General features: G+C 71.4%; 237 protein-coding genes, 4 tRNA genes, 1 other RNA gene and 9 pseudogenes (1 of these 251 cut by a window edge). 93 read left to right on the top strand and 158 right to left on the bottom strand.

Annotated elements, in window-relative coordinates; all coding sequences use genetic code 11:
* Positions 1–186: 186 nt before the first annotated feature.
* Positions 187–891: a DUF4142 domain-containing protein gene (locus tag Prum_RS25580; protein ID WP_246278084.1), complete on the top strand. Its 705-nt coding sequence runs from the start codon at positions 187–189 to the stop codon at positions 889–891.
* 668 nt (positions 892–1559) lie between these two features.
* Entirely contained in the window at positions 1560–2504 is a 945-nt protein-coding gene (locus tag Prum_RS25575; protein WP_173078805.1) for a MarR family winged helix-turn-helix transcriptional regulator, read from the top strand.
* Here Prum_RS25575 and Prum_RS25570 read toward each other — a convergent pair.
* Positions 2437–2850: an MmcQ/YjbR family DNA-binding protein gene (locus Prum_RS25570; RefSeq protein WP_173078804.1), complete on the bottom strand. Its 414-nt coding sequence runs from the start codon at positions 2848–2850 to the stop codon at positions 2437–2439. The two genes, Prum_RS25575 and Prum_RS25570, sit on opposite strands and share 68 nt — an antisense overlap.
* Positions 2851–2923: 73 nt before the next feature.
* Between Prum_RS25570 and Prum_RS25565 the strand changes: the two genes are divergently transcribed.
* Positions 2924–5689: an alpha-amylase family glycosyl hydrolase gene (locus Prum_RS25565; protein WP_173078803.1), complete on the top strand. Its 2766-nt coding sequence runs from the start codon at positions 2924–2926 to the stop codon at positions 5687–5689.
* Here the strand turns inward: Prum_RS25565 and Prum_RS25560 are convergent.
* Positions 5665–6711 (bottom strand): App1 family protein phosphatidate phosphatase, encoded by a 1047-nt coding sequence (locus Prum_RS25560; RefSeq protein WP_246278616.1) that lies wholly within the window; start codon positions 6709–6711, stop codon positions 5665–5667. The two genes, Prum_RS25565 and Prum_RS25560, sit on opposite strands and share 25 nt — an antisense overlap.
* A gap of 190 nt (positions 6712–6901) precedes the next feature.
* Here Prum_RS25560 and Prum_RS25555 point away from each other — a divergent pair, with 190 nt between their 5' ends.
* From Prum_RS25555 to Prum_RS25515, 9 genes and pseudogenes are all read left to right on the top strand, one after another.
* Entirely contained in the window at positions 6902–8224 is a 1323-nt protein-coding gene (locus Prum_RS25555) for an ABC transporter substrate-binding protein (protein WP_173078801.1), read from the top strand.
* Positions 8221–9105, top strand: a complete 885-nt coding sequence (locus Prum_RS25550) for a carbohydrate ABC transporter permease (protein WP_246278083.1) — start codon at positions 8221–8223, stop codon at positions 9103–9105. The genes Prum_RS25555 and Prum_RS25550 overlap by 4 nt, the downstream gene beginning before the upstream one ends.
* Positions 9095–9922 (top strand): carbohydrate ABC transporter permease, encoded by an 828-nt coding sequence (locus tag Prum_RS25545; RefSeq protein WP_173078800.1) that lies wholly within the window; start codon positions 9095–9097, stop codon positions 9920–9922. Before Prum_RS25550 ends, Prum_RS25545 begins: the two co-directional genes overlap by 11 nt.
* 17 nt (positions 9923–9939) lie before the next feature.
* The gene (locus Prum_RS25540) at positions 9940–11301 is read left to right on the top strand and encodes a Gfo/Idh/MocA family protein (protein ID WP_218577337.1); all 1362 of its coding nucleotides are present in this window, start codon (positions 9940–9942) and stop codon (positions 11299–11301) included.
* Positions 11298–12755, top strand: coding sequence for a glycoside hydrolase family 43 protein (locus tag Prum_RS25535; protein ID WP_173078798.1), 1458 nt, complete (start codon positions 11298–11300; stop codon positions 12753–12755). The genes Prum_RS25540 and Prum_RS25535 overlap by 4 nt, the downstream gene beginning before the upstream one ends.
* On the top strand, positions 12752–13597 hold the full coding sequence (locus tag Prum_RS25530; protein ID WP_173078797.1) for a DUF6807 domain-containing protein: 846 nt from the start codon (positions 12752–12754) through the stop codon (positions 13595–13597). Before Prum_RS25535 ends, Prum_RS25530 begins: the two co-directional genes overlap by 4 nt.
* 17 nt (positions 13598–13614) lie before the next feature.
* Positions 13615–14493: a DUF6807 domain-containing protein gene (locus Prum_RS25525; RefSeq protein ID WP_173084137.1), complete on the top strand. Its 879-nt coding sequence runs from the start codon at positions 13615–13617 to the stop codon at positions 14491–14493.
* Positions 14490–15736: pseudogene (locus Prum_RS55170) on the top strand (ROK family transcriptional regulator). The gene Prum_RS25525 and the pseudogene Prum_RS55170 overlap by 4 nt, the downstream one beginning before the upstream one ends.
* A gap of 9 nt (positions 15737–15745) precedes the next feature.
* Positions 15746–16834 carry a winged helix DNA-binding domain-containing protein gene (locus Prum_RS25515; RefSeq protein WP_173078796.1) on the top strand — a complete coding sequence of 363 codons (1089 nt, stop codon included), beginning with the start codon at positions 15746–15748 and terminating at the stop codon, positions 16832–16834.
* Between the two features lie 59 nt (positions 16835–16893).
* On the opposite strand, the gene Prum_RS25510 is transcribed toward Prum_RS25515, so the two are convergent.
* Positions 16894–18351 (bottom strand): MFS transporter, encoded by a 1458-nt coding sequence (locus tag Prum_RS25510; RefSeq protein WP_173078795.1) that lies wholly within the window; start codon positions 18349–18351, stop codon positions 16894–16896.
* Between the two features lie 352 nt (positions 18352–18703).
* Between Prum_RS25510 and Prum_RS51865 the strand changes: the two genes are divergently transcribed.
* The 3 genes from Prum_RS51865 to Prum_RS25500 all read left to right on the top strand — a co-directional run bounded on the left by Prum_RS51865 (position 18704) and on the right by Prum_RS25500 (position 23259).
* Positions 18704–19876 (top strand): hypothetical protein, encoded by a 1173-nt coding sequence (locus tag Prum_RS51865; RefSeq protein WP_246278082.1) that lies wholly within the window; start codon positions 18704–18706, stop codon positions 19874–19876.
* Entirely contained in the window at positions 19840–21597 is a 1758-nt protein-coding gene (locus Prum_RS51860; protein WP_246278081.1) for a hypothetical protein, read from the top strand. Before Prum_RS51865 ends, Prum_RS51860 begins: the two co-directional genes overlap by 37 nt.
* 174 nt (positions 21598–21771) lie before the next feature.
* Positions 21772–23259: a multicopper oxidase family protein gene (locus Prum_RS25500; protein ID WP_218577335.1), complete on the top strand. Its 1488-nt coding sequence runs from the start codon at positions 21772–21774 to the stop codon at positions 23257–23259.
* A 67-nt stretch (positions 23260–23326) separates the two neighbouring features.
* Here the strand turns inward: Prum_RS25500 and Prum_RS25495 are convergent, their stop codons facing one another.
* The gene (locus tag Prum_RS25495) at positions 23327–23716 is read right to left on the bottom strand and encodes a RidA family protein (RefSeq protein ID WP_173078794.1); all 390 of its coding nucleotides are present in this window, start codon (positions 23714–23716) and stop codon (positions 23327–23329) included.
* Between the two features lie 69 nt (positions 23717–23785).
* On the opposite strand from Prum_RS25495, the gene Prum_RS25490 reads away from it, so the two are divergent.
* On the top strand, positions 23786–24409 hold the full coding sequence (locus Prum_RS25490; protein WP_173078793.1) for a CGNR zinc finger domain-containing protein: 624 nt from the start codon (positions 23786–23788) through the stop codon (positions 24407–24409).
* Complete coding sequence (locus Prum_RS25485) at positions 24406–25518, top strand: winged helix DNA-binding domain-containing protein (RefSeq protein WP_173078792.1); 1113 nt, start codon at positions 24406–24408, stop codon at positions 25516–25518. The genes Prum_RS25490 and Prum_RS25485 overlap by 4 nt, the downstream gene beginning before the upstream one ends.
* A gap of 93 nt (positions 25519–25611) precedes the next feature.
* On the opposite strand, the gene Prum_RS25480 is transcribed toward Prum_RS25485, so the two are convergent.
* A tRNA-Lys gene (locus Prum_RS25480) sits at positions 25612–25684 on the bottom strand.
* Between the two features lie 185 nt (positions 25685–25869).
* Here Prum_RS25480 and Prum_RS25475 point away from each other — a divergent pair.
* The 3 genes from Prum_RS25475 to Prum_RS25465 all read left to right on the top strand — a co-directional run bounded on the left by Prum_RS25475 (position 25870) and on the right by Prum_RS25465 (position 29226).
* Positions 25870–27096 carry a L,D-transpeptidase gene (locus Prum_RS25475; protein ID WP_173078791.1) on the top strand — a complete coding sequence of 409 codons (1227 nt, stop codon included), beginning with the start codon at positions 25870–25872 and terminating at the stop codon, positions 27094–27096.
* Between the two features lie 106 nt (positions 27097–27202).
* Positions 27203–28423: a L,D-transpeptidase gene (locus Prum_RS25470; protein WP_173078790.1), complete on the top strand. Its 1221-nt coding sequence runs from the start codon at positions 27203–27205 to the stop codon at positions 28421–28423.
* Positions 28424–28512: 89 nt separating this feature from the next.
* Complete coding sequence (locus tag Prum_RS25465) at positions 28513–29226, top strand: hypothetical protein (protein ID WP_173078789.1); 714 nt, start codon at positions 28513–28515, stop codon at positions 29224–29226.
* Between the two features lie 69 nt (positions 29227–29295).
* On the opposite strand, the gene Prum_RS25460 is transcribed toward Prum_RS25465, so the two are convergent.
* Together Prum_RS25460 and orn are read right to left on the bottom strand one after the other, a co-directional pair.
* Positions 29296–29371 (bottom strand) — tRNA-His (locus Prum_RS25460).
* A gap of 83 nt (positions 29372–29454) precedes the next feature.
* Entirely contained in the window at positions 29455–30051 is a 597-nt protein-coding gene (orn, locus tag Prum_RS25455; RefSeq protein WP_173078788.1) for an oligoribonuclease, read from the bottom strand.
* Between the two features lie 38 nt (positions 30052–30089).
* Between orn and Prum_RS25450 the strand changes: the two genes are divergently transcribed.
* On the top strand, positions 30090–31325 hold the full coding sequence (locus tag Prum_RS25450) for a glycosyltransferase family 87 protein (protein WP_371871260.1): 1236 nt from the start codon (positions 30090–30092) through the stop codon (positions 31323–31325).
* A 212-nt stretch (positions 31326–31537) separates the two neighbouring features.
* Positions 31538–32398 carry a type IV toxin-antitoxin system AbiEi family antitoxin domain-containing protein gene (locus Prum_RS25445; RefSeq protein WP_173078787.1) on the top strand — a complete coding sequence of 287 codons (861 nt, stop codon included), beginning with the start codon at positions 31538–31540 and terminating at the stop codon, positions 32396–32398.
* 44 nt (positions 32399–32442) lie between these two features.
* Here Prum_RS25445 and Prum_RS25440 read toward each other — a convergent pair whose 3' ends face one another.
* The 3 genes from Prum_RS25440 to Prum_RS25430 are packed head-to-tail and all read right to left on the bottom strand — an operon-like array spanning position 32443 to position 35710.
* Entirely contained in the window at positions 32443–33339 is an 897-nt protein-coding gene (locus tag Prum_RS25440; RefSeq protein WP_173078786.1) for a hypothetical protein, read from the bottom strand.
* A 47-nt stretch (positions 33340–33386) separates the two neighbouring features.
* Entirely contained in the window at positions 33387–34070 is a 684-nt protein-coding gene (locus Prum_RS25435; protein ID WP_173078785.1) for a YcnI family protein, read from the bottom strand.
* Between the two features lie 11 nt (positions 34071–34081).
* Positions 34082–35710 carry a copper resistance CopC/CopD family protein gene (locus Prum_RS25430; protein WP_173078784.1) on the bottom strand — a complete coding sequence of 543 codons (1629 nt, stop codon included), beginning with the start codon at positions 35708–35710 and terminating at the stop codon, positions 34082–34084.
* 135 nt (positions 35711–35845) lie between these two features.
* On the opposite strand from Prum_RS25430, the gene Prum_RS25425 reads away from it, so the two are divergent.
* The 6 genes from Prum_RS25425 to Prum_RS25400 all read left to right on the top strand — a co-directional run bounded on the left by Prum_RS25425 (position 35846) and on the right by Prum_RS25400 (position 39333).
* A complete protein-coding gene (locus tag Prum_RS25425; protein ID WP_246278080.1) occupies positions 35846–36394 on the top strand; it encodes a sigma-70 family RNA polymerase sigma factor in 549 nt (182 codons plus the stop codon).
* A gap of 28 nt (positions 36395–36422) precedes the next feature.
* Positions 36423–36929: a MauE/DoxX family redox-associated membrane protein gene (locus Prum_RS25420; protein ID WP_173078783.1), complete on the top strand. Its 507-nt coding sequence runs from the start codon at positions 36423–36425 to the stop codon at positions 36927–36929.
* Positions 36926–37624 (top strand): DsbA family protein, encoded by a 699-nt coding sequence (locus Prum_RS25415; protein ID WP_173078782.1) that lies wholly within the window; start codon positions 36926–36928, stop codon positions 37622–37624. The genes Prum_RS25420 and Prum_RS25415 overlap by 4 nt, the downstream gene beginning before the upstream one ends.
* A 101-nt stretch (positions 37625–37725) precedes the next feature.
* Positions 37726–38664, top strand: a complete 939-nt coding sequence (locus tag Prum_RS25410) for a hypothetical protein (RefSeq protein ID WP_246278079.1) — start codon at positions 37726–37728, stop codon at positions 38662–38664.
* Positions 38665–38750: 86 nt separating this feature from the next.
* Positions 38751–39227: a thioredoxin-dependent thiol peroxidase gene (gene bcp / locus Prum_RS25405; protein WP_173078781.1), complete on the top strand. Its 477-nt coding sequence runs from the start codon at positions 38751–38753 to the stop codon at positions 39225–39227.
* A gap of 22 nt (positions 39228–39249) precedes the next feature.
* Positions 39250–39333: transfer RNA gene (locus tag Prum_RS25400), tRNA-Leu, on the top strand.
* A 4-nt stretch (positions 39334–39337) separates the two neighbouring features.
* Here Prum_RS25400 and Prum_RS25395 read toward each other — a convergent pair.
* Entirely contained in the window at positions 39338–40012 is a 675-nt protein-coding gene (locus tag Prum_RS25395) for an AMIN-like domain-containing (lipo)protein (RefSeq protein WP_173078780.1), read from the bottom strand.
* A gap of 46 nt (positions 40013–40058) precedes the next feature.
* Here Prum_RS25395 and Prum_RS25390 point away from each other — a divergent pair, with 46 nt between their 5' ends.
* A complete protein-coding gene (locus Prum_RS25390; protein WP_173078779.1) occupies positions 40059–40577 on the top strand; it encodes a GNAT family N-acetyltransferase in 519 nt (172 codons plus the stop codon).
* A 172-nt stretch (positions 40578–40749) separates the two neighbouring features.
* On the opposite strand, the gene Prum_RS25385 is transcribed toward Prum_RS25390, so the two are convergent.
* Positions 40750–41640 carry an expansin EXLX1 family cellulose-binding protein gene (locus Prum_RS25385; RefSeq protein ID WP_246278078.1) on the bottom strand — a complete coding sequence of 297 codons (891 nt, stop codon included), beginning with the start codon at positions 41638–41640 and terminating at the stop codon, positions 40750–40752.
* A 52-nt stretch (positions 41641–41692) separates the two neighbouring features.
* Complete coding sequence (locus tag Prum_RS25380; protein ID WP_173078777.1) at positions 41693–42529, bottom strand: class I SAM-dependent methyltransferase; 837 nt, start codon at positions 42527–42529, stop codon at positions 41693–41695.
* Positions 42530–42585: 56 nt separating this feature from the next.
* Between Prum_RS25380 and Prum_RS25375 the strand changes: the two genes are divergently transcribed.
* The 6 genes and pseudogenes from Prum_RS25375 (at position 42586) to hutH (ending at position 50208) form a co-directional block, all read left to right on the top strand.
* Complete coding sequence (locus Prum_RS25375; RefSeq protein WP_173078776.1) at positions 42586–43410, top strand: MurR/RpiR family transcriptional regulator; 825 nt, start codon at positions 42586–42588, stop codon at positions 43408–43410.
* A gap of 8 nt (positions 43411–43418) precedes the next feature.
* Positions 43419–45065, top strand: a complete 1647-nt coding sequence (gene hutU, locus Prum_RS25370) for a urocanate hydratase (RefSeq protein WP_173078775.1) — start codon at positions 43419–43421, stop codon at positions 45063–45065.
* On the top strand, positions 45062–46222 hold the full coding sequence (locus Prum_RS25365) for an allantoate amidohydrolase (protein ID WP_173078774.1): 1161 nt from the start codon (positions 45062–45064) through the stop codon (positions 46220–46222). Before hutU ends, Prum_RS25365 begins: the two co-directional genes overlap by 4 nt.
* Positions 46219–47514: a formimidoylglutamate deiminase gene (locus Prum_RS25360; RefSeq protein WP_173078773.1), complete on the top strand. Its 1296-nt coding sequence runs from the start codon at positions 46219–46221 to the stop codon at positions 47512–47514. The genes Prum_RS25365 and Prum_RS25360 overlap by 4 nt, the downstream gene beginning before the upstream one ends.
* The gene (gene hutI / locus Prum_RS25355; protein ID WP_173078772.1) at positions 47511–48677 is read left to right on the top strand and encodes an imidazolonepropionase; all 1167 of its coding nucleotides are present in this window, start codon (positions 47511–47513) and stop codon (positions 48675–48677) included. The genes Prum_RS25360 and hutI overlap by 4 nt, the downstream gene beginning before the upstream one ends.
* A pseudogene (gene hutH / locus Prum_RS25350) lies at positions 48674–50208 on the top strand (histidine ammonia-lyase). Before hutI ends, hutH begins: the two are co-directional and overlap by 4 nt.
* A 7-nt stretch (positions 50209–50215) precedes the next feature.
* Here hutH and rdgB read toward each other — a convergent pair.
* Entirely contained in the window at positions 50216–50827 is a 612-nt protein-coding gene (gene rdgB, locus Prum_RS25345) for an RdgB/HAM1 family non-canonical purine NTP pyrophosphatase (protein ID WP_173078771.1), read from the bottom strand.
* Positions 50824–51549: a ribonuclease PH gene (gene rph / locus Prum_RS25340; protein WP_173078769.1), complete on the bottom strand. Its 726-nt coding sequence runs from the start codon at positions 51547–51549 to the stop codon at positions 50824–50826. The genes rdgB and rph overlap by 4 nt, the downstream gene beginning before the upstream one ends.
* A gap of 76 nt (positions 51550–51625) precedes the next feature.
* Here rph and Prum_RS25335 point away from each other — a divergent pair, with 76 nt between their 5' ends.
* Together Prum_RS25335 and Prum_RS25330 are read left to right on the top strand one after the other, a co-directional pair.
* Positions 51626–51898, top strand: a complete 273-nt coding sequence (locus tag Prum_RS25335; RefSeq protein ID WP_173078767.1) for a type II toxin-antitoxin system Phd/YefM family antitoxin — start codon at positions 51626–51628, stop codon at positions 51896–51898.
* Entirely contained in the window at positions 51895–52296 is a 402-nt protein-coding gene (locus Prum_RS25330) for a type II toxin-antitoxin system VapC family toxin (protein ID WP_173078766.1), read from the top strand. Before Prum_RS25335 ends, Prum_RS25330 begins: the two co-directional genes overlap by 4 nt.
* Here Prum_RS25330 and Prum_RS25325 read toward each other — a convergent pair.
* The 4 genes and pseudogenes from Prum_RS25325 to Prum_RS25310 all read right to left on the bottom strand — a co-directional run bounded on the left by Prum_RS25325 (position 52263) and on the right by Prum_RS25310 (position 56206).
* Positions 52263–53126 carry an SGNH/GDSL hydrolase family protein gene (locus Prum_RS25325; RefSeq protein WP_173078764.1) on the bottom strand — a complete coding sequence of 288 codons (864 nt, stop codon included), beginning with the start codon at positions 53124–53126 and terminating at the stop codon, positions 52263–52265. The two genes, Prum_RS25330 and Prum_RS25325, sit on opposite strands and share 34 nt — an antisense overlap.
* Positions 53120–54247 (bottom strand): glycosyltransferase, encoded by a 1128-nt coding sequence (locus Prum_RS25320; protein ID WP_218577334.1) that lies wholly within the window; start codon positions 54245–54247, stop codon positions 53120–53122. Before Prum_RS25320 ends, Prum_RS25325 begins: the two co-directional genes overlap by 7 nt.
* Positions 54244–55385, bottom strand: a pseudogene (locus Prum_RS25315) (glycosyltransferase family 4 protein). The gene Prum_RS25320 and the pseudogene Prum_RS25315 overlap by 4 nt, the downstream one beginning before the upstream one ends.
* A gap of 74 nt (positions 55386–55459) precedes the next feature.
* Positions 55460–56206: an MBL fold metallo-hydrolase gene (locus Prum_RS25310; protein ID WP_173078762.1), complete on the bottom strand. Its 747-nt coding sequence runs from the start codon at positions 56204–56206 to the stop codon at positions 55460–55462.
* Positions 56207–56468: 262 nt separating this feature from the next.
* Here Prum_RS25310 and Prum_RS25305 point away from each other — a divergent pair, with 262 nt between their 5' ends.
* Positions 56469–56891 carry a hypothetical protein gene (locus tag Prum_RS25305; RefSeq protein ID WP_173078760.1) on the top strand — a complete coding sequence of 141 codons (423 nt, stop codon included), beginning with the start codon at positions 56469–56471 and terminating at the stop codon, positions 56889–56891.
* 8 nt (positions 56892–56899) lie between these two features.
* Here Prum_RS25305 and Prum_RS25300 read toward each other — a convergent pair whose 3' ends face one another.
* Genes Prum_RS25300 through Prum_RS25285 form a run of 4 tightly spaced genes read right to left on the bottom strand, consistent with a single transcriptional unit; the run spans position 56900 to position 59651 of the window.
* Entirely contained in the window at positions 56900–57865 is a 966-nt protein-coding gene (locus Prum_RS25300; RefSeq protein WP_173078758.1) for a PLP-dependent cysteine synthase family protein, read from the bottom strand.
* An 11-nt stretch (positions 57866–57876) separates the two neighbouring features.
* Positions 57877–58197 carry a MoaD/ThiS family protein gene (locus Prum_RS25295; RefSeq protein WP_173078756.1) on the bottom strand — a complete coding sequence of 107 codons (321 nt, stop codon included), beginning with the start codon at positions 58195–58197 and terminating at the stop codon, positions 57877–57879.
* A gap of 48 nt (positions 58198–58245) precedes the next feature.
* Positions 58246–58740 carry a M67 family metallopeptidase gene (locus Prum_RS25290; protein ID WP_173078754.1) on the bottom strand — a complete coding sequence of 165 codons (495 nt, stop codon included), beginning with the start codon at positions 58738–58740 and terminating at the stop codon, positions 58246–58248.
* Positions 58741–58769: 29 nt separating this feature from the next.
* Positions 58770–59651, bottom strand: coding sequence for a LysR family transcriptional regulator (locus Prum_RS25285; protein ID WP_178132663.1), 882 nt, complete (start codon positions 59649–59651; stop codon positions 58770–58772).
* A 78-nt stretch (positions 59652–59729) separates the two neighbouring features.
* Between Prum_RS25285 and Prum_RS25280 the strand changes: the two genes are divergently transcribed.
* Positions 59730–60584: an aldo/keto reductase gene (locus Prum_RS25280; RefSeq protein WP_173078752.1), complete on the top strand. Its 855-nt coding sequence runs from the start codon at positions 59730–59732 to the stop codon at positions 60582–60584.
* Between the two features lie 6 nt (positions 60585–60590).
* On the opposite strand, the gene Prum_RS25275 is transcribed toward Prum_RS25280, so the two are convergent.
* From Prum_RS25275 to Prum_RS25265, 3 genes are all read right to left on the bottom strand, one after another.
* Positions 60591–61085, bottom strand: coding sequence for a DUF2017 domain-containing protein (locus Prum_RS25275; RefSeq protein WP_173084123.1), 495 nt, complete (start codon positions 61083–61085; stop codon positions 60591–60593).
* Positions 61086–61106: 21 nt separating this feature from the next.
* Positions 61107–61397 (bottom strand): ATP-dependent Clp protease adapter ClpS, encoded by a 291-nt coding sequence (gene clpS, locus Prum_RS25270; protein ID WP_173078750.1) that lies wholly within the window; start codon positions 61395–61397, stop codon positions 61107–61109.
* Between the two features lie 70 nt (positions 61398–61467).
* Positions 61468–62751, bottom strand: a complete 1284-nt coding sequence (locus tag Prum_RS25265; RefSeq protein ID WP_173078748.1) for a hypothetical protein — start codon at positions 62749–62751, stop codon at positions 61468–61470.
* Between the two features lie 253 nt (positions 62752–63004).
* Between Prum_RS25265 and Prum_RS25260 the strand changes: the two genes are divergently transcribed.
* The 3 genes from Prum_RS25260 (at position 63005) to Prum_RS25250 (ending at position 67669) form a co-directional block, all read left to right on the top strand.
* A complete protein-coding gene (locus Prum_RS25260) occupies positions 63005–65662 on the top strand; it encodes a LuxR C-terminal-related transcriptional regulator (RefSeq protein WP_173078746.1) in 2658 nt (885 codons plus the stop codon).
* A 10-nt stretch (positions 65663–65672) separates the two neighbouring features.
* Positions 65673–66947: a nicotinate phosphoribosyltransferase gene (locus Prum_RS25255; protein ID WP_281368968.1), complete on the top strand. Its 1275-nt coding sequence runs from the start codon at positions 65673–65675 to the stop codon at positions 66945–66947.
* Positions 66948–67117: 170 nt separating this feature from the next.
* Complete coding sequence (locus tag Prum_RS25250) at positions 67118–67669, top strand: isochorismatase family protein (RefSeq protein ID WP_173078743.1); 552 nt, start codon at positions 67118–67120, stop codon at positions 67667–67669.
* 80 nt (positions 67670–67749) lie between these two features.
* Here Prum_RS25250 and ctaD read toward each other — a convergent pair.
* From ctaD to eda, 4 genes and pseudogenes are all read right to left on the bottom strand, one after another.
* Positions 67750–69500 (bottom strand): annotated as a pseudogene (gene ctaD / locus Prum_RS25245) (aa3-type cytochrome oxidase subunit I).
* Between the two features lie 84 nt (positions 69501–69584).
* The gene (locus Prum_RS25240; RefSeq protein WP_173078742.1) at positions 69585–70691 is read right to left on the bottom strand and encodes an FAD-dependent monooxygenase; all 1107 of its coding nucleotides are present in this window, start codon (positions 70689–70691) and stop codon (positions 69585–69587) included.
* Between the two features lie 162 nt (positions 70692–70853).
* Positions 70854–71948, bottom strand: coding sequence for a sugar kinase (locus Prum_RS25235; protein WP_173078741.1), 1095 nt, complete (start codon positions 71946–71948; stop codon positions 70854–70856).
* A 1-nt stretch (position 71949) separates the two neighbouring features.
* A complete protein-coding gene (eda, locus tag Prum_RS25230) occupies positions 71950–72588 on the bottom strand; it encodes a bifunctional 4-hydroxy-2-oxoglutarate aldolase/2-dehydro-3-deoxy-phosphogluconate aldolase (protein ID WP_246278077.1) in 639 nt (212 codons plus the stop codon).
* Between the two features lie 22 nt (positions 72589–72610).
* Here eda and Prum_RS25225 point away from each other — a divergent pair, with 22 nt between their 5' ends.
* A complete protein-coding gene (locus Prum_RS25225) occupies positions 72611–73366 on the top strand; it encodes an IclR family transcriptional regulator (protein WP_246278076.1) in 756 nt (251 codons plus the stop codon).
* Between the two features lie 63 nt (positions 73367–73429).
* The gene (locus Prum_RS25220; protein WP_173078738.1) at positions 73430–74578 is read left to right on the top strand and encodes a glycoside hydrolase family 12 protein; all 1149 of its coding nucleotides are present in this window, start codon (positions 73430–73432) and stop codon (positions 74576–74578) included.
* Between the two features lie 76 nt (positions 74579–74654).
* Here Prum_RS25220 and Prum_RS25215 read toward each other — a convergent pair whose 3' ends face one another.
* Positions 74655–74975 carry an STAS domain-containing protein gene (locus Prum_RS25215; protein ID WP_173078737.1) on the bottom strand — a complete coding sequence of 107 codons (321 nt, stop codon included), beginning with the start codon at positions 74973–74975 and terminating at the stop codon, positions 74655–74657.
* Between the two features lie 91 nt (positions 74976–75066).
* Between Prum_RS25215 and Prum_RS25210 the strand changes: the two are divergent.
* Positions 75067–75315: pseudogene (locus Prum_RS25210) on the top strand (DNA polymerase ligase N-terminal domain-containing protein); the annotation flags it as partial.
* Positions 75316–75334: 19 nt separating this feature from the next.
* Positions 75335–76744 (top strand): recombinase family protein, encoded by a 1410-nt coding sequence (locus Prum_RS25205; RefSeq protein ID WP_173078736.1) that lies wholly within the window; start codon positions 75335–75337, stop codon positions 76742–76744.
* 44 nt (positions 76745–76788) lie between these two features.
* Here the strand turns inward: Prum_RS25205 and Prum_RS25200 are convergent, their stop codons facing one another.
* Complete coding sequence (locus Prum_RS25200) at positions 76789–77328, bottom strand: hypothetical protein (protein WP_173078735.1); 540 nt, start codon at positions 77326–77328, stop codon at positions 76789–76791.
* A gap of 158 nt (positions 77329–77486) precedes the next feature.
* Between Prum_RS25200 and Prum_RS25195 the strand changes: the two genes are divergently transcribed.
* The 9 genes from Prum_RS25195 to Prum_RS25155 all read left to right on the top strand — a co-directional run bounded on the left by Prum_RS25195 (position 77487) and on the right by Prum_RS25155 (position 81755).
* Positions 77487–77717 (top strand): helix-turn-helix domain-containing protein, encoded by a 231-nt coding sequence (locus Prum_RS25195; RefSeq protein ID WP_173078734.1) that lies wholly within the window; start codon positions 77487–77489, stop codon positions 77715–77717.
* On the top strand, positions 77714–77863 hold the full coding sequence (locus tag Prum_RS25190; protein WP_173078733.1) for a hypothetical protein: 150 nt from the start codon (positions 77714–77716) through the stop codon (positions 77861–77863). The genes Prum_RS25195 and Prum_RS25190 overlap by 4 nt, the downstream gene beginning before the upstream one ends.
* Positions 77864–77961: 98 nt before the next feature.
* Positions 77962–78729 (top strand): bifunctional DNA primase/polymerase, encoded by a 768-nt coding sequence (locus Prum_RS25185; RefSeq protein ID WP_173078732.1) that lies wholly within the window; start codon positions 77962–77964, stop codon positions 78727–78729.
* Positions 78726–79430 carry an ATP-binding protein gene (locus Prum_RS25180; RefSeq protein WP_173078731.1) on the top strand — a complete coding sequence of 235 codons (705 nt, stop codon included), beginning with the start codon at positions 78726–78728 and terminating at the stop codon, positions 79428–79430. Before Prum_RS25185 ends, Prum_RS25180 begins: the two co-directional genes overlap by 4 nt.
* Positions 79427–79792, top strand: coding sequence for a hypothetical protein (locus Prum_RS25175; RefSeq protein WP_173078730.1), 366 nt, complete (start codon positions 79427–79429; stop codon positions 79790–79792). The genes Prum_RS25180 and Prum_RS25175 overlap by 4 nt, the downstream gene beginning before the upstream one ends.
* Positions 79793–80000: 208 nt before the next feature.
* Positions 80001–80354, top strand: a complete 354-nt coding sequence (locus Prum_RS25170; protein WP_173078729.1) for a hypothetical protein — start codon at positions 80001–80003, stop codon at positions 80352–80354.
* Positions 80355–81116, top strand: coding sequence for a hypothetical protein (locus tag Prum_RS25165; RefSeq protein ID WP_173078728.1), 762 nt, complete (start codon positions 80355–80357; stop codon positions 81114–81116).
* A gap of 103 nt (positions 81117–81219) precedes the next feature.
* Positions 81220–81516 (top strand): hypothetical protein, encoded by a 297-nt coding sequence (locus Prum_RS25160; protein ID WP_173078727.1) that lies wholly within the window; start codon positions 81220–81222, stop codon positions 81514–81516.
* Positions 81513–81755, top strand: a complete 243-nt coding sequence (locus tag Prum_RS25155; protein ID WP_173078726.1) for a hypothetical protein — start codon at positions 81513–81515, stop codon at positions 81753–81755. Before Prum_RS25160 ends, Prum_RS25155 begins: the two co-directional genes overlap by 4 nt.
* Positions 81756–81989: 234 nt before the next feature.
* On the opposite strand, the gene Prum_RS25150 is transcribed toward Prum_RS25155, so the two are convergent.
* The 12 genes from Prum_RS25150 to Prum_RS25095 form a co-directional block, all read right to left on the bottom strand.
* Entirely contained in the window at positions 81990–82205 is a 216-nt protein-coding gene (locus tag Prum_RS25150; protein ID WP_173078725.1) for a LuxR C-terminal-related transcriptional regulator, read from the bottom strand.
* Positions 82206–82286: 81 nt separating this feature from the next.
* Complete coding sequence (locus Prum_RS25145; protein WP_173078724.1) at positions 82287–82550, bottom strand: hypothetical protein; 264 nt, start codon at positions 82548–82550, stop codon at positions 82287–82289.
* Entirely contained in the window at positions 82526–82690 is a 165-nt protein-coding gene (locus Prum_RS25140) for a hypothetical protein (RefSeq protein WP_173078723.1), read from the bottom strand. Before Prum_RS25140 ends, Prum_RS25145 begins: the two co-directional genes overlap by 25 nt.
* Before the next feature lie 81 nt (positions 82691–82771).
* Entirely contained in the window at positions 82772–82990 is a 219-nt protein-coding gene (locus Prum_RS25135; protein ID WP_173078722.1) for a hypothetical protein, read from the bottom strand.
* Between the two features lie 210 nt (positions 82991–83200).
* The gene (locus Prum_RS25130; RefSeq protein WP_173078721.1) at positions 83201–83467 is read right to left on the bottom strand and encodes a hypothetical protein; all 267 of its coding nucleotides are present in this window, start codon (positions 83465–83467) and stop codon (positions 83201–83203) included.
* A gap of 141 nt (positions 83468–83608) precedes the next feature.
* Positions 83609–84280, bottom strand: coding sequence for a dTMP kinase (tmk, locus tag Prum_RS25125; RefSeq protein ID WP_218577332.1), 672 nt, complete (start codon positions 84278–84280; stop codon positions 83609–83611).
* Positions 84281–84293: 13 nt separating this feature from the next.
* Entirely contained in the window at positions 84294–84872 is a 579-nt protein-coding gene (locus Prum_RS25120; protein ID WP_173078719.1) for a 3'-5' exonuclease, read from the bottom strand.
* Positions 84865–85953, bottom strand: coding sequence for a radical SAM family protein (locus Prum_RS25115; RefSeq protein ID WP_218577331.1), 1089 nt, complete (start codon positions 85951–85953; stop codon positions 84865–84867). The genes Prum_RS25120 and Prum_RS25115 overlap by 8 nt, the downstream gene beginning before the upstream one ends.
* A gap of 206 nt (positions 85954–86159) precedes the next feature.
* Positions 86160–87113, bottom strand: a complete 954-nt coding sequence (locus Prum_RS25110; protein ID WP_173078717.1) for a helix-turn-helix domain-containing protein — start codon at positions 87111–87113, stop codon at positions 86160–86162.
* On the bottom strand, positions 87010–87522 hold the full coding sequence (locus tag Prum_RS25105; protein ID WP_345535869.1) for a DUF6879 family protein: 513 nt from the start codon (positions 87520–87522) through the stop codon (positions 87010–87012). The genes Prum_RS25110 and Prum_RS25105 overlap by 104 nt, the downstream gene beginning before the upstream one ends.
* Before the next feature lie 26 nt (positions 87523–87548).
* Complete coding sequence (locus Prum_RS25100; RefSeq protein ID WP_218577328.1) at positions 87549–87827, bottom strand: hypothetical protein; 279 nt, start codon at positions 87825–87827, stop codon at positions 87549–87551.
* A 175-nt stretch (positions 87828–88002) separates the two neighbouring features.
* Positions 88003–88188, bottom strand: coding sequence for an Rmf/CrpP fold protein (locus Prum_RS25095; RefSeq protein WP_173078716.1), 186 nt, complete (start codon positions 88186–88188; stop codon positions 88003–88005).
* A 171-nt stretch (positions 88189–88359) separates the two neighbouring features.
* Between Prum_RS25095 and Prum_RS53895 the strand changes: the two genes are divergently transcribed.
* Entirely contained in the window at positions 88360–88482 is a 123-nt protein-coding gene (locus Prum_RS53895; protein WP_281368967.1) for a hypothetical protein, read from the top strand.
* 106 nt (positions 88483–88588) lie between these two features.
* Here Prum_RS53895 and Prum_RS25090 read toward each other — a convergent pair whose 3' ends face one another.
* Positions 88589–89317 carry a DUF2637 domain-containing protein gene (locus tag Prum_RS25090; protein WP_173078715.1) on the bottom strand — a complete coding sequence of 243 codons (729 nt, stop codon included), beginning with the start codon at positions 89315–89317 and terminating at the stop codon, positions 88589–88591.
* The gene (locus tag Prum_RS25085) at positions 89314–89976 is read right to left on the bottom strand and encodes a hypothetical protein (RefSeq protein ID WP_173078714.1); all 663 of its coding nucleotides are present in this window, start codon (positions 89974–89976) and stop codon (positions 89314–89316) included. The genes Prum_RS25090 and Prum_RS25085 overlap by 4 nt, the downstream gene beginning before the upstream one ends.
* A gap of 53 nt (positions 89977–90029) precedes the next feature.
* On the opposite strand from Prum_RS25085, the pseudogene Prum_RS25080 reads away from it, so the two are divergent.
* Positions 90030–90893: pseudogene (locus Prum_RS25080) on the top strand (ATP-dependent DNA ligase); the annotation flags it as partial.
* Here the strand turns inward: Prum_RS25080 and Prum_RS25075 are convergent.
* From Prum_RS25075 to Prum_RS25040, 9 genes are all read right to left on the bottom strand, one after another.
* Entirely contained in the window at positions 90894–91748 is an 855-nt protein-coding gene (locus tag Prum_RS25075; RefSeq protein ID WP_173078712.1) for an NAD(P)-dependent oxidoreductase, read from the bottom strand.
* 1 nt (position 91749) lies between these two features.
* Positions 91750–92421, bottom strand: coding sequence for an SDR family NAD(P)-dependent oxidoreductase (locus tag Prum_RS25070; RefSeq protein WP_173078711.1), 672 nt, complete (start codon positions 92419–92421; stop codon positions 91750–91752).
* Complete coding sequence (locus tag Prum_RS25065; protein WP_173078710.1) at positions 92418–93302, bottom strand: cupin domain-containing protein; 885 nt, start codon at positions 93300–93302, stop codon at positions 92418–92420. Before Prum_RS25065 ends, Prum_RS25070 begins: the two co-directional genes overlap by 4 nt.
* A complete protein-coding gene (locus Prum_RS25060; RefSeq protein ID WP_173078709.1) occupies positions 93299–94654 on the bottom strand; it encodes an amidohydrolase family protein in 1356 nt (451 codons plus the stop codon). Before Prum_RS25060 ends, Prum_RS25065 begins: the two co-directional genes overlap by 4 nt.
* A 12-nt stretch (positions 94655–94666) precedes the next feature.
* Positions 94667–95248: an alpha-ketoacid dehydrogenase subunit beta gene (locus Prum_RS49700; protein ID WP_218577327.1), complete on the bottom strand. Its 582-nt coding sequence runs from the start codon at positions 95246–95248 to the stop codon at positions 94667–94669.
* Entirely contained in the window at positions 95215–95652 is a 438-nt protein-coding gene (locus Prum_RS49695; RefSeq protein ID WP_218577326.1) for a hypothetical protein, read from the bottom strand. The genes Prum_RS49700 and Prum_RS49695 overlap by 34 nt, the downstream gene beginning before the upstream one ends.
* Positions 95640–96617 (bottom strand): thiamine pyrophosphate-dependent dehydrogenase E1 component subunit alpha, encoded by a 978-nt coding sequence (locus Prum_RS25050; protein ID WP_173078708.1) that lies wholly within the window; start codon positions 96615–96617, stop codon positions 95640–95642. The genes Prum_RS49695 and Prum_RS25050 overlap by 13 nt, the downstream gene beginning before the upstream one ends.
* A complete protein-coding gene (locus Prum_RS25045) occupies positions 96614–97927 on the bottom strand; it encodes a M24 family metallopeptidase (protein ID WP_173078707.1) in 1314 nt (437 codons plus the stop codon). Before Prum_RS25045 ends, Prum_RS25050 begins: the two co-directional genes overlap by 4 nt.
* 61 nt (positions 97928–97988) lie before the next feature.
* Complete coding sequence (locus Prum_RS25040) at positions 97989–98633, bottom strand: helix-turn-helix domain-containing protein (RefSeq protein WP_173078706.1); 645 nt, start codon at positions 98631–98633, stop codon at positions 97989–97991.
* 125 nt (positions 98634–98758) lie between these two features.
* On the opposite strand from Prum_RS25040, the gene Prum_RS25035 reads away from it, so the two are divergent.
* From Prum_RS25035 to Prum_RS25020, 4 genes are read left to right on the top strand one after another with little or no spacing between them, the layout of a single operon-like run.
* On the top strand, positions 98759–100492 hold the full coding sequence (locus Prum_RS25035; protein ID WP_173078705.1) for a RyR domain-containing protein: 1734 nt from the start codon (positions 98759–98761) through the stop codon (positions 100490–100492).
* 9 nt (positions 100493–100501) lie between these two features.
* Positions 100502–100984 (top strand): hypothetical protein, encoded by a 483-nt coding sequence (locus Prum_RS25030; RefSeq protein WP_173078704.1) that lies wholly within the window; start codon positions 100502–100504, stop codon positions 100982–100984.
* A gap of 29 nt (positions 100985–101013) precedes the next feature.
* Entirely contained in the window at positions 101014–102195 is a 1182-nt protein-coding gene (locus Prum_RS25025) for a threonine synthase (protein WP_173078703.1), read from the top strand.
* On the top strand, positions 102180–102953 hold the full coding sequence (locus tag Prum_RS25020) for an SDR family NAD(P)-dependent oxidoreductase (RefSeq protein ID WP_173078702.1): 774 nt from the start codon (positions 102180–102182) through the stop codon (positions 102951–102953). Before Prum_RS25025 ends, Prum_RS25020 begins: the two co-directional genes overlap by 16 nt.
* On the opposite strand, the gene Prum_RS25015 is transcribed toward Prum_RS25020, so the two are convergent.
* The gene (locus tag Prum_RS25015) at positions 102943–103335 is read right to left on the bottom strand and encodes a cupin domain-containing protein (RefSeq protein WP_173078701.1); all 393 of its coding nucleotides are present in this window, start codon (positions 103333–103335) and stop codon (positions 102943–102945) included. The genes Prum_RS25020 and Prum_RS25015 overlap by 11 nt on opposite strands.
* Before the next feature lie 55 nt (positions 103336–103390).
* On the opposite strand from Prum_RS25015, the gene Prum_RS25010 reads away from it, so the two are divergent.
* Positions 103391–104407: a potassium channel family protein gene (locus Prum_RS25010; protein WP_173078700.1), complete on the top strand. Its 1017-nt coding sequence runs from the start codon at positions 103391–103393 to the stop codon at positions 104405–104407.
* Between the two features lie 62 nt (positions 104408–104469).
* On the opposite strand, the gene Prum_RS25005 is transcribed toward Prum_RS25010, so the two are convergent.
* Positions 104470–106407 (bottom strand): vWA domain-containing protein, encoded by a 1938-nt coding sequence (locus Prum_RS25005; RefSeq protein ID WP_173078699.1) that lies wholly within the window; start codon positions 106405–106407, stop codon positions 104470–104472.
* Positions 106404–107807, bottom strand: a complete 1404-nt coding sequence (locus tag Prum_RS25000; protein WP_173078698.1) for a sigma 54-interacting transcriptional regulator — start codon at positions 107805–107807, stop codon at positions 106404–106406. The genes Prum_RS25005 and Prum_RS25000 overlap by 4 nt, the downstream gene beginning before the upstream one ends.
* A 457-nt stretch (positions 107808–108264) precedes the next feature.
* Here Prum_RS25000 and Prum_RS24995 point away from each other — a divergent pair, with 457 nt between their 5' ends.
* The 8 genes from Prum_RS24995 to Prum_RS24960 are packed head-to-tail and all read left to right on the top strand — an operon-like array spanning position 108265 to position 115376.
* A complete protein-coding gene (locus Prum_RS24995) occupies positions 108265–109314 on the top strand; it encodes a hypothetical protein (RefSeq protein WP_173078697.1) in 1050 nt (349 codons plus the stop codon).
* Positions 109301–112018: a sensor histidine kinase gene (locus Prum_RS24990; protein WP_173078696.1), complete on the top strand. Its 2718-nt coding sequence runs from the start codon at positions 109301–109303 to the stop codon at positions 112016–112018. Before Prum_RS24995 ends, Prum_RS24990 begins: the two co-directional genes overlap by 14 nt.
* Positions 112015–112446: a roadblock/LC7 domain-containing protein gene (locus Prum_RS24985; RefSeq protein ID WP_173078695.1), complete on the top strand. Its 432-nt coding sequence runs from the start codon at positions 112015–112017 to the stop codon at positions 112444–112446. Before Prum_RS24990 ends, Prum_RS24985 begins: the two co-directional genes overlap by 4 nt.
* Complete coding sequence (locus Prum_RS24980; RefSeq protein WP_173078694.1) at positions 112443–112865, top strand: DUF742 domain-containing protein; 423 nt, start codon at positions 112443–112445, stop codon at positions 112863–112865. The genes Prum_RS24985 and Prum_RS24980 overlap by 4 nt, the downstream gene beginning before the upstream one ends.
* Positions 112843–113430, top strand: a complete 588-nt coding sequence (locus Prum_RS24975; protein ID WP_173078693.1) for a GTP-binding protein — start codon at positions 112843–112845, stop codon at positions 113428–113430. The genes Prum_RS24980 and Prum_RS24975 overlap by 23 nt, the downstream gene beginning before the upstream one ends.
* A 3-nt stretch (positions 113431–113433) precedes the next feature.
* Positions 113434–113928 carry a hypothetical protein gene (locus Prum_RS24970; RefSeq protein WP_173078692.1) on the top strand — a complete coding sequence of 165 codons (495 nt, stop codon included), beginning with the start codon at positions 113434–113436 and terminating at the stop codon, positions 113926–113928.
* Between the two features lie 21 nt (positions 113929–113949).
* Entirely contained in the window at positions 113950–115155 is a 1206-nt protein-coding gene (locus tag Prum_RS24965) for a cytochrome P450 (RefSeq protein WP_173078691.1), read from the top strand.
* Positions 115152–115376 carry a ferredoxin gene (locus Prum_RS24960; RefSeq protein ID WP_246278075.1) on the top strand — a complete coding sequence of 75 codons (225 nt, stop codon included), beginning with the start codon at positions 115152–115154 and terminating at the stop codon, positions 115374–115376. Before Prum_RS24965 ends, Prum_RS24960 begins: the two co-directional genes overlap by 4 nt.
* Before the next feature lie 79 nt (positions 115377–115455).
* On the opposite strand, the gene Prum_RS24955 is transcribed toward Prum_RS24960, so the two are convergent.
* On the bottom strand, positions 115456–115938 hold the full coding sequence (locus tag Prum_RS24955; protein ID WP_308785372.1) for an SCO2207 family protein: 483 nt from the start codon (positions 115936–115938) through the stop codon (positions 115456–115458).
* A 202-nt stretch (positions 115939–116140) separates the two neighbouring features.
* Here Prum_RS24955 and Prum_RS24950 point away from each other — a divergent pair, with 202 nt between their 5' ends.
* Entirely contained in the window at positions 116141–116836 is a 696-nt protein-coding gene (locus Prum_RS24950; protein ID WP_173078689.1) for a cellulose binding domain-containing protein, read from the top strand.
* Positions 116837–116997: 161 nt separating this feature from the next.
* On the opposite strand, the gene Prum_RS24945 is transcribed toward Prum_RS24950, so the two are convergent.
* Positions 116998–117741 (bottom strand): copper homeostasis protein CutC, encoded by a 744-nt coding sequence (locus Prum_RS24945; protein ID WP_173078688.1) that lies wholly within the window; start codon positions 117739–117741, stop codon positions 116998–117000.
* 14 nt (positions 117742–117755) lie between these two features.
* Between Prum_RS24945 and Prum_RS24940 the strand changes: the two genes are divergently transcribed.
* Positions 117756–119198, top strand: coding sequence for a M81 family metallopeptidase (locus Prum_RS24940; protein ID WP_173078687.1), 1443 nt, complete (start codon positions 117756–117758; stop codon positions 119196–119198).
* A 62-nt stretch (positions 119199–119260) separates the two neighbouring features.
* Here the strand turns inward: Prum_RS24940 and Prum_RS24935 are convergent, their stop codons facing one another.
* Positions 119261–120385, bottom strand: coding sequence for an ROK family protein (locus tag Prum_RS24935; RefSeq protein ID WP_173078686.1), 1125 nt, complete (start codon positions 120383–120385; stop codon positions 119261–119263).
* Positions 120386–120467: 82 nt separating this feature from the next.
* Between Prum_RS24935 and Prum_RS24930 the strand changes: the two genes are divergently transcribed.
* The 8 genes from Prum_RS24930 (at position 120468) to Prum_RS24895 (ending at position 129214) form a co-directional block, all read left to right on the top strand.
* Entirely contained in the window at positions 120468–121730 is a 1263-nt protein-coding gene (locus tag Prum_RS24930; RefSeq protein WP_246278074.1) for a Gfo/Idh/MocA family protein, read from the top strand.
* 22 nt (positions 121731–121752) lie between these two features.
* Complete coding sequence (locus Prum_RS24925) at positions 121753–123405, top strand: beta-N-acetylhexosaminidase (protein WP_173078685.1); 1653 nt, start codon at positions 121753–121755, stop codon at positions 123403–123405.
* 33 nt (positions 123406–123438) lie between these two features.
* Complete coding sequence (locus Prum_RS24920) at positions 123439–125247, top strand: ABC transporter substrate-binding protein (RefSeq protein WP_173078684.1); 1809 nt, start codon at positions 123439–123441, stop codon at positions 125245–125247.
* An 8-nt stretch (positions 125248–125255) separates the two neighbouring features.
* Positions 125256–126335: an ABC transporter permease gene (locus tag Prum_RS24915; RefSeq protein ID WP_173078683.1), complete on the top strand. Its 1080-nt coding sequence runs from the start codon at positions 125256–125258 to the stop codon at positions 126333–126335.
* A 4-nt stretch (positions 126336–126339) separates the two neighbouring features.
* Entirely contained in the window at positions 126340–127179 is an 840-nt protein-coding gene (locus tag Prum_RS24910) for an ABC transporter permease (RefSeq protein ID WP_173078682.1), read from the top strand.
* 8 nt (positions 127180–127187) lie between these two features.
* Entirely contained in the window at positions 127188–128204 is a 1017-nt protein-coding gene (locus tag Prum_RS24905) for an ABC transporter ATP-binding protein (RefSeq protein WP_173078681.1), read from the top strand.
* A gap of 99 nt (positions 128205–128303) precedes the next feature.
* Positions 128304–129026 (top strand): ABC transporter ATP-binding protein, encoded by a 723-nt coding sequence (locus Prum_RS24900; RefSeq protein ID WP_218577325.1) that lies wholly within the window; start codon positions 128304–128306, stop codon positions 129024–129026.
* Positions 129026–129214 carry a hypothetical protein gene (locus tag Prum_RS24895; RefSeq protein WP_173078680.1) on the top strand — a complete coding sequence of 63 codons (189 nt, stop codon included), beginning with the start codon at positions 129026–129028 and terminating at the stop codon, positions 129212–129214. Before Prum_RS24900 ends, Prum_RS24895 begins: the two co-directional genes overlap by 1 nt.
* Before the next feature lie 4 nt (positions 129215–129218).
* On the opposite strand, the gene Prum_RS24890 is transcribed toward Prum_RS24895, so the two are convergent.
* The 7 genes and pseudogenes from Prum_RS24890 to Prum_RS24860 form a co-directional block, all read right to left on the bottom strand.
* Positions 129219–130544 (bottom strand): cation:proton antiporter, encoded by a 1326-nt coding sequence (locus Prum_RS24890; RefSeq protein ID WP_173078679.1) that lies wholly within the window; start codon positions 130542–130544, stop codon positions 129219–129221.
* Positions 130541–131848: an aminotransferase-like domain-containing protein gene (locus tag Prum_RS24885; RefSeq protein ID WP_173078678.1), complete on the bottom strand. Its 1308-nt coding sequence runs from the start codon at positions 131846–131848 to the stop codon at positions 130541–130543. The genes Prum_RS24890 and Prum_RS24885 overlap by 4 nt, the downstream gene beginning before the upstream one ends.
* A 22-nt stretch (positions 131849–131870) precedes the next feature.
* Positions 131871–132973, bottom strand: a pseudogene (locus Prum_RS24880) (alpha-hydroxy acid oxidase); the annotation flags it as partial.
* Positions 132974–132981: 8 nt separating this feature from the next.
* Positions 132982–134073 carry a 4-hydroxyphenylpyruvate dioxygenase gene (gene hppD / locus Prum_RS24875; RefSeq protein ID WP_218577324.1) on the bottom strand — a complete coding sequence of 364 codons (1092 nt, stop codon included), beginning with the start codon at positions 134071–134073 and terminating at the stop codon, positions 132982–132984.
* 29 nt (positions 134074–134102) lie between these two features.
* Complete coding sequence (locus tag Prum_RS24870; protein ID WP_173078677.1) at positions 134103–135446, bottom strand: NAD(P)/FAD-dependent oxidoreductase; 1344 nt, start codon at positions 135444–135446, stop codon at positions 134103–134105.
* A gap of 31 nt (positions 135447–135477) precedes the next feature.
* Positions 135478–135729 carry an acyl carrier protein gene (locus tag Prum_RS24865; protein WP_173078676.1) on the bottom strand — a complete coding sequence of 84 codons (252 nt, stop codon included), beginning with the start codon at positions 135727–135729 and terminating at the stop codon, positions 135478–135480.
* Between the two features lie 162 nt (positions 135730–135891).
* On the bottom strand, positions 135892–136503 hold the full coding sequence (locus Prum_RS24860; RefSeq protein ID WP_173078675.1) for a TetR/AcrR family transcriptional regulator: 612 nt from the start codon (positions 136501–136503) through the stop codon (positions 135892–135894).
* A gap of 73 nt (positions 136504–136576) precedes the next feature.
* Between Prum_RS24860 and Prum_RS24855 the strand changes: the two genes are divergently transcribed.
* On the top strand, positions 136577–137089 hold the full coding sequence (locus Prum_RS24855; protein ID WP_173078674.1) for a methyltransferase family protein: 513 nt from the start codon (positions 136577–136579) through the stop codon (positions 137087–137089).
* A gap of 40 nt (positions 137090–137129) precedes the next feature.
* A pseudogene (lipP1, locus tag Prum_RS24850) lies at positions 137130–138070 on the top strand (LipP1 family hormone-sensitive lipase).
* Here lipP1 and Prum_RS24845 read toward each other — a convergent pair.
* Positions 138039–138251 (bottom strand): hypothetical protein, encoded by a 213-nt coding sequence (locus Prum_RS24845; protein ID WP_173078673.1) that lies wholly within the window; start codon positions 138249–138251, stop codon positions 138039–138041. The pseudogene lipP1 and the gene Prum_RS24845 sit on opposite strands and share 32 nt — an antisense overlap.
* Positions 138252–138412: 161 nt before the next feature.
* On the opposite strand from Prum_RS24845, the gene Prum_RS24840 reads away from it, so the two are divergent.
* Complete coding sequence (locus tag Prum_RS24840; protein ID WP_173078672.1) at positions 138413–138577, top strand: hypothetical protein; 165 nt, start codon at positions 138413–138415, stop codon at positions 138575–138577.
* 154 nt (positions 138578–138731) lie between these two features.
* Here the strand turns inward: Prum_RS24840 and Prum_RS24835 are convergent, their stop codons facing one another.
* The 4 genes from Prum_RS24835 to Prum_RS24820 are packed head-to-tail and all read right to left on the bottom strand — an operon-like array spanning position 138732 to position 143215.
* A complete protein-coding gene (locus Prum_RS24835; RefSeq protein ID WP_173078671.1) occupies positions 138732–140162 on the bottom strand; it encodes a DHA2 family efflux MFS transporter permease subunit in 1431 nt (476 codons plus the stop codon).
* Between the two features lie 5 nt (positions 140163–140167).
* Entirely contained in the window at positions 140168–140710 is a 543-nt protein-coding gene (locus Prum_RS24830; protein ID WP_218577323.1) for a flavin reductase family protein, read from the bottom strand.
* Positions 140707–142167, bottom strand: a complete 1461-nt coding sequence (locus Prum_RS24825; RefSeq protein WP_173078670.1) for an amino acid adenylation domain-containing protein — start codon at positions 142165–142167, stop codon at positions 140707–140709. The genes Prum_RS24830 and Prum_RS24825 overlap by 4 nt, the downstream gene beginning before the upstream one ends.
* A 28-nt stretch (positions 142168–142195) precedes the next feature.
* The gene (locus tag Prum_RS24820; RefSeq protein ID WP_371871385.1) at positions 142196–143215 is read right to left on the bottom strand and encodes an acyl-CoA dehydrogenase family protein; all 1020 of its coding nucleotides are present in this window, start codon (positions 143213–143215) and stop codon (positions 142196–142198) included.
* A gap of 401 nt (positions 143216–143616) precedes the next feature.
* On the opposite strand from Prum_RS24820, the gene Prum_RS24815 reads away from it, so the two are divergent.
* Positions 143617–143913, top strand: a complete 297-nt coding sequence (locus Prum_RS24815; RefSeq protein ID WP_173078669.1) for a TetR/AcrR family transcriptional regulator — start codon at positions 143617–143619, stop codon at positions 143911–143913.
* Positions 143877–144170, top strand: coding sequence for a TetR/AcrR family transcriptional regulator (locus Prum_RS24810; RefSeq protein ID WP_246278073.1), 294 nt, complete (start codon positions 143877–143879; stop codon positions 144168–144170). Before Prum_RS24815 ends, Prum_RS24810 begins: the two co-directional genes overlap by 37 nt.
* On the opposite strand, the gene Prum_RS24805 is transcribed toward Prum_RS24810, so the two are convergent.
* From Prum_RS24805 to Prum_RS51850, 7 genes and pseudogenes are all read right to left on the bottom strand, one after another.
* Positions 144134–145657, bottom strand: a complete 1524-nt coding sequence (locus tag Prum_RS24805; protein WP_173078668.1) for an FAD-dependent monooxygenase — start codon at positions 145655–145657, stop codon at positions 144134–144136. The two genes, Prum_RS24810 and Prum_RS24805, sit on opposite strands and share 37 nt — an antisense overlap.
* Positions 145657–146862 (bottom strand): hypothetical protein, encoded by a 1206-nt coding sequence (locus Prum_RS24800; protein ID WP_178132662.1) that lies wholly within the window; start codon positions 146860–146862, stop codon positions 145657–145659. The genes Prum_RS24805 and Prum_RS24800 overlap by 1 nt, the downstream gene beginning before the upstream one ends.
* Positions 146863–147383: 521 nt before the next feature.
* Positions 147384–149051 (bottom strand): NAD(P)/FAD-dependent oxidoreductase, encoded by a 1668-nt coding sequence (locus tag Prum_RS24795; protein ID WP_173078667.1) that lies wholly within the window; start codon positions 149049–149051, stop codon positions 147384–147386.
* 28 nt (positions 149052–149079) lie between these two features.
* Complete coding sequence (locus Prum_RS24790) at positions 149080–150849, bottom strand: NAD(P)/FAD-dependent oxidoreductase (protein WP_173078666.1); 1770 nt, start codon at positions 150847–150849, stop codon at positions 149080–149082.
* A gap of 11 nt (positions 150850–150860) precedes the next feature.
* Complete coding sequence (locus Prum_RS24785) at positions 150861–157103, bottom strand: type I polyketide synthase (RefSeq protein ID WP_173078665.1); 6243 nt, start codon at positions 157101–157103, stop codon at positions 150861–150863.
* A 1-nt stretch (position 157104) separates the two neighbouring features.
* Positions 157105–161547, bottom strand: coding sequence for a type I polyketide synthase (locus Prum_RS51855; protein WP_173078664.1), 4443 nt, complete (start codon positions 161545–161547; stop codon positions 157105–157107).
* 218 nt (positions 161548–161765) lie between these two features.
* Positions 161766–162920 (bottom strand): annotated as a pseudogene (locus Prum_RS51850) (beta-ketoacyl [acyl carrier protein] synthase domain-containing protein); the annotation flags it as partial.
* Positions 162921–163025: 105 nt separating this feature from the next.
* Here Prum_RS51850 and Prum_RS24770 point away from each other — a divergent pair.
* Positions 163026–163814 carry a thioesterase II family protein gene (locus Prum_RS24770; protein WP_173078663.1) on the top strand — a complete coding sequence of 263 codons (789 nt, stop codon included), beginning with the start codon at positions 163026–163028 and terminating at the stop codon, positions 163812–163814.
* Here Prum_RS24770 and Prum_RS24765 read toward each other — a convergent pair.
* From Prum_RS24765 to Prum_RS24670, 21 genes are all read right to left on the bottom strand, one after another.
* Positions 163772–164671, bottom strand: coding sequence for a phytanoyl-CoA dioxygenase family protein (locus tag Prum_RS24765; RefSeq protein WP_173078662.1), 900 nt, complete (start codon positions 164669–164671; stop codon positions 163772–163774). The two genes, Prum_RS24770 and Prum_RS24765, sit on opposite strands and share 43 nt — an antisense overlap.
* Positions 164672–164693: 22 nt before the next feature.
* A complete protein-coding gene (locus Prum_RS24760) occupies positions 164694–165962 on the bottom strand; it encodes a beta-ketoacyl-[acyl-carrier-protein] synthase family protein (protein ID WP_173078661.1) in 1269 nt (422 codons plus the stop codon).
* Positions 165959–166492: a beta-ketoacyl synthase chain length factor gene (locus Prum_RS24755; protein ID WP_173084109.1), complete on the bottom strand. Its 534-nt coding sequence runs from the start codon at positions 166490–166492 to the stop codon at positions 165959–165961. Before Prum_RS24755 ends, Prum_RS24760 begins: the two co-directional genes overlap by 4 nt.
* A gap of 5 nt (positions 166493–166497) precedes the next feature.
* Positions 166498–167625, bottom strand: a complete 1128-nt coding sequence (locus tag Prum_RS24750; RefSeq protein ID WP_173078660.1) for a beta-ketoacyl-[acyl-carrier-protein] synthase family protein — start codon at positions 167623–167625, stop codon at positions 166498–166500.
* Positions 167618–167872: a hypothetical protein gene (locus tag Prum_RS24745; protein ID WP_173078659.1), complete on the bottom strand. Its 255-nt coding sequence runs from the start codon at positions 167870–167872 to the stop codon at positions 167618–167620. The genes Prum_RS24750 and Prum_RS24745 overlap by 8 nt, the downstream gene beginning before the upstream one ends.
* 30 nt (positions 167873–167902) lie before the next feature.
* A complete protein-coding gene (locus Prum_RS24740) occupies positions 167903–169279 on the bottom strand; it encodes a class I adenylate-forming enzyme family protein (protein ID WP_173078658.1) in 1377 nt (458 codons plus the stop codon).
* 99 nt (positions 169280–169378) lie between these two features.
* The gene (locus tag Prum_RS24735; protein WP_173078657.1) at positions 169379–170269 is read right to left on the bottom strand and encodes a methyltransferase domain-containing protein; all 891 of its coding nucleotides are present in this window, start codon (positions 170267–170269) and stop codon (positions 169379–169381) included.
* Positions 170270–170297: 28 nt separating this feature from the next.
* Complete coding sequence (locus Prum_RS24730; RefSeq protein WP_173078656.1) at positions 170298–171620, bottom strand: NAD(P)/FAD-dependent oxidoreductase; 1323 nt, start codon at positions 171618–171620, stop codon at positions 170298–170300.
* Between the two features lie 41 nt (positions 171621–171661).
* Positions 171662–171880, bottom strand: a complete 219-nt coding sequence (locus Prum_RS49670; RefSeq protein WP_218577320.1) for a hypothetical protein — start codon at positions 171878–171880, stop codon at positions 171662–171664.
* A complete protein-coding gene (locus Prum_RS24725) occupies positions 171835–172677 on the bottom strand; it encodes a DUF2156 domain-containing protein (protein ID WP_218577319.1) in 843 nt (280 codons plus the stop codon). Before Prum_RS24725 ends, Prum_RS49670 begins: the two co-directional genes overlap by 46 nt.
* Positions 172674–173189 (bottom strand): hypothetical protein, encoded by a 516-nt coding sequence (locus Prum_RS24720; RefSeq protein WP_173078655.1) that lies wholly within the window; start codon positions 173187–173189, stop codon positions 172674–172676. Before Prum_RS24720 ends, Prum_RS24725 begins: the two co-directional genes overlap by 4 nt.
* Positions 173190–173199: 10 nt before the next feature.
* Complete coding sequence (locus Prum_RS24715; RefSeq protein WP_173078654.1) at positions 173200–174570, bottom strand: NAD(P)/FAD-dependent oxidoreductase; 1371 nt, start codon at positions 174568–174570, stop codon at positions 173200–173202.
* Positions 174567–176816 (bottom strand): MMPL family transporter, encoded by a 2250-nt coding sequence (locus Prum_RS24710; RefSeq protein ID WP_173078653.1) that lies wholly within the window; start codon positions 176814–176816, stop codon positions 174567–174569. Before Prum_RS24710 ends, Prum_RS24715 begins: the two co-directional genes overlap by 4 nt.
* Before the next feature lie 5 nt (positions 176817–176821).
* A complete protein-coding gene (locus tag Prum_RS24705; protein WP_173078652.1) occupies positions 176822–177304 on the bottom strand; it encodes a type II toxin-antitoxin system RatA family toxin in 483 nt (160 codons plus the stop codon).
* 1 nt (position 177305) lies between these two features.
* Positions 177306–178571, bottom strand: coding sequence for an aspartate aminotransferase family protein (locus tag Prum_RS24700; RefSeq protein ID WP_173078651.1), 1266 nt, complete (start codon positions 178569–178571; stop codon positions 177306–177308).
* Positions 178572–178584: 13 nt separating this feature from the next.
* Entirely contained in the window at positions 178585–179715 is a 1131-nt protein-coding gene (locus tag Prum_RS24695) for an acyl-CoA dehydrogenase family protein (RefSeq protein ID WP_173078650.1), read from the bottom strand.
* Positions 179712–181319 carry an aldehyde dehydrogenase family protein gene (locus tag Prum_RS24690; RefSeq protein WP_246278072.1) on the bottom strand — a complete coding sequence of 536 codons (1608 nt, stop codon included), beginning with the start codon at positions 181317–181319 and terminating at the stop codon, positions 179712–179714. The genes Prum_RS24695 and Prum_RS24690 overlap by 4 nt, the downstream gene beginning before the upstream one ends.
* Before the next feature lie 115 nt (positions 181320–181434).
* On the bottom strand, positions 181435–182301 hold the full coding sequence (locus tag Prum_RS24685) for an alpha/beta fold hydrolase (RefSeq protein WP_173078649.1): 867 nt from the start codon (positions 182299–182301) through the stop codon (positions 181435–181437).
* Positions 182298–182819: a hypothetical protein gene (locus tag Prum_RS24680; protein ID WP_173078648.1), complete on the bottom strand. Its 522-nt coding sequence runs from the start codon at positions 182817–182819 to the stop codon at positions 182298–182300. The genes Prum_RS24685 and Prum_RS24680 overlap by 4 nt, the downstream gene beginning before the upstream one ends.
* Before the next feature lie 20 nt (positions 182820–182839).
* Positions 182840–183502 (bottom strand): maleylpyruvate isomerase family mycothiol-dependent enzyme, encoded by a 663-nt coding sequence (locus tag Prum_RS24675; RefSeq protein WP_173078647.1) that lies wholly within the window; start codon positions 183500–183502, stop codon positions 182840–182842.
* A 1-nt stretch (position 183503) separates the two neighbouring features.
* The gene (locus Prum_RS24670; protein WP_173078646.1) at positions 183504–183779 is read right to left on the bottom strand and encodes an acyl carrier protein; all 276 of its coding nucleotides are present in this window, start codon (positions 183777–183779) and stop codon (positions 183504–183506) included.
* A 143-nt stretch (positions 183780–183922) separates the two neighbouring features.
* On the opposite strand from Prum_RS24670, the gene Prum_RS24665 reads away from it, so the two are divergent.
* Positions 183923–184453, top strand: a complete 531-nt coding sequence (locus Prum_RS24665) for a TetR/AcrR family transcriptional regulator (protein ID WP_218577317.1) — start codon at positions 183923–183925, stop codon at positions 184451–184453.
* Positions 184454–184836: 383 nt separating this feature from the next.
* On the opposite strand, the gene Prum_RS24660 is transcribed toward Prum_RS24665, so the two are convergent.
* The 3 genes from Prum_RS24660 to Prum_RS24650 form a co-directional block, all read right to left on the bottom strand.
* A tRNA-Ala gene (locus Prum_RS24660) sits at positions 184837–184909 on the bottom strand.
* Between the two features lie 89 nt (positions 184910–184998).
* Positions 184999–185553 (bottom strand): YqgE/AlgH family protein, encoded by a 555-nt coding sequence (locus Prum_RS24655; RefSeq protein WP_173078645.1) that lies wholly within the window; start codon positions 185551–185553, stop codon positions 184999–185001.
* 47 nt (positions 185554–185600) lie between these two features.
* Positions 185601–185900: a VOC family protein gene (locus Prum_RS24650; protein ID WP_173078644.1), complete on the bottom strand. Its 300-nt coding sequence runs from the start codon at positions 185898–185900 to the stop codon at positions 185601–185603.
* Positions 185901–186100: 200 nt separating this feature from the next.
* Here Prum_RS24650 and Prum_RS24645 point away from each other — a divergent pair, with 200 nt between their 5' ends.
* The gene (locus Prum_RS24645; protein ID WP_173078643.1) at positions 186101–186922 is read left to right on the top strand and encodes a tyrosine-type recombinase/integrase; all 822 of its coding nucleotides are present in this window, start codon (positions 186101–186103) and stop codon (positions 186920–186922) included.
* A gap of 71 nt (positions 186923–186993) precedes the next feature.
* Here Prum_RS24645 and Prum_RS24640 read toward each other — a convergent pair whose 3' ends face one another.
* Together Prum_RS24640 and Prum_RS24635 are read right to left on the bottom strand one after the other, a co-directional pair.
* Entirely contained in the window at positions 186994–187350 is a 357-nt protein-coding gene (locus tag Prum_RS24640) for a hypothetical protein (protein WP_173078642.1), read from the bottom strand.
* A gap of 214 nt (positions 187351–187564) precedes the next feature.
* A complete protein-coding gene (locus tag Prum_RS24635) occupies positions 187565–187813 on the bottom strand; it encodes a helix-turn-helix domain-containing protein (RefSeq protein WP_173078641.1) in 249 nt (82 codons plus the stop codon).
* Positions 187814–187990: 177 nt separating this feature from the next.
* Between Prum_RS24635 and Prum_RS24630 the strand changes: the two genes are divergently transcribed.
* Both Prum_RS24630 and Prum_RS24625 read left to right on the top strand, forming a co-directional pair.
* The gene (locus Prum_RS24630) at positions 187991–188314 is read left to right on the top strand and encodes a hypothetical protein (RefSeq protein WP_173078640.1); all 324 of its coding nucleotides are present in this window, start codon (positions 187991–187993) and stop codon (positions 188312–188314) included.
* Positions 188311–188619: a hypothetical protein gene (locus Prum_RS24625; RefSeq protein WP_173078639.1), complete on the top strand. Its 309-nt coding sequence runs from the start codon at positions 188311–188313 to the stop codon at positions 188617–188619. Before Prum_RS24630 ends, Prum_RS24625 begins: the two co-directional genes overlap by 4 nt.
* Positions 188620–188632: 13 nt before the next feature.
* Here the strand turns inward: Prum_RS24625 and Prum_RS24620 are convergent, their stop codons facing one another.
* The 38 genes from Prum_RS24620 to Prum_RS24435 all read right to left on the bottom strand — a co-directional run bounded on the left by Prum_RS24620 (position 188633) and on the right by Prum_RS24435 (position 212584).
* A complete protein-coding gene (locus Prum_RS24620; protein ID WP_173078638.1) occupies positions 188633–188797 on the bottom strand; it encodes a hypothetical protein in 165 nt (54 codons plus the stop codon).
* Entirely contained in the window at positions 188794–189573 is a 780-nt protein-coding gene (locus Prum_RS24615; RefSeq protein ID WP_173078637.1) for a hypothetical protein, read from the bottom strand. The genes Prum_RS24620 and Prum_RS24615 overlap by 4 nt, the downstream gene beginning before the upstream one ends.
* Before the next feature lie 8 nt (positions 189574–189581).
* A complete protein-coding gene (locus tag Prum_RS24610; RefSeq protein WP_173078636.1) occupies positions 189582–190277 on the bottom strand; it encodes a glycine-rich domain-containing protein in 696 nt (231 codons plus the stop codon).
* A 12-nt stretch (positions 190278–190289) separates the two neighbouring features.
* A complete protein-coding gene (locus Prum_RS24605; protein WP_173078635.1) occupies positions 190290–193061 on the bottom strand; it encodes a hypothetical protein in 2772 nt (923 codons plus the stop codon).
* Position 193062: 1 nt separating this feature from the next.
* Positions 193063–194145: a hypothetical protein gene (locus Prum_RS24600; RefSeq protein WP_173078634.1), complete on the bottom strand. Its 1083-nt coding sequence runs from the start codon at positions 194143–194145 to the stop codon at positions 193063–193065.
* Between the two features lies 1 nt (position 194146).
* Entirely contained in the window at positions 194147–194557 is a 411-nt protein-coding gene (locus Prum_RS24595) for an HK97 gp10 family phage protein (protein ID WP_173078633.1), read from the bottom strand.
* 95 nt (positions 194558–194652) lie between these two features.
* Positions 194653–195066, bottom strand: coding sequence for a hypothetical protein (locus tag Prum_RS24590; protein ID WP_173078632.1), 414 nt, complete (start codon positions 195064–195066; stop codon positions 194653–194655).
* An 11-nt stretch (positions 195067–195077) separates the two neighbouring features.
* Positions 195078–195416 carry a hypothetical protein gene (locus tag Prum_RS24585; RefSeq protein WP_173078631.1) on the bottom strand — a complete coding sequence of 113 codons (339 nt, stop codon included), beginning with the start codon at positions 195414–195416 and terminating at the stop codon, positions 195078–195080.
* A gap of 16 nt (positions 195417–195432) precedes the next feature.
* Entirely contained in the window at positions 195433–195834 is a 402-nt protein-coding gene (locus Prum_RS24580; RefSeq protein WP_173078630.1) for a hypothetical protein, read from the bottom strand.
* The gene (locus Prum_RS24575; protein WP_173078629.1) at positions 195834–196262 is read right to left on the bottom strand and encodes a hypothetical protein; all 429 of its coding nucleotides are present in this window, start codon (positions 196260–196262) and stop codon (positions 195834–195836) included. Before Prum_RS24575 ends, Prum_RS24580 begins: the two co-directional genes overlap by 1 nt.
* Positions 196259–196867 (bottom strand): phage gp6-like head-tail connector protein, encoded by a 609-nt coding sequence (locus Prum_RS24570; RefSeq protein ID WP_173078628.1) that lies wholly within the window; start codon positions 196865–196867, stop codon positions 196259–196261. The genes Prum_RS24575 and Prum_RS24570 overlap by 4 nt, the downstream gene beginning before the upstream one ends.
* Positions 196868–196882: 15 nt before the next feature.
* Positions 196883–197170 carry a hypothetical protein gene (locus tag Prum_RS24565; RefSeq protein WP_173078627.1) on the bottom strand — a complete coding sequence of 96 codons (288 nt, stop codon included), beginning with the start codon at positions 197168–197170 and terminating at the stop codon, positions 196883–196885.
* A complete protein-coding gene (locus tag Prum_RS24560; RefSeq protein ID WP_173078626.1) occupies positions 197167–198570 on the bottom strand; it encodes a phage major capsid protein in 1404 nt (467 codons plus the stop codon). The genes Prum_RS24565 and Prum_RS24560 overlap by 4 nt, the downstream gene beginning before the upstream one ends.
* A gap of 196 nt (positions 198571–198766) precedes the next feature.
* Positions 198767–199075 (bottom strand): hypothetical protein, encoded by a 309-nt coding sequence (locus Prum_RS24555; protein ID WP_173078625.1) that lies wholly within the window; start codon positions 199073–199075, stop codon positions 198767–198769.
* Positions 199072–199740 carry an HK97 family phage prohead protease gene (locus tag Prum_RS24550; RefSeq protein ID WP_173078624.1) on the bottom strand — a complete coding sequence of 223 codons (669 nt, stop codon included), beginning with the start codon at positions 199738–199740 and terminating at the stop codon, positions 199072–199074. Before Prum_RS24550 ends, Prum_RS24555 begins: the two co-directional genes overlap by 4 nt.
* Positions 199737–200915 (bottom strand): phage portal protein, encoded by a 1179-nt coding sequence (locus Prum_RS24545; protein ID WP_173078623.1) that lies wholly within the window; start codon positions 200913–200915, stop codon positions 199737–199739. The genes Prum_RS24550 and Prum_RS24545 overlap by 4 nt, the downstream gene beginning before the upstream one ends.
* A 12-nt stretch (positions 200916–200927) precedes the next feature.
* Positions 200928–202436, bottom strand: coding sequence for a terminase large subunit domain-containing protein (locus Prum_RS24540; protein WP_173078622.1), 1509 nt, complete (start codon positions 202434–202436; stop codon positions 200928–200930).
* Between the two features lie 94 nt (positions 202437–202530).
* Positions 202531–203001: a hypothetical protein gene (locus tag Prum_RS24535; RefSeq protein ID WP_173078621.1), complete on the bottom strand. Its 471-nt coding sequence runs from the start codon at positions 202999–203001 to the stop codon at positions 202531–202533.
* Complete coding sequence (locus tag Prum_RS24530) at positions 202998–203360, bottom strand: hypothetical protein (protein WP_173078620.1); 363 nt, start codon at positions 203358–203360, stop codon at positions 202998–203000. Before Prum_RS24530 ends, Prum_RS24535 begins: the two co-directional genes overlap by 4 nt.
* Positions 203360–203677 (bottom strand): acetyltransferase, encoded by a 318-nt coding sequence (locus Prum_RS24525; protein WP_173078619.1) that lies wholly within the window; start codon positions 203675–203677, stop codon positions 203360–203362. The genes Prum_RS24530 and Prum_RS24525 overlap by 1 nt, the downstream gene beginning before the upstream one ends.
* A 234-nt stretch (positions 203678–203911) precedes the next feature.
* Positions 203912–205291, bottom strand: coding sequence for an AAA family ATPase (locus Prum_RS53890; protein ID WP_173078618.1), 1380 nt, complete (start codon positions 205289–205291; stop codon positions 203912–203914).
* Positions 205288–205725, bottom strand: coding sequence for a hypothetical protein (locus Prum_RS24515; RefSeq protein WP_173078617.1), 438 nt, complete (start codon positions 205723–205725; stop codon positions 205288–205290). Before Prum_RS24515 ends, Prum_RS53890 begins: the two co-directional genes overlap by 4 nt.
* The gene (locus Prum_RS24510; RefSeq protein WP_173078616.1) at positions 205722–206063 is read right to left on the bottom strand and encodes a hypothetical protein; all 342 of its coding nucleotides are present in this window, start codon (positions 206061–206063) and stop codon (positions 205722–205724) included. Before Prum_RS24510 ends, Prum_RS24515 begins: the two co-directional genes overlap by 4 nt.
* A complete protein-coding gene (locus Prum_RS24505; protein WP_173078615.1) occupies positions 206056–206307 on the bottom strand; it encodes a hypothetical protein in 252 nt (83 codons plus the stop codon). The genes Prum_RS24510 and Prum_RS24505 overlap by 8 nt, the downstream gene beginning before the upstream one ends.
* Positions 206289–206681, bottom strand: a complete 393-nt coding sequence (locus Prum_RS24500; protein ID WP_173078614.1) for a hypothetical protein — start codon at positions 206679–206681, stop codon at positions 206289–206291. Before Prum_RS24500 ends, Prum_RS24505 begins: the two co-directional genes overlap by 19 nt.
* Positions 206678–207280: a RusA family crossover junction endodeoxyribonuclease gene (locus Prum_RS24495; RefSeq protein WP_173078613.1), complete on the bottom strand. Its 603-nt coding sequence runs from the start codon at positions 207278–207280 to the stop codon at positions 206678–206680. Before Prum_RS24495 ends, Prum_RS24500 begins: the two co-directional genes overlap by 4 nt.
* Positions 207277–207684, bottom strand: a complete 408-nt coding sequence (locus Prum_RS24490; RefSeq protein WP_173078612.1) for a hypothetical protein — start codon at positions 207682–207684, stop codon at positions 207277–207279. The genes Prum_RS24495 and Prum_RS24490 overlap by 4 nt, the downstream gene beginning before the upstream one ends.
* Complete coding sequence (locus Prum_RS24485; RefSeq protein WP_173078611.1) at positions 207681–207908, bottom strand: hypothetical protein; 228 nt, start codon at positions 207906–207908, stop codon at positions 207681–207683. The genes Prum_RS24490 and Prum_RS24485 overlap by 4 nt, the downstream gene beginning before the upstream one ends.
* The gene (locus Prum_RS24480; RefSeq protein ID WP_173078610.1) at positions 207905–208741 is read right to left on the bottom strand and encodes an ERF family protein; all 837 of its coding nucleotides are present in this window, start codon (positions 208739–208741) and stop codon (positions 207905–207907) included. Before Prum_RS24480 ends, Prum_RS24485 begins: the two co-directional genes overlap by 4 nt.
* Positions 208738–209574 (bottom strand): hypothetical protein, encoded by an 837-nt coding sequence (locus tag Prum_RS24475; protein ID WP_173078609.1) that lies wholly within the window; start codon positions 209572–209574, stop codon positions 208738–208740. Before Prum_RS24475 ends, Prum_RS24480 begins: the two co-directional genes overlap by 4 nt.
* Positions 209571–209717 (bottom strand): hypothetical protein, encoded by a 147-nt coding sequence (locus Prum_RS24470; RefSeq protein WP_173078608.1) that lies wholly within the window; start codon positions 209715–209717, stop codon positions 209571–209573. Before Prum_RS24470 ends, Prum_RS24475 begins: the two co-directional genes overlap by 4 nt.
* Complete coding sequence (locus Prum_RS24465) at positions 209714–209917, bottom strand: hypothetical protein (RefSeq protein WP_173078607.1); 204 nt, start codon at positions 209915–209917, stop codon at positions 209714–209716. Before Prum_RS24465 ends, Prum_RS24470 begins: the two co-directional genes overlap by 4 nt.
* Positions 209914–210447, bottom strand: coding sequence for a hypothetical protein (locus Prum_RS24460; protein WP_173078606.1), 534 nt, complete (start codon positions 210445–210447; stop codon positions 209914–209916). Before Prum_RS24460 ends, Prum_RS24465 begins: the two co-directional genes overlap by 4 nt.
* Positions 210444–211214, bottom strand: coding sequence for a hypothetical protein (locus tag Prum_RS24455; protein WP_173078605.1), 771 nt, complete (start codon positions 211212–211214; stop codon positions 210444–210446). The genes Prum_RS24460 and Prum_RS24455 overlap by 4 nt, the downstream gene beginning before the upstream one ends.
* Before the next feature lie 77 nt (positions 211215–211291).
* Positions 211292–211765: a hypothetical protein gene (locus Prum_RS24450; RefSeq protein WP_173078604.1), complete on the bottom strand. Its 474-nt coding sequence runs from the start codon at positions 211763–211765 to the stop codon at positions 211292–211294.
* Positions 211765–211920: a hypothetical protein gene (locus Prum_RS24445; protein ID WP_173078603.1), complete on the bottom strand. Its 156-nt coding sequence runs from the start codon at positions 211918–211920 to the stop codon at positions 211765–211767. Before Prum_RS24445 ends, Prum_RS24450 begins: the two co-directional genes overlap by 1 nt.
* Before the next feature lie 47 nt (positions 211921–211967).
* On the bottom strand, positions 211968–212345 hold the full coding sequence (locus Prum_RS24440) for a helix-turn-helix domain-containing protein (RefSeq protein ID WP_173078602.1): 378 nt from the start codon (positions 212343–212345) through the stop codon (positions 211968–211970).
* On the bottom strand, positions 212342–212584 hold the full coding sequence (locus Prum_RS24435) for a helix-turn-helix domain-containing protein (RefSeq protein ID WP_173078601.1): 243 nt from the start codon (positions 212582–212584) through the stop codon (positions 212342–212344). The genes Prum_RS24440 and Prum_RS24435 overlap by 4 nt, the downstream gene beginning before the upstream one ends.
* 130 nt (positions 212585–212714) lie before the next feature.
* Here Prum_RS24435 and Prum_RS24430 point away from each other — a divergent pair, with 130 nt between their 5' ends.
* Together Prum_RS24430 and Prum_RS24425 are read left to right on the top strand one after the other, a co-directional pair.
* Complete coding sequence (locus Prum_RS24430; RefSeq protein WP_173078600.1) at positions 212715–212978, top strand: helix-turn-helix domain-containing protein; 264 nt, start codon at positions 212715–212717, stop codon at positions 212976–212978.
* Positions 212979–213011: 33 nt separating this feature from the next.
* Entirely contained in the window at positions 213012–213815 is an 804-nt protein-coding gene (locus Prum_RS24425; RefSeq protein ID WP_173078599.1) for an S-methyl-5'-thioadenosine phosphorylase, read from the top strand.
* Here Prum_RS24425 and Prum_RS24420 read toward each other — a convergent pair.
* Together Prum_RS24420 and Prum_RS51835 are read right to left on the bottom strand one after the other, a co-directional pair.
* Entirely contained in the window at positions 213790–214491 is a 702-nt protein-coding gene (locus tag Prum_RS24420) for a response regulator transcription factor (protein WP_173078598.1), read from the bottom strand. The two genes, Prum_RS24425 and Prum_RS24420, sit on opposite strands and share 26 nt — an antisense overlap.
* A gap of 58 nt (positions 214492–214549) precedes the next feature.
* Entirely contained in the window at positions 214550–214750 is a 201-nt protein-coding gene (locus Prum_RS51835; protein ID WP_246278071.1) for a hypothetical protein, read from the bottom strand.
* A gap of 71 nt (positions 214751–214821) precedes the next feature.
* Between Prum_RS51835 and Prum_RS51830 the strand changes: the two genes are divergently transcribed.
* A complete protein-coding gene (locus Prum_RS51830; RefSeq protein ID WP_246278070.1) occupies positions 214822–214971 on the top strand; it encodes a hypothetical protein in 150 nt (49 codons plus the stop codon).
* Positions 214972–215126: 155 nt separating this feature from the next.
* Here Prum_RS51830 and Prum_RS24410 read toward each other — a convergent pair whose 3' ends face one another.
* The 12 genes from Prum_RS24410 to Prum_RS24355 form a co-directional block, all read right to left on the bottom strand.
* Entirely contained in the window at positions 215127–215789 is a 663-nt protein-coding gene (locus tag Prum_RS24410; RefSeq protein WP_218577316.1) for a vWA domain-containing protein, read from the bottom strand.
* A gap of 282 nt (positions 215790–216071) precedes the next feature.
* Positions 216072–216446, bottom strand: a transfer-messenger RNA (tmRNA) gene (gene ssrA / locus Prum_RS24405).
* Between the two features lie 42 nt (positions 216447–216488).
* A complete protein-coding gene (locus Prum_RS24400) occupies positions 216489–217496 on the bottom strand; it encodes a cellulose binding domain-containing protein (RefSeq protein ID WP_173078597.1) in 1008 nt (335 codons plus the stop codon).
* 10 nt (positions 217497–217506) lie between these two features.
* Positions 217507–217941, bottom strand: coding sequence for a hypothetical protein (locus Prum_RS24395; protein ID WP_173078596.1), 435 nt, complete (start codon positions 217939–217941; stop codon positions 217507–217509).
* On the bottom strand, positions 217938–218534 hold the full coding sequence (locus Prum_RS24390) for an SRPBCC family protein (RefSeq protein ID WP_173078595.1): 597 nt from the start codon (positions 218532–218534) through the stop codon (positions 217938–217940). Before Prum_RS24390 ends, Prum_RS24395 begins: the two co-directional genes overlap by 4 nt.
* A 7-nt stretch (positions 218535–218541) precedes the next feature.
* Entirely contained in the window at positions 218542–219018 is a 477-nt protein-coding gene (gene smpB, locus Prum_RS24385) for an SsrA-binding protein SmpB (protein ID WP_173078594.1), read from the bottom strand.
* A gap of 16 nt (positions 219019–219034) precedes the next feature.
* Complete coding sequence (locus tag Prum_RS24380) at positions 219035–220282, bottom strand: M23 family metallopeptidase (protein ID WP_246278069.1); 1248 nt, start codon at positions 220280–220282, stop codon at positions 219035–219037.
* 121 nt (positions 220283–220403) lie between these two features.
* Positions 220404–221282 (bottom strand): permease-like cell division protein FtsX, encoded by an 879-nt coding sequence (gene ftsX, locus Prum_RS24375; RefSeq protein WP_173078593.1) that lies wholly within the window; start codon positions 221280–221282, stop codon positions 220404–220406.
* 34 nt (positions 221283–221316) lie between these two features.
* Positions 221317–221997, bottom strand: a complete 681-nt coding sequence (gene ftsE, locus Prum_RS24370) for a cell division ATP-binding protein FtsE (RefSeq protein ID WP_173078592.1) — start codon at positions 221995–221997, stop codon at positions 221317–221319.
* Between the two features lie 95 nt (positions 221998–222092).
* On the bottom strand, positions 222093–223214 hold the full coding sequence (gene prfB / locus Prum_RS24365) for a peptide chain release factor 2 (protein ID WP_173078591.1): 1122 nt from the start codon (positions 223212–223214) through the stop codon (positions 222093–222095).
* Between the two features lie 63 nt (positions 223215–223277).
* Complete coding sequence (locus Prum_RS24360; RefSeq protein WP_173078590.1) at positions 223278–223793, bottom strand: PadR family transcriptional regulator; 516 nt, start codon at positions 223791–223793, stop codon at positions 223278–223280.
* A gap of 133 nt (positions 223794–223926) precedes the next feature.
* On the bottom strand, positions 223927–224296 hold the end of the coding sequence (locus Prum_RS24355) for a serine/threonine-protein kinase (protein WP_173078589.1). The gene runs 1013 nt beyond the window's last position; the window shows 370 of its 1383 coding nt (coding positions 1014–1383); its start codon lies off the right edge, out of view; it ends in the stop codon at positions 223927–223929.

Below are 224296 nucleotides of genomic sequence, written 5' to 3'. Positions count from 1 at the left end.
AGCGGCATTTCGGCGTACACTTATTGAGGTAAATGCAAAATCGCACATCGTCCGAATGGATGACGGCCTCGGTTGAATCGAGAGACGCATTTTTACCCTCTTTTCTATTCCTTGACTTTCCGCACCGGCCGGCCGTAGCTTCCCCAGAAAGCAATGGGAAAGTGCATTTACGGAGGTGATAGCACGATGGTTGCGCGCGCCGCCCTCGCCGGCCTCGTCATCGCGGTCCTCGGGTTGCCAGCCCCCGCGCTTGCCCAGCCGGCGGCCCCCGCGCAGCTAGGCGCGGCCGACCTCGCGCTGCTCAACGGCGTACGCCTGGCCGGCCTGTGGGAGATGCCCGCGGGTCAGATGGCCGCCGAGCGGGGCAGTCTGGCGCGGGTGCGGCAGGTGGGCGCGGAGATCGCCAGCCAGCACGCCGAGCTCGACCAACTCGTTGTGGACGCGGCGAATACGCTCGGCGTCCAGCTCCCGACCGAGCCCAACGCCGACCAGAAAAAGTGGCTGAACGAGATGCGGAGCGCGTCGTCCGACCGCGAGTTCGACCGCATCTTCGTGGACCGCCTCCGGGCCGCGCACGGCAAGATATTTCCGGTCATCGGCGCGGTCCGGTCCGGCACCCGCAACGAGGTCGTGCGCAAGCTCGCCCAGGACTCCAACGGCTTCGTGATGAACCACATGACGCTGCTGGAGAGCACCGGCCTGGTCCGGTACGCCGAACTGCCCCCGGCCGCACTCCCGGGCGACCAGCCGAAGATCGACTCGCTCCAGGAAGCGGCGCTGGCCCGGACCGCCGCGGGCAGCGGCTTCAGCCCGACGGCGATCTGGCTGGTCGTCCTCGTCGCCCTGCTCTTCGGCGCCGTAGCCACCTACCGCCTCGTCCGCCCCCGCTAAGCCCCCCGCCCCACCCCGCCACGCCCCACGCCCCCGCCGCGCCCCGCCGCCCCGCGCCCCGCCGCCCCGCCGCCCCGCGCCCCGCCGCCCCGCGCCCCGCGCCCCGCGCCCCGCGCCCCGCGCCCCGCGCCCCGCCGCCCCGCCGCCCCGCGCCCCGCCGCCCCGCGCCCGCGCCCCGCGCCCCGCGCCCCGCGCCCCGCGCCCCGCGCCCCGCGCCCGCGCCCCGCGCCCCGCGCCCCGCGCCCCGCGCCCCGCGCCCCGCGCCCCGCGCCCCGCGCCCCGCGCCCGCGCCCCGCGCCCCGCGCCCCGCGCCCCGCGCCCCGCGCCCCGCGCCCCGCCGCCCCGCCGCCCCGCCGCCCCGCGCCGATCAAGGACTTCCCCGTCGATCAAGGGCAAACGGTCGTGGATCGGAGATCAAAGCACGACCATTCGCCCTTGATCGACGGGGAAGTCCTTGATCGGCGCGCGGAAGGTCCGCGAGCGACGCGCGGAAGGTCCGCGAGCGGCGCGCGGAAGGTCCGCGAGCGGCGCGCGGAAGGTCCGCGAGCGGCGCGGCGCGGAGGCCCTGATCGGCGCGGTGCGCGGGCCGATCGGCGGGGGCCGGGGACGGCGCGGGGCACGGGGTGGGGACGGCGCGGGGCACGGGATTCTCTGACTATAGTCAGAGAATGGACAGGTCCCTGATCGGGCAGGTACGGCGGTTCAATCGGACGGTCGCGCAGCGGATCGGCGCCCTGGACGACAAGTTCCTGTCCCGGGCCCGGCCCATCGGGCAGGCCCGGCTGTTGTGGGAGATCGGCGTCGAGGGCAGCCAGGTACGCGTGCTGCGGGCCCGGCTCGACCTGGACTCGGGGTACGTCAGCCGGCTCCTGCGCGCGCTGGAGGCCGACGGGCTGGTCGTGGTCGACGCCGACGCCGAGGACGGGCGGGTACGCACGGCGCGGCTTACCCCGGCCGGGCTGGCCGAGCGCGCCGAGCTGGACAGCCGCTCGGACGAGCTGGCCGCCACGATCCTGCACCCGCTCAGCGACCGGCAACGCGAGCGCCTGGTCGCGGCCATGGCCGAGGTCGAGCGGCTGCTCACCGCGTCGACCGTCCGGGTCGAGGTCACGGATCCGCGCCACCCGTTCGCCCGGCACTGCCTGGCGGCGTACTTCGCCGAGCTGGCCGACCGCTTCGACAGCGGCTTCGACCCGGCCCGGAGCATCCCGGCCGAGGACGACGACCTCACGCCGCCGGCCGGCCTGCTGCTGGTGGCGACGCTGCACGACGAGCCGGTCGGCTGCGGCGCGCTCAAGTTTCACGGCGACGACCCGACCGAGGTCAAGCGAATGTGGGTGGCACCCCGGGCGCGCGGGCTCGGGCTGGGCCGGCGGCTGCTCGCCGAACTGGAGGCCCACGCGGCGGCCCGTGGCGCGCACACCCTCCACCTGGAGACCAACCGCACCCTCAGCGAGGCGATCGGCCTCTACCGGGCGGCCGGCTACGAGGAGGTGGATGCCTTCAACGACGAGCCGTACGCCCACCACTGGTTCGCCAAGCGGCTCAGCCCGGCGGGCGGTCGACCTGGGCGGCGAGCCGCTTCGGGGCGAGGACGCAATAGCTCTCGGTGAGCAGCTCGGCGACCTCGTCCCAGTCGATGTCGCCGTCGAGCACCAGGCCGACCACGTCGGCGCCCCAGCCCGGCTTGAAGAACGGGAAGCCGCCGGTGACCAGCCCGTCGATCTCGTCACCGGGAGACCTGAACGTCAGCACGCAGACCGGCTCGTCGGTCGCGGCGGCCCGCGCGTACGCCACCTGATGGTCGGGGTCGGCGGTGAGCACGTGGGCGAACGTCCGCTTGCGAATCCGCCAGCGGACACCGACCCAGGCCAGCTCCTCGTACGCCTCCGGGAGGCCGAGGCAGACCGGCCGGAGCCGGTCGAGGATCTCGGGCGGGACATCACCAGGACCGGTCATGCGGCGGACGCTACCGCGCCCCTCCGACAGTCAGTAACGTCGCTGACAGTCGCAGCCGGAATGGGGTGCCAGCATGTCTGTCCGCCGCGCTTTCGCCGCCTTTGTCATCGTCCTCCTCGCCGCCGGTCTCATCCCGGGCTCGCCCGCGGCCGCCGACGGCGGTGGCCTGCCGGGGCTGCACTCCTTACGCTCGCCGGTGACCGACGAGTCGTTCTACTTCGTGATGGCCGACCGGTTCGCCAACGGCGACACCGGCAACGACCAGGGCGGCCTCGGCTCGGACCCGCTGGTGTCGGGCTTCGATCCGACCCGGAAGGGCTTCTACAACGGCGGCGACCTCAAGGGCCTGCTGTCCCGGATCGACTACATCCGCGGCCTCGGCACCACGTCGATCTGGTTGACGCCGAGCTTCAAGAACAAGGCCGTCCAGCTCGAGGACGGCCCGTCGGCCGGCTACCACGGCTACTGGATCACCGACTTCACGCAGATCGACCCGCACCTCGGCAGCAACCAGGACCTGCGGGCGCTGATCGACGCCGCGCATACGCGCGGCATGAAGGTCTACTTCGACATCATCACCAACCACACCGCGGACGTGATCGGGTACGCCCAGGGCGCCCGCCGCGGGTACGTGTCCAAGGACGCCGTCCCGTACCGGACCGCGGCCGGGGCGCCGTTCGACGACCGGGACTACGCGGGTACGCCGTCCTTCCCGCCGCTGAGCCCGACCGTCTCGTTCCCGTACACGCCGGTGCTGGACCCGGCCGAGCAGCAGCTCAAGGTCCCGGCGTGGCTCAACGACATGAACCTGTACCACAACCGCGGTGACACCACGTTCGTCGGCGAGAACTCCTACTACGGCGACTTCTTCGGCCTCGACGACCTCTTCACCGAGCACCCGCGGGTGGTCGCCGGGATGATCGAGATCTACAAGGCGTGGATCCGCGACTTCGGCGTCGACGGCTTCCGCATCGACACGATGAAGCACGTCAACGACGAGTTCTGGCAGCGGTTCGGCCCCGAGGTGCTCGACTTCGCCCACCGCCAGGGCAAGTCCGAGTTCTTCATGTTCGGCGAGGTCTTCGACACCACCAAGGCGTTCACGTCGCACTTCACCACCGCCGACAAGATGCAGGCCGTCCTGGACTTCCCGTTCCAGGACGCGGCCCGCGGCTTCGCCTCCCGTGGCCAGCCGGCCGGCCAGCTCACCACGTTCTTCGCGGGCGACGACTGGTACACCGACGCGGACTCCAACGCGTACCAGTTGCCGACGTTCCTCGGAAACCACGACATGGGGCGCATCGGGCACTTCGTCAGCGCGGACAACCCGGGTGCCGGCGACGCCGAGTGGCTGGCCCGGGACCGCCTCGCCCACGAGCTGATGTACTTCTCGCGCGGCCTGCCGGTCATCTACTACGGCGACGAGCAGGGCTTCACCGGCCCCGGCGGCGACCAGAACGCCCGGCAGACGATGTTCGCCAGCCAGGTCCCCGACTACCTCGACGATGACCTGGTCGGCACCGACGCCACGCACGCGCAGGACAACTTCGTGCCGGGCCACCCGCTCTACCAGAGCATCACCGGCCTCGCCGCGCTCACCCGCGCGCATCCGGCGCTGCGCGACGGCGCCCAGCAGCACCGGTACGCCTCGGACGGGCCGGGGATCTACGCGTTCTCCCGGCTGGATCGGCGCGACCAGCGCGAGTACGTCGTGGCGCTGAACAACAGCGAGCAGCCACAGACCGCGGCCATCCCGACGTACGGGCGCAAGCAGGGCTTCCAGCGCCTCTACGGCAGCGGCCCGGCCCACCCGAAGTCCACTGCGGACGGTGCGCTCACGCTGACCGTCCCGCCGCTGTCCGCGGTCGTGTACGCCGCGACCGGTCGCGTCCCCGCCTCGAAGGCCGCGCCGGCGGTCAGCCTGTCCGCGCCGGTGCCCGCCGACGGGGCCCGCGGGCGGATGCACGTGACGGCGAACGTGGCCGGCTCCTCCTTCTACGAGGTCGCGTTCTACGCCCAGGTCGCGGGCGGCCGGTGGCGCCCGGTCGGCACCGACGACAACGCGCCGTACCAGGTGTTTCACGACGTGAGCGGCCTACCCGCCGGCACGCCGCTGCGCTACCGGGCGGTGGTGCTGGACAACCGCGGGCACACCGCGACGAGCACGCCCCGGCCGGCCACCGTCCCGGCGCCGCTGGTCACCATCGAGGTGCCGGCCGAGGGCAGCCGGGTGCGCGGCACGGTCGAGGTGCGCGCGGTCGTCGACCCCGAACGGGCCACCCATGCCGTCTCGTTCGAGCGGCGGATCGCGGGCGGCGCCTGGTCATTCATCGGAAGCGATTCGACGTCTCCGGCGTACACCGTGTTTGACGAACTGCCCGCGGACCTGGCGGCGGAGACGGCGGTCGAGTATCGCGCGACCCTGTCCGAACCCGACGGCACCACCGCGACCAGCGCGGTCCGTCGCGTCCGCGCGGCGGGGCCGCAGGCCACGCACGCGACGCTGCACTACTTCCGGCCCGCCGGCGACTACGGCGACCAGGACGGCGGCTGGGGTCTGCACATGTGGGGCGACGCGGTCGACCCGGCCGTGCTCGGCCAGATCGCCTGGGACAACCCGTGGCCGTGGACCCGGATCGAGGGCGGCTGGGCCGAGTACGAGATACCGCTCGCCACGGACGCCCAGCCGGTGAACTTCATCATGCACCTGCCGTCCGGCGACTCGGTCCCGGCGACCCGGGAGCCGGGCGGTGACCGGTCGTTCCTGCCGATCGACAGCCCGGACGTGTGGATCGTCCAGGGCGACCCGACCGTCTACACCAGCCCGCCGCCGGTCTGAGTCAGGTCGGCGCCGGCGAGGAGCTGCCACAGGCCGGCGCCGTCGGGAGCGGAGAGCCAGCGCTGGCCCGACTGGTCGGACGCCACGGGCTCGCGGCCGCCGGGCAGGGGCAGCCCGCCGGCCAGCACCGTCTGGGTGGGCGACAGGTGGCGGATGGCGACCGCGGCCACGCGGTCCGGGTGCTTCGCGGCGAACTGCGCGTAGATCTCCGGGTCGTGCTGGCCGTCGTCGCCGACGAGCAGCCAGCGGACGCCGGGCAGCTCGGTGACGAGGCGGTCGAGCGCGGCGAGCTTGTGCTGCCGGCCGCTGCGGAAGATCCGGTCCTTCTGCGGACCCCAGTCGGTGAGCAGCAGCGGGCCGGCCGGGTAGAGATGCCGCGACAGGAAGCGGGTCAGCGCGGGCGCCACGTTCCAGGCGCCGGTGGACAGGTAGAAGACGGGGGTGCCGGGGTTGGCGTTCACCAGGCGCTCGTAGAGCACCGCCATGCCGGGCACGGCCGCTCGGGCGTGCTCGTCGAGGACGAACGTGTTCCACCCGGCGAGCAACGGTCGGGGCAGGTGGGTGACCATGACCGTGTCGTCGATGTCGGAGACGATCCCGAACCGGACCGACGGGTCGACGATCCGCACCGGCGCCTCGACCGGCTCGCCGCCTTCGGCGCTGATCCGGACCGACGCCCACCCGGGGGCCAGATCCGCCTTGACCACGGTGTCGATGACCCCGCCCCGGTCGGCGCGCGCCTCGTGGCGGTGCCCGTCGACCTCCACGACGAACGGCGCGTCCTTCGCCGACACGGTGGCGAAGCGGCGCCAGCCGCGGACCTTGCCGAGGCTGCTCGGCACCTTCCCCGGGCGGCGCACCATGATCCGCCCCATGACCCGTACCCAGCCCGGCGCCCCGTACCCGGTGTAGGGCACGACGGTGGCCGACCAGCCCCGCTTGCGAAGCCAGCCCTCGACCACCTCGTGCACGGCGTCCTCGATCCGGGCCGCGCGGTGCAGCACCTCCGACACGGCTGCCAGCCTCGCACACCGCTCGGCGGCGCCTTGATCGTGGGCAAGCACAGCCACTGACTACAGTCAATGATTTTCGGTAATTCATGGCCAATTAGTTTCATGGGTTGACGTAACCGAAATGCGGTTTTAACCTGACCCCCAACCTGCTGGGAAGCGGTTTCCCAGCGCTGTCCCCGCGTGAAGGGACCCACGGCCCATGACCGACAGATCGGTAAAACCCGTCAACCGCAGGGACGCCATCCGGATGGCCGGACTCGCCGGCCTCGGCCTGAGCCTGGCCGCGTGCGGACGCGGCTTCGGTGGCGGCGACGACGAGCCCGCGGGCGGCGCCGTCCAGCTCAACATGGTCTGGTGGGGTGACGCCAAGCGGGCCGAGAAGACCCAGGCCGCGTTGGACATCTTCCAGAACAAGCACGCCGGCATCACGGTCAAGACCGAGTACCAGGACAGCGGGCCGTACAAGGACAAGCTGGCCACCCGGTTCGCAGCCGGTGACCCGCCGGACGTGATGGCGATGCGGATGGACAGCGTCCGGGAGTACGCCGACCGCGGCGCGCTGCTGGACCTGGGCCAGCACACCGGCGCGGTGGATCTGTCGGGCCTGAGCGACGGCGCCCGGACGCTGGCCGCGGTCGGCGACAAGACGTACGGGGTCCCGGCCGGCCTGAACGCGATCGGCTTCGTGGTCAACAAGACCCTCACCGAGAAGTACGGTGTGCCGATCCCGGACGGCAACACCTGGAGCTGGGACGACCTGGACGCGTTCGCGCGGGACGTCACCAAGGCCAGCGGCAAGAAGGTGTACGGCACCCACTTCGACCACGCGACGCTGGCCAACATCATCGTCTTCACCCGCCAGCAGGGCGAGGACTTCTACACCGCCGACGGCGCGCTTGGCGCGTCCGAGGCCACCATCGCTGCCTGGTTCGACCTGGGGAACAAGATGCGGGCCGACGGCGCCTTCCCGCCGGCCGGGTTCATCGAGGACGTGGGCTCCTCCGCGGCACAGTCGTACCTGGCCAAGGGCTCGATCGCCGCGCAGATCATCCCGACCAACAACTTCCTGGCGTACAACGACGCGGCCGGCGGAAACCTGGCGCTGCTGCGCATCCCCGGGGAGACCCAGGGCAAGCGACGCGGGCAATCCGTCGACTGCCCACACCTGTGGTCGATATCCGCCGCGTCCAAGCACCGCGACGAGGCGCTGAAACTGCTGAACTTCCTGGTGAACGACGTCGAGGCGTCGAAGGCCACCGGCACCACCCGGGGCGTGCCCGCCAGCACCACCATCGCCGAGCAGATCAAGCCCACGCTCGCGCCGGAGGACCAGCTGGCCACCGAGTACCTGGCGGGCCTGCAGAAGGAGCAGTTGCCGCGCTCCTTCACGTACCCGCCGGGCTCCAGCAAGATCGCCTCCAGCCTGGAGTCGCTCTCCGCCGAGGTCGAGTTCAAGCGGCAGACCCCGCAGCAGGCCGCGAAGGCGTTCCTCGACGCGGGCCGGAAGGCGCTCGGCAAGTGACGCAAGCGGCCAGGCCGCGCAGGGACCGGGCCGGGTACCTCTTCCTGCTGCCCTGGTTCATCGGGATGCTCTTCACGGTCATCCCGTTCTTCGCGTCCCTGTACCTGGCGTTCACCGACTACAACCTGCTCAACGCTCCACAGTGGATCGGCCTGGAAAACTTCCGGGAGATGCTCCAGGATCCGCTGCTGCGCCAGTCGCTGAAGGTCACGTTCATCTACACGTTCGTGTCGGTGCCGCTCTCGCTGGTCGTGGCGCTCGGCGTGGCGATGCTGCTCAACCAGGGCATCAAGGGCCTGCCCATCTACCGGGCGGTGTTCTACCTGCCGTCCCTGCTCGGCGCCAGCGTCGCGGTGGTCCTGCTGTGGAAGTACATCTTCGGGCTGAACGGCATCGTCAACGCCTTCCTGGGCTGGTTCGGCATCGACGGTCCAGGGTGGACATCCGACCCGGACTACGCGCTCACCACTCTGATCATCCTGCACATCTGGACGTTCGGCTCGCCGATGGTGATTTTCCTGGCCGGCCTGCGCCAGATCCCGGGCATGTACTACGAGGCCGCCTCGGTGGACGGCGCCTCGCGCTGGCGGCAGTTCCGCTCGATCACCCTGCCGCTGCTCAGCCCGATCATCTTCTTCAACCTCATCCAGTCCCTGATCTCGTCGTTCCAGACGTTCACCCAGGGCTTCATCATGAGCGGCGGCACCGGCGGGCCGGCCGACTCCACGATGTTCTACAACCTGTACCTGTACCAGCAGGGGTTCTCCCAGTTCCACATGGGATACGCGTCGGCCATGGCCTGGATGCTGCTGGTCATCATCGCGGCGTTCACCGCCCTCAACTTCCTGGCCGCCAAGTATTGGGTGTTCTATGACAACTAGGAAGCGGTTCGCCCGGCACGTGGCGCTCTGCCTCGTCGGGGCGGTCATGATGTACCCGCTGCTGTGGCTGGTGTCCAGCTCGCTCAAGCCCAGCCGGGACATCTTCACCGACCTCTCGCTGTGGCCCGCCAACTGGGACTTCAGCAACTACCCGGACGGCTGGACGGCGCTGGAGCAGCCGTTCACCGTCTACATGGTCAACTCGCTGGTCATCGTGGTGCTCAGCATCATCGGCAACCTGGTGTCCTGCTCGCTCGCCGCGTACGGCTTCGCCCGGTTGAACTTCACCGGCCGCAAGCTCTTCTTCGTGCTGATGCTCGGCACCATGATGCTGCCCGGCCACGTGCTGCTGGTGCCGCAGTACATCGTCTTCGCCAAGCTCGACTGGATCAACACGTACTACCCGCTGCTGGTGCCGAACTTCCTGGCCACCAACGCGTTCTACATCTTCCTGATGGTGCAGTTCATGCGGTCGCTGCCGCAGGAGCTGGACGACGCCGCCCGCATCGACGGCTGCGGACCGTTCCGGACGTTCTGGAGCGTCATCATGCCGCTGTGCCTGCCGGCGTTCGCCACCACGGCCATCTTCACGTTCATCTCAGTGTGGAACGAGTTCTTCGGCCCGCTCATCTACCTGACCGACTCGGAGCTGTACACGGTGCCGCTGGCGCTGCGGCAGTTCATCGACTCCGAAGGGCAGTCCCAGTGGGGGCAGATGTTCGCCATGTCGTTCCTGTCCCTGGCCCCGGTCGTCGGATTCTTCATCGCCGGCCAGAAGTACCTGGTCAAGGGCATCGCCACGACGGGTCTCAAATGAGGTACGACGGGTCTCAAATGAGGCGGTACGCGTTCGTCGGCACCGGCTCGCGGGCCCAGATGTACCTGGCCGCGCTGCTGCGCACGCACGCGGACGCCGGGCACCCGGTGGCGTTCTGCGACACCAACGAGGTGCGGATGTCGTTCTACGACCGGGTCGTCGAGGAGGCCCGGCCGGGCCTGCGGGTGCCGCACTTCGCGGCCGGCGACTTCGACGCGCTGCTGGCCCACGCGCGCCCCGACGTGGTCGTCGTGACGTCGCCGGATGCCACCCACGCCGGGTATGTCAGCCGGGCGCTGCGCGAGGGCGCCGACGTGGTCGTGGAAAAGCCCATGACGACCGACGTCACGGGGCTGCGCCAGATCCACGACGCGCTCGCGGCCGGCGCCGGCCAGCTGACCGTCACCTTCAACTACCGCTACTCGCCCCGCAACGCCGCGGTGCGCCGGCTCATCGCGGAGGGCGCGATCGGCGAGGTCACCTCGGTGGCGTTCGAGTGGTGCCTGGACACGGTGCACGGCGCTGACTACTTCCGGCGCTGGCACCGCGACAAGGCCGCGTCCGGCGGCCTGCTGGTGCACAAGGCCAGCCACCACTTCGACCTGGTGAACTGGTGGATGGCCGACCTGCCGTCCGTGGTGTTCGCCCGTGGCGGGCTGCGGTTCTACGGCGCCGCCAACGCCCGCCGCCGAGGGCTGGCGCCGCGCCCGGACCGCAGCCGGAACGCGGCGGAGGCGGACGACCCGTTCGCGCTGGACATCACCGCGGACGACCGGCTGCGCCGCCTCTACTACGACGGGGAGCACCTCGACGGCTACATCCGCGACCGGGACGTGTTTTCCGACGGAATCACCATCGAGGACAACCTCAACGTCGTGGTGGGTTACCGCGGCGGCGCGGCGATGTCGTACACGCTGCACGCGCACAGCCCGTGGGAGGGGTACCGGGTCGCCATCAACGGCACCGCCGGGCGGATCGAGCTGGACGTCGTCGAGCGCGGCCATGTCGCGCCGGCCGCGCCGGCCGCCACGATCGGCGCCGCCACCGCCGCGGTGGTGGATCCCACCGCCATCGAACGCGCCGACGCCGAAACCACCTCGAAGGCACGCCCCCGGGGTACGCGGCTGCTGCTGCAACGCCACTGGGAGCCGGCCCAACTGGTGCCCATCCCGGCCGGCCGGGGTGGCCACGGCGGCGGCGACGCGATGCTGCTCGACGACGTGTTCCACGGCCCGAACGGCGACCCGCTGCGCCGGACCGCCGGGTACGCCGACGGGGCCGCCAGCGTGGCCGTCGGCGTCGCCGGCAACGAGTCGCTGCGCACCGGCAAAGCGGTGTACCTGGACGAACTGGCGCTGCCGTTGATGGGCACCTCATGACTGAGCCGTGGATCGCGGACAACGGCGACGGCACGTACCGCAACCCGGTCCTGCACGCCGACTGGTCAGACCCCGACGTGATCCGGGTGGGCGACGACTTCTACCTCGTCGCGTCCAGCTTTCACCGGGTGCCCGGCCTGCCCATCCTGCACAGCCGCGACCTGGTCAACTGGGCGATCCTCGGCCACGCGCTGCCGCGCCTGGAGCCGGCGGAGGCGTTCCGCACGCCCCAGCACGGCTGCGGCGTGTGGGCGCCCGCCATCCGGCACCACGACGGCCGGTTCTGGATCTTCTACCCGGATCCGGACCGTGGCATCTTCGTCGTCACCGCCGCCGACCCCGCCGGCCCGTGGAGCCGGCCGCATCCGCTCAAGACCGGCCGCGGCCTGATCGACCCGTGTCCACTGTGGGACGAGGACGGGTCCGCGTACCTGGTGCACGCCTGGGCCAAGAGCCGCGCCGGCTTCAATAACAAGCTCACCTGCCACCGGATGCGCCCCGACGGGACCGCCCTGCTGGACGAGGGCACGCACGTCATCGACGGCGACGCGCTGCCCGGCTACCGCACCCTGGAGGGGCCGAAGTTCTACCGCCGGGACGGCTGGTACTGGATCTTCGCGCCGGCCGGCGGGGTCGCCACCGGGTGGCAGTCGGTGTTTCGCTCCCGCCACGCCTTCGGCCCGTACGAGGACCGCGTCGTGCTGGCCCAGGGCGACACCGCCGTCAACGGACCGCATCAGGGCGCCTGGGTGACCGCCCCGGACGGCCGGGACTGGTTCCTGCACTTCCAGGACAAGGGCGCGTTCGGGCGCGTCGTGCACCTGCAACCGATGCGGTGGGAGGCGGACGGCTGGCCGACCATCGGCGCGAACGGCACGCCCGTACCCGGTCATGCCAAACCGGTGCTGGCGGCGACCAGGCCGCGGACCGCACCAGCTCCCGAGCCTGGTCCACAGTGGACTTGGGCGGCGAACCCGGCGGCCGGCTGGCGCAGCGGGCTGCGGCTGGCCTGCGTGCCGGGCGGCGGCGACCTTCGGCAGCTGCCCAACGTGCTCGGCCAGCGGCTGCCCGCGGACCGGTTCCGCGCCACGACCACCCTGCGCCTGACCGGCGCCGGGCGGGCCGGCCTCACCATCCTCGGGGACAGCTACGCATGGGTCGGGCTGGAGGGCGCCTTCCTGGTGCACCGCGTGGCGGCGCCCGGAGCGTCCGAACAGGACGCCGCGCCCCCGACCCCCGTCCGGGGGCCCGTCACCATCGGCGTCGACGTCACGCCGGACGGCCGCTGCCAGTTCCTCGCCGCGGTCCACCCCGAGCCGGTACGGCCGATCGGCCCGCCGTTCGCGGCGACGGCCGGGCGCTGGGTCGGCGCCACTCTTGGGCTCTTCGCGACCGGCACCGCCGGGGCCGCCGACTTCACCGCCCCGCACCTCACCCCGGAAGCTGGGACATGACGCACACCTTGAGCCTGGCCGGCCGCGCGGTCGCCGAGTACGTCTGGCAGCCGTCGCTGCCGGCCGCAGTGTCGCCGCGGCCGTTCCTGCATCCGGTGCGCACCCTGTCGGGCACCGAGGTCACCGAGCTGATGCCCGCGGATCACCTGCACCACCTCGGGGTCAGCGTCGCCGTGGCCGACGTGGGTGGCGCGAACTTCTGGGGCGGGCGCACGTTCGTGCCCGGACGCGGGCCGGTGCACCTGCCCAACCACGGCATCCAGCGGCACCACGAATGGACCACCCGCACCGCCACGAATGTCCGCCACGAGCTGCGCTGGATCGGCCCGGCCGGCACCGAGCTGCTGCGCGAACGCCGCCGGATCGCCGCGCTGCCACTGCGCGCCGGCGTGTGGGCGCTGGACTTCGGCTTCGAGCTGACCAACGTGACCGGCGGGCCGCTGACGTTCGCCAGCCCGGCCACCAACGGCCGCCCGGGTGCCGGGTACGGCGGCTTCTTCTGGCGGGCCCGCCGCGGCGACCGGCGCGTCCACGTCCTCGGCCCGGACCGCACCGGCGAGCGGCGCCTGCACGGCCAGCGCACCGCGTGGTTGGCGCTCACCGGCGTCAACACGGATCCGTGGACCCTGGTCTTCGTCCGCGGTGACCGGGCGCCGGACGCCGACCCGTGGTTCGTGCGCAGCCGCGACTACGCCGGCGTCGGCGCCTCGCTGGCGTGGGCCAAGCCGTACATCGTCGCGCCGGGCTCCCGGGTGCGCCGCCGTATCATCACCGCGGTGGCGGACGGCAGGTTACGCTCCGGGGAGGTCGCCGAAATCGCGGATGCGGTAGCTGCCGTATGAGGGGTGGCGAGGTGACGATGGTGGATCCCGGAGTGGTGCTCACCGACCAGCCGCACGGCACCGCCGTCCTGCGGGTACGCGGCCGGGACGTCGCCCGGTACGTGTGGAAGCCCGACCTGCCGCTGGCCATGTCACCGCGGCCGTACCTGCACCCGGTGCGCACCCTCGCCGGCACCACCGTCACCGACGCCGCCCCGGACTCGCACCCGCACCAGTTCGGCATCAGCATCGCCTCGCCCGATGTGGACGGACGCAACTTCTGGGGCGGGCGCACCTTCGTCGCCGGGCACGGGCCGGCCTGGCTGGACAACCACGGCGTCCAGCAACACCAGCGGTGGCTGCGCCACACCAGCGACGAGCTGGCCCACACGCTGCAGTGGTTGGACGCGCACCACACCGCGCTGCTGCGCGAGCGCCGGTCGATCACCTGCCGGCCGGTCGACGGGACGGCCTGGTCGCTGAGCATCCACACCGAGGTCACCAACGCCACCGGCCGGCCGCTGCCGATCCGCAGCCCGGCCGCGCACGGCCGGGTCGGCGCCGGGTACGGCGGGTTCTTCTGGCGCGGCCCCGCCGTCAAGGGCAGCACGCGGGTATTCAGCGCCGCCGGGGCGGACGTGCGCGCGGTCCACGGGGCCACCGCCGCCTGGGTGGCTGTCGCGGGCGACGACTGGACCATGCTCTTCGTACCCGGCGACGAGACCACCGCGCGGGACAGGTGGTTCGTGCGGGCGCGCGACTACCTCGGCGTCGGCTCGTCGCTGACCTGGGATCAGCCGCTCGTCCTCGACCCCGATGAGACGATCACCCGGCGCATGATCGCCGTCGTCGTCGATGGCGACCTGCCGTTCGCCGCGGCGGCAGCCCTCGCCGACACCGCGCGGCAGGCGACATGATCACGCCGATCCGCCCGAGCAGCCCCCGCAAACCCGAAGAGCCCGTGCGGCAGGAGAGCCTGCGCACGATCAACCTCGAACTGGTCTTCCGGCACATCCTCGCCGCGGCGAACCCCATCTCCCGTACCGAGCTGGCGGCCGCCACCGGCCTGACCCGTCCCACCATCACCCGGATCGTGGAGGAGCTCCTCGCCGGCCGGCTCATCACCGAGGCCGGGCTGACCCACGACGGGCGCGCCGGCCGGCCGCGCGTGGGGCTGACCCTCTCCGGCAAGGGGCCCGCCGGGCTCGGCCTGGACATCCGGGCCGACGGGCTCGCCGCGTGCGTCGTCGACCTGACCGGCACCGTCCGGCACCTGGCCTTCGCGCCGTCGACGTACGCCGACCGGGACGCCGGCGCCGTCCTTTTCGACCTCGCCCGCATGGCCGACGCCGCCATCGACACCATCGGCACCGAGGACCTCACGGTCGTCACCGCCACGCTCGCCGTACCCGGGCCGGTGGACGGCGGCCTGGTCCGGTCCGCGCCGTCGCTGGGCTGGCGCAACGTCGACGCGGGCGCGCTGCTGCACAGCGCCATCCAGCACCTGGAACTGCCGGTCGCCGTCGACAACGAGGCCAACCTCGCCGCGCTCGGCGAGCTCTACGCCAGCCACAACACCTTAAATAGCTTCGTGTACGTCTCCGGCGGGCTCGCCATCGGCGCCGGCATCGTCCTGGACGGGCAGCTGATGCGGGCACCCGCGGCTGGAGCGGTGAGCTGGGGCACGTCACCGTGCATCCGGACGGCACACCCTGCCCGTGCGGCTCGCGGGGCTGCCTGCAGACGTACGCCAGCCTCGAAGCCATCCTCGGCGGCGATCCCGTGCCCGCCGGCACGACGCCGGACGCCACCGCGACGGCCCGCGCCGACGCGGGCGACCCCGCGACGCTGGCCGCCCTCGACACGGCCGGCACCGCGCTGGGCATCGCCCTGTCCGGCATGCTCAACATCCTCGACATCGACACCGTCCTGCTCGGCGGCAGCTTCGCGCTCCTGTCGTCCTGGCTCACCGCGAACGTGCGGACGCAGATCGACCGGCGCGTCCACACCGCCGCGTGGGCACCCATCACCGTCCGGCCCGCCCTGCTCGGCCCGGACGCCGCCGTCATCGGGGCCGCCCTGACGTCCATCGACCAGATCCGGCAACGCCCGGCCGCCTGGCTCGTCGACGAACCGCTGGATGTCGTACCCAAGCCGTAGCGTGTCGGTATGTCTGTGCTCGATGCCCGTGCGCTCAACCGCGCTCTCCTCGCGCGCCAGCTCCTGCTGCGCCGCCACGAGATGACCGCCGTCGAGGCGATCGAGCACCTGGTCGGCCTCCAGGCGCAGGAGCCGCAGGAGCCGTACGTCGGGCTGTGGAGCCGGCTGGCCGCGTTCGACCCGAAGGAGCTGGTCGAGCTGCTGGAGAGCCGGCGCGCGGTGCGTACCCTGCTGATGCGCCGCACGCTGCACCTGGTCACCGCCCGCGACTGCCTGGCGCTGCGGCCGGTGCACCAGCCGGTGCTGGTCGGGCGGATGTGGTCCACGCTGCGCCGCCGGCTGCCCGGCGTCGATCTCGACGAGCTGGCCGAGGCGGGCCGGCCCCTCTTCGAGCCGGAGCCGCGCCTGCTCTCCGAGGTCGGCCGCGCGCTGGCCGACCGCTGGCCCGGCACGACCGCGCGCGACCTGGGCGACGCGCTCAGCTCGCTGGTGCCGCTGGTGCAGGTGCCGCCGCGCGGGCTGTGGGGCCAGCGCGGGCAGGCCCGCCACACCACGATCGAGAGCTGGCTCGGCAGCCCGCCGGGCGCCGAGTCGCCGGCCGCCGTCGACGCGCTGGTCCTGCGCTACCTGGCCGCGTACGGGCCGGCCGCCAGTGCCGACATCCGCGCGTGGTCCGGCCTGAGCGGGCTCCGCGAGTCCGTGCAGCGGCTGCGGCCCGAGCTGCGGACGTTCCGCGACGAGCGCGGCCGGGAGCTGCTCGACGTGCCCGACGGGCCACTCCCCGAGCCCGAGACCCCGGCACCGCCGCGGTTCCTGCCGGCGTTCGACAACGCCGTGCTGGCGTACGACGACCGCAGCCGGATCATCGACGCGGCGCACCGCGGGCTGAGCGTGGCAGGCGCCCGCTTCGTGCTCGTCGACGGGCGCGTCGCCGGCACCTGGATGACCACAGTGGATGGTGGTCCGACGCTGCGGATCACGCTCCTGGTCCCGGTGGCCGGTCCGGACCGCGACGCGCTGGTGGCCGAGGGCGAGCGGCTGCTGGGCCTGTTCGACACGGGCGAGGGCCGCCCCCGCGTCGAGGTCGTCACTGGCTAGCGCACGCGTACGGCGGGCCGCCGGAGTCGGGTGACTCCGGCGGCCCGCCGATGACGGGGTCAGGCGTGGCGCCGTGACCGGTTGCGGTTGATCAGCGGTACGAGGTTGAGCAGCAATCCGGCCAGCGCGACGCCGGCGACGAGGTTGATCCCCGGGTGGTACTGGCTGAAGTCGGCGGCGGAGTCGGCCGGCCCGCTGGCCGCGACCAGCGCGGTGACCACGGCGAGGACGAGCGCCGCGCCGACCTGGCCGGAGGTCTGCACCAGTCCGGCGGCCAGCCCTTGCTCGGAGTCGTCGATGCCCTCGGTCGCCTGCGCCATGATCGAGCTGAAGCCGAACGCGAACCCGCCGCCGAGCAGCAGCATCGTCGGCAGGACGGTGACGAGGTAGTGCGGCACGTTGCCGGCGGTCAGCAGGAACCACCCGTAGCCCAGGGTCAGCGAGAGCATCGCGCTGTTGATCAGCCGCTGCGTGCCGTACCGGTTGATGAGCCCGCCGACGAACGGCGAGGTGAACGCGACGAGCAGCCCGGCGGGCAGCAGGGCGAGCGCCACCCGCAGCGGCGACCATCCCTGCGTGTCCTGCAGGTACAGCGTCATCATGAACTGGTAGCTCAGGTACGAGCCGAAGAGCGCGATCACGCTCAGGTTGGCCCGGACGATCGAGCCCACCCGGAGGATGCCGAGCCGGATCAGCGGGTGGGCGATCCGGTTCTCGGTGACCACGAAGGCGACCAGCAGCGCCGCCGCGAGCGCGGCGGATCCGAGGGTGACCGGGTCGAGCCAGCCGCGGTCCGGCGCGGAGACCACGGTGTACACCGCCAGCAGCATGCCGCTGGTCAGCGTTGTCGCGCCGATCAGGTCATGGCCGCCGCTGGCCGCCGGGCGGTCGCGCGGGATCAGCGCGATGCCCGCCGCCAGGGCCGCCAGCGCCAGCGGTACGGGGACGAGGAACGTCCACCGCCAACCGAGGCTGGTGAGCAGGCCGCCCAGGATGAGGCCGGAGGAGTAGCCGCTGGCGCCGAACACCGTGAAGATCGACAGTGCCCGGTTCCGCGCCGGGCCCTCGTGGAAGGTCGTGGTCAGGATGGACATCGCGGTCGGCGCCGTGAACGCGGCCGCGAGGCCCTTCACGAAGCGCGTGATGATGAGCAGCGTCCCGTCGTCGACCAGGCCACCGATGAGGGAGGCCACCGCGAAGACGGCGAGCGCGACCAGGAAGATCCGCCGCCGGCCGAGCAGGTCCGCGGTGCGGCCGCCGAGCAGCAAAAGGCCGCCGTAGCCGAGCACGTAGCCGTTGATGATCCATTGCAGCGAAGTGGTCGACATGCCCAGATCCGCGCCGATGGACGGCAGCGCCACGCCCACCATCGAGACGTCGAGACCATCGAGGAACAGCACGGTGCACAGGACCGCGAGCACGCCCCAGAGTCGCGGCGTCCAGCGCTGTATGTCTGGCGCGGTCGACGGGACGGTCACGGCGACCGTCGGGGTGGCTGAGGCTTCGGTGATAGTCACGGGCCCAAGATTAGATGCACATGCATCAGATGTACATGCACTAGTTCATCGTGCATGTAATTCGGGTGCACCCCACGACGCCGGCGGGTAGGATCCGCGGAAGATCCCCTCAGAGCGGCCCTGACCTGCTTAAACGACGTCACGCGCCGTCCTTTCGGCCGCCCGGCCGGCGGGATCAGCCGCGCATCGGCGCCGACTGTGATTAGCGTCGCGTTCCTGAGCGGCCCCCTATGCCGACAAATCCGGAGAGTCCGATTAGGACAGTGCCGGCGCTCGATGTCGCACCGCCCCGATACCGTGTCAGCTGTCGATGGCGACTGACGTCATCGTCTCACGGGGAGGTGTATCCAGCGTGTTCGCACGAAGATTGCTGGGCGCGTTCGGAGCTGTTCTGATCACCGCCGCCGTCTCCCTCGCCAGTGCCACCCCGGCGCAGGCGTGGGAGCAGCGCGACGTCTACAAGACCGGTTGGGCGTACACGGATTCGCGCCTGCCGGACCAGTCATTCATCAACCCCGCCGGCGACGCGCCCATCGGCGCCCGCACCGGGTCCGACGGCAAAAAGCACAAGTCCCGCGCCTACTTCAGCTTCGACGTCGCCCGCTTCGCCGGGACCGTCGTGCACGGCGCGACCCTGGTCATCCGCGAGCGGTCGGCGGCCAACTGCGCCGAGGCCCAGCCGGTCGAGTTGTGGCGCACCGATCCGATCACCCCGACCACGAGTTGGGCCGCGCCGCCCCGCAAGCGCGAGCTGCTCGGTACGACCCTCGCCGGCGGCGACAGCACCTGCCCCGGCTGGTTGTCCTGGGACATCAAGCCCGCGCTGCAAAAGCTGGCCAACCGCGGCGAGTCGGTCGTCACCGTCATGATCCGGGTGCCGCACGGCCAGGAGGGCGACCTTTCCCACGGGCGCGTGCTCCTGCCACACCCGTCGATCCAGACGCAGACCAACCACGCCCCGACCGTGGCCAGGGCCGGCATGGAGTATCCGTCGTGGGCCTGCGGCACCAAGCGCGCCCCGCAGCCGGTGGCGGCGAGGTCCCGGGTGCTGATGGCGCAAATCTCCGACGCGGACCAGTTCGACTACAACATTCGCGGACAGTTCGCCGCCTGGCCGGTCGGCCATCCCGAGCAGCGGTCCGAACGGTTCGGCGCGCAGTACGGCAGCGGCCTGTCCAAGACCGAATGGGACATGGGGCAGTACCCGCACGGCACCGTGGTGGCGTGGCAGGTGCGGGCCTACGACGGGTACGACTATTCACAGTGGACGAAGCCCTGCTACGTGAAGGTCGACGCGGAGCCACCGGCGGCGCCCGTGGTGACCTCCACGAAGTATCCGAACGACGGTCAGCCGCACGGTGGCCAAGGGGTTCCGGGCACCTTCGTGTTCAAGGCGAACGGGTCGCCGGACGTCGTCGGCTACTACTGGGGCGCTTCGGCGACGCGTACAACTACGTGCCGGCACCCTCGCCGGGCGCCGACGCCACGGTGGAGTTCACTCCCCAGTCGTTCTTCGAATACCTGAGCGTCCGCAGCGTCGATGCCGCCGGCCTCAGTTCGGAGCTCACCCGGTACGACTTCTACGTCCGTACCACCGCGCCCGGTGTGCGGGTCACCATGGGCGGCGTTGGCCTGCCGAGCCTGTTGCGGATGTCTACCGACGAGGAGGGGGTCACCGAGTTCGGCTACCGCGTCGACGACGGCGCCGAGGTGCGGGTGCCGGCGGGCGCCGGCGGCACGGCCGAGGTGCCGATCGTGTTCACCGAGACCGGCTCGAAGAGGATCGTCGTACGCAGCTTCGCCGGCAGCGAGCTGATCGGGGGCACGACGTATGACGTACGCGTCGAGGACAGCCCGACGGTGGAGTCGGCCGACTTCGCCTGGCCCGAGCCCGACGGCGTGGTCGACCGCCCGGGCAGCTTCACCTTCCGCCCGCGCCGGCCGGACGTCGTCGCGTACGAGTACTTCTTCCAGAACGACGAGCGGCAGCGCCTGGACGCCGCGCCGGACGGCACGGCGGTGCTGCACTGGACGCCGACCCGGCCGAGCTTCTACTCGCTGCGCGTGCGCAGCATCGGCGCCGACGGCACCGAGTCGCAGTGGGCCGACTACCAGTTCAGCGTCATCGACAACAAGCCGACGGTGTACTCCAGCACCTACTACGAGTTCGGCGCGTGGGGCGGGGTGGGCATTCCCGGCGAGTTCGGCTTCACCACCGCGATGCCCAATGTGGACGTCTTCGTCTACCGGCTCAACGGCGGGCCGGAGCAGATCGCCGACCCGGAGTACGGCTGGATCACGGTGACGCTGACGCCCGAGCGCTCCGGCAGAAACGCGCTCACCGTGCGCACCCGATACCTCGACGGCACCTTCTCGCCGCCGCGCGAGTACGTCTTCGAGGTGAGCGACGCCCCGGTGGTGGTCTCCACCGACTACCCCGAGAACACCGGCGCGGGCCAGCCCGGCCAGCCGGGGCAGTTCACCTTCAACCCCGGACGCGACGGAATCGTCGAGTACCGCTACACGCTGGAGACCGGCGAGCAGCACACCGTCGCGGCGGGCGCCGACGGCCGGGCGACCGTGGAGATCACGCCGACCCATCCCGGGTACACCCTGCTGATCGTGACCAGCACGACCGCTGACGGCACGGCCACCGCGGAGCGTTCCTACTACTTCGTCGTCCAAGACCCGTCGGTGTGGGTGAGCTCGGGCTTCAACGAGTACACACCGCTCGGCGGGATCGGCACGAAGGGTCGGTTCGGGTTCTACACCGAGCTGAGGGAGGCGACGACGTACGAGTACCGGCTCAACGGCGGCGCCTGGCAGAGCGTGCCCAGGGCGACCGATGCCCTCGTCACCGACGTCACCCTGACCATGGAGCGCAACGGCGAAAACGTGCTGTCGGTGCGCGGCCGGACCACGGCGGGGCAGTACACGCCGCAGACCGACTACCCGTTCCTGGTCGGCACGGCCTCACTGGTGGCGTCGGAGACCTACCCGATCGCCGAGTGGTCCAGTGGGGTCGACGTGCCGGGCACCTTCACCTTCACCCAGGGCACCGCCGGGGTGGTGGAGTTCGAGTACCGGGTCGACGACGGCGAACCGGTGCTCGTCGCGGCGAGCGGCGGGGTGGCCACCGCCGTGTACACCCCGACGACCAACGGTTGGAAGACCATGACGGTGCGCGGACGTACGGGCGACGGTGTCTGGACCGACTCGACCTCGTACTCCTTCGGGGTCCTGTAGTCCGGTCATCCGCGGTGCCTCCCGCCCTCTCGGTGAGGGCGGGAGGCATCGGCCGTGATCTACACGGAGTGGTGTGACGGTGACGACATATTGATCGATCCTGAAGCCAGGCTTGAGGAAACCTGTGAGCTTCCGTAACGCGGCTTCGAGGACCCGTCCATAGCGTCCCGCGCCATGACTCATGGAAAGCGGGAGTGGTTTCCCGCTCACGAGAAGGCGCCGAGGCTGTCCCGGCGCGGGGTCCTCATCGGACTCGGCGGGCTGGCCGTCGGCGGCGCGCTGGCCGGCTCCGCGTTGCGCTACGCCCCGAACGCGTCGGCCGCCGCTACCGGCACCCTGAACATCCCTACGCTGCTCACCCCAACGGACGACGACGGCGTCGACGTCTACTCGCTGACCATGCAGACCGGCACGGCGCAGCTGCGTACCGGCCTGACCAGCAGCACCGCGGGCTTCAACGGGTCGTACCTCGGGCCGGTCATCAAGGTCGACAACGGCGACCGGGTACGGATGGAGGTCACCAACAACATCGGCGCGGAAACCACCGTCCACTGGCACGGCGCGCACATACCGCCCTCAGTGGACGGTGGCCCGCAGAACATCATCGCCGCGGGTACGACCTGGAGCCCCGAGTTCGACATCAACCAGGAGGCGTGCACCCTCTGGTTCCACCCGCACGGGCTGACCACCACCGCCGCGCAGGTCGCCCTCGGGTTGGCCGGAATGATCCTGGTCGACGACGACTCCGACGGGGCGGCCGCCCTGCCGAACGACTACGGGGTAAACCAGTTCCCGCTGATCGTGCAGTCGGTCCCGGTCAACTCCAGCGGCGTCATCCAGAGCACGACCGCCGGCCTCCAGTCCACGGCCACGACGTTCCCGCTGATCGTCAACGGCGCCAACGTGGCCAGCGCGACGCCCACCCTCAACGTGGACGAGAACAGGGTCCGCTTCCACGTCCTCAACGGCTCGATCACCGACATCATCACCGTCTCGCGTTCCGATGGCGGCACGATGACCCAGGTGGCCACGGACGCCGCGCTGCTTCCGTCGCCCACGTCGGTGACGAGCGTCCGTCTCGTCGCCGGTGAACGCGCCGAGATCGTGCTCGACCTCAGCGGGACCGTCACCCTCCAGGCCACGGTCACGGCCGGCGGTGCCCGCGGCGGCAGCGGCACCTCGTCGATCCTCACCATCACGACCGCCGACACGACGACCCGCGACGCCCTGCCGAGCACGCTCAACACCATCGCCGCCCTCGACACCACCGGCGCGACGACCCGCACGATGGCGCTGTCCAACACCGGCAACACCATGTTCATCAACGGGATCTCCGGTACAACGATGGAGGTGATGGAAGAGAACATGATCATGACGACGCTCGACGCGGTGGAGGTTTGGACGATCACGAACGCGACCAACCTGCTGCACTCGTTCCACCTGCACGACGTCCCATTCCAGGTGCTCGCCGTCAACGGCTCCGCGCCGACCGGCACGCTGAGCGGCACCTGGCGGGACACCATCGAGATCCCGGCCCAGTCCACCCGGCAGATCGCCATGAAGTTCACCGACTACGCCGACGACACGTACGGCTACATGCTGCACTGCCACAACGCCATCCATGAGGACGAGGGCATGATGCTCATGCTCATGGTCATGTAGGCACGGCGACGCCGGGGCGGCGGCTGTCGCCTCCGGCGTTGCTGGCGCGGGGCCGGGTGCGGGTGCGTCACACGGCGGCGACGGCGTCGATCTCGACGAGGACGCCGGGACCCAGGGCGGCGACGATGTGCACGGTGATGGCCGGCGGCGGGTCGGCCGGGTTCCACACCTGCTGGAAGGCGGCCACGCCCTCGCCGACCGACTGGCCCTCCACCACCGCGATGGTCCAGTGGACGATGTTCGACAGGCTCGCCCCCTCGCTCTCCAGGATGGTCGCGAGGTTGCGGAACGCCTGCACGGCCTGCTCCCGGAGCGTGGGGCCGACGACCTTGCCGTCGGCGTCGACGCCGTTCTGGCCGCCGATGTAGATCGTCTTCGCGGGTTGCTCGACCACGACGGCCTGGCTGAAGGCGGGGCTGCGGTGCAGCCCGTCGGGGTTGATGTGCCGGATACCCATGTGTTGCCCCCTCGGAAGTTGACACCAGTTAAACCGGTACGGGACCTCGACACCAGTTATAGTGGGTTCATGCGCGCGCACGCAACCGGCCGGCGGCTCCACGACCCCAAGGGAGGGTCGTTCTGGTACGACGCCGGCGCCGTCTGCCTGGACTTCGCGCACACCGGAGGTGAAGGGCAGTACTCGGTGTTCGAGACCCTCCACGAGCCGGCCGACCTCGCCGAGTGGCTGGCCCAGCCACCACTGGCCGCGGTCATGACCGTCCCCATGACAGTCGGTGACCTGACCGCGGCGAAGGCACTGCGCCAGGCCATCTGGGAAACCGCACACGCCAGGGCAGCCGACCGCGACCTCCCCGCCGGGGCGGTCGCGACCATCAACGCGACCGCGACCGCGCCGCCCCTGGTCCCCGAGCTCGCCACCGACGGCACCTCCGCGGGATGGGCACCACCGGTCTGGGCGGCCCAGGTGCTGTCGACCCTGGCCCGGGAGATGATCGACCTGCTGTCCGGGCCGCTGTCCGGACGCATCCGCGAATGCGCCAGCGATAACTGCCCGCTGGTGTTCGTCGACTCGTCCCGCCCCGGCGCCCGACGCTGGTGCTCCATGGAACGCTGCGGCAACCGTCACAAGCTCCGGGCCCTGCGCGCCCGACGCGGCACCGACCCCGTGCGAGAAGAGGAGGACGCGTGAAGGTCAGCTGGGGGCAGGTCTTCGCGTGGCGGATGCGACGGCAGTACCTGGACCCGCGCACCACGCGCACCGCGGCCGAGATCGTCAGCCGGCTGTGCGGTGTGCAGGCGCAGGTCTGGAGCGCCGCCGAGACGGCCGTCGCCGTGCGGCAAACGACACCCGACAGCGACAGCGTCGACCGGGACTTCGCCGCTCTCTCGTTGATGAAGACCTGGGTGATGCGCGGGACCCTGCATCTGCTGAGACCGGGTGAGGCGGGCGCCTACCTGTCACTCATGGAGACCACGGGATTCTGGCGCAAGCCCTCGTGGCAGCGGGTCTCCGGCGTCACCCCGCAACAGATCGACGAGCTGACCGAGAAGGTGGCGGTCGTCCTGGACGGCGCGGTGCTGACCCGCGACCAGCTGGTCACGCGGATCGCGGCGGACAAACGATTCGCCGGCATGGAGGACCGGCTGCGGTCGGGATGGGGCCAGGTGCTCAAGCCGTTGGCGTGGCGTGGCGTCCTGTGCCACGGCCCGAACCAGGGCAACAAGATCACGTTCACGCGTCCGGCGAGTCAGTACCCGAACTGGGGGAAGATACCGGAGCCCGAGGAGGCCGCACCCACGGTCATCGCGGCGTACCTCGGCGCGTACGGTCCCGCCACCCCCGAGGTGTTCGACCGCTGGCTGTCGCTCAACAGCACGAGCCGGCCGAGACTGCGCCAGTGGTTCGCGGACCTGGGCGACACGCTGACCGAGGTCGACGTCGAGGGACGCAAGGCGTTGATGCTGACCGAACACGTCGAGGAACTCGCCGACATCGACGTATACAAAGGTGTCCGACTGCTCGGTGGTTTCGACCAATACGTTCTCGGTCCGGGGACCAACGACGAGGCCCTGGTCCCGAAAGAGCACCGCTCCGCGGTGAGCCGGACCTCCGGGTGGATATCCCCGATCGTCGTGGTGAACGGCCGGGTCGCCGGAGTGTGGAACAAGGTCGACGGCGAACTGGTCGTGTCTGCGTTCCCCGGCAGCGGGCGCCTACCGCGGAAGGAGCTCGAGAAGGAGGCGGCACATGTCGCGCGCGCGATCGGACCGAGCCCGCTGACCGTGCGCGTCGCCTGAGCCGTGCGACTGAAGTGCGCTCAATCGTCCACCATGGACATGAGAAAGGCTCTGATCTGGGGCATAACGCCAGGTCAGAGCCTTGATCAAATGTGCGCCGCCAGGGACTCGAACCCCGAACCCGCGGATTAAGAGTCCGCTGCTCTGCCAGTTGAGCTAGCGGCGCTCGCTGACAACGGGTGAAACCTTAGCACGGCCCCTCGAACACCTTCCAACCAGTTCGACCAGCCACGCCGGACCGAGTGGCCGAAGCGGCGCACGTCCCGATCTGGCAGGCTGCTCGACTGGCCACCGGCGCTTTCGCGCATGGTGCACCATGTGCGCAGGAGCGTTGAGGCGAACGGGGTTGACATGAGCAGGGGCACACGGGGGTTGATACAGGCTGCCGTCCTGGCGGTGCTCGCGCCGCTAGCGCTCGCGGGGTGCGGTGGCGGTGCCGACGAGAAGCCCCAGTTCGTCAGCGGCACGACCGCGGCACCGTCCGCCAGCGCCTCGGCCAGCCAGGCACCGGCGGAGGCGTTCGCGCTGTCGATCACGCCGGCGGCCAACGGCAAGAACCTGCCGGTCAGCACCGAGATCGGCGTCAAGCTCACCGGCGGCGAGGTCAGCTCGGTCACGGTGACCGAGACCGGTGGCGCCAAGGTCGCCGGGACGATGCGCGCGGACGGCTCCGCGTGGGTGCCGAGCAGCCCGCTCAAGTGGGGCAAGACGTACACCGCCGCGGTGACGGCGACGGGCGCGGGTGGCGCGGCGACGCAGACCACGACGTTCACCACGATGGCGAAACCGGGCAAGGAGACAGGCACCGGGCTCTACATGTTCGACGGCAAGACGTACGGCGTGGCCATGCCGGTGGTCGTCGAGTTCCACCCGGGGATCGCGAAGAAGGACCGGGCGAACGTGCAGAAGCGCATGTTCGTCAGCACCGACCCGCCGCAGCCGGGCGCCTGGCACTGGGTGTCCAACGGCTCGCAGGCGTACTACCGGGCGCCGGAGTACTGGAAATCCGGGACGAAGATCACGGTCCGGATCGCCGTGGGCGGGCATCCGACGGGCAACGGCCGGTACGGGGACGTCGACCGGAAGGCCACCGCCAAGATCGGCGAGCGGTTCGAGATGAAGGTCGACAACAAGACCAAGAAGATGACGGTCTTGAAGAACGGCAACGTGATCAAGACCATGCCGGTGAGCCTGGGTAAGAAGAGCACCCCCTCGGTCAGCGGCACGATGGTGGTGATGGAGAAGAAGGAGCAGACCGTCTTCGACACCACGGACGACCCGACCGCGTCCGACAGCTACCGCGTCGACATCGAGTTCGCCCAGCGGCTGACCTGGAGCGGGCAGTACATCCACTCCGCACCGTGGTCGGTCGGGGACCAGGGTCGGCGAAATGTGTCACACGGCTGCGTTAACGTCGGTCCTGGCAACGCTCAGTGGCTGTTCAACCAGACCAAGGTCGGCGACCCGGTCACCGTGACGGGCACCGAGGACAAGCTGTCGCCGGGCGACGGCTGGACCGCGTGGAACATGAGCTGGAAAGAGTTCATCAAGGGCAGCGCCCTACCCGTAACCGAGTAAAACCGGGCAAACAGCGTAAAACTCCTGGCATGAAACCAGGATTTGGCGGGAAGCGTCTTTAGCGGAGGATGGATTAGCAAGACACCCGAGTGACTGCGAGGACATCATGCACCGACGTACGCCGAGCTCGAAGCCGGCGTGGCGGGCGCTAGCCGCCGCGGCGCTGGCTGCGGCCCTCGCACTCACGACGGCCGCCTGCGGCGACGACCCGCCCACCGCGTGGAACGATCCGAAGCAGCAACAGCAGCAAAAGGAAGACGGCGCCAAGAGCGTGGCGACGATCACCGGGCCGACCGCGGACGCCAAGGACGTGCCCGCCTCGACGGCGATCTCATTCACGACCGAAAACGCGAGCGGTGACCCCACCGTCGAGCTCAAGGACGCGTCCGGCGAGGCCGTCAAGGGCGCCCTGCAGGCGGATGGCACCTGGCTTCCCGACGGCGTGCTGGACTACGGCGCGACGTACACGGCGACCGTGACCGCGACCGACGCGGACGGCAAGAAGGCGACGGCGACCAGCATCTTCACCACGATGGCCAAGCCCAGCAAGCAGGTGCGCGTGACCAGCTTCCTCGGCGACGGCCAGGTGGTGGGCGTGGGCATGCCGCTTATCGTGCGGTTCAGCCGCGCGATCCCCGAGGACTACCGCGACGACGTGCAACGCCGGCTGATCGTGCAGACCACGCCCGTGCAGGAGGGGATCTGGCACTGGACCAGCCCCACCGAGGTGCACTACCGGCCCAAGCAGTTCTGGCAGACCGGGACCAAGATCTACTACAAGATGCAGACCGGCGGCCTGCCCATGGGCGACGGCTACTTCGGCCGCGCCGACGTGACGGTCGACGTCAAGATCGGCCCGTCCCTGATCATGACGGTCGACAACAAGACCAAGAAGATGACCGTCACCAAGGACGGCAAGGTCATCAAGACCATCCCGGTGAGCCTGGGCAAGAAGAGCACGCCCTCGTCCAGCGGCACGATGGTGGTGATCGAAAAGCAGCGCAAGACGGTCTTCGACACCATGGACGACCCCAACCCGGCCAACCGCTACCGCACCGACATCGAGTACGCGCAGCGGCTGACCTGGAGCGGGCAGTTCATCCACGCCGCGCCCTGGTCCGAGGGCGTGCAGGGCCGGACCAACGTGTCACACGGCTGCGTGAACGTGTCGATGGCCATGGGCCGCTGGCTCTTCGACCAGACCCACATCGGCGACCCGATCACCGTCAAGGGCACGGAAGACAAGCTCAAGAACGGCAACGGCTGGACCGACTGGAACATGAGCTGGGACGAGTACGTCAAGGGGAGCGCACTCCCCCAGAACTGACGCGGCACTCCGAAGCAGTATCAGCGGCCTACTCGGCGGCCTCAGTACTCCTGTCTGCGGGCAATCCCGCTCGCCTGAAGGAGGGGCCGATGGCCTGGTACTTGGCGCCGTCGCTGGCCGTGCTGCGCTCGGAGGTCAACACCCGGTGGCCCCAGCGGGACAAGACGAGCGACGGCACGATCGGTGACCCGGCGCACCAGCAGCGGCCCAGCGATCACAACCCGAACGCCCGGGAGTCGGTGGACGCGTGGGACATGGACAAGGACGGCGTCGACGTCGACGAGGTGATCCGCGCGTTCGAGCGGCATCCCAGCGCGAACTACTGGATCTGGAATCGCCAGATCGCCGACAAGGACACCGGCTGGCGGCCGGAGCCGTACAACGGCGACAACGCGCACACCCTGCATGTGCACTTTTCGATCAGGCAGAACGCTGCCGCCGAGCAGGACCAGCGGGCCTGGGGACTTTTGGAGGACACCATGACACCGGCCGAGTTCGTCAAGATCCTGGACGACCCGCAGGTGCAGGTCAGAATGCGCCGCCTGCCGTGGCAGTACGTCGGCGGTGGCATCCCGGTCGGCCTGTCCACCCTGAACGTGCTCAACGCGGTCCACACCGGCACGACGAACCTCGTAGAGGCGGCGGCCGCCGAGGTGCTGCGCGACGCCACCCTGCGTACCGTGCTGATCGACCAGCTCGTCGCCGCGCTGCGCGAGGAGCTGGACGAGCTGCCGGCGGAGCAGGTCGAGGCGGCGACGGAGCGCGCCATGCGACGGGTCCTCGGCGGCCTGGACGTCCCCTAAATGTCCCCTAACGCGACTCAGGCCCCGTCCGAAGACGGGGCCTGACCTGCATCTGTGGAGATCATCTCGTGGGGTGACTGAGGGGATTTGAACCCCCGACACCCGGGACCACAACCCGGTGCTCTGCCAACTGAGCTACAGCCACCACGACATCCGCGCCCGGCATCGCCGGTGCGGTGCGCCGACCAATGATAGCCATAAGCTGGCCGGTGCCGTCGACAGGGTTACTCAGAGCGTGGCGGCGATCGCCTTCGCGGCCTCGACGTCCGGGCCGGGCAGCGGCACGAAGACCGTCCGGCGGTAGTACTCCAACTCCCGGACGCTCTCCCGGATGTCGGCCAGCGCCCGGTGGGCCAGCCCCTTGGCGGGCTGGCCGAAGTACACCCGCGGATACCAGCGCCGGCACAACTCCTTGATCGACGAGACATCGATCATCCGGTAGTGCAGGTGGGCGTCCAGCCGCGGCATGTCACGCGCCACGAAGCCGCGGTCCGTCGCGATCGAGTTGCCGCACAGCGGGGCGCTGCGGGGGTCCGGCACCCACGACGTGACGTACTCCATGATCAAGTCCTCGGCCTCCGGGACAGTGACCGCCGAACGGCGGACCTCGTCCGTGAGCCCGGACTTCTCATGCATCTCCCGTACCACCTCGGGCATGCCGGCCAGCGCCGACTCGTCGGCGTGAATCACCACGTCGACACCCTCGCCGAGCACGCGCAGATCCGGATCGGTGACCAGCGCAGCCACCTCGATCAGTGCGTCCTTGCCGAGATCGAGCCCGGTCATCTCACAGTCGATCCAGACCAGAAGATCAGCCACGGCCACAGCCTACGCGCTGCACGCTCCCAGATACCCTGGCCGGCGTGCCGAAGACAACCGTCCGGATCGCCGGGGTCACCGCGCTCGCCGCCGCAGTCGCGGCCTTCCTCAACTGGTACGGCAACCGGCACGACTTCTTCGACCTGCGCATCTACATGAGCGCGATGCGCTGGTGGGCCGACGGCAACCCGCTCTACGACTATGCCCAGCCGGACCGGGTGCAGGGCGAGCTCTACTTCACGTACCCGCCGTTCACCGCGCTGCTGCTCCGGCCGTTCGCCTCGATCGACGTCAACGCCACCATCGCGATCTTCACGGTCGGCACCGCGCTCGCGATCGCGGTCACCACGTGGTGGCTGGTCTCCCCCGTCGCCGACCGCCACGGCCAGCCGCGCTGGTTCGTCGCCGGCCTCGCCATCCCGCTCATCTTCGCCATCGAGCCGACCCGCGAGACAATCACGTTCGGCCAGATCAACATGCTGCTGGTCGTGCTGATCCTCGGCGACCTGCTCCTGCTCGTACCCCGAAACTCGCGCTGGGCCGGCGTCGGCATCGGGCTGGCGACGGCGCTCAAGCTGTATCCCGGCATCTTCATCGTCTACCTGCTCGCCGCGCGGCGCTGGCGGGCCGCGATCACCGCGAGCGCCGCGGCGGCCGGCGCCACGCTCGCCGCGGCCGCGATCGCGCCACACGCGTCGTGGCAGTTCTGGACCCACGAACTGTGGTCGACCGACCGGGTCGGCCGCACCGACTACACGGGCAACCAGTCGCTGCTCGGCCTGCTCGGCCGGCTCACCGCCCCGGACGACCCCAGCCGGTTGCTGTGGATCGCGCTGGTCGCGCTCGTCTGCGGGTACGGCCTGTGGCGCGCCGCCCGCGCCGCACGCGCCGGCGACGAGGTGGCCGGTCTGGCGCTGACCGGCCTGGTCGGCGCCCTGGCCAGCCCGATCACGTGGACCCACCACGTGTACTGGTTCGTCCCCGCGTTCGTGGTGCTGGTGGACGCGGGGCTCCGCGGCGAGGGCCCGCGCCGGCGGCTCACCCTGATCGCGCTCGCCATCATCGGGTACGCCGTGCTGCTACGCGGCGTGGTCTCCTTCGACGACTGGGGCATCGCGGCGGAACCGACCGACTCGGTGCAGGAGTTCGTCCGGCGCAACGCGTACGTGCTGCTGACGCTGGTGCTGATCGCCACGCTGCCGGTGCGGTCCGGGGTGCTCGATTATCGCAGACGTGGACCGAAATGGACAGATCTACCTAGTCACGCCCCAGTCGGCTAATCTGTCCTTAACGGACAAGCTCCCCCGTGTTACACCGTTTCCCCCGGTGAGAGTGGCCCTCCGCAAACGGCATGCGGAGGGCCACTCGCCATACCGTCCCGTCTTAGCACACGGCCACCTTGATCGTCCGGATATCCACAGGGGGTCCCGCTGTCCACAGGCGGGCCACTCACGGATAGCCACCCCGCCGCGGCGGCCACACACTCTGCCGCATGAACACGTGGACGTACCGGGAACTGCTGGCCGATGGCATGAGCCCCAACCAGGTCCGCGATGCCGTCCGGGTGGGCACCCTGCACCGAGTCGCGAGCGGGCTCTACCTCGAAGGCGTCCAGCCGCCGCTCGTCGAGCACTTGCGAGTACTCCGGTCGGCCCTGCCCGATGAGGCGGTCTTCGGCTTCCACACCGCCGCCCACCTATACGGATTCGGCGTCATCCCTAGCGGGAAGGTCCACGTCGTCACCCCGGCCGGCACACCGCCCAGCGATCTCAAGAGCGTGGCCTCCCATCAGGCGGTCCTGCCGTTCGGTGATCCGGTCGAGGTGCATGGGCTGCCGTGTCTCCCGCCCGAGCGTTGCGCTGTTGACCTGGCGCGGGCGGTAAAACGGCTGGACACGCTGGCGGTCTTTGACGCCGCGCTCCGGTCCCGCCGGTGTACGGCAGACGATCTGAGGGCCGAGGCGGCCCGCCACGATGGATTGCGGGGCATCCGCCAAGCCCGGGCCGCGCTGCCGTACGCCGATCCACGCCCTGAGTGCCGCCAGGAGAGCCAGCTCCGCTTCGTCATGATCGACGGGGGTCTCCCGGCACCCGAGCCCCAACTCTGGGTGTACGACGAACGGGACGAGCCGACCTTCCGACTGGACACCGGTTATCGGGAGCAGCAGGTTGGCGGGGAGTACGACGGTCGATCTCACGTGACCCGGGAGCGAATGCGCGCCGACCGCGCGCGCCACAACTGGCTAGCAGCGCACGGCTGGAACATGCGCTACTACACCGACCAAGACCTCTACCACCGCCCCGCTTACATCCTCTCCACCATGCGCTCAGCACTCGGCCTCTCGTCGATCTAGGAAGGATCGTGGGTATAAATCGGACTCGATACCCACGATCCTTCCTAGATCGACGAGGCGGGTGGGGGCGGGGGCGCCGGGAGGTCGGCGGAGCCGGGCAACGCGGTGGCAGGGACCGGGTCGGGGGTGACTGTGCAGCGCGGGTGCGGGGGCCAGGCCAGGATGGGTTGGACGGGTGGTGGGGTTCCCACGTTCCACGCGGGTCGGGCCGGGGCGGGAACGGATACCAGCGGAGGCGCAAGGTCCGGGGCCGGAGGGCGCGCGGGCGGGACGTCGGCCAGGGTCGCGGGGCGGGACGGGTACGCGGGGCGGGTGGGCCAGGCGAGGGTGGCCATGCCGAGCGCGACCAAGGCGACGCCCAGCACCAGCAGTCCCCACGTGGCCGAGCCCAGCCAGCCGGGCCGCACCTCGACCCGGAGGTCCACGGTCATGCCGGCCCGCGTGTCCGGGTGGATGACGACGAGGGCGAGCCGCTGCCCGCGTACCTCCGAAGAGGCCCAGTCGACGGCGCCGGCGCCCTGCTTTTCCCACGCCGGCTGGGCGGCGGGGGCCGTGGTGCCGGGCACGGGGGTGACCCGGACCGGCAGCGTGCCGCGGGTGAGGCTGACCCGGTCGACCTGGGCGTACGGGACGCCGGCCAGGTAGCGCGCGGCGTCGGCGGCCGGTACGAGGCCGACGAGTGCCGGGCCGGCCTCGGTGCGGGCGGTGACCCGGAGCCGGGTGTCGCCGGCGCGGGTGAACGGCGCGTCGCGGCGCAGCAGCCCGTCCAGGTCCGGTACGACGACCGCGTGCCCCGGGGTGGTGATGCGCTCGACCCTGCCGCTGAACGCGCCGCCCGCGTCGCGATGCTGCATGGCTGTCCACAGCGCGCCGCCGACCAGGAGCACCGGCAGGCCGATGGTCAGCAGCAGCATTCCCACGGCCGTGCGCGCAATCCGCATCGCGTTCCCCTCATAACCCCTTACAAGGAGAAACGACGCTGCCGCCGTCAGGTCGCCTTGCGGGTACGCAAGAAGGCGAGGCCGCCGAGCACCAGCCCGCCGAGACCGGCGACAAGACCGATCACGCCGAGGACCAGCGCCAACCCGTCGTCGGAGGAATCGATAGTGGAGGAGTAAGCGACGGATGCCGGGGACGGCGACGCGGACGCCGGTGTCAGCTTGAGGACAGGCGCCGGGTTCTCCGGCTCTTCCGCGGATCCGGTCGGCTCCTCGATCCAGCGCGAGATCTCGCCGTCCGAGTACGTCTGCAGCACCTTGAACACCATCTGGTCGGTGTCCGGCAGCGGTCCCATCGACACCGGGAACTCGAGGAACTCGCCCGGCTTGACCCCGCCGCCGGCCGCCGCGGTCCAGGTGATCTTCGACACGACTTCGGTGACCTGGCTGCCGTGCACGTCGATCGGCGGGCTGACGGTGCGCCGCTCGACCTTCACGGTCCAGCCGGCCAGCGGCATGGTGGAGACCGACGCGACCGGCGCGCCTTCCGGCAGGACGACCTCGAGCTTGGTGGTGGACGTGGTGTCGCTCTCGTTCGGCACCCGGAAGGCGATGCGGCCGTACCCGCCCTGCTCGGCCTCCTCCGGGGTGACCGTGACGTGCGCGGCCGCCGGCGCGGCGAACGCGAACACGCCGGCCAGGACGGCCCCGAAGACGAGAGCGACGCGTTTCATGAAGGGCCCTTCTACTTGGCGGGCACGGTGGCGGTCACCGTGGCCTGGTCGATGTCGGATATCCGTACGGTGAACTTGAGCTGCCAATCCCCGGCGAGCGGGAAGTTGATCTCGCCGGTGGCGTGGTTGTCGGTCAGCGGCAGCAGCGGGATGTCGATCGGGGCCACGTCGTTGGCCGGCAGCGCGGCGGTGCCCTTCCACTCGACCACCGGCAGCGGCTTGTTGGCCTTGTCGTAGGCGTACAGGTGGATCGAGTTGTTGCCGGTCTGCGCCGGGTCGACGTCCACCTGCAGGTTGAAGAGGCTGCTGGTCAGCATCTGCGAGTAGTAGCCGGCGTCGGTCAGGTCGTCATTCGCCTCGGCGGTGCGGGCCGGGGTGGTCTGCACGAGCACCGCGGACAGCGCGAGCACCACCGCGGTGATGCCCAGTTCGACCCCGACCGTGCGGCGCAGCAGCCGCGGCTGGCCGCCGGCTATCCGCTTCCGGACCAGGTTCCGCGAGTACGCCGCCACGGCGATCACGGCAGCGAAGAGTCCCACCTTGGCGATGATCAGTTGGCCGTAGCTGGTGGACACCAGCGCCTTGGGGGTGCCGACCTCGATCAGCGCCTGCACGGTGCCGGCGAGCACGAGCGCGCTCACCGCCAGGGCCGCCCACCGCGACCAGATCGGCAGGATCGCGCCCAGTTCCTTTTCGTTGGCCCGGCGCAACAGGAAGACCACGAGCATCAGCAGGCCGCCGAGCCAGACCGCCATGCTGGCCAGGTGCACGGCGTCGACCACGACCGAGACGGCCGCGACCGGCGAGGCAGCCGGGTGACCGGCGACCGGCCAGGTCAGGAGCGCGCCGGCGCCCAGCACCACGAGCAGGATCTGGTCGCCACGGCCGGTCTGCCCGCGCAGGAGGGGGCGCAGGAGCAGGGCGATCGCGACGAGCAGGCCGAGCCGGATCAGCAGCGCGGTGCCGAAGGTGCTCGACAACACATCGCGGAGCCCGCTGCCGTCGAACAGGCCGGCGCCCGCCGTGTACGGCGCCTGGAGCCACAGGGCGGCCAGCGTCGCGAACCCGACCAGGCCCATCCCCGTCCAGATCACCGCGGCCGGGCCGCTCCGGGACAGCCGCGCCGGCCACAGCAGGCTCAGCACCAGCACTGGGCCGATCAGGAGTACGAGGCCGGCGTACCCGAAATAGCGCACGATCTTGATGGCGTTGTCGACGACGGGGTTGTCGTCGTTGCTCTCATTCAGGCTGGGCGCCGCCGACGGCGCGCCCACCGAGTACGTGTAGCCGCCCGAGACCGGGTGGCTGTCCGCCGAGATCACCCGGTAGCTGACCAGGTACGTCCCGTTTCCGCCGCCCTGGTCGACGGGGATGGTGACCACCGCACCGGCGAACGTCGCGCCGCTCTTGTCCACCCGCTCGCCGTTCGGGCCGATCACCCGGATCCGGTCGGGCACCTCCCGGACCGACTCGGTGAAGGTCAACACGACCTCGACCGGCGCGCTCGGCAGCACCGCGTTGGCGATCGGGTTGCTACTCGCCAGCACGGCGTGCGCGCTGGCCGGGGCGGGCGGCGTGGCGAGAACGGCGATCACGCCAGCGATCAACGCGAGCAGGATTCGGCGGGTCATGCCGGCCATGATTCTGCAACCGAGCACGCGAAGGCGACCCGGGGCTCAGGACCGGTCATACGTTGGTAGTCGGCGCCGGAGGCGGAAAAGTTCCCGGCGGGGCACTCATCCTTTTCCCAGCATCGCCGCGTACCCTCGGGTGCCGTGATTCCCGCCCAGCGCGATGCCCGCGCCGCCGACGAGTGGGTGCTTGCTGCCCGCGACGGCGACCCGGCGGCTCAGGCGGCGTTCGTGCGCGCGACCCAGACCGAGGTGTGGCGCTTCGTCGCCGCGCTCGTCGACGCGGGCACCGCGGACGATCTCACCCAGGAGACCTACCTGCGGGCCTTCCGCGCCCTGCCGGCCTTCGAGGGCCGGTCCAGCGCCCGCACGTGGCTGCTCGGCATCGCCCGCCGAGCGTGCGCCGACCATCTGCGTACGGTGGTCCGGCGCCGCCGTCTCGACGAAAAGCTGGCCGCGGAGGCCCACACCGGCGGCCCGTACCCCGATCCGGCCCAGCAGCTCGGCGCGGCCGACCTGCTCCGCCGGCTGCCCGACGACCGGCGCGGCGCGTTCGCGCTGACCCAGGTGCTCGGCCTGTCGTACGTCGAGGCCGCCGAGGTCGAAGGCGTGCCGGTGGGCACGATCCGCTCCCGGGTCGCCCGGGCCCGCGCCGAACTCGTCGAGGCGCTCGGCGAAGCCCTCGCCAGCTAAGGAACCTCCCGACTCCGTAGGACGACTAATGGATGTGACCGTCGCGAGCACGCCCGATTCGCGCGTATTTGTTGCTAAATGGCGACCTTGGTTGGGCACGCTGGTGCGGCTCGGCCTGGCCGCGGTCTGGCTCGTCGCCGGAGGCGCCAAGGTGGGCGACCTCGCCGCGTCGGGTCGGGCCGTCAACGCGTACGACGTCATGCCGTACGACCTGGCGAAGGTGATCGGCGCCGCGCTGCCGCTCGTGGAGATCGCGCTCGGCGTACTCCTGCTGGTGGGATTGGCCACGCGACTGGCCGCCGGCATCTCCGCGGCCCTGCTGGTGGTGTTCATCAGCGGCATCGCGCAGGCATGGTCGCGTGGGCTGCAGATCGACTGCGGCTGCTTCGGCAGCGGCGGCCAGCTCGGCGCCGGCCAGAGCCCCACGTACGGCCCGGAAATCCTGCGCGACCTCGGGTTCCTGGCGCTTGCCGGGTTCCTCCTGATCTGGCCCCTCACCCGTTTGTCCATTGATCAATGGCTGGAGAAGAGATGAGTTCCAGGGTTGGACAGAAGCAGGCCGCCCGGGTGGTGCGCGACCAGATCGCGCGCGAAAAGCGGCGTTCGAGGACACTGTGGACGTCGGTCATCGCGGTGGCCGCGCTGGTGATCGCCGGGCTGGTGGGCTGGGGCGTCCTGGCCAACCAGGACTCGGGCAGCTACACCGCGCCGCCCGGCGCCGTGGAGAACGGCACCGGCATCGCGATGGGCGACGGGCCCGTCAAGATCGACGTGTACGAGGACTTCATCTGCCCGGCGTGCGGCCAGTTCGAGACGCAGTCCGGCGCGACGCTGGACCAGCTCGTCGCGGACGGGAAGGCGACCGTGGTCTACCACCCGCTCGCGTTCCTGGACCGGATGTCCTCGACGAACTACTCCACCCGGGCGTCGGCCGCTTCGGGCGCGGCGGCCGAAGGCGGTAAGTTCCGGGAGTTCGCCAAGGCGCTCTTCGCGAAGCAGCCCGCGGAGGGCAGCGCCGGGCTGACCGACAATGAGCTCATCGAGATCGGCAGGTCGGTCGGGCTCGGCGACGCCTTCGCCCAGGCCGTACGGGACGGGAAGTACAAAGCGTGGACGGCACACGTGACCGACGAGGCGAGCGGCGACGGCGTCACCGGCACGCCCACCGTGCGGGTGGCCGGCAAGGACGTACAGCCGACCAGCCAGGCCATCCTCGCGGCCGTCGGCTAATCCTCGCGGCTGCCGCCGGCGTCCTCGCGGCGCTGGCGGCGGCCGCCCCGGCATGGGCGCACGGCGGCGACGCCCCCGACGGCACCAACTACCGCACCCTGGTGACGTCGGCACCCGCGCTGGACGGCCTGTCGGCGCGCGCGGTCGAGGCCGGCGCCCGCCTGGAGCTGGACAACCGCACCGGCGAGACCATCGAGGTGCTGGGCTACGACGGCGAGCCCTACCTCGAGGTACGCCCCGACGGCGTCTACGAGAACGTGCACTCCCCCGCGACGTACCTCAACGAGACCCTCGCCGGCGACGCCGAAGCGCCCGCGTCGGCCGACCCGACCCTGCCGCCGTCGTGGCGCAAGGAGTCGGACGAACCGGTCGCCCGCTGGCACGACCACCGCACGCACTGGATGAGCGCCGACCCGCCGCCCGCCGTCCGCGCCGATCCCGGCCGCGCGCAGCGGGTACGGGACTGGGTCGTCCCGCTGCGCACCGGCGTGTCCACGATGGAGGTACGCGGGACGCTGGACTGGGTGCCCCCGCCGAGCCCGGGCGTGTGGTGGGCGATGTGCCTGCTCGTGGCCGTGGGCGTGGGCGCGCTGGGGCTCGTCCCGGCGGCACGGCTGGTCCTCGGCGGCCTGCTCGCGGCGGCCGGCGGCACGTCGATCGCGTACGCGGTAGCGCGCGAACTGGACGCCGGGGCGACCGGGCTCGGCGGCGTCCTGCAGGGCCTCCTCCTCGGGCAGCTCTGGCCGGTGCTCACCGGGCTGGCCGCGCTGGCCGTCGGGGCGTACGCCCTGCTCCGCCGCTCCGCCGCGGACTTCGGGTTGGCGCTGGTCGGCACCTGCGTGGCCATCTTCGCCGGAGCCGCCAACGCCGCCGTGTTCGGCCGCGGCGTCGTGCCGGTGTCGTGGCCGCCCACCTGGGCCCGGGTGGCGGTGTTCGGCGTGATCGCGGTGGGCGCCGGCGTGGCCGTGGCGGGCGGGCTCCGCCTGCGGGCCGCGGCCCAGGCGAGCGCTGCCGGTGGCCCGGTCACGGTCGACGGATAGTCCATCGACCGCGACCGGTCCCCCTTTACCCCACGTCCGACTCCACGTACGTGGGACCGGAGCGGTTCACGGGTAGGGTTCGAGACATGACCGAGACACCTCGCCTCGCTCCCGGAGACACGGCGCCCGAGTTCGCCCTCCCGACCGACACCGGAGAGACGCTCACGCTGAAGGAGCTGCACGGACGCAAGGTGGTCCTGTACGCGTACCCGGCCGCGATGACGCCCGGCTGCACCAAGCAGGCGTGCGACTTCCGCGACTCGCTGGCGTCCCTGCAGGCGGCCGGGTACGAGGTGGTCGGCATCTCCCCGGACAAGCCGGCCAAGCTGGCCCAGTTCCGCGAGCGCGACGCGCTGACGTTCCCGCTGGTGTCCGACCAGGACAAGGCGGTCCTGACCGCGTACGGCGCGTACGGGGAGAAGCAGCTCTACGGCAAGACCGTGACCGGCGTGATCCGCTCGACGTTCGTGATCGACGAGGACGGCCGGATCGAGCGCGCGCTGTACAACGTGAAGGCCACCGGCCACGTCGCCAAGCTCCGCAAGGACCTTGGACTCGACTGAGGCTCTACACTCATCGGGTCTAGCGGGAGTGGCGTAATTGGCAGCCGCGTCAGGTTTAGGTCCTGGTGTCCGAAAGGACGTAGGGGTTCGAGTCCCCTCTCCCGCACACGTCAGTGCGCGATCTCCAGCGTCAGCTCGCTGTAGCCGTCGCCCGCTCGCCACGACAGGGTGAACGGCAGCCGCTCACTCACCCCCACCGCGAAGACGGTCTCGCTGCCGTCGTTCGGCCCCGCGTACGCGACCTCGCGCAGCGCCGGCCACCCGTCGGGCACCCGGGCCACCTCCTGCCCGATCCGCCACGGCGTACGCCCCGGCTGGTGACCGCTGTTCGCCTGGCCGAAGTCCGGCGCGTACACGACGACCTCGATGACCGCGTCGCCGCGCACCGCGACCAGCGCACCGGACAGGTCCCGCACGCGCGGCACGTACTGGGCGTGGCCGCCGACCTTCACCTCGCCGTTGACGCGAAACACCACCCGGTCGTCGCAGACCCGGCGGGCCACGGTCACCAGGTACAGCTCGGCGGTGGCATGCTCCGGTAGGTCGACCGGCTCGGTGCCGCCGCGATCGGGGCAGGTGAACGTGGGCTTGGGCTCCTGGACCGTCGCCTGGACCTTGGGTGCGACGCCGGCCGGCGTTTCGGTCACCGGGGTCCCGGTCGTGCCCGCGGACGTGGCCGGGGCGACCGGGGTCGCTGGCTCAGGGCTGGACTGGCATGCGCTCATGCCGGCCGCGAAGCTCATGGCGACGACGGCGGGCAGGATGCGCGCGGTGGCGTTCGGCATACAACCAGGACGAGCGACCGGCCCATCCGGTTGACAGGATGGGTGCATGGCGATCCGCTTCGAACTCGACCCCGATCTCACCCCCGATCTGCGCGAAGAGATCGTGTCCCTATGGGTCGACGTCACGAACGCGGGCGGCGCGGTGGGCTTCGTCGATCCGGTCACCCGCGCCGAGGTCGAGCCGATGGCACGGGACGCGTTCGCCGCGGTCACGGACGGCCCCGACCGCCTGCTGGTCGGCTACGAGGGCGAACGGCTCGTCGCGATGCTGATCTTTGTGGACAACCGCTTCGCGCTCAAGGACCACTGGTGCACCCTCAAGCGCGTCATGGTCCACCCTGACTGCCAGGGACGCGGGTACGGCGCCGCCCTCATGCGCCAGGCCGAACGGCTCGCCCGCGAGATCGGCTGGGAGGCCCTGCACGTCACGGTGCGTGGCGGACTCGGCCTGGAACGCTTCTACGCCGCACTCGGGTACAAGGAGGTCGGGCGGCTGCCAGGCGCACTGCGGGTCGGCGCCGGCGACGACCGCGACGAGACCCTCATGTGGCTCCCCCTCCGCTGAGCCTCTGCACCGCCTACCGCTCGTCGATCAAGGACTTTCGCGTCGATCAAGGGCATATGGTCGTGCTTTGATCTCCAATCCACGACCATATGCCCTTGATCGACGGGGAAAGCCTTGATCGGCGCGGCGCGGCGCGACGGCGCGCGGCGCGGCGGAGCAAGGAGCGGCGGGGTTAGCAGTGGGAGGCGACGGCGGCGGCCTCCAGGTCGGGGGCTCCGGGGGCCGACGGGGAGGACTCGGGTGGGGACGGCGCGGGGGCGGAGGTGGCCGGCGGAGGGGCCGCCGAGGTGCCCGAAGGTGACGGCGCGGCGCGGCGGGTCGGGGAGGTCGCCGGCTGGGCTGCCGCCGGGGGTGGGGCGGCCTTGCCGTACATGGTCACGGCGGTCTTCTGGGTCTGTGTCGGGGCCATCTTGATGCCGGACGCCGTGGCGCTCTGGCCGTGCACGTCGGTGACCCGGATCGTGTACGGGCCGGGGCCGAGCCCGCTCTCAAAGATCCAGTAGTTGAAGTCGGCGCGCGCCGTCTTGCGCCACGCGGAGCCCTGCTTGACCTCGACCGACTTCAGCGGGTTGCCGTGGTTGCCGACCAGCACCGCGAACCAGTACTGCGACGCGCCCTCCTTGATGCGGAAGGTGAGCGGGCCGGGTAGCGCCGGGTTGACGACCTGCTTGTACGTCACCGGGATGATCCCGTCGACCGGGTTGCCGATCTTGGCGAACGCCTCTTTGCTGAGGTCGATGTGGCCGGGCGCGCACTCGGGACACTGGTCCATGATCAGGACGCGCACCTTGCCCTTGGGCCCGGTCACGTCGAGGTAGCCGCCGCAGTTGGCCGCCTTGGCATACTCGGAAGGGCCGAGCGCGACGTAGAGCCGGTTGGCCGGCGCGCTGACGAAGGAGCAGTTTCCGCCGCCGCCCTGGGAGTCGTAGAAGGTGGCCTTGCCCGAAGCCTGGGCCGCCGCGGCGCAGGCCGGGTCGCCGGACCGCACCACGAGCGCGACTCCGACCACGGCAGCGAGGAGCGCGGCGGCTCCGCCAAGGAGCCAGCGCCGGTCTGTGAACACCGCCAGATGCTGCCCGACCGCGCGGCGACCAGGCAATGCCTCTAATAGAGAACTAAGGAAGCCAGGCCACGCCGATGCCGTCGCCGGGGAACCAGTGCCGCGCCGGGGTCTCCCGGTACGCCAGGAAGCTGCGGCCGCTGCGTTCGGCGTGCTCGGCGAGCACGTTGGTGACGGTCGCGTTGTCGGTCAGCAGCAGCGCGTTCGGGGCCAGCTTCGGCTCGACCGCCTCGAACTCGCGCCGCTCGTGGGCCACGCTGTGGTCGCTGTCGTGCAGGAAGAGGTCGACCGGGCGGTCGAGCGCCCCGATCGAGGCGATCGAGTCACCGATCACCAGGTCGACGACGCCGGCCCAGGGCTCGGCCTTGGCCAGGTAGCCGGCTTCCGGGTTGATGTCGAGCGAGGTGACGCGTCCGGGCGAGCCCTCCTCGGCGTTGCGGAGCAGGGCGGCGGCCAGCACGCACGAGCCCAGTCCCTTGTCCACGCCGGTCTCGACCACGTGACCGGGCTTGCGGGCGCGCACGATGGCGTACCAACCGATGCGGCGTGCGTAGCGCACCTTGCGGTCCGCGAGGCCGCGCCGCGCGGACGCCGCCGTGGCCAGCTCGATGTGCCGCCGCAGCGCGTCGTCCGTCTCGATCTCCTTCAGGTACGCCCTGACCTGCTTGACCGGGGTGGCGCACACGACGCTCACGAACCAGGCGAGGTGCTCGCGGCTGAGCTTGGTCAGGTCGTACGTGTAGTTGTGATGCTCGCGCGAGGTGAAGAGCCACTTGGCCGAGGTGCCGAGGACGCGCGCGTCGTGGCGGGCCACCCGCACGAGTCGCTTGGGAAAGGCGGCCACCGGCGCCAGCGGCGTACGGGCGATCGTCCGTCGGAAACTGCTCGACATCCGGTGAGTTTTACCACAAGGTTGCCTGTGAATGGAATTATGCATAAGCTCGGTCTGTGAATGACGACGGCGTCGTGGGGCTGTTCCAGGGCGTACGGCTCACGCCGACCCAGCGGCGGATCGCGCACAGCCTGGTCCAGCACGCTTCGGCGGCGGCCTTCCTGTCCGCCGCCGAGGTGGCCGAGCTGGCCCGGGTGAGCCAGCCCTCGGTCACCCGGTTCGCGATGGCGCTCGGCTACGAGGGCTATCCGGCGCTGCGCCGCCGGCTCCGCGAGGTCACCAGCAAGACCGTCCCGCCGCCCGGGGGCAACGAGATGCAGCAGGCGGTACGCGCCGAGATGGCCCACCTCGACCGCCTGGCCGACCAGCTCGCCGACCGCGACCGGCTGGCCGCCGCGGGCGCGCTGCTCGCCGGGAGCCGGCCCCTGCCGGTGCTCGGGCTGCGCGCCGCCGCACCGCTCGCGGCGTACTTCGCCTACTTCGCCGCCAAGGTGCTGCCCGACGTGCGGGTGCTCGACTCCGGCGGCAGCCTGCTCGACGACCGGCTGGAGCAGGCCCGTGCCGCCGGCGCGACGGCCATGCTGGCGGTGGTCCTGCCCCGCTACCCGCGCGAGTCGCTGGACGCCATGCGTGCGGCCCGATCCGCCGGACTGTCCATCGTGGCCATCACCGACTCGCCGGTCAGCCCGGCCGCCGAGTACGCCGACATCGCGCTGACCGCGGCGGTCGGCGCGCAGCTGGTCTTCGATCTGCACACCGCACCCATGGCACTGTCCATGGTGGTCCTCCAGGCGATCTGCGACGCCGCGCCGGACGACGCCCAGCGCCGGCTGGAGGAGTTTGAGCAGTCAGTCAACCGCCGCCAGGTCTTTGTGAGTTAGGGGAGCGCATGCCGACGATCCAGGCCCCGCGGGGCACCGAGCGCACCGCTCGCGGCTGGCCGCAGGAGGCGGCGCTGCGGATGCTGATGAACAATCTCGACCCGGATGTGGCCGAGCGCCCCGATGACCTCGTGGTGTACGGGGGTACCGGGAAGGCGGCCCGGGACTGGCCGTCGTACCACGCGCTGATTCGGACGCTCGGCACGCTGGCCGACGACGAGACGATGCTGGTGCAGTCGGGGCGTCCGGTGGGCGTATTCCGTACGCATGAGTGGGCGCCGCGGGTGTTGATCGCCAACTCGAACCTGGTGGGTGACTGGGCCACCTGGCCGGAGTTTCGCCGGTTGGAGCGGCTCGGCCTGACCATGTACGGGCAGATGACCGCCGGGTCGTGGATCTACATCGGCACGCAGGGCATCTTGCAGGGCACGTATGAGACGTTCGCCGCGGTGGCCGCCAAGCGGTTCGGTGGGTCGCTGGCCGGCACGCTCACGTTGACGGCAGGCTGTGGTGGGATGGGCGGCGCGCAGCCCCTCGCGGTCACCATGAACGGCGGAGTCTGCCTGATCGTCGACATCGACCCCACCCGGTTGGAGCGCCGGGTCCAGACCCGCTATCTGGACGTGGTGGCTGGATCCCTCGACGAGGGACTGCGCCTCGCCGAGCAAGCCAAAGAGGACCGCAGACCACTCTCCGTCGGGGTCGTCGGCAACGCGGCCGAGGTCTTTCCCGAGTTGCTGCGCCGGGGCGCCGGCATCGACATCGTCACCGACCAGACCAGCGCGCACGACCCGCTGTCCTATATCCCGGTAGGCGTGGAGCTGGCCGACGCGACCGCGTACGCGACCGCCAAGCCGGAGGAGTTCACCGACCGGGCGCGGGCGTCGATGGCGGCGCACGTGGAGGCGATGGTGGGCTTCCTCGACGCGGGCGCGGAGGTCTTCGACTACGGCAACTCCATCCGCGGCGAGGCGCAGCTCGGCGGCTACGGACGGGCGTTCGCGTTCCCGGGCTTCGTGCCGGCGTACATCCGGCCGCTGTTCTGCGAGGGCAAGGGCCCGTTCCGGTGGGCCGCCCTGTCCGGTGACCCGGCGGACATCGCCGCCACCGACCGGGCGGTGCTGGAGCTGTTCCCGGAGAACGAGTCGCTCGCGCGGTGGATCCGGCTCGCTGGCGAGCGGGTGGCGTTCCAGGGATTGCCGGCCCGGATCTGCTGGCTCGGCTACGGCGAGCGGGACCGGGCAGGCGTCCGGTTCAACGAGATGGTCGCCTCCGGCGAGTTGTCCGCGCCGGTCGTGATCGGCCGGGACCACCTCGACTGCGGGTCGGTGGCCTCGCCGTACCGGGAGACCGAGGCGATGGCCGACGGCTCCGACGCGATCGCCGACTGGCCGCTGCTCAACGCCCTGGTCAACACCGCTTCTGGGGCGTCCTGGGTGTCCATCCACCACGGCGGTGGGGTCGGCATCGGACGCTCGATCCACGCCGGGCAGGTATGCGTCGCGGACGGCACCGCGCTGGCCGGGCAGAAGATCGAACGCGTGCTGACCAACGACCCCGGCATGGGCGTGATCCGGCACGTCGACGCCGGCTACCAAGCCGCGGCCGAGGTCGCCACAACCACTGGCGTACGGATCCCGATGGACGAGTCATGAACACCTTCCGGGAACTGTGGGACCAACTCACCCCGATCGGCCGCGACCCCGACACCGGCGGCTACCTGCGGTACGCGTGGACGCCCGCCGAGCTGGCCTGCCGGGAGTGGTTCCGGGCGCAGGCGGACGCCCGGCACATGCCGGTCGAGGAGGACGGCAACGGCAACCTCATCGCGTGGCTGGGCGATCCCGCGGGCGGCGGAGCCGTGCTCACCGGCAGCCACTTCGACTCCGTCCCGCACGGTGGGGCGTACGACGGTCCACTGGGGATCGTGAGCGCGTTTCTGGCCCTGGACGCCCTCCGGGAGCGGCCGCAGCGACCCATCGGCGTCGTCGCCTTCGCGGAGGAGGAGGGCGCACGCTTCGGGGTGCCGTGCCTCGGCTCCCGGCTGGCGACCGGCGTACTGGACCCCTCGCGAGCCGCCGCCCTGACCGACCGGTCAGGCGTCACGCTGGAGGCGGCCATGGGTGCACGGCCGGCCGGGCGGACGGACCTGGTGGACCGGGTCGCGTGCTTCATCGAGCTGCACGTCGAGCAGGGGCGCGCGCTGGACGTGCCGGTTGGCGTCGGGAGCGCGATCTGGCCGCACGGGCGCTGGCGGCTGGACTTCACCGGCGAGGGCAACCACGCCGGCACCACCCGGATGGCCGACCGGCGCGACCCGATGCTGACGTACGCGTACACGGTGCTCGCCGCCAACAAGGAGGCCCGGTTGCGTGGCGCGCACGCCACCGTCGGCCGAGTCTCGGTCGAGCCCAACGCGACCAACGCCGTCCCGTCGGTCGTACGCGGCTGGCTGGACGCCCGCGCCGCCGACGCGGACACTCTCGACGCGCTCGTCGAGGCGGTGCACAAGCGGGCGGTCGAACGGGCCGCCCGGGACCGCACCGAGGTGACCCTGACTGAGGAGTCGGTCAGCCCGCTGGTCACATTCGACGCCACGCTGGAACGCCGGTGCGCGGCGCTGCTCGACGCGCCCGTGCTGCCGACCGGTGCCGGCCACGACGCGGGCGTGCTGTCCGCGTACGTGCCCACCGTCATGCTCTTCGTCCGCAACCCCACCGGCATCTCCCACTCCCCCGCTGAGCACGCGAAGGACGCCGACTGCGAGGCCGGCATCGCCGCCCTTGCCGCGGTGCTCGTGGAGCTGGCGTGATGCGCTACCACGCCGAGTGGGCCTGGCTGGGCGACGACGTCGTCCCCAACGTGCTCATTGAGGTGCGCGATGGGCGAGTCACCGCGGTCACTCCCGGAGCGGAGGCAGGGGGCGCGGAGCGGCTTGGCGGGCTTACGTTGCCGGGGCTGGCCAACGCGCACTCGCACGCCTTCCACCGCGCGTTGCGGGGGCGCACCAACGTGCGGGGGACGTTTTGGAGTTGGCGCGAGCGCATGTACGAGGTCGCCGGCCGGCTGACTCCGGACACCTACCGCGCCCTTGCTCGGGCGACGTACGCGGAGATGGCGCTGGCGGGGATCACCTGCGTGGGCGAGTTCCACTACCTGCACCACGACGTGGGCGGCACGCCGTACGCCGACCCGAACGAGATGTCCGCCGCCCTGGTCGAGGCGGCCGCCGAGGCCGGCATCAGGATCACCGTCCTGGACGCCTGCTACCTCACGTCCACCGTGGACGGCCAGCCGCCCAGCGGAGTGCAGCAGCGGTTCAGCGACGGCGACGCCGGCCGCTGGGCCAGCCGCGTCGACGCCTTCAAGCCGCCGCCCCACGCCCAGGTCGGTGCGGCCATCCACTCGGTACGCGCGGTGCCCGCCGACCAGATTCCCACGGTCGCGTCATGGGGAGGCCCCCTGCACGTCCACCTTTCCGAGCAGCGCGCCGAAAACGCCGCCTGCCTGGCGTACCACCGGCGTACGCCCACCGAGCTGCTGGCCGACGCGGGTGCGCTCGGCCCGCGCACGACCGCCGTCCACGCCACCCACCTCACCGACGGCGACCGCACCGAGTTGGGCGACACCGACACCGGCGTATGCCTGTGCCCGACCACCGAGCGCGACCTCGCCGACGGCATCGGCCCGGCGCGGGCGCTCGCCGACGCCGGCAGCCCGCTCAGCCTCGGCAGCGACAGCCACGCCGTCATCGACCTCTTCGAGGAGGCGCGCGCCGTCGAACTGGACGAGCGGCTGCGCACCGAGCGGCGCGGCCACTTCGCCACGGCGGAGCTGATCCAGGCGGCCACCGCCACCGGTCACGCCGCGCTCGGTTGGACCGATGCCGGTGCCATCGCCCCGGGCCGCCGCGCCGACCTGGTGACCGTGCGGCTGGACAGCCCGCGCACGGCCGGGACGGGGCCGGAGGGGGCCTTCTTCGCCGCGACCGCGGCCGACGTCGTACAGGTCATTGTGGACGGTCGGGTGATCGTCCGGGACGGCCGGCACGCGAGCATCGACGTACCGGCCGCGCTCCGCGACGCCATCGAGGCGGTGACATGAACCTCCTGATTGACAACATCGGCGAGTTGGTCACCAACGACCCCGCCCTCGGCCGCGGCCCGCTGGGCATCATCGAGCGGGCCGCCGTCCTCATCGAGGACGGCACCGTGGTGTGGGTCGGCCGCACCACGCACGCCCAGCCGGCTGACCGGCGGCTCAACGCCGAGAGCAGCGCCGTGCTGCCGGGCTTTGTGGACAGTCATGCCCACCTCGTGTTCGCGGGCGACCGCGCGGCCGAGTTCGCCGCCCGGATGGCGGGTCGCCCATACGACGGCGGCGGGATCCGCACCACCGTCGCGGCCACCCGCGCGGCCAGCGACGACGAGCTGCGCGCCACCGTCGCGCGCCTGCACCGCGAGGCGCTCCGGCAGGGCACCACGACGATCGAGATCAAGAGTGGGTACGGCTTGAGCGTCCCCGACGAGGCCCGATCCTTGCGAATAGCACAGGAGTTCACGCAGGAGTCCACGTTTCTCGGCGCGCACGTGGTCCCGCCCGAGTACGCCGCCCGCCCGGACGACTACGTGGGCCTCGTCTGCGGTCCGATGCTGCGCGCCGCCGCGCCGTACGCCCGCTGGATCGACGTCTTCTGCGAGAAGGGCGCCTTCGACGCCGACCACTCCCGGGCGATCCTCACCGTCGGGCAGGCGGCCGGCCTCGGCTTGCGGGTGCACGCCAACCAGCTCGGCCCCGGGCCGGGCGTACGGCTGGCCGTCGAGCTGGGCGCCGCGAGCGCGGACCACTGCACGCACCTGGACAAGTCCGATGTGGACCACCTCGCCGGGTCGGACACCGTGGCGACCCTGTTGCCCGGGGCCGAATTCTCCACCCGGTCCCCCTATCCCGACGCCCGGCGCCTCCTCGACGCCCGGGTGACCGTAGCCCTCGCCACCGACTGCAACCCCGGCTCGTCGTACACCTCGTCTATGCCCTTCTGCGTGGCGCTCGCCGTCCGCGAGATGGGCATGACCCCGGCGGAGGCGGTCTGGGCCGCCACCGCGGGCGGCGCGCGAGCCTTGCGCCGTACGGACATCGGCGTCCTGCGGCCCGGTGCGCGCGCCGACCTGATGGTACTCGACGCGCCGTCCCACCTGCACCTGGCCTACCGGCCGGGCGTTCCTCTCGTCCGTCACACCGTGCACAATGGGGTGCTTTCCCGATGACCGTCACCGTCCAACCCACCGGCGTCTCCCCGGCCGACGTGCTCGCCGTCGCCCGCTCTGGAGCACGTGTCGACATCGCACCGTCCACAGTCGACGCGATGGAGCGCAGCCGCGCCATCGTGGATGGTATCGAGCGTGACGGCCGGCCCGTCTACGGCATTTCCACCGGCTTCGGCGCGCTCGCCAACACGTTCGTCGAGCCGTCCCGCCGGGCCGAACTACAGCACGCGCTCATCCGCTCGCACGCCGCGGGCGTCGGCGCCCCCATGCCGCGCGAGGTGGTACGGGCGATGATGCTGCTGCGGGTGCGTTCGCTCGCGCTGGGCCGCTCCGGCGTCCGCCCCCTGATCGCGCAGGGCCTCGTCGACCTGCTCAACCACGACGTGACCCCGTGGGTGCCCGAGCACGGCTCGCTCGGCGCGTCCGGCGACCTGGCGCCGCTCGCCCACTGCGCGCTCGTGCTGCTCGGCGAGGGCTGGGTGCTCGACAAGTCGGGCGCCCGGATCGACGGCGCGGAGGCCCTGCATCGGGCCGGCCTGCGCCCCATCGAGCTGTCCGCCAAGGAGGGCCTCGCGCTCATCAACGGCACCGACGGCATGCTCGGCATGCTGCTGATGGCCATCGCGGACGCGGCTCACCTCTTCACGATGGCCGACGTCACCGCCGCCCTCGCCATCGAGGCCATGCTGGGCACCGACCGGCCGTTCCTGCCGGAGTTGCACGCGATCCGGCCGCACCCCGGGCAGGCCATCTCCGCGGCCAACATCCACCGGCTGCTGCAGGACTCCGGGATCATGGATTCGCACCGCAACGACATGGTGCACGCGGTGCAGGACGCGTACTCGATGCGGTGCGCTCCCCAGGTGGCCGGCGCGGCCCGCGACACGCTCGCGTTCGCCTCCGCGGTGGCCGACCGCGAGCTGCTCAGCGTCGTCGACAACCCGGTGGTCCTGCCGGACGGGCGGGTCGAGTCGACCGGCAACTTCCACGGGGCGCCGCTGGGGTTCGCCGCCGACTTCATGGCCATCGCCGCGGCCGAGGTCGGCGCGATCGCCGAACGGCGGGTGGACCGGCTGCTCGACGTGTGCCGCTCGCGCGACCTGCCCGCGTTCCTGTCACCGGACGCCGGGGTCAACTCCGGGCTGATGATCGCGCAGTACACGGCCGCCGGGATCGTCGCCGAGAACCGCCGGCTCGCCTCGCCCGCCTCGGTCGACTCGGTGCCCACGTCCGGCATGCAGGAGGACCACGTCTCGATGGGCTGGGCCGCCACGGTCAAGCTGCGCCGGGTCCTGGACAACCTCACCAGCCTGCTCGCCGTGGAACTGCTCGCCGCCGTACGCGGCCTGCAACTCCGCGCCCCGCTCCGCCCGTCCCCGCCGGCCGGGCGGCCGTGGCAGCGGTACGCGAATTCGCCGGCGACCCAGGCCCGGACGTCTTCCTGGCCCCGGTGCTGGAGCACGCCCGGTCCACGGTCGCCGGCCCGGGGCTCCGCTCCGAGGTCGAAGCCGCGGTGGGGCCGCTCGCGTGAGCAGGGGTTAGGCGGGCAGCGCCTTGGCGACCACCTTGGCCAGGGCGCGGAACGCCTTGCCGCGGTGGCTGATGGCGTCCTTCTCCTCCGCGGTCAGCTCGGCGTTGGTGCGGGTCTGCTCCTGGCCCAGGAAGATCGGGTCGTAGCCGAAGCCGCCGGTGCCCCGGGGGCCGCGCAGCAAGCGGCCGGGCTGGCGCCCTTCTACCAGGTGCTCCTTGCCACCAGGCAGCACCAGCGCGGCCGCGCACACGAACGCCGCACCCCGGTGCTGGTCGGGCACGTCGCCGATCTGGGCGAGCACCAGGTCCAGGTTGGCCCGGTCGTCGCCGTGCCGGCCGGACCACCGGGCGCTGAACACGCCGGGCATCCCGCTCAGCGCGTCCACCGCCAGCCCGGAGTCGTCGGCGACCGTGGGCAGTCCGGTGTACTTGACCCCCTCGCGGGCCTTGAGCAGGGCGTTCTCGCCGAACGTGAGGCCGGTCTCGGGCGCCTCCGGATAGTCCGGCACGTCGGCGAGCCCGACCAGTTCGACCGCGTGCGCGCCGAGCGCCTTGTCCAGGATGCGCTGCAGCTCGTCGAGCTTCTTGGCGTTGCGGGTGGCGAGCAGGAGCTTGGTCATGCCAACGCCGCTTCCTGCAGGGCCGCGAGCTGCCGGCACCCGGCCACGCCCAGGTCGAGCAGCGCGTCGAGCTGGGCGCGGTCGAACACCCCGGACTCGCCGGTGCCCTGCACCTCGACGAAGTCACCGGCGCCCGTACACACGATGTTCATGTCGACCTCGGCGGTGACGTCCTCGTCGTAGCAGAGGTCGAGCCGGACCTCGCCCTTGATGACGCCGACGCTGACCGCGGCGACGGACCGGTGCACGGCGTCCGCCGGCTTGCCGGCCAGCAGCCCGCGCTTGGCCATCCAGGTCACCGCGTCGTGCAGCGCCACGTACGCCCCGGTGATCGCCGCCGTGCGCGTGCCGCCGTCGGCCTGGAGCACGTCGCAGTCCAGCACGACCGAGTTTTCGCCGAGCGCCTTCAGGTCGATGCAGGCCCGCAGGCTCCGCCCGATCAGCCGGGAGATCTCATGGGTACGGCCGCCGACCCGGCCCTTGATGCTCTCCCGGTCGGAGCGGGTGGTGGTGGCGCGGGGCAGCATCGAGTACTCGGAGGTGACCCAGCCGAGGCCGGAGCCCTTGCGCCAGCGCGGCACACCCTCGGTCACGCTGGCGGTGCACAGCACCCGGGTGGCGCCGAACTCCACCAGCACCGAGCCCTCGGGATGCATGCTCCACTGTCGAGTCAGCGTCACCGGCCGCAGTTCGTCGGGCGTACGCCCGTCCGGTCGTCCCATGGGCCCACCCTATGTGCCGGGCATACCGAGGCTCTTGCCGGCCCATACGTAGTACATAACGTAGTACCATCACTCTGTGGACCAGATCCCGATCCGTGCGCTGAACCAGAACACGGCCGAGGTGTTGGCTCGCGTCGAGCATGGCGAGACCGTCGAGGTGACGAATCGCGGCCGGCCAATAGCTCGCATCGTGCCGATCACCACCGACGCGCTGTCCGATCTGGTCGCGGCGGGCACGGTTGCGCCGGCGACGATCAGCGGCCCGATACCCATGCCGACAACGCCTGCCGAACCGGGGTCGGAGGCCGGCGCTCTTCTGTCGGAGTTGCGCGAAGAGGAACGCTGGTGATCTACCTCGACAGCGCGGCGTTGGTGAAACTTGTCCGTACGGAATCCGAGTCCGCCGCCTTGGTGACATGGCTCAACGACCGCCCTGAAGAACCGCTCATCGCTTCGGCGCTCGTCGAGGTCGAGGTTCCTCGCGCCCTTCGACGGGCCCAGCCAGGAGTTCTAGGGGCTGTGGCGGGGGTCCTCGCGCGGGTCAATCGCGTAGAGATCAACGCCGCAGTGCGTGCGACCGCGGGTGCATATCCCGACCCGGGCCTTCGGTCGCTCGATGCGATCCATCTCGCGACAGCCGAGTTGCTCGTGGCCTCCGGAAAGGCCGTCAGCGCTTTCGTCACGTACGACAAGCGGCTGGCCGCAGCCGCTGGTCAGGTGGGCTTGCCGGTGGAGGCGCCGGCCTGATACCCGTCGGCGAAGGTAACCAGTGCGGCGGAGATCTCGCGCTGGACCGCCTCGTCGAGGTCGTTGGCGATGCCGCGCAGGTCGTACCACCACTCGGCGAGGGCCATCCGGGCCAGCGAGGGCACCAGGTCCCTCGACCGGCGGTACAGCCACGCGCTCCCCTGCGTCGCCATCCACCAGACGCGGGCGGCGCGGGTCGGCGGCGGGTTGCCCGGTTCCAGATCCGGGCGCCGATGGGTCGGGCCACCGCTGGCCGCGACCAGGTCGAAGAACGATGCCGCCAGCAGCCGGTGCCCGCGCTCGCCCGGATGCAGCCGGTCGACGCTCCACATGCGAGGGTCGTACACCTGGGGCAGCAGGCCGAGGTCCATGTGCACGCCCGGCACCCGGGCCGCGACGGCGTGGGTGACCGCGTTGACCGCGGCGATCCGCCGGGCCAGCGGCCGGGCCAGCGCGACCGGCAGCCCGAAGACCCGCCCCGGGTCGGGGAGGCACGCGGTGAGCACCAGCGCGCCCGCCCGGTGCAGCGACCCGATCGTGTGGTCCAGCGAATTGCCGATCGCGGTCACGTCGAAGCCCCGCCGGAGCGTGTCGTTCACGCCCACGAGCACGGCCGCGATGTCCGGTTCGTGCGCCAGCGCCACCGGCAGCTGGTCCCGGACCACATCGGCGGCGAGCGCCCCGCTGCTGGCCAGGTTGTGCAGAGCGACCTGGCCGGGCGGGGCCAGCCCGTCGGCCAGCAGCGCCGCCCACCCGCGCCAGCTCCCGTCCGGCATCGGGTCGCCGAAGCCGGCCGTCGTCGAGTCGCCCAGCGCGACGAAGGTCAACACACCGAGCTCCCCACCGGTACGCCGTGCGCCCGCAGGAAGCCGTCCACCGCCGCGGGCCAGGAAAACTGCTCGGCCCGCGCCCGCGCCGCGGCCCGCCGCCGGGCCTCCGGGCGTTCCAGCAGCTCGAGTACGCCGTCGGCGAAGGCGACTCCGGTGCCGGCTGCCGCCAGGCCAGCGGTGCCGACCACCTCGGGCAGGGCGCTCGCGGCGTTGACGACGACCGGCGTGCCGCACGCGAGGGCCTCCAGCGCCGCCAGCCCGAACGTCTCCACCGGCCCCGGCGCCACCACCACGTCGGCGCAGGCCAGCAGGTCGGCCACGGCGTACCGGTCGGCCACGAACCCGAGGAACCGCACCGGCAGCCCGGCGGCACGCTCGCCCAGCGCCTCCCGCCGGGGCCCGTCCCCGACCACGACCAGCACGGCCGGTACGCCCGCCGTACGCAGCGCCCGGACCGTGTCGACGGCCACCTCCGGGTGCTTTTCCCCGGACAGCCGGCTGCAGTGCACGACCAGCACCTCGTCGCCGGCGGCGTACCGGGCGCGGACCTCGGGGTCGCGCCGGCTCGGGTGGAACGTCTCCAGGTCCACGCCCAGGGGCACCTCGACCAGGTTGTCCACGCCCAGCCGGCGGAACTCGGCGGCCGCCCACGCCGTGGTGCAGACGATCTTGTCGTACGCCCGCGCGGTGCGGCGGTTGGCCAGGTCCGCGAAGCCCACCCGCAGCGACTCCGGCACCCCCCACACGGTGAGCAGCCCGGCGAGGCTCTCGTGCGACACCATCACCGAGGGAACCCCTCGGTCCCGGGCCCACCGGCCGGTCCAGCGCAGCGTGGAGCGGTCGGAGACCTCGATGTGGTCCGGCTCCAGCCGGTCGAGCAGCTTGGTCAGCCGGCGCCGCCCGGTGATCAACAGCCGGTACCCGCCGCTGCCCGGCACCTCCGGACCGGGCAGCGTGATCACCCGGCCGTGCGGGGTCAGCTCGTCGGACATCTGGGCGCCGGGCACGATCAGCACCGGCTCGTGCCCCGCCGCCAGGTAGCCCTCGCCCAGGCAGCGCAGCGCGGTACGCAGGCCGCCCGAGCGAGGCATCACAAAGTTCGCCAGCCGCACTATTTTCACGCGGCCACCGGGACCCGGGTCGGGACACCGGGGCCGGCCAGGACCGCGCGGTAGTGGTCGATCAGCTCGTCGCCGACGGCGGCCCAGGTGCGCCCCTCCACGCCGGCGCGCGCGGCGGCGCCGTACCGCTGGCGGAGCGCGGGGTCCGCGACCAGCTCGGCCACGGCTGCCGCGATCGCGGTGCCGTCCTCGGGCGGCACCAGCGTGCCGTTCTCGCCGGGGATGACCAGGTCGACCGGGCCACCGGTGGCGGGCGCGATCACCGGCAGCCCGCTGGCGAGCGCCTCCTGCACGGTCTGCCCGAACGTCTCGTGCGGGCCGGTGTGCGCGAACACGTCGAGGCTGGCGAAGAGGCGGGCCAGCTGGACACCGTGCCGGGCGCCGAGGAAGAGCGCCTCGGGCAGCGCCTTCTGCAGGTCGCGGCGGGCGGGACCGTCGCCGACGATCACCACCCGCACGCCGGGCAGCTTGCAGGTCGGGGCCAGCAGGTCCACCCGCTTCTCCGGGGCGAGCCGGCCGACGTACCCGACGATCAGCTCGCCGTTCGGGGCCAGCGCCTTCCGTACCAGCTCATGGCGCTTGGCCGGGTCGAACCGCACGGTGTCGACGCCGCGGCGCCAGAGCCAGACCCGCTGGACGCCGTGGGCGACCAGGTCGGCGGCCGCGCTGGTGGACGGCGCGAGCGTGCGGTCGGCGCCGTTGTGGATCGTGCGGAGCCACCGCCATGCGGTGGCCTCGCCCCAGCCGACGTACGTGCGCGCGTAGGCGGCGACGTCGGTCTGGTAGACCGCGAGGCAGGGCAGCCGCTGCTGGCCGGCGAGCGCGACGCCGCGCGCGCCGAGCAGGAACGGGCTGGCCAGGTGGACGACGTCGGGCGCGTGCGCGACCAGCGCGTCGGAAAGCTTGGGGCTCGGCAGCCCGAGCCGCAGGCCGCGGTAGCGCGGCATCGGCACGCTCGGCACGCGGACCACCGGGTACGGGTGTGAGCCGGTCAGCCCGCGGGTCGACGACGACGGCGCGGGCGCGATGACCATCGGTGCGTGGCCGCACCTGACCAGGTGCTCGGCGATGCGGACGACGGAGTGCGCGACGCCGTTGACGTCCGGGGGAACGACTCCGTGATGATCGCGATACGCATGCGCTCACCGTGAGGTTTGCGCCGGTGCGGCAGGCTACGCCCAACTAACGCATCGGCGAACAGTGGCGCAAACTTCAGATCTCGTACCGGGATCCAGGTCTGACAATCTCTACCGGGCCACCAAAGGCCGCCGTAGCAGCGTCGAACGTGTCCGCCTCGCTGCCCCACGCGGTGACGAGATGGGTGAGCAGAAGCTGGTTCACGCCGGCCTTGGTCGCCACCTCGCCGGCCTCCCGACCGGTCAGGTGCAGATCCGGCGGGTTGTCCACGCCGTCGAGGTAGCTGGCCTCGCAGAGGAAGAGGTCGGCGCCGAGCGCGAGGCGCAGCAGCGCGTCGCAGGGCGCGGTGTCCGAGGAGTACGTCAGCACCCGCCCCTTGCTCTCCAGGCGCACGCCGTACGTCTCCACGGGGTGGTTGACCCGGTCGACCGTGACCGTGAACGGGCCGATGGGAAACGTGCCGGGCTGCAGGCCGTAGAACGTGTAGACGTCGTCCACCAGCCCTTCCTCCGGGCTGTACGCCGCCGCGATGCGGTCCGGGGCGCCGGCCGGGGCGTACACCGGGATGGGCGGCAGCGGGCCGGCCGGGTCGTACCGCCGGACCACCACGTACGTGCACGCGTCGAGCATGTGGTCGCAGTGCAGGTGGGTGAGCAGGATCGCGTCGATGGCGTGCAGGCCGGCGTACCGCTGTAGCGCGGAGAGCGAACCCGACCCGAAGTCGACCAGCAGCCGGAAACCGTCCTCCTCAACGAGATACGCCGAGCAGGCTGACTCGGGACCGGGAAAACTGCCAGCGCAGCCCAGCACCGTCAGTCGCATCCCGTAGCCCTTGCCTCACGCTTCGCTGTCGACAGGCCCTCGGCGCCTGGCCCGAAGATCCGTACCGGCGAGTCTGTCACGGTGCGCAGCCTACGCCGTGACCAGGGCGCGACAGAAAGATCTGATACAACATGTCGTCAAGGTGACATTGCCTTTGGGAAATGCGGGTTTCCTGTGGCTCTAGCCCACTCCCGTTACGCGCAGTGACACGAAAGCGTTGCACTGGGTGAACGTATCCGCTTCACCCAGGACGGTGACCCACGTGAGCACCGAGGCAGATGAATCGTCTCCGGAACGGTCCTTCGTCGAAGGACTTGGCCTGCGCATACAACGGGACGAGCGGCCCGAACCCGGGCCGGCGCCGCACGGCGTAGCGCGGATCTTCCGGCTGCCCCGCTCGCACGACCCGGCACCGCCGGCCACCCGGCTGATCGTCATGTGCGCCTGGGCCACCGCGCTGGGCGTCGCCGGGCTGGGCGTGGCGACGCGCGGGCTGATGGCCATCATGGGCGGCCTGGTGCCCGGCTGGTACGAGCCGTCGTTCGTGGCCGTCGGGCTGGCCGGGATCGGGCTCACGGTGGGCGCCTTCATGTCGATCCACCACCGCCGCCTGCCCTGGGTCCTGCTGGCTCTCGCCATCGTGCCCCTGGCGGGCTCGGTAGCGCTCACCATCCAGGCGACCTAGGCGGCGACCTAGGCCCAGAGCTGCCCTTCGAGCGCCTCCTCGGCATCGGCGAGCGTGCCGCCGTACGCGCCGGTCGACAGGTACTTCCACCCACCGTCCGCGACCACGAAGGCCACGTCCGCCCGGCGCCCCGCCTTGACCGCCTCGTGCGCCACGGCAAGCGCGGCGTGCAGCACGGCCCCGGTGGAGAAGCCCACGAAGAGCCCCTCCACATCGACGAGCTGCCGGGTACGCAGGACCGCGTCCCGGGTGCCCACCGAGAAGCGGCGGGTCAGCACCGTCGCGTCGTACAGCTCCGGGACGTAGCCCTCGTCGATGTTGCGCAGGCCGTAGACCAGCTCGCCGTACCGCGGCTCGGCGGCCACGATCTCGATGCCCTCGACCTTTTCCCGCAGGTAGCGGCCGGTGCCCATGAGCGTGCCGGTGGTGCCCAGCCCGGCCACGAAGTGGGTGACCGAAGGCAGGTCGCGCAGCAGCTCCGGCCCGGTCGTCTCGTAGTGGGCGCGGGCGTTCGCCTCGTTGCCGTACTGGAAAAGCATGACCCAGTCGGGGTGCTCCACCGCGATCTGCTTGGCGGTGGCGACGGCCTGGTTGGAGCCGCCCGCCGCCGGCGAGAAGATGATCTCGGCGCCGTACATGCGCAGGAGCTGGATCCGCTCGGTGGACACGTTTTCCGGCATCACGCAGACCAGGCGGTAGCCGCGCAGCTTGGCCACCATGGCCAGGGAGATGCCGGTGTTGCCGCTGGTCGGCTCCAGGATGGTGTCGCCGGGGCGGAGCGTGCCCACGGCCTCGGCGGCGCGCACCATGAACAGGGCCGCCCGGTCCTTGACCGAGCCGGTGGGGTTTCGGTCCTCCAGCTTGGCCCACAGGCGCACCGGTGGCGCCCCTTCGGGCACCACCGGTGACAGCCGCGGGAGGCCGACGAGCGGCGTACCCCCGCAGGCGTCCAGCAGGCTGTCGTACCGCGCCATGGCGGTCCGCCCTAGAGGCGGTTGCCGAGCATCGCCGCGGCGGCGGCGAAGCCGAAGGCGCCGCCCGCGACGGCCGGCAGGATCGTGACGGTGTCGCCGTCGTTCAGCTTGGCGTCCAGCGCGCCCAGGAAGCGCACGTCCTCGTCGTTGACGTAGACGTTGACGAACCGGTGCAGCGCGCCCTCGTCGGTGACCAGCCGGCCGCGCAGGCCGGCGTGCTTGCCGTCCAGGTCGGCGAGCAGGTCACTCAGCGTGTCGCCGGCGCCCTCGACGACCTTGGCGCCGCCGGTGTAGTTGCGCAGGATGGTGGGGATGCGAACCTCAATGGCCATGACAGAAAACTCCTCGGAAAAGATCTCGACAACGGTGGGCCTGAGCGCTCAGCGGGAACACTCGTAGTCGACCGTCGTCGGGCTCTGCCCGAACATGTACGTCTGAACGGCGTGCGGGTCCACGGTCGCATCAACGATCCGGACCGGCTCTTCGGTTACGGCCCCGTCCACGATGCGGAACGACCGGATCTCCTCGGTCGCCGGCTCCCGGGTGGAGACCAGCAGGTAGTGGGCGTTCGGCTCGCCAAGATCCGACGCGATCCCGATGTCGCTCCGCGACGGATACGCCTCGGTCGCGGTGTGCGAGTGGTAGATGACCACCGGCTCCTCGTCGCGGTCGTCCATCTCGCGCCACACGCGCAACTGCTCCATCGAGTCGAGCGAGAAGAAGGTCATCGACCGCTCGGCGTTCTGCATGGGGATGTGCCGGACCGGGGTGTCGCTGCCCACCGGGCCCGCGACAAGACCGCACGCCTCGTCCGGGTGGTCCCGGCGGGCGTGGGCGAAGATCGCGTCAACGATCGCCCGGTCGATGGTCAGCACGACGCACAGCCTACCTCGCGCCCCAGCGCTCAGCCGGTGAGCTGTGCTTGGCGCAACAGCTCCGCCGCGGGCGGGCTGGCCGGGCGGCCGGCGGCCAGGGCCATCCATACCCGCCAGGTGTACGACGAAGGCCCGGTCAGCGGCACCGCGCGCACCTGGTTGGGCCGCTTGCGCGCGATCGGACGCGGTACGACGGCCACGCCCAGCCCGGCGCCCACGAAGTCCAGCAGGCTGTGCACGTCGTTGACCTCCACCGAGATCCGCCGGGACAGCCGCCGGGCGGCGCACTCGACCTCGGTCACCTCGCGGGCGCCGAACCCCCGGTGGAAGTCGACGAAGATCTCCTTCTCCAGGTCGTCCCAGTCGACAGCGGCGGCGTCGGCGAACCGGTGCGCCGGGTGGCAGACCACCATCATCGGCTCGGCCGCGAGCGGGATCAGGTCGAGCTGCTCGGGCGGCTTGCCGTCGGTGGCGATGAACGCCATGTCGAGGCGCCCGGCCCGCAGCTCGGCGCACAGGTCCGCGGTGGCGCCCTGGCGCAGCATGATCTCCACGTCGGGGTGCCGGTCGCGGAAGCCGGCCAGCAGCTGGGCCACGTTGACCACGCCGAGGCACTGCTCGGCCCCGACCGCGAGGGTGCCCCGCAGCAGGCCCTGCACCGCGGCGACGGCCTGCCGGGCCGCCTCGGCGCTGGCGAGCGTGCGCCGGGCCTCGGCCAGCAGCGCCCGGCCCGCCTCGGTCAACTCCACCCGCCGGGTGGACCGGACGAAGAGCGGGGCGCCCAACTCGCGTTCGAGCGACCGCACCGACGCGGACAGCCCGGACTGGGCCACCCGCATCCGCTCGGCCGCCCGGGTGAAGTGCTGCTCCTCGGCGACCGCGACGAAGTACTCCAGATGCCGCAGCTCCACGATTGAGCAGTCTAAGCGCTGAATCCCAGCAGTTTCTTCTGTTGGATCCGGTGTGCGCCGCGCGCGAGGGTTGGGCCCATGGAATTCCGCCGCATCGGAGATATCGAGGTCAGCGCGATCGGGCTCGGCGGCATGCCGATGTCGATCGAGGGGCGCCCCGACGAGGACCGGTCCGTACGCACCATCCACGCCGCGCTCGACGCCGGCGTCACCCTGATCGACACCGCCGACGCCTATCACCTGTACGCCGACGAGGTGGGCCACAACGAGTCCCTGATCGCACGGGCGCTGGCGAGCTACGGCGGCGACACGTCCGGCGTACTGGTCGCCACGAAGGGTGGCCACCTGCGCCCCGGCGACGGGAGCTGGACGCAGGACAGCTCGCCCGAGTACCTGAAGGCGGCGTGCGAGGCGTCGCTCAAGCGGCTGGGCGTCGAGGCGATCGGCCTCTACCAGCACCACCGCCCCGACCCGAGGGTCCCGTACGCCGACTCGATCGGCGCGATCCGCGACCTGCTCGACGCCGGCAAGATCCGCATGGCCGGCATCTCCAACGCGGACCCGGATCAGATCCAGCAGGCGCAGGAGATCCTCGGCGGGCGGCTGGTGTCCGTCCAGAACCAGTTCTCCCCGGCGTTCCGCAGCTCCGAGCCCGAGCTGGCGCTCTGCGACAAGCTGGGCATCGCGTTCCTGCCCTGGTCGCCGCTCGGCGGCATCGCGCAGGCCGGCGAGCTGGGCAGCCGGTTCGCGCCGTTCGGCCGGGTCGCCGAGGCGCACGGGGTGAGCCCGCAGCGGGTGTGCCTGGCCTGGATGCTGGCCAAGTCGCCGGTCGTGCTCCCCATCCCCGGCGCCAGCCGCCCGGAGAGCATCCGCGACTCGGTAGCGGCGGTCGACCTCCACCTCACCGCCGAGGAGCTCGCGCTCCTCGACTGAACGAGGTCAGCGGACCAGGGCGGTGAGCAGGGATTCCTGGAGATAGCCGAGGTAGGCGTACACGGAGAGCTGGAAGACGCGGGTGGACGTGGGGTCGTGCAGCACCGCGTCGTCCAGCTCTTCGCCGAGGTCGGTGTCGCCCTTGATCTCCAGCCGTACGCCCATCGCGAGCCGGGCGTCGTTGAGCGCCCGCAGCCACGCCTCGGAGGTCTCCCAGTCCAGCCGGACCTCCCCGCCCCCGTCCGCGGGCAGTACGGCCAGGATCGCCCCGGCCTGATCGATCTTGCTGGTCTTCAGGTCGCCCTCGGTGTACCGCCGGAACTCGGCCGAGTTGTGCGGGTCCTCGGGATAGATGTCCGGAAAGAGCCGCTCCACCACCGGGTCTTCGTGGTCGAAACCCTCGCTGAGCAGGCCAACGACCTCAGAGGCGACCTTACGCAACACCCGGACCTCGTCCGGGGCGAAGGTCGCCACGCAGTGTTCTCCGTGCCGGCGGAACATACTCACGAACTCGAAGGCCCTTCAGGCTCGGTCGACCGTGGCCCACAAACCGTACTGGTGAAGCTGTGAAGCGTCATGCTCCATCCGCTCCCGGGCGCCGCTGGTGACCACGGCCTTGCCCTTGTGGTGCACGTCCAGCATCAACTTCTCGGCCTTGTCCTTGCTGTAGCCGAAAAGCTTCTGGAAGACCCACGTTACGTACGACATCAGGTTGACCGGGTCGTCCCACACGATCGTCACCCATGCCCGGTCCGCGACCGGCACCTCTTCAATGTCCGGAGTCTCGACCGGCGCAACCTGTGGAGCCGCCATGCCCCCATCGTGCCACCGTGTCCGGGCAACCGAGGAACGCCAACATCCCTCTTTGCGGTAAATAACCGGTTTAAGCCAGGAGGATCCCGTGGTCGACCGCCTCGGTGAGCAACGCGCCGAGTGACCGCTGCACCGCGTCGAAGCGGCGGGACACCTCCGCGAGCAGCTCCAGCTCCACTCCGCGCAGGGCACGCTGCAGCCAGCCGCGCGCGTGGCTCACGTCGGACCGGTCCGGCGCCGACCAGTACTGGTAGCAGGCGCCGGACAGCCCCACGCCGAGCGGGGGCAGCACCGCCCGTACGGCGTCGCTGTGGTACGCCGCCAGCGACGCCACCGCGGCCGCACCGGCCACCGACGCGACGCCACCGGTGCTCGTGATCAAGAGCACCCGGGCCAGTTCCTGCTCGGCGAAGTCGCGCCGGATGGCCGCCGCCACCCGTCGGCGCACGCCCTCGGCCGGGATCTCACCCAGCACCTCGGTCAGCATCTCGTCGAGGATGCGGTCGGCCGCCCCGTCGCACTCGGCCGCCGCCCGCAGCGACAGCGCGTGCATCTCCCGGTCCAGCGCGTCGGGCAGCCCGGCACCGCCTTGCCGCGCGGAGCCCGGATGGTGGGCGCCGACGATCCCCTGCACGCAGCGCAGGTGCACGTTGGCCAGTTCGATGCCCAGCCGCTGCCGTACGGCGTGCGAGGCGGAACCGCAGAGCCGCTCCAGCCGCTCCGACCAGTCCAGCTCGTGCGCCTTGGCCGCCACCCGGACCGTGCCGTGGGCGCCCGGCACGATCGGCGGGTTGTCGCTGGCCCGGCGCAGCGCCTCGATCCCGGCCCACTCCACCAGGGCGCGGCGCAGGTGGGCGATGTCAGACAAATCCGGGCCGATGGCGAACCCGGCCGGGTCCTCCGGGGCATGATCGGGAGCGGCCAGGAAGAGGGTGGCGTCGGTGTCCGCGACCCGGGCGCACAGGTCCCGCTCGGCCGCGGTCAGCGGGAGGTCGCCATCGCGCACGTGCAGCAGCGCGCCGCCACGCCGGACGACGTCGAGCAGCAGCCGCGTACCGGCCGCGTCCAACGTGGATAAATCGGGCGCGCACACCATCGAGAAATGGCGTAACAGCGGATCCGGCAGCGACAGCTCGACGCGCCGGGGCGGCCGGGCGAGCGCAGCCGGGTCGTACCGCTGCGGCAGCCGCGCCCCCGGCGTGTACGCCCAGGCTCCCTCCCGGCTGCCCGGCTGGACCACGAGGTACGTGCCGGCGGGCACCACGGGTGCCGGACCGGCGGCCCCCAGCAGGGCGTCGAGCAGTTGGCCGCGTCCCGTACCGGCGATCACCACCGCCGTTGGCTCGTCCGGCACGGGCTCGACCTGCTCAGCCCGCAGACGGATCGGACGCCGCCCTAACTCGGATTCCCCCATATGCACCGCACCGATGGTCGCGGAACTCATGACACACGCCTCCCGAGAGCGCGTTGGAGCGCGCATCGGAACGGTATGGGAGCCAAGGGTCGATTCGGCAGGAGGACCGCTACTCAGCGCTGACCAGACCGCTACTCAACTTGGCACAGTCGGGTAGTCCGCACGGCGCTAGCCGGCTCTATATGCTCCGCGGGTGGGCCCGTGGCACTTCGTCGGCCGGGCTGATGAGCTGCGCCGCATCGTCGAATCGGCGACGAGTGAGGACCGCCGCGGCATCATTCTCAGCGGCACCGCCGGCATCGGCAAGACCCGTCTCCTGCGGGAGGCGGTCGCCATGCTGCCTACCGACCGGTACGCCGTCTGGACCGCGACCGCCAACATCGCGAGCGCCGGCCTGCCGTTCGGCGGGCTGGCCCAGGTGCTGCCCGGTGACCAGCCGATCGGGGTGTCCCCGGCCGGGCTGCTGCGCTGGGCCGTCGAGGCGCTGCACCGGCAGGCCGGCGGGCGCCCGATCGTGCTCGCGATCGACGACGCCCACCTGCTCGACCCGTCGTCGGCGGCGCTGGTCTACCTGATCGCCCGCGACGAGCACGCCACCGTCCTGGGCACGCTGCGCAGCGGCGAGCAGGTGCCGCTGCCGATCCGGGCACTGTGGACCGACGACCTGGTCGGCCACGCCGAGCTGGCTCCGCTGCCGGCCAACGACAGCAAGGCGCTGCTGGTCGAGATGCTCGAAGGGCCGATCGACTCGGCGTCCGCCGAACGGCTGTGGCGCATGTCCGCCGGCAACCCGCTCCTGCTGCGCGAGCTGGTCATCGCCGCCTCCGGCAGCCGCGAGCTCACCCGGGCGTACGGGGTGTGGCGGTGGACCGGCCAGTTCGATCTGGAGCCCCGGCTCACCGACCTGATCGACGCCCGCATCGGCGACCTCAGCGACGACGTGCGCGGCGTGGTCGAGCTGGTCGCGTTCGGCGAGCCGATCGGCCTGTCCATGCTGATCAAGGCGACCGACGAGGAGGCCGTGGAGAGCGCCGAGGAGCGCGGGCTGATCCGGGTGGTCGCCAGCGACCGGCGCCGGCACGTACGCCTGGCCCACCCGCTGTACGGCGAGGTGGTGCGCCAGCGCTGCCCGGTGACCCGCACGATGCGGCTGAAGGCCCGGCTCGCCGCGCTGGTCGAGGAGACCGGCGCCCGGCGCCGCGACGACCTGCTCCGGATGGCCGTGTGGCGCCTCGACTCCGGCACCGCCCGCGACCCGATCGTGCTCCTGCACGCGGGCGCGCAGGCGTTCAGCCGGTACAACGTGCACCTGGCGGCACGGCTGGCGCGGGCCGCCCTCGACAACGGCGGCGGGTTCGACGCGGCCGACCTGCTCGCCACCATCCTCATGTTCAGCGACCAGTCCGAAGAGGCGCTGCCGGTGCTCGAATCGGTGCGCGACAAGATCGACTCCGATCAGCGACGCAGCCGGTGGCTGGTGGTCCGCGGGCTCGTGTCGTACTGGGGGTTGGGCCGCGAGTCCGCCGTGCACGAGATCGCCCGCGACGCCGACACGGTGGCGGACCCGGGCTACCGGGCGCGGGTGCACTCGTTCGAGGCGATCATGCGGATGCACCGGCTGGAGTCCGCGGAGGCGCTCCGGCTGTCCCGCGCCATCGTCGACCGGCCGGCCGCGCCGGTGGCCGCCCGGGCGCTGGCCCAGTGCGTGATCGCCCACGTCCAGGCGGTCCGCGGCGAACTGGACGCCAGCGCCCGTACCACCACCGGCGTCCAGGACGACGCGCCGCTGTGGCGGGCCGACATGCCGTACCTGCAACTGGCCCTGGAACTGGCCCGGGGCACCCGGCTCGCGATCGCCGGCGATCTGGCCGGGATCGACGCGGTGGCCGCGGACGAGTTCGCCGACCTGGCCGACGCGGGCGACTTCCGGCTCGGCTCCGGCTACCTTTCCGTCGTACGCGCACAGGCGGCTCGCCTGCGCGGGCAGGCCGGCGAAGCGCTGCGCGGCAGCCTGCAGGCGTGTGCGGTGCTGGCCACCAGCCGGGTCTTCGCCGGCCTCGCACACGCCGAACGGGCCTACGCGGCGGCCCTGCTGGGCGACGCGGACGAGGCCGCCATCGCGATGGCCGACTCCGACCGGACGCAGACGCCGGGCATGGCGGTCGTCTACCCCTGGCGCGAGCAGGCGCGTGCCTGGGTGGCGGCGTGCGCCGGCGACGTGGAAGGCGCGATCACGATGCTCGTCGCCCTGGTCGAGCGGCTGCGCGCCGACGACTTCGCCGGCCACGAGGTGCTCGCGCTGTACGACCTGGTCCGGCTCGGCTGCGCCACGCTGCCGATCAACTGGCCGGACGGCGCCGTCGAGGCGCAGACCGTCACCGAGCGCCTCGACGAGCTGGTCGGCGTGGTCGACGGCCCGGTCGCCGAGCTGATGGTCCGGCACGCGCGGGCGGCCGGCGACGGTGTCGCCCTGCTGACCGTCGCGGACGCGTTCACCGAGCGCGGGCTGCTGCTCTTCGCCGCCGAGGCGACCGCGATGGCGGTGGTACGGCTGCGGGCCGCGAACGCCGGCGGCGAGCGCTCCGAGGCCAGCGCCCGCCTCGGCGACCTCCTGGCCCGGTGTGACGCGCTCCGCACCCCGGCGCTGCGCGCGGCCCGCCCGATGCTCAGCGAGCGGGAACGCCAGATCGCGCGCCTCGCCGCGGCCGGCGTGGCCAGCAAGCAGATCGCCGACCAGCTCTTCCTCTCCACGCGGACGGTGGAAAACCACCTGCAGCGGGTCTACAGCAAGCTCGGGGTCACCAGCCGGAGCGAGCTTGCTCACGCCCTGCGGGCCTTGCCTGAACCTTAGGCTTACCTCCGTGACCGCCTTGTTGACCGATCAGTACGAACTGACCATGCTCAGCGCCGCGCTCAAGGACGGCACCGCGGGCCGCGGCTGCGTGTTCGAGGTGTTCGCCCGCCGGCTGCCCACCGGCCGCCGCTACGGCGTCGTCGCCGGCACCGGCCGCCTGGTCGACCTGGTGCAGGACTTCCGGTTCACCGGGCCCGAGGTGGGTCACCTGTACGAGAGCGGCGTGGTCGACGAGGAGACCGCCACCTGGCTGGGCGACTACCGCTTCACCGGCGACATCGACGGGTACGCCGAAGGCGAGCTGTACTTTCCCGGCTCGCCGATCCTGACGGTCTCCGGCACGTTCGCGGAGTGCGTGCTGCTGGAGACGCTGATCCTCTCGGTGCTCAACCACGACGCGGCCATCGCGGCGGCCGCCGCCCGGATGGTGACCGCGGCACGGGGCCGCGCGGTCATCGAGATGGGCTCCCGGCGTACCCACGAAGAGGCCGCCGTGGCCGCGGCCCGGGCGGCCTACCTGGCCGGCTTCGAGTACACCTCGAACCTGGCGGCCGGCCACCGGTACGGCATCCCGACCGCCGGGACGGCCGCGCACGCGTTCACGCTGCTGCACGACGACGAGCCGGCGGCGTTCGCCTCCCAGGTGGCGGCCCTGGGCAAGGAGACCACCCTGCTCGTCGACACGTACGACATCACCCAGGGCATCCGGAACGCGATCGCGGTGGCCGGCCCCGAGCTGCGCGCGATCCGCCTCGACTCCGGCGACCTGTCCGTGCTCGCCCAGCAGTCCCGCGACCTGCTCAACTCGCTCGGCGCCACCGAAACGAAGATCATCGTCTCCGGCGACCTCGACGAGTACGCCATCGCCGCGCTCGCCGCCGAGCCCGTGGACATGTACGGCGCCGGCACCGCCGTGGTGGTCGGCTCCGGCGCACCGACCGCCGGGCTGGTCTACAAGCTGGTCGAGGTCGACGGGCGGCCGGTCGTGAAGCGCTCGGAAAACAAGGCCACGGTCGGCGGCCGCAAGACCGCCATCCGCCGCCACAAGCCCACGGGTACGGCCACCGAGGAGATCGTGGTGTCGCAGGGCGTCCCCGATCACCGGCTGGGCGACCGGCTGCTCCAGCGCTCGTACCTCGTCGCCGGCGAGCCCGCCCCGCTCCCGACCCTGGTGGAGTCCCGCGCCCACCTGCGCCAGTGCCTGATCTCCATCCCCTGGGAGGGCCTCAAGCTCTCCGCCGGCGACCCCGCCATCCCCGTCACGGTAGTCCCCGCCACCTGACCCTCGCCTCGCTCGCCTCGCCGATCAAGGGCCCGCCAGGGCTCGCCTCGCCGATCAAGGGCTGCCTCGCCGATCAAGGGCAAACGGCTGTACTTTGATCTCTGATCCACGACCGTTTGCCCTTGATCGACGCAGAAGTCCTTGATCGACGAACGCAGGGGAGCCGCCACATGAGCCGGGCGCTGATCATTGTGGACGTGCAGAACGACTTCTGCGAGGGCGGTTCGCTCGCCGTCACGGGCGGCGCCGCCGTAGCCGCCGGCATCTCCGACGCGCTCGCCAAGGGCGGCTGGGACCATGTGGTGGCGACCAAGGACTTCCACATCGACCCGGGCGCCCACTTCGGCGACCCGCCGGACTTCGTGGACTCCTGGCCGGCGCACTGCGTCGTCGGTACGGCCGGCACCGAGTTCCACCCCGCGCTGGCGACCGACCGGATCGAGGCGGTGTTTCACAAGGGCCACCACGCGGCCGCGTACTCCGGCTTCGAAGGGCTGGAGCACGACGGCGCCGGACTCGGCGACTGGCTGCGCGCCCGCGGCGTCTCGGAGGTCGACGTGGTCGGCATCGCCACCGACTACTGCGTACGCGCGACCGCCCTGGACGCCGCTCGCGAGGGCTTCACGACCACCGTCCTGCTAGACCTAACCGCAGGCGTAACCCCCACAACCCGCGACGCCGCCCTGGAGGAACTCCGCGCCGCAGGCGTCACCCTCCACTAACCGTCGATCTTGGAGTTGTCAGGTCGGGATGCCCGATTTGGAACCTGACAACTTCAAGATCGACAACGAAAAGCCGGGCGTCAGCGGTCCAGTTCGCCCGCGGTGTCCTCGGTGTACGACGCGCCACCGCGCGACGCGGACGTCAGCGGCTTAGCGCCACCCTCGGGCGGCCCGGCGAGCGTCCCGGTCGCCAGGTGCGGGAACTTCGCGTCGAACGCCGGCCGCTCGGAGCGGATCCGGGGCATCCGGTCGAAGTTGCGCAGGGGCGGCGGCGAGGACGTGGCCCACTCCAGCGAGTTGCCGTGGCCCCACGGGTCGTCCACCTCGACGACCTGGCCGGCCTTGTACGACTTCCACACGTTGTAGAGGAACGGCAGCGTGGAGGCGCCCAGCACGAACGAGCCGACCGTGGAGAACGTGTTGAGGAACGTGAAGCCGTCCTCCGGCGCGTAGTCGGCGTACCGGCGCGGCATGCCCTCGTTGCCCAGCCAGTGTTGCACCAGGAACGTGGTGTGGAAGCCGATGAACGTGAGCCAGAAGTGGATCTTGCCCAGGCGCTCGTCGAGCATCCGGCCGAACATCTTCGGGAACCAGAAGTACACGCCGGCGTACACCGCGAAGACGATCGTGCCGAAGAGCACGTAGTGGAAGTGGGCCACCACGAAGTACGAGTCGGAGACGTGGAAGTCGACGGGCGGGCTGGCCAGCAGCACGCCGGACAGGCCGCCGAAGAGGAACGTCACCAGGAAGCCGAGCGCGAAGAGCATCGGTGTCTCGAAGGTGATCTGGCCGCGCCACATGGTGCCGATCCAGTTGAAGAACTTCATGCCGGTCGGGACCGCGATCAGGAAGCTCAGGAAGCTGAAGAACGGCAGCAGCACCTGGCCGGTGGCGAACATGTGGTGCGCCCACACGCTCATCGACAGGGCCGCGATGGCGAGCATGGCGCCGACCATGCCCTTGTAGCCGAACAGCGGCTTGCGGCTGAAGACCGGGATGACCTCGCTGATGATGCCGAAGAACGGCAGCGCGACGATGTACACCTCGGGGTGGCCGAAGAACCAGAAGAGGTGCTGCCAGAGCAGCGGACCGCCGGTCGCCGGGTCGTACACGTGGGCGCCGAGGATCCGGTCGGCCGCGAGGGCGAAGAGCGCGGCGGCCAGCAGCGGGAAGACCAGGATCGCCAGCAGGGCGGTGACCAGGATCGACCACGTGAAGATCGGCATCCGGAACATGGTCATGCCGGGCGCGCGCAGCGTCAGGATCGTCGTGATCATGTTGACGCCGCCGAGGATCGTGCCCAGACCGGAGATGGCCAGGCCCACGATCCACATGTTGGCGCCCACGCCGGGCGAGTTGACCGCGTCGTTAAGCGGTGCGTACGCGAACCAGCCGAAGTCGGCCGCCCCACCCGGGGTGATGAAGCCGGCCAGGGCCAGCGTGCCGCCGAAGGCGTACAGCCAGTAGGCGAAGGAGTTCAGCCGGGGAAGGAGACGTCCGGCGCGCCGATCTGCAGCGGCACCACGAAGTTCGCGAACGCGAACACGATCGGCGTCGCGAAGAACAGCAGCATGATCGTGCCGTGCATGGTGAAGAGCTGGTTGTACTGCTCCGGGGAGAGGAACTGGAGCCCCGGCCGGGCCAGCTCGGCACGCATGAGCAGGGCCATCAGGCCACCGATCATGAAGAACACGAAGGACGTGACCATATACATGATCCCGATCTGCTTCGCGTCCGTGGTCCGAAGGATGCGTGCGATCGCGGAGCCCCTGACCGGCTCTCGGACCGGCCACGGCCGGGTCACGATCGGCTTCGGTGCAACGGTGGTCACGCAGGGCCTCCGGTGTGCTCGCGCTTGATCTGGCGTACCACCGAAGCAGAATAGTCCTCCCCAGGGACCGGGGTACTACGGGGGTTAGTAAGGCTCTACCAGGGCCCGGTAGTGGTCCGCGAAGATCCGCCGGCCGCGCCGGCGCAGGAGTGGATCGCGCAGCGCGGGCGCCACATCCCGCAGCTTGTCGCGGTCGCGGGTCCGGTCCAGCACCCATCGGGTACGCGGCCGGCGGCGGCTCTCGTACTCGGTGAGGGCCTCGGCCACGGTCCCGGCCTTGCGCAGCGCGGCCCCGAGCACGACGGCGTCCTCCAGGGCCATCGCGGCACCCTGGGCGAGCGTCGGCGAGGTGGCGTGGGCGGCGTCGCCGACCAGCACGACCGGCCCCCGCGACCAGGCCCCGATCTCGACCTCGTCGGTGACCGCCACCTGTACCTTCTCGATGGCCTCCAGCACATCGGGCACCGGCCCGCCGAACCCGCCGAAGATCTCGTGTACCCGGGCGAGCGCGTCCTCCGGCGCGGTGGTGCCCGCCTCGTCGGCGTAGCAGAACAGGCGCCCCGAGCCCATCGGCATCACCACGAACGCGGCCCGCCTGCCCAGGACGGCCGTCCAGTCGGCGAGCCTGGGGCCGCCGGTGACCACGCTGCGGTAGACGACCTGCCCCACCGGGACCGCGGCGCCGCCCAGGCCGGACAGCGCACGGACCGAGGAGCGACGACCGTCGGCACCCACCACCAGGTCGTATTCGGCGGTGGAGCCGTCACCGAACTCGACCTTGGCGGTGCCGTCGAGGACCTCCAGCCGGGTCAGCGCGGTTTCGTGCCGGACCGCGCCGCCGGCCCCGCTGAGCATGACCCGGTGCAGGTCGGCGCGGGGCAGGGCGCGGCACTCGCCGACGTCACCCCACAGCCCTTCGAGGTCGACGTCGCACAGCGCCCGGCCCCGGGTGTCGAGGAAGTGCTGGCGCCCCACCACCTCGCCGTACGGCCGGACCGGTGCGTCCAGGTCCAGCTCGCGCAGCGCTCGGGCGGCGTTGCCGGGCAGGTAGATGCCCGCTCCGGCCACAGTGGACGCGGGCAGCTTGTCGACCACCTCGGGACGAAACCCGGCGAGCCGCAGGGCCCGAGCCGCCGCCAGACCAGCGATGCCCGCGCCGACGACGAGGACCCGCAGGGTGGAACGGAGCATGGTGGCAAAGCCTCCGTGTTGTTGAGATCCTCGCCGAGGGGCGATACGCGTTGAAGCCAAGAGACTACTCGGAGCAACCGGCCAGGGATAGGCCCCGATCGCGTCTAAGAGTAACGCCACGCGTACGCAAATGCGTGAAGCAAGTTTCACTAGCTGGCTCAGTCACCGTTGCACGCGAGCGCCCCCGCCACGCACGAGCGCCTCGACCTCCTTGAGGCTGGCCATCGACGTATCCCCAGGTGTCGTCATCGCCAACGCGCCGTGCGCCGCGCCGTACTCGACGGCCGTAGCGAGGTCGCCAGACGTCAGAAGGCCATAAATAAGGCCGGAGGCGAAGCTGTCGCCGCCACCCACTCGATCCAGAATCTCCAGATTGGACCGATGTGTCGCTTCGGCGAACACGCCGTCCGCCCACGCGATCGCGCCCCAGTCGTTCACCGTGGCGCTACGGACGGTGCGCAGTGTCGTGGCGACCACGGCGAAGTTCGCGTACTCCTTGGTGACCTCTTCGATCATCCGCCGGAAGTTGGCGACCTCTAGTTCGGACAGTGACTCGTCGGTGTCCGGTACGGCGAACCCGAGCGACGCCGTGAAGTCCTCCTCGTTGCCGATCATCACGTCGACGTACCGGGCGAGCCGGCGGTTGACCTCCTGCGCCCGATCCTTGCCACCGACCGCCTTCCAGAGGCTGGGCCGGTAGTTCAGGTCGTACGAGATGACCGTGCCGTGCCTGCGCGCGGCGGACATGGCCGCCTCGATCACGTCCGGGGTGGTCTCGGACAGCGCGGCGTAGATGCCGCCGGTGTGCAGCCAGCGCGCGCCGAGCGTGCCGAACAGGTGGTCCCAGTCCACGTCGTCGGGGCGCAGTTGGCTCGCCGCGGTGTGCCCCCGGTCCGAGGTGCCGACCGCGCCGCGTACGCCGAAGCCGCGCTCGGTGAAGTTCAGCCCGTTGCGGACAGACCGCCCGATCCCGTCGTACGGCAGCCACTTGATGTACGACGTGTCCACCCCGCCCTGCAGGACCAGGTCCTCCAGCAGCCGGCCCACCTCGTTGTCGGCGAACGCGGTCACCACGGCCGTACGCATGCCGAAGCAGCGACGCAGGCCCCGGGCCACGTTGTACTCCCCGCCGCCCTCCCAGGCGCGGAAGCTGCGCGCGGTGCGCACCCGCCCCTCACCCGGGTCGAGCCGGAGCATGATCTCGCCGAGCGAGACCAGGTCGTAGCGGCAGTCCTCGGCGGCCCTCACCTGCAACATCTCATTGCCTCCCAGTGGTTTCCACTGCTAGCGCGGTGAGCCGGGTGACCTCGTCCCACTTGCCGGCCGCGATCAGGTCGGGGGCGACCATCCAGGTGCCGCCGACCGCGAACACCGACGGCAGCGCGAGGTAGTCGGGCAGGTTGACGGTGTTGACCCCGCCGGTCGGGATGAACCGGACCGACCGGAACGGCGCCGCCAACGCCTTGATCATCTTGGCCCCGCCCAGCTGCTCGGCGGGGAAGAACTTGACGATCTCCAGGCCCGCGTCGAGGGCCATCTGGATCTCGGTGGCGGTGGCCGCGCCCGGGTACACCGGCAGGCCCAGCTCCTGGCAGTAGCCGACGACGCGAGGGCTGAAGCCGGGGCTGACCACGAACCTCGCGCCCGCCGCGACCGCCGCGTCCACCTGGGCCGGGGTCACCACCGTGCCGGCGCCCACCAGCAGGTCGGGGTTTTCCGCCATGATCCGGATGGCCTCGGCGGCCGCGTCCGTACGGAAGGTCACCTCGACACTGCGCAGGCCGCCCTCGGTCAACGCGGCGGCGAGCGGCTCCGCGTCGGCCGCGTCCTGGAGCACGACCACGGGCAGCAGCCGGGCCCGTGCGATGAACTGTTCAGGATGATGAACGCTGGTCACATCCTCGACCATAATGGAAAGCATGACGCCAGGCCAACCAGTCAAGTCCGCGGACCGCACGCTCGAAGTCCTCGAAGCGCTGGCCGCGTCCCCCTCGCGCCGATCACTGGTCGACCTGGCCCGCACCCTCGACATCCCCAAGAGCAGCCTGCACGGCATCCTGCGCACGATGGCCCGGCGCGGCTGGGTGGAGACCGACGTCACCGGCACCCGCTTCGGCCTCGGCGTGCGCGCGCTGGAGGTCGGCGCGGCGTACCTCAACGCCGACGACGCGGTCGGCCTCGTGTCCGGCGTGCTCGACGACCTGTCCCGGCAGTTCGGCGAGGCCGTCCACCTCGGCCGCCTCGACGGCCCGGACGTCGTCTACCTGGCCAAGCGCGAGTCCGTACACCGGCTGCGGCTCTACAGCGCCATCGGGCGGCGCCTGCCGGCGCACGCCACCGCCCTCGGCAAGGCCCTCCTCGCTCTCTGCGAGGACCCCGCCGGCCAGCTCCGTTGGCCGCTCCCCAGGCTGACGACCAACACCATCACCGACCGGGACGCGCTCCTCGCCGAGCTTGCTCAGACTCGGGTACGCGGGTACGCCGTCGACCGGGAGGAGAACACCGACGGCATCGTGTGCTTCGCGATCGTCGTACCCCTGGCGGCCCCGCCGACCGACGCGATCAGCATCTCCGTTCCGGTGGCCCGGATCGGCCCGGAGAGCCCGGAGCGGATCACATCCGCGCTCGCCCGCTCGATGGACCAGCTGCGGGCCGCGCGCAGCATGTTTTCATAAGCGTGAATATGTCTTAGCCTCATGGGAGCGCTCCCGTCGCCCACCACGTCCTAAGGAGCACTCATGAGACGCCCACTCCGCGCGATCGTCGCGGCCGGCCTGGCCATCGCGGGCTCGGTCGCCGTCGTCGTGGCCGCCGGCCCGGCACAGGCCGACGTGCGCATCTGCGAGCAATACGGCTCGACCACCATCCAGGGCCGGTACGTCGTACAGAACAACCGCTGGGGCACCAGCGCCGAGCAGTGCATCAACGTGACCGACAACGGCTTCTCCATCGTCAGCCAGCAGGGCGTCGGAAACACCAGCGGCGCGCCGGTGTCGTACCCGTCGGTCTTCTTCGGCTGCCACTACACCAACTGCTCGCCCGGCACCAACCTGCCGCTGCAGGTCGGCCAGATCGGCAGCGCGACGAGCAGCATCAACTACACGTTCGCGGGCGGCACGTTCAACGCCTCGTACGACATCTGGCTGGACCCGACGCCCCGCCGTGACGGCGTCAACCAGCAGGAGATCATGATCTGGTTCAACCGGCAGGGCTCGATCCAGCCGATCGGCTCGGTCGTCGGCAACGCCACCATCGGCGGCCGCACCTGGCAGGTCTGGCGCGGCAGCAACGGCTCGAACAACGTCATCTCGTACCTCGCGCCGTCCGCGATCAGCAGTTGGAGCTTCAGCGTGCTGGACTTCATCGCCGACACCCGCAGCCGCGGCCTGATCACCAACTCCTGGTACCTGACCAGCATCCAGGCCGGCTTCGAGCCGTGGATCGGCGGCGCCGGGCTGGCGGTCAACTCGTTCTCGGCCAGCGTCAACCAGGGCACCCCGCCCACCAGCGCCCCGCCGACAACCGCCCCGCCCACGACGGCGCCGCCCACGACGGCTCCCCCGACCGGCGGTGGCGCGTGCCGCGTCGCGTACACGGCCAACTCGTGGAACAACGGCTTCACCGGCAGCGTGTCCGTCACCAACACCGGCTCCGGCACGATCAACGGCTGGACGCTGGCGTTCACGTTCCCGAGCGGCCAGCAGATCACCAACAGCTGGAACGCCACGGTAACCCAGAGCGGATCGTCGGTGACCGCCCGGAACGTGAGCTACAACGGCACCCTCGCCCCGGGCGCCAGCACCAACTTCGGCTTCCAGGGCACCCACAGCGGCACCAACCAAAACCCGGCTTCCTTCACGCTGAACGGCGCAGCCTGCACCACCTAACGCTGCAAGGAAGGGCCCCCTGTTATCGCTTTTTGCATAGCAGGGGGCCCTTCCTAACGCGTGGTGCGGGAGGCGGTTAGGCGGCGGTGGGGTAGGCGCGTGCCATCACCTGTCGCAGCTGGGCTGAGCCGGTCACGGTGAACCCCTGCCCGCCGGACAACCGAAGCTCCAACCCCCTACCCTGCTGCGCGGCCTGGGAGGCGGCGGCGGCGAGCGCGGTGATGACGTTGTCGCTGACGCTCGGCACCCGCACGAGGTCGATGACGACGGGCGCGGCGCGCTGCTCGATCACGGTGTACAGGGCCTCGTGCAGGCTGGCGGCGACGGCGGCGTCGAGCGGGCCGTCGGCCCAGACCAACGCGGCCTCGCCGAGACGGACGACGGTGAAGAAGGACAACGTCCTCACCCCCGGGGCGGCCTGGTAGGTCCTCCAACGGTACCCACCCGGTGCGCATGCAATCACGGTGCGGCTCGCGGAGAATTGCACCATGGGCGACCGGCTGGACGAGTACCGGCGCAAGCGCGATGCCCGCCGTACCCCCGAGCCGGTGCCGGCGGCGCGCCCGGCGGCGCAAGGGGATGACACGTTCGTCATCCAGCAGCACCACGCCCGCAGCCTGCATTGGGACCTGCGCCTCGAACGCGACGGCGTGCTGGTCTCCTGGGCGGTGCCGCGTGGCGTGCCCCGCGATCCGGCGCGTAACAACCTCGCCGTGCAGACCGAGGACCACTCATTGGTGAGTATAGTACGGACTTATGAGGACGCGAGCAACCCGGGATCTGGCCGCTACGTACGAGCGGATCAGCGATGACCGGGAGGGGCGGGAGCTGGGCGTAGAGCGCCAGCGCAAGGACAACGGCGCGGTGGGCAAGCGCGAGGGACTGACCATCGTGGGCGGTACGCCGTACGCAGACAACGACCTGAGCGCGAGCACCAAGTCCAAAAAGGAGCGGCCCGCGTACCAGCGACTGCTTGCCGACGCGCGCGAAGGCCGGTTCAGCGTGATCATCGCCTACTCGGCGTCGCGCCTGACCCGCCGGCCCCGGGAACACGAGGATCTGATCGAGCTGGCGCAACAGCACGGCATCCGGTTCCTCTTCGTGCGCTCCCCCTCGTTCGACCTGAACACCGCTGACGGTCGGCAGGTGGCCCGGATGCTGGCCGCCGCCGATGCGGCCGAGGCTGAGCGCACACAGGAGCGGGTGGCCCGAGCGGTGGGCGACCGGGCCGAGCGTGGGGACTTCCACGGCGGCCCCCGGGGGTACGGCCTGGAGTCGGACGGCAAGACCATCCGGGAGGACGAGGCCGAGCGCATCCGGGCCTGGGCAACGCACATCCTGGCCGGTGGCTCGCTGCGCTCGATCGCCACCGAGCTAAACGGGGAGGGTATCGCCACGGTGCGGGGTACCGCGTGGCGTGGGGAAGTCATCCGGAAGATCCTGCTGGCCCCCCGCGTCGCGGGGCTGCGCATCCACAACGGGGCGGAGTACCCGAGCTGGTCTCCCGAGATCATCAAGCCGGCCACCTGGCGCGCGCTCCGGGTGGTGCTGGAGGCGCCGGACCGACAGGTCAGCCAGAGCACGGCGCGCAAGTGGCTCGGCGTGGGGCTGTTCACGTGCGAGCGGTGCGTCCCCAAGACGGTCAAGAGCCACTACAACCGGCGGGGAGACCGGGCGTACGCCTGCCCGACGTGTCACCGGTCTTGGCGCGCGGAGCCCATCGATGACTGGATCGCTGGGGAGAACGGCCTGGTGGAGTCGGTCCTGGCCGAAGTGGACTCTCGCGCCCGTCTGCTCCCCCGGCGCCAAGCCGGCGTGGACCTGGCCGCGCTGGAGACCGAGGCCGCCGCGATCCGGCTCAACATGGCCGAACTGGCCAAGGACTACGCGCTGGCCCGGGGTGCGGTGAAAGCCGCGCTCAGCGAGGGGCTGGCCGCCGGACAGCAGCGCCTGGAGGAGATCGAGGAGGCGATCGTGGCCGCCGGCCAGGTGGACCCGCTGACCGAGATCCTGGGGGATGACCCGGTGGCGACGTGGCGCGCGATGAACGACCTGCACCGGCGCCAGGCGGTGATCCGCAAACTGATGACTATCACCCTGGGGCCGCCGATCCGGGGCCGCGCGGCGTGGGACCCGGAGAAGTTCATCCACGTTGATCCGGTCTGAAAGGGCGCGCCCCCGGGGCACGATTCCGGGGGCGCACACGGGGGTCACTTCGGCGGTAGGTAACGCCGCTCACGGCACAGCGTTGCCCTCCGGTGCGCCGTCGCCACGCTGATATTCAACGCCTCCGCGGTCGCCGCCATGGCCCGACGAGGATTACGTACGCGCTCCCGCTGGTAGACCTGTGCGAACCGCTGGAGATCACCATCCGTGGGGCCGCGGCCGGCGCCCGCGTCGACGACCGGCGCCGGCCGCCAGACCTGCTCATACATCAAGCCCCACGCGACCTGGTCGGCAAGGTCCGCTTCCCACCTGGGCGGGCGCGTCGGGTCGAAGCCCTCGAAAAGCTGCGCCAGGATCGCACCGATGCGGATGGTACGTAGGGTGTCCGGCGTTACCTCGACCGGTTCGCCGTCACCGACTATCAGGCCGCTGACGAACGGCCGCTCATCCCTGGCCTTACCAATCCTTATCAGGACTGGGAAAGGTAGCCCGCCCCCGGTGACGCGGTGCCACTTGTGCAGCGTCAATAGGTCGTCATCGACAAGCCAGTCCATGTCGAACTCGAATCGCGACGGCTGGCCCACGCGATGACTGTAGCCGGCCCATAGCCAGTCATGCAGCAGTCGCGCGGGACTCTCTCACCGAGCCGCGCGGAGACGACAGAGCCTGATGGTTACGGAAGCGGTTGCTCCATGGTTCTCTCGATGCAACACCCGATGAGAGAGTCCCGCGGAGGTCAATCATGGATCTACTGGACGAGGTCCGGGCGCAACTACGCCTTCCCTCGCCAGAGGTGGCGCGCTCCATCCGCCAAGACGCCGGAGTGACCCAGACCCGGCTTGGCGCCGAATTGGGTGTGCACCGGGTAACCGTCGCCCGATGGGAAGCCGGCAAGCGCCGGCCCACCGGTCAGCAGCGCGTCGCGTACGCGACGCTGCTCGACCAACTCCGAAATGCCGTGGCAGCGGCATGACCCGGGAGCAAATGCGCGAGCACGCGCGCCGCGTTGCCGCCGACTGGCCACCGCTCACCCCCGAGCAACGCCTACAACTGGCCGTCCTACTCCGACCAGACCTCCCGGTCGGCATCACCCGCCAGCCGCCCAGGCAGGCCGCGTAGATGTCCCAGACACGACGAAGCGACCCCCGGCGAGAAGGCCGCTCCGACATCACAGCTACCGGCAGGCCACGGGGTAGCGAACCGCCGAGCGGTGCGCGATGACTGACGCAACCCTGGCGAGGGCACTGCGCTACGCCGCCGCGCGCTGGCCGGTGTTCCCGTGCCGGCCGGGAGAGAAGGCGCCACTAGGCGCCGCGACGCCACACGGCGTCAAGGACGCCACCACCAACCCGACGACCATCACGGCCTGGTGGTCGCGCTACCCGGCCGCGAACATCGCCGTTGCCACCGGAGCGCCCGGCCCGGACGTCGTCGACATCGACACCAAAGACGGCCGACGCGGTGCCCGCAGCCTCGCCCAGCTCGCCGCCGCCGGCCTGCTCCGCGGCGCACACGCAGTCGTGGTCACGCCCTCCGGCGGCTATCACCTGTACTTCGCAGGCTCGCATCAGCGCAACGGAGCAATGCCACGGCACGGCGTGGACTTCCGCGGCATCGGCGGGTACGTGCTGGCACCACCATCCACAATCGACGGACAGCCCTACCGGATCGCCGAGTGGCGGTCGAGCGACGCCCTCGTCGACTTCGACGCGATCCGGCGCCACCTCGACCCGCCCCGACTCGCACCTCAGCCGACCTATGGCCGCAACGGCGACCATCGGGGGCTCGTGCAGTGGATGGCCGGACAGACCGCCGGCAACCGCAATAACGCCCTGTACTTCGCCGCCCGCCGCGCCATCGAGACCGGCGCCAGCGCCGCAGTCCTGCACCAGCTCCAGGCCGCCGCAGTCGGCGCCGGCCTCACCGCCACCGAGGCAGCACGCACCATCCGATCCGCGGTCGCCCGACAGAAGACCCGCGGATGAGCGACGCCCCGACCCTCGCCGAGCTGGACGGCTCGGAACCCGGCGTGCGCCTGGTGAACCTCGCCGACGTCACCCCGGAGCGGATCGACTGGCTGTGGCCCGGCTACCTCGCCCGCGGCAAGCTGCACGTGATCGACGGTGATCCCGGGCTCGGCAAGAGCACCATGACCCTCGACGTGGCCGCCCGGGTCACAAACGGCAAGCCCTGGCCCGACGCACAACCCGGATGCACGCCCGCCGGGGTGGTGCTGCTCTCCGCTGAGGACGGGCTCGGCGACACCATCCGCCCCCGGCTCGACGCTGCCGGCGCCGACGTCGCCCAGGTCGTGGCACTGACCGCGATTCCGTACCGGGACGAGCAGAGCGGCCAGCTAGTAGACCGGATGCCCGCCCTACCCGGGGACATTCCGCGCGTGCGCGAGGCCGTCGACCAGGTCGGCGCCGCCGTCGTCATCGTCGACCCGCTGATGGCCTACCTTGGCGGCGACGTCAACTCGCACCGCGACCAGGACGTGCGGCGCGCCCTCGCCCCGCTGGCGAAGATGGCCGAGCAGATCGGCGCCGCCGTCATCCTCGTGCGCCACCTATCCAAGGGCGGGGCAGCAACGCGGTCTATCGCGGCGGCGGCTCCATCGGCATCATCGGCGCCGCCCGCCTCGGATTCACCGTCGCCCGCGACCCCGACGACGAGGCGCGCGTGATCGTCGCCTGCACCAAGGCCAACATCACCGCCATGCCGCCGAGCCTGGCCTATCAGCTCGTCGACAGCCCCGACCACGGGTGCGCCCGCGTGGAGTGGCACGACGGCCCGGTCAGCTACTCCGCCGCTGACCTACTCCACGCCTCGCAGGAGTCACCCGAGGACCGCGCCGACCGCATCGACGCCGCCGCCTGGTTGCGCGGGCACCTAGTCGACAACGGCGGCGAGGCGAAGCCCAACGACGTTATCGGCACCGGCCGGAAGGTCGGGCTAAGCCCCGACGCACTCAAGCGCGCCAAGCGGCAAGCGGGCGTGGTCTCGCGGAAGGTCGACGACGGATGGCTATGGGTGATCGAACCGTGATCGGACATCCCAAGGGAGCAAGGGAGCGAGGCGCCCGGCTCTGCTCCCTTGCTCCCTTGCGCAGCTCGACACCGCGACTGAGCTGCAAGAGTGCAAGAGAGCGCCCGCGTGCTCCCTTGCCCGGTGCGCTCCCGTGCTCCCTTGACTGCGCGCGTAGTGTCCGGACACTTCCCAAACGCGCGCGTGCTCACGCATGCGAGGTGTCGATGTGACCGGCGTCGAGCCGCCCACCGTCCGCCGGGGCCCGCGGTCCGGCTACGCGGGCCAGGCCGACCTGAACGCGACGGACAACCGGCTACGTCGCGCCCTGGCCGTGCTCGCCCGCGAGGCTGACCCGGCCGCTCGGCTGTTCGGCGCCCAGCTCGCCGAGGCCGCCGCCGCGTTGCTCGCCGAGCTGGCCGACCGCGCCGAGGCCGCCTCGCCCACACTGCGCCGTCGCAAGGCCCGCGAGGCGCGCCTACTAGCCACCGTCGACAAGCTGCACGCAGCCGCCGGCGGACGTTCCACCACATCACCACGTCAGACCGCCACAGGGGCGGCTGACCCAACCGAGGAGGCATGAATGCCCGTCACCATCGAACAGATCCAGTCCGCCTGGTCCACGCTGGTCAAGGCGCCGGAGAGCGCGCGCCAGCTCGCCGACCAGATCGCCGAGCAGATCGCCACCATCGACCAGGGCGACCAGTGGGCGCCGGCCTACAAGCGCGAGGCAATCGCGAAGTGGCGCCAGCACGGCGCCGAGAGCCTGGCCCCGATGCGCCGCGATGTCGACCAGGCCGCAGAGACGCTGATGACCGCCGCCACCGAGGGGGACCGCCCCACGGGCAGCGACACCGCGCAGTTGCTCGCCGAGACCCGCGCCGGCCGGGCGTGGGCCCGGCTGCGCCCCCTGCTCGACTCCGGCCGGTCGTGGCCGTCCATCGTGGCCGAGATTGAGCGGCGCGGCGACCGTCCCGGCGTCGATGCGCTGCTCGACGAGCTGCCCGCGTACCTGCGCACCCGCACGCCGGCAAGCCTTGACACCGCCGTCGATGACCAAGGAGAGGACGACCCGGCCGCGGTGACGGAACGGCTCCAGGTGGCCGCGGTGCGCGTGCTCGGCGACCGCGAAGGCCGCGGCCGGTCGGCTCGCCTACGCCTGCACGTGGCCGCCCGGCACCCGCTGGCGCTCGCGGCGCTCGACGCAGCGGACGCCCGGGTGACCGGCCGCACGGACGGGCTCGGCGCCGCCATCGCCACGCAGTACGCCGAGCGGCAGGCCGCCCGCATCGAGTCGATGCTCACCAGCTCGACCGAGCCGACGCCCGAGCCGGCCGCGATCTGACCACAAAGGAGAGACAGCCATGCAGAGGATCACGGTTCAGAACGAGGGAAACCGTCGCGCGCTAAACGGGCCGACAAACCACAGCGATGACGCGGTGTGGTTCGTGGAGGGCGTCGCCTACGTCGACAATGGACACCCGTTTCTCGCGTACGTCCGGTGCAGCGGTGGGTACGACGTCGAGCGCGTCGACCAGGTGCCCGCCGACTACGCGGCGGCGCTAGCCGAGCTGCGCGCACTGGGCAGCTTCCGCCTCGGCGCCCCGACGCGCGACGCCGCCGTCGACCCGCGCCCCGGCGACTACGGCGTGCCGGTCAACGCAGGCAAGGCCAACCCGCACGGGCCGCACGTGATCGCGCCCAAGACGGTGGAACCCTGGCAGCCGGACGGGGCACCGGCATGACGTTCCGCGTCGACTGGCCCGGCAAGCAGGGCCCGGACGGCGGCGACGCCCGCCCGTGGGCATTCTTCGTCGATGGTGTCGCTTACGTCGACCACACGCTTGGCGACCGGTACCGCGCCCAGGGGCTCGCCGTCCGGCTCGTGCCCTCGTCAGAGGTGCCATCGGCGTACCGCGCGAAGGCGGCCCGCCAGCGCGCCGAGTGGCACGCCGACCACGGCAGGCCCACCCTCGTTGCCTGACCAGGTCGCGACGGACAGCGCCCGCCCGAGGCGACTCGGGCGGGCGCTGTGCCGTCTGGCCGTACCGCGGACAATGCACGCGACCACAGACGCCCACACTGGGCGACCGGCGACCGTGACAACGGCGTGAACACACACCCTGTGACCTGTGCAAACGCGACAGGCAGCAGATACCAAATCCACGGGTTCGACTAGGCTCGACCCGGTCGGCGGTTGCGCGGTTCCTGACGTCACTCATCTGGGCGACATCCAGCCACGTTCGCGGGCAATGAGCAGCGCCTCGCGCGTCGAGGTGGTGCCGGTCCTGCGCCGGGCGGCGGCGAGCTGCTTGCGCACGGTCTCTGGCTTGATGCCGAGCTGCGTGGCGACAGCGGGCGCGGTGACGCCGGCGGCGACGAGGGCGAGAATCGCGGCCTGCCGATCGGTCAGACCTGGGCGTGAGGCGGTCATCAGGGCCAGTCGACTCCTGCGCGGTGGGACGCTTCGACGTACGCATGATCAACGATGGCGAGCGCGTCTCGCCCCGCCGAATCAGCCCGATGCCGGGAGACTCCTCACCGCTTGCGGGAGAACCTGCGTCGGGACGGTCACGACCATGCGATGGGCACCGCTGAATCGCTTGTCCGGATCGAGGCTAACGCCCTGGACCTTCGTCTCAGTCTCGCTTTCCACCTCGCACCGCTCGACACGCAACCACAGCCGGAACGCCAGCGGTCCGCAACAGTGCTCGCGCCACTGCCCCGGCTTGAGCATGACGACGGTGCCCGGCTCTACAACGGACACGGCGTCACCCATCCCATAAGGCGCTCCTTGACCTGCTCGACCGCGAGGTGCGAAAGATCGACACAGGCGTCCCCGAGGTAGGTCCGCATGTAGATCGACATCAGTACCTGATCGCCGGCCGTCAGCTCGCGGATCTGTTCCTTGCGCTGCACGCAAGGCCACCCGTCGCCACAGGCGAGGCACGTCCAGCCCGGACGCCCGGGAGCGTGGAGCGGGTCACGTACACCCATGGCCTACACGATCCGCTTCGCGCCGACCAGCTCGGGGCGGCTCGCCCCCGGGACGCGTCGCGGCAGCCGCAGGAAGCGGGAAAACAGCTTGACGGCAGTCTCGCGCCGGTAACACGGCCCCCACGCACCGCACGCCCGACAGCGCCCGTCCGTGGCCGTGACGTGTAGGTCAATCACCGTTTGCGCGTGCTCAAGCTGTTCGGCGGCGCTGTACGTCGTCACTGTGTCCCTCCTTGGCTCCCGGCCCGTCTTTGAGTGGCCCGGCCGTACCGCCTCAGCGCGGCGCTAACGCCCGGTACGGGCCGCACGGCGCGGGCCTGTTGCAGGTGTGGCACCAATCGTTCCGGGTGCTGGCCTCGTGCCGGTCCCGTTCCTGCGTCGTCCAGGCAATCCGATCCCACGCGGCACGTCCGAAGTAGACGGTGGTCACGCTTACCCCGCGAGCTGCCTGACGCGGAGAGCGCCCATTTGCTTCGCGTGAGGCAGGGCGGACACCCGCACGGAGATCACTCGCTCGTCCCCCTCGCACCCATTGAGGAAGATCACCCTGCCGCGAATCTCCAGCCAGGGTTCGCCACCGAGCGACATGCTGTCCCCCGCGACCTTCGTGACCCGCAAAGTCAGCGAGCCCTCGCCATACCGGTAATCGCGGGAGGCCAACTCGATCACGTCGCCAAGAGCGACCGGCAGGCCCGTCACGGCGGGATCCTGTACGTCGCGACCTCGGCCGCCCACCATGCTGGATCTCCCATCAGCTCGCCGGCCTGGGCCAGGCGGTCGTACAGCGCGTGCCATTTCGGATTGTTGGGGCCGAGCTGCCGTAGCTCATCCCGTAGAACGTCACCCTTGGTGCCCAGCGGTCGTGAGGGTCGCCGGTCCGGCACCACCGCGAGGGTCATGGATCTCCTCCCTCCTCTCGGCCGGTAAGGAGGTCATCAACCGGTCGCGGATGAGGGCCGCGGATTGCTCTGGTGGTCGTTGATTGCAGTCCACTCGCAGCACGTCGAAGCCGGCGTGGATCAACAGTTCGGTGGCTTGTCGGTAGAAGTCGACTTCCGCGTGACTGCTCCCGGGCGTGAGCTGGAAGCGGTTGTGAGGGCCACGTTCTCGTAGGCGTTCCGAGATGACCTCGGGGTCGGCTTCGAGGATGACGGCTAGGTCGGGCCGGTCGGCCTCGGCGTTCAGGTGCCAGAGGAAGGCGGGGTCGATGCCGTCGAAGCGCTGCATTACCAGGGCGGACGGGATGTAGCGGTCGGAGATCACCACCCGGCCGGCTTGGATGCTTGGCCGGACTTCCACCTCAAGGTGGTGGTAGCGGTCGGCGGCGTACAGGCAGGCCAGCGCGTGACCGGTGATGGTTTCGGTCAACTCGCGGCAGAGCATGCCGATGGGGCCGCCTGAAGGCTCGGCGGTGACGTGGACGTCTTCGCCATCAGCGACGAGGAGTTGCGCCAGGTGGTGAACGATGGTCGATTTCCCGGCGCCGCTCGGTCCATCAACGCTGACGAACACTCCCCGCGCATGGTCAGAAAAGGGCCGGGGCATCGTCGCCCTCTCCTCCCGAGGTGCCGCGCAGTTCTTCCACGCTCCGTGCCTTGGCGGCGAGGTGGACGAACAGCCGTGCCGCAACCAACGCGTCATACGCCGCGCGGTGTGGTGTGAGCCCTTCTGGGATCTCATCGGCCAGCCTGAACGCCTCGACCAGGCTCCCGAGCTTGTAGCTGCCTACGTCCGGCAGCAAGCGACGTGCCAGCTTTAGCGTGTCGAAGAGCTCGGGCACCTTCCAGTCACCGAGCTTGCGACGCAGGACGTCAACGTCGACGTGTGCGTTGTGGGCGACCAGGGCGTCAGCGTCCAATGCAGCCAGCACGTGATCAGTGACGTCCGCGAACGGTGGGCAGTCGGCAACGTCCTTGTTTGTGAGGCCGTGAATCCGGGTGGCGAAGTGCTTGATCGGCGTATCCGGCTTGACCAGCCAGCTCACGGGTTCGCCGATGACTCCGCCGACGATCGGCACGGCGGCCAACTCCACCAGGTCGGGAGGCCGTTGCCCGTTGCCCTCCACGTCAACGACAACGTACGTGAGCGTGTGCCAGTCAGGCATCCTGCTTGCCGTCCTTCCATCCGATGTCGGCTCGGCCATGCCGTCGCTGGACGTGCGGATGACGCACGTCGTGAACCTGGAAACCGAGCGCGTGTTGCAGGTAATAGCGGGGTTGCTCGGTCTCCAAGCCGGATACCACGGCCGCCCGCTCTGTAATGTCCACGACCACCAGATCACGAGCCTCGGGCAGAGCGCGGGCGACCTGCCGTATCTGGTCGGGTGATGGCGCGCGGTGAGCGCTGGCACACAGCTCAAGCTGGCTCAGCGGGCAGATGTCGCACAATTCACGGATGCCGTAGTGGCCGTTGTAGTCGGGAAGACCATGCGCGTACGCGACGGCGCACGAGGTCTTGCGGAACAACGGCGTCCCGCTGTCGAAGGCGACCAAGACCCGCCGCTCCAAGGTTTCGGGCACGATCTTCCGACGCGCCGTGTCCTCGTATGGCTCAGGCAGACCGTTAGCGCGGTAGTACTCCGCGATCTGGTCGCGGTAGAAGAGTCCGGTAAACACCGTGGCGTCGGCGTGCTGGGCGAGCTTGTACGCCTCGTCAAGGTGCTCATCTGTGTCGTTAAGCCCAGGTACCAACGGACGCCAGTAGAGGATCGTGCGGTACCGCCGCCGCTCGGGCGCGCTCATGAGCTTCAGCGACTCCGCGGCCACGCTGGACGGGTAAGGCTCGATGGTCCTGTTGTCGATGCCAGAGTACGTGAACAGCAGCGTCACCTTGACGTGGCGAAGCTGGCCGAGTCGGTCGATGTCCTCGGGCTTCATGCTGTGCCGGGTGATGACCAAGACATGGTTGCGCAGTGCACGGCCGTCGAGGTCTTCCAGCACAGCGAAGGTGTGCGGCCTGACGTTCGGCAAGAACGGGTCGGTTGCTCGGTTGAACACCTGAACCGGCGTGATGTGCGGCTGGAAGTAGCGATGATTGACCAGCTCATCCACCGCTTCGGCGTCGGTCATGAGGGCACGCGGCACCCGCTGATCCCAGAGGCCGTAGGTGTGGCGGATGCAGTAGGCGCAATCCAGCGGGCAACCCTGGATGTGATTGAGGCTCAGGCCGCTCTTGCGGTACTCCACGACTTCGCGAGCACGCTCGGGAAGTCGGTCGATTTGATCCCTGCTTAGCAGGGCAACACGGGTGGCCACCTGGCTAACCCCCAGATCCCCTTGGGGTGACAGACGGTTCGCTGTCCTATCGGGAGGGTAGAGGCGGAGGGTGCTGGCGGGGAAGAAAGTTTCTCGGCATTTCTAGAACGAACACGCAGTGATGGCCATCCTAGAAATCACTCGCCACCTTCAGGGGCTTCCGGAGCGAGATCGTCTATGACGCGGTTGATGATCGTCCGCGCGCTGCGCCCGTAGCTGGCGACCGCAGCGAGCTGTTCAAACGCATCGCCATACAGTTCGATCTCGCTTGGTTGGCGCAGATCGAGGGCAGCGCTGAAGGTCTCGACCAATACCCGCTCGTTGTCGTACATCCAGAAGCCGTGCCACGGCGAGGTGGCGTACTGCGTCTCAAAGCCGATGATCCCGAGCCGCACGTTGGGCAGGGCAGAGAAGGAGACTAGACGGTCGAGTTGGCCGAGCATGACCGCCGGCGGGCACAGGCGGAACCTGAGGGCTGCCTCGGTCAGCACGAAGTGGAACCGCTTATCAGGTTGGTACAGGATCTCTTGGCGCCGCATACGAGCAGCTACAGCCTCGTTGATGTCGTTCGGCAACTTGAGCCGACGGATACCCTCAGCGAAGCGGGCACGGGCGTACTCCGCAGTCTGAAGAAGGCCGGGGATCACGGTCACCTCAAACGCCCGGAAGAGCCGCGTCTTCTGATCCCACTCGATGTGTTCTTGCTGGCGAGGTCTCAGGCCGGTACGCAGGATGCGCTGCCACTCGGCGTGCTGGATTTCGAGGGTGTGCAGCGAGGCGAGCAATGCTTCCGCCTCGGCTTCTGCGCTGGTTGCGTTCGTCCATCCGCGGATGTCGTCGTCAGTGGGTGTCTGGCGGCCGTTCTCCAGCTTGGACACCTTGGAAGGCGGCCACGACAAAGACTCCGCGAGCTGCCTACCGCTGAAGCCGGCGGCTTGGCGTAGCTCGCGGAGCCGTTTGCCGAGGGCGTTGCGCGCCTCGTGAACGCTAGACGCGTCCGAGGTGTTGTTCGGTGGCAAGGTCGTCCCGTCTGATGGCGTGATGCCAGGCAGCGTCACGCCAGTAGTTGTGCTTGACGATCTCGGCAGCATCCTCGATGACCTCGCCACCCAGGAAGGCGTCGCGGTCGTCGAAGTGCATCCGAACCAGCTTCCGCGAGTCGAATAGCCAGTAGTCGTGATCTGGCAGGGCCAGGGCCGCGGCCTTGCCCCGCTCCAGGTAGCGGATATCCTCACCCGCGCCGTTGGTGAACTGCGAGCACCACACACCGAAGCGGCTGTAGTCGTTCAGCGGCAGCGTCACCACGCGTACACGGGCGAACCGGCGCCCCTGGGCCCTGGCCTCGCGCAGCATGTCCAGCCAGCTCTGCATCCAGGGCAGGTCATCGGGCTCACCTGCGAGGAACTTCCGCAGCGACTCATTCTCGTAACTGGCGTCGTAGTGGTCACGGGCCTCCAGCCGGTAGGCCGTGTGCTCGAAGGAGTGGAAGAGCTGTCGGATCTCCGGGCCGGGCGGGATAAAGGCGGTCAGTGCTCGCCCTCCTGCTCAAGGTAGCGGTGCGCGTAGAACCTGAGCACGTCTTCCGGGATCTCAATCAGAGTTTCGTGGTCGGGTACCGCGCCGATGTCCGCGAGCGCTTCGGGGTCAGTCACCTTCCAGCCCTGCGCAATGTAGGTCACGCGGTCGGTGCGGTCGGTGGCGAACAGGGTGGGCGAGTTGTCGATCTGAGATTGGGGTCCTTCCCCAGGAACCGGGCGCGCATCTGGCCTCCTTGCGAGAAACTTGCTGAAGCGTTCCCGCTCCATGGTGGCGGAGAAGGATGGGGACGTCAACGGCGGAGAGAGGGCTGCGGCACGGGGTACAGAGTGCGCCCTCTCCGAGCGAGGCTCAGGTGAAAGTGCCGGTTGCCTACCGCGCGGCGAAGCGCCCGCCACGTAAGGCCGTGGCGGGCGTTCGGGTGGTGCTGGGGGTGTTGGGTGGCTAGCCCTCGAACGAGACCGCAGACGCGGCCTCAGGGTTTACCTTCAGGTACGCGCGGACGAACGCGAGCGTGAGCGCTCGCCCGTTCGGGGTGTCCTGTGTGTACGGACAATCGGTGACGGGGCGGCCGGCGAGCCCGGCGCGGCGGCCGGCGGCCATCGCGTCTAGCCGCTCTCGCAGTTTCATGGCTACACCCCAAAATCTCGGTCATTGCCTCGGCCGCGGATACGTGCTGCGTCAGGTCGCCGCCGGCAGCAGCGCGGCGCGCGCCTGGGCGCGTGCGTTTGCCAGCCCGGCAGCGGGCGAACGCACCTCCCGTCTCCCACAACCGGGCGCGTTCGTCTTACGCCGGCGACGATGCTCACGCCGGCACGGCATGACCTCCCGATGCGGCGCACGCCGCCGTGCGCCGCCGCACGCCGCCGCGTGGCGGTGACGGCGGGCACGGTCGGCGCCGGCGACGCCCACCGGGCGTACTAACAGCACCGGTCCCACGCCGGGGTGAGGTGCCAGGTCTCATCGGTGAATGGCTGGCCGCGCCACAAGATGACCGTGGGCCTGCCGCCGCGCTCCAGGATCACCGTCATCAGACACCTCCGGCTGTCGTCACCATGTCGACAGTGGATGCCGGCCAGTGTCGCTGCACCGTCCGCTCCGACAGCTTCAACCGGGCGGCGACGGCGGCCGGGGAGGCGTGTGGGGTACGGCGTACCGCGCGGGCGACCCGCTCGGCCGCGGACTGGCGCCGGGACGGCTTCCGCGCTGGCCGCTCCGGCGCTCCCGGCTCGACGGGCGGGGCGACATCGACTAGCTCGACGGCGGGCGGCTCCGCTACGGCCGGCTCCACCACCGGCACCGGGGCCGGCACCTCGACCGGCTCGACAACAACGGCCGGCGCCGGCCTACGGCGGCCGGACGTCGCGAGGAGCGCACCGGTCGCCATCACCATCAGCCCATCCACGGCCAGAGGTCCCACGGCCGCAGTGATCGCGTCCTCGCCGTAGAAGGCGAGCAGGCCGGAGAGGTGCCGGTAGGAGACCACCGCGGCGACCAGGGCCACCGGGAGCAGACCCGCGAAGCGAAGCGCCACCCATCGAGCGCCGGCAGGCCACGGCACCCGGGCGAGGATCTCGACCGCCACGAACAGGGCCACCGGCCAGAACATGGCGCCGACGACCGAGCCTGGCTGCGGGGACCAGGCTGCCACTGCGGCGGCCGGGGGTACGTAGGAATGGGCGACGTTCGCGGCCACGCTGACCGCGCCGCCCAGGAGCGCACCCGCGTACGCCCAGCCGCGCCCGGAGATTCGGCTCATCGGGTGCCGCCTTCCCGCTGCGCGCGCTCGACGAGCCGGTGCACGGTGCCCGCCAGCTCGACGGCCAGCGTGACCGGTAGGGACAGCACCGCGGCCGGCTGCGTGCCGGCCACCGCGGGGTCGTACGCCTCGACCATGACGAGCGTGACGCCCCGGTCGCCCTGGTGCAGATAGACGTGCAGCGGCTGTGCCTCACCCGGCAGGCTCGCGGCCCCGGGCGCACCGGGCAGCACGGCCGGGGCGGACGCGTGCGCCTGGCGGACGCCGTGGCGGCGCCGGCACCACACCGGATGCGAGGCCCGGCCGTCGTCGTCGAGCAGCTCGGCAACGGCGAGGGCGTGTGCGGCGTGCTGGCGCTGCCCAGCCGCGTCCAGCTCGACCCGCTGCCCGACCTCAGGCGCCCGCAGGGCCTGCATGGTCAAGTAGTCCCAGCCGGCGCCGCAACGGGTCCCATCGACCGGACGCCGGCCGACCCGGTACGGGGTCAGCCCGGACACCTGACGCAGGGCGTACGCGTCGGCGTGGTTCTCGCACACGTACAGGTGGCCGTCCAGGACGGAGTACGTCGGGTCGCGGTAGAGCTCGAAGTTGGCCGTGGCTGCCCGGCCGCAGCCGGGCAGCTCCGGAAGGCGGGCGGGAACGGTTGCGACAATGGTCATGGGTCAGGACTCACTTCCTGATCAAGGCTCTCGGCTGGTGCTCGCAACACCGCCGGGGGCCGCCTAATTTTGTCGGCATTATCTCTACCGACGACCATCCCATGGAGTACGCCGACTTCCACGGCGACATCCCGGCCGGGGAGTACGGCGCCGGCCGGATGACCATATTCGACCGTGGCACCTACACGACGGAGAAGTGGCGCGACGGCGAGGTGATCGTCGTCCTGCACGGCGAGCGGGTCTCCGGCCGCTATGTGCTGTTTCGCACGGACGGCAAGAACTGGATGATTCACCGGATGGACCCGCCCGAGCCGGGCTGGACGCCGATGCCAGAACTGGTCCCGCCGATGCTGCCGGCACGGGCCGCCCGGTTGCCGGCCGACGACGACGCCTGGGCGTACGAGCTGGCGTGGGACGGCGTACGGGCCGCGGCGTACGTGTGGGGCGGGCGGCCCCGCCTCCTCGACGCGGACGGTCGCGACCTGACGGCGTCCTATCCAGAGGTACGCGACATGGCCGAGGCGCTCGCCCCGACCGAGTGCCTGCTGGACGGCGTGGTGGTGGCCTTCGACGCGGCCGGGCGGGTGAGCGCGGAGGCGTTGCGCCCGCGCACCCGGGTCACCGACACCGCCCAGGCCCGCCGGCTGGCCGCCCGCGTGCCCGTGCAGTACCTGGTGTTCGACCTGCTCTGGCTGGATGGAAAGTCCACAGTAGACCTGCCCTACACCGACCGGCGCGCCCTGCTGGAGGGCCTGCACCTGGCCGGCCCGGGCTGGCAGACCCCGCCGCACTTCCCGGGCGGCGGCAAGTTCGCTCGCGAGACCGCCCGAGAGCAAGGGTTGGGCCTGGTCGCCAAGCGCCTGGACTCGGCCTACCTGCCAGGCAAGCGCACCCGCCAGTGGCTCCAGCTCCCCTGATCAGGAAGCCAGGTACGTCGACAGCGCGGCCATGTCGGCGGCACCGAGGCCCGCCGCTACCGCCGCCACCACCGTCTCGCGGGTGACCGCCGATTGGGGCATCTCGGCGCCGACGCGTTCGGCCAGCTGCCGGATCAGGCCCAGGTCCTTGGCGACCAGGTCGAGGCTGAACGCGACCGGCGCCTGTTCGGGCCGCTCGAAGGCCGCCCGCTTGTACGCCACGAACGGCGCGGCGACCGCGCTGTTGGCCAGCACCTCGTACGTCGTCGTGCGCGGCACACCGGCCCGCTCGGCGAGCACCAGCGCCTCCGACAGCGCCTGGTTGAGCGCGTGCACGACGGTGTTCACGGCCAGCTTCACCACCGCGCCCGAGCCGACCTGCCCGACGTGGAACACCTGCTTGGCCAGTAGGTCCAGGGCCGGCCGGACCCGGTCGAGATCGGCGGCCGGCCCGCCCACCATGAACGTCAACTGTCCCTGCTGGACCAGCGGCACGCTGCCGGAGACGGGCGCGTCGAGGAGCACCGCGCCGCGCTCGCCGACCAGCTCGGCGGCACGCCGTACCGTGTCGGGGTCGATCGTGCTGGTCTCGACGACGACGGTGCCCGCGCGGAGCCCGGCCACGACGCCGTCCGGGCCGCTGTACGCGCCGAGCACCGCCGCGTCGTCGGCCAGCGAGACGAGCACGGTGTCGGCGGAGGCGGCCGCCTCGCGGGCGGTGCCGGCGATGGCCGCGCCGGTGGCCACCGCCTTGTCCCGGGTGCGGTTGTAGACCACCACCTCGGCGCCCGACTCGCGCAGCCGGATGGCCATGGCGGCGCCCATCCGCCCCGCACCGACGACCGCGACCCTCATTTCAGCGTCCAACCCCGTCGACGGCCAGGTTGACGCCGTTGACCGCGCCGTTGCGCAGCAGGAAGACCACCGCGTCGCGGATCTCGTCCATGGTGGCGAGCCGGCCGATCGGGGTACGGGCGACGACCGCGTCGAGCGGCTTGTCGGCCCAGTACGGGCTGTCGCCGACGATGCCGGGGTGGATGCCGTTGACCCGGATCGGGGCGAGCTCGCAGGCCAGCGTGTGCACCAGGCCCACCACGCCGCCGTTCACTGTGGACACCGTCGTCGACCCGGGGTACGGCCGCTGCATCGCCTGACCGCCGAAGATGACGATGGAGCTGTCCGGGTGCATCTTCGGCAGCAGCGCGTGCACCACCTCGGTGTACCCGACCAGCTTCAGCGTGACCAGCCGCACCGCCCGTTCGATCGAATAGTCGGCGGCGCTGTTGTGGTCGCGGTCGATCGCGGACAGGACGAGGTGGTCGACGCGTTCCACCCCGCTCAGCGCGGCGCCGATCTCGTCCGGGCGGGCCAGGTCGAACGCCGCGCCCCGGCAGCCCACCTCCTTGGCGCAGCCTTCGGCCCGGCCGGCGTCGCGGCTGGTCAGCACGACGTCGTCGCCGGCGCGGGCGAAGTAGCGGGCGATCTCCAGACCGATCCCGGCGCTGCCGCCAACGACTACCACGCTCATGAGTCCTCCTCGACAACATCACGCAGGTACGTCCAGTCGCGCGCGAACCGGTACGAGTGGCGGGACGGCGGCTGTGGCGCCTGCGTCTCCAGCCAGCGCACCGGCCCGTCGCCCGCGTTGCTGAACGAGTGCACGCACCCCACCCCGGCCCAGGCCACGTCGCCCACCTCCAGCCGGTACGTCTGGCCGTCGAAGGTCGCGTCCGTCGCGCCCTCCAGGATCAGGTACGTCTCCTCGAACGGGTGGTCGTGCGCGCCCGCCACGCCGTCCGGCTCGTACTGGACCATGAACATGGTGGAGAGCTGGGCGCCGAGGTCGCCGTCGACCATCATCTTCACCGTGATGCCGCTGTAGACCAGCAGCGCGGTGCGCATGCTCGCGGACACGGCGAGCAGGTCCTGGCTCTGCTTGCCGGGATCCATGTGCCGCGGCGAGATGTGGCCGAACGACCGGGTGCGCGGGTCACGGGGGTCGACCTCGAGCACCCGACCGGTCGGCACCGGCGGCACCGCGACGGTGTCGCCGCCCAGCCGGGACCGCGGCTGGGGTGCCTGCATCCGGGCCCACCGGGCGGTCTCGCTCCCCGGGTTGCGCCACCCGTACGGCGCGCCGGTGACCACCAGCCCGTAGTCACCCTCGCGCAGCAGGTACGAGCCGTCCGGCGTGTCCAGCACGGCCGACCCGGACAGCATGTAGACGCTCTCCTCGAAGGAGTTCACCCGGGTGGGCACGGAGCCGCCGGGCGCCAGCGTGCAGAGGGCGAACCCGGTGTGCACCGCGCCCGGCACGGTCTCGTCCACAATCGACCAGCACGCGTGCCCGCCGGGGTCGGGGGCGAACACCGCCTCCGACCCACGGCGCACGACATGCCGAGAGCTCACGCTGCGGCAGCCTTCCGGGAGGCTACGGCGGCCAGCAGGTGGTCGCGGGAGTCCTCGACGAGCCGCCGGGCCCGCTCGACGTCGGCCACCAGCTTGCCGTCCCGCTTGCGGAACTCGCCGGCCACCAGCACCGTCTCCACATTGGACACGTCGGCGCACAGGGTCACCGCGGTCACCGCGTCGTGCACCGGCGCCACGTTGATGGCCGTCGCGTCGATGAGGACGATGTCGGCCTGCTTGCCGGGCGTCAGCGAACCGGTTTTGTCCTCCAACCCGGCCACGTGCGCGCCGTTGCGCGTGGCGATCTCCAGCATCTGCCGCGCGGTCAGCAGCCCCACGGCGGGCTCGTTGCGCTCCCAGTAGACCGCGTTGAGCCGTTCCCGGTCGGCACCGAACGCGCTGCGGATCTGGGTGAACATGTCGCCTGGCACGGTCGTCACGACGTCGATGGACAGGCTCGGCCGCAAGCCGTACTCGATGGCCTTGGCGACCGGCGGGTGGCCGTGCCCCATCTGCATCTCGACCTGTGGCGCGACGGAGATCGTGCCGCCGCTGCGCGCGACCAGCCCCCACTCCTCCTCGCTGAAGTAGCAGCAGTGGATGTACGTTGTGTCCGCGCCGAGCAGGCCCAGGTTGTCGAGCTGCTTGATCATGCCGAACCGGCCGGCCATCCGCCCCATCGCCACGTGGATGGTGATCGGGATGCCGAGGTCGCGGGCCATCTCCCACTCAGCGCGCACCACGTCGTCGGTGCAGAAGCCGGGTCCGCGGGTGGCCAGCCCCATGGTCAGCAGGCCGTCCGAGGAGGAGAAGTACGTGTCCCGGATGCGCCGCACGTCGTCCTTGGGGATGACGATTTTGCTCTCGAACCAGTAGTCGGCGAGCGAGGTATTGGCACTGCCGTACGCGTACTGGGCGCGGATGCCGGCCTCCTGCAGCCCGCGGATGCCGGCGTCCGGGTGGTCCGGCGTGTTGTTGATGTGCGACCAGTCGACCAGCGTGGTGATTCCGGCGTTGAGGCATTCGAGCGCGCCGGCCAGGTTGCTGGAATACACGTCCTCCGGCCGGTACACCGGCGCGAACGTGTCCAGGATGTCGACGAAGTAATCGTCCAATGTGGCGTTCGGCGCGACGCCCCGGATCGCGGTCTCCCAGGTGTGCCGGTGGGTGTCGACGAACCCGGGAATGACGATGCGCCCGGACGCGTCGACCACCTCGGCGTCCGCGTCAATGTGCTGGTCGACGGCGGCGATCTTGTCGTCTTCGATGAGCACGTCGCCCTGCGGCAGGTCGCCGAGTTGGGGATCCATGGTGAGGACGTGGCCGCCGCGGAGCAGGATACGGTTCGGCATTTGGGGGTCTCCCTAGTAGGCGGAAAGCTTGCGTATCGCCTCGGTGACCTTGTCGACGGTCGGGATCACCTCGGCTTCGAGCGAGTCGGCGAACGGCAGCGGCACGCAGGCGCCGGCGACGCGCTTGATGGGTGCGTCGAGCAGTTCGAAGCCTTCATCGGCGACGACCGAGACGACCGTTGCGCCCCAGCCGCCCTGGTACGGATTCTCCTCCACGACGACGAGCCGGGAGGTCTTTTCGAGCGAGCGCAGGACGGTGCGCATGTCGAGCGGTACGAGGCAGCGCAGGTCGATCACCTCGACCGAGATGCCATCGGCGTCGAGCTGCTCGGCGGCCTTGAGCGCCAGCGGGACGGTCGAGGCGAGCGTCACGACGGTGACGTCCGTGCCCTCCCGCGCCATGGCGGCGCGGCCCAGCTCGACGACGTAATCCTCGGGCGGGCGCGGCCCGGAGCCGGCGAGCAGCGCCTTGTGTTCGAAGAAAACGACCGGGTCGTCGCTGCGGATGGCGGCCGCCATCAGGCCGATCACATCGGCCGGTGTGGACGGTGCCACGATCTTCAATCCGGGCACGGTGAGCGCCCAGTTCTCCACGGCCTGCGAGTGCTGGGCGCCGAAGCCGAGACCGCCCCGTTGGCCGTGCGCACGACCAGCGGCACGGTCACCTGGCCGCCGGTCATGTAGCGCGCCTTGGGGATCTCGTTGGCCAGGTAGTCCCAGCAGCAGGCCAGGAAGTCGCTGAACATGATCTCGGCGACCGGCCGCATGCCGGTCATCGCCGCGCCCATGGCGGCGCCCACGATCGCCTGTTCCGAGATCGGCGTGTCCCAGACCCGCTGCGGGCCGAACTCCTTGAACAGCCCCACCGTCGTCTTGAACACGCCCTCCGCGGCGCCGATGTCTTCTCCCAGACAGACCACAGTGGAGTCCCGGCGCATCTCCCGCGCGATGCCCTCCGCCACGGCTTCCCGGTACGAGATCGTCCCTACGTCCGCCATGCCGCTCCCCCGTCCGCCCACACGTCGGTGAAGGCCAGCGCCGGCTCCGGCGCGGGCGCGGCCTTCGCGGCCGCGATGGCCGCCTCCACCTCGGCCGCCGCCCGGCGGTCCCGGTCCACGATGGATTCCGGGGGTACGCCCAGCGCCTCCAGCCGTGCCCGGGCCACATCGAGCGGGTCGTGCTTGAGCCACCGCTCCACCTCGTCGGCGGGCCGGTACTTGGCCGGGTCGGCCCGGCTGTGTCCAAAGTGGCGGTACGTCTGTGCCTCGATCAGGGTCGGCCCGTCGCCCTTGCGGGCCCGCTCGGCGGCCAGCGCGACCGCCTCGTGCACGACCACCACGTCGTTTCCGTCGATGATCTCGGCCGGCATGTTGTATCCGCCGGCACGGTCCGCGGCCGGGTTGGGCACCGCGGTCACGTCGGCGATCGGCGTGTACTCCATGTAAAGGTTGTTCTCGCAGATGAACAGTGCCGGCAGGCGCCACACCGCGGCCAGATTGAGCGCCTCGTGAAACGCGCCGATGTTGGTCGCCCCGTCGCCGAAGAACGCCACCGCGACCTGGCCGCTGCCGCGCAGCTTCGCCGACCACGCGGCGCCGGCGGCCATCGGCAGGTGCGCGCCGACGATCGCGTACGACCCGAGCATGCCGCTGGACGCCTTGGTCAGGTGCATCGATCCACCCTTGGCCTGGCACAGTCCGGTGGCCTTGCTCATCAGCTCGGCCAGGCACTCCTCCGGCGTCGCGCCCCGGGCCAGCGCGTGGTGGTGCCCGCGGTAGGTGGCGAACACGTAGTCGTCCGGCTGCAGCGCGCTGCTCGCGCCCACGGCCACCGCCTCGTGCCCGGCGGCCAGGTGCGTGGTGCCCTTGACGAGCCCGGACATGAACAGGTCGTGCGCGGCCTTCTCCGTCCGGCGGATCAGCACCATCTGGGCGTACGCGTCGAGCAGCTCGTCCGGCGTCATCGGCCCGCCCCGTTCTTGGTGTTCAGATGCGACTGGGCCTCGCGCTCGGTGCTCAGCGGGCCGTCGACGGTCCAGTAGCGGCGCCCGGCGATCAGCAGCTTCTCCGCCGGGAACTTGGTGATGACCTCGCAGCCGTCGGCGGTGACGACGACCTCCTCCTCGATCCGGGCTGCGGAGTAGCCGTCCCCGGCCGGCCAGTACGTCTCCAGCGCGAAGACCATGCCCTCCTCCAGGACCTCCGGGTGATCCAGCGACACCAGGCGGCTGAAGACCGGCTTCTCCCAGATGGACAGCCCCACTCCGTGGCCGTACTGCAGGGCGAACGCGGCCATCTCGTCGGGGAAACCGAACTCCTCGGCGCGCGGCCACAGCGCCACGATGTCGGCCGTGGTGGTGCCCGGCTTGACGAGCGCGATGGCCTGGTCCATGTACTCCCGGCACCGGGTGTACGCGTCCTTCATCCCGCGCGAGGCGCTGCCCACCGCGAAGCAGCGGTAGTAGCACGTGCGGTAGCCCAGGTGGCTGTGCAGGATGTCGAAGAACGCCGGGTCGCCGGGGCGGATCAGCCGGTCGCTGTAGACGTGCGGGTGCGGTGCGCAGCGCTCGCCGGAGATGGCGTTGACGCCCTCGACGTACTCGCTGCCGAGGTCGTACAGGACCTTGCTGACGAGGCCGACGCACTCGTTCTCGCGTACGCCGGGGCGCAGGAACTCGTACAGCTCCTCGTAGGCGGCGTCGACCATCGCGCACGCCTGGGCCAGCAGGCTGATCTCGTCCCGGGTCTTGATGCGCCGCGACTCCAGGAAGACCTGCTGCCCATCGACGATGGTCAGGCCCTCGGCCTGCAGCGCGGCGAGGATCGGCATCTCGACGATGTCGACGCCGACCGGGGCGTCGGCCACACCGTGCTCGCGCAGCACGGTCGCCACCTTCTTGGCCACGTCGGCGGCGATCCCGGCGTCCGGGTGAAACGCACCGCGCAGCGTGGAGATGCCGGCCCGGGCCCGCTCGGTGCCGTCGAGCCACGGGTTGTAGAGCTGGTGGTGGCGGGCGGCGGACCCGAAGTCCCAGATGACCGGTTCGCCCCCGCGCGGGAGCACGGCGAACCGGATGAGCTTGTCCATCGCCCAGGTGCCGATGTGGGTGGACGTCAGATAACGGATGTTGGAGAAGTCGAACGTGAGCAGCGCACCGAACTCCGAGGCGTCCAGATGTGCCTTGAGCCGGGCCAATCGCTCCTTACGCAATCGGTCCAGGTCGACGCGCTCTTCCCAGTCGACGGCGTTGGTCCCAAACGTACGGATAGCCAAGACGTCCTCCTCGCTGAGGCGACCACCCCAGTGAAGGACTGTTAACGGCTTGTGTCAAGCGTCACTTAACGGTCGGCTCGTCGTCTTCGTGGACGTACCAGATGCCGACCGCCGGCACGACCCCGTCGTTGCGGTACCGGTGCGGGGTGGTCGACGGGAACGACACCGCGTCGCCGGGACCCAGCCGGTACTCCTCGAAGCCCAGCGTTACGGTGAGCTCACCCTCGATGAGGTAGCCGTACTCCGCACCGGAGTGCCGCATGAGCAGGTCACCGCTCGACGAGCTACCGCCCGGGGCGTACGTGACGAGCAGGAAGTCGACCCGGGTCCCGGGCAGGTGCCCGAGCCGCTCCCAGGTCACGCCGGAGTCGAGTTGCAGCACGTCACGCCCTGCCGGCCGGACCACCGGACCGACCCGATGACCCGCGGCCTGCACGGCCGTCGCGACGACCCGGTCCGGCCCCACCCGTGGCGGCGCCGGCACCGCGTCCGGCTCCGGCCCGTCGAACACGTCCTCGACCGAGATCCCCAGCGCCTTGGTGATCGCGTACAGGGTGCTGACCGAGGGGCGGCTCTTGCCGGTCTCGATCTGGGAGATCAGGCTCGCCGAGACACCCACGGCCCGGGCCAGCCCGCGCAGGCTGATGCCGTCGCGCAGCCGGGCCTCGCGGATACGCTCACCGACCGGAGGTAGAGCGGGTGTCACGCCCGCATCGTACAGCCTGGGTTAACAGCGAGGACCCACGCCGATCTGGTGGTTACGCACCAGAGTCGATGCGTTGCATAATGTCATCACCTCGCCCGCCATCGAACGCAAGCCGGAGCGTTGCCTTGGCCGAGCCGCGTACCGATCTTCCGCGACAGCATCCCGCCGCCAATACTCTGCGGATTGGCTTCACCGTCACGGCGGCCGCCTCACTGGTCCTCGGCTACGTCGGATTCGGCATCTTCCTGCGCGACTCGACCCAGTACGGCAACCGCCCGCTCGATCTTCTCTACTACGACGTCCAGCTGTTCGTCCTCGGCGCGGATCCGCTCCAGCAGGCCGGGCCGTACCCGTGGCCCTTGGAGATCGCCCGGTACGCGGCGCCGTTGGCCACCATTACGGCGCTCGTCGAGGCGGCCCGGCTGCTCTTCGCCGTCGAGTTGCGGCGGCTCCGGGCCCGCCGCGCGCACGACCACGTCATCGTGTGTGGCGATACGCCGCTGGCGGAGATCCTCTCCCGGCGGCTGCACGCGTCCGGCAATCGCGTCGTCCAGATCCGGAGCCAGTCCGGCTCGGTCGCGCCCAGCCCGTCGTATCCGCTTCTCGTGCTCGGCGACGGGCGGGACGCCGGGACGCTGAGCGCCGCCGGGCTGCACCGCGCCACCGCCCTCTACGCCTGTACGCAGGAGAGCGCCGCCAACATCGCCATCGGGCTGACCGCCGGGCGGGGCCGCCGGCTGCGCAGCCCCTCGCTGCCGATCTACACGCACGTGCCCGATCCCGACCTCTGTCTGACGCTGCAGGCGCGCTATCTCGGGCTGCCCAATCCGCCCGGCGCCCGCCTGGACTTCTTCAACGTCGACGACCTCGCGGCGCGCAAGCTCTTCATGGAGGAGCCGCTCGCGCCGGGCGACGGTCCGGCACCGCACCTGCTGGTGGCCGGCATGACGGCGTTCGGCCGGGCCCTCATCGTGGAGGCGGCGCGACACTGGCGGCGGCGGCCGGACTCCGCGCCGGGCAGCGCGCTGCACATCGCCCTGGTCGCCGGCGACGCCACCGAGACCCTCGGCCACCTCACCCACCGCTATCCCTTCCTGCGCCATGCGTGCCGGCTGCGGGCGTACGACGAGGACCTGGTCGACCTGCTCGTCAACGGTGAGCTGAACGACCCGCCCGACCGCGCCTACATCTGTTACGAGGACGAGGAACGCGCGCTCAAGACGGCGTTGACCGCGGACCGCTACTGGCGCGGCCGCCGAAACTCCACAGTGGTCAGGCTGGACCAGCTCGCCGACTTCCGCGAAGACGGCGGCCTGGCCAGCCAGCTCTTCGACGAGGGACCGACCCGGCTGCGGGTGTACGGGGTGCTGCGCGCGGCCTGCGATCCGATGCTGATCGCCGAGGACCTCGTGGAGCGGCTGGCCCGGGTCATCCACGACCGGTACCTGGCCGCGCGCCACTCGCACGGCGACGCGCGGATGACCAGCCCGTCGATCGTCCCGTGGGAAGACCTGTCGCCGGAGTTGCGCCAGACGAACAGGGCGCAGGCCGAAGACATCGGCCGGAAGCTGCGGGCCATCGGTTGCGTGCTCATCCCTCGGATGCGCCAGGCGGAGGAAGACGTCATGAGTGAGGTGGAGGTCGAGCGGTTGGCCATGATGGAGCACGAGAGATGGTGCATGGAGCGGCTCGCGGCCGGCTGGCGGTTCGCCGATCGCCGCGACGACAGGCGCAAGCTCCACCCCGCACTGCGCGACTGGAGCACGCTGCCGGCCGACCTTCGGGAGCGCAACCACGACGCCGTACGAGAAGTGCCGTTGATCCTCGCGGACGCGGGCTTCCAACTGGTACGGGTCTGAGGAGAGCGGATGAGCCTGATCGGGGTAACCGGACACGTCCACCTGAGCGAGCCCACCGAGGGGTTGATTTTCCGGGCGGTGACGGCGGCCCTGCGCGAGTGCGCGGACTCGCCTCCGCACGGCATCACCTGCCTGGCCCTCGGCGCCGACCAGATCTTCGCCCGCGCGATCGTCGCGCTCGGCGGCACCTTCGAGGCGGTGCTGCCCTCGCACGACTACCGCGAACAGGTGGTGGCGGCGCAGGATCGGGACAGCTTCGACGCCTTGCTCGCGCAGGCCAGCAAGGTGCTGGTCATGCCGGCACACTGCTCCGGCCGGCCGGCGTACGTCGCCGCCAGCAAGTACATGTTGAGCCGGTCGGCCATGCTCTTCGCGATCTGGGACGGCCAACCCACGCGGTCGGTGGGCGACACCGCCCATGTCGTATCGCTGGCGGAGGCGAGCGGCCTGCCGGTGAAGGTGCTGTGGCCCGCCGGCGCCGGCCGCCGGTAGGCCGGGGCACGCCATTAGCATCTAGCCTGATGAGCGGCTCCTTCCTCACCGGCCTGGAGTGCCCGCGCTGCGGCGCCCGGCACGACGCCACCCGCCCGCAGAACCTGTGCTCCTGCGGCTCGCCGCTGCTGGCCCGCTACGACCTCGACGCCGTAGGGCAGGCCGTCGGTCCCACCGACATCGCCGGCCGGGCGGCGGATCTGTGGCGCTACCGCGAGCTGCTGCCGGTCGGCGACCCGGCACACATCGCGACCCTCGGAGAGGGCTGGACGCCGTTGCTTCCCGCCGCCCGCTACGGCGCGCACATCGGCGTACCCCGGCTGCTGGTGAAGGACGAAGGTCTCGTGCCGACGGGGTCGTTCAAGGCGCGCGGCGCCGCGGTTGGTGTTTCTCGCGCCAGCGAGCTGGGCATCCGGCACGTGGCCATGCCCACGAACGGCAACGCCGGCGCGGCCTGGGCGCTGTACGCCGCGCGGGCCGGACTGCGCGCCACTATCGCGATGCCGGCCGCGGCACCGGTCATCACCCGCAAGGAGTGCGTGGTCGCCGGCGCCGAGTTGTACATCGTGGACGGTCTCATCGGCGACGCCGGCCGGCTCATCGCGGGACTGATCGGCGAAACAGTCTTCGACGTCTCGACGCTCAAGGAGCCGTACCGGCTCGAAGGCAAAAAGACCATGGGGTACGAGATCGCCGAACAGCTCGGCTGGCGCGTGCCCGACGTGATTCTCTACCCGACCGGGGGCGGCGTCGGGCTGATCGGCATTCACAAGGCCCTCGGCGAGCTGCGTGAGCTCGGGTGGATCGGCGACAAGGCGCCCCGGCTCGTGGCGGTGCAGTCGACCGTCTGCGCGCCGGTCGTCGCGGCGTTCGAGGCCGGCGCGCGTCGGGCCACGCCCTGGCCCGACGCGCACACAGTCGCTTTCGGAATCACCGTGCCGGCGCCCCTCGGCGACGAGCTGATCCTGGACGCCCTGTACGCGACCGGCGGCACCGCGATCGCCGTCGACGACGCCGAACTCCTCGCCGACCTACGGGATTTCGGCGCGCGGGAGGGCATGTGGCTGTGCCCGGAAGGCGCCGCCTGCCTGACCGCGGCCCGCCGGCTGCGCGCCACCGGCTGGATCGGTGCGGACGACGAGGTCGTGATCCTCAACACCGGCACCGGCCTGAAGTACCCGGATAGCGTCGAGGCATGGCCCGAATCCTGATCACCGGCGCGTCGGACGGCCTCGGGCGCGCGCTCGCGTACGCGCTGGCCGCCGGCGGCCACCGGCTCGTCGTGCACGGCCGGGACGCCGGGCGCCTCGCCGAGGTCGCCGAGCGCACCGGCGCGGAGGCGATCCGGGCGGACCTGGCTTCCCTGGCCGAGGTGCGCCGGCTCGCCGCGTCGGTCGACGGCGACCTGGACGTGCTGGTCAACAACGCGGGTGTCGGGTTCGGCCGGCCCGGCGCGCCCCGGCAGCTCTCGGTCGACGGGTACGAGCTGCGGCTAGCGGTGAACTACCTGGCCCCGTACCTGCTGACCCGGCTGCTGCTGCCCCGCCTGAGGCAGCCGGCCCGCATCGTCAACGTCGCCTCCGTCGGGCAGCTTCCGTTCGACCTCGACGATCCGATGATGGAACGCGGCTACAACGGCACATCCGCCTACCGCCGCTCGAAGCTGGCCCTGATCGCCCACTCGTTCGACCTCGCCGAGGAGTTGGCCGGCACGGGAGTGACCGTCAACAGCCTCCATCCCGCCTCGCTGATGCCGACCACGATGGTGCGGGAGGCCGGCACCGGACAGATCGACACGCTGGAGCAGGGGCTGGAAGCCACGCTGCGTCTCGTGGTCGCCCCGGAAATGACCACCGTCACCGGCCGCTATTTCGACGGCGTACGCGAATCGCGGGCACTGGACCAGGCGTACGACGCCGATTTTCGCGCACGGCTGCGAGACCTGACCGAGTCGTTGGTCAATCCGTAGGCGGTCTGTCCTTTCCGGACTTCTCCGCCGCCTCGGCCTCTTCCTTCGTGTGGTGCACCGCGCCGTCCGCGTGCTCCGGCGGTCCGTACACGGTGTAGAGGACGAGCGGGTTCGGCCCGGTGTTGACGAAGTTGTGCTTCGTGCCGGCGGGCACCGCCACGAGATCGCCCTGAGCCACCGGCTTGGTCCTTCCGGCGACCCGGGCCTCGCCGACCCCGCTGACGAACGTCAGGATCTGGTCGGTGTCCTCGTGAACCTCCTCGCCGATCTCGCCGCCGGGTGGGATTGTCATGATCACAAGCTGGGCGTGGCGACCTGTCCACAACACTCGCCGGAAGTCCGGATTCTGCTCGGCCACGGTCGCGATCGTGAAATGCTCCATGCGTCTTCCGTACCCAGCTGATCTATGGTGTAGGCGTGTCGGCCCGAGACGTACCGTGATCCACTTACCTATCTCCAAGCAGGGACCGCTGCGCGCGCTCAGTACCCGGCTCGTCGCCGCGGTCGCCCTGGTGCTGTTCATCGTCTTCGCGGTCTATCTCGACCGCGACGGCTACCGCGACGTGAACGAGGACGGGCTCACGCTCCTCGACTGCTTCTACTACGCGGTCGTCTCGCTCTCCACGACCGGGTACGGCGACATCACGCCGACCTCGGAGCAGGCCCGACTGGTGAACGTCCTGCTCGTGACGCCCGCCCGCGTGCTGTTCCTGATCATCTTGGTGGGCACCACGCTCGAGGTGCTGACCGAGCAGTACCGCACGAGCACTCGCCTCAACCGGTGGAGAAGGACCTTGAAAGACCACGTGATCGTCTGCGGCTATGGCACGAAGGGGCGCAGTGCCGTCAGCGCCCTACGCGAGAACGGCCTGGACGGCAAGCGCATCGTGGTGGTGGAGCCCGACCGCGCCTCCGTACGGCAGGCCACCGCGGACGGCCTCGTCGTCATCGAAGGCTCGGCGACCCGCTCGTCGATCCTGCTGGACGCCCACATCAAGGACGCCAAGGCGGTGATCATCGCGACCAACACCGACGAGGCGTCGGTGCTGTGCACGCTGACCGCCCGCCAGCTGACCGCCGGCAAGGTACGGATCATCGCCGCCGCCCGCGAGGCGGAGAACGCGCCGCTGCTCAAGCAGAGCGGCGCCCACCAGGTGATCGTCTCGTCGGCCACCGCCGGCCGCCTGCTCGGCCTGTCCACCTCCGCGCCGCCGCTCATCGACGTGGTGGAGGACCTGCTGACCCCGGGTCACGGCATGGCCCTCGCGCTCCGGTCCGCCGACCGCGCGGAGGTCGGCAAGTCGCCCCGCAACGTGGAAGAGGTCGTGATCGCCCTGGTACGCCACGGGCGCGTGCTGTCGCTGGCGTCCCCGGAGTGCGCCACGATCGAGACCGGCGACATGCTCGTCTACATCCGCGACGACACCGCCATCCCGGTAGCCCTCCCCTCCTGATCTTGCAAGGAAGGGCACCTTGTTATGCAAAAAGCGATAACAAGGTGCCCTTCCTTGCAAGATCAGTGGGCTACGCGGCCGCGGCGGGCTCGGATGTAGTCGGAGACGACGTACCGGCCCAGGTCGCCGGTGTCCGGGGTGAACACCCGGCCACCGCAGCGCCGCGCCACCGCGTCCACGAACCGGCGCAGTCCCTCGTCCTCGCCGAGCATGAAAAGGTTCAGCGTCGCGCCGTACCGGGTGAGCTGGTCGACCTCGGCGACCGTGGCGCGCACCGTCTCGGCCAGCGGCGGCCAGAAGAAGACCGCCTCGCCGTCGTCTTCCAGGTGGGCGGTCGGCTCGCCGTCGGTGACCACCAGGACGACCGGCTCGGACTCGGAGTGCTTGCGCAGGTGGCGGCCGGCCAGCCGGAGCGCGTGCTGCAGGTTGGTCCCCTGCACGTAGTCCGGCTCGACCGCCGCGAGCTCCTGCGCGGAGAGCGGCATCGCGTACCGGCCGAAGCCGATGATCTGCAGCGCGTCCTGCGGGAACCTGGTCGCCACCAGGTGTGAGAGGGCGAGGGCGGTCTGCTTCATGGGGCCCCAGCGGTCCTCGGCCACCATCGAGTACGACAGGTCGACGCACAGCGCCACCGCGGCCGAGGAGCGCCGCTCGGTCTCCACCACCTCGAAGTCGTCCACGGTCAGCTGGACCGGCAGGCCGCCCGAGCGGCGTACCCCGTTCGACACCGTCCGTACCACGTCGATCGGCTGGTCGTCGCCGTACACCCAATGCCGGGACGCGCCGGTGATCTCGCCGGCGGCGCCGGCATCCCGGATGTCGTGCTGACCCCGCCGCCCTCTTTCCAGGGAGAAGACCCGCCGCAGGGCCGTGCCGCCGAGCCGGCGCAGCGCCTTCGGGCTCAGCGTCAGGCCGTCGGCGCCGCGGCCCAGCCAGCCCTGCCGGCGCAGCTCCCGTTCGAGCTCCTGCAACCGGCGTACGTCGCCGGCCGCGTCCCGGCCCAGGATCCTCTCGACGGCCTCCACGTCGACGTCGTCGAGGGTCGCCCCGGGGTGCTCCTGGCCCAGCTGGTCGAGCAGGTCGTCCAGGTCACCAATCTCGGCGAGGGCGCCGGCTGCCTCGCCGTACCCGAGTCCCTCGCGGCCGCGGACCTGAGCCCGCCGGTCCCAGCCCAGGTCGGGTCGCAGCGTGCGCAGGTTCGCCGTCAGGCGGGCCATCTCGTCGGCGAGGCCGGCGCCGCCGAGCGCCTGCGCCATCAGCCGGGCCAGCTCCTCCTGCTGCTGCGCGGACAGCGACCGCATGAGCCGCTCACCGGCGGCGGCACGGCGGGCGAGCGCGTCGATCAGCTCGTCGACCGTGCCGGGGCGTTCCGGAAAGAAGTCGCCATGCCGGCGCATGAATTCGGCGAACGCGTCGGTGGTGTCCTCGCCGCGGGCGTGCCGGTCGAGCAGGTCGTTGAGGTCGTGCAGCATCTCGGCCATGCGGCGTTGGGCGGCCGGGTCGGCGAGTCCCTCGCGCAGGCCGGCGAACCGCTGCTCCACCACCTCGTCCCGCAGCCCGTCGAGGATGCGCTGGTAGAGGCCGCGCGCCTCGTCGCTGGCCCAGTCGTAGTCGGACAGTTCCTCGACCGCCCGCGCGGTGGAGCGGGGCAGGCTGTCGAGCCGCGCCTCCGCGAAGCGCGCCGCGTCGCCGGTACGCCCCGCCAGCTCGTCGCGTTCGGCCGCGACCGCCTGGTCGAGCAGGGCCTGCGCGCGGGTGACCGCGCCGTCCAGGTTGCCGCGCCGCATGGCCTCGCGGCGCATCCGCCGGGCGCGGGCCGCCAGGTCGTCCAGGCCGCGCCCGCCGTCCGGGCCGCGGCGCAGCAGGTTGCGCAGGGCGTCGCGCAGGCTGCCGCCGGCCAGCACCTCCGAGCCGACCTGGTCGACGGCGGCGCGGACGTCGTACGGCGGGGCGAGCGGGTCGGGCCCGCCGCGCCACGCGCCATACCGGTAACGGTTCACTCGCGACTCCCGTAGAGGGTGCGCCCCTCGTCCGTCAGCGCCTTGGACAGTCGCCGGGTCAGGTGCAGCCCTTCGAGCGCGAACTCCACGCCGGCGGCGGCCTGCGCGGGCGTGGGCGCGTCGTCGAAGTCGAGGCGTTCGAGCACCTTGGCCAGGCCCGGCACGGTGCCGACCTGGCGCAGCAGGTCGGCCGCGCCGACCAGCTCGCCGGTCTCCACGATGTCGCCGTCGGCCACCAGGTCGGTGAAGCCCGACAGGTCCAGCCCGGACAGCCGGGCCCGGAACGTCTCCGCGGTGGCCGTCCGCAGCAGGTGGGCGAGGATCTCGATCTCCCGCCCCTCCTCGCCGCTCTCGAACTCCACCTTGCCGCGCAGCGTGCTGGTCACCGAGGCGGTGTCGCCGATCCGGGCGGCGGGCTCGCGTTCGCCGAGGAGGCCGCCGCGGCGCAGCGCGGACGCGGCCACGGTCTCGGCCGCCGCGATGGCGAACCGCGCCGACACACCGGACCGGCCGTCGACCGACGGGGACTCGCGCACGGCGCGCGCGAAGCGCGCCACGACCTCCAGGACGTGGTCGGGCACCTCGGCCACGAGCCGCGCCTCCTGGCGGATCAGGGCCAGCTCCAGATCCAGTTCCAGCGGATAATGGGTACGGATTTCCGCGCCGAACCGGTCCTTGAGCGGCGTGATGATCCGCCCTCGGTTGGTGTAGTCCTCGGGGTTGGCGCTCGCCACCAGCAGGAGGTCCAGGGGCAGCCGCAGCTGATAGCCGCGCACCTGGATGTCCCGCTCTTCCAGGACGTTGAGCAGCGAGACCTGGATGCGTTCGGCGAGGTCGGGCAGCTCGTTGACGGCGAAGATGCCCCGGTTGGTGCGCGGTACGAGTCCGAAGTGGATGGTTTCCGGGTCGCCGAGCGTACGGCCCTGGGCCACCCGGATCGGGTCCACGTCGCCGATCAGGTCGCCGACGCTGGTGTCGGGCGTGGCGAGCTTCTCGCCGTACCGCATCGAGCGGTGCAGCCACCGCACCGGCAGCTCGTCGCCCAGCTCCTCGGCCAACCGGCGGGACGCGGGCGTCAGCGGCTCGTACGGGTGCTCGTTGAGCTCGGAACCTGCGATGACCGGTGTCCACTCGTCGAGCAGCCCGACCAGGGAACGGATGACCCGGGTCTTGCCCTGCCCGCGCTCGCCGAGCAGGACCATGTCGTGGCCGGCGAGGATGGCCCGCTCCACCTCGGGCAGGACGGTGCCGTCGTACCCGACGATGCCGGGAAAGCGCGGGACGCCCTCGCGCATCCGGGTGAGGAGGTTGTGGCGCAGCTCTTCCTTGACCGAGCGGTGCTCATGGCCGCTCGCGCGCAGCTCGCCGACGGTCCGGACCGATTCTTGCGGTGAGGTCACCGGCCAAAGCTAGCTCGACTCGGTGATCCGGAAGCGTCGAGCCAGTCGGCTGAGGGGAAACCGTACGAGTAGCCGAGCTAACGTGACGACTGAGGTGTAACGGATCGACTCGCGGCGTACCGCAACTGACCAGACACTCTACGTCGCGCGAGAGCAGTTCGAATAGCGCGCCTTCCGACTTTTACTGACAAATGGCGTATAGCAATCGCCTGTCGACCCGACAAACGACGGTCGGTCCATTGGTCCACTACGGTGCGTAGTGGGAGCGCTCCCTTGTTTCAAAGTGCAACTTCCACACTGTTCCGTCTTGCGAACCACCGTCTTAAGTTCTCGACGGGTGGCACCGCGAAGGTCAGTCGCGTGAGCTGTGGGGCACCGCCATCCCATCCGCCGAAACCGCCGGAAAGGGTGGACGATGAGCGCTGCCACGCCGAGTGCGCCCGCGAGGACTTCCCTCTTGGGACCGCTACTCGTGTTCGCCCTCCTGATCCCGATCGGCGTTCTCTTCGCCCAGGCATGGCAAGGCCAGTCCAGCCGGATGTCGTTCGCCGCCAGCGAGCGGCACGGCATCGAGTACCTGACGACGCTAAGCCAGGTGACCACCGCGCTGACGGACGCGCAGTCCGCGGCGGTGGCGGGCCGCGCGGTCGACCGTACGGCGCTCGCCCGGGCTGTGGATACCGCGAGCGCGGTCGACAACCGGCTCGGCGACGAGCTGCGCACCCGCGAACGGTGGTCCGGACTCAGGGTCAAGATCGAAGCGCTTCCCACCGCGACGACCACCGACCCGGAAACCGTCTACTCGGCATACAGCGAGGCCACCGACCTGCTGCTCGCCCTCTACGCCAAGGTCCGGGAGAACTCGCAGCTCCTGCAGGACCCGGAGGGCGACACCTACTTCCTGCAGGACGGCGCGTCCGAGGAGCTCCCAGAGGCCGTCGTCGCGGCCGGCCGGTTCGTCGACATCGTGGTCATCCAGACCAAGGACCAGCACCAGGACCACCGCGAGGAGGCAGCCGCCTCGATCGCGGCGGCCCGGCAGGGCCTCCTCGACCCCGCGTCCGACCTCGCGGACGGCCTGCAGAACGCCGTGGACAGCACGCAGAGCCGCACCATGGGTGGCAACCTGCTCAGCCGGCTGGACCGCTTCCGCCGCAGCATGGACACGCTGGCCGCCTCCGTAAGCGACCAGACCCTGCCGTCCGCGGACAAGCTGGCCGCACCCCGTACCGAGGTGCAGACCGCGGCGTCCGACCTGTCCACCACCATCCTGGCCGAGCTGGACGTGCTGATCGAGCAGCGCCAGGACGGCGTCTGGACCGAGCGCCTGATCTCCATCGGCACGCTGGTCATCGCGGTGCTCGGCACCTGCCTACCCCTGCTCCTGGCACTGAGCCGGCGCCGCCGGCGGCGCCCGCCGTTCCACGGGCCCAGCCACGCGTCGCACGTAGCCGCCACCCCCGACACCGTGCCGAGCCAGTGGGAGCCCGCCGGTGCTGCTCGGTAGGCTGCGCATCCGCGGCAAGCTCGCCGTACTCGTTCTGGTCCCGCTGCTGCTCGTGGCGGCACTGACCGTGCCGCTGGTGATCAACCGCGCGGGCCTGGCCAACCGGGCCGACGCCACCGCGCGCGCCGTGAGCCTCGCCGGCGATGTCGGCTCGCTCCTCGGCGACCTGCAGCAGGAGCGGTTGCTGTCCGTCGGCTACCTGCTGAACGTCGTGGACCGCGCGAGCCTGACGCTCCAGACGACGGCGGTTACGGACCGGGTCTCCGACCTACGCGCCGCCGAAGGGGACGACCTCCCGGCGGCGGTGTCGGACGCCGTCGACGACGTCGACGGGCTGGCCGACGTGCGCGCCGGCGTGCTGAGCCGGTCCGCCCGCGCCGAGCAGGTGGTGGCCGGCTTCAGCGAGGTGACCGAGCACCTCATCGACTCGCTGCGCCTCGTGCACGACATCGACGTCGGCACGAACGCGGGCCGGCAGGTCGTCGCGCTCGACTCGGTGCTGCACATGAACGACCTGATCAGCGCCGGCGCGGCCATCATGATCATCATGGTGGCGGAGCGCAGTGCCTCGTCCATGACCGCGTACACCGCCAACCTCGCCTCCGTCCAGTCGATCGGCCACCGCTTCGGCGAGTACGCCACCACCGAGCAGTCCGGCCTCTACGGCCTGGTCCAGCAGGCGTTCAACGCGCGTATCGGCGCCGAGTTCTCCAGCGACATCCAGTCCAACCCGCTGGAAACGCTCGGACGGTTCAGCGTGTCGACGCTCTTCCCGTCGCTGGAGTCGTTCATCACGCTGGGCGGGTTCGTCGAGCGCAAGATCATTACCGACGTCGTCACCGAGGTCGACCGGCAGCAGCGGATCGTCCTCACCACCGCGTACAGCGTGATCTCGATCGCGCTTCTCGTGCTGATCGCGGTCGTGCTGATGAGCGTCGTGATCGCGCGCGCCGTCGCCCGGCCGCTGACCCGCCTCACCATCTCGGCGGAACGGGTCGCGATCGTCGCCGAGGCCGAACTGCGGCGGGTCGCGGACGAGGACGCGGAAGACGACCCCGAACCGATCCATCTGGAACCGGTCGACGTGCGCTCCGGCGACGAGATCGGCGACCTCGCCCGCGCGTTCGACCGGGTGCAGGTCACCGCGGCCCGGCTGGTCGAACGGCAGGTCACCAGCCGCCGGAACGTGGCGCAGATGTTCGGCCACGTCGGCCGCCGTACGCAGAACCTGGTGGGCCGGCAGCTCGCGCTCATCGACCGGCTGGAGCAGGAGGAGACGAACCCGCAGCGGTTGCAGCAGCTGTACCGGCTCGACCACGTGTCCAGCCGTCTGCGACGGAACGCGGGCAGCCTCGTCGTGCTCTCCGGCTCGCAGGGCGTGGCGGGCGCCGAGGAGCACATCGCCCCGCTGCCGCTCGCGGACGTCGTACGGCTGGCGCTCGGCGAGATCGAGGAGTACACCCGGGTCGACGTGCAGGTGCCACCCGGCCTCTCGGTGAAGCCCGCGGTGACCGGTGACCTGGTGCTGCTGCTGGCCGAGGTGATGGAGAACGCGACGGTGTTCTCGCCGCCGCACACCCGGGTCACCGTCACGGTCGTCGCGACCGGCCACCTCGTACGCCTCCGGGTGGTCGACCACGGCCTCGGCCTGTCGCCCGAGCGGATGGCCGAGGAGAACGACCGCCTCGCCCACCGGGAACGGCTCGACCTCGCGCCGACCGAGGTGCTCGGCCTCTTCGTGGTGGGCCGGCTGGCGCGCAAGCACGGGCTCGGCGTGGCCCTGTCCGAGACCCCCGGCGGCGGCGTCACGCTGACCGTCGACATCGGGCCGGACGTGCTCTTGCACGCGGCCATCCCCGAGCCGGCGCCGGAGCCCGAGCCCGCCCCGAAGCCCGCCCGCGGGCTGGCGTCGGTCCGCCAGCTGCCCGTGGGCCAGCAGCAGCCCGTCGGGCAGCCGCCGCAGGTCGTCGACCGGGCCGTCGCGCGCGCCCTCGTGGCCACCGCCGAGCCGGACGCGGCGTTCAGCGTCGTGGCGCTGGACCGGGCCACCCGCACCATCGGCAGCGGTCGCACGTGGAACGCGTTCGCCCCGCGTACCCACATCTCCCCCGCACCCGCGGTTGACGCGCCGCCCGTGCCACCGGCACCACCCGCGGTGCTCGCGGCACCGCCCGCACCGCCCGCGCCACCGGCACCGCCCGCCGTGGCCGCACCGGCCGTGGCGTCGGCGCCCGCTCCCGTGCGGCACGGCCTGCGCCAGCGCGTCCCGGGCGCGCAGCTGCCGGAGGGCGTCTCCCGCGGCGCCCCACCGCCGCCGGCGCCCGTGGGCGACGACGCCGCGTCGGCGCGGGCGCTCTTCGATGAGTTCGAGGCGGGGGTACGCCGCGCGCAGGAGTCCAACGTGGTCAGTGCGCCCACTGTCCACAGTGGCGAAGTCAGCGCATCCACGGTTTACGGCACAGTGGTCAGCGCACCCACGGTCGACAGTGACGTGCCCGCCACGATCCTGCCGCCCCGGCCGGGACCGCGAGCGCCGCTGAGCCGGCGGGTGCCCGGCGCGACGCTCCCGGCGGACATCCCACCGGTCCGGCCCGCCCAGGTGCTGCCCGACCAATGGTCGCCCGACCCCGAGGCGGCCCGCGACCTGATCGAGCAGTTCGAGTCCGGCGTCGCACGAGCCTTGCAGGAAGGACCCCCACAATGAGCAACTCACTCCAGTTGAGCCCCGAGGCGCAGACGTTCAACTGGTTGTTGGACTCGTTCACGTCGAGCACGGCGGGCGTACGCGAGGCGATCGCCGTCTCGTCGGACGGCCTGCTGATGGCCATGTCCAACATCGCCGACAAGGCCAACGCCGAGCGGCTGGCGGCCGTGGTGTCGGGGATGACCAGCCTCGCCGGCGGTGCCGCCAACTGGTACGCGCTCGGCGGCCTCAACCGGGTCGTGATCGACATGACCGGCGGCTACCTGCTGGTCACCGCGATCAGCGCGGGCTCGGTGCTGGGCGTGATCGCGGACCGGTCGGCCAGCCTCGGCACGGTCGCGTACGAGATGACGCTCTTCGCCAGCCGGGCCGGTGGCGCGCTCACGCCCCGCCTCATCGCCGAGCTGAAGAACGCCGCTCAGTCGTGACCGAGGATTGGACCGGGCCACGGATCCGGCCGTACCTGGGCGTCTCCGGCCTGGGTCCGTCCGCGGACAGCACGCCGAACGGCCTGCGGCCGTTCGTCCTGACGTCCGGCCGGGTCGACGCCGTGGACCCGGACATCGGCCTGGAGACGCAGGTGACCGCCCGGCTGGACGGGCCGGTGCGCGCCGGCGTACCCGTGATGAACCTCGCACCTGAGCTGCGCGCGATCGTCATGCTGTGCGCGGAGCCGATCTCGGTCGCGGAGATCTCCGCGAAGAGCCGGCTGCACCTCGGCGTGACCCGCATCCTGGTCGGCGACCTGCGCGCCGCCGGCTATCTCGACGTCCACGCGCGGGATGCCGCGCGTCCCGACCCCGACACCATCCTGCGAGTGATCCGTGGACTTCGTGCGATCTCCTGAACAGGCTCCGCCCATCCCCGTGAAGATCGTGGTGGCCGGCGGCTTCGGCGTGGGCAAGACCACCACCGTGGGTGCGATCAGCGAGATCTCCCCGCTGACCACCGAGGCGGAGATGACCTCCGCCAGCATGGGCATCGACGACCCGGGCCCGGCGACCGGCAAGACCACGACGACCGTGGCGATGGACTTCGGCTGCGTGACGATCGACCGCAGCCTGAAGCTCTACCTCTTCGGTACGCCCGGACAGTCCCGGTTCGGCTTTATGTGGGACGACCTGTCCCACGGTGCCCTGGGCGCGCTGGTCGTCGTCGACAGCGGCCGGCTCGACGACTGCTACCCGGCCGTCGACTACTTCGAGCGGGCACAGCTACCCTTCGTGGTGGCCGTCAACGCGTTCGACGGAAAACTGGCACACGAACTGGACGAGGTCCGCTGGGCCCTGGCTATCGGCGACCAGATCCCGGTTGTAGCCTTTGACGCTCGGAACAGACTCTCTGTGCGGGACGCGTTACTGGTTCTGCTGGATCGTGCGTTGGACGATGCCGTCCGTGGTCAGACCTCATAGGAGGTGTTCGAGAAGGTGCGCGGTGGACTGGACGACGCACTGGACCGTTTGGCCAGGATGGACCAGCTGCGGCGCCGCGCCCAGAGCGCGGCCGGCGGCGTGCCGACCGCCCACGGGCTCGCCGAGGCGATCGAGGCGGTCCGCCGCGTGGTCGAGCGCTACCCGGACCTCTCGATAACCGTGTACGGGCAGCAGGGGCAGGCGAGCGCCGAGGTGCGCATCGAGCGGGAAGGCGGCGTGGTCCGGGCGACCGTGGTGTCCGTGGAGGGTCCTGATCCCACCGACGACGACGGCCCCGGCCCGGGTGTCGTGGCCAACACCGTCTCCGTCCTGGGCTTCGGCGACGCCGGTGCGGTGCTCCCGGCGGAGATCCCGGCCCCGCTCGCCGCGCCGCGCACCTGGCCGATGGCGCACGAGGATCCCCATGGCGCGGCCGCCCGGCTGGCCGAGATGATCCGGCAGGATCCGTCGCTGCTCGCTACCCCTGATGATCGATAGGTTTGAGTACGATGGGTAGACATGACGGACACCGAGCGTCCCGTACGCGCCTACCCGTTCAGCGCACCTGACCGATTCCACCTCGATCCGTTCTACGCCCAGCTCCGCCGCACTGAGCCGCTGAGCCGCGTCCGCTTACCGTTCGGCGAGGAGGCGTGGCTGGCCACCCGCTACGCGGACGTGCGCACCGTGCTCGGCGACCCGCGCTTCAGCCGGGCCGCCAGCCTGGGCCGCGACGAGCCCCGCATCATCCCGCGGCAGCTCGAAGGCGGCGGCCTGCTCACGATGGACCCGCCCGAGCACACCCGCCTGCGCCGGCTCATCGCCAAGGCGTTCACCGCCCGGCGGGTGGAGGAGCTCCGCCCCCGCACCCGCGAGATCGCCGACGACCTGCTCGACAAGATGGTCGCCACCGGCCCCCCGGTCGACCTGGTCGAGCACTTCGCGACGCCGCTGCCGATCACCGTCATCTGCGAACTGCTCGGCGTGCCGGTCGAGGACCAGGACCGCTTTCACGTCTGGTCCGAGGCCGTGGTCTCGACCACCTCGCTGACGCTGCAGCAGATCGGCGAGTACATGGACAACCTGTTCAGGTACATGGCCGGGCTCATCGCGCAGCGCCGCCAGCACCCCACCGACGACCTGGTCGGCGCCCTGGTGCGCGCCCGCGACGAGGACAACGACCGCCTCACCGAGGACGAGCTGGTCCGGATGGCCGCCGGCCTGCTCGCCGCCGGTCACGAGACCACCGTCACCCAGATCCCCAACTTCCTGTACGTCCTGCTCACGCACCCGGAGCAGCTCGACGTGCTGCGCGCGCGGCCGGACCTGGTGCCGTCGGCCGTCGAGGAGCTGATGCGCTACGTCCCGCTCGGCGTGGCGTCCTCGTTCGCCCGGTACGCCCTGGAGGACGTGGAGCTGGGCGGCGTCGTCGTACGGGCCGGCGACCCGGTGCTGGGCTCCCTCTCGTCGGCGAACCGCGACGACGAGGTGTTCGCCGACCCGGACGGGCTGGACGTCGCCCGCTCGACCAACCCGCACATCGGTTTCGGCCATGGGGCCCATCACTGTGTGGGCGCTCAGCTTGCCAGGATGGAGCTACAGGTGGCGCTGGGCGCGCTCCTGGAGCGCCTGCCGGGCCTCCGGCTGGCCGTTCCGGAGGAGGAGCTGGAATGGAAGAGCGGCATGCTGGTACGCGGTCTCAAGCGGATGCCGGTGGCCTGGTGACCGAGCAGTGGCGGGTCTCCGTCGACCCCGAGCGGTGCGTGGCCTCCGGCATGTGCGCCGCCACCGCTCCGGGCCGCTTCGCCATCGTCGACGGAGTCTCCCGGCCCATCTCCGGCCTGATCGACCCGGACGACGCGGTGGTGGACGCCGCCGACATGTGCCCGGTCGAGGCGATCGAGGTACGCACCCCCACCGGCCACCTCATCGCCCCCTCCCCCTGACCCCACCCCTCCCGGCGATCATGGGCTGCGCAGCACCGAGCTGGCCGATTTTGCTGCACGGCCCATGATCAACAGGGCTTCAGACCCGCTCGATCACGGCGCGGCGGATCAGGAACTTGCCGGGCTCGCGTACCTGCTCGAAGGCGGCGTTGTTAAGTAGAGCGCAGCTGCCGGACGGGCCGGTCACGGTTACCGTGATCGACTTGTTGTTGTCCAGGTTGGTGACCCGCAGCCGGGTACCCACCGGAAACTGCGAGCTGGACGCGGCGGGCGCGCCGGCCTCACCGGACAGCGTGACGGTGGAGCCGGCGCAGACGCGTTTCCCGCCCCCGCCCCCGGTCTGCGCGGGCGGCTGGGCTGCCGCCGGCGGCTTGGTGGTGCTCGGGGCCGCGGGCGCCGGGTTGGCCGCCACCACCTCGCCGGTACAGCCCGCGGTGGCGCGGCGCTGCTGGATCAGGTCGACGACGGCCTGCCGGTTCGCGATCCGGGCCGCCGACAAGGCGTCCGGGTTACGCTGCTGGTCGGCGATGAAGTTCAGGTTGTTGCGCAGCGCCGTGTCCAACCCGTGCAGGACTCGCCCGCCTGTCCCAGACCCGTGCCGACCGCCAGCGCGCCCCCGGCCACCACCGCGACCCCCGCCAGCACGGCCGCCCGCCGCTTCCATCCACTCCACCGCACCATCGTTAACAAACCTTTCTGTTGACTGTGGGTGTGGGTACGGACGGGCTGGCGCGACGGTTCAACGGCCATCTACATTGATAGGCATGCATATTCGTGCGCTCTTCGCGGCCCTGGTGGGGGTCTGCGCCGCGATCGTGCCGGTGACGGCCGCCCAAGCCGCCGCCGGCTGCGAGGTCACCTACTCCGCGAGCACCTGGTCCACCGGGTTCGCCGCCAACTTCCAGATCAAGAACCTCGGCGACACCTGGAACGGCTACGTGGTCGGGTTCACCTTCACCGCCAACCAGCAGATCACCCAGAGTTGGAACCACACCGTCACGCAGTCCGGCCCGCACGTGACCATGAGCAGTGCGGCGACCGTCGCCACCGGGCAGAGCATCTGGCTCGGCTTCCTCGGCAACCACACCGGGGTCAACACGCCGCCGACCAACTGGCGGGTCAACGGCGTCGCGTGCACACTCGCCGGCCAACCGCCCGCCGTGATCGCCGAGCCGGACGAGGTGACCGTCCCGGAGGGCACCAGCGGGTCGTTCACCGTACGGCTGAGCCACCCGCCGGCGGCCAACACCTTCCTCATGATGTCGATCAGCGGCACCGGCGTCTGGGCCTCGCCGCCTATCGCCCTCTACTTCACGCCGACCAACTGGAGCACGCCGCAACGGTTCAGCGTCGTCAGCATGCCGGACGCCGACACCATCGACGACCGCGTCGTCTTCACCCTGTCCGCCACCGGCTACACCCCCGACACCGTCACCTTCACCCAACTAGACGACGACTAACACCCGCCGCTCACGCCGCCACCGGGCCCACGTCGTCGATCAAGGCTTTCCCCGCCGATCAAGGGCAAATGGCCGTGGATCGGAGATCAAAGCACGACCATTCGCCCTTGATCGACGGGGGAAGCCTTGATCGACGAGCAGGGCCTTGGACGGCGGGGGCGTTAGCGGGTGGCGGCGATGATGGACTCGATGGCTGAAGGGCTGGTGCGGCGGTGGGTGTACTCCTCAGCGCGCAGCGCCCCGCCCATCGCCACCCGAGTGTTGCGGTACCTGGCCGGACTGTCCACAGTGGCGCGTGCGGTGAAGTGCACCTCGCGTACCCCGGTCTGGGAAAGGATACGCGCGACGTTGCGCTCGGTGATCCCGCCGCCCGCCATGACGACCACCCGGTCGCCGGCGGCCGCCACCAGCTCGGCGATCAGCGGCGTGCCCTCCAGGGCCGACGCCTCCTGGCCGGAGGTGAGCAGCCGGTCGACGCCCAGATCGATCACCGCTTCGAGGGCGTCGAGCGGGCGCCGGGCCATGTCGAACGCGCGGTGGAAGGTCACCGACAGACCTCCGGCGGCGGCCATGAGCTGCCGGCACAGCGGCACATCGACGTCGCCGTCCGGCGTCAGCGCGCCGAGGACGACGCCATTGGCACCGGACGAGGCGGCGACCTCGATGTCCCGCAGCATCGCCCGCACCTCGTACGAGTCGTAGATGAAGTCGCCGCCGCGCGGCCGGATGAGCACGTTGACGCCGATCGGCGCCGCCTCCCGCGCGGCCTCGATCAGGCCGGTGCTCGGCGTCAGGCCACCCTCGAAGAGCGCACAGCACAGTTCCACCCGGTCGGCGCCCGCCTCCTGCGCGGCGAGCACACCACTGACCGAGTCGACACAGACCTCTACGGCGAAGAGCGGCATGGTATCCATGATCCATGGCGTTGCGGATCGGCATCGGCGGCATCCACATCGAGTGCAGCACCTTCACCCCGCACGTGACCAGGGACGCCGACTTCGCCGTACGGCGCGGCGACGAGCTGCTCGCCCGCTACGAGTTCACCGGCGAGGGCGAGGCGCAGTGGGTGCCGCTGGTGCACGCGCGCGCGGTCCCGGGCGGCCCGGTGGCACCGGACACGTACGCACGGCTCAAGGACGAACTGGTCGACCGCATCCGCGCGGCGGGTCCGCTCGACGGGCTGCTCTTCGACATTCACGGCGCCATGCACGTACCCGGATATGAGGACGTGGAGGCCGATCTGGCCGCCGCCGTCCGCGCGGCGGTGGGGCCGGCGTGCCTGATCTCGACCGCCACCGACCTGCACGGCAGCGTCACCGAGGCGCTGGTGCGCCAGGTCGACCTCATCACCGCACACCGGCTGGCGCCGCACGAGGACGAGTGGATCACCCGCGAGCGCGCCGCGCGGGTGCTGGTGTCGTGCCTGCGGCACGGCATCCGTCCGATCAAAGCCTGGGTACGGGTGCCGGTGCTGCTGCCCGGTGAGAAGACGAGCACGCGGGACGAGCCGGCACGCGGCCTCTGGGGCAGCTTGGCCGAGGTCGAGCGGACGCCAGGTGTGCTCGACGCGGCCATCTGGGTCGGGTACGCCTGGGCGGACGAGCCGCGGAGCAGCGCGGCTGTCGTGGTCAGCGGTACGGACGAGCGGGCGGTGCTCGGCGAGGCCGCCAAGCTGGCCGAGCGCTACTGGGCGGTGCGCGGACAGTTCACGTTCGTCGGGCCGACCGGCACGGCCGAGGAGGCGATCGACGCCGCGGTCGGCAGCGCGCGGAAGCCGTTCGTGATCAGCGACTCCGGCGACAACCCGACGGCCGGCGGGGCGGGCGACGTGCCGTTCCTGCTGGAGCGCCTGCTCGCCCGCCCGGAGTTCAAGGCCGGCGGGCTCAGCGCCATCTACGCCAGCATCGTGGATCCGGACGCCGTGCGGGCGTGCGCCGCGAGCGGGGCGGGCACCGACGTCGACATCAGCGTGGGCGGGCGGCTCGACACCAGGCACGGCCGGCCGGCGACGGTCCGCGGGCGGGTGGAGGCGCTGGTGGACGATCCGGCCGGCGGGCTCGTCGCGGTCGTCGCCGCCGGCGGGGTACGCGTCATCGTGACCTCGCGGCGCAAGCCGTACCACCTGATGGCGGACTTCGCCCGGCTGGGCCTGGACCCGCATCGGGCCGACCTCGTGGTCGTCAAGATCGGTTACCTGGAGCCCGAGCTGCAGCGGCTGGCGCAGGGCTGGATGATCGCGCTCACGCCCGGCGGCGTCGACCAGGATCTGCTGCGCCTGGGCCACCAGCGCCTCACCCGTCCCGTGTACCCGTTCGACGCCGAACTGTCCACACCGGACCTCACCCCCCGCCTGATCTCGTGATCAGGGCGTCCTTCAAGTCGTTATAGCGACTTGAAGGACGCCCTGATCACGAAGTGGGGGCGTCACAGCCTGAAGATGTGCTCCTCTACGTAGGAGATGGCGGCGCGCACCGCGCCCAGCGCCACCGCTTCATCGTCCAGAATGGACACAGCGACCCGCGGCGGCCGTACGCACAGCGCGCGTAGCCGCCGCTCCACCGGATCGCTGATCACGTCCGCGGCCCGCGCGACCCGGCCGCCGACGACGACCAGTTCGGGGTCGACGGTCAGCACCATCGCCGCGATGCCGGACGCCAGGTCGTGCGCGAACTCCTCCACCGCCTCGATCGCGGCCGGATCGCCGGCCCGGGCGGCGGCGAAGACCCGCTCGGCCGCGTCGTCGCGGTCTTCGCCGTCCGCGTTGTGCACCTGGTGGGTGAGGTAGCGTGCGGCCTCGTCCCAGTGCAGCATCCGCAGGCCGCCGACCTCACCCGCCGCGCCCCCGAACCCGCGGTGCAGCCGCCCGCCGATCAGCATGCCCGCGCCGAGCCGGTGGCTGGCATGGACGTAGACGACGTCGTCCACCCCGACCGCGACGCCGCGCCAGTGCTCGGCGACGGCGGCGAGGTTGGCGTCGTTCTCCACCCGGACCGGGCAGGGCAGCGAACGCCGCAGCTGGCTGCCCAGGTGCCGGCCGGTCCAGTCGGGCAGCACGTGCGAGAGGACGACCCGGCCGTCCGGGTCGACGATGCCGGAGGTGCCGGCGGCCGCCGCCCAGAGGTGCGACCGGTCCCGGTCGGCGCCGGCCAGCACCTTGCGGATCGCCGTACGGACCAGCGCGAGCCGCTCGTCGCCGGATGCCGCGGCGGCGACCGGCACCGAGACCCGCGCCAGGGTGGCACCGGTGAGGTTGGCGAGGAGCGCCACGATCCGGTGCTCGCCGATGTCCAACCCGAGGACGGCACCCGCCTCCGGACGGAAGCGGTAGAGCCGGGCCGGGCGCCCCACCTTGCCGGCCCGTGCCGCCGGGGCGCCGTCCTCCACCACGCCCAGTTCGATGAGCCGCGCCAGCGCGTCCTCGACGGTGGGCCGGGACAGACCGGTGCTGTGGGTCAGCTCGGTGAGCGTCCGCGGCGTCGCGTCCCGCAGCGAGGACAGCGTGACCGCCACGTTCGGCCGCTCGAACGGCGAGACCTCATCAATCGTCACCCGGCACCCCTTGACACCTTCTCAGCACGTACCCATGATTATGCAACCGATATTGCAAAATGCTCTCGAAAATTACTCGTCGATGTCCCCAGCGTTACTGGAGGCGCAGATGGTGACGCTCGCCGTGGTCGGTGCCGGCATGCGCGGACAGCAGTACGCGCAGTTGGCCGTCGAGACCGGGCGGGCGCGCGTCGTGGCGGTCGCCGATCCGTCGGCGGCGCGCCGCGAAGCGATGGCCGCGGCGTACGGCATCCCGGCGGACGCGGTGTTCGAGGACTGGACGGACCTTGCCGCCCGCCCGCGCCTGGCGGACGCCGCCATCGTCGCCACCCAGGACCGCAACCACGTCGGCCCCACGGTCGCGCTGGCCGAGGCGGGCTATCACCTCCTCCTGGAGAAGCCGATCGCGCCGACCGAGGAGGAGGCGCAAACGATAGTCTCGGCGGCCGAGCGGGCCGGCGTCCAGTTGGCCATTTGTCACGTGCTGCGCTACACCCCGCTCACCCGCCATGTCCGTGCGCTGCTGGACGCCGGCCGAATCGGCGAGTTGGTGTCGGTGCAGCACCTGGAGCCCATCGGGTGGTGGCACTTCGCCCACTCGTACGTCCGCGGCAACTGGCGGCGCGCCGATCTGGCCACCCCGATGCTGCTCGCCAAGGCGTGCCACGACATGGACTGGCTCCAGTACATCATCGGCCGGCCGGCGGTACGCGTGTCGTCGTTCGGCAACCTCTTCCACTTCCGCCCCGACCAGGCCCCGCCGGGGGCCAGCGACCGGTGCGTCACGTGCCCGGTGGAGAGCTCTTGCGCCTATTCCGCGGCGCGGCTCTACCGTTCGTGCCTCGGCGACCCGGAGCTTGAGCGCTGGCCGCTGGGCGCCCTCACCGACACCCCGACCGCCGAGGCCGTCGAGGCCGCGCTGCGCGACGGGCCCTACGGCCGCTGCGTCTATGCCTGCGACAACGACGCGGTCGACCATCAGATCGTCACCATCGAGTACGAGGGCGGCGTCACCGCCTCCGTGACGGTGTCCGCCTTCACGCCGAAGGAAGACCGCAAGACCCGCATCATGGGCACCCGCGGTTTCCTCGACACCGACGGCGCCACCATCCGCCTGTGCGACTTCCGCACCGGCGGCGAGGAGCTCATCGAGGTCGGCCTGGCCGCCGATTCCGATCGGGGCCACGCCGGCGGCGACGCCGGACTCGTCGAAGCCTTCCTCGCCTCCATCACCGAGGCCGACCCCAGCCTGATCAAGACCGGGCCGGCCGAGTCGCTGACCAGCCACCGCCTCGTCTGGGCCGCGGAGCGCGCCCGGCGAGAAGGCGTTGTCGTCGTGCTCTAAGAGTCCCTGGGAGGACCGCCTGATGACAGATCGGTACCAGAGCCTCGTGCCCCGCCCCGTGGCGGCACATAGTGAAGCCGGGACGTACGAGCTGACCCGGGATACGCCACTGGTCGCCGCGCCCGGCTCGGCAGCGGCCGCCGAGGTCGTCCGGCTGCTTCTCGCGCCGCTGCGGCTGCCACTGCCGCCGGCCTCATCGGGTATGGGTCTCGTGGTGCGCATCGACCCCGGGGTCACCGGGCCGGAGGCGTACCGGCTGAGGGTGACCGGCGACGGCGTCGAGCTGAGTGCATCCACTGTGGACGGCATTCGGCACGCCACCCAGACGCTGCGCCAGTTGCTCCCCGACGCGGCCTGGCGTTCGACGGCTCCGCCCGGCACCCGGTGGATCGTGCCCTGCGGCGAGGTCACCGACGCGCCCGCGCTGTCCTGGCGCGGCGGCATGCTCGACGTGTCCCGGCACTTCTTCGCCAAGGACACCCTGCTGCGGTACGTCGACCTCTTCGCGATGCACCGGCTCAACCGGCTGCACCTGCACCTGACGGACGACCAGGGTTGGCGGATCGAGTCCCGGCGGCATCCGCGGCTGCACGAGGTGGGCGGCCACCGCCCGGCCACCCAAGCCTGGTACGACCGCAAGGCGGGCCGCACCGACGGCACGCCGCACGGCGGTTACTACACATTGGACGACCTCGCCGAGATCGCGGCGTACGCGGCCGAGCGCGGGATCACCCTGGTGCCCGAGATCGACCTGCCCGGCCACGCGTCGGCGCTGCTGGCGGCGTACCCCGAACTGGGCGTACGCCAGCACAACGTGAGCGTCGGGTGGGGCATCTCCGACGCGGTGGTCAGGCCCGTGCCGGCCACGATCCGCTTCCTCACCGAGGTGCTGGAGGAGCTGACCGACGCGCTGCCCGGCCCGTACGTGCACCTGGGCGGCGACGAGTGCCTGCTTCAGGACTGGGTCACCGACAAGGAGACCAGCGAGTACATGGGCTCGCTCGGCTATACCGACCCGGTCGACCTCTTCGGTCACTTCCTGCGTGAGCTGGCCGGCCACCTGTCCAGCCGCGGCCGGCGGGCCGTGATGTGGGACGAGGGGTACGTCGGCGGCGGCGTGCTGCCCGACTCGGTGGTGACCGCCTGGCGCGGCGACGGGGTCGCCCGCCGGGCAGCCGCGGCCGGGTACGGCGTGGTGCGCTGCCCGGTCTACCCGACGTACTTCGACTACGACCAGTCCGACGGGCCGGACGAGCCGCTGTCCATCGGCGGCCCGGTCACCCTCCCGGACGTCGCCGCGTTCGAGCCGGTGCCCGACGGCTGGAGCGACGAGGAACGGGCGAACGTCATCGGCGCCCAGTTCCAGGCATGGGCCGAGTACATCCCCGACGCCCGGCACCTGGACTACATGGTGTTTCCGCGGGCGGCGGTGTTCGCCGACGTGGCCTGGTCCGGCCGCCCGGTGGACGACTACGAGGCCCGGCTCGCCGGTCACCTCCGCCGGCTGGACGCGGCCGGCTGCGCGTACCGCCCGCTGTCCGGGCCGCTGCCGTGGCAGGCCGGCGGCACCGGCGACCGGCGGCGGGCGGACGGAACGCCCATCGCCCGGGTGCGCGAACACCTGGAGAAGCTGTCGGCACAGGCCGACGTCCCATCGAGTCTGGTTTCCATGTAGTCCCTTCATGTATATCCCTTGTGGAGGATCACTGTGACTGACACACCACCCCCGGCAGACGTAGTGATATCCCGTCGTCGCGCACTCCAGCTCTTCGGTGCTGGAGCCGCCGGCGTCGCCTTCCTCGCGGCCTGCAGCCCGAGCGAGAAGGCCAATAGCAGCAGCAACGGCAGCAAGGAGTTCCACGGCGCGTGGCCGTTCCAGGTGCCGCCGAAGGGCCACTTCAACGTGGTGGAGGGCATCACCGACCGGATCGTCGCGGACGGGCCGTACATCGACCTCGTCGTGCCGCCGCCCGCCATGTACCTGTGGAAGGAGAAGAAGTACGAGGGCCTGCTCGCCGAGTCGTGGCAGCTGGACCCGGCCGCGAAGACGTACACGGTGAAGCTGAAGTCCGGTCTGAAGTGGAGCGACGGCAAGACGCTCACCAGCAAGGACATGGTCACCACCTGGTGGTGCCTGCGCATCATGCGCAACGTCGGGTGGAACTACATCAGCAAGGTCGAGGCCACCGACGAGCAGACCGTGGTCTTCACGCTGAGCAACCCGTCGACGGTGTTCGAGCGGTACGCGCTGCGCCGGCAGATCTACAGCGACGCCGTGTACGGCGAGTGGGCCACCAAGGCGCAGGAGCTCTTCGGCGCGGGCAAGGACCTGGACAGCCCGGAGGGGTCGAAGCTCAACACCGACTTCCAGGCGTTCCACCCGGACGACGTGGTCGCCAGCGGGCCGTTCAAGTTCGACGTGAAGAGCATCACCAACGCCCAGCTCAGCCTGGTCAAGAACGACACCGGGTACGCCGCGGACAAGGTGGACTTCGCGAAGATCGTGCTCTACAACGGCGAGACCCCGGACGTGACGCCGCTCGTGCTGGCCAAGAACGTCGACTACGCCACGCACGGCTTCCCGCCCGCGACCGTCAAGGAGTTCACCGGCAAGGGCATCCGGGTCATCCGCCCGCCGGTCTACTCCGGCGCCGGGCTCTACATCAACATGGGCAAGCTGCCGGAGTTCAAGGACGTACGGGTACGCCAGGCCCTCGCGTACCTGTTGCAGCGCGACCAGGTGGGGCAGGTCTCGCTCGGCGACTCGGGCAAGCCGGTGAAGTACATGACGGGCTTCTCCGACCTGCAGGTACCGGACTGGTTGTCCTCCACCGACATCGCCAAGCTGCAGACGTACGACCACAACGAGGCCAAGGCCACCGAGCTGCTCACCGCGGCCGGCTGGAAGAAGACCGGTGGCGCCTGGATGAAGCCGGACGGCAAGGCCGCCACGTTCGACGTCAACTACCACGCCGAGTTCGCCGACTACTCGGCGACCGGGCAGAACGTGGCCCAGCAGCTGGCCGCGTTCGGGTTCAAGGCGACCGGCCGCGGCGTCACGTACACGCAGATGGACGTCGACCTGCGCAAGGGCGCCTACCAGATGGCGATCCAGACCTGGGGCTCGTCGCAGCACCCGAACCCGCACTTCGCGTTCGTGCAGCCGCTGTTCACCTTCAACTACCCGGTGGCGGCGAACCAGGGCGGCCGGGGCATCGACTTCGACCTCAAGCAGACCACGTCGGCCGGCCCGGTCGACTTCAAGGAGCTGGTGGACGCGGCCGGCGCCGGCCTGGACGAGGCGACGCAGAAGGCCAGCGTCACGAAGGCCGCGCTGGCCTTCAACGAGCTGCTGCCGGTCATCCCGCTGTTCGAGCGCTACGGCAACAATCCGGCGTTGGAGCACAGCCGGGTCGCCGAGTGGCCGGCCGACGACGACCCCATCATGTTCAACGGACCCTACGCCGACAACGCGACCGTCCTGCTGATGTTCCAGGGTCGGTTGAAGGCCGCCTGATTCCTGCCATGACCGCGACCGAAACCGCCAGGCCGGCGACCCGCACCGCAGCGATGCGGCGGTTCGCCGGCCGGCTCTCCCGCATGTACGTCGTCCGCCGCGTGCTGAAGGCGATCCTCACCGTCTACTTCGTCGCCACGGGCACGTTCTTCCTGGTACGCCTGCTGCCCGGCAACCCGGTCGACGTCTACATCAACACGCAGATGTCCCAGTACGGCGTGTCGTACCAGGAGGCGGCCAGCCAGGCCGCCGGGCTTTTCTCGTTCAACCCGGACCGGCCGCTGCTGGAGCAGTACTGGGAGTACCTGTCCGGGCTGGTGCGGGGCGACATGGGCCAGTCCCTGCTGGCGCCCGGCACCTCCGTGCTGGACATCATCTTCGAGTACCTGCCGTGGACGCTGTTCAGCGTCGGCCTGGCCGAGCTCATCAGCTTCAGCCTGGGCATCACGTTCGGAATGCTCATGGCGTATTGGCGGGAGAGCTGGCTGGACCACGTGCTGTCGCTGATCGGGTCGCTGACCCAGTCCATCCCGAACTACCTGCTCGCGATGCTGATCGTGGTGTTCTTCGGCGTACAGCTCGAATGGCTGCCCATCGCGGAGATGCGCGGGGCCTTCTCCCCCGGGGTGACACCCAACTTCAGCCTCGACTTCTTCTCCGACGTGATGTACCACGCCGGGCTGCCCATCACCGTGTACGTCCTGACGACGATCGGCGGCTGGATGCTGGTGATGAAGTCGTCCACAGTGGAGACCCTCGGCGAGGACTACGTCACGGTCGCCCGGGCTCGCGGCCTCACCGACGGGCGGATCCGTTCCGCGTACGTCGGGCGCAACGCGGTCCTGCCGCTCTTCCCGCAGTTCGCCACGAAGCTCGGGTTCGTCGTCGGCGGTTCGATCCTGGTCGAGCAGGTCTTCCAGTACCAGGGCATCGGCTATCTGCTCTTCCAGTCGGTTTCCCGCCGCGACTACCCGGTGTTGCAGGGCATCCTGCTGATCGTCACCGTCGCCGTGGTGGTCGCCAACCTGGTCTCGGACCTCCTCTACGGCCGGCTTGACCCACGGGTCAGCGTCAGCGGCAAGGGGTGACGCCATGACGTTCCTCCGGTCGCTGATGCGGTCCAAGGCCGGCTTCGTGGGCTTCGTCGTCTTCGCGCTGATGGTGCTGTTCGCACTGGTCGGGCCGCTCTTCACGCCGGGCTACCTGCCCACCGACCTCAACGCGGTCTACCTCCCGCCGAGCCTGTCCCACCCGCTGGGCACCGACTCGGAGGGCCGGGACATCGCGATCCAGATGATCAACGGCGGCTGGTCGGTCATCCTGGTCGGTGTCGTAGCCGCCGCCATCTCGACGTTCGTGGCCATCGTCTTCGGCTCGCTCGCCGCGTACCTCGGCCGGTGGGTCGACTCGGTCATCGTGACGGTCACCGACATCGTGCTCACGATCCCGCAGATCGTCCTGCTCGCCGTCCTCGCCTCGCTGTACAAACTGGACAGTCCGTGGCTCCTGGCGGTGATCATCGGGGCGTTCTCGTGGCCGTACCTGCTGCGGTCGGTGCGAGCCCAGGTCTTCTCGCTCAAGGAGCGGGAGTACGTCGAGGCGGCCCAACTCCTGGATCTGGGCACGCCGCGGATCGTGGCCCGGGAGATCCTGCCGAACATGGCGACGTTCATCATGATGAACTTCGTCATCACCATGACCAACGCGATCTACGCGCTCGTGGGCCTCTACTTCCTCGGCCTCGCCCCGATTGTCGACGACAACTGGGGCGCGATGCTCAACAAGGCATGGACCCGCGGCGCCATCTTCTTCTCGGACAGCATCTTCTACGTGCTCGCCCCGGTGATCGCGATCAGCATCCTGCAACTGTCGCTGGTCACGATGACGCGCTCGTTCGAGGAGATCCTCAATCCGCGGCTGCGGGAAAGCTAGGAGCGACGGTGGAACCGATCCTGTCCGTACGCGACCTGGTCGTCGAATACGCCACGTCGGCCGGCCCGGTACGCGCCGTGCGCGGGGTGAGCTTCGACCTCTTCCCCAACGAGAGCCTCGCCATCGTCGGCGAGAGCGGCTGCGGAAAGACCACGCTCGGCCTCGCCCTGCTGCGGCTGCTACCCAAGCTCGGCTCCACACCGGCGGGCGAGGTGCGCTACCGCCGCCGCGACGGGACCGTGGTGGATCTGCTCACCCTGGACAAGGAGCAGCTGCGCCGGTTCCGCTGGAGCGAGGCGGCGATGGTGTTTCAGGGCGCGATGAACTCGCTCAACCCCGTGCTGCGGGTACGCGACCAGATGCGCGACACCATCCGGGCGCACCGCCGCCGGATGTCCACGGAGGACATCCGCCGCCGCTGCGAAGACGCGCTGCGCAAGGTGCGACTCGACCCGCAGCGGGTGCTCTCCGCGTACCCCCATGAGCTGTCCGGCGGCATGAAGCAGCGCGTACTGATCGCGATGAGCCTGTTGCTGGACCCGCAGATCCTGGTCCTCGACGAGCCGACGACGGCGCTGGACATCCTCACCCAGCGGGCCATCGTGAACGTGCTCCACGGGCTGCGCGAGGAGCTGGGTTTCGCGATGATTTTCGTGTCGCACGACCTTCCGCTGGCCGCCGAACTCGCCGACCGCGTGGCCACCATGTACGCGGGACGCGTCATCGAGCTCGGCGGGGTGCGCGACATCTTCTACCAGCCGCGCCACCCGTACACGGTGGGTCTGCTCAAGGCCGTGCCCCCGGTGGTGGGTGACCTTCCGGAGCTGGCCTCGATCCCCGGCGGGCCGCCGAGCCTGCTCAACCTCCCACCCGGCTGCCCGTTCCACCCCCGCTGCGAGTACGCCCGGCGGGACTGCACCGAAACCGACCCGGAACTGGCGTCCGTCGGCGTCCGGCACGAGACGGCGTGCCACCATTCCGACCAGGTCACGTTCGAGCGAAAGGTGGTGGCTTCCGGTGGCTGAACCGCTGATCGCCCTCGACGGGGTGACCCAGATCTTCTCCGCGCGCGGCGGCCACGTGCGGGCCGTCGACGACGTCAGCCTGAGCCTTGCGGCGGGCAGGTGCTCTGCCTGGTCGGCGAGAGCGGCTCCGGCAAAACCACCACCGCCCGGATCGCCGCCGGTCTGACCAAACCGACCAGCGGCGTGGTGCGCTTCGATGGCGACGACATCCACCAACTGAGCGGTGCGGGGTTCACCCGATTCCGCCGCGGCGTCCAGTACATCCATCAGGACCCGTACGCCTCCCTGAACCCGATCCGCGACGTCTTCGGCACCATCTCCGCGCCGCTGCGCCGGCACCGCCTCGTACGCGGGCGCGCCCAGGCTTGGCAGCGCGCCTGCGAGTTGCTCACCGAGGTCGACCTGACGCCGCCGGAGCAGTTCCTCACCAAGTACCCGCACCAGCTCTCCGGCGGGCAGCGCCAGCGGGTGGCCGTGGCGCGCGCGCTCACCCTCGGCCCACGCCTGATCATCGCGGACGAGGCAACGTCCATGTTGGACGTCTCCATCCGGGTCAGCCTCCTCAACGTGCTCAAGCGGCTGCGCGACGACCTCGGCGTGGGCTTCATGTTCATCACGCACGACCTGGCGATCGCGAAGTACTTCGGCTGGCACGGGCACACGATGGTGATGCACCACGGCAAGGTCGTCGAGTCCGGGCCCACGCCCCAGGTCATCAACCAGCCAGCGCACGAATACACCAAGGCGCTGCTGGAGGCCGTCCCGGAGCCCGACCCCGACCTGGCGCGGCGCAAGCGCGAGTCCGGCCTAGGGCGTGTCTGATGCTCAGCCCGGAGGTCGGCAAGGCACTGCTGCGCTGGATCGCCTTCATCGTCATCGTCGCCGGAGTGGGCGTGCTGGCTGCCCCGCGCCACTCCGGCGCCTTCGTCCTGTCCGTGCTGATGCTCTGTGTCGGCCTCCTGTCCGGTGGCCTGCTCTACCTCGTGCTCCGCGGATCCCGCCGATCCTGAAGCCTCACGATCGAGGGACTCGGGCGGTGGGTTCCGCCCACTGCTCCTGGTCCGCCTGCCGCAGCATTTCGTCGGCGTTCGCGCTGACCCGCGACATCGCCAGCCGAAGCAGCGGCGGCGCCATCAGCGAGGTGACGATGGCGAGCAGCGCCACGACGGTGTACGAGGTGACGTCGAGGATGCCCAAGCGCAGGCCGACCATCGCCACGATGATCTCCACGACGCCCCGCGCGTTCATGCCCGCGCCCAGCGCGAGACCCTCCCAGTGGCCAAGCCGGCTGGCGCGCGCCCCCAGGTAGGCACCGGCGAACTTGCCGAAGATCGCCACGGCCAGCAGGATCACGGCCGCGAGCAGCACCTGCGGGTCGCCCAGCACGGTGAGGTCGGCCCGCAGGCCGGCGGTGGCCAGGAAGATGGGCGCCAGGACGGTGAGCACGACCGTCCGCAGCGGTGCGAGCCGCCTGGCATCGACCACGCCGGGCGAGCCGATCAGGATGCCCGCCACGAACGCCCCGAAGACCGCCTCCATGTGCAGCGCGTGGGTGATCGTGGCGCCGGCCAGGACGATCACGACAACCGTGGTGATGGTCGGTCCGTCCTCGGACGAACGGGCGGCCAGGCGTAGCGCGCCCCGGACCAGCGGCCGCCCGACGAGCCAGGCCAACAGGACGAAGCCGCACAGGTAAAGCACCGAACGGGCGACGTTGCTGCCGTGCAGGCCGACGGTCGCCATCGCCGAGACGACCGACAGCAGGAACCAGCCGACGGCGTCGTCGACCATGCCCGCGGTCATGGTGAGCTGCCCGACGTCGCGGTGCATGAGCTTCATGTCGGCGAGCGTCTTGGCGATCACCGGGATCGCGGTCACGCACACCGCCACGCCGAGGAAGAGCGCGAACGTGACGCGGTCCGTGTCGCCCGGCAGGAAACGCTCGGGCGCGAGGAACCCGAGCCCGATGCCCAGTCCCAGCGGGATCAGCAGGCCGCCGAGGCTGACCCGGGCGGCGGTGGCGCCGCGCCGGCGCATCAGGCGGGAGTCCATGTGCGCGCCCGCCACCCCGACCAGCAGCAGCACGCCCACCTGGGCCACCGCGTCGAGCAGGTGCACCTGCTCGGGATTCGCGGGAAAGAGCCACCGGTACGCGTCGAAGTTGAGGTGCCCCAGCAGCGACGGGCCCAGCACCACGCCGGCCAGCAACTCGCCCACGATCGCCGGCAGCTTGAAGCGCGCCGCGATCCGGCCGAGCAGCAGGCCCAACAGCAGCAGCGACGACAGCTGGATGAGGAGGTGCAGGACCAGTTCCGGCGCCGGCGGCGCGACGGGCGTCATGCCGCCGGCCCCGCGGTGGCCTCGGCGAACAGGGCCGCCAACCGGTCCAGCCCGGTCTCGATCTGCGCCGGGGTGAGCAGGCTGACCGACAGCCTGATCTGCCGGCCGGCGGGATCTCGGTCCGCGGAGAAGTGGCGCATGGGTGTCCACAGCACGCCGTGCCGGCGGGCCGAGTACTCCAGCAGGGCGTCGTCGGCCTCGAACGGCACGGTGAGCACCACGAAGAACCCGCCGGTCGGCGCGTTCCAGGTGACGTCGCCGTCCGGGAAGCGCGCGGCCAGGCCGTCCAGGACCGCGGCCAGATTACGCCGGTAGGCGGCGGCTTCCCGCTCGTTCGCCGCGACCAGGCTGCATCCGTACGTGAGCAGCTTGCCGCCGATGACCGCCTGGGCCAGCGGCGAGGTGTTCACGGTGAGCATGCTCTTGATCTTGGCGAGCTCATCGGCGAGCCGGGCCCCGCCGTGCACGGCCTGGTCGGCGACGACGTAACCGACCCGCGCCCCGGGCATCCCCGTCTTGGCGAACGAGCCCAGGTAGATCACCTGTCGAGCGCTGTCGAGCGCCTTCAGCGTGGGGATCCGGGTGCCGTCGTGGAACAGGCCGTACGGGTTGTCCTCCAGCAGCAGCAACCCGTGCTCCTCGGCCGCCGCCAGCAGCCGCAGCCGGGTGTCCACGGTCAGCCGCGCGCCGGACGGGTTGGCGTAGTCCGGCACGAGGTACAGCGCGCGCGGCCGCAGGCCGGAGGATCTCGTCCGGGCCACCGCCGCCCGCAGGTCGTCCAGGTCGACGCCGTCCGGGCCGTCCCGCACCGGTACCACCGGCATGTCGACGAGCTGCGCCGCTCCGGTGATGCCGACGTAGTTCGGAGAGACGACGAGCAGCGCGTCCCGGTCGCCGGTACGCAGCGCGCGCAGGACCAGGTACATGGCCTCCTGGCAGCCCACCGTCACCACGATCGACTCGGCGTCGACCTCGATCCCCTCGTCCAGGGCGAGGTTGCGGGCGACCAGGTCCGCGATGATGCCCTTGGTACGCCCGTACTGGAGCAGGGTGGTGTTGATCCGGCGCTCGTCGTAGCCGCGCTCGCGCAGGTGCTCGCGGAAGCGGTCCAGGTAGCGGTGCACGTCGTCGGCCGAGAAGAACTCCTCGTACGGCCGGCCGGCGGCGAACGAGATGGCCGCCGGGTAGCGGCCGGCGACCTCGTTGAGGAAGTTCATCGACTCCAGCGCGGGATCGCTGAGCGCGGCGTACAGGTCGGAGCTGGTCAGGGTCTGCTCGGTCGGTCTCACGCGCAGGTCGGTCATCGGCCCCACTCCCTGGTATCACGGTCCGGACCCACCGTGCGGCGGCCACATCGGCGCAGCCGGCGAGCGTCATGGCGTCTTCCAGTTCGGTCCGCAGCAGATCCAGAACCCGGCGGGCGCCGTCCTCGCCACCGGCGGCGAGGCCCCACATCGCCGGACGGCCCAGCAGCACGCCGCTCGCGCCCAGCGCCAGCGCGCGCAGCACGTCCAGGCCGCCGCGTACGCCGCTGTCCAGCAGGAGCTCGCACCGGTCGCCGACCGCGGCGCGTACCGCCGGGAGCGCGGCGACGCTGGACACAGCGCCGTCGAGCTGCCGCCCGCCGTGGTTGGAGACGACCACCGCGTCCACCCCGAGCTGCACGGCCCGCACCGCGTCGTCCGGGTGCAGGATCCCCTTGAGTACGAGGGGCAGCCGGGTGCGCCGGCGCAGCCAGTCGACCTCCAGCCAGGACAGGGCGGGTCGAACGCGTCCCTGGTGTGCACCATCAGCGCGGAGCCGCGCGCCTGCCGCTGCCCGGCGGCCGCTCCGGCGGCGGCCGGCAGGTTCGCCGCGACGATGCCGTCGGGCAGCGCGAATCCGGAGCGCATGTCGCGCAGCCGGCGACCCATCCGGGGTACGTCGACGGTCAGCACGATGGCGCGGCAGCCGGCCTCCTCGGCGCGTTCGAGCAGGTCACAAACCAGGCGCCGGTCGTGCAGCCAGTAGAGCTGGAACCACACCGCGGCACCGGTGGCCGCGATCTCCTCGATCGGATAGCTGCTCAGCATGCTGGCGACGTAGACCGCGCCGGCCTCCCGGGCCGCCCGGGCCAGGCCCAACTCGCCGTCGGGATGGGCCAGCCGCTGGTACGCCATCGGCGCGACGCCGACCGGCATCGCGAGATCGGTGCCCAGCAGGCGGGTGGCCAGGTCACAGCCGCCCGCACCGGCCAGGATCCTGGGCACCAGGCAGACGGAGTCGAACGCCGACCGGTTGGCGCGCAGCGTCAGCTCGGCCCCGCTGCCACCGGCGACGTAGTCGCGGATCCCGGCGGGCAGGACCCGCCGGGCCGCGGCTTCCACGTCGTCGAGGCAGAGCAGATCCGCCAGGCCCGGCTCGGGATACCGGACGGCGGGCTGGTCCACCGCGACGTTCACGGCAGGCCAGGTGTGCTGATCCGCTCCGCCTCGACGGCCGCGTAGAGAGCCTTGATGTTGCCGCTGCCGAACGTCCGGGCGCCGAGCCGCTCGATCACCTCGAAGAAGAACGTCCGGCGCGGGTGGGTCGAGCGCGCGAAGATCTGGAAGAGCTGCCCGTCGTGGTCCTCGTCGACGAGGATGTTCAGCTCCCGCAGCTCGTCGGTGCCGTAGCGCGCCAGGTCCAGCCGCTCGGCGAGCAGCCGGTAGTACGCCGCCGGCGTGTTGAGGAACGCCACGCCCCGGCCCACCAGCGCGGAGATCGCCGGCACGATGTTCTCGGTGCGGAACGCCACGTGCTGCACGCCCGGCCCGGCGTTGTCCTTCAGGAAGTCGTCGATCTGCCCGGCCTCCGCGGAGCTGTCCGGCTCGATGAGCGTGAAGGTCACCTGCCTGGACGGGCTCTGCACCACCCGGGAGAGCATCGCCTGGGCGCCGACCACGATGCGTTCCTCGAAGATCACCTCGAAGCCCAGCGCCGCCTCGTAGAGAGCGACCGTCTGGTCGAGCGTGCCGGCCTCCAGGCACACCGCGAAGTGGTCCACCTCGTGCAGCGCCGGCGCGGGTGCGGCGCCCGGCGCTGGCTCCGGTGTGGTCGCCACGAAGCCGGGCAGCTCCGCGGCGGCCGGACGCTGGATGAACGTGTGCGTCACGTCGCCGAAGATGCCGATCGTCGCGGTGACGGCGCCGTCCGGGTACTCGGCGGGCGGCGCGACCGGTTGGGCGCCGCCGGCCACGGCAGCGGCGTACGCCGTGCGCGCGTCCGGCGTACCCAATCCGATGTTTGCCACGCCGTCGCCGTGCCGTTGCACGAAGAGCCCGGCGGGGTGCTGGTCGTCCAGCGCCTCGGTCAGCAGCAGGGTGATCCCCCGCTGCCGGACGGCGACCGAGAGGTGGCCGCCGGCGTCCACGTCGGGCGTGCCGGCGGTGCCGACCACCTCGAAGCCATAGCTGGCAACGAGATCCGCCGCGCTGGCTCGCGCGTCGGAGACGTAGAACTCGATGAAGTCGACGGACAGGTTGGACGGGGCAGTGCCGGTGGCGGTCACAGTGGTCCTCCCTCGCGCCACGTGATGGGTCAGAAGATCGGTGCCGCGGACGGAGCCGACAGCTCGCCGAGGTACGGGTGCCAGAGGTGCTCCGGATCCTGCTCGACCGCCCTGACGATCTCGCGCATCTCGCTGAGCGCCTTGGGCTCGGCGTCGGTGTAGACGTCGCCCTGGAGCATCTTGAGCACGTCCAGCCGGTATCGCGGATCCTGGACGAACGCGGTGAACAGGATGTTCAGCCGGTAGTAGATGGAGATGAACTCGTACCAGTTGCGCACGCCGCGGCGCAGCGTGCTCTCGTAACTCGCGAAGCGCTCCTTGCTGAAGTCGCCGGCGGCCGCGGCCGCGATGATGTCGGCGCTGGCGATCCGGGCGCTGTTCATCGCGACGCTGACGCCACTGGAGAAGATCGGGTCGACGAACCGGGCGGCGTCGCCGATCAGCAGGAACCGGTCGCCGCAGATCTGCCGCATGGCGTAGCTGTAGTCGCCCTCGGACTTGAACGGGCGCAGCTGCTTCGACCGCTTGAGCGCCTGGAAGAGCTCCGGGCGGCTGGCAACCGAATCCCAGAAGAACGTCTCCAGGTCGTCCTTCGCCGCGGCGAACCGCTTCTTCTGGGTCACCACGCCGACGGAGGTGATGGTGTCCGTGATCGGGATCTGCCAGACCCAGGTGTCCACCAGCGGCAGGAAGTGGATGAAGATGTAGTCGGTCTTGCTGGGGTCGGTGGCCACGCTCGCCCGGTCGAAGTCGTCGAACCAGGTGTGGATCGCGTACTGGTTGAACACCGGATCCGGCACCTTGACCCGCAGTTGGCTGCCGAGCATCGTGCGCCGGCCGCTGGCGTCCACGACCATCCGCACCCGGACGTCCGCCGGCGTGCCGCCGAGCCGCACCTTCATGACCGGCAGGTCCTCGCTGAAGTCCACCCGGTTGACCCGGACGCCCTGGAAGACCTTGGCGCCCAGGCTCTCCGCGTGCTTGAGCAGGATCAGGTCGAACTTGCCGCGGTCGACGTGGTACGTGAAGTCGCGGTCGACCCCGGGCTGGTCGCGCTCCTTGAACATGATCTCGGCGGCCCGGAAGTCGTGCGTCAGGTTGGCGAAGCCGAGGTGGTCGATCGGGCGGGTCTCCGCCGACGTCCACGCGGCCCCGTACTTCTTGGGAAAGTCAGCCGCCTCGATGGCCGGCATGGCCCCGATCTCCAGCAACACCGGCGTCGTCGCGGTGACCAGCGACTCGCCCACGTGTTCGCGGGGAAAGTTCTCGCTCTCGAAGAGGGCCACGGACAAGCCGGCCCGAGCGAGGTAGGACGCCATGGTGGAGCCGGCGGGACCGCCGCCGATCACACCGATGTCGAAGTCAGCTTCCACGTCGACCTCCGGTCGTGGTCAGGGCGCGCCCTCAGCTGCGTGGCAGGGAGAGCACGAGGTCGGTGATGCTGTTCAGGTCGCGGAAGTGCCGGCCCGTGATGTGCACGGGCGGCACGACGGCGGACCACTCGTCCCGCAGGAACGCGAGCAGGCGGACGGTGTTCAGCGAGTTGAGGATGCCCCACTCCAGCAGGGGCGAGTCCGGGGTCAGTTCGACGGCTCCGCCCGCATCCGCCTCGCGGATGATCTCGCGGCGGATGTACTCGGTGAGTTGCTGGAGCACTTCGTCACGGTGATCGGGTATCCCAGACAAGTTCCCCTCCTAGTGACATCCCTCTTTGATGAATTCTAGGGAGGATGACCGTTCCGTCAAGGTCCGGAAGGCGTCAAGAAAAAGGGCTCCGGTCCCGACCAGGTCGGGACCGGAGCCGAAAGCGCCGAAGGGCTACAGGGCGCCGGTGAGGTACGTCTGGAACGTCCGGCCGGTGGTCGCGGCCAACTGCTCGGCCGAGACGGACTCGATCGCGCCGATCCGGAAGATGTACCGCGACGTGGCCAGTCCGATCAGCTGGGTGCCGGCCATCGCGGCGCGCAGCCGGGCGTTGGGCTGACCGAGAGCCTCGGTGAGTGGGAAGAGCACCTCGTCACCGAGGAAGTTCCGGACCTCGTCGGCGGCCCCCTCCACCGCCGTCACCGAGCGCAGCACGCCGGCCAGCCGGGCCCGGTGCGCGGGCACGTCCCAGAACGTGAAGAAGTGCCGCACGGTGCGCTCGCCGACCCGGCCGCGCGGGCCGTCCAGCACCCGGGTCACCAGGTCCGGCGGGCTGAGCGCGTCCCGCACCACGGCCTCGAACAGGCCCTCTTTAGTGAGGAAGAAGTGGTGGATGAGCGCGGTGTTGACGCCCGCCTCCTGCGCGATGGTACGCATCGTGGTGCCCTCATAGCCGCGCTCGGCGAACTGGCTCGTGGCGATCTCGAGGATGACACTGTTGCTCACCGTGGGCCCGACCCGCCGCCCGGTCCGCTTCCGCGGCGCGCTCGCCTGCCCAGTGTCCACAGTGATTCCCCTTGAATTCATCACCTGAGGCTTCAGGGTATCCCTAGCCCGTGTCCGCGGGTAGCATCGCCTGGTGCGCAGGACGATTGCCGCGGCGGGCAGCCTCGTATTCTTCTGTCTCGCGCCGGGCCTGGTGGCCGGATTGGGTCCGTATTGGCTTGCAGGCTGGCAGTTTCGCGAACCCTTACCATACTGGGCTCCATTTCGCTTCCTAGGTGCCGCCCTACTCGCGGCCGGTGTCGGCTTTCTGCTCCACGCGTTCATCCGCTTCGTGCTAGAGGGCCTGGGCACTCCGGCGCCGGTGGCACCGACCGCCCACCTCGTCGTGGGCGGCATCTACCGGTTCGTCCGCAACCCGATGTACATCGCCGTGGTGATCACGATCGTCGGGCAGGCGCTCCTGTTCGGCCAGCTCGGGCTGCTCGCCTACGCGGCCGTGATAGCGCTGGTCCAAGCCGCGTTCGTGCACTTCTACGAGGAGCCCGAGCTGCGCGAGCGCTTCGGCGAGTCCTACGACACGTACCGGCACGCGGTCCCGGCATGGTGGCCCCGGCTCACCCCGTGGCGGGGGCCCGAGTCAGTCTGAGCACGACAACGACCAACCCCATACGCGGAGGTGTGGCCCCGTGGCGTACGACCCCCAGGTGCAGCGACTGCGCGACCGCCGGATCGAGTCCGGCGCGACGCCGCTCTACGCCCTCTCCGTCGCGGACGCGCGGGCGGCCGACCTGGCCGACATCCAGGCCGGGGGCGGCGCACCCGAGCCGGTAGCCGAGGTCAGCGACCTGCACATTCCGGGGCCCGGCGGCGACCTGCCGATCCGCGTCTACCGCCCGGACGGGGAGGGACCGTTTCCGGTCCTGGTGTACTTCTTCGGCGGCGGCTGGGTGCTGGGCACCGTGGACACCTCCGACGGCATCTGCCGGCGCCTCACCAATGCCGCGCGCTGCCTCACCGTGTCGGTGGGCTACCGGCTGGCGCCCGAGCACCGCTTTCCGGCCGCGGTGCACGACTGCCACGCCGCCACCCGGTGGGTCGCCGCGCACGCGGACGAGTTCGGTGGCGACCCGCACCGGCTCGCCGTAGCCGGCGACAGCGCCGGGGCAACCTGGCCGCGGCCGTGACCCTGCTGGCCCGGGAGGCCGGCCCCGCGCTGGCCGCCCAGCTGCTGGTCTACCCCAATACGGACTACCGCAGCGACACTCCGTCGATGCGTGACGGCACCGACCCGTACCTGTTCAACAGCACCTCGGTCGACTGGTACTGGGGGCACTACCTGGCCGACCCGGCGGACGGCCTGGACCCGCTGGCGTCGCCGCTACGCGCGCCCGACCTGGGCGGCCTGCCGCCGGCGCTGGTCATCACCGCGGAGCACGACCCGCTGCGGGACCAGGGCGAGCAGTACGCGGACCGGTTGTCGCAGGCCGGCGTGCCCACGACGGTGACCCGCTACCCCGGCATGATCCACGGCTTCTTCGCGATGACGGGCACGCTGGACGCGGCCGGCGTGGCGCATGCCCAAGCGGCCGACTTCCTCAGCCGTGCCTACTCCACGGTGTCGTCGTGACGGCGGCCCGCTCCGGCAGGCTCTCCCGGGTGACGCTGGCACGGGTGACCGTGCTGAGCAGCGGGGCATAGCCCGACACCTCGGACACCAGCTGACCGCGCAACCGGTCGTCACCGCTGGCCTGTCCCCACACGGTTAGCCGGTAGTTGACCTCGGTGTCCGGCACGCGCAGCGACGACATCCACGCGCTGGGCGGTCCCCCGAGGCGCCATGCAGGGAGACCGGCGCGAAGTCGGCCTCCGGCGCCGAACCGGAGCCGTCCAACGGACCGCCGGCGACGCCCGCGTGCACCGTGATGGCCCCGGTGCCCAAATAGCTCAACTGGAACGCAAGCAGGTGCTCATGGTGCTGCTCGTCGACGGGCAACAGCCCGGCGGACAGCAGAAGGCCGTCAGCCTCGTAAAAGAGCACCACGGCACCGGCGCACTTAAGACGCACACCACCCATGTTGGTAGTGGTTCCCTCCGCTCCGTCCCCGCCGCGCCCGCGAGAGAGAATTTCCCTTGAAATTAGCGAAGCGCGCCACGGCCGGCGTCACCCATCCGTCCGATTCTGGCCGACACATGGTGGTGCCACCCCAATCCATCGGGGTGGCACCACCAGAGGTTCAGCCGAATCTGTCCACTTCAGACAGCTTGGTCCACTCAGGACCCGACGTCGGTCAGCGACGGGCCGCTGACACGGTTTGGCCGGCGCCGGACCGGGCGACCGGCACCGGCCGCGGCTCGGCGCGTCCCGGGATGCCGAGCGTGACGAGCGCGCCGACGGCGAGCGCCGAGGCCGCCACGAGGTACGCCACCACGAGCCCGTCGGTGAACGTCTGACCCGAGGTGAAGCCGCCGTACGCGCCGAGGATGGCACCCGCCACGGACACGCCCAGCACGGTGCCGAACTGCCGGATCGCGTTCGACACGCCGGACGCCACGCCCTCCAGCTCGGGCGGTGCGAACCCGATCGCCAGCTGGGCTACGGGTGCGAGGAACGTGCCGAGCCCCAGTCCGGTGAGGATGAACGGGATGACCAGCCGCCCGTACGCGAGGTCCGGCTCGGCGATCAGGCCCACCCAGCCAATGCCCACGGCCTGCATGATCAGGCCGAGGAAGACCAGCGGGCGACCACCGATCTTGTCGGTCAGCCGGCCCGAGATGGGCGCGGCCAGCAGCGGCATCGCGGTCCACGGCAGCGTACGCACGCCGGCTTCCAGCGGCGTGTACCCGAGGACCGTCTGCAGGTACTGGGTGGCCAGGAAGATGGCGCCGAAGACCCCGAACGGCATGATCAACGCGGCGACCATGGTGAGGCTGAAGCCGCGGGTGCGGAACAGGCTCAACGGCACCATCGGCGCCTTCGCCCGGCTCTCCCACGCCAGGAACGCCAGCACCAGCACCCCGCCGCCGATCAGGCCGGTCAGCACCGAGCCGCTGGTCCACCCCTCGCCGTTGCCCCGCACCAGGCCGTAGACGATCCCGAACAGGCCGGCCGTCACCAGCACGGTGCCGACCGGATCCAGCCGCCCGGCCCCGCCCCGGCTCTCCCGTACCCGGGCCAGGACCGGGAGCAGCAGCAGGCCGATCGGCACGTTGATCCAGAAGATCCACTGCCAGGACTGGTACTCGGTGATCGAGCCGCCGATGACCGGCCCCAGCGCGATGCCGAGGCCCACCATCGCGCCCCACAGGCCGAACGCGTGCCCGCGCTGCTCCGGCGAGACCACGCTGGCCAGCAGCGTGAGCGTCAGCGGCAGGATGGCGGCCGCGCCGAGTCCCTGGATCGCACGCGCCGTGACCAGCATCCCGACGCTGTCGGACAGGGCGGCCAACGCCGACGCCGCGATGAAGACGACGAGCGCCCCGCCGAACACCGCCCGCCGGCCCAGCCGGTCACCGAGCGCGGCGCCGGACAGCAGGAACACGGCGAAGGTGAGGGTGTAGGCATTGACCGTCCACTCCAGACCCTCCAGGTCCGCGCCGAGGTCCACGCGGATCACCGGTAGTGCCGTCGTGACGACCAGGGTGTCGATCGCGACCATGAAGACCGCGACCAGAACGGCCAACCAGGTCCACCCGACGCCGCGGGTGTTTGTGGATTCCATTGTGGTTACTCCTGACGATCCTGGGAGCGCCGTGGAACGCCGCTCGCGACTCGAAACACTCGTACGTACCTGCCTCGCCAGTACCCGAGGGGAAACCTCTCCGGCGCGACCGCGCCCGAGACGATCCGCCCCAGGACGATCACGTGGTCGCCCGCTTCCACCCGGTCGTGGACCGTGCACTCGGCGTACGCCACGGTCCGGTCCAGCAGCGGGGCGCCGACCACCTCGCTGGGCCGCCAGCCGACGCGCGCGAACTTGTCCCTGGTCCGGCTGGCGAACAGGTCGGAGAACTCGGATCCCTCGGCATCAAGGAAATTGACCACGAAGCAGCCGCGCGCCTGGATCGCGTCCAGCGTCCGGCTGGGCGGCTTGACGCAGGTGAGCAGCAGCGGCGGGTCGGCCGACACGCTGCACACCGCGGAGGAGGTCATGCCGCACGGGTTGCCCTCCTGGTCGAGCCCCGTCACCACGCTCACGCCGCTGGTCAGCGATCCCATGATGGTGCGAAACGCATCGAGGTCCACACTGGACAGGTCGGGACGGTTCACAGCGCACCTCCTTCGACCGCGGCCACCAGCGCGGCCCGGTCCGTCTTTCCGTTGGCGGTCAGCGGCAGCCGCTCCGCCACGCACACTCGATCGACGGTCATGTACGTGGGCAGCCGCTCGGCACACAGCCGCTTCAGCTCCAGCAGGCCGGGCCGGGCGGCGCCGGGGGCCGGTACCACCACGGCGTGCAGGGCCGCGTCCAGTCCCGCGCCCACGACGATGACGGCCACGTGGGCGATGCCCGGGTGCGCCCCGATGACCGCCTCGATCTCGGCCGGCTCGATCCGGTGCCCGCGCACCTTGACCAGGTCATCGCGGCGCCCCAGGAACTCCAGCCGCCCGTCCGGGTCGAACCTGCCCAGGTCACCGGTGCGGTACGGGCCCTCATGCGCCGGCCGGCCCCAGTAGCCGAGCATCACCGTCGGGCCGGACACCACGATCTCGCCCGTCCCGTCCGGGCCCGCGCCGTCGAGCAGGATGGAGTCGCCGGAGGCCGGCACACCGATCGGCAGCGGGCGGGTCCGGCCGGCGTCCCGCTCGCCGACCTCGTACGCCGCGCAGACGTTGGTCTCCGTCGGGCCGTACCAGTTGTGCAGGCGCACGCCCGGCCACGCGGCGCGCAGCTGGTGGACGTACGCGATCGGCATCACCTCGCCGGCGAACACGCACGCGCGCAGCGCGGGCGGCGGGCCGTCCGCGAGGAGCCCGCCGTCCCGGATCATGAGGATCAGCGCGGACGGCACCGAGTACCAGACCGTGATCTCCTGCTCGCGCAGGAAGCCGGTGAGCCCGCCCGGGGCGTACGCCAGCGTTTCCGGGACGGGGTGCACGCAGGCGCCGGCCCGGAACGCCGCGTAGATGTCGAAGACCGACAGGTCGAAGTTGAGCGGCGCGTGGTTGGCCAGCCGGTCGCCGGGGCCGACGGCCAGCAGGTCACCGGCCCACGCCACGAACGCGACGGCGTTGCGGTGGCTGAGGCACACGCCCTTGGGCTCCCCGGTGGAGCCCGAGGTGTACAGGATGTACGCGGGGTCGTCCGGGCCGCCGTCGACCGGCGGGGTGTCGGCCGCCGGCGCGCCCTCCAGCGCGGTGATGTCCACCGCGTTGGCGAGCGCGCCGGCGCTGTCCGGGACGGTGCGATCGGCGGTGCCGGCGTCCACCACGACGAGAGCCGCTCCGGCGTCGGCCACGATCCGGGCCACCCGTGCCGGCGGGTTGGCCGGGGACACCGGAACGTAGACCGCGCCCAGCCGCAGCACGGCCTGGGTCAGCGCGAACGTGCGGACGCCCTTGCCGGCCCAGATCACCACGCGGTCGCCGGCCCGCACGCCGGCGCGGTGCAGCCCGCCCGCCTGGCGCCGGGCCAGGTCGTCCAGTTCCGCGTACGTGAGCCGCCCGTCCGCGGCGGCGACGGCTGGCGCGTCGGGGTACGGGCGGCAGCCACGCGGGCGTACCACTCCAGCCGTACGGGCTCCTCGCGCTCGGTCACAGGCCCAGCTCCCTCGCGATCAGCAGCCGCTGGATGTCGGACGTGCCGGAGAAGACGGTGCTCGGCACGGTGTCGCGCAGCAGGGTCTCGATCCCGTACTCGCGCAGGTAGCCGTGCCCGCCGAAGATCCGCACGGCGTCCAGCGCGCTGGCCACGGCGGCCTCGGAGACGGCCAGTTTGGACAGTGCGACGCTCAGCTCACCGCCGCGCCCCTGGTCCATCTCCCAGCACGCCTTGTAGAGCAGCAGCCGGGCGCTTTCGGTGCGCATCTTGATGTCGACGACGCGGTTCGCCACGGACTGGAAGTCGCCGATCCGCCGCCCGAACTGCCGGCGCGTGCGGGCGTGCTCGACGCATCGGTCCAGCAGCCGGTCCAGCAGCCCCACGTAGCCGGCGAACAGGCAGGCCCGCTCCCACCGCATGGAGTGCTGGAAGATGGCGCCGCCCTGGCCGGGCTCGCCGAGCACGCGGGCGTCGGGCACGAAGCAGCCGTCGAACCGGACGGTGCTCGCGGCGGCCGACTCCAGGCCCATCTTGCTGAACGGCTCGCCGACCACGACGCCGGGCGCGGTCCGGTCGACGGCGAACGCGGTGATGCCGAGATGTCCCGCGGCCGGGTCGGTGGTCGCGTACGTCACCAGCACGTCGGCCACCGGCCCGTTGGTGGCGAAGCTCTTCTCGCCGGTGAGGACGAAGCCACCGGGGACCGCCGTCGCGGTGGCCGCCAGCCGGGACACGTCCGAGCCGGCGTCGGCCTCGGTCATCGCGTTCGCCGCGATCAGGTCGCCGGCACACATCCCGGGCAGCAACCGCTCGCGCGCCTCGGCGCCGCCGAACTCGGCGATCGGCACCCCGCAGGCGAACAGGTGCGCGCTCGCGGCGAACACCAGGCCGGTGTCGGCGCAGCCGCGGCCGAACGCCTCCACCTGCCGGGCGGTGTCGAGCGCGCCGAGGCCGCCGCCGCCGTACTTCTCAGGCAGGCAGAGGCCGAGCAGGCCGAGATCACCCAGCGTCAGCCAGCCTGCCCGGCGGTCCGTCTCGGCACGGAACGTGTCGCCCCGAATGCCGCAGTGACGCGGTCCACAGTGGCCGCGAATTCCGACTCCCGCTCAGCTGACCAGGCGAAGTGCATGGCACCTCCCCCGGACCTGCGCCGCAATCCATCGGGGTGACCTGGGCATACAGGCTTACTGACTGGTAAAATATTTGATCCCGGAACTTTATTAACCGTCGTAGATCCGGCTACGCACCGTAGATCATTGGGAAAGTGCGAGTAGTTGCGGAGATACTTGACCGTCGATGGTTTGGGCCCGTTCATCGCTGAGCGGCCCGGGTCGTTTAGAGGTGGTACGTGACATCCGCAGGACCGGGAAGCGTCAACGGTGATGTTGGCGGCCCGCAAGGCACCACCCGGCGTGTGATTCTCGATGTCGCCCGCCAGGAGATCTCCGAACATGGGATCGACGGCGTCAGTATCCGCAGCATCGCGCGGCGGGTCGGCGTCGATCCCAAGCTCGTACGGCACTACTACGGCTCCCGGGAGCAGCTGCTGCGCGAGGCGGTCCAGGTGGACATGGACCCGGGAAGCTTGCCGAGCGGCTGCTGCACGGCAGCCGGCGGCGGCTCGGCCGGCACATCGCCACCGTCCTGCTGGAGCACTGGGACAGCCCGCGCACGATGGTCCCGTACCGTGCCCGCCTGTCCGCGTCGCTGACCGACCAGAAGGTGGCGGAGGCCATGCACGACGACTTCGTCGCCGCCTTCTTCGGCCGGCTCGCCACCGAGGTCAGCCCGGACCAGCCGGAGCTGCGCGCATCGCTGGCGGCCTCCCAGGTGATCGGTCTGGCCGTGAGCCGCTACCTGGTAGAGGAGCCGACGCTGGTGGCGTGCAGCCGGGAGGAGCTGATACGCATGCTGGGGCGCACGATCCAGCACTATCTCACCGCCGATCTGGCGCCCGCGGCGGCGTAGCCGGCCGCCGCGGTGGCGGTTACCGGATTCTGCCCGCACCAGCGCTGGAGCGCGGCGCGGCAGAGCCGGGCCGCGACCGAGGGCCGCGTGGTCCGGGTCGACCAGGCCACGTACCCGTCGGGCCGGACCAGCAGCGCCGTCAGGCGGTCCAGGCGGCCGGACGGCACCGCCTCCGCGACCACCGCACGGACCCGGTCCGGCCACGCCTTGGCGTGCATCGCCGGCGCCGAGTCACCGCCCAGCACCACGAGCAGGAAACGGCCGTCGCGCTGCAGCTCCCGCAGGCGCAGCGTGCCGCCCTGGGGCTGTACCAGCTCGGCGTCCGGCACCGGCCGGCCATCCAGCGGGCCGGCCGCGGTCGCCGGCGTCGCATGGGCGGGCCGGGTGGTGTCCAACCCGAAGAGGTCCCGGACCGCCAGGCAGGCGCCCACCGGGTCCGCGCAGGACGGGCTCAGCAGCGCGGTCGCGCGGTCCGTCGCCTGGATCACCCGCTCCGCGACCGGCCGCCGCTCGGCCTCGTACGTGTCGAGCAGTCCGTGGGGTGCCCAGCCGCGGACCACGGCGGCGAGCTTCCACCCGAGGTTGAACCCGTCGCCCAGGCACAGGTTGATCCCGTGCCCACCCACCGGAGAGTGCAGGTGCGCCGCGTCGCCGGCCAGCAGCACCCGACCCTGGCGATAGCGGGTGGCGAGCCGTTCGTGCAACCGCAGCCGGCCCAGCCAGCGGGGCTGCCCGGGGGCGGTGTCGGGGCCGTACATCCGGCCCAGCAGCCCGTGCAGTTCCTCGCCGGTCGGCGGCCGCTCGCACCACGGCTGGGTGGAGTCGATGCAGGTGAGCCGGTGCCAGCCGTCGTGCCACCCCACGGAGAGCGCGGCGATGCCGGGTCCGAAGTGGATGGTGGCGTCGCCCGGCGGCGGGTTCAACAGCCGCACCTCCGCCTGGAGGGCACCGAATCCGTACGCCTGGCCGGCGAACTCGATGCCGGCCAGATCGCGGACGGCGCTCTCCGCGCCGTCGCAGCCCACCACGTACGCCGCCCGCTCCTGCCACTCCCGCCGCTCGCCGCGCACCAGCACGGTGACGCCGTGGTCGTCGGACGACAGCCCGGTGACCTCGGCGCCGCGGATCACCTCCACGCCCAGCCCGACGACGCGGGCCGTGAGCTGCTCGACGACCTCGCTCTCGGGCATCACGTTGAGATACGGAAACCTGTCGGTCGGCGCGCCGAGCTCCACCGTGCCGGCCGACGCGATGTCCAGCTGAGCCACCTGCCGGCCGCTGGCGATGAACCGCTCGACGCAGCCACGCAGACTCAGGGCCGCCATCGTGCCGGCCGTGAGGCCCACCAGCCGGTGCCGGGGCGCCGGCTCGGGCCGGCGTTCCAGCACCCGGCACGCGACGCCGGCCAGCGCCAGTTCCGCCGCGACCGTCAGGCCGGCCGGCCCGGCGCCGACAATGATCACCCTGCCATCGATGACTTTGCTCATCACTGCACCGCCCCCATGCGAATCCCCCGTTCAGTCGTTTCTGCGCCTCGCCCGGCCGGTGGCCGCCGACGACCCGTCACGTTGTCCCTGGTCAGCAGCCGTTTGAAGTCCCGCGGCGCGATCGTGCTGACCCAAGCGACCATGAGCAGGCGGCGCAGCATGGTGAAGTGGTAGTACCGCGCCTTCGGATCGCCGAAGGCGTACAGCGGCGGGGCGAATTTGGCCCGCCGCAGTGCCTGGAAGATGCCGGCGGCCGCGGCCCCGGGCGCCAGCCTGCCCGCCCGCACCGCCGCGAACCGGGCGAAGAAATCGTCGAGCAGGCGCCCCAGGCCATCGGGCGTGTCGAACCACAGCGCCCCGCCGGCGAACCGCTCCACCGGCGCCCACGAGCCCACCGCCAGCGCATCCGCCGTCGCCCTCTTGAGCGAGAGGTGGGCCAGGATCTGCCACAGCAGCCAAACCCTGGTGAACGCGTTGAACAGGCGGAAGTCGTCGCACGCGGTGCGGGCGGCGGCCAGCATCCGGTCGTTGAACGCGATCAGCTCGCCCTGGTACGCGGCCACCCGGGCGAACTGCTCGCCCGCGGGCGCCCCGTCCTGGACGATCCGCAGCAGCGCCGCGGCGAGCGCGTGCACGATCTCCGCGCCCATCGTGGCGTCCCGGGACAGGAAGTCGTCGGTCCGGCACGCCGCGCGCTCCATCGCGAACCAGCGGTCGCCGTACGTCGCCGCGGGCAGCCGCTGCCACGGGTCACCGCCCACCCACGGCCCGACGGCCTCGGCCCCGGCGAACTGCTCCGCGACGCTGGGCAGGGTGGCCACCAGGGCCTTGAACGCCGCCGCGGCGTCGGCCGGCAGATCGGCGAACCGGTGCGGGTCGACGCCTACCGTCACCCCGCAGACGGGGTGCACGGAGCCGTCGTGGTTGCCGTGGTCGACCACCTGAATCCAGCCGCCGGGGAACAGGTGGTGGATCGTGCCCTTCGACCAGGCGGTGGCGCCGGGATAGCCGGCGACGTCGAGGCACCCTTCGAGCGGTGTCACGCCGCGCAACTGCCCCGACAGCAGGCGGGAGCGCAGGAGCAGCGGATCCGTTGCCCCGCCGCGCCCCGGACCCAGCCCGGCCCGCAGCGGGGAGTCGACCCCGCACGCGTCCACCGCGTACCGCGCGGTGAACTCCCGGCCGTCCGCCAGGGCCACGGCCACCCCGTCACCGGCCGGCCGGAGCGCGACCACCGGCGCGCGGTCCGGCAGGGTGTGCGCGCCGTACGTCGCGGCAATCTCGCGGGCGTAGTCGTCGACCACCGGCCGGTACGGATGCCACTCGCCGTGCTCCCCGGCACGTGGAACTGCACGGTGTGCGCCGGGTCGTGCCGCCGCCCAGGGGTGTGGTGCAGGAAGGCGAGGCTCTTCTTGATCCCGCTGACCCGGCGGACCCGCTCGGGCAGGTCCACGAAGTGTGCGAAGGCCGCGATCTCCGGCACGTCGAACCGTTCCGCCAGCAACTGGTAGACGGCGGTGGTGTACGGGACGGTGCTGTCCCCGCCGGGCTCGGTGCCCCGGTCGGGCCCGTCGACCAGCAGCACGCGTACGCCCTGGCGGGCCAGGACCGCGGCGAGCAGCGCCGGTGTCAGGTGCCCGCCGACGATCGCGACGTCGTACGGGGTCGTCGGGTCGGCAACAGGTGTGGACATGGCAGACCTCCCAGTTCTCTGCGGACGCCCCGGTCAGAAGATCTTCCGGCCGAGCACGAACTCCTTCGCGGCCTCGCGGACGAAGCCGAGCATGATCCGGCGCACGTCCGGCGGCGCCTTCGTCGCGGCCCACAGCATCGTGCGGGCCAGCTTGGGCGGCGTGGGGTTGATGAACCGCAGCTTCCGGTCGGTCCAGCCGAAGTGCCGGGGCACGAACGGGGCGCGGTTGAGGTGGTCGTACAGCGCGTCGGCCGCCTCCCGGGCGTTGATCCGTCCGGCCTCGAAGTCGTCGCACTGGCGCACCATGTCGTTGAACAGCTCGCCGTAGCCCACGTGGTCAGACCAGTGCAGGCCCGGGTTCTCGGTGTTCTCCAGCTCGATCAGGTGCCGGTCGTCGCCGTCGGCCCGCCAGCGGCGGAACGCCTCGTGCGCCCGGAACGTGCCAGCGTTGGAGCCCCAGGCCCAGATCCGGAACACCGCCGTCCACAGGTCGTAGTCCTCGAACGAGATGTACGCGGCGTTGACCAGCTTGTCGTTGCCGTCGAACAGGGCCTGCTGCCGCTTCTCCACGTCGGCGAAGCGGTCGGCGGAGAAGTCGTCGTCCTTGACCGCCCGCAGGATCCGCCAGGCCAGCACGTTGACCGCCTCGCAGGTGTTCGACAGGCCGCGGGAGAAGAGCGGGTCGAGGAACGCGGCCGCGTGCGCCAGCAGCACCCAGCGGTCGCCCACCGTCTGCTTGGACGAGTACTGCAGGCGGTCCGTGCGCACCCACTCGCGCATCGGCTGGGCGCCCTCGAACTGCCGGGCGATGTCCGGGAACCGCGCGGCGTGCTCCCAGAACTCGTCCTCGGCCGAGGCGCCCTCGCGCTGCGGGTAGCGGCGCTCGTCCATGGTGAGCCCGACGCTGCACAGCGGGTTGCGCGAGGACTTGTGGTTGTCGAACGCGATGATCCAGAACCAGCCGCGCTCGAACAGGTGGTGCACGGTGCCCTCGTACCAGGGCACCGGCGGGGTGTCGGCCTTCGCCCGCTTGAAGACGGCGTCGGTCGACGGGACGGTCAGCATGTGGTTCCAGATGGCCCTGGAGTGGTGCTTGAACCGGCACGGGTCGTCCCGGAGGTTGAACTTCTGGGCCAGCGGGGACCGGTATCCGCTGGAGTCCACGACGTACCGCGCGCGGAACTGCTCACCGCGCGTCGAGCTGACCGTGACGTGCGAGTCCTCGAAGTCGACGTCCGCGATCGTGAAGTTCAGCCGCGCGACGCAGCCGTACTTGATGGCGGCGTGGAACAGGTACGCGTCGGTGTCCTGCCGGTACATGTGCGCGGTCTCGTGCAGCAGCTTCGGGAAGTTGAACATCGTCAGCTGCATCGGGTCCTGCTGCTTGCCCTCTTGGTGGTTGAGGAACCCGAAGTGGTTCTTCACTCCGTGCCAGGGCGAGATGATCCGCTGGCAACCGGTGTATGTGGACAGTGCCAGCAGCTCCGGCACCTGGTAGCGCTCGGCCATGGTACGCAGCGACACCAGCATGTTCGGGATCGTCGACTCGCCGATCGCGAACTTCGGGTGTGCCTTGGCATCGACCATCAGCACCTTGGCCCCGTTGCGGGCCAGGATGCAGCCCAGCATGGAGCCGGCGAACCCGGAGCCCAGGATCGCGACGTCGTAGAGCGGCTTTTCGGCGCTGGTCAGTTCACTCATCGGGCACTCCTCATGCGGCTGAGGCGGATCACTTGGGCTCGGGCACGCGCAGCCGGCGGCCGATCACGGGCCAGCCGGCAAGGATTTGCTTGATCTCCTCGATGGGCTCGAACTCGCCCTTGGCGAACCGCTTCTTCATGAAGAGGGTCAGCCCGTCGTACGTCAGCTCGCCGATCGACGGCGGCGCCTTCCGCTTGGCCCAGCGCAGCGTGGAGAGGATCTTCGGGACGCTGGCGTCGGTCCACTGGTTGTCCGGTTCGGCCAGCCCGAAGGCCGGCGGCACGAAGTCGGCGGCGCGCAGCAGTGCGGTGATCTCCTCCGCCGTCTGTCCGGCTTCGGCCTCGCCCGCCTGTACGGCCTGCATCTTGCGGCCGACCTCGGTCAGCAGCTTCAGCACCGCGACGTGGTCGGCGTTCTTCACCCGGCTCGGGTCGAAAGTGGACAGTGTGACCCGCCACCACGGCTTCTCCATGCGGCTCAGCACGGACGGGTCGCGGCTGTCGACGAACTGGGCGTACGCCTTGTTCACCTCGAACGTGGCCAGGATCTGGCTCAGCGACCAGACCCGGAACCAGGCGTCCCACAGCCGCCAGTCCCCGAACGACGTGTACGCGTTGGCCACCAGGTCGTCGTTGAAGTCGAGCTGGCCCTGCTCCAGCTCCTGGACCGCCTCGAACCGCTCGACCGCGAAGTCGTCATCCTTGATCGCGTCCAGCAGCCGCTGGACGAGCACGTTGATGATCTCCATGGTGTTGGACAGCCCGCGGGAGAAGAGCGCGTCGATGAACCCGGCCGCGTGCGAGGTGAGGCACCAGCGATAGCCGACCGTCTGGTTCGGCGAGTACTGGAGGCGACCGGTGCGGGTCCAGTCGCGCACCGCCCGCGCGCGGGCGAACTGCGGCTCGATGCCCGGGAACTGGGCGATGAACCGGCGGAACTCCTCCTCGGGCGTGCAGTCCGGCACCGGATGGATGCGCGGGTCGTAGTTCACCCCCACGCTGCACAGTGGATTGGTCGCCCGCGGATGGTTGTCGAACGGGATCACCCACATCCAGCCGCCGGGGAAGATGTGGTGCAGCGTGCCCTCGTGCCACGGGCTCGGGTGGTGGTAGCGGCTCTTCGGCGCGATCTCGTCGTACGGGCGGACCCCGACCATGTGGGTGAACAGGCTGCGCGAGTGGTGCCGCAGCCGGGTCGGCTCCTCACGGAGCGAGAACTGCTCGGCCAGGAACGACCGGAAGCCGCTGGCGTCCACGATGAACTTCGCGTGGAACGGCTCGCCCCGGTCGTGCCGCACGGTCACGCCGCTCTCGTCGATGTCGACGGAGGAGATGCGCACCTGCTGCCGCACCGTCGCGCCGTAGCGCGCCGCCACCATGAGCATCCAGTTGTCGGTGTCCTGCCGGAAGAAGTGGTTCTCGGTGTGGGTGATCTTCGGGATCGGGAACATGTTGGTCTGGCGCGGATCCTGCTCCTCGCCCGGCCGGTGGTAGAGGAAGCCGAAGTTGCGCTTCACCCCGCCGCTGGTGCTCACCTTCGCGTGCACGGCCTCGAACGTCGTCAGCCACTTCAGCTCCGGTACGCCGTACCGCTCGCTGACCAGCCGCATCATCATCGACGTGTACGGGATCGTGGACTCGCCGATGGCGAACCGGGGATGGGTGCCGGCGTCCACGATCAGCACCCGGGCGCCGTTGCGTGCCAGGCACGCTGCCAGCACCGAACCGGCCAGACCGGACCCCAGGACCACCACGTCGTACGTCGTGTCCTGCGCCCTGCTGGCATTGAAATCGCTCACGGCGCCTCTCCTCACATGACCGGGGAACCAGGAACGGGGGACGGGGACGGCCCGCCAGCCGGCGCGGGCAGGTAGCCGGCCTGCAACAGCCAGCCGAGGTACGTCTGCAACAGCGCGTCGTCGAGCGGCGGGCACAGGATGCCGGTGCCCGCCAGCCCGACCTCCACCGCCGCGTCGTCGTAGTCGATCGCCTCTTCGCCGCCCACGATGAACTCCTCGACCAGGTCCATCACGGGGTGCAGCTCGTTCGGTCGCTCCGGATAGGACTCCCGCAGCGCGTCCCACCACTGGTCGACCGGCACCAGCGGCACCGGCCAGCCGTACCGGCGCAGCGCGCCGACCAGGTCGCGGAACGCCATCTTCTGCCCGTTGACGAGGTGGTACGTGCCAACCGCGCCGGCCAACGAGAGCCGCACCAGGCTCGTCGCGACGTAGTCGACCGGCGTCATCTCGATGTCGATGTCGAGATCGGGTGCCATGCCGAGCTGCAGGCAGCCCTTGATCACCCGGGTCGTGAAGTGGGTGGTCAGGCACGCGCCGGTCCGCGAGTCGCCGAGCACCCGGCCGGGACGGTAGACCGCGACCGGGACACCCCGCTCGCGGGCCAGCTCCACCAGGCGCTCGGCCGCCCACTTCGTCTGCGCGTACCCGGTGACCAGCCGCCCCGCGGAGGCGAGGTCGTCTCCCTCGGCGATCCGCCGGCGGCCGTCCTGCGGAATGCCCCAGATGCCGTACGTGGACACGTGGTGCACCGGCGTGAGCCGCCCGCCCCCGCAAGCCAGCCGGAGGATCTCGGCGGTGCCCTCGACGTTCGCCGGGCGCAGCTGGTCGTACGTGTAGCTGAAGTTGACCCACGCGCCGTTGTGGTAGATGGCGTCCAGCCGCCCGGCCAGCGCCTCGAACCGGTCGGCCGGCAGGCCCAGCATCGGCCGGGCCAGGTCGCCGGGGACGGCCACGACGCGCTCGGCGGCGCCGTCCGGCCACGGCAGGTAGCGCTCCATGTTGGACCGCAACCGGGCCAGCCCGCCCGCCGGGTCATCCGCGCGCACCAGGCAGTGCACCCGGGCCGGCGTCTTGGCCAGCAGCTCGGCCAGCAGGTACGCCCCGACGAACCCGGTCGCGCCGGTCAGCAGCACCTCGCGCGGCGGCCGTACCGGTGCGGTGGCCGCCGCCGGCGCGCGGATCGCGGGGTCGAGCGCCACCTCGCGGGCGATCCAGGCCGGGTCTTCCGGGCCTTCACCCTCGGTCGCCGGACCGGCCGTGCCGGCCAGGTAGTCCGCCCACTCGCCCAGCGACGAGCGCTCGAAGAGATCGCTGGCCCGGACGGTGACCCGCAGGTCCCGCTTGCAGCCGCGCACCACCTCCATGACCATCAGCGAGTCCAGCCCGTACGCCATCAGGTCGACGTCGTCGGACAGCGTGGCCGGATCGGCGCCGAGCACGCCGCCGAGCACGCCGCGCAGATAGTCGGTGAGCACGGCGGCGGCGCCCTCCGCACCGGCGGCGGCCAGTTCGGCCAGCACCGGCGCCGCCGCTTCGCTCCCCGCGGCGTCCTCGGCGACCTCGACGGTGCTCAGCATCGGCCGGTCGGTGCGGGCCTGCATGACCGGCTTGAACACGCTCCAGTCGACCGCGCTGACCACCCGGTGCGGCCGATCACCGGCGAGCAGCCCGCCCAGCAGCCGCAGGCACTGCGGCGCGGACAGCGGGCGCAGGCCCGTGGCGCGCAGGAAGGCGAGCACGTCCGCGCCGAAGAGCTGGGTCGGCAGGTCCCACGGGCCCCAGCTGACCGACAGCGCGGGCGCGCCCTGGGCCGCGCGGTGCTCGGCCAGGCCGTCCAGGAACGCGTTGCCGGCCGCGTAACTGGCCAGGTGCTGCGAGCCCCAGGTGGCGGCGATCGACGAGAAGCCGAGGAAGAAGTCCAGTTCGAGGCCCTGGCAGAGCTGGTGCAGCTGCCAGCCGCCGATCACCTTGGGCCGCCACACCCGCCGGTACTCGCCGGGCTCGACCTCCCGCACGAACTGCGGTCCGGACACGCCGGCCGCGTGCACCACGCCGCGCAGCGGCCGCGGGCCGGCGTCCAGCGTGGCGAACACCCTGGCCATCGCGGCCTCGTCGGTGACGTCCGCGGCGGCGACGACGACGTCCGCCCCCATCCCGCGCAGCCGGCGCACGAGCGCCGCGCCCGGCGGATCGCCGGGCTGGTCGTCCTCCGGCCGCGGGCGTTCCGGCGGCGGCGTGCGGCCGAGCAACACGAGCCGGCCGGCTCCGGCCCGCGCCAGCCAGCCGGCCACCTCGGCGCCGATGCCGCCGAAGGCTCCGGTGACGAGGTACGTCCCATCGGCGCGCACCGGCGGGGCCGGGCGCGACTCGGCGGGGGTGAGCGGGCTGGGCACGAGCCGCGCGGCCAGCCGCCGCCCGGCGCGTACGGCCTGCTGGTCCTCGGCGGCATCGGCCAGCGCGGCGAGCAGCACGCCCGGCTCCGCGTCGCCGGCTCCGTCCGGGTCCGGGTCCAGGTCGACGATGCCGCCCCACCGGTCGGGGTGCTCCAGCGCCAGCACCCGGCCCAGGCCCCACAGCGTGGCACCGGCCGGGCTGACCACGTCGCTTCCGCCGGCCGCGGGCACCGCTCCCCGGGTCACCAGCGTGACGCGGGCGTCCGGGCAGTCGTCGCGGCCGGCGAGCTCGCGCACCAGCGCCACCGCGGTGAGGTCGGCGCGCGCGGCGTACTCGTCGAGGGCCCAGGCGTCCGCGTGCGGCGGCCGGGGCGCGTCCAGGCCGGTCAGCAGCGCCACCCGGACCGGCCGGACGGCCGCCGCGCGCCACGCGTCGACCAGTGCCCGGACCGCATCGGGCTCGGGCGCGCACGCCTGCGCCACCCCACCCACCGGCGACGCCGCAACGGTCACCTCGGCGCCGCCCGCGCGCAGCGCCGTGGCCAGCCGATCCGCGGTACGCCCGGCGTCGCCGCCCGGGTCCGCCACCACCAGCCAGCCCTCGCCGGCAACCGGTAGGTCGGTGGCGCAGTCGCCGATGTCGTGCCAGCCGATCTCGTGGAGCAGCGTGTCCGGGTCCCGCCACGGCGCCGCTCCGTCCGCCGATCCGCCCGCGCGCAGTCCACGCACGTGCCCGGCGACGGTGCCGTCGGCGGCCAGCAGCGTGACCGCCTCCTCATCGGGGCCGGCGTAGGCGTACCGGATCTCGGACAGCGCCGGGGCGGTGAGCTCGGCGCAGCCGGTCACCGGACCGGAGGCCGGCTGCCGAGCTGCGGCGGCCGTCGCGGCGTCGAGCACGCCGGCCCAGCCGGGCGGCGCGTCCGCCGGCACCGGGACGAGGAAGCCAGCGTCCGGGGTGCGGTGCGCGACCGCGGGCAGGGCGGCGGCGTCGACCGGGCCGGCCTGCCCCAGCCCGGCCCGCGGATCCGGACGGCGGCGCAACCGGCCATGGGCGTGCCGCTGCCACGGGGCGCCGGCGGCCGCCTCCGCCTCGGTCTGGCTGAACACCTCCCACACCGCGGAGCCGTCCGCCGATTCGGTCACGGTGAGCCGGACCGTCGCCCGGTCCGGCTCGTCCAGCGGGACCGGTACGGGCGCGTCCACGTCCGAGACGCGCGGCCAGTCCCCGCCCAGGCAGTCCCGGGCCGCCGCCACCGCGGCGTCGACGAGGGCGCCCAGCGGTACGGATCGGCGCCCCGCCGGGTCGATCACCGGCGCCGCCGCCCACCGCCGCACCGGCAGCTCGTACGCCGGCACCGGGCCGGGCAGGCGGTGCGCCTCGTCACCGGGCCGGGCGGCCCGGGAGCCACCCGCCGGCGGCGCCGCGGCGGGCGCCTCCCGGAACCAGTAGGAGTCCCCGCGCCACGGGGTGGTCGGCAGGGGCACCCTGGCGACTTGCTCGCCGTCGTGAAACGCGGCCCAGTCCGGCCGGGCACCCCGTACGCACAGCGCGCCGAGCGCCCGCAGCACGGCCCGCTGGTCGTCCAGGCCGGCACGCAACGTGGATACGAACATCGCCTCCGGGTCGCCCACCTCGGCGGCCACTGTGGACGATGCCGACACCGGACCCAGCTCCAGGAACGTGCGGCAGCCGGAAACGTGCAGCGCCCGTACGGCCTCGGCGAAGCGGCCGGTGCCCGTCGCCAGCCCCGCCCAGTGTTCGCGCCCGAACCCGTCCGCCGCGACCCAATCACCGGTCACAGTGGACACCATCGGGATGGCCGGCGCGGTGGCATTGACTGCCGGCAGGGCCGTCGACCGGGCGCGCGCGGCCACCAGCGCCGCCGCGTCCGGCAGCGCCAGCGCGCCCGCCACGCAGCCGGCCACGATCTCGCCGACGCCATATCCGGCCACGGCGGCCGGGCGCAGGCCCCACGACAGCCACATCGCCGCCAGCGCGTACTGCAACGCGAACAGCGCCGGCTCGGGCTGGTCCACTGTGGAGTCCAGCAGCTCGGCGCACTGCTCGAACGCCTCCCCGAACGCGGGCTCGGCGAACAGCCCGTCCCCGGTGCCCGCGTACGGCACGTCCGCGCCGGTGAACAGCCAGGCCACCCGGCGCTGCCGGTGCGGCGGCAGGGCCCCGACGGTCACGCCCGGGTCGCCGCCGCCGCGGGCGTACGCGGACAGCGCGTCGGCCAGGTCGTCCACGCCGGCGGCCTCGACGGCCAGCCCGCGCGCCTGCACGGCCCGGCCGACCTGGCTGGTGAAGCAGGCGTCGTGCAGGTCGGGCCCGCCGGGGCCGCGCAGCCGGGCCGCGTGCGCGGCGGCCAGGTCGCGGAGCGCCTCTTCGGTGCGCGCGGAGGCCAGGAAGAGCCCGTACGGCCGGCGCGGTTCCGGCCGCCGCGGGCGCGGCACCGCCGAGGCGAGCACGGCGTGGGCGTTCGTGCCGCTCGCGCCGAAGCTGCTCACCGCGCCGATCCGGGGACCGCCCCGGTCCGGCCACGGGACACACTCGCCGGGCACCTGTACGTGCAGCCGCTGCCAGTCCACATTGGGGTTCGGCCGGCGCAGGTGCAGGTGCGGCGGCACCTCGCCGGCTTCGATGGCGAGCGCCAGCTTGATCAGGCTGGCGACGCCCGCGGCCGGCTCCAGGTGCCCGATGTTCGTCTTCACCGAGCCGACCAGCAGCGGCATCCCGGCTGGCCGGTGCCGGGCCACGGCCGCCTGCAGGGCGCGCAGCTCGATGGGGTCGCCCAGCGCGGTGCCGGTGCCGTGCGCCTCCACGTAGTCCACGTCCGCCGGGTCGACCCGGCCCTGGGCCAGCGCGGCGGCGATGACCTCCTGCTGCGCGGCCGGGCTGGGCACGGTCAGCCCGCTGGAGCGCCCGTCGTGGTTGACGGCGGACCCGCGGACGATCGCGATCACGTGGTCGCCGTCCGCCTCGGCGTCCGCGAGCCGCTTGAGCGCCACCACGCCGGCGCCCTCACCGCGCGCGTAGCCGTCCGCCGTCTCGTCGAACGTCTTGCACCGCCCGTCGGCCGCCAGCGCGCCGAACTTGCTCATCAGCACGAAGCCGTACGGGGCCAGCAGCATGTTCACGCCGCCGGCCAGGGCGAGGTCGCACTCGCGCAGCCGCAGCGCCTGGCACGCCTCGTGGACCGCCACCAGCGACGACGAGCACGACGTGTCGACCACCTTGCTGGGACCGCGCAGGCCCAGCACGTACGAGATCCGGCCGGCGGTGAAGCTGGGCTCGCCCACCAGCTGATACGCGTCGACGTCGTTGATGTCGCCGATCTGCTGCCGCAGCCGTACGTAGTCGGTGGTGCTCATGCCGAGGTACACACCGGTGCGGGTGCCCTCCAGCGCGTCGGGGGCGTACCCGGCCCGCTCCAGCGCCTCCCAGCACACCTCCAGCGCGAGCCGCTGTTGCGGGTCCATGCCCAGCGCTTCGCGTGGTGAGATCCCGAAGACCTCCGGCTCGAACCGGTCCACCCGGCCCAGGAAGCCGCCCCGGATCGTGTACGCCTTGCCCGGCGCCTGCGGGTCCGGGTCGTACAGCGCGCGGGCGTCGGCGCGCTCCGGCGGGAACTCACCGGTCGTGTCGACCCCGTTGCGGAGCACGTGCCAGAACGCCTCCGGCGTGTCGGCACCACCGGGAAACCGGCAGCCCATGCCGACGATCGCGATCGGCTCGTCCAGCCAGGCGTCGCGGCTCGCCGCGATCCGGCGCCGCAGCCGCTCGATGGTGCGCAGCGCGTCGGCCATGACCTGCCGGCTGTCCGGCAGGATCCCCTGCGTGGTGGCGGTGGTCATGTCAGCCGTCCTCCGCGAGTGTGGCCATCAGGCGGTTCAACAGGTCCTCGTCGGAGAGCCCGTCGACGCCGTCGTCGTCCGGGTCGACGGCGAGGCCCTCGGCGGGCGGAGCCGGTGCCTGCGGCGCGACCGACTCCAGCAGGTGCCGGGCGAGCGCCCGGCTGGTGGGAAACTCGAAGGTCAGCGTCGCCGGCAACTCCACGGCGTACTCCTCGGCCAGCCGGTCGCGCAGCGCGACGGCCAGCACCGAGTCCATGCCAAGCTCGAAGAAGCCCTGGTCGGGCGCGATCGCCGCGGCCGAGTCCTCGCCCAGGACGGCGGCCACGGCGGCGAGCACCGAATCGAGCAGCCGGTCCAACCGCTGCGCCGGTGGGACGGCCAGCAGCCACGCGGCCGCGGCCGGTACTTCGTCCCCAGCCGGTACATCGTCCGCGGCCGGCGTCGCCCCGCTTATCCAATGTGGACGGCGTTGCCACGGGTACGACGGCAGCGAAACGCGGTACGGGCGCCGCCCGATGAGCCGGTCCCAGTCCACCACGCAGCCGTGGACGTAGAGCTGGGCGACGGTGTCCACAATGGCGTCCGGCCAGGGTCGGGTGGAGGTCAAGGCGGTGCCCGCGATACCGGCCGGGACACGGCCGGCGTCGACGGGCACCAGCAGCGGCGCGCCGGACTCGCCGCCGGCGGTCAGCCACAGGGGTACGCCGGGCACCACGCCCGGCACCGGCACTGTTCCGCCGCCCGCGCCGCGAAGCGCTTCGCCTGCGCCCAGCAAGCCGGCCGCGTGCGCCGCTGCCCACCCTCCGATGCCGGAGCCGGCCACCGCCGCGGGCGAGACGCCGTGGTCCCGCCACACGTCGGTGAGCGCGATCTGCACGGCGGTGACCGCGATCGGGTCCCCGGCCGCGAGCCCGCCGCCGCGCAGCGCGTCCCGGGCCTCCGGACCGATCCCGTCGAGCGCGGCGCGGAACGCCGGCTCGGACCGGTCCATCTCGGCCCATGGCACGGCGGCGCTGCCGCCGTACACCAGGATGAACCCGGGCGTCGAACCGGCCGGCGCGACGCCGGCGTGGGCGGTACCGCCGGCGAGGCCGGTGGCCAGCTCCGCCGCGGTGTGCCCGACGGCGGCGACCCGGTGCTCCAGTTGCGTGCGGCGCGCGCCGGCGGTGTGGCACGCGTCGGCCAGCTCGCCGGCGGGCAGGCCGGCGATCCGCTCCCGCATCCGCTCCCGGACGGCCACCAGCGCCGCCTCGTTCGCGGCGGACGCGACCAGCAGGTGCGCCCGGGCCGGGGCCGCGGGCGGCGCGGGGTCCGGCGCCGGCACCCCGGCGAGTACGACGTGCGCGTTCGTCCCGGTGAACCCGAAGGCGCTCACCCCGGCGACCCGGTCGGGGCCGGCCGGGGAACGCCAGGGCACCCGCTCGGTGACCACCCGCACGCCGAGCCGGTCCCAGTCGACCTGCCCGGTCGGGCGGGTGAAGTGCAGGTGTCGCGGGATCTCGCCATGCCACAGCGCGAGCGCGGTCTTGATCAGGGCCGCCACGCCGGCGGCCGCCTCCAGGTGCCCGATGTTGCTCTTCACCGAGCCCACCAGCAGCGGGCGGTCGGCCGGACGCCCGCTGCCCAGCGCCCGGTCCAGCGCGGTCAGCTCGGCCGCGTCGCCGAGCCGGGTGCCGGTGCCGTGCGCCTCCACGTACTCCACGGCGGCGGGCGGCACGTCGCCGGCGTCCAGCGCCGACCGGATGAGCTCCTCCTGCGCGTCCACGCTCGGCACGGTCAGGCCCGCGCTCACCCCGTTGTGGTTGACGGCGCTGCCCCGGATGACCGCGTACACCCGGTCGCCGTCGGCGCGCGCCCGGCTCAGCGTCTTGAGTACGACGACGCCGGCGCCCTCGCCGCGCCCGTAGCCGTCGGCGGCCTCGTCGAACGCCTTGCAGCGCCCGTCCGGCGCCAGGGCGCCCCCGGCCGACATCGCCAGGTACACGGTGGGCGTGGCCATCACGTTCACGCCGCCGGCCAGCGCGACGTCGGACTCCCCCGCCCGCAGGCTCTGCACGGCGAGGTGGACGGCGACCAGCGAGGACGAGCACGCGGTGTCCACGGCGAGGCTCGGGCCGCGTACGCCCAGGAAGTACGACAGCCGTCCCGGAGCGCCGCTGAACGAGTTTCCGGTGCCGTAGTAGAGGTCGATGTCCGCCATCCGGCGGGTCACCAGATGCTGGTAGTCGGTGCTGTTCATGCCGGCGTACACGGCTGTCTGGCCGCCGCGCAGGCGGTACGCGTCCAGCCCGGCGTCCTCCAGCGCCTCCCAGGCGACCTCGGCCAGCAACCGGTGCTGCGGATCCATGGCCCGCGCCTCCCGGGCCGAGACCCGGAAGAACCCGCTGTCGAAGAGGTCGACCTGGTCGAGGAAGGCGCCGCGCCGCGTAGTCACGGTGCCCGGCCCGCCCCGGCCGCCGGCCAGCAGCGCGGCCGCGTCCCACCGGTCGGCGGGTACGTCGGTGGTGGCGTCCACGCCCCCGGTCAGCAGCGCCCAGTACGCGTCGAGCCCGGCCGCGCTGGGCAGCCGGCAGCCCATGCCGACGATCGCGATCGGCTCGGCGGCGCCCGCCTCCGCGACCGCGGTGGGGCGGCGCGCGGCCGCGGTGGCCCGCCCGGCCGCGACCGGGTCGGGTCGCGCGCCCATGGCCAGCACGTGCGCGGTCAGGGCCTCGATGGTCGGGTGCTCGATGCCCGCGTCCGTGCCCAGCGCGCAGCCGAGCTCGCGCTCCAGCCGGCCGACGAAGTCCACCAGCGTCAGCGAGTTCATCCCCAGGTCGAAGAAGCCGCGCAGCGGGGACAGCCGGCGGTCGGCCGGATAGCCCAGCACCTCGGCCGCCACCCGGCCGATGACGGCCGCGACCCGCTCGCGGTCGCCCGCCGCGTCGCCATTGCGGTGCGGCCGGGCGCTCGCGCCGTTGCCGTTTCCCACCGCCGCGCCGTTGCCATTGCCGTTGCCGGCCGCCACACCGTTGGTCGGGCCGGCGCCGAACGCCGGACCGTCCACCATGGACAGCAGGCGCCCCTCGGCGTCGAAGAACCGGACCTCGGCGCGGACCGGGCCGCTCGGCCCGGCAGATCCGTTGCGCCGGCCGGGCGGCGGGTCCGGCAGCCAGTACCGATCCCCGCCGAGCGGGACCGGCGGGAGCGGCACGTACCGCCGCGCCGGGCCCCGGATCGCCGACCAATCCAGGTCGACGCCGCCGGCGTACAGCCGGGACACCGTCTGGGCCAGCGTCGTGGCCGCCGGGCGCCGCTTGGCCAGCGAGCCGACCACGAGGGCGCGCCGTCCGCGGGCCGCGGCCGCCGCCGCGAGCCCGCGCTGCAGGACGGGGTGCGGACCCAGCTCGACGAACACCGCCGGTCCGGCGGCCAGCAGCCGGTCGACGGCGGGCCAGAAGAGCACCGGATCGCGTACGTTCCGGCCCCAGTAGGCGGCGTCCAGCGCCGGCGGGTCGGCCATCGGATCCACAGTGGACACCATGCGGACGCTGGCCGGTCCGGGCGCGAGGTCGGCGAGCAGCTCCGCCAGCGCGTCGCCGTACGGGTGCACCGCCGGGCTGTGGAACGCGTAGTCCACGCCGAGCGGCAGGCAGGTCGCCCCGGCGGCGCGCAGCTCCTCGACGGCGCGGCCGAGCGGCTCCGCCGGGCCGGACGCCACCACCGACCGCGGCCCGTTGACGGTGGCCACGCACAGGTCGGCGCCGTGCCTGGCGAGCACCGGGGCGACCTCGTCGGCCGGCAACTCGACCGCCACCATGGCGCCGGAGCCGGTCGCGGCCTGCATCAGGCGCCCCCGCTCCACGGCGAGGCGGGTGGCCTCGGGCAGGCCGAGCGCGCCGCTGACGTGCGCCGCGGCCAGCTCGCCCGCGCTGTGGCCGACCACCGCGTCCGGCCCGGCGCCCCACGACGCGAAGAGCCGGGAGAGCGCGACCTGGACGGCGAAGTTGACCGGTTGGGCGTACCGCGTCTCGGCCAGCCGGCCGCCCTCGGTCCGGGACAGTTCCTCCAGCGGCGACCACCCGCCCAGCTCGCGCACCAGCGCGTCGCACTCGTCGAGCGTGTCGCGCACCAGCGGCGAGGTGCGGTAGAGGTCCAGGGCCATGCCGGACCACTGCGAGCCCTGCCCGGAGAAGACGTGCACCAGCGCCGGCCGGTGCTCCTGTGCCGGTCCACCGGCCGCGACCTGGGGCGCGCTCTTGCCGGCGGCGTACGCGTCGAGGCCCTTGAGCAGCGCCGTCCGGTCGCCGGCGACCGCCAACCGGTGCGCGTGCTGGGTACGGCGTACGGCCGCGCTGTACAGCAGGGCGTCCGCCTCCTCAGCGGTGGCGTCCCGCAGCCGCTCGGCGTACGCCCCGACCTGTGCCCGCGCCGCGTCCGCCGTCGGGCCGGAGACCAGCAGCACCGGGTCGAGCGCGGCCGCGGGCGCCTCGGCATCCGGCTCGGACGCCTGCGCCCCGGCGCCGCCAGCACCACGTGCACGTTGGTGCCGGACAGGCCGAACGCGCTGACACCGGCGTACACCGGCCGGTCGCGCGGCGGGAGCGGGGTCGCGACGGTGGGCACGACCAGACCGGCGCCGGCCCAGTCGAACGCCGGGGTGGGCCGGTCGAGCCGGATCTGCGGCGGGACCATCCCGTGCCGCGCCACCAGCATCGCCTTGAGCAGGCCCACGATGCCGGCAGCCGAGTCCAGGTGGCCGAAGTTGGCCTTGTGCGAGCCGACCAGCAGCGGCCGGTCCGGTGACCGGGCGCTCCCGATCGCGGCCGCGAGGGCGCTCAGCTCGATCGGGTCGCCGAGCGGCGTGCCGGTGCTGTGCGCCTCGACGTAGTCCAGCTCGGCCGGGTCGACGCCGGCCACCTCCAGGGCCTCGCGCAGCAGCGCCTCCTGCGCCCCGGCGTTGGGGGCGGTCGGGCCGGCACTGCGGCCGTCGTGGTTGGTCGCGCTGCCCCGGATCACCGCCCAGATCCGGTCGCCCGCGGCGACCGCGTCGGCGTACCGCTTCAGCACCACGACGCCGCAGCCCTCGCTGCGCACGATGCCGTCGGCCCGACCGTCGAACGGCTGGCAGCGCCCGCGTGGGGACATCGCCTGGATGGCCCGCATGTACGTGCTCAGCTCCGGCCCGACGATCAGGTTGACGCCGCCGGCGAGGGCGGCGTCGCACTCGCCGGTGACGAGCGCCCGGGTCGCCAGGTGGACAGCCAGCAGGGAGGAGGCGCAGGCGGCATTCAGCATCAGGCAGGGGCCGCGCAGGTCGAACGTGTACGCCACCCGCCCGGCCCCGAAGCTGAACTCCTTGCCGCTGGCGTAGTAGCCGTCGATGCCCTCCAGCCCGTGCGTACGGGCGTGCAGCAGTGCGTAGTCCATGCCGAGGACACCGAGATAGACCCCGGTGCGGCTGCCGGCCCAGCGCTCACGCGGGATGCCGGCGTGCTCCATGGCGGCCCACGAAACCTCCAGCAGCATCCGTTGCTGGGGGTCCATTTCGCGGGCCTCGCGCGGCGAGACGCCGAAGAACTCGGCGTCGAAACGGTCGATGTCGGGGAGGTAACCACCGACGCCGGCGGCGGCGAGCAAATCGGCACCGGGCCGCTCCGGCGGCACCGGGCCGACGACGTCAACGCCGCCGGTCAGGACCCGCCATAACGAGTCCAGATCCACTACGCCACCGGGCAACCGGCACCCTACGCCGACAATGACCACATCGGACAGATCGCTTGACTCTGCTCCGCGCAAGGGCCGTATAATGTGGCGTTCGAGCCGCTCACGCTGCATCCCATACCCCCGCGACTAATCGCGACCAGCTTCTGGAAAAGGAACGCTTCCCCGCTCGATGATTTCCCTGTTTGATGAAGTCTACGTACGGGTTAGGGGATGTCAATGGGGAACGATCTCTGGACGGCGGCCTACCGACAGTCCTCGTTGGAGCTCTTCTGCCTACCCCACGCCGGCGGCGCGGCGGCGCACTTCGCCGGGTGGGCACGGTGGCTTCCGGAGGGCGTCACCGTGGTCCCGGTGGACCTCCCCGGCCACGGCCGGCGCCGCCGCGAGCCGCTGATCACCGACCTGCCCGCGCTGGTGGCCGAGGTGACCGGCACCATCGCCGACGCGACCCCCGCCGACTCCGGCCGGGCGGACCAGGTGGTCCTGTTCGGGCACAGCTTCGGCGCCGTGCTCGCGTACGAGGTCGCCCGGGAGTTGCACCGCGCGGGCCGGCCGCCACGGCTGCTGCTCACCGCCGCCCGCAACGGCCCGTCCGCGGCCCAGTCGCACCGGCCGATCCACGCCCTACCGGACGCGCAGCTCGTCGTCGCGCTGCACCGCCTCGGCGGGACGCCGGAGTCGGTGGTGCGCGACCCGCGGCTGATGCGCCAGTTCCTCCCGGCGCTGCGGGCCGACCTGCGCATCGCCGAGCTGTACGCCCGCGCGCCCGGCGACCCGCTGCCCTGCCCGGTCGCCGCGTACGTGGGCCGGCACGACCGGATGGCGGACGGTGCGGGCGCGCTGGCTTGGGAGCGGGAGACGGCCGGCCGGTTCGACCTGACGGTGCTCGACGCCGGCCACTTCCTGCTCGAAGACCCCGGGTTCGTCGCCGCCGTCACCGGCCGGCTGCGCGCCGCACTGGCTCAGGACCTCCAAAGGACCGGGCAGAACTCCGGGTCGGCGTAGTCCGGCTTGCCGGTGGCCGTCCGGCGTACCAGGGTGTCGTGGTTGTAGACCACGACGCTGCCGTCCGCCCGCCGGAACTCGCGGTACTGGTTCTCGCCGTCCTGCATGTGCAGCGAGATCGCGCGGCGCGGGCGGTCGGAGCGGTTCGCGCCGCTGCCGTGGTACGTCCGGCAGTGGTGGAAGCTCATGTGCCCCTTGGGGATGTCCATGACGATCTTGTTCACCTCGGCGTCGTTGTACCGCGCGTTCTCCTCGAGCATCTCGTCCAGCTCGGCGGGGTCCCGCTCGGCGAAGTGCCGGGTGGTGCTGTCGGTGGCGCCGGTCTCCTTCCACAGGTGGCTGCCGTCGACGACCGTCAGCGTGCCCATCTCCTCGCCGCAGTCGTGCATCGGGACGAAGGCCGTGAGCATCCGCTCCGACGTGGACGACTGCCAGTAGTGGCGGTCGAAGTGCCACGGCACGATGTTCGTCGGCTCGTTCGCGCTCGGCGGCTTGTAGATGAGCGTGCTCTGGAAGAGCCGGACCTCGGCCGCCTCGGCGAGCCGGGCGGCCACCGCGCCGATGATCGGCTTACGCAGGATGCGCGCGATCTCGTCGCTCTCGTAGTGCACGTAGTCGTTGTGTCGCTGGACCGGGCCGTGCTCCGGCTCCCAGTACGCCAGCTTGGCCGGGCGGCTGGGCAGCCGGCGGTCGCGGTGCCCGGCGTAGAACCGCTCGCTGCCGTCCACCAGCGCGTCGACCTCGTCGTCGGTCAGCAGCTTGCGGGACAGGTACCAACCGCGCTCGAGGTAGGTCTGCACCTCCTCGTCGGTCGGCAGAAGCCTTCGCTCATCTTCGGTGAGGTGGAACATACCCATCGGATTCCCCTTCCTCGGTGTGTCAATCAACCCGGCGCAGACGCGTCGAGGGCTGGCCGAACAGCAGGCTGACGTTGTGCCCGCCGAAGGCGAACGAGTTGGAGAGCGCGGCGCCGAACTGGCCGGTGCGCGGCATTCCCCGCACGTGGTCCAGATCGCAGTCCGGGTCCGGCTCGTCGAGGTTGTGTGTGGGCGGGAGCGTGCCGCGGGCCAGCGCGAGCACCGTCGCGGCGGACTCCACCACCCCGGCGCCGCCGAGCAGGTGCCCGGTCACCGACTTGGTGGAGCTGACGGCCGGCTGGTACGCGCCGAACGCGGTGCGGATGGCGCGGGTCTCCGCGACGTCGCCCGCCTTCGTGCTGGTGCCGTGCGCGTTGACGTAGGCCACATCGGCCGGCGCCAGTCCGGCGCTGGCGATGGCCAGGCGCATGCTCTCCGCCGCGCCCGAACCATCCGGCCGGGGCATGGTCGGGTGGTGGGCGTCGGTGGTGCCGCCCCAGCCGATGAGATCGGCGTAGCCGGCCACGCCCCGGGCGTCGGCGTGCTCGCGCCGCTCGATCACCAGGACGCCCGCGCCCTCGCCGAGCACGAAGCCGTTGCGCCGCCGGTCGAACGGCCGGCTCGACGCGGTCGGATCCGTCCAGCCCCGGGCCAGCGCCCGGGCGTTCGCGAAGCCGGCCACACCGGTACGCCCCAGCGGCGCCTCGGCACCGCCGCAGAGCACGACGTCGGCGTCGCCGGCGCGGATCAGGCGGAGCGCGTCGGCGATGGCGTGCGCGCTCGCGGCGCAGGCCGTGGCGATGGCCGAGCTGTACCCGCGGATGCCGTACTTGATGGCGATGCGCGCGGCGGCCATGTTGGCCAGGAAGGCCGGATAGAGGAAGGCGCTGACGCCCGCCTGGCCACGCTCGTGCCGGGCCAGCGCCTGCTGCTCGAACGTAATGAGCCCGCCCGCACCGCTGGACACCGCGACCGCGACCCGCCGCGGATCGACGTCCTGCCCCACGACGAGGCCGGCGTCGGCCACCGCGTCGTCGGCCGCGGCGAGCCCCATCAGCAGGAAGCGGTCGGCGCCGCGCGACTCGACGAGCGGCAGCACCGAGCCCGGCTCGATGTCCGGCGCGAAGGCGGCGGCGTCCACCATGCCGTCCAGCTCGTGCCCCTCCGGCGGCCGTACCAGCCCGGACTTGCCCACGCACAGCGCGTCGAAGAACTCGTCGCGATCCCGGCCCACCGGGGTCACCAACCCGATGCCGGTGACCACCGCCACCGGCCGTGCTGCTGTCGTCATTGCCGTACCCCTTCGTCGTGCGGACTGTCGGCGGGGCCGACGAGAAGCGCGGTGGCGGTGTCGTCCCCGCCGTATGCGGAGCCCTGGTCGGCGACGATCAGCAGCGCCTCGTCGGCGTCGCCGTCGTCGAACAGGCCGGCCGCCACGGCCGCCGCCTCGGCCAGCGGGTCGCCGATCGGGCTGAGGCAGACCAGCGGTCCGGTCAGCCGCCACCGGGCGGCGATGTGCCCGAGGATCGAGTTCGGCACCGACTGGAAGAAGAACAGCGGCGTCACCCGCCGCCCGGCGTCCACGGCCTCGGCCACGGCCGTCGCGGTGCCCAGATCGCCGCGCACGGAGGCGAGCACCACCGCCGTACGCGTGTGCGTGTCGTTGGTCGGCCACCCACGCAGGCAGCGCTCGGCCACCTCGGCGACGAGCGGGCCGAAGGACGACGCCACGAACCCCGGGACCTGGCCGGGCCGGCCGGTGTCACCCGGCTCGGGCCACTGCGCGCGCGAACGCACCGCGACGCCGGCCAGTTCGTCCAGGAGGTTCACGCGGCACCGACCAGCAGCGCGGTGTTGGCACCGCCGAACGCGGAGTTGACGCTCAGCGCGTACCCAGCCTCCACCGGGCGCGGCTGGTCGAGCACGAGGTCCAGCTCGCAATCCGGATCGGGCGCCAGGTAGCCCGCGTTCACCGGCAGCCGCCCCGCGCGCAGGGCCAGCACGGTCAGCACCAGCTCCACCAGCCCGGACGCCTCCAGCGCGTGGCCGTGCACCGACTTGGTGGAGCTGACCGGCGTCGTCCCGGCCGCGTCGCCCAACGCCCGCCGCAGCCCGGCGGCCTCGGCCGGGTCGGACTGCCGGGTACCGGTGCCGTTGGCGTTGACGTAGCCGACGTCGCCGGCCCGCACGCCGCCCCGGCGCAGCGCGCCGTCGATGGCCTTGGCCAGGCCGGCGCCGGCAGGATCCGGCTGGCATACGTGGTACGCGTCGCCGGCGCGACCCCAGCCGGCCAGCCGGGCGAGCGGCGGCGTGCCCCGGCGGCGGGCCGCCGAGGCGGACTCCAGCACCACAGCCGCCACTCCGTCGCCGAGCAGCAGGCCCCGGCGGCCGGCGCTGAACGGGCGGATCCGGCCGTCGTCGGCGAGCGCCCGGCCGGCGTCGAAGAGGGCGAGGTTGTCGGGGTCCACCAGGAATCCGGCCGCCACGACGGCCCGGTCCAGCCGGCCCGCGGCGATCATCGAGGCGGCCTCGGCGATCGCCGTGCTCGCGGCGACGCAGGCCGCGGTGTACGCGCGCAGGGGGCCGCCCAGCCCGCAGCGCTCCGCCACGATGCCGGCGAGCGCGGCGGCGCCGTAGCCCTGCCGCTGTCCGGTGCTGAGCCGGGCCAGCGTGGCGTCCACCCGGGCGGCGAGCAGCAGCGGGGTGGACGCCCGGTCGGCCGCACTCAGGCCGGCCTCCGCGCAGGCTCCGTCCACCACGCCGGCCAGCTCGTCGGGCAGGTCGGTGGCGTCCGGGAGGGTGGCGGCGGTGCCCACCCGCTGGCAGCCGGTGTCGAACCGGGTGACCGGACCGAACGCGGCGGCGCCGTCCAGGGCGGCGGCGAGCAGCGGTGCCGTGCCCCGCCCGGCCGCGGTTACCGCGGACAGGCCGGTCAGCACCGCGGTCTCAGCCATCGGCGGCCGCCCGTGCGGCCCGCACGACGTCCGCCGCGCCGCCGACGGTCGACATCTGCACCAGGCGCTCGTCGGTCAGGTCCAGGTGGACGTCGTACCGGTACTCCATCTCGTAGACCAGCCGGGCCAGCTCCAGGGAGTCGATCCGCTCGCTCACCAGCTCCGGCGGGCGCTGACCCACCTCGGCCAGGATCGCGATGATGTCTTCCCGGGCCGGCCAGCCGGCGTGGCGGAGGTCGTCGGCCATCTGCATGGATCCCTTCGTGGAGGCGGGGCTTTACGACGGGACGGGCGCGGCGGCCGCGTTGCGCAGTGCGGCCCGGTCCCGGACCAACTTGCCGCTGGGCGTCCGGGGCAGCCGGTCCAGCACGTACCACCGGCTCGGGCGCTTGTAGCGCGCCAGCCGTTCCGCCAGCACCCGGTCGACGTCGTCCGGGGTGGTCGGGTCGCGCAGCACCGCGTACACCTCGATGCCGCGGTCGAACGCGACAACCGCCTCGACCACGTCGGGCAGGCCGGCCACCAGGTGCTCCACCTCGGTGAGGTCGACCTTGAGGCCGCCGATGGAGACCAGCGAGTCCAGCCGGCCGCGCACCGTCACCAGCCCGGTGTCGGGGTCGATCGTGGCCGCGTCCCGGGTCTTGAGCCAGCCCTTGGACCAGCGGGTCGGGTCGGACAGGCCCACGTACGGCGACTGCACGCGGGCGACCTGGAGCTGGCCATAGCCGACCCGCAGGTCGATGCCCGGCGCCGGGAGCAGCGCGGGACGGTGCGCCCCGGCCAGGTCGGTGGCGATGACCCCGACCTCGGTCATCCCGTACATGTTGCCGAGGGTGACGCCGTACCAGTCGGCGAACCGGGCGGCCACGTCCGCCCGCACCAGCTCGCCGCCGGTGGTCATCCGAGCGAGCTGCGGGAGCCGGGGCGGCGGGGCCGGCGGCGCGGTCAGCAGCTCGATGTGGGCCGGTACGCCCAGGACGGTGGTCGGCGCCGGCTCGGCCGCGATCGCCGCGCGGATGTCGTCGACGGTCATCCGCTCCGGCACGGTGAACGGGACGTGCGCGTGCAGCCCGTACATCAGGCCACCGACCAGCCCGAGCACGTGCACCATCGAGGCGAGCAGCACGAACCGCTCGCCGGCGCGCGGCACGCCGTCGATCCGGGTGTAGCGGTCGATCTCGGCCAGCAGATCCTCGACGGTGCGCCCGATGACCTTCGACGGGCCGGTCGAGCCGGAGCTGAGCTGGATCAGCACGTGCGGCGTCTGCGCCGGCCGGCCGGCCAGCGGGAGCACCATCTCGTCGAAGACGTGGTAGCAGCGCAGCGGGCCCGCGACGGGCCCGGCGGGCTGTACGACCAGTTGCGCGCCCACCCGCTCCAGCGCGGCGTCGACCTCGTACTGGGTGAGCCGGTGGTCGAGCAACGTGACCTGCGCACCGATCCGCCATGCCGCCAGCAGGTTGGCGATGTAGCTCAACGACGGTGGCAGGCGCAGCGCGACCGTGCCGCCGGGGCGCAGGCCGGCGTCCGCCAGCCGTTCCTGCCGGGCGAGCACCTCGGCGCGCAGCCGCGCCCGGTCAACCGGCGACCCCATGCGCATGCAGGTCTCGTCGCCAGCACCAGTCAACAGAACGTCGTCTACCCAATTGCCCATGGAGCCACTCCCCCGGGACTAGTGTTTCCTCGTCTGATGACATCCTTAGTTGATGAATTATAACGGGCACAAGGGACCCGTCAAGGCCGCAAGCTGCGGTTAGCTGGGCTTGACGGCCCGCAGGGCCGCGTACTGCAGGAGGCCACGGCGGTACGCCGCCTGCATGACCGGCACCACCTTGATGAGCCGGAGCACGGCGACACCCTCGGTACGGGCCAGCCGCAACCGGTGCGACTGGTCGCGCAGCAGCGCCCGGATGGCGTCGGAGTTCATGTCGACATCCCACGAGGCGCGCACCCGCTCGGACCAGTCGGCGACCCGGACACTCGTGAAGCCCAGGTCCGTGCACTCGGTCGCGTAGCGCCCCATCGGGAGCATGTACGGGATCGCGAAGTCCTTGCAGATCTGGGTCAGCATCGCCGACTCCTCTGCGTCGAACCCGCCGTCGCGTACACACCAGGTCGTCACGGCGAGCGTGCCGCCCGGCCGCAGCATCCGGTACGCCTCGCGCAGGAACGCCGTCTTGTCCGGCATCAGCTCCAGGCTCTCCAGCGCCCAGACCACGTCGAACGAGCTGTCCGGCAGCCCGGTACGCAGCGCGTCGAGCTGGCGGAAGCTCGTCCGGTCGGCCACTCCCGCCTCGGCGGCCTTTTCCATCGCGCGTTCCACCTGGGCCGGGCTCAGGGTCACGCCCTCCACCCGGCAGTCCAGCTCGCCGGCGAGGTGCACGGCCGGCGCGCCGACACCGCAGCCGGCGTCCAGCACCTTCGCGCCGGTGGGCACGCTGGCGAACGCCACCAGCTCCCGCACGGTCCGCACCTGCGCCTCGTGCCGGTCCCCGCCCTCCTCGCCGGGCGCCCAGTAGCCGTGGTGGATGTGCTCGCCCCACAGGCTCTCGTAGAGGTGCACCAGCCCGTCGTAGTGGTCCCGGATGGCGCGGTGCAGTTGCTCCTCCGGGACGTCCAGCGAGGGCGCGTCGAGATCGGTCATCGGGATCCTCCTGAGTTGTCCAATGTGGTCAGCGGGTGGCGAGCCGGTCCGCGGCGTCGAGCCCGGCCAGGTAGCCGGACAGCAGCAACCGGCCCATCCGGCCGGTCGGTGCCCAGCCGGCCGCCGGGCGCAGCCAGGGCAGGTCCGCCTCGCCGCCGGGCAGCCCGCTGTCGAGCAGGGCCGGCAGGGTCTGCGCCGTGTACGCGGACATGGCCAGCCCGTGGCCGCTCCAGCCGCCGGCGAACCAGACTCCCGGCTGGCCGCGCACCGGTCCGACGATCGGCATCCGGTCCGAAGTGGACGCGGTCACGCCGGCCCAGAAGTCTTCGATCGCCACGCCGGCCAGGGCCGGGAACACCACGGCGAGCTCGCGGGCCACCCGCTCCCGGACCGCGGCCACCCGCGCGGGCGTCACCCGCTCCTCCAGCAGCGCCGGCCCGCCGCCGAAGAGCAGCCGGCGCTCCGGCGTCAGGCGGAAGTAGTTGAAGAACGAACGGGAGTCGATCACGGCGCCGTCGCCGTTCCAGCCGGTCCGGGCGAGCAGCTCCGGCGGCAGCACCTCGGTCCGGGCCACGTGGGTACGGATGGTCGCGAGCGTCTTCTGGTGTACGCCGATGGCGCGCGTGAAGCCGTCGGTGGTCAGCACGACCCGGCGGGCCCGTACCCGTACCGGCCCGGCCAGGACCTGCGCCGGGTCGCCGCCGCGCACACCGGTCACCCGGGTCTGCTCGGCGATCCGAACCCCGGCCGCCAGCAGCGACTCCTTCAGCACCTGGCACAGCCGCCACGGGTTGATGGTGACGACGTCCGGGTAGCACAGCGCGCCGTGGTAGCGGTCGACGCCGAGCCGGTCGGCGGTCTGCACCCGATCCAGGTAGCGCACGTCGAAGCCCAGGCCGGTCAGCGTCTCGGCCTGCTCGCGCAGCCGCGCGACGTGCCCCGGGGTCTGCGCGGCGACGAGCTGGTACGTCTCGGACAGCTCGCAGCCGTCGGGCAGGTCCTTGACGAGGCGGCGCAGCGCGGCGACGCCCTCGACGGAGGCCCCGAACATCCGCCTGGCCACCGCCGGGCCGCGCTTGCGCACCAGCGCGGCGATGGGGCCACCCACGCCGGGCCCGACGATGCCGGTGCTGCGGCCGGTCGCGCCGTCCCCGGCCCGGCCCGCCTCGATCACCAGGATGTCGCCGGGCGGCACCGACCTGGTCAGCGCGTGCGCCAGCGCGAGCCCGGCGAGGCCGGCCCCCACGATGGCGACCTGCGCGTCGGTGTCGGCACCGAGTGGAGGCTGAGGGGAAGCCGGTGGCAGGTCGCGCTGCCACCCGCTGACGCCGTAGGGCTGGACGCCGGTCATGGGACGGCTCCTTTCATGGAGCGGGCTAGCATGCGGGCGGGCTAGACCGTGCGGGTCAACTTGCCGAGGGCGTACATCCCGCCGAGCCGCACCTTGCCGGCGAACGCGATGTACTCCGGCCGGGTCACCTGCGGCAGCCACTTGAGCTTGAACGACGCCTGGGTGGCCGCCGGGTAGATCTTGTGTCCGCGGGTGCTGAGGAAGCCGCCCAGCTTCACCATCCGCCGGTTCGCGCCGGGCACCTCGACGCTCGGGTCCATGCCGGCGAAGGGGTCAGCCCCAGGTGCAGCCAGCCCGCGCCCTCCGCCTGGAAGACCTCGACCGCGTGCGCGAACACCGCCTCGATCACGCCGGGCGGTGCGTCGGGCGCGCGCCGGGTGAGGTCGTAGAGCCAGCCGGACTCGACGCCGTACACGGGCGCGCAGGACACGTACCCGACCGGCCGCCCGTCGTACTGGGCCACGAAGAGCCGGCGGTACGGCGCGCCGCGGCCATCCCGCTCGCCGATCATGAAGGCGAGCTCCTTGGTGTGCCGGCCCTTGGCGCCCAGCCACGCCGCGTCGATGGCGTCCAGCGCGCCGGTGACCGCGGCCCGCTGCGCGTACGGCACCTCCGCGACGGTGATGCCCTCCCGGTGCGCCCGGTTCACCATGTTCCGGACCTTGACCATCTTCCGGCCGCGCAGGCTGTAGCCCTCCAGGGAGATGCTGTAGGAGGAGCCGAGCTGGTTGACAACGTAGCCGGACCCGGCGTACAGCTCGGCGTCGTGGCGCAGCAACTGCACCGCCAGCACCCGCCGGCGCTGCCCGGCCGCCCACGCCTCGAACGCGGCCAGCAGCGCCGGCTGCTCCGCGCGCGCGGCGAAGGGACCGCCGAGCTGGACCAGCCAGCGCCGGCCCGCCGGCCGGTACGCGACCAGGCCGTCGATGCCGGGCGCGGTGAAGTGCCGGGTCTCGTCGTTCAACGCGAGGAACGCGCTGGCGTTCTCGGCGTGCCGGGACAGCAGTTGGACGGCGCCGATGACGTCGATCGCCGGGGCGGCGGGGGTGATGGTCATCGCGCGCGGGCCTCGTGGTGGCCCGGCGCGACCGCGACCGGGGTGGGCTCGGGCCGGTGGACCGGCACCGGGCCGGGCTTCAGCGAGCGCAGCAGCGCGTCGAACGCCGGCAGCCGGTGCGGCTCGAACGGCACCGCGAACGGCTTGAGCTGGTTGCCGAAGATGGCCCGGTCGATGCACATGTGGATCGGCACCACGAGCAGCGCCCACTCGGGCCGCACGAGCCATGCCCACAGCGCGACGACCAGGCCCATGGTGAGCGCGCTGTGCATCGTGTTGTAGAGCACGTAGTACGCCTTGGGGATCTGGCCGTCCGGGCTCCGCTTGAACGCCAGCGCGCCGGGGATGTACCCGATGATGTCGATGTAGGTGAACAGCACGAGGGCGGGCAGCCAGCGCACTTCGCCCCAGTGCGCCACGAACAGCCCGGTCGCCAGCGCCAGCGCGGCGCCGTACTCGGCGCGGTGCAGGCGTGCCGTCGTAGGAGTGTCGAAGGTGTTCTTCTGGTCCACGGCCTACTCCTTAGCGTGCGGGAATCGTCTGGCTCGCCGGCGGTGCGACGGGCTCGGACACGGTGGTCGGCACCGCCGGGAGCGCGCCGATCCGGCGCGCGGCGATCATGCGGCGGCGCAGTTCGGCGGCGGTGAGCGCGCCCGCCTGCGCGAGGGCGGCTCGGGCCGGCATCGACCCGTCGCGGATGGCGGTCACGGTGGCGGCGAGCAGGCGCGGCGGGCTGAACACCGCGGCCGGCCGGCGCCGGTGCGCCAGCACCTCGTGCAGCGCGTCGCGGGCCGCCGGCCGCCGGGCGACCCGGTGCAGCATGCCGGCGACCAGGTGCGGCAGCGGCCCGGACACCCCGAGGTCGGTGCCGAACCAGTACATGTCGAACGCGTCGGTGTCCCGCCACGCCCAGTAGGCGCGTAGCGCCCCGGCCAGCCGCGCCGGCCGGGACAGTCCGAACAGGAGCGCCCCGGCGAGCCGCTCGGCCTGCCGCAGCGCGTCGTTGATGCCCTGTCCCGGCGTGACGTCCTTGAAGTGCCCCGCGTCGCCGACCAGCGCCCAGCCGGGGCCGGCGGACTCGCGGAAGTAACACTGGTAGCCGGGCATCCGGCGCAGCTCGCCGACCGGGGTGGCGCCGGCCAGCAGCTCGCCCAGTTCGGTGCTGACGCCGCCGACGTACTCGGCGAAGGCCCGGCCGTCGTCGCCGCGCAGCCGCGGGTCGACCCCGGCCGACGGCTGGGCCAGCGTGAGAAAGAGCCCGCCGTCGGTCGGCGCGCCGGCGACGAGTTCGTCGCCGGGCCGCTGCCAGATGAACGCGGGCGGCGCGGCCACCCCGGAGAAGTAGCCGAAGTACGCGGGCCGGGGAGCAGCGGTCACCAGGTACCGGCGGGCGCCCATCGCGCGGGCGATGGTCGAGTTGCGCCCGTCCGCGCCGACCACGACCGGGGCGGTCAGCTCGTACCGGCGGCCACCGGAGCCCTCCGCCAGCACGCCGGCCACGGCGCCGTCGCGGCGCAGCACCTCCAGCACGCGTACGCCGCAGCGCACGTCGGCGCCGGCTTCCCCGGCGGCCGTCAGCAGCGCGGTGTCCAGGCTCTCCCGGCGCGGGCAGAGGCCGGGATCGTCGGCCCGGCCCAGGGTCATCCGCACGCCTTGGATCGCGAAGCGGGTTTCGCGCAGCAGCGGCGCGCCGCTGGCCAGCACCCGATCGAGTACGCCCAGCTCGCGCAGCGGGGCGACGGTGTGCAGCACATGGGTGGAGAGGGTGGGGCTGGGAAACGTGGCGCGGTCCAGCAGGCAGACCCGCGCACCCGCCCGGGCCAGCCGCAGCGCCAGGGCCGATCCGGCCACCCGGGCACCGACCACAACCACGTCGTACGCGTGCGCGTTCACCGGCTCACCTCCTGGGGTTGGCCGAGCGGGACCCGAGCCGTCGCGAGGGCGGGCGGCGGGGCCTCCCGCAGTCCGAACCGTTCGTGGAAGCGGCGCAGCGGCCGCGGCGCCCACCAGTTCGCCGAGCCGGCCAGCCGCATCACGGCCGGTACGAGGAACGCCCGCACCACCGTGGCGTCGACCAGGATCGCGATCCCCAGCCCCAGGCCCAGCATCTTGAGGATGGTGAGCTGGGAGGTGACGTTCGCGAGCAGGACGACGATGAGCAGGGCGGCCGCCGAGGTGACCAGCCGGCCGGTGCGCTGGAGCCCGTCGGCGATGGCCTTGTCGTTGGGCAGGCCACTCTGGTGCGCTTCCTGGATGCGGGACACCAGGAAGACCTCGTAGTCCATCGACAGGCCGAACGCGATGCACAGCATGAGGATCGGGGTGAAGATCTCCAACTGCCCGGTGACCTGGAAGCCGCCGAGCAGGCCGGCGAAATGCCCATCGGAGAAGACCCAGACCAGCGCCCCGAACGTCGCCGTCAGGCTGAGCAGGTTGCAAAGCACGGCCTTGATCGGGATCAGCACGCTGCCGGTGAAGAGGAACAGCAGCACGAGCATCGCGCCGATCATGACGCCGAGCACCCACGGCAGGGCTTCGCCCAGCGTCGCGCGGGTGTCGACGAGGTGCGCCGAGTTGCCGCCCACCTGGACGGTGAACGGGGCCGGCACCGCGCGCACGGCGCGTACCAGGCGTTCGGCCTCCGCGGAGTACTGGTCCACGGTGGGTACGACCGAGACCCAGCCGGCCTGGGCGTCCGGGGCGACGAAGCGTGCGGCGGCCGGCGCGTCGGCGACCCGCGCGCCACCCGCGTACACGCCCGCGGCGGTGGTGACCGAGGCGACGTCCGGCAGCCGGGACAGCGCCGTGGCGTACCCGCCGAGCGCGGCCGTGGCCGCCTCCGCGCCCGGCGGCAGGCCCTCGGCCGTCACGTAGAGGGCGTCCAGGGCCGGCGACGGGAAGTCGGACCGGACCGCCTCGGCGACCCGGTGCGCCTCGCTGCTCGCCGGCAGCATCCGGTCGTCGGGGAGCTGGAAGCTGGCACGCAGGAACGGCACGCCCAGCGCCAGCAGGAAAACGACGGCGACCACCGCGATGGTCACCGGCCGGCGCATCACGAACTCGGCGATGCGCCGCCAGGCCCCGCGCTCCGGGCTCGGCGCACCACGCCGCCAGAAGCGCAGGTCGAACCGGTCGACCCGGGGACCGAGGACGGCGAGCACCGCCGGCAGCACCACGACCGCCGCCAGCCCCGACACCAGCACCACGGCGATCCCCGCGTACGCGAAGGAGCGCAGGTAGTACAGCGGGAACAGGGCCATCCCGGCCAGGCTGACCGCGACGGTGACCGCCGAGAAGAGCACCGTGCGGCCGGCCGTACGGACCGCCGTCTCCAGCGCCTCCGGGCGGTCCCGTCCCGCGCCCAGCTCCTCGCGGTACCGGGCCAGGATGAACAGGCTGTAGTCGATGGCGAGGCCCAGGCTCAGCGCCGTCGCCAGGTTCAGCGAGAAGATCGAGACATCGGTGAACGCCGAGCACAGCCGCAGCGCGGCGAACGTGCCGAACACCGCGAGCAGCCCGATCAGCCCAGGCAGCAGCGAGGCGATCACGCTGCCGAAGACGAGCACCAGCAGGACGATCAGCAGCGGCGCGGCAAGCAGCTCGGCCCGGGTCAGGTCGTCGCGGCTGAGCTTCTGGATCTCCCGCTCGGCGGCCGGCTGCCCGCCGACCTGCACGCGCAGGCCGTCCTGGTCGCCGGAGAAGAGCGGGTGGATCTGCCGCATCGTCGCCTTGATGTCGTCCCCGTCGCCGAGCAGCCGGGCCAGCACCAGCGCCTCGCGACCGTCCGCGGAGCGCAGCGCGTCGGGCCGCCCCGCGGTCCAGTACGACGTGGCGGGGCCGACGCCCGGCGTGCCGGACAGCCGGGCGGTGAGCGCCTCGCCGGCCCGGACCGCCGCGGCGTCCTGCACCCCGGCCGGCGTCGTAACCAGCAGCACCAGGTTGGGCGGCCCGGCCGGGAAGCGCTCCTCCAGCGCCCGGTCCGCCTGCGCGGACTCGTCGCCGGGGGCGAAGAATCCGGCCGTGCCGAGGGTCGGCAGCACCGTCGCGGCCGGCACCGCGGCCACGACGCAGAAGAGCATCGCCCCGACGATCACCCGCCAGGGACGCTGGACCACGAGGTGGGCGACGACGGCGAGCATCGCGATCAGCCCTCGGCGTGGCCGGCGGGGGTGGCGACCCGCGCCGGCGGGAACGTCGCACCCTCGAACAGCCGGCCCAGGATGAGCTGGATCGTCTCGGTGAGCACCCGTTCGGCGACCGGGTCGATGATGGTGGCCAGGCTCGGGATGCCGAAGTCGAAGTCGTTGTAGAAGACCACGCCCACGCCGTCCGGCTGCTGGGTCACCACCCAGCCGCCGGTCAGCTCCTCGAAGTCGCCCTCGGTCTGCACGAAGTCGATCGTCAGCCGGTCGCGGTGCAGCCAGTCCTCCTCGGTCCAGCGCAGGATGCCGTTGCGGAAGAGCACCTCCCACGTGCTGAGCACCGGCCCGTCGCCCACCGCCGGGGTCACCGTGACCGCCCGGACGATCTCGACCAGTTCCGGGTAGCGGGCGAAGTCGCTGAGCGTGTCGAACACCTCTGTTGGGTTCGCGCCCGGGATGAACGCGGAAATCTCGACGTGACGCATCTCAGCGGTCCTCCGCTCGGTTGGGGTAGCGGTCACCCAGCGCGCGCAGCGCGCCGTCGCACGCGTCGACCAGGTGGTCGACCTCGTCGGCCCGCATGACCGCCGGCGGGGTGAGTCGCAGTACGGTGTGGGCGTTGAGCGAGTGGTTGGCCACGACATGGCGTTCGAGCAGTTCGCCGAGCATCTCGCCGGACAGGCCGGGCTGGTGGAACTCGACGCCGATCAGTAGCCCGGCGCCGCGCACCTCCCGCACCAGGTGCGGGCAGTGCAGCGCGGCCGACTCGCGCAGCTTCCGCAGCAGTTCCGCGCCGATCGAGGCGGAGCGCTCGACCAGCCCGTCCGCTTGGATCGCCTCGATGGCCGCGCGGGCCGCCGCCATCGCGATGGGCGCCGCCGAGAACGTCGACGTGTGCAGGTACGGGTCGCGGTCGAACGCGGCGAACGCCTCGACGGTGGCCACCGCGGCGGCGACCGGCACCACGCCGCCGGACAGGCTCTTGCCCACCAGCAGCACGTCCGGGGTCACGCCGTCCCGGTCCGCGCCCCACCACGTGCCGAGCCGGCCGAGTCCGGTCTGCACCTCGTCGAGCACGAAGAGGGCGCCGAATTCGCGGCACAGCCGGGCCACGTCGGTCAGGTAGCCCGGTGGCGGGATCACCACGCCGCCCTCGCCCTGCACGGGTTCGACGATCACGCACGCCTCGGGGCCGTTCCGCAGCTCCTCCTCCAGCGCGCCCGCGTCCCCGTACGGCACGTGCGAGACCTGCGGCAGCAACGGCCGGAACGGTTGCTGGTACAGGTCCTTGGCGGTCACCGACAGCGCGCCCATGGTCTTGCCGTGGTATCCGCCCACTGTGGACACCAGTCGCGTCTTGCCACGGGTGCGGGCCATCTTGATGGCGGCCTCGACGGCCTCCGCACCCGAATTCGCGAAGTACGCCCGCGCGAGCCCCGCCGGAGCCGCCTCGACGAGGGCCTGCGCGGCGCGGGCCGCCTGCGGCTCCAGCATCATCCGGGTGGCGAGCGGGTGGGTGCGGATCTGCTCGATCACCGCGGCCTCGACGGCCGGGTGCCGGGCGCCGTGGATGAAGACGCCGTACCCGCCGGCGTTGAGCAGCCGCGTACCGTCCGCCAGCGTGACCCAGGCGCCGGACGACGCCACTTCGACGTGCCCGCCGGTGATGTCGGCCAGCCGGGCCCTGCCCCGCGACAGGTATCGCCGGTAGAGGTCGGCGACGGGCGGCGCCTTCTCGTCGATGGTTGTCATCACCGGCCTCCGTTCAGCTCATCACGAGCGGCCGGCCACCGAACCACTCGACCATCGCGCCGGCGACGCTGTGCCGCGACGGCGGGTGGAACGCGATGGCGTGCGTGGCCGCGGCCAGGTACGCGACCTCCGACGAGGAGACGAAGGCCATCCCGCCGAGCGCTTCGACCGCGCCGCGGACGGCCGTACCGACCATCTCGGCGACGGCGAACCGGACGACCAGCGACCGGCCCAGCCCGTCGTTGCTGCCGTCGCCAGCGTCGAGGTTGCTGGCGGCGCCGTCCAGCATGAGCGAGGCGCCCTCGATCGTGGTGGCCAGCCGCGCCCGGTCCTCGACGGATCCCCGGCCGGCCAGCAGCACCCGCTCCACCAGCCCCGCGGCGATGCCCAGGTAGCAGGCGGTGACGAGCAGCTCGAACCAGACGAAGCCAATCGTCTGCAGGTCGTCCAACTCGCCGTCGAGGCCGGTGCCGAGGTCGACGATGAGGTCCGGGTGCACCTCGACGTCGTCGAGGATGACCGCGTCCGACTGGGCGCCGGCCAGCACCCACGAGGACCAGAACGGCTCGATCCGGATGCCCTCGGACTGCGCCGGGATCATCGCGACGCCCAGCTTGACGCTGCCGTCCGGCTCGGGGATCGCCACGCTGGCCGTCAGCAGGTCCATGGAGCGGCTCAGGCTGCACGGGCGCTTGGCGCCGCTGAGCCGCAGCACGTCGCCGTCCCGGCGGGCGGTGAGCGTCGGCGACAGGATGCCCTGCCCGGCCCGCCCTTCGGCGAAGCCGGACGCCACGAGCCGGCCGTCCACGGCCACCCCGTCCAGCAGCATCCACTCGAAACTGCTGCTCGCCTTGGCCAGCGCGACCAGGCTGGCCACCGAGAACTGGTGCATGGTGGTGGCTATCGCCACCGACGGCGAGCGGGTGGCCAGCGCACGCGTCGCCCGCACGGCCTCCACCGCCGTCGCTCCGACACCGTTGTACGCGGTCGGGATGACCAACCCGGGCCCGCCCGCCTTGCGAAACATCTCGATGCCGGGGCCTTCGCGGGTCTCCAGCTCGAGCAGCGGCACCTCCGCCAGCTGCTTGTCCAGCCCGGGCAGGAGCCGCTCCAGCGTCTCCCGCTCCGGTCCCAGGAAGCTCATCGGGTTGCCTCCCTTGCCGCGTACGCCTCGACGACCGCGCGCCGGGGCTGGATGCCGGTGCCGATGCTGATGCCCTGCAGGTGCGAGGTGCGCAGCATCGGATAGTTCAGTTCGCCGAACGGCCCGCCGGTGAGCCCGCCCCCGCCGTTGGGCGCGAGGTACGGCGGCAGGGCCACGTGCGAGTCGTTGACCTTCAAGATCCCGCCGTTGGTGACCCGGGTGACGAACTGTTCGATCACGTCGGGGCTCTGCGCCCACAGCGAGTTCCGCAGGCCGTACGGGTTGGCGTTCACGAAGCCGATCACGTCGCCGAGCAACTGGTCGTCCGGCACGTCCTCGGCGACCACCACCGGCAGCAACGGGAAGAACGTCTCCTTGGCCACCGCCGACATCTCCCGCGCGCGGGCCAGCCCGTTCACCCGCAGCACGGTCGGCTCGATGAAGATCCCGGTCTCGGACGGCTCGCCGTCCACCTCCAGGCGACGGCCGCCGGTGAGCAGCTCGGCGCCCATCTCCATGGCCTCGCTCAGGTAGGCGAAGTACTTCTCGGTCTTGTAGACGGGCGAGAGCAGGACCTCTGGGTCCTCTGGGTAGCCGGGACGCACCTTGCCGGCGAGGCTCACCAGCCGATCGATCAGGGCGTCGGCGATCGCCGGGTGGGCAACCACGTAGTTGGGCACCATGCAGATCTGGCCCGACCCGAAGAAGCACTCGGTGAGCGCCTCGGCGGCGCTGTCGATGTCGGCGTCGCGCCACACCACGCAGCCGTCGTTGCCGGCCAGCTCCAGGATCGGCTTCTTGCCCCGGCGGACCGCCTCCACGCCGAGCGGGATGCCCACCTCGCTGCTGCCGAAGAACATGATGTCGTCGACGAGCGGGCTCTCCATCCACTGGTCGATCATTTGCGTGGGGTGTCCACAGAGGACGTTGAGCACCCCGGGCGGCGCGCCCACCTCGTCCAGCACCGGGACGAGCAGTTCGCGCAGCGCCCACATCACCCCGTACGGCGAGCTGCGGGGCGCCTTCACGACCAGCGCGTTGCCGGCGGCCAGCACGGCCACGCCGGACAGCGAACTGATCGCCGCGGCGTTCAGCGGCGGGCTCAGCACGACCACACCGTCGGGCTTGCGCACCAGCCGGAGCTGCCGGTCGCCCTCGACGAAGTCCCAGCCCATCTGCTGCCGGCACCAGGCGGTGGTGGGCCCATCGCTGCACCGCAGCAGCGAGGCGACCTCCCACTCGGCGAGCGTGCGCGGGTGCCCCTCGGCGACGATGACGGAGACGAACTCCTCCCGGCGCCGCCACAACTCCTCGTGGAACCGTTCGATGACTCGGAACCGGACGTCCAGCGGGGTCGCTCCCCACACGGGCGCGGCCGCCCGCGCCGCCTCCAGCGCGCGCTGGGACACCTCGTCGTCGGCGATGGCGCAGCGGGCCTCCACGATCTCGTGGCTGTCGCCGTCGTGCCGCCTGCCCTTTTCCAGATCCCGCTTGAGCGCCAGGCCGGGCAGTACGTCCGCCAGTAGCGCGGAGGCTCGCAGGCAGTAGACCCACTCGCTCCCCGGGACGTCCTCGCCCCCAACGTAGGAACTGTACGACCGCAACGGCTTCTCCTTTGCGTCGCCGGGGCGCCCGATCACGTCCCCATCTAATGACTTCCTCTAGTGATTAATTATAGTGACACCCAAAGGGCCGTCAAGGAGTCTCGATGGCAGCCGCTCAGGCGCCCGGACGGGCCGACAGCATGTCGTTGATCTCGGACGCCATGACGTCCGGCGCGTCGATCGCCACGTGGGCATAGCTGTCCGGCACGACGGTCAGTGTCGCGGTCGGGATCATCGCGGCCAGCTTGCGACCGTCCGCGATGGGAAAGACCCGCCCGGTGTCGCCCCAGACCAGGCGCACCGGGCGGTCGAAGGCGGGCAGGCGCTTCGCCGCCGCGTTGGTGTGCCGCCGGTCCACCCCGCGCAGCACCTTGACCACGTCACGGCGTACGGCGCGATCGGTGAGGAACGGCTGCCTCCAGTACCGCGCCAGCTCCGCGGGCACCGGCCGCTTCTGCACCCGGCCGAACACCAGCGGCTGCTTGTGCGCGCCGGGCAGCTTCTGCCCCTGCCCGGCCAGCCACAGCACTCCGGGAGGCAGGTAGCCGAACGCCTGCAGGTACCAGAACGTCGGCGGGAAGAAGTGGTCGAAGGCGTCGCAGGAGTGCAGCACCAGGGCGTCCAGCCGGTCGCCGTGGGTGGTCGCCACCAACTGCGCGACCGCGCCACCGAAGTCGCCGGCGACCAGGGTGACCCGCTCCAGCTCTAGGCGGTCGATCAGCTCCACCACGAGCGCGGCCAGACCCGGCGGGGTCAGGTCCGCGGCCGGGTGCATGGCCGACCGATGCGATCCGAACGGCATGTCGGGCACGATCACCCGCGCGTCCCGGACCGAGGGGGTCACCCGGTCCCAGTAGTGCCCATCGGTGAGCAGCCCGTGCAGGAACAGGACCGGCCTGCCCTCGCCGGACTCGCGGTATGCCACCGGCCCGACGGATGTCTGGACGGTCGTGCGACCCCCACCGAGCTGCTCCCAGGTCACCGGTCTTCTCCACCCACGCGTACGGACGGCCGGGCCGGCTCCGCCGGGCGGCGCAGGACGGTCGCGGTCGGCACCTCGGTCGTCTCCGGTCGAGTCCAGACCATCAACAGCATGGCCAATCCGTACACGACGGTAGAACCGAGCAGGCCGTCCTGCAACACGTTGTCCACGGTGCCCAGTGCCTGCGTGTTGGCGAGGTGGAAGAGCAGGTGCGGCAGGTTGGCCACGAGGCTGCCGACCAGCGCCGCAATGCACAGGTCGCGGCCCAGCCGGAACGTCGCCCAAAGCAGCACCGCGCCCAGAGCCAGATAGACGAAGCCCAGGTCCAGCACGTAGTGCTCGTTGTACGGCCCGATCGCGCCGGCCCAGCCACGGCCGAACGCGAACCAGTTGAAGAACCATTCCGGGGCCAGCGATGCCGGCACGCCGATGAACAGCATCTCGACGGCCATTCCGGCCAGGCCGACGCGTAGCAGCGTGCGCCCCGGCACCGCGGGTGAGCGTGCGGTCGTGCTCATCCTCGTCTCCCTATGGGTATCTAGGCCCCGCCGATGCGCGAGGCCAGGATCGCCGCGCCCGGTCCGGACAGCTCGGGCAACGGTGCCGCACGGCCGCCGGCACACATGATCAGCGCCTCGGCCGTGCCCCGCACCTCGGCGCCCTCGCCGACCCGGCGTCCGATGTCCTCCGCCACCAGGCACAGCCCGCGCACCCGGCGGCGCGGCTTGAGCAGGCCGCCCAGCCGGGGCAGCACGTCCAGCGCGGTGGCCAGCCGGTGCGCGGGGATCACCCGGGAGTGCCCCAGCGGACGGCGGATGTCCTGGTGGTGAATCAGGTGGTCGATGAACAGCTCGGCCGGCGCGACGAAGCCCGCCGGGCCGCGCGGTCGATCGGTCGTGCCGGCCCGGAAGAGCGCGAGGATCTCCGCCGGCGAATGGCTGTCGCCGTAGCGCAGCGCCAGCCGGTGCGAAGCCTGCTCGACGCCCCGGGAGGCGACGATCGTACGCAGGAACGGCCCCATCGCCATGGTGTGCCCGACCGCCATGTGGCTGACGACGTGACGTACGCGCCAACCCGCGCACAGGGTCTGTGCATCCCAGTCCGGAGCGGCCAGATCGGCGAGGTAGTCGGCCAGGTCCGCCGACTCCTCGATCATCAGCTTGACGTAGTCGGCCTTGGTGAGCCGGATCGTGTCCGTCATGTCATTCCGATTCCCCGGCGGTGCTGACGAGCTGGGTCATGCGGTGCACCTCCACCGCCAGCTCGTGCAGCGTCAGGGCGGCAAACTTCTCCAACTCGTCGTCCGGCAGCTTGACGCCGTGGCTGTCCTCCATCCGGACCGCCAGCTCCGCGACCGCGAGCGAGTCGAGCTCGAGACCGTCCGGGCCGAGCGACATCTCGCTGGCTCCCTCGCCGACCTCGTAGTGCATCTCGCGGAGAATCTCGATCACCGACCGCTCGATCTCTTCAACCATCATCGGACGTCGCTCCTCTCGAGTTGCGGTCCTCGCTTGATGAAATCCGCTATTGATGAACTATAGTCAGAACGACTTCCCGGTCAAGAGGATCGCCCACAAAACCATACTGTGGCGTACGGCTAACCATGCGCTAGCGTACGTCCATGGCGGAACGCAAGACAAGCTCCAGGCGGCGCCTAACTCCGGACGACTGGGCGGACGCGGCCCTCGCCGCGATCGCCGACGGCGGGCTGGCCGCGGTCGCCGTCGAGCCCCTCGCCGCCCGGCTCGGCACCACCAAGGGCAGCTTCTACTGGCACTTCAGCAACCGTGAGGCCCTGCTGGAGGCGGCCCTGGCCCGCTGGGAGGCGCGAACCACCACCGCCGTCATCGACGAGATCGTCAACGCCACCGACGACCCCGCCAGCCAGCTCCGCCGGCTGATCATCCGGGTGAGCAGGATGGCCGAGGTCGACCGGGTAGGGCCGGCCCTGCTGGCGACCGCCGCACACCCGGCCGTCGCGCGCGCCGTGGAGCGGGTCACCCGTGCGCGGGTCGGCCTGATCGTCACCGCACTGGCCCAGCTGGGCTTCGCGCCGTCCGAGGCCCAGTCCCGCGCGCTACTGGCCTACAGCGCCTACCTCGGCCACACCCAACTGGCCCACTCCGCCCCCGCCTCCTACCGTCCACAGTAGACATCCGCCGCGCCTACCTAACCCACGTCCTCCACACCCTGACGACCCCTAGCCCCCGCGCCCCGACCCCCTCACCGTCGATCAAGGGCAAACGGTCGTGCTTTGATCTCAGATCCACGACCCTTTGCCCTTGATCGGCGCGGAAATCCTTGATCGGCGGACAGGTCGAGCGTTCGTCCACATTGGAGTGTGAGGACCTGACGACGGTGGCTCCGCGCGGGGTCGGCGGGCGCCGTGACGAAGGCCCGGGACCCTCAGCGGTCCGGCCCTCGGACACCAACCACCGTATCGGGCACGCCGGACAATACGGCATCGGAGACGATTAACGCCCTGGTCTTGGGAGACGCGCTCCCGACCAGGGCGTTACTCACTTGCGGTTTGGGTGGAGCCGAGGGGACTCGAACCCCTGACCCCCACACTGCCAGTGTGGTGCGCTACCAGCTGCGCCACGGCCCCAACATACCCAGTCTCCCGGGCACCCGCGCAATAGTACACACCCCAGGGGCGGGGGTCATCTCCGAGGGGCCGACACACCGACGACAAGATCAGTTCATGGCCACGTCCGGCGGGAAGTGGGCCACCGCGGCCAGGATGCCGCCCTGCCTTCGCAGCACCATGGGCCACAGGTCGTCCGGCCGTTCCACGAAGGCGTCGCCGGGCAGGGCGTCGAAGACGAACCAGGAGCCCGAGGAGATCTCGTCCTCCAACTGCCCGGCCGACCAGCCCGAGTAGCCGGCGAACACCCGGATGCCGGCCAGGCTGTTCTGCAGCGTCTCCGGGTCGACGGAGAGATCAACTGTGCCGATCAAGCCCGACACGCGGTGGAAGCCGCGGGCCCGGCGTACCCCGGGATGGGTGCGGGCGAGGCAGATGGCCGACTCGGGCTGCACCGGCCCGCCCTCGAAGAGCACCGCCGGGTCGCGGGCCATGGCGCCCCAGTTGCCGAGCACCTCGGAGACGGGCACCTCGGTCGCGCGGTTGAGCACCACGCCGAGGGCGCCGCCCGGCTCGTGCGCGACGAGCAGGACGACAGTCCGGTCGAAGTTGGGATCCTTCAGGGCCGGGGTCGCGACCAGTAGCTGCCCGGTCATCGACTCCATCGACCGCCCCCCGATCCGCTGCCCCTCTCCGTGCACGGCGTCCTCCACTACCCGTGCGAACCCGAAACACAAAACTCGTTGCCTTCGGGGTCGGCCATCACCAGGCGCTCCACCTCGGCCGGTCGGTCGTCGGCCGCCCAGTCGATGTGCACCTGATTCTTGCCGATCTTCGGCTCCGGCACCCGCTGCAGGTCCAGTTGCGGACCCTGGCCGGACCCTGCCGCGAGGATCAGGTACTCGTTCTCATACCGCCACGTCACCTCGTATCCGGCGGCCTCCGACCAGAACTTCGCCAGTCCACCGGGATCCGCGCAGTCGATCGTGACCATGCGCGCAGTCAACGCCATGCTTGGCACCATATCCGGCGATGACCAGCCGGGGAACGGGTGACAGCCGACGGCCGAGTACGGGTCGGCCGAAGAGCCGAGTTGACACGTCGGCGCCCGCGCCGCACCTCCGCCGTCCGGCTCGCGTGAACTCAACCGCCACGGCGCAATGACCATGCGTCACCTTCCGCTTAACGCGCCGTTAACAGAGGATTTCTCGCATGACTGACCCGTTACTCATCCAGTACCTGGACTGGCTCCACGACTGCCGGCGACGGCCGCGCACCATCGAGGGACGCCGCGCCGTCCTCACCCGGATGGACTCCGAACTCCCCTACGGCCTCCCCCTCGCCACGACCGACGAACTCAAGGCGTGGATCTACCGCGACGAGTTCTGCCGCAACACCCTCGCCACCTACTACGGCGCAGCCCGCGCGTTCTTCGTCTGGGCGACCAACCCCGCCGACCCGCACCTCGACTTCGACCCCAGCGCCCTACTCCCCCAGGTCACGCACGCACGTGGCCTCCCCCGACCGGTCACCGACGACCAGCTCACCCACGTGCTCACCCACGCCGCCGAGCCGTACCGCACATGGTCCCTCCTCGCGGCGTACGGCGGCCTGCGCTGCTGCGAGATCGCCGACCTCCATCGGGAACACGTCACCGCGGAGGAGCTGACCATCGTCGACGGCAAGGGCGGCAAGCCCGGCGTCGTCCCCACCCACGAGCTCGTGTGGCAGGCGGTCGCCGACCTGCCGCCGGGGCCAATCGCCTGGACCGACAAGGGCACGCCCGCGTCGGCCACCTACGTCAGCCTGACGTACGCGCTCTACCTACGCCGGCAGCTCCACATGCCCGGCGTGGGCCTGCACCGCCTCCGCCACTGGTACGGGACAACCGTCTACCAGCAGACCCGGGACATCCGCCGGACGCAGGAGCTGCTGCGGCACAGCAGCCTGACCAGCACACAGGTGTACACCCTGGTCACGGATGAGGAGCGCCAGGCGGCTATCCAAGCGCTCCCCAACCTCACCGGCGCCTAGCAAGCAGCACGGTCCACGCACCGTACCGCGCCCCGGCCTTGATCGGTCCGGGGCGCGGTCTACTTTCCGGCCTATGGGTGTCGTTTGGCCCGGCGTTGCCGGGGCGCCGCCGGCGCCAGCCGGTACTCCGTCAGCATCGCCCACGACTCGTCGCGGGCCAGGTCCTCCGCGATGACCTCCACACGAGGGATCCGCTCACGCGACATGTGGTCCCAGCGGGGCACGACGCACACCTGCGCCGAGCCGTCCGCCAGCATCTGCACCACGCTGCGCCATTTCTCGCCGGTCGGCGTCTCATCCACGACGACGCCGATGAGCTGGTAATGGTGGTCGCCCACCCAGTTCATGCACACCCGCGCCCAGCGCTGGGTCTCCTCGTTGTCGACCAGGTAGATGATCGCCAGTAGTGCCGCCCCGAGTCCAATCATGATCGGAATGATCGTAGTGATCTAGCGGGACGCAAGCGTCTCTGGCCCGTTGTGGCAGATCACGGACAGTTCATGATCGGGCCGTCACGCAGAGATACCACGATCGTTATCCGGGCCCGCCACCTGCGCAGAAACCATTTTGGCCGGGGGGGGGGGCATCGATGAATACAGACCGTGCCCACTACGGAGCGTACGTCACGGACGATCCGCACGCCTACGGCTGGTCCGCCTCGACTCCGCCGGCGCGGAGGATCCGCCGCACCTGCTCCCGGCCGTAGCCGCTCACCCGGGCGATCTCGCCGACCCGCGTGCCGTCCAGGTACGCCTGCACGATGGCGGCCGCGAGTCGGGTGCGGACCTTGGGGACGTCGGTCCGCGCCGCGGCGACCTCGGCCAGGCCGTCGTCGACACGCTTGAGCGCAGCGCGGTACGCCTCCGCCGCCGCCTCAAGGTCACTCGCCATGTGGCCACTCTGACATGCACACCGCCTCCCACCTGCGGGTATGTCGAGGTGGCCACGCTGCGTCTTCACAGGTGGCAACCTGTCGCCTACCGTGGTTGCACAGCGCACCCGGTCGGTCCACCCCCCGTTGTGCAAGACCCGGCCGGGTGCTGCCCTAGCCCCCACGGGAGGAACCTCATGAGCTGGCAGAGCGGCCCCAGCACCGACGAACCCACCCTGATCACCGACCTGTTCGCGCTCATCGACTCGTCGATCCGGCAGGGCCGGGCCATCGAGCGAGTCGACCAGGCGGCCGCCGCCGCGGCCTACCGCGACGGGCTGGCCGCGCTCGGCCGGATCCTGCAGCGGGTCGGCGAGAACCGGGTGGGACCCGCCGAGCTACTCATCACTCCGGAGCCGGTGGGCCGATCGGATGGGTCCCAGCTACCTTCCGGCTGCGAGCGCCACGACCAATCGACCGACAGTGATCACGTAGCGCCACCCAGTACGGTGCGGCAGTGACCACTCTGGAGCGTCTGCGCATTCGCCCGGCCATCGCGGTGGCCGTGCTCGCGGGCGCCGTCGCGACGGCAGGGGTAGCGGGGTTCGTGCTGGCGGACCGGACACAGCCCGGCGTGTGCTTCGCCGAGCAGCGCGGCGCATGCGCGTACGAGATCACGCCCCACCGGGACGGCACAGTGACGGTCCGCCGCGAGATGGACAACGTGTCGCCTCGCGGTACCTGGCGGGTGCCGGCTGAGTGCATCACCGACACCGCGCCGCGGCCGGACTGCCCTGCCGGGTGGTACTCCCCGGCGCCGAGCTAGAACGCGGGCCCTCCTATCGGGTCAGTCCCGGCATGATCAGCCCGATAGCCACGCTGAGCACCACGGGCAACACGACCAGCCCCAGCGTCCGCCACCGCGCACGTGCCTCGCGGAGCTGTGACACCTGCTCCTCGATCCGCGTCAGGCGCTGGAGCACGTCGCGCTCGAAATCGGTCATCGGAGCGCGATCTCCACGCGGCCGATCACGCGCTCGACCGCCGCCTCGACCACCTCGGCCGGCATGTCGGTCAGCTCCTCGCGGAGCGCGGTGACGAGCTGCGCGGCCAGCTCGGTACGCAGGGCGGCGTCGCGGCTCACCTCGGCCTCCGCGCGCTCGGTCGCTTCGCGGTCGATCTCGGCCAGCTTGGCAGCAAGGTCTGTCTTGGACATCTGGCCGGCCACGGCCGCGGCTAGGGCGTCCAGCTTGGCCCCGAGCAACTTCCGGGTCTGGTCGTGGTGCCAGTCGCTGTACCGGACGAAGGATCCGAGGCGGGTCGGTGCGCCGGTCAGCGCGTTGGCTTCCTGCCGGTCCCATACCGCCTTGGCGATCTCGTCAGCGGTCGGCATGTCGTCCTCCACTCCCCATGCGCGCCGGTCCTGCTCGGCGGCCGCGCTCTGCTTGATCGAAAAATGGACGTGCGCGGTGTGCGGGTTGTCGCCGTCGTACGGCTCCGGCCGCCACCCGTTGTCGGCGTCGGCGATCTGCCGGTCCCAGATCCAGTAGTGCGCGCTCGGGTGCCGCTCGAACGCGCGGAGGACGGCGTCGACGTCGACGCCGTCCTTGTCCATATCCCACGCGTCCACCGACTCCCGGGCGTTCGGGTTGTGATCGCTGGGCCGCTGCTGGTGCGCCGGGTCACCGATCGTGCCGTCGCTCGTCTTGTCCCGCTGCGGCCAGCGGGCGTCCACTTCGGAGCGAAGCACCGACAGCGACGGCGCAAGATACCAAGCCACGGTGCCCCTCACAGGTAGGTCGTGATGATGACGATTCCGGCGCCGCCGGCACCGCCCAGCGCGCCCGCCCCGGAGGATGCCGTCGTCAGACCGCCGGATCCGCCGGCACCCTGTCCGCCAGCCAGGCCGGCGAGGGCCTGCCCGGTCGATCCGGACGCGCGGCCGGTCGGCCCCCCGCTGTAGACCGAGCTGCCCCCATGGCCGGACACGCCCAGGGACGCGTCGCCGTAGGACGACCCGCCGGACTGGCCGCGGGTCAGCAAGGTGCCGATGGTGCCGATGCCGCCGAGCGCCCCGCCCACGCCGAAGCTGGCCGCGCTGCTGGCCGCACCGGTGCCGCCCGTGCCGCCGTCCGCGGCGGCGTGCGCCCCTAGCGAGCTCGCGCCGCCGTTGCCGCCGTTGCCACCGGTGTTCGCCCCGGCGGCGCCGCCCGCGCCGCACGTGACGGTCTCCGACGCGCCGAGGTCTGAGGCGTTCCGCCACCTGAGCGCGTACCCGCCTGCCGCGCCGCCGGCCGCGGCCGCGTGCTGAGCGGCTGCCGCCGTCGCGGCGCCGCCACCGCCACCGCCGCCGCCTATCACCTCGATTTTGACGCGCTGGGCGCCGGCGGGCTTGTTCCACGTCCCGGACGCCGTGAACACCTGCACATCGACGGCCGTGACCACGTCGTCGATCTCGATGAGCGCCCCTGCCGCTGCCGTCATGTCTGCTGCCTCCTAGAACCCGTAGCGGACCGGCTTGGCCAGGCGCACCGAGGCGCCGGCCGCGATCGTCTTGGCGGGGACACCGTTGGTCGGCGCGGCGTCCACTGTGAACGTTTGCGGAGAGCTGGCGCCGGAGATCGCCGTGACGTTGAACCGGGCGCCGGCTATCTCGATCTCGATCGGGAACTGCGGCGCGCTGGACCCGGTGACCCACAGGTACCGCCCCGCCGCGATCACCACGCTGATGCTCGTGGTCGTGCCGACGACGACCGAGCCCCCGGTGGTCGAGTAGGCGGAGTCGTAGCGGCTCCCCGAGTCGTTCCACACCCCGGTGTTGAACACCTTCCCCGGGCCGGTGTTGAACGTGATGCTCCAGCGGTGTCCTCGGCGAAGCTCCGTGTACCCGAGCGCCATCAGTCGGGCGCGGTCGGGCTCGGCATTGTCGAGCCCGATGATATCGCCGCCGTCCACTGAGGACGCATCTATGGCTAGATGGGGCGCGGCATCGAGGTCAACACCCACCTGTGGATATCGCGTACCGGTCTGCGTTCCGGCCGCCACTCGCCAATGCGCGTGATTGGGCAACGTGTTGTCCACGTCCGTGTTGACATCGACGCGCACGGGATAGCGGCCGATGGTGTTGACGCCGCGTGGTCCGTCCTCCCGCACCGCGCGGGCGGAGGACCCGTCCGTGCGGACCACCGTGACGTCGTTGACCACATTGGAGTTGTCCACGTCCGGCAGGATCGGAGGTAGTACGACCCCGGCGTCCATGTCGAGCAACAGCTTCTCGGGCTGCGCGGACATGCTGGCCCGGGTCCGCATAGTCAGGCCAGGCTTGTACCGGGTCTCCATGATGCGAGACGAGTCGGTGCGCTCGATCTCGGCGACGTGCCCGACGAACGTCGTGATGGGTTGCGGCCCCATGGGCACCGTGTCCGAGGCGCTGCCGATCAGGTCGAAGTCCAGCCCGTTCTCCAGACACAGACGGGCCAGCCGGTCTGCGGCCAGCTCACCGGACCTGCCGACCACCGCGGCGTTGGCTGCGTTGGCCGGCGGGCTAGCGGTATCCCAGATGGTCACGAAGCCAATCGACGTCTGCGCATCACCGGTGGTGCCGCTGCTGGTCTGCTGGCTGGTCAGCGTCGACCACGACGACGCTGCCAGGGTGCCCGAGTCGAGCACCACGCCGTCGATCCAGACCGCCCAGTCGACGTCGGCGCCGTCGCGCACGGTGGTGACCCGGCCATGGTGAACGCGGCCGTCCTGATAGGCGACCGGCCCGGCCGAGATCTCGATGGACGAGAGCGAGGCACCCTCGTAGATCCGTCGCTCAAAGCCCCAGTTGCCGTCCACGAACCCGAACAGCCAGTCGGTGCGTGGGTCGCCCGGGCCTCCCGTCCCCGTGCCATGCAGGAAAAGCACGTTGCCGTCGAACGCCGCCCCACCTGCGTTGCGCGCCGCGAAGACGAAGTCAGCCGCCCACTCGGTCGCGCCAGGGTCCATCTCGATGTTGCCGAGCATGTAGAGCTGGGTCTCTGCCGCCGCGGTGGCCAGGGGCTCCACCCACGCGTTGTAGGCGACAGGTTCCCAGTCCAGCGTGATGGGTGCCTGCGTGTTGAAGTCAAGGCTCTGGATCGACAGCGGGGCGCCGCCCGGCAGTGCACTCGCGGCCTGGCTGGCATCCGCGCCGTCCGTGATCGGCCACATCGCCACCGGCCCGCCGCGCAGGTTCTCGACCCACAGGGCGGACAGCGCTGGCGGGTCACCCTGTCCAATCCGCAGTAGCGGGCCGTTGGCCGTGACGTGCACCCACCGGTCGCCCTTGACCGGTACGCCATCCGGGCCGTACTCGACCGGCCCGAGCGACCGGCGAGGCTTGAACGACGACACCTCGCCGTAGAACCGAACAGAGTTGGGCCGGAAGTAGGAGACCGGCGTCGCGCTCCACTGTCGACCGAACGCATCGGTGAACGGCCCGTCCGACAGCACGTTGTGGAACTTGGGGTTCGTGACGACTGTGCCACCAATCCCACTACGCAGCTCGAATTCATAGAACCGACCCACCGAGTACAGCGGCCCGAGCAGTGGGGTACCACCCACGTCGATCCACGAGGTCGAGGCGAAGATGCTCGCGGTGCCCGCGGTCGTCACGGTGCTGCCCAGTTGCGTCCACGGGCCGGCGATGGTGGGCGCCGTCAGGAACGTGACCACGTGCTGCCCGGCGCCGTTGTCGGCGTCGAGGGTGGCCCGGATCGCGATCCGATCGCCGTCGGTGGCCGGCACCGCGGCGGTGGCGGTGCGGGTGGCGGTGCCCGCAGTCCCGTCGGACGACCAGTGCAGCACCGGCCGCCGCGACGAGTCGAGGTACAGCGCCCAGCTTTTCTGGTTCGGTGTGATGAACTTGGCGGCCAAACCCACGTCGTTGTAAGCGGTGAGCTGGCAGTCGACGCGGATGTCGATGTCACTCGTGATGTCGAGGCTCGAATGATCCGGCGTGAACGCCGTTGGCACCGCGCCCGGTCCCGTGGTCTCCAGAAAGGACAGTCCCAGCTCGTACATGCGAACGGGCATGGACGGGCCGATGAGCCCGTACAAGGGACTGGCGACGTTCTCGGGGTTGAAGTCGTGGCCGGGCAAGTCGAACTCCACGCTGCCCGTGGTCGGCTCCCCCTGCCCCTCGCCGCGATCGCGCACGATCTCGATGTCTTCGCGGTCGTACAACTTGACCGTGTGCCAGGCGCCGTCATAGAAGACCTGCGTCACCAGCTCGTGCTTGGCCACGTCAGGTCACCGCGGGGATGACACGGCCGTCCGACCGGACGCGCAGCGCGAGCGCGCCGGACTTGAAGAGCTTCAGCACCAGGATGGCCAACGCCTGCTCCGCACTCGTGCCGCCCCCGCCGGCCGCCACGACGACCGTGACCGCCCCGCCGCCGCCGGCCGGGATGACCCGCTCACCGGCTTGAAGGACCGCCAGCATTTCCTGACCAGCGGCACCGGGGACCACACCACCGGAGTGGAACTGCGGCAGCTGCGGGGCGGAGATGCTGTTGCCGCCCAGACCGAACGGCACCCAGTTAGGGACCGTCCACGACAGTTGCCCGACAGTGGCGTTCCACGCGCGGGAGATGAAGTTGAACGCGGCCCGGAACGGCGCGGTGATGATGCTCGCCAGGCCGACGAACGCCTTCTTCAGCCGGCCGGGGATCGACACGATCGCGCCCACGAGCTTCGACCCGATGCTGATCATCATGTTGAACGCGCCCACGTACACGTTCTTGACGAAGGTGAGGTAGGCCAGGATGCCCTTCCAGGCGACCTTCCACAGCCGTTGGAACCAGTCCGTCTTGGTGGCGATCAGCACGATGATGGCCACCAGCGCGATGATCGCGACGATGATGAGCACGATCGGGTTAGCCAGCAGCGCCGTGTTCAGCAGCCACTGCGCGCCGGCCCACACCTTCGACGCCGCCGCCGCGATGTGCTGCCCAGCCGCCGTCGCCAGGGTGGCCACCCGGGTTCCCTTGAGCCACGTGACCGCGCCCTTCATCGCCGGGATCAGGGTGTAGTTGAAGCCCTCCGCCAGGTCGGCCAGGCCACCGCCCGCAGTGACGAAGCCCTCGAACAGGTTGCCCTTCAGGATGAGGCCCACGCCGGCCGCCGTGTCGGCCGTACCAGTCAATGTGGACGCGACACCCTGGGCGCGGTTCTCCGCGGCGTCGGCCGCCTCGCTGGCCCGGTCAAAGCCGTCGCTGGCGTCGGCGACGTCGCGCTCCATCCCGTTCGCCGCCTGGCCCACCCGATCGAACGCGCGCTCCAGCTGGGCGGTGTCGCCCGCGAAGGTGAGATTGACTTCGTTCGCCACGTCAGTCGACCTCGATCCCGGCAGCCTCAGCGGTGGACACCAACGCACGCGTGAGCGCGGCGTTGAACTCGTCGCGCTTGACGATGAAGCCCTTCCACAGGTAGCGGCCGTCCCCATAGAACGGTCGCGGCGCGGGCCGGTTGTTCGGGCCCTTGCCGCCGAAGTCCAACCAGGGGTAGTACGGGGCCCGCTTCCCGCCGGCCGTGATCCGCGCCTTCGTCCGCGTCGACTTCGCCCGCAGCGACTTGCGAGCCGCGCCGGTACGCGTAGGGATCCGCGGGCGGGCGTAGTCGATGACGATCCGCAGCGCGTCGTTGAGGCCGACGCGGAGCATCTTCGGCAGGTCGCTGTCGAGCTTGCGCAGGTTGCGGGAGAACTCGGCCAGGCCGTCGATGCGGATCTCGCCGGGCATGTGCTCACCCCCCTGCCTTCAGCCGCTCCAGCTCCTCGCGCTGCGCCTTGCGCGCGTAGTACACGTGCCAGCGGACGAACTCACCGTTGTCCATCTCAGCCCGCAGCCGGGCCACCGTCATGCTCAGCTTCTGCGCCAGGAAGTGCTCGAACTCCGTCTCCGGATCCGCCTCGAACGCCTTGAAACGCGGCCTTGTCGGCGCCCTCCAACATGCCGGACAGCTCCTGGATCTTCCGGGAGACGTGCTCCAGCTCGCCGGCCGCCGACGCCTTCTGCCACTGGCCCACCTCGGCCTCGGTGAGCACCGGGTCGAGGAACGCGGTGGCGAGCATCTTCCGCTCAAGGGCCAGGGCGCGCGGGCCGTCGATGTTCTCGTCATCGGTGGCCTTGCGCACCATCAGCACCTCGGCGCGGGACAGCGCCCGCATGCGTACGGTGCCGACGCCGGGCACCTCGACCTCTGCCTCCGAGAGGCGAGGCTTCAACAGCCGGTCCTTCAGATCGTCCACAGTGGCCTCCCTCAGCCCAGCGGGTACAGCTTGTAGGTAACCGTCGACACCACGGAATGCGTGACGGTGACGAGCCCGGTTACCGGGTCAGCCTGCGACGGGTGGATGAAAAACACACGGTTGGTCCCCGTGGTCAGCGCCGGCGCCAGCGCGGCCGCGGCCGCGGAGGTCGGCGTCACGCTCGCGTCGGAAATCGTCATGTTGTCCGTGCCGGCGTTGCCGTTCAGGATCTCCAGCAGCGCACCGCGCGAGCCGAGCAGCGTCGACGCGATGGTGTCAGATGCGGCGACAGCGGCACCAGGCGTGGCGACGCCGGCACGGGTCGGTACGGTAGCGGCGAGAGCGCCCATCGTCCTGTTCTCCCCTTTACTGAGTGGTTCGGACCACGTCGTCGGAGTGCTGGAGCTTCAGCGTCCCGCGCACGTAGTCGTTGACCGGGTGGGTTTCCTTGTACTCGCCGACGAACACATTCACCGTCCGCTGCGGCTTCCCCGCCCCGGTCCCCTCCGGCCGATACACCAACGACACGACGGTCCCCTCCAGCGGCTCGATCACGGCCCGCGGCCCGGCGGTGACGCTGGTGTCGTAAATGAACGTCAGCTGCGATGTGCCGTCCTTAAGCCCACCGTCGTACACGTTGGCGTTCTTGCCGTACGTCGTCACCTTGTGCATTTCCGGGTCGCGGGTCCAGTCCGAATCGTCGCAGTACTGCGACAGGTTGTTCCCGGCGAGAATGACGACGGTGAATCTTCCGTGTGAGTTGGGCATCATGTACTCCCCGGGCCTGTGATGTTGAGCAGGAACAGCGCGGCGAGGTAGTCGGTCCCGCCGCGGGTCAGGATGTCGAAGGTGACGCCGGTGACCTGGACGTCGTCGAACGCCGCCCACCCGCCGTTGGCGCCGTTGTTGCGGGCCTCGACGACCGCCTTGATGGACGTGGCGCCGGATCCGTTGACGTACGCGCCGACCAGCTCCCGCCCTGCACGGTCCGAGACCCGGGCCACCGCCACGATGAGCGGCAGGCTGTTGATGCTGTCCGACCCCCGGCCGTACGTCTTGTCGAACGTGTAATCCTCCGGGTAGCCGATCCACGCCGATGGCGGGTGCAGGTTGTCCGGCGGGAAGTCGAACATCCGCAGACCGGCGATGGCGCCGACCTGGGCGCCGATCTCCTCGATGACGTCGTTGAGGTTCATGCCACGAACCACCGACGCTTGTGCGACCCCAGCGACACCGCGACGTCCGGATCCACCCTGGCCAGTAGCCGCATCTCGCTGCCGTCGTCCGGGCTGCCGGCGATCCCGTACGGGCTGTTGCGGCGGGACGCGAGCCGCGACGCCTGCAGCAGTGTGCCCTCCACCACCGGGACCGGGAACGCCGGCCAACCCCACTTGTCGGTCGTCACGGTGACCTCGTTGCGGACGCGGCCGGTGGGCAGGTTCGCCGAGTCCGGCTCGATCACCAACCGCTCGTAGACCAGGCCGTCGGCCAGGGCGTTGACCGGCTCCAGCTCGAACACGCTGACCGGGCCGTCCGGTACCGCGATGACCAGCCCGGCCGCCGAGTAGAGGTCGTCGATGGTGACCACGTAGCGGCCCCGGCGACGGTTCCACCGGGCGGTGTACCGGCGGGCCTGGACGGTGTCGGTCTTGCCGAACTGGCGTCCGGTGTGCCGGTCCACGGCCCGGGACGCGGCGCCGGCCGCGATGGTCAGGAACTCGTCGTCGACCGTCACGTCGGAGCGGGTGATGAAGTCCCGCAGCTGCGTTAGGTCATCGATGTAGTCCGGCTTCCACACCATCGCGGCCCCCTCGTCTCAGACCCGCGGCGGCCAGGCCCACGTGCCCGGCGTGGTGCCCTCGACCCGCGAGGTTGCCCAGTGCTCGCCGTAGCCGTCGAGCTTGACCTTCAGGTTCGCGGTCCCGGCCCCGGCGTCGAAGACGGCGACGACCTCGGCGGGCAGGACCTGGCCCGCGTGGACAGGGTTGCGCTGCACCATGCCGTCGGGCCCCTTGATCGGGATCCGCTGATCGATGAGGCCGACGTCGCCGGCGTTGAGCATGTAGTGGACTACGCGGCCGAGGCTCGGCTTCATACCGCTCATGCCGCGATGTTCACCACCTTCGCGAACGCGCCCGCCTTCAGCGTGTTGTAGGCGACATAGCCGCCGTAGGCGACCTGCACACCGAACACCGACGGCAGCACCGCGGTCAGCAGACCGATCCGCTCCTCGTACACCTCGGACCACCGGGACACGCCGATGATCAGCGTGCCGTTCGGGAACGACGGGACCACGACCCGCGGCAGCTTCAGCAGGTCGCCGGTGAACGAGCCCACCGACGAGCTCCCGGGCTGCTGATTGGTCGACACCTGCGATTCGATCAGTGGGCCGAGCCCGGACCACATGTCGAGGCTCGCCCAGATCTTGTCCGGCAGGCGGCCGCCGCCGGTGTAGGCCAACGCGGCCGCGCCGTACAGGGCCGTGATCCACGCCTTCAGGTCACCGCCGCCAGGGATGCCGGCTGCGCCCACGACCTCGACGGACGCGACGACCGCGGCGGCGAAAGCATCCGCGGCGGCATTCTCCGTCTGCAGCGCGTACTGCTCCTGCAGGTCGTTGAGGATCGCGTCCCACGCCGCCGGCGACGTCCAGTCGATGTCCTGCCGGGACACGTCGAGGTAGCCGCCCCAGGTCTCCTTGGTGAAGGTGACCGAGCCGATGACGAGCTTCTGCGTGCCGACACCGGTCGTGGTGGCCTGGGTGGTCTGCTTGCCGACCGCGCTGTGCTGGGTGATGACCGGCCGCTTGAACGTCTCACCGGTGAACGCGAGCCCCTTCGCACCGAGGCTGTCGATGAACGGCCTGGCGGCGTCGACGTCGTTCATGACCTCGCCGATGATCGGCACCGGCAGGATGCCGGGCGTGTCGCCGGTGACCTGGGTGACGCGGGCCTGGGTCGGGTCTTGCGCGAGCCGGTTCGCGGCGTCCCGAGCGTTGGCCCGGGCGACGGCGATGTCGGCGTCGGAGATGCCCGCGTAGATGACGCCGGCGGACAGCAGCCGCTCCCGCGCGGCCTGGTCGGACTGCCCGCCCAGGTTCTGCGGCGCGGCGCGCAGCTGATCGACGATGCACTCACCGCGGGTCCGGTAGTTGTGGACGCGGGTCTCGACCCGCATCCCGAGCGCGGTCCGGCCCTCGCCGGCGCCGGGCTGGGCGGCCGGGGTCGGCCGCACCGGGTGATTGCGGGCGGACGCGTCGCCGGCGGAGCGCAGCTGCTCGAACTCCTCCAGCGGCTGGATCTGGTCATCCAGCTGGCCGATCCGGGTACGGGTCCGGGTGAGCGTCTCCTGCTCGGTCTGCGACAGGTCCCGGCGGGCGCCATCGGTGCCGCCGGTCATCGCGCCCGCCACGGTGCGCTCGATGAACGCTTCGAGTTCGTGCCGCTCGTCGTACAGGCTCTGCAAGAACGGCGACCGGGTCACCGTGTTCGTGGGTTGCGTCATCGGGGCCCCTCCCGGGCACTCGACGGAATGTGTGATCTCCGGTCGGGTGTCTCCGGGTGGTCCGCCGGGTGGACGGTAGAGCTCGAACCGTCCGGCGCGGCGGCCGGCGCGGTAGACGGCGCGGCCTGCTGTGCCCGATGGTACGACACGGCCCCCCGGCGTCAACAACATCCGGGGGCCGCGAGGGTCGGGCGGGCTACCTGGCGACGGTGAGTCCCGCACGCTCGGCGAACTGGTTGACCTGCTCAGCGGTTGCCACGCCGTCGAGCTTGTTCGGGTCCACGCCGATCCGCCGCTGCACACGCTGCCACGACCGCGGCAGCTCGAACGACGGATCCTGGGCGCCGAAGCGGTAGAGGCCCCGGTTGAGCTCGGCGACCGTGTCGGGGTCGTCGGCCCCATCGTTGATCGCCGCGAGGACCTTCCGCATGGACAGCTTCACCGGCTCCGGCGTGGCATCGGCCGCGCGCTGGTCGGGTTGGGCCTGCGTGCTTGTGTCGGTCATCTCCGTGTGATTCCCTTCTGCGAAGCCAGCGGCCCCGCCTTCACCTGCTGCAGATACGCGGCCCACTCGTCGAGCTCACGCGCCGCCGACTCTCGCTTGCGCTGCGGCTCGGCCGACCGCACCCACTCCACCGCCGCCGCCTGGTACTGCGGCGTGGACACCAGCGCGACCGACACCAGCCGGGCCTCAAGCCTGGTCACCCGGTCCTTGTACGCCGAACCCAGGTCCGGATTCCAGTCTTCCGCGTACGTCCACTGGCTTCTGATCGGCTGGAACCGGATCGACATGTACCCCAGCATCGACCGGCCCTGCTCGTCGGGCTTGGCCAGCCGCGCCGCCCGCTGCGCCTTCACGTCGTCGTCGAGCTTCCACACCCCGCGCAGCCGATTGTTATCGTCGTCCCACTCGTGCGCCACACCGATCGGCCACGACTCGATCGTCATCGGCGAGAACGCCGCCATGTCGTCGTGGAACACATGCAGCGGCAGCGACCGCGCCGCCTCCTTGATGGACTTCGCCATCGAGCCCGGCGCGAAGTCTTCCGTAAACATCCCGATGTCGGCCGGGTCGTTGTACGGCACCGCGACGGCGGAGATGTAGTTCAGGCTCGTCTCCACTTCGAGCAGTGCCACCGGCGCCGTGCGCCGCTCGTCCGGAATCCTCACCCGGTCACCTCCTGGTCTTCGTCCTCGGCGCCGCCGGGGATCACCTGCAGCGACGGCGGCCCCGCCGGGACGGGCGGCGCCGGCGCCGGCGCCTTCAGCACGCCGAACTCCGGCTTGACCGGCAGGCCCTGCCGAACACGCCACTCCTCGCGGGTGATGAGCCCGGCCGCGACCGCCTGGGTGCCGATCTGCACCTCGGTGGCGAAGTCGTCGCGGGTCAGCGCCAGCCGGTCGAACCGCACCGACCGGCCCGTCGGCGGCAGCCACAGCAGCGACCACACCAGCTCGAGATCCTGCATGACCGGATCAAGCGACGTCCGCAGCAGCGTGAGGAACATCGGGCCGGGGCTCTTGTACGTGTGGCTGCTGCCCTCCGCGCCGAGCCAGTACGGGTCGAGGTTGAACGCGTTCGCGACGTCGACGAGCGACATCTTCCGCGCCTCGATCATCTGCCCGTCGACCGGCGACCAGCCCAGCGGGATGACCTCGGTGCCGTTCGGCACGATCGCCGGCCGCCGGCCCGGGCCATCGAACTTCTCTTCCCAGGTGTCCTTGGCGTCCTCGGCCTCATCCGGGCTGATCTCGGTCTGCGGCGCGACGATCACCACCGACGGCACCCCGCCGCCGGACAGGTTCTTGGACTCGGCCGCCTCCTCCAGGCCGGCCCGGTTCAACGTCTTCAGGTGCTCCTCGACGACCCCGACACCGCGCCACGGCTGGTGCTCGGCGGCGCCGCGCTGCACATGGACCACGTCGTCCCGGGGCACCTCGCGGCCGTTCAGGTAGTAGTCGACGCCGCCGTCCCGGGTCGAGGTCGGGTCGGCGACGAACCACATCCACGCCGGGAACCACCGCACGCCGCGTACCGCGCCGGTCGAGGTGCGTGCGGTCACCAGGTGCACCGCGTTGCCGTGCAACAGGTAGTCCTCGACGTGCACCCGGCTGAACGTCGACCGGGCCCGCAGGTTCACGTCGGGCAGCTGCAGCAGCGGCGGCCGCGGCTTGATCAGCTCATCGCCGCGGTACTGGTCAAGCGGGCACTGCGAGATCAGCCCGCCGTACAGCTGCAGCGCCCTACCTACGCCCGGCAGCGACCGGGCCGTGTCCACATCCCACACCTGCCGTGTGAGGGTGGCCGGGTCGATGACCGGCGGCCACAGCTGCCCAGAGACCATAAGTGTCCTTTCTCACCTGATCTTAAATCGACCGAGGTCAGATGGGAGCGTGCGCGCCAGGTGTGCCGCACCGGCCATCGCGTACACCGCGTCGACGTTGCCGCCGCCGGTCCTAGTGAACACCCACGCGTCGCCGCGCCTCAGCTTCTCGGCCCCGCTGACTTGCGCGTCGGGCATCGCCTGACCGGAGTGCGCCAACGTCCGCGCCTTCGCCTCCTTGACGAACCCCATGCACACCGCGGCGGTCTCACCGCGGATCTCGGTCACCTTCACCCGCGGCGGCGGCCAGCTGACCACCCCATCCTTACGCCGGTCGGCGACCTTCGCGGCCACCGCCGCCGCCGGCCCGTTCGGGAACCAGCCCAGCACCTGCGGCTTCACCCGCGTCACCCAGCGCGGCAGGTCCCGCTCCAGCGCCGCGGCCGCGGCCGGCCCAGTCCACTCCTGCACGGTCTCCACCCGCACCCGATCGTCATCGAGGACCGCGGCCACCGCGAGCGTCGCGTGCGTCCCGTCCGGGCTGAGGTCGATGCACGCGGCCAGCCGCCCCCGGACGTCGTCCAGGGCGCCGACGTCGAGGCACCCCTTCCAGTCGCCGGGGTCGATCGCCGGGTTCAGCAGCGGCACCCGCTGACACAGCACCTCGGCCCGGAATCCGGCCTCTTCCTCACCGCCGGCCCGTCTCGCCCGCCGGGCCGGGCCGAGCAGGTCGTCCCAGTGCTGCCGGCGGCCGACGTTCGGGTTCGCCTGCGCGAGCGCGTCGACGTCGTCGGCCTCGCAGCCCTCCGGCCCGGACCACTCCATTAGCCCGAGCCGCGGGTCACCCTCGCCCGTCTCCAGGAAGTCCAGCGCCGCCTTGCGCAGCGCGTTAAGCACGGCGGCCGTATCGTCGCCCATGTTCGTGATGCACCACGCCTGACCCTTCGGCCGGGCGTTCATCGCGTTAGTCGCCGCGTTCCACGCCACCCACGTCGCATGCTCGCGCAGCTCGTCGATGATCAGCCGATCGATCCGCAGCGACCGGCCACCCCGCCGGTTCGCCGCCGCGATCTTGTACCGGGTGCCGTGCGTCGTCAGCAACCGGACGTCGTTGTTGCCCTCCTTCACCGCGTTCCGCGGCAACTGGGCGGCCAGCTCGTCGACGTCCTCCGCGATCGTCCGCGCCTGGTCCCACGACTCCCGGGCGTACTCCAGCATCGTCGACATGCCGAGCGTGAGCGGCCACTTCTCCACGAACATCCAGAAGAGCGCCAGCACGGTCAGCAGGTGCGTCTTGCCGTTCTGCCTGGCGACCAGCACGAGCAGCGTCCGGAACCGGGGCCGCCCGTCGTCGAGCATCTCCCCGCCGTGGATCACCGCCCACTCCTGCCACGGGTCAAGCGGCATCTCCAGCACGTCCCGCGCGAAGTCGATCACCGCGAAGCCGTATGACGTCGCCGGCGTCAGCTCACGCAGCGGCGGCGTCCACAACCGCGGCTCAGTGCGGCCGAGGATCGACGGGCTTTCGGCGAGGACGGTCACGCGCAGCCACCCCACCGCGAACGCAGAGGCAGGAGAGAGAGAAAGAACATGGCGGCGGGTGTGGGGGGCACCCCGGCCCAGCCAAAACGGGGGGTCACCATCTCGTCACTGCCTCGTTGGGTGGGTCTTCGCGCCAGGTCGGGTCGATCGTCGGGGGTAGTGCGGTCGGTCCGGCCGCGTACAGTCCGCGGCCTCTGCGCGCCAGCTCCCCGCGTTGGACCGCTCGGATCAGGACCTTTCCGATGGCGCCGTGGTCTGGGAACTGGCGCACGATCTCGCGCCAGGCGACCGGCCTGCCGTGCGCGCGTACCCAGGTCACGATCGTCTGGTGTTTGGAGACTACGGCGGGGTCGTTGATGCGGGCGTTGCATGGTTGGCACGCTGCCTGCAGGTGGGCGGGGTCGTCGCCTGTGGCGCGCCTGCCCTGGGTGTGGTGCACGCAGGTAGCGCGTCCGGTGCACACGCCTGCGATGCGGATCTGGCATTGGTAGCCGGCCTGCATCAGGATCTGCTGGCGTAGCTTGCGCCATGCGCGGGTGCTGCCGCCCGCCCAGCTGCGGCTCATGGCTGCTCGGGCGGGTCCGGCTGGGCGCACTGCTCGGCGAGGCTGATGCAGTCCTTGCACGCCCCGCACTCCGGGCAGCCGCCGTCGGTCCGGCCGCGCTGGGTCCGGGCGCAGGTGCGGTTGGGGTCGGTGGGCACGCGGCAGCGGTCGCACACGTCGGGGGTGTCGCATGTGTGGGGCTTGGCGTCGCACACGGTCACCGCGCCGCAGACGTCGCACCGCGCGGGGCGGCAGTGTGTGTGGGAGGTCTCGAGCTCGGCGATCCGGGCGCGGAGCTTCTCGGCCTCCTTGAAACGCTCGGCGAGTCGGCGGGCGAGGGAGTCGCGTTCGCGGAGCACCAGGTCCCAGTCGATCGGCATCAGCGGGTCTCCCATTCGGGGTCATCGCCCGGGGGCAGGACGGCGGCGGGCAGCTCCCAGCGCTGCACCGGCGGCGGCCGCCACGCCTCAGCGGCGCGCCGCGCCGTCTGCTCGTCGACCGGGTGCAAGGCGTACACCGAGCCGGGCGCGACGTACTGGGTGCGGCCGGGGTCGTCGCCGGCGGCCGGGATGTCGAGGCGGAGGAACCCGGCGCCGGCGAGCTGGACCTCTTGGACGTGGCCGGCGAGGCGGCGGTGGCCGAGGAGTTCGAGGATGCACCACTCGGCGAACGGGGTCTGCGCGGTGTCGTCAGTCATTGATCTTCCTCTCTGTTTGGGCCTGGCCTTAGAGGGGTGGGGTGGGGCTTGGTGGCGGTACGCCCCACCCCTCGTAGAGGCGCACCCATTACGCACCCTCTGACCTGCGGAAACGTCAGATTACGCACGGGGGGGTGCGTAATGGCCTGTTTCCGCAGGTCAGACCCCTTACGCAGACCCCTTACGCACGTTACGCACGTTGCTGCGTAAGGAGTCGGGGTGCGTAACGCCTGGTCAGGGGTCATCGCCGAGCAGTCCAGACGTGATCGCTGCCCACTCGGCTTCGTGGTCTTTGATGACGATCCGGATGGTGCCCTCGGAGACCTCGATGACCTTCGCGAGGGCCCGGTTAGATATCTGGCCATCGATCTTTGACGCCTCCTCGACCATCCGCGCCCAGACGACGTCGCGGGTGTTCGTCACGGGCATCCACGGCCACTCCCCGCCCCGCTGCAGGGCGGCCGGCCAGTCCCTGCTGGCGTCGCGCTTGCCGCGCCAGTGCCGCAGGTGCCCCTCCGGGGACAGGAAGAGCCCGAACTCGGGCCAGCGCAGCCACAGGGACGCCCCGTAGGGCCGTTCCGGGCGTTTGCCGTACCCGCCCTGGGGGGTGTGGGCTTCCAGGGCGATGGCGCAGTCGTGTTGGACGCGGATGCGGTCGAGGTAGCCGGCGACGATCCGCGCCGGCTCCTCGTCGATCGGGTTGCCGGCGGCCATCTTGTAGGCGGGCCCGGTGATGAGCATGTCGGGCTGGTGGGTGGCGACCAGGGACAGGAACCAGTCGACGTCGCGGGCGTCGAGCAGGTTCAGGCCGTCGGTGCGGACCTTGATGACCAGGGCGCCGCCGTACGCGGTCCCGGCGGCGAGGCGGACCGGGCGGAGCTCGCGGCGTAGCTGCCGCTCGCTGTTCTCCAGGTCGACGACGAGGACGCGGAGCGGGGCGTAGGTGGCGGCGCCGAACGGGTGCACGCCGGATGCGGCCTGCAGCGCGATCTGACGGAGCAGGGTGGACTTGCCGCCGCCTTCCCGGCCGGTGAGGATCAGCCGGTCACCGCGCTCGATCAGGCCGGGGATCAACCATTCGTAACGGTCCTCGTCGTCCTGGCCGAGGAACGCGTCGAGCTCCGAACCGCGGTCGGGTTCGCTGACCGTGGTTTTGGGAGTGCCGAGCTCGACGAGCTCGCCGAGTGCGGCGGTGACCCGTTCGGCGCGGACGGCGGTGTCGGTGAGGCGGTGCGCGGCGTCGAGCTTGGCCAGGCCCTCGGCGAAGCGGCGGCGGCCGGCGTGCTCGATGATGGTGCGGGCGTGGTAGTCGACGCTGTAGACCGAGGGCAGCGGTGCGATCAGGTCGTGCAGGAAGGCGCCGCCGCCGAGGCGGCCGAGCTCGTCTGCTTCGGACAGCGCGACGATGATGCTTTGGGCGTCGGTGGGCTTCTGGGCGGCCCATTGGATGAGGAGCCGGTTGAACAGCGCGGCGTGGCGTGGCCGGTAGAAGTCGGCGACGCGTAGCAGCTCGGTGGCGCGCTCGATCGCGGCTTCCGACAACAGCATGGCGCCCAGGACGACGCGTTCGGCGGCGTCCCGGGCTTCATCGTCGGCGGAGTGGGTATCGGTCAAGCGGAACCCACAGGTAGGGATGTGGTTGTGGACGGGTCGTCGTCGCCGGCGTAGTCCGGGTGCTGGCCGGCCATGTGCCGCGCGAGGTTGGCGAAGGACCTGTTACAGCAGGGGCAGACGCCGTTCGCGACCCGCTTCTTGAGCTTGGTCACCTGCCCCCTGGTGGCGCGGAGCACCCGCTCGGTCGCCTCGGCCTGGTCCTGATAGTGGGTGGCGTTGGCGCGGGCCCGGTCGCGCTGCTGCTCCACCGTGGCGAGCTGCTTGCGGAGCCGGTCGGCCTCCGTCTCCGTGTATGACTGGCTGTGCCCGTTGGGGCAGAAGAACCGTTGCCCCGTCCTGCGCAGCTGCCTGTGGTGGCCCTCGGAGAGGCCGAAGACGACGCCGCAGGAGCAGCAGTCGATGGCGACGAGGTTCACGACGACGGTGCTGTTCATGCCGGTACTCCGCTGCGCCGCTCCTCGATCAGCGCCCGCCACCCCTCGGTCAGCTCGGCGTACTCCACCCGAATCGCACGGTCGACCTTCTCGACCGCCGCGTCGGTGCGGTCGCCCACGCCGGGCCACTGGGTCGCGCGGTAGAAGCCGCGGTCGGCGTCCATGGCCAGCCCGTCCGGAGCCTCATTCCAGCTGCCGAACAGCTGGCCGAGCGGACAGCATTCGGGCGCGCCGACGTCGAGCAGGTCGAGGTCGATGAGCTGCCACCAGTCGGGCCAGGATCGGTCGAGGAGGTCGGCGCCGGCCTGGACGCGCTGGGCGATGGTGAGCTCAGCCATCGCCGCGCGCCCTCGGGCCGGCGGTGGCCTCCCACGCCACGGTGTCGGCGCCGCGGATCTGCAGAGCGTTCGCCGCGGCGTCGGCGAGGATGGCGTGCCCCTGCGCGATCGCTGCGGCCGCCGAGGCGACGGCCGCGGACGCCGGGTCGTATTCATTGCCCATCTCGAACCAGTTCTGGGCCGTGGCGAGCCACTTCTCGGCCTCGCGGTAGTGCTCCGGCCCGGTCACTTGTCGTCCAGCCACACGTCGGGCTGCTTCGACGACACCGGACCGTCGTCCTCGCCGTCGCCGTCGATCGCCATCTGGCCGTCCACCTGGCCCGGCGACGGCAGCGGGGTCGCCGGCCCGGCCTCCCGCTCGCTCCGCGCCCGGTACCGCTCGTCGAGCTTCTTGGCCACCCACTCCGCGTCGTCGCCGGTGACGACCTCGATGTGCTCATGCTTCGCGACCGGCACCACCGCCTCGCCCGGCTTCTTGTTGTACCCGTGCGGCTTGATCCGGCTGATCGTGTAGTGCGTGCCGAACTCGTCGTCGACGAGCTGCTCGGCGATGGCCTCCAGGCCGTTGTACGGGCGTTCGTCCTTCGCGAACGTCCCGCTGATGTTGACTGCCGTCATGGTGACTCCTCTGTGGATGGTGCTTTCGCGGGTGTGATTCCGGCCCACCAGTCGGTGGGTGGCTGGTCGAACAGGTCCGGAGGCCGGTCAGGTTTCGGCGCCGGGGCGGGCGGGGCGGCCGGGGTCACCGGCTCGCCGAGGAAGTCGGTCGCGCCGGCGTACACGGTGATGCGCGCCCCCGGGGCGCCGTCGACGTACCTCTTGGCGACCACCAGGTCGATGACCGCCGCGTCGTCCTTGATGACCCCGGCGTCCTGCAACGCGTCGAGGACGTTCCGAGCGTGCTTGTCCGCGTCGCCGGTGGTGCGGGTGTGCGGGTACGCCCGCCGCGCCTTCGGCCGGCGGAAGCCGAGCTTGATGACGACGGTGCATTCCCCGGTGAACGGGTAGCCGTCGCGAAGCTTGCTGCAGGTGGGGTCGTCGCAGCAGCGGATCGCCTCGTGTGCGGCGGTGATGACGTCTTGTCGCCAGTCGCCGGAGCCTTCGAGCTGCTCGCGTACGCGGGGCTTGCCGTTGCCGGCGATGAACGGCTTCAGGCTGCCTTTCGGCCGTGGGGTGCCGATGACGCGGATGTCGAGGATCGGGTCCACTGTGGTCACAGCGGCCCGCCACCCCGCGGGGCGGGGCCGCCCGCATCGCGTTTGACGGCCTCGCCATTACCCCCTACCTGGGGTGTCAAAGCGGCCGCGACAGCGCGCGCCTCGCAGCCGAACCAGTCCTCGTTGGTCGGGTGCGAGAGCCGGCACCTGATGTAGTGCTCTCGGATCGCGTCGAAGACCCTCTCTACGGTCACCAACCGCGCCCAGCCTTCATCCAGCTCGGCGAGCAGCGCCGGCACGTCGGTGCGGGCGTGCGCGATGAACTCGGCGTCCTCGACCTCGGTGGACCCAGACACCGGGTCGCCGGGGCGGTCAGCCCACACCAGGCCATCCGGGTGTGCTCTCCACGGGCCGGCGGTGGCAGCGGCGAGGCGGGCGCGGATGGCGTCGAGGTCGAGGCTCATCGCCCACCGTCCCCGTCGCGCAGCTTCCCGCAGTAGCAGCAGCCGGTTCTGGCCAGGTCCTCGCGGCACACGGAGCTGATCGGCCGCCAGGGCAGCCTCTCGCGTCGGTACCACTCGCGCCGCTCGGCCCGCTCGGCGAGGACCCAGCTCACCAGGTCGGCCCAGCACTGGCCGCCCAGCTTGTTGACCAGGTTGGCGATCCACCAGCGGAGCCGCTCCATCACGACGGCTCACCGCCGCCCTGCTGCTCGGCCTTCTTGGCCTTCTTGGCCTTCAGCGCCTCGATCACCTGGTCGCCCTGCCCGCGCGTCAGCGTCGCGCTGCTGTCCAACTCCTCAAGGCCGAGGATCCGAGCGGTGATGGCCAGCCGCTGCTCCCGGTTCTCATCGCCGCCGAAGCCGACGTCCTTCCACAGGGCGTGCATCTGCCGGTGCTGGTCCTGCCCGACCTTGCCGTCCGGGTCCTCCTCGCCGGGCAGAGGCGGCCGGACGGACTGCCGCGGCCGCTGAGCCGCCCGCCGCGCCGTAGCAGGTGCAGGCGCAGGCGCACTCTCGGCGGGCTGGCCGTCGCCGGCCGGCTCGGCGGCGGCCTGCTGCCGCGGCCGGGCGGCCGCACGCTGAGCCGTCCGCGGACCCTCCGCGTCGGCCAGCCGCGCCTCGTCGTCCTCGTCGGCGGCCACACCCACGATCGCGGCGAGGCAGTACCGGCGGGCGTACGTGATCCGCCCGCCGATCATCTGGATCCCGCCCTCACCGGAGATCGGGAACTCACCGGACAGCGACTCGCCGGACTCGTGCAGCAGCTGGTAGCGCAGGCACATCTTCCCGTCGGCGCCAGCGCCGGGCATGGCCGCGAACGACAGGCCGTGCTGGGCGAGCCGCGGCAGGATGGCGTCGGACAGGTTGGCCAGCGTCACGTAGCTGTAGCTGTACGGCGCCTTCTTCGGGTCTTTCGGCTCGACGGTGACGGTGCGGTCGCGGTCGAGCTTGGGCAGCTCGGCCTGCACCTTCGCCAGCGCGGCCGCGAGGTTCGCCAGGCCGGGGGTCGGCGCGGTCACGACTCATCGCCCTTGACGATGCGGTATGCGGGCCCCTTCACCGGCACGATCGGCTCACCCACCAGATCCCGCAGCGACGTCTGGATCCGCGCGACCTCCTTCACGTACAGGAAGTCCCGGTACTGCTCGTACTCGCACACCAGCGGCCGCAGCTCGTAGCCGCCATCCGCCCGCAGCCAGATCCCGGCGACGAAGTCCACCTCCGGCATGTCGGTGACCGTCCCGTCCGGCAGGATCATGAACTCCGAGAAGCGGTACGGCGCCAGCTGCAGCGCGACGTCGCCGAAGATGCCCGTGCGGCCGCTCTTCCAGTCGCCCAGCATCCGCGAGTAGCCATCCTCACCGCGCGGGATGTGGTCGTACTCCGGGATGTCGGGCAGCTGCACGTCGGCGATGATGTCGAGCCGGCCGGCGTGCCGGTGCGTTTCGCTGTAGACGACCGCCTCGACGTGCACCGATCGCAGGTCGAAGTCGTTCAGGAAGTCGACGCAGGCAAAGACGTGACCGGCGATCTCGTCGGGCGGCTTCACCTGCTGGCCGGCGATGAGCCGCTCGGCGAGCGTGTGGATCTGCTTGCCCTTCTTGGCGGCGGCGTCCCTCGACTCGTAGCGGCCGCCCTTCAGCTTCTGCATCCGCGCGCTGGGCGTGAGCTTGGCCAGGGTGTCCCAGTTGTCGATCGCGTAGGCGGCGGTGGCCTCGGCGTGCCAGTTCATCAGGTTCGGCTTGGGCAGGCCGTCGCCGACCAGGCCGGTGACGCCTGCGATGCGTTCGCCGCCGGCTTCGTCGTCCACATAGGAGTGGTTGGCTCCGTGCTTCTTGACGACGACCTTCACTGCTCGGCCCTCCATTGCTCAGCGACGGCCACACGGATCTGATCCAGCAACTCCAACTCCTCGGTGACGGTGTAGCCCTGCCCGCCGGCCGCGCACTCGACGCCGTACCGCTCGACCAGGGCGATGAACTCTTCGGCGGTCATGTGGTGCCGCCGTTGGCGTAGAGGGCACGGCGACGCTCGGCCCAGTCGTGGATGGCGCCGGTCCAGATGCGTTCGCGGAGCTGCTCGGCGAACGGGTCGGCGGCGCGCCGGTGGGCGGCGACGGGGCGCCGGGCGCGGTGGCGCGGGGTGCGGGTGTAGGCGCGCCACACGCGGGCGACCTCGCGGCAGAGGCGCTTCACCGGCCCTCACCGTCCCGGGGCGCGTACCGCGGGTAGATGGCCATGCCGGGCCGCAGCGGCGACCGGGCCCGCTGCGCCGCCTCGCGGGTCGGGATGCGGTCCTGATCCAGCTCGTTCTGCTCGTACGTCTCGGCGCGCCGCTCCTCAGCGAGCCGAACCAACTCCCCCGCCGCCGACCCGGACAGGTCCTCCCACCAGCCCGGCTGCTCCCGGTCCAGCGCATCGGCGTACGCCGCGTACCACTCGGTGTAGGTCTGCCCGGGCGCGAGGCTGATGGTCGGGTTCGCATCGAAGCTCGGGCGTGGCGGCCTGGTCGCCTCGACGAGCGCGTCGAGCTCGCCGACGTACGCGTCGCAGCGCACCTGCAGCCGGTCAGCGCGGGCCTCGGCGCGGGCCTGCGCGGCGTCGGCGTTGCGGGCGGCGGTCCGCGCCTGCCCGATCCGTGTCTTCGCCACTAGCGCGACCATGATGGCGCCGAGGCCGGCGCCGGCCAGCAGGCCGACGCCAGCACCGATCAGGAAGGCGATCATGCGACGCCGGCCCGGGTGTTCGCGTCGTCGGCCGCGTCCGCCTCGGCGTCCGCGTCGAGCTCGGCGTCGCAGTCCTCGCAGCAGTCGGGCTCCGGCTTGTGGTCCGCGCCGAAGTCCTCAGGAAGCGAGTCGAGCGGCGTCTCACCGCCCAGCGCAGGCGCGGGATCGCACGCCTCGCCCGGGACGTGGCCGAGCCGGCCGGCCTCGATCAGGTCGAGGTCCTCACCGCAGTGCTCGCAACGCCGCTCGACGTCGCGCCGGTCGTCCGAGCCGTACACCACGTACCGGATGTCGCCGAACTTCGTCTCGACCTTGGCGGTCGGCCGGCCGTCGTATCCCCGGCCCCGCTCGATCTCGACGCCCAGCGACTCGGCGACACGCTGGGCGATGTCGAGCTGGTCCAGCCACGGGCCGAACAAGCTCGCCTGCGCGCTCATGGTGTTCGGCGCCGGTGCCTCTGGGTGGTTGTACAGCCAGGTCACGAAGCTGGAGAGAGCCTCGATGTTGGCGACCCGCTCTCGCTCCTGCTCGGCCTTTCGGGCCTGCTCCTCGGTGGCGAGCTTGATCGGGTTCTCGGCCGGCCACCGGAAGATGTCGCCGCCGGTGACCAGCACGACGAATTCGCCGCGGTGAGCGGCGGACGGCTCGACGCCGCGAACCTCGGTGACGGTCGGGCCATCGCTCCACTCGGAGTCGACGATGATCTGGTCGCCGTCCCGGAGGTCGGCGGCGCGCTTCGTGGTGGGCTTGTCGCTAGGCTGAGCCATGGCTCGCCCCTTTCGCTCGAATTTGGTGTGTGGGCCAGGGCGGGTCGCCGGGTCGAGTCCGGTGACCCGCACGCTTGTCAGGGATTGGCGATCGGCTGCTGGGCCGCGTACGCGAGGCACGCCCGGTGCCACAGCTCGCCCCACGCCTCCGGCCGCTTCCGCACCACCGCCACGACGCCGCCGACCGTGACCTGCCACCGGAACGACGTCCGCGTCGGCAGGTACACCACGTGGCCGAGCACCCGCGGCGTGTCCGCGTCGCCGACCTCGGCCACCATCTGAGGCGACGCCTCCGTGCCGAAGTCGAGGATCCGGACCACGTCGACGGCATGGCCGTACGCGGTCGGCGCCCACAGCGCGGTAGCACGCCCCGCGCCGAGCGCGCCGAGCGTCACCCAGCCGGCCGCCTCCATCTCGCGGACAACCGTGCTGACCTTCCGCTCACCGGACAGGTAGTCGTCGCCGGCGGCGTCGCGGAACACCCGGCCAGCGGCGATCTCATCGCGCAGCGCACGCCGGGCCGGCGTCGGATGCAGGTACGTCGGCAGCATCACGCCACCGCCCGGGCGGCGTGCCGGCGAGCCAGGTCGATGCTCGCCAGGAACAGCTGCGCCTCCAGCTCGGCCGCCTCACACGCCGGAATCGGCCACGCCGGGCGGCGGTCATCGACGGCAGCACCGCCCGGCGGGCAGCTACGCGGCAGCAACGTGACGGGAGGCGGAGGAGGCGGAGGAGGAGGAGGCGGCGGCCCCGTCATGACAGCGGCTCCCAGCTCGTCGTACGCACCGCCCGAGCCACCACAACCGCCAAGCCCGTCAAGCCACGACGCAGCTCGACCGCCGAGTCCTCGGACTCGCAAGGAATGACCCGATCGGCGTACGCGACACCGAACTCGACCCGAAGCGCACCCTCCGCAGTCGGCGACGTCGGCACCGCCAGCAGTCGGTGGTTCAGGCCCTCCACCCACTGGCGGAGCCGGTCGAGGGGCGGGGTCCGGTCGCCGCGCTCGTACGAGCCGATCACGACGGCCTCCAGGCCGACGAGCTCGGCGGCCCGCGGTAGGGACAGGTTGCGCCGCTTGCGTTCGGCGCGCAGCTGGACGGCGATGGGGTCGAGGTTCGGCGCGGTCATGACGCGCTCGCGGTCTGCTCGACCGGCAGGAGCGCAGTCACGCTGATGCCGAACTCATTCGCGATCTGCACGAGGTCGTCGGTGTCGAAGGGGGTCTCGCCGGTCATGCGGCGAGACAGGTTCTGTGGGGGAACGCCGAGCCGACGAGCCAGTTCGGCGGCGCTCATCTTCCGGCGCGCCAGCTCGATGCGGACGTTCTCAGCGACCGCCTCTCGCATACCGCTAACCGTGTAGCTCACGCTCATAGCGGTATGTCTACGCTTGATCGGGGTGTGTTGTCAACACGCTGAGCGTGTAGCTAACACCGAGAAGTCGAGTGGCACACACGAACTGTTGCGCTCGTACCGCTTAGCGGGTCATCATCCTCCTATGAGCGACAACCCGACGGTGCCCACCGGGCGCCTCCGCGAACGGGCGGCCGAGGAGATCCGCGTCATCCTCGCCCGTCGCCGCATGTCCGCCGCCGAGCTAGCCAGGAAGACCGGCATCCGCCAGCAGAACCTCAGCCGGCGAATGACCGGCGAGACCGCGTTCGACCTCGACGACTTGGAGGTAATCGCCAACGCCCTGGGAATCAAGGTCGCAGACCTCATCCGCGAGTCAGAGCAAGGGCCGCAAGACATGGCACCATAGCTTGCGTCCTAGCCCCTGGTTAAGGTCTCAATCGTGAGCCCACAACCAGAGTTCGCCGTAATTGGTGGTTCCGGCCTCTACGCCTTGCTTGACGGCGCGACAGAGCACGTGGTCGACACGCCGTACGGCGCGCCGTCCGACCCGATCACGGTGGCGGAGGTTGGCGGCCGGGCGGTGGCGTTCCTGCCCCGGCACGGTCGGGATCACCGGCATCCGCCGCACCTGATCCCGTACCGGGCCAACCTGTGGGCGCTCCGCTCCCTCGGCGTACGGCAGATCCTCGCGCCCTGCGCGGTCGGCGGGCTGCTTCCTGAGCTCGGACCAGGCACGTTCGTGGTGCCGGACCAGCTCATCGACCGCACCAGCGGCCGGGTCCAGACCTACTACGACCGGGGTGCGGTGCACGTCTCGTTCGCCGACCCGTACTGCCCGGCCGGGCGGGACACGCTCCTACGTACGGCCACGCGGCAGGGCGTCGGGGCGCAGGACGGCGGCACGATGGTGGTCGTCGAGGGCCCGCGCTTCTCGACCCGGGCGGAGTCGCGGTGGTTCAGCGCCATCGGCGGCACTGTCGTAAACATGACAGGCCACCCGGAGGCGGTACTGGCCCGCGAACTGGCCCTCTGCTACACCGCCATCGCGCTCGTCACCGACCTGGACGCCGGCGTCGAGGGTGGCCACAGCGTCACCCATGAGGAGGTCTTCCGGGTCTTCGGGGAAAACACGGCCCGGCTGCGCGGCCTGCTCCTCGACGCCATCGCGGCGCTGCCCGCCGAGCGCACCTGCCCCTGCCCCCACGCCCTCGACGGGATCAAGCTGCCGTTCGAGCTGCCGTGAGCGGCTCGTACCGGTAGCCCACGCCCCACACCGTCACGATCCGTTTCGGGTCGGCGGGGTCGGCCTCGACCTTCTCCCGCAACCGTCGCACGTGGACGGTAACGGTGGAGTGGTCGCCGAACGTCCAGCCCCACACCGCGTCCAGCAACTCCGCCCGCTTGAACGCCCGCCCCGGGTGGCTCAACAGGTAGGCGAGCAGGTCGAACTCCCGTACCGTCAGAGCAAGCTCTTGGTCACCCAGATGGGCGACCCGCCGTTCCACATCGACCACGAGCGGGCCGTCGCGCAGCACCACCGGCGCTCCGGCGTGCGCAGCCCGCCGCAACACGGACCGCACTCGCAAGACCAGCTCCCGCGGCGAGAACGGCTTGGTCACGTAGTCGTCGGCCCCCAGCTCAAGGCCCACGACGCGGTCGGCCTCCTCGCCGAGCGCGGTCAGCATCACCACGGGCAGGTCGCGGACCCGCGACCGCATCCGCCGGCACACCTCCAGGCCGTCGAGCCCAGGCAACATCAAATCGAGTACGACGAGGTCGGGCCGGCGCCGTTCGAAGGCGATCATGGCCTGTGGCCCGTCGGCGGCGAGCGTCACGTCGAACCCGGCGCGCTCCAGGTAGCGCCGCACCACGTCGCTGACGGTCAGGTCATCGTCGACGACGAGCACGTGCTGTCTCATCTCGCGAGCCTAGAGCCAGGTACGCCGGCCGCGGCGCCACGTCAGCGGACCGTAAGGATCAGGTCTCGCCACCGATGTCCGTCTCGTACGCCTCGTAGACGAGGTCGGCGCCGCGCTGCCGGTGCCGGGACAGCTCCCGCAGCAGGTCACTGGCCCAGGCGCGGAGCTCCTCGACGGTCGGCTCGGGCACGTCCACCTTGCGCTGCAGGGCGCCGAGCGCGGCGGCCACCGCGGCGTGCTCGCGGACCAGCACGTGCACGCCGCGCGCCAGCCTCGGCGAGTGGTCGAGCAGCTCGGCGTAGAGCCCTCGGGACCTTCGGTGACCACGATGTGCTCGGCGAACGCGCCCCGCAGGCGGTGCAGCCGGGTGCTGACCCGGGCCCGCCAACCCGGGTCACCAGCCGGGGCCGCCAGGGCCTGCTCGAAGGACTGGATGCTGTGCAGCAGCGCGACGCGGTGGCGCCGGGCGACGGCCAGTGAGACGGCGTCTTCTGCCGCTGTCGGGTGAGACGGTCCTGCCACCATGACGCACCTCCCGCCACGAGCTATTAGCCGATGGTCACCCGATTGTTCAGTTGTGTCCAGCCCCACGGATGACCTCATGCGTCCCTTGGCACACAGCGGTCACTCCGTACTCAGACGCTGCCGGCGATGACCCCGATGATCTCGTCAAGCTCGACGTCACGCAGTCCGGTGCCGGCCGTGGAGGCCGAATGGAGGGTGTTGCTCCAGGTCCCGGCGATCGTCTTCCACGGCTCGACATCGGGGGCGAAGAGCAGCAGCCGCTTGGCGCCCCGGTCCACCGCGCCCGAGGCCCACAGAGCGGAGAGCTCGCCCAGGTCGGTCGGGAGTCCGCGCGGGTACTTCGCCGCCCCCGCCCCCACGCCGAGCGGGTGCGCGGACGCGTCCGTGAACAGGACGATGACGTGCCGCCGGCGTTCCGCCTCCCGTTCCCACTCGGAGTTGATCGCCAGGGCCAGCGCCTCCAGGCCGGACTCCGGCTCGTCGCCCCCGCCGTCCGCCCGCAGCCCCTTGACGAAGCGCTTGAACTGATCGGTCTCCTCCGGGACGGTCCAGAAGTCGGACAGCTCGATCGGGTTGTTCCGGTCGGCCGCGAAGTCGCGGTACGCGACCACTCGCAGTCGCAGCCTCCCCACCGACTTCTCCTTGGCGGTCATTGCGTCCACGAACCGCTGGTGGAACGACAGCGCACCCTTCTTGACCGTGTCGATGACCGGCGACATGCTGCCGGTCACGTCGATGCACAGGACGATGTCAACGGCGTACTGCTCTGGCACGAGACCTCCTGAGTTCCTCCCCCGGCGGGCCTCATTGTTCAACCCACGCGCCACCGCGCCCGCCGTCCCGCGGCCCGCACCGCCCGCCCGCCCGCCGATCAAGGACTTTCCCGTCGATCAAGGGCAAACGGTCGTGGATCGGAGATCAAAGCACGACCGTTCGCCCTTGATCGACGCACAAACCCTTGATCGACGCACAAACCCTTGATCGGCGCGCGAAAGGGCGGAGGGCGGGAGAGGGCACGAAAAGGGCGGCACGTCCCATTCGGGACGTGCCGCCGATCGTGGAGGTGCCGGGAATCGAACCCGGGTCCTTCGGCGCCTTGTCAGGGCTTCTCCGAGCGCAGCTCGCTGTGCCTCTACTCGGCCCCTCCGATCACGCGAGCGAGTCGGTGTGACGGGCCCAGCCGCTGATTAATCTCGCCGCACAAGCCCCGCGACCGGGCTCGATTGGCCAGCCTCCTAGCTGATGCCGGCTATCTGGGTCGAAGGCACTCCCAGGCCGACAAAGTAGCTACTCGCCTCAGGCGGCGAGAGCGTACTTAGCGCGATTGTCGTTGGCGCTTATTGGTTTCCGACGATGATTTTCGAGACAACGTCGGCTTCCTCGGCTCGCTTCCCCTGCCGCAACGAACGAAGTCGAAACCAGTCACCCCCTCGTAGGAGACCCCTGAAGGGATCTCCACAAGCTTACATGCCCTACGACGCGCACGCCTTGCCGTCGATCTGGCACCCGGTCGGGCCGGTGTCCAGGGCCGACCCGTTCACCGTGAACGTGAACCGCAGCGAGCCGGCGGCCGCCACCGCCGCACCGGTGAAGGTGACGGTGTTGCCGTCCTGCTTGAACTCGGCGCCCGACACGTCGCTGACCGTGCCCGAGCGCAGCGTGATCGTCACGGCCCACTTCCGCGCGGCCGCCTTGCCGGAGTTGGTGACGGTCACCCGCCCGTCGTAGCCGAACAGGCGGCTCGACGTGGTCTCGTACGAGGCGCCCAGCGCCGCGGCGGCGGGCGGCCGGGTGGACTCGGCGCGCGGCGTGGCGGAGGCGCGGGTGGGCGACGGGGACGCGGAGGCGGTGGGCTTCGCCGGGCCGGTGCCGATCGCCGCGACCCCGCCGGGCCCGGTCGCGGACGGGCTCGGCAGCGCCCCGGTCGACGCGGCGGTGGGCTCCTCCTCGCCGTCCGGCCGGAAGAGCGCCACGGCGACCACGACGCCCAGGAGCGCCACGGTGGCGGCCGACGCCAGGACGATCCGGCTCCGGCGCCGGGACGGACCCGGCACCACGAACGGCAGGACCTCCGTGATCGGTTCGCTGGGCGTCGGCGCGTTGAGGTCCACCTCCTGGAACGCCAGCCAGTCGAGCACCGCCGGGAGCCGCTCGTGCAGCACCGACTCGTACGCGACGCGCAGCTGGACGCGCAGTTCGTCGTCCCACTCGCCGTACACGCAGGCTTGGCGGAGCGTCAGCGTGGCACCGCCCGAGCCCGGCCCCGGAGCCAGCTCCCAGGTCAGCCGGGTGTGCAGGTCGTCGTTGCCCCAGAGCATGGCGAGCCGGCGGTGCCCCTCGACGCCGGTCACCTCGGCCTCGCTGACCGGCGCGAATCCGGGCAGGTCCAGCCATTGGGCCAGCAGCTTCTGCTCGGTCAAGGCCCGCCAGATCCGCTCGGGCGGGTGCTCCAGATCGACATCCATCCGGATCTCACTCACCCGGGTGACCTTACAGACCAGCGCAAGGAGTCGTGCCGATGTGGCAGCTCGACGGTTTGGTGGGTGCGAGGGCGTTCAGCTTGACGTCGAAGACCAGCCGGCCGGCGGCGCCGGATCCGGCGAACGTGACCGTCGTGCCGCTCTGGTTCGGGGCCGGGCCGTCGACGCCGGTCACCACGGCGAGCAGCGGCACCGTGATCGTGACCGTCCACGCGTCCCCGCCGTGGTCGACCACGACCTCGCCGCGGTAGGACAGGGCAAGCGCCCCCACCGACACGGTCGAGTAGCGCGCAGTCGGCTCCGCGGCGGTCGTACCCTCGGGCGTGCGTGCGGGCGCGGACGAGGCCGGCGGCGTGGCGGCCGGCCCCGAGGAAGGCGGCGCCGTCTGCGCCCCCGGCGTCCGGCGCGGCGCGGCGCTGACCGGCGCGGACGTCGCCGTCGTCAAGGCCGCCGCTGGCCCGCCCGAATCCCCGTCTGGGCCACCGCGGGTTCGCTGGTCTTCGCGGGCAGGTTCGCCACGAGCGCGCCGACGAGCGCGACCAGCAGCGCGGCCGCCAAGACCGCGAGGAGCTGCCGCCGCCGGTCCGGACCCGCCGGCGCCACCCCGGCCAGGCGCGGGGGTGAGGGCGGGACAACACCATCGAGTACGGCTGGCAGCCGCACTTCGAAGAGCCGCTTGTACGTCGATACGAGCGCCCGCCGCCGGGCACTGCCCCGCAGCCCGAGGAAGCCGGTCTGGGTGACCACCAACCGGCAGCCCGCCGGGGTCGGCGCCAGCTCCCAGATCACCTTCGAGTGCAGCTGCTCGCCCTGCCAGCGCATCGCCAGGCGGCGCGCCGGAATCGCCTCGATCACCTCGCCGTCGACGGCGTTGGGGAGGCCCGGAAGGTCTTCGGGCAGGAGCTGGAACCGGCTCCCCGCTTCCGGCGAAAGGTCGGTGAGCATGAACCACCGGGCGAGCAGCGGCTGCTCGGTGAGCGCCTGCCACACCACGTCCGGCGGGTGGCGCAGGTCGACGTCGAGCCGGATCTCGCTCAACGGACCGTCAGCCCATGCCCTTACGGCGGCGGCCCATCGCCCGGTTGATCTCCCGGTCGGCGTCCCGCTTGGCGAGGTCCTGCCGCTTGTCGTACGCCCTCTTGCCGCGGCCAAGGCCGAGCTCCACTTTGGCCCAGCCGTCGGAGAAGTAGACCGACAGCGGCACCAGGGTGAGCCCGCTCTCCTGTAGCTTGCCGATCAGCCGGTCGATCTCCAGGCGCTTGAGCAGCAGCTTGCGGGTGCGGCGCGGCTCGTGGTTGGTCCAGGTGCCCTGGACGTACTCCGGGATGTGCATGCCGTACAGGTAGAGCTCGCCGCCCTTTTCCTGGGCGAACGCGTCCACCAAGGACGCCCGGCCGGCGCGCAGCGACTTGACCTCGGTGCCGGTCAGCGCCATCCCCGCCTCGTACGTGTCGAGGATGGCGTAGTCGTGCCGCGCCTTGCGATTGGACGCGACTACTTTTCGACCTTTTTCCCTCGGCACCGCGCAATGGTACCGGTCAACACAGGCAGCCCGGCAGCCAATTCAGCGGCTGCACGGGGCTGCCCGAAAGGCGTACCTCGAAGTGCAGGTGGTAGCCGGTCGAGGCGCCGGTGGTGCCGACCCGCCCGATCACCTGACCACGCCGTACGCGCTGGCCGGGCCACACGAGGATCCTCGACTGGTGGGCGTAGCAGGTGCTCAGCCCGCGCCCGCGGTAGCTGCCGTGGCTGATGCAGGTGTAGTTGCCGTATCCGCCGTTCCAGCCGGACCGGATCACCCGCCCGTCGGCGGCGGCGTAGATCGGCTGACCGCCGCCCGCCGCGATGTCGACGCCGGCGTGCAGTTGCCATACGCGGTAGTACGGGTCGTACCGCATGCCGAAGTCGCTGGACTTCCAGCCCTGCACCGGCATCAAGAGCCTGGCGCCGGGGCGCAGCGCCGGGCTGCTGGGGCTCGGCCGGGTCACCTTCTGCCGGTCCTCCCAGGCGCGCAGCTCCGCCTCGATCCGGGCGGCCTCGGCCTTGGCCTCCTCGTACTTGGCGAGGCTGGCGTCGCGCTCCTCCTCGGCGACCGCGAGCGCCTCCGCCCGCTGGCCGGTGAGCGCGGTGACCTCGGCGACCGCCGCCTCGGCCTCGGCCTGGGCGGCCCGCGCGTCGGCGAGCGCCAACTCGGCGGCCAGCCGCGCCGCCTCCGCCCTGCGCTGGGCAAGTCCGGCCTCGTTCTGCGCGTCCTTGGCGGCCCGGCGGGCGGTGGTGAAGCCGTCCAGGGCCTCCTTCTCCGTGCTCATGACCCGCTCGAAGTACCCGAACCGCTCGGCCGCGTCGATCGGCGTGCGCGCATTGATCAACATGTTGAGGCTGACCAGGTCGCTCCCCTTGTAGGCGGACGCGGCGAACCCGCCGACCCGCTCGCGGGCCTCCTCCACCCGGCGGGCCGACTCGCCGTACCGCGTCTGGGCGGTCTTGAGCGCGGCCTCCGCGGCCCGGGCCTGCCGGCGGGCGGTGTTGGCGGCCACCTCCGCGGCGGCCACCTCGCCGCGCGCCAGCGCGGCCCGCTCCTGGGCGGCGGGCAGCGCGGCGTTCGCGGCGGCCAGCCTCCGGGCCGCCTGCTGCGCCCGTGTGGTGGCGCCCTCCATGATCGCGGCCGCGGCCGCGACCTCGGCGTCGATCCGCTTCTTGTCGTCCCGGGGGTCACCCTGCGCCGGAGCCGCCGGCATCAGCAGGAGTACGACGAAAAGGGCAAGCCATGCACCATGGGGTCTCACGGGCAACTCCCCTCATACGTGCCTCATACCGTACTCCCCTCACAATCGTCCCAACAGCACAAAACGGATCGCCGGCCCCAACACGGGACCGGCGATCCGCGGTAACGATGCGTGACGGTAGCTAGACGCGCAGGTAGAAGCGCAGCGTGACCCAGGCGGTGACGGCGCTGACCAGGCTGCCCACGCCGGCCATCAGCGGAAACATGAGGAGCACCTCGCTCCAACCCAGCGGGGTCAGCAGCTCGGTGAGGTCGCGCAGCGAGCCGTCGAGCAGGAACATCTTGCCCACGACGAGCCCGGCGAAGGCGAGGATCGAGCCGATCGTGCCGGCCACCACGGCCTCGAGCACGAACGGCGCCTGGATGAACCAGTTGGACGCGCCGACCAGCTTCATCACGGCGACCTCGCGCCGCTTGCTGTACGCGGCGACCTGGATGGTGTTTCCGACCAGCAGCAGAGCCGCGATGGCCATGACCGTCGCGGCGAGCAGGGCCATGTTCTGCACCGAGCCGAGGATGTTGAAGATCTTGTCGAGCAGCCGTTGCTGGTCGACGATCGTCTCGACGCCCTCGCTGTTCTGGTACTTCTGGTTGATCTCCTGGAACTGCTCCGGGTTCTTCAACCGCACCCGGAAGGACTCGGGCAACTGGTCCGGCTTGACCGCGTTGACCAGGTCAGGCGCGTCGGCGTACATGACCTTGAACTTCTCGTGCGCCTTCGCCTTGTCCTCGTAGATGACCTCGGCGACCAGCGGGTCACCGCGCAGCGCGCTGTCCAGACTGGCGCGCTGTGCGTCGGTGACGTCGTTGTTCAGGAAGATCGCCACTTCGATCTGGTCGTAGTAGAAGTCCTTCATGCTGTTGACCTGGAGGTACATCAGGCCACTGGCGCCCAGCATGGTCAACGACACGGCCATCGTGATGATCATGGCGACCGTCATGGTCACGTTGCGCCACAACCCGACCATGACCTCAGACAGGACGTACTTAGCGCGCTGCATCGGGGGTTCCTTCGCTGGGGGTTAGGTCGGTGGGTCAGCCGTAGACGCCGCGCGCTTGGTCGCGGACGATCCGGCCACTCTCGATCTCAACGACCCGGCGCCGCATCTGGTTGACGATGTTGGAGTCGTGGGTGACCATCACGACCGTGGTGCCGGTCCGGTTGATCCGGTCCAGCAGGCGCATGATCTCGATAGATGTGTCGGGGTCGAGGTTGCCGGTCGGCTCATCCGCCAGCAGGATCAGCGGGCGGTTGACGAAGGCCCGCGCCACCGCCACGCGCTGCTGCTCACCGCCGGAGAGCTCATGCGGGTACCGGTGCTCCTTGCCGCCGAGGCCCACGAGCTCCAGCACCTCGGGGACCACGCGACGGGCGACCGCCTTGGTCTTGCCGATCACCTCGAGCGCGAACGCGACGTTCTCGTACGCGGTCCGGTTGGGCAGCAGGCGGAAGTCCTGGAAGACGCAGCCGATCGAGCGCCGGAAGTGGGGGATCTTCCAGGACCGCATCGTTGTCACGTCCCGGCCGTTGACGACGACCTTCCCCTGGTTGGGGGTGACCTCGTGCAGCAGCAGTTTGATGATCGTGGACTTGCCAGAGCCGGAGGGACCGATGAAGAAGACGAACTCGCCCTTCTCGATCCCGCACGACACCTCGTCCAGGGATGGCCGGGACGCCTTGGGGTACGTCTTCGTGACGTGCTCGAGCTGAATCACGGGTCGAGAGTCTACGCGGTGTAACTAGATAGCCAAGTCCGGCCTGGACGGGTTCGCGCACATTGCCGTAAAAGTGGTCGCACGGCGAATCCCCGTCAGGCCGCCTCGTCGGCGAGCTCCCGGCGCTTGCGCCAGCGGATACCGGCCTCGATGAAGTCGTCGAGATCGCCGTCGAAGACCGAGGCCGGATTGCCCGTCTCCTGCTCTGTACGCAGATCCTTCACCATCTGATACGGATGCAAGACGTACGAACGCATCTGGTCACCCCACGACCCCGCAGCGTCAGTCCGCAGGCCCTCCATCTTGGCCTGCTCCTCCTGGCGCATGCGCTCCAGCAGCCGGGCCTGCAGCACCCGCAGCGCGGACGCCTTGTTCTGCAACTGGGACTTCTCGTTCTGGCAGGTGACCACGATGCCGGTGGGAATGTGTGTGATCCGTACCGCCGAGTCGGTCGTGTTCACGCTCTGTCCACCAGGGCCCGACGAACGGTAGACGTCGACCCGCAGTTCGTTCTCCGGGATGTCGATGTGATCGGTCTGCTCGACGACCGGCAGCACCTCGACCCCGGCGAAGCTCGTCTGCCGGCGCCCCTGGTTGTCGAACGGGCTGATCCGCACCAGCCGGTGCGTGCCCGACTCGACACTCAGCGTGCCGTACGCGTACGGCGCCTTGACGGCGAACGTGGCGGACTTCAGCCCCGCCTCCTCGGCGTACGACGTGTCGTACACCTCGGTCGGGTAGCCGTGCCGCTCCGCCCACCGCAGGTACATCCGGAGCAGCATCTCGGCGAAGTCGGCCGCGTCCACGCCGCCGGCACCGGCGCGGATCGCGACGAGAGCCTCCCGCGAGTCGTACTCGCCGGAGAGCAGGGTGCGGACTTCCATCTCCTCGATGGCCTTGTGCAGCGCGGCCAGCTCCACCCCCACCTCGGCGACCACGCCCGGGTCGTCCTCGGCTTCGGCCAGCTCCAGGAGCACGTGCGCGTCGTCGAGCCGGCGACGCAGGCTTTCCAGCTTGGAGATCTCGCCATTGACGTACGACAGCTTCGAGGTGACCTGCTGCGCGCGGGCCTGGTCGTCCCACAGGTCCGGCGCGGACGCCGCCACCTCCAGCTCGGCCTTGTCCCGGCGCAGCTTCTCAACATCGAGGACGGCCTCGATGCTGCGTAGGGTCGCGTCGAGGGCCTTGAGCTGGTCGGGGAAGTCGGCAGCAGTCACAACGCTTAACGATACGCGCTCAAGGCCCGCGTCGCGGTGAGGGCCGGAGCCGCGACACAGGCCCTAGGCTCCGGGTGCCGCCTTCAGCCACGACAGCGCCGCCTTGTGGTACGCCACGGCGAACTCCAGGGCCGCCGAGCCGTAGTTGTCGCCGTCCTTCTTCGTCTCCTTCGACTGCTCCCGGGCCGCCGCGAGGGCCTGGGTGTGGTACTCGGTCGCGCCGGAGTACAGCTCCTTGAGCTGACCGGCCGAGTGCTGCTCGCCGAACGCCACCCGCAGGGCGACCGGATTGCGCACCGCGTCGCGGCCGGGCGACTCCGCCAGCCACCGGGCGAAGGCCCGCTTGCCGGACGCCGTGATCGCGTACGGCTGGCTGGAGCGCGGCCCCGGCTTGCCGAGCCGGACGAACCCCTGATCCGCCAACGCGGGCAACTCGCGGTAAACCTGGCTACGCGTCATCGACCAGAACGGCCCGAGCCGGCGCTCGGCGGCGGACATCAGCTGACCGCCCGTCATGGGTCCTTCGTGGAGCAGCCCGAGCAGAGCGGCTGCGGTGGGGTTGATTCCTGTTTCTGCCATACCCTCCACGCTGCCACTTTGTCGCCCTCACGTCCAGGATTTCGCGTGATCCGCGAGGCGATCTGCTCCACTGTGCACTGTCCGTGCCCGACAGTCCGGTGAGGACGGGTAGCGAACCGCTCACATCTGGTGATCATCTTACCCGGCGCGGGGTCGGTAGTACGTCCCCGATACCGGGCCACTCGGCCATCTCGGTAGGAAGCTCCATGATGGATGGGGCCACAGTGGAGGGAGTCGCCGTCGGTGCTGGAGTGGTTGCAGGGACTGGCGCGGCGGGTCGCGTACCGCCCGGGGAGCCCCCGCCGGCGAGTAGCAGACCGCCCACAGTGGCCGTCGCCAAGACAATCCCGGCACCAATAGCGGTCGCGATCAGTGCCCCGCGCCGGCCCCGCACGGGGGACGGGGGTACCACCGGTACGGGAACCGGCGCGGGAGTCTGGGTGGGGATGGGATCGGTCATGGCACCCGGCACGGGAAGCGGATCGGTGGTGGCGCCCGGCCAC

Source organism: Phytohabitans rumicis, assembly GCF_011764445.1.
Lineage (GTDB): Bacteria > Actinomycetota > Actinomycetes > Mycobacteriales > Micromonosporaceae > Phytohabitans > Phytohabitans rumicis.
This window is presented reverse-complemented; position numbering and strand designations above follow the sequence as displayed.

Bases quoted from the DNA above. Each gene is read 5' to 3' on its own strand.
- Prum_RS25525 (WP_173084137.1), top strand. From the start codon at position 13,615: ATGGTGGATCCCGGAGTGGTGCTCACCGACCAGCCGCACGGCACCGCC.
- Prum_RS25310 (WP_173078762.1), bottom strand. From the start codon at position 56,206: ATGCGACTGACGGTGCTGGGCTGCGCTGGCAGTTTTCCCGGTCCCGAG.
- hutI (WP_173078772.1), top strand. From the start codon at position 47,511: ATGAACCTCCTGATTGACAACATCGGCGAGTTGGTCACCAACGACCCC.
- Prum_RS24750 (WP_173078660.1), bottom strand. From the start codon at position 167,625: ATGGCTGAGACCGCGGTGCTGACCGGCCTGTCCGCGGTAACCGCGGCC.
- Prum_RS25275 (WP_173084123.1), bottom strand. From the start codon at position 61,085: ATGTTCCGCCGGCACGGAGAACACTGCGTGGCGACCTTCGCCCCGGAC.
- Prum_RS24675 (WP_173078647.1), bottom strand. From the start codon at position 183,502: ATGACGGACACGATCCGGCTCACCAAGGCCGACTACGTCAAGCTGATG.
- Prum_RS25540 (WP_218577337.1), top strand. From the start codon at position 9,940: ATGAGGCGGTACGCGTTCGTCGGCACCGGCTCGCGGGCCCAGATGTAC.
- Prum_RS24835 (WP_173078671.1), bottom strand. From the start codon at position 140,162: ATGGAATCCACAAACACCCGCGGCGTCGGGTGGACCTGGTTGGCCGTT.
- Prum_RS24915 (WP_173078683.1), top strand. From the start codon at position 125,256: ATGACCGCGACCGAAACCGCCAGGCCGGCGACCCGCACCGCAGCGATG.
- Prum_RS24840 (WP_173078672.1), top strand. From the start codon at position 138,413: ATGGTGCTGCTCGTCGACGGGCAACAGCCCGGCGGACAGCAGAAGGCC.
- Prum_RS25565 (WP_173078803.1), top strand. From the start codon at position 2,924: ATGTCTGTCCGCCGCGCTTTCGCCGCCTTTGTCATCGTCCTCCTCGCC.
- Prum_RS24665 (WP_218577317.1), top strand. From the start codon at position 183,923: ATGGCGGAACGCAAGACAAGCTCCAGGCGGCGCCTAACTCCGGACGAC.
- Prum_RS24500 (WP_173078614.1), bottom strand. From the start codon at position 206,681: ATGACGGCAGTCAACATCAGCGGGACGTTCGCGAAGGACGAACGCCCG.
- Prum_RS25195 (WP_173078734.1), top strand. From the start codon at position 77,487: ATGGATCTACTGGACGAGGTCCGGGCGCAACTACGCCTTCCCTCGCCA.
- Prum_RS25225 (WP_246278076.1), top strand. From the start codon at position 72,611: ATGACGCCAGGCCAACCAGTCAAGTCCGCGGACCGCACGCTCGAAGTC.
- Prum_RS25555 (WP_173078801.1), top strand. From the start codon at position 6,902: ATGACCGACAGATCGGTAAAACCCGTCAACCGCAGGGACGCCATCCGG.
- Prum_RS24545 (WP_173078623.1), bottom strand. From the start codon at position 200,915: ATGGTCTCTGGGCAGCTGTGGCCGCCGGTCATCGACCCGGCCACCCTC.
- hutU (WP_173078775.1), top strand. From the start codon at position 43,419: ATGCCGACGATCCAGGCCCCGCGGGGCACCGAGCGCACCGCTCGCGGC.
- Prum_RS24440 (WP_173078602.1), bottom strand. From the start codon at position 212,345: ATGACCGCGCCGAACCTCGACCCCATCGCCGTCCAGCTGCGCGCCGAA.
- Prum_RS25395 (WP_173078780.1), bottom strand. From the start codon at position 40,012: ATGCCGAACGCCACCGCGCGCATCCTGCCCGCCGTCGTCGCCATGAGC.
- Prum_RS24965 (WP_173078691.1), top strand. From the start codon at position 113,950: ATGACGGACACCGAGCGTCCCGTACGCGCCTACCCGTTCAGCGCACCT.
- Prum_RS24730 (WP_173078656.1), bottom strand. From the start codon at position 171,620: ATGACCGGCGTCCAGCCCTACGGCGTCAGCGGGTGGCAGCGCGACCTG.
- Prum_RS24420 (WP_173078598.1), bottom strand. From the start codon at position 214,491: ATGAGACAGCACGTGCTCGTCGTCGACGATGACCTGACCGTCAGCGAC.
- Prum_RS25380 (WP_173078777.1), bottom strand. From the start codon at position 42,529: ATGTCGAGCAGTTTCCGACGGACGATCGCCCGTACGCCGCTGGCGCCG.
- Prum_RS24580 (WP_173078630.1), bottom strand. From the start codon at position 195,834: ATGCCCAACTCACACGGAAGATTCACCGTCGTCATTCTCGCCGGGAAC.
- Prum_RS25570 (WP_173078804.1), bottom strand. From the start codon at position 2,850: ATGACCGGTCCTGGTGATGTCCCGCCCGAGATCCTCGACCGGCTCCGG.
- Prum_RS24760 (WP_173078661.1), bottom strand. From the start codon at position 165,962: ATGACGACAGCAGCACGGCCGGTGGCGGTGGTCACCGGCATCGGGTTG.
- bcp (WP_173078781.1), top strand. From the start codon at position 38,751: ATGACCGAGACACCTCGCCTCGCTCCCGGAGACACGGCGCCCGAGTTC.
- Prum_RS25050 (WP_173078708.1), bottom strand. From the start codon at position 96,617: ATGACGCCGGACGAGCTGCTCGACGCGTACGCCCAGATGGTGCTGATC.
- Prum_RS24805 (WP_173078668.1), bottom strand. From the start codon at position 145,657: ATGAGCAAAGTCATCGATGGCAGGGTGATCATTGTCGGCGCCGGGCCG.
- Prum_RS24460 (WP_173078606.1), bottom strand. From the start codon at position 210,447: ATGATCGCCTTCCTGATCGGTGCTGGCGTCGGCCTGCTGGCCGGCGCC.
- Prum_RS24530 (WP_173078620.1), bottom strand. From the start codon at position 203,360: ATGCCGATCGACTGGGACCTGGTGCTCCGCGAACGCGACTCCCTCGCC.
- Prum_RS25415 (WP_173078782.1), top strand. From the start codon at position 36,926: ATGAGTTCCAGGGTTGGACAGAAGCAGGCCGCCCGGGTGGTGCGCGAC.
- Prum_RS24745 (WP_173078659.1), bottom strand. From the start codon at position 167,872: ATGGCCGACGACCTCCGCCACGCCGGCTGGCCGGCCCGGGAAGACATC.
- Prum_RS24810 (WP_246278073.1), top strand. From the start codon at position 143,877: ATGGTCCCGTACCGTGCCCGCCTGTCCGCGTCGCTGACCGACCAGAAG.
- Prum_RS24510 (WP_173078616.1), bottom strand. From the start codon at position 206,063: ATGGCTGAGCTCACCATCGCCCAGCGCGTCCAGGCCGGCGCCGACCTC.
- Prum_RS25095 (WP_173078716.1), bottom strand. From the start codon at position 88,188: ATGAAACTGCGAGAGCGGCTAGACGCGATGGCCGCCGGCCGCCGCGCC.
- Prum_RS24910 (WP_173078682.1), top strand. From the start codon at position 126,340: ATGACGTTCCTCCGGTCGCTGATGCGGTCCAAGGCCGGCTTCGTGGGC.
- Prum_RS24680 (WP_173078648.1), bottom strand. From the start codon at position 182,819: ATGAGCACGACCGCACGCTCACCCGCGGTGCCGGGGCGCACGCTGCTA.
- Prum_RS25430 (WP_173078784.1), bottom strand. From the start codon at position 35,710: ATGGCCGGCATGACCCGCCGAATCCTGCTCGCGTTGATCGCTGGCGTG.
- Prum_RS24640 (WP_173078642.1), bottom strand. From the start codon at position 187,350: ATGATTGGACTCGGGGCGGCACTACTGGCGATCATCTACCTGGTCGAC.
- Prum_RS25530 (WP_173078797.1), top strand. From the start codon at position 12,752: ATGACGCACACCTTGAGCCTGGCCGGCCGCGCGGTCGCCGAGTACGTC.
- Prum_RS24710 (WP_173078653.1), bottom strand. From the start codon at position 176,816: ATGCTCGCCGTCGTCGCCCACCTCGTGGTCCAGCGTCCCTGGCGGGTG.
- Prum_RS24570 (WP_173078628.1), bottom strand. From the start codon at position 196,867: ATGGTGTGGAAGCCGGACTACATCGATGACCTAACGCAGCTGCGGGAC.
- Prum_RS25295 (WP_173078756.1), bottom strand. From the start codon at position 58,197: ATGGCCATTGAGGTTCGCATCCCCACCATCCTGCGCAACTACACCGGC.
- Prum_RS25535 (WP_173078798.1), top strand. From the start codon at position 11,298: ATGACTGAGCCGTGGATCGCGGACAACGGCGACGGCACGTACCGCAAC.
- Prum_RS25435 (WP_173078785.1), bottom strand. From the start codon at position 34,070: ATGAAACGCGTCGCTCTCGTCTTCGGGGCCGTCCTGGCCGGCGTGTTC.
- Prum_RS25165 (WP_173078728.1), top strand. From the start codon at position 80,355: ATGCCCGTCACCATCGAACAGATCCAGTCCGCCTGGTCCACGCTGGTC.
- Prum_RS24455 (WP_173078605.1), bottom strand. From the start codon at position 211,214: ATGGCTCAGCCTAGCGACAAGCCCACCACGAAGCGCGCCGCCGACCTC.
- Prum_RS24645 (WP_173078643.1), top strand. From the start codon at position 186,101: ATGACTGACCCGTTACTCATCCAGTACCTGGACTGGCTCCACGACTGC.
- Prum_RS24620 (WP_173078638.1), bottom strand. From the start codon at position 188,797: ATGACCGATTTCGAGCGCGACGTGCTCCAGCGCCTGACGCGGATCGAG.
- Prum_RS25390 (WP_173078779.1), top strand. From the start codon at position 40,059: ATGGCGATCCGCTTCGAACTCGACCCCGATCTCACCCCCGATCTGCGC.
- Prum_RS24595 (WP_173078633.1), bottom strand. From the start codon at position 194,557: ATGCCCGGCGAGATCCGCATCGACGGCCTGGCCGAGTTCTCCCGCAAC.
- Prum_RS25060 (WP_173078709.1), bottom strand. From the start codon at position 94,654: ATGCCGAACCGTATCCTGCTCCGCGGCGGCCACGTCCTCACCATGGAT.
- Prum_RS25445 (WP_173078787.1), top strand. From the start codon at position 31,538: ATGAACACGTGGACGTACCGGGAACTGCTGGCCGATGGCATGAGCCCC.
- Prum_RS24950 (WP_173078689.1), top strand. From the start codon at position 116,141: ATGCATATTCGTGCGCTCTTCGCGGCCCTGGTGGGGGTCTGCGCCGCG.
- Prum_RS24670 (WP_173078646.1), bottom strand. From the start codon at position 183,779: ATGATGGTTGAAGAGATCGAGCGGTCGGTGATCGAGATTCTCCGCGAG.
- Prum_RS24705 (WP_173078652.1), bottom strand. From the start codon at position 177,304: ATGCGTCACGTCGAGATTTCCGCGTTCATCCCGGGCGCGAACCCAACA.
- Prum_RS24895 (WP_173078680.1), top strand. From the start codon at position 129,026: ATGCTCAGCCCGGAGGTCGGCAAGGCACTGCTGCGCTGGATCGCCTTC.
- Prum_RS49670 (WP_218577320.1), bottom strand. From the start codon at position 171,880: ATGGACCCGAGCGTCGAGGTGCCCGGCGCGAACCGGCGGATGGTGAAG.
- ftsX (WP_173078593.1), bottom strand. From the start codon at position 221,282: ATGCAGCGCGCTAAGTACGTCCTGTCTGAGGTCATGGTCGGGTTGTGG.
- Prum_RS24610 (WP_173078636.1), bottom strand. From the start codon at position 190,277: ATGACGGCAGCGGCAGGGGCGCTCATCGAGATCGACGACGTGGTCACG.
- Prum_RS25280 (WP_173078752.1), top strand. From the start codon at position 59,730: ATGGAATTCCGCCGCATCGGAGATATCGAGGTCAGCGCGATCGGGCTC.
- Prum_RS24985 (WP_173078695.1), top strand. From the start codon at position 112,015: ATGAGCAACTCACTCCAGTTGAGCCCCGAGGCGCAGACGTTCAACTGG.
- Prum_RS25085 (WP_173078714.1), bottom strand. From the start codon at position 89,976: ATGACCATTGTCGCAACCGTTCCCGCCCGCCTTCCGGAGCTGCCCGGC.
- Prum_RS25070 (WP_173078711.1), bottom strand. From the start codon at position 92,421: ATGAGCGTGGTAGTCGTTGGCGGCAGCGCCGGGATCGGTCTGGAGATC.
- rdgB (WP_173078771.1), bottom strand. From the start codon at position 50,827: ATGACCAAGCTCCTGCTCGCCACCCGCAACGCCAAGAAGCTCGACGAG.
- Prum_RS25110 (WP_173078717.1), bottom strand. From the start codon at position 87,113: ATGCTGCCGAGATCGTCAAGCACAACTACTGGCGTGACGCTGCCTGGC.
- Prum_RS24655 (WP_173078645.1), bottom strand. From the start codon at position 185,553: ATGGAGTCGATGACCGGGCAGCTACTGGTCGCGACCCCGGCCCTGAAG.
- Prum_RS24360 (WP_173078590.1), bottom strand. From the start codon at position 223,793: ATGGCAGAAACAGGAATCAACCCCACCGCAGCCGCTCTGCTCGGGCTG.
- Prum_RS25240 (WP_173078742.1), bottom strand. From the start codon at position 70,691: ATGCTCCGTTCCACCCTGCGGGTCCTCGTCGTCGGCGCGGGCATCGCT.
- Prum_RS24470 (WP_173078608.1), bottom strand. From the start codon at position 209,717: ATGACCGCCGAAGAGTTCATCGCCCTGGTCGAGCGGTACGGCGTCGAG.
- Prum_RS25100 (WP_218577328.1), bottom strand. From the start codon at position 87,827: ATGGAGCGGGAACGCTTCAGCAAGTTTCTCGCAAGGAGGCCAGATGCG.
- Prum_RS25495 (WP_173078794.1), bottom strand. From the start codon at position 23,716: ATGGGTATCCGGCACATCAACCCCGACGGGCTGCACCGCAGCCCCGCC.
- Prum_RS25475 (WP_173078791.1), top strand. From the start codon at position 25,870: ATGAGCAGGGGCACACGGGGGTTGATACAGGCTGCCGTCCTGGCGGTG.
- Prum_RS24535 (WP_173078621.1), bottom strand. From the start codon at position 203,001: ATGAGCCGCAGCTGGGCGGGCGGCAGCACCCGCGCATGGCGCAAGCTA.
- clpS (WP_173078750.1), bottom strand. From the start codon at position 61,397: ATGGCGGCTCCACAGGTTGCGCCGGTCGAGACTCCGGACATTGAAGAG.
- Prum_RS24885 (WP_173078678.1), bottom strand. From the start codon at position 131,848: ATGACCGACCTGCGCGTGAGACCGACCGAGCAGACCCTGACCAGCTCC.
- Prum_RS24700 (WP_173078651.1), bottom strand. From the start codon at position 178,571: ATGACAACCATCGACGAGAAGGCGCCGCCCGTCGCCGACCTCTACCGG.
- Prum_RS25180 (WP_173078731.1), top strand. From the start codon at position 78,726: ATGAGCGACGCCCCGACCCTCGCCGAGCTGGACGGCTCGGAACCCGGC.
- Prum_RS24695 (WP_173078650.1), bottom strand. From the start codon at position 179,715: ATGAGCTTCCTGGGACCGGAGCGGGAGACGCTGGAGCGGCTCCTGCCC.
- Prum_RS24940 (WP_173078687.1), top strand. From the start codon at position 117,756: ATGGCGTTGCGGATCGGCATCGGCGGCATCCACATCGAGTGCAGCACC.
- Prum_RS24565 (WP_173078627.1), bottom strand. From the start codon at position 197,170: ATGAGCGGTATGAAGCCGAGCCTCGGCCGCGTAGTCCACTACATGCTC.
- Prum_RS25190 (WP_173078733.1), top strand. From the start codon at position 77,714: ATGACCCGGGAGCAAATGCGCGAGCACGCGCGCCGCGTTGCCGCCGAC.
- Prum_RS53895 (WP_281368967.1), top strand. From the start codon at position 88,360: ATGCTCACGCCGGCACGGCATGACCTCCCGATGCGGCGCACGCCGCCG.
- Prum_RS25145 (WP_173078724.1), bottom strand. From the start codon at position 82,550: ATGGGTGACGCCGTGTCCGTTGTAGAGCCGGGCACCGTCGTCATGCTC.
- Prum_RS25250 (WP_173078743.1), top strand. From the start codon at position 67,118: ATGAGCCGGGCGCTGATCATTGTGGACGTGCAGAACGACTTCTGCGAG.
- Prum_RS24630 (WP_173078640.1), top strand. From the start codon at position 187,991: ATGAGCTGGCAGAGCGGCCCCAGCACCGACGAACCCACCCTGATCACC.
- Prum_RS24890 (WP_173078679.1), bottom strand. From the start codon at position 130,544: ATGACGCCCGTCGCGCCGCCGGCGCCGGAACTGGTCCTGCACCTCCTC.
- Prum_RS24490 (WP_173078612.1), bottom strand. From the start codon at position 207,684: ATGAGCCTCGACCTCGACGCCATCCGCGCCCGCCTCGCCGCTGCCACC.
- Prum_RS49695 (WP_218577326.1), bottom strand. From the start codon at position 95,652: ATGGCGGACGTAGGGACGATCTCGTACCGGGAAGCCGTGGCGGAGGGC.
- Prum_RS25090 (WP_173078715.1), bottom strand. From the start codon at position 89,317: ATGAGCCGAATCTCCGGGCGCGGCTGGGCGTACGCGGGTGCGCTCCTG.
- Prum_RS25120 (WP_173078719.1), bottom strand. From the start codon at position 84,872: ATGCCTGACTGGCACACGCTCACGTACGTTGTCGTTGACGTGGAGGGC.
- Prum_RS25470 (WP_173078790.1), top strand. From the start codon at position 27,203: ATGCACCGACGTACGCCGAGCTCGAAGCCGGCGTGGCGGGCGCTAGCC.
- Prum_RS25220 (WP_173078738.1), top strand. From the start codon at position 73,430: ATGAGACGCCCACTCCGCGCGATCGTCGCGGCCGGCCTGGCCATCGCG.
- Prum_RS24560 (WP_173078626.1), bottom strand. From the start codon at position 198,570: ATGACGCAACCCACGAACACGGTGACCCGGTCGCCGTTCTTGCAGAGC.
- Prum_RS25490 (WP_173078793.1), top strand. From the start codon at position 23,786: ATGCGCGCGCACGCAACCGGCCGGCGGCTCCACGACCCCAAGGGAGGG.
- Prum_RS25075 (WP_173078712.1), bottom strand. From the start codon at position 91,748: ATGAGGGTCGCGGTCGTCGGTGCGGGGCGGATGGGCGCCGCCATGGCC.
- Prum_RS24785 (WP_173078665.1), bottom strand. From the start codon at position 157,103: ATGACCACCGCCACCACGCAGGGGATCCTGCCGGACAGCCGGCAGGTC.
- Prum_RS24930 (WP_246278074.1), top strand. From the start codon at position 120,468: ATGTCCCCAGCGTTACTGGAGGCGCAGATGGTGACGCTCGCCGTGGTC.
- Prum_RS25440 (WP_173078786.1), bottom strand. From the start codon at position 33,339: ATGCGGATTGCGCGCACGGCCGTGGGAATGCTGCTGCTGACCATCGGC.
- Prum_RS24635 (WP_173078641.1), bottom strand. From the start codon at position 187,813: ATGGCGAGTGACCTTGAGGCGGCGGCGGAGGCGTACCGCGCTGCGCTC.
- Prum_RS25235 (WP_173078741.1), bottom strand. From the start codon at position 71,948: ATGTTGCAGGTGAGGGCCGCCGAGGACTGCCGCTACGACCTGGTCTCG.
- Prum_RS24925 (WP_173078685.1), top strand. From the start codon at position 121,753: ATGACAGATCGGTACCAGAGCCTCGTGCCCCGCCCCGTGGCGGCACAT.
- Prum_RS25300 (WP_173078758.1), bottom strand. From the start codon at position 57,865: ATGGCGCGGTACGACAGCCTGCTGGACGCCTGCGGGGGTACGCCGCTC.
- Prum_RS25515 (WP_173078796.1), top strand. From the start codon at position 15,746: ATGTCTGTGCTCGATGCCCGTGCGCTCAACCGCGCTCTCCTCGCGCGC.
- Prum_RS25365 (WP_173078774.1), top strand. From the start codon at position 45,062: ATGAACACCTTCCGGGAACTGTGGGACCAACTCACCCCGATCGGCCGC.
- Prum_RS24740 (WP_173078658.1), bottom strand. From the start codon at position 169,279: ATGGGCAATTGGGTAGACGACGTTCTGTTGACTGGTGCTGGCGACGAG.
- Prum_RS24515 (WP_173078617.1), bottom strand. From the start codon at position 205,725: ATGAACAGCACCGTCGTCGTGAACCTCGTCGCCATCGACTGCTGCTCC.
- Prum_RS25580 (WP_246278084.1), top strand. From the start codon at position 187: ATGGTTGCGCGCGCCGCCCTCGCCGGCCTCGTCATCGCGGTCCTCGGG.
- Prum_RS24525 (WP_173078619.1), bottom strand. From the start codon at position 203,677: ATGACTGACGACACCGCGCAGACCCCGTTCGCCGAGTGGTGCATCCTC.
- Prum_RS24430 (WP_173078600.1), top strand. From the start codon at position 212,715: ATGAGCGACAACCCGACGGTGCCCACCGGGCGCCTCCGCGAACGGGCG.
- Prum_RS25465 (WP_173078789.1), top strand. From the start codon at position 28,513: ATGGCCTGGTACTTGGCGCCGTCGCTGGCCGTGCTGCGCTCGGAGGTC.
- Prum_RS24585 (WP_173078631.1), bottom strand. From the start codon at position 195,416: ATGGGCGCTCTCGCCGCTACCGTACCGACCCGTGCCGGCGTCGCCACG.
- Prum_RS25155 (WP_173078726.1), top strand. From the start codon at position 81,513: ATGACGTTCCGCGTCGACTGGCCCGGCAAGCAGGGCCCGGACGGCGGC.
- Prum_RS24725 (WP_218577319.1), bottom strand. From the start codon at position 172,677: ATGACCATCACCCCCGCCGCCCCGGCGATCGACGTCATCGGCGCCGTC.
- Prum_RS24945 (WP_173078688.1), bottom strand. From the start codon at position 117,741: ATGCCGCTCTTCGCCGTAGAGGTCTGTGTCGACTCGGTCAGTGGTGTG.
- Prum_RS24450 (WP_173078604.1), bottom strand. From the start codon at position 211,765: ATGCTGCCGACGTACCTGCATCCGACGCCGGCCCGGCGTGCGCTGCGC.
- Prum_RS24555 (WP_173078625.1), bottom strand. From the start codon at position 199,075: ATGACCGACACAAGCACGCAGGCCCAACCCGACCAGCGCGCGGCCGAT.
- Prum_RS25025 (WP_173078703.1), top strand. From the start codon at position 101,014: ATGAGCGGCTCCTTCCTCACCGGCCTGGAGTGCCCGCGCTGCGGCGCC.
- Prum_RS25150 (WP_173078725.1), bottom strand. From the start codon at position 82,205: ATGACCGCCTCACGCCCAGGTCTGACCGATCGGCAGGCCGCGATTCTC.
- Prum_RS25420 (WP_173078783.1), top strand. From the start codon at position 36,423: ATGGATGTGACCGTCGCGAGCACGCCCGATTCGCGCGTATTTGTTGCT.
- Prum_RS25185 (WP_173078732.1), top strand. From the start codon at position 77,962: ATGACTGACGCAACCCTGGCGAGGGCACTGCGCTACGCCGCCGCGCGC.
- Prum_RS24735 (WP_173078657.1), bottom strand. From the start codon at position 170,269: ATGACCGATCTCGACGCGCCCTCGCTGGACGTCCCGGAGGAGCAACTG.
- Prum_RS25205 (WP_173078736.1), top strand. From the start codon at position 75,335: ATGAGGACGCGAGCAACCCGGGATCTGGCCGCTACGTACGAGCGGATC.
- Prum_RS25500 (WP_218577335.1), top strand. From the start codon at position 21,772: ATGACTCATGGAAAGCGGGAGTGGTTTCCCGCTCACGAGAAGGCGCCG.
- rph (WP_173078769.1), bottom strand. From the start codon at position 51,549: ATGGGACGACCGGACGGGCGTACGCCCGACGAACTGCGGCCGGTGACG.
- Prum_RS25545 (WP_173078800.1), top strand. From the start codon at position 9,095: ATGACAACTAGGAAGCGGTTCGCCCGGCACGTGGCGCTCTGCCTCGTC.
- Prum_RS25015 (WP_173078701.1), bottom strand. From the start codon at position 103,335: ATGGAGCATTTCACGATCGCGACCGTGGCCGAGCAGAATCCGGACTTC.
- Prum_RS24650 (WP_173078644.1), bottom strand. From the start codon at position 185,900: ATGGCGTTGACTGCGCGCATGGTCACGATCGACTGCGCGGATCCCGGT.
- Prum_RS24575 (WP_173078629.1), bottom strand. From the start codon at position 196,262: ATGAACCTCAACGACGTCATCGAGGAGATCGGCGCCCAGGTCGGCGCC.
- Prum_RS24795 (WP_173078667.1), bottom strand. From the start codon at position 149,051: ATGAGTGAACTGACCAGCGCCGAAAAGCCGCTCTACGACGTCGCGATC.
- Prum_RS25020 (WP_173078702.1), top strand. From the start codon at position 102,180: ATGGCCCGAATCCTGATCACCGGCGCGTCGGACGGCCTCGGGCGCGCG.
- Prum_RS25030 (WP_173078704.1), top strand. From the start codon at position 100,502: ATGAGCCTGATCGGGGTAACCGGACACGTCCACCTGAGCGAGCCCACC.
- Prum_RS24765 (WP_173078662.1), bottom strand. From the start codon at position 164,671: ATGGGTATGTTCCACCTCACCGAAGATGAGCGAAGGCTTCTGCCGACC.
- Prum_RS25575 (WP_173078805.1), top strand. From the start codon at position 1,560: ATGGACAGGTCCCTGATCGGGCAGGTACGGCGGTTCAATCGGACGGTC.
- Prum_RS24770 (WP_173078663.1), top strand. From the start codon at position 163,026: ATGGGGAACGATCTCTGGACGGCGGCCTACCGACAGTCCTCGTTGGAG.
- Prum_RS24845 (WP_173078673.1), bottom strand. From the start codon at position 138,251: ATGTCGTCGCTGCGCGTGCCGGACACCGAGGTCAACTACCGGCTAACC.